We start from the raw sequence: 230,686 nt of genomic DNA, 5'->3' as shown, positions 1-230,686 counted from the left end.
CAGGAAACCGCATTACGGCGGGCCGCGCACCCGTTTGGCGACGTTTCACCGGGCGGCTTGCGCCCAAACGAGTGAGCGACCGCCTCGCCTCCGGACCGCGGAGCAGCTGCGCTCCGGTTCGCTCGCCGGGCACCGCGCCTCAGAGCGTGCCTCCGCACACGCCTCAGTACGCGGGGCCGCGGTCACACGAACCGCGGGACAGCCGACACCCGCACGACCCGCCGACCCGCCGACCCGCAGGACCCGCCGACCGGCCGACCAACCGACCAGCCGCCGACCGACCGGCCTCAGTACGCGAGCCTGCTGCCCCCGTCCGGTGCGTTCGCGCTCGCCTCGACCAGCGCGTCCACCACCGTCGCCACATGCGGCAGCCACGGGCCGGGCGCACGCCGCAGCGGCGCCCGCTCCCAGCGCACCCGCCCGGCGCCCGTCTCGGACGGCGGCAGCGCCACATAGCCGCCGTCGCCGTGGAACCGCAGCGAGCTGGGCACCCAGTCCTGGCGGTGCAGGAGCTCGCCGAGCTCTTCGAGGTCGTACGGGGCCACCAGCAGGGACCACCGGGTCGGCGTCGCGATCACCGGGCCGACCCGCACCCGCGCGGCGTCGAACGCGGCCAGCGCCCGCGCCCCCGCGACGGCGGGCAGACTCACGGCGCAGGGCGCCCGGCCCCCGGTCGCGAGCAGGACCGGCGCGGCCGGGCGGTTCGACCACCACCAGCGGATCATGCGGGCGTCGGTGGTCGCCGCGAGCAGCCCGGGGTCGAACGGGTGGGCGCCCGGCACCACGCAGTCCTGGTGCGGGCAGCCGCACTCCCCCGCGCGGCCGCCGGCGCCGGTCCGCATCCCCACTCCGGGGAGCACGGGCCACCGCCACTCGGTGGCGCAGGTGAGCGCCGCGCGGAGCAGCGCCGGACTCCCGCCGTGTCGCATGAACGAGAACTTGCGTCGCCTTCCGGGGATCTCGCGCATGAGCGCTCGTCCTTTCCGTGAACGCCGAGGGCCGTATCCATCGCACTACAGGGCACTACATCGCACTGCGCATTACAGGCACCGCCGCGCACCGCCGGGCGCTGCCGACCCACCGGGCACCGCTGTAACACCGCGCATTGCTGGGCATTGCTGGGCACTACGGGCATTGCTGGGCTTTCGCATGACACTGTGTGGCACTACGTGGCAGTACGCGACGCGTCCCTGGACTGTTCGGATCGTCACGCCACGCTGATCGCTAGTCACCGCGCGTACAAGGCAGCGCATCACGTCGCAGGCCGAGCGTGGAACGTGGCGGGGGGTGGCGTGCGCATGGCGCTTGCCGTCTCCTGTGTGCTCTCCCCGCCACTCGGGGATGGGCGCGGCCGTCACTGACTAGGACGCCGGCTCCGGCCCTGGGGTTCCAGGGCGGCTCCAACTGCCGCTTCCCTTCTCCGAATACGTACCCACCAGGGCGGATATGACGCGCTGTCGAAGGACGCCAGTCGACCGCAAAAGGGGAGCGCTCCAACCAATTTTCGGCCAACTTCGATTCCCCACGGACACCAACAAACCCAACGGGACAATGCTGGACATCGCGTCGCTGGTGCGTGTACATCTGGAGACGTATAGCGGCGCAGCACTACAGGGGGTTTGCAATGCTATGGAGTGATATGCACCGGTCGGTAGGGCGCGTGGTCACGTGCCGAAGAGGCAGCACCCCATGAGCGTCCCGCATCCGCCGAAAGTGGCTGGAATCGATCCCTCGCTCCCCTCCCCCTCGCACACTGCCGACCCCGCCGCCCCCGCGCCGCTGCCCCCGCCCAACGCCGTCGTCCTGGACCGCCTGGCGGGCTGGGTCTCCGACCTCACCACGCTCCACGAACTCACCGAACGGCTGACGCGCACCCGCAGCCTGGACAGCGCCCTCCACGAACTCCTCCGCGCCGGAGCCGCCCTCGTCGGCGCCCGCCGCGGACTGGTCACGCTCGAACCCGCCGACGGCCTCGGGCCCGTCACCACCGTCGGCCTCGGCCTCGGCCGGGCCGACCTCGGGTACATCGAGACGATCCCGCGCGGCACCGCCAGCGCCGCCCATCTGCTCGACGGGCTGCCCGAGGCGCACGCCCCGCGCCCCGAGGTCGTCCATCCCGACCTCGCCCGGGAGGCCGGTCTCGACCCCCGGCACCGCGAGGTCGCGACCCGCCTCGGTTACGCCGCCAGTTACGCCGTCCCGCTGGATCCGCTCGGCGAGCCCACCGACGAGGGCGGCGCTCCCGTCGGCCGGCTCGCCGCGCCCGCCGGCCGCCTCGGTGCGGCCGTCTGGCTCTACGACGAGCCCACCGAACCCTTCGAGCGGCAGCGCCACCTGCTCGGCCTCTACTGCCGGCACGCCGCCGAGCACGTCGCCCGGCTGGTCGAACTCACCCGCGCCCGCGACGCCGCCGCCACCCTCCACCAGGAGCTGCTGCCCGCCCGGCTGCCCCGGGTCCCCGGGGTCCGCCTCGCCGTCCGGCACCGGACCGGCCCGGACGGCGGCGGCGACTGGTACGACGCGCTGTCCCTGCCCGAGGGCGCGCTGGGCCTCGCCATCGGCTCCGTCTCCGGTTCCGGCCCCGGTGCCGTCGCCGCGATGGGGCGCCTGCGGGCTTCCTTGCGCGCGTACGCCGTGATGGAGGGCGAGGACCCGGTGGCCGTGCTCTCCGACCTGGAGATGCTGCTCCGCCTCACCGAGCCGGCCCGTACCGCCACCGCCCTGTTCGCGTACTGCGAGCCCCTCGAGGCGCCCCCGGGCTCGGCCGGCGGCCTCAGGATCGTGCTGGCCGGGGCCGGGCACTGCCCGCCGCTGATCGTCGGTGAGCACCGGACCGAGTTCGTCGAGACCTCCCTGTCGGCACCGCTCGGCATGCTCTCCTGCTGGGAGGCCCCGAGCATGGAGATCGAGCCCGCCGCGGGAGAAACGCTCCTCTTGTACAGCGACGGGCTGCTGCACCGCACCGGAGACGAGATGGACCGCGCGTTCGCCCGGCTGCACGCGGCCGCGGCCGGCGCGCCGCGGGTCGTACGGCAGGATCCGGACGCTCTCGTGGACCATGTGCTGCGCACGGTGCTGCCCGACGGGCTCGCCGCCATCGACCGCACCGACGACGTCATCCTGCTCGCCGCCCGGTTCGACTGAGTCAGGCGCCTCGCCGCTCGGCCCCGCGTGCGACACCGCGCCGCGGACCTCAAGACCTGGCGGTGGATTGCCGGATACTTCACACATCTCACGGTCGCCCGCCTGCGCCACCTACGATGGACCGGGTCCAGTTCGAGGAGGATGACGTGACCGAGGAGCCGACCGCGGAGATCCCGGAGACCCCGGAGACCGAGGCGCCCATCAAGCAGCGGAAGAACGGCCTGTACGCGGGCGTCTCCGACGAGCTCGCCGCGAACATGAAGACCGGCTGGGCCGACACCGAGCTGCGCGACCTGCGGCCGATCGAGCAGGCCGCGCACACCGCCCGCCGCCGCGCCGCGCTCTCCGCGCGCTTCCCCGGCGAGCGCCTGGTGATCCCCGCGGGCAACCTGCGGACCCGCTCGAACGACACCGAGTACGGCTTCCGCGCCGCCACCGAGTACGTGTACCTCACCGGCGACCAGACCCAGGACGGCGTGCTCGTCCTGGAGCCGACCGGCGCCGAGGGGCACGAGGCGACCCTCTACCTGCTGCCGCGCTCCAACCGCGAGAACGGCGAGTTCTGGCTCGACGGCCAGGGCGAGCTGTGGGTCGGCCGCCGCCACAGCCTGGCCGAGGCCGAGCAGCTGCTGGGCATGCCCTGCAAGGACGTGCGCGAGGTCGCCGACGCGCTCCGCGCCGCGACCGGCCCGGTCCGCGCCGTGCGCGGCCACGACGCCGGGATCGAGGCGGCCCTCACCGACAAGGTCACCGCGGAGCGCGACGAGGAGCTGCGCGGCTTCCTCAGCGAGCTGCGCCTGGTCAAGGACGAGTGGGAGATCGGCCAGCTCCAGGCGGCCGTCGACTCCACCGTGCGCGGGTTCGAGGACGTCGTGAAGGTCCTCGACAGGGCCGAGGCCACCTCCGAGCGCTACATCGAAGGAACGTTCTTCCTCCGGGCGCGCGTCGAGGGCAACGACGTCGGCTACGGCTCCATCTGCGCCGCGGGCCCGCACGCGACCACCCTGCACTGGGTGCGCAACGACGGCGCGGTCCGCTCCGGCGAGCTGCTGCTGCTGGACGCGGGCGTGGAGACCACCAGCCTCTACACGGCGGACGTCACCCGCACCCTGCCGATCAACGGCCGCTTCACCGCGCTCCAGCGCAGGATCTACGACGCGGTGTACGAGGCGCAGGAGGCCGGCATCGCGGCGGTCCGGCCCGGCGCGCGGTACCTCGACTTCCACGAGGCGGCGCAGCGCGTGCTGGCCACCCGGCTCGTGGAGTGGGGCCTGCTCGGCGACCTCGACGTGGAGAAGGTCCTGGAGCTGGGCCTCCAGCGCCGCTGGACGCTGCACGGTACGGGCCACATGCTCGGTCTGGACGTGCACGACTGCGCGGTCGCCCGCCGCGAGACGTACGCGGACGGCGTCCTGGAGCCGGGCATGTGCCTCACGGTCGAGCCGGGCCTGTACTTCCAGGCGGACGACGTGACGGTGCCGGAGGAGTACCGGGGCATCGGCGTCCGCATCGAGGACGACATCCTGGTCACGGAGGACGGCAACCGGAACCTGTCGGACGGGCTGCCGCGCACCGCCGACGACATCGAGGCGTGGATGGCCCGCCTCAAGGGCTGACCGACGCCGACTGACGAACCGTGCCGCCCGCGGCGGGGCTGACGCTCTGCCGCGGGCGCGCTTTGTTGACGGGGGGCTGGGCGCATGGACGTACTCGCGGGCCTGCTCGACGGGCCCAGGGCCCGCGGGGCGTTCCTGCTCCGGGCGATCATGGATCCGCCCTGGTCCATACGGGTCGAGGACCGGGCGCCGCTGACCCTGGTGACGGTGGCGCGCGGCACGGCGTGGGCCCTTCCGGAGCGCGGCGAGCCGCGGCGGATGGGTCCCGGCGACGTCGCGGTCATGCGCGGCCCCGACCCTTACGGCTTCGCCGACGACCCGGCCACCCCGCCGCGCGCCGTGATCCATCCCGACGGGCGCTCCACCACCCCGGACGGCGCGGAGCTGTGCGAGGCGATGGACCTGGGCGTGCGGACGTGGGGGGACGGTCCGGTGGGGGCACCTCCTGGGGGCACCTCCCGGACGGAGTCCGGGGGAGGCCGCGCTGGGGGAGAGACGGTGCTGCTCATCGGCACGTACCGGGTGGGCGGCGAGATCAGCCGGCGGCTGCTCGGGGTGCTGCCCGCGCTGCTGGTGCTGCCGCGCGACGCCTGGGACTCGGGCCTGACCGCGCTGCTCGAAGAGGAGATCGCACGGGACCGGCCGGGTCAGGAGGTCTTCCTCGACCGGCTGCTGGACCTGCTGCTCATCGCGGCGCTGCGGGCCTGGTTCGCGCGCCCGGAAGCGGCGGCTCCGGCCTGGTACGCGGCACAGGGCGACCCGGTGGTGGGCCGGGCGCTGCGGCTGCTGCACGACGACCCGGCACACCCCTGGACGGTCGCCGGGCTCGCGGCGCGCGCGGGCGTCTCGCGCGCCGCCCTGGCCCGGCGCTTCACGGAGCTGGTCGGCGAGCCGCCGATGGGCTATCTGACCGGCTGGCGGCTCGCGCTGGCGGCGGATCTGCTGCGCGAGCCGGACAGCACGCTGGAGGCCGTGGCCCGACGGGTGGGCTACGGCAGCGCGTTCGCGTTGAGCACGGCCTTCAAGCGGGTACGCGGGGTCAGCCCGCAGGAGTACCGCGGGGCGTCGGCGACGACGGGCTGAGATACCGACAGGCCGGTCAGGAGCCGGCGGTGGGCCGGACCGCCTCCAGGACGTCCACACAGCGGCCGAGCAGCGCGAGCAGGGTGTCCCGCTCCTCGTCGCTGAACTCGGCGGCGAGGGCGCGTTCGACGCGTACCGCGCGGGCGTCCGCGTCCGCCATCACCGTCCGCCCCTGCTCGGTGAGGCGGGTCTCCAGGACGTTTCCGTGCCAGGCGTGCGGGGTGCGCTCGACCAGCCCGCGCTCCTGAAGGTTCTTGAGCACCGTGTTCATGGTGGGCGGGGTGACGGCGCAGGCGCGGGCCAGGGCGGCGGCCGAGATCCCGGGGTTCTCCGAGAGGCACAGCAGCGCGGCGTACTGCGGCACCGTCAGCCCGGCCGGCTTCAGCGCGGCGTGCTTGGTCGCGTTGAGGGCCTGCTCGGTGCGCTTGACGTAGAAGCCGAGGCGTTCGGAGGTGGGCATCGTCATCTTCGCATCGTATTGAGCCATTCCCACCCTAACGAACATATGAACCTTGTCGATGATTAGAGTTCTTACTATCGTTACGGCTCACCTGATCGCTTGAGAGCTTGAGAGCTAGGGAGAGCACCCCATGCCTCGTGTCCCCCGACGTCCCCGCCGCCGCTCCGCCGCCGCAGGTCTCGCCCTGGCGGCCCTGGCCGCCCTGGCGCCGGCGGCGCGGGCGGCGCAGCCCGAGCCGCGCCCCGCCGCCCAGGCCTGCGCCGCCCGCGTCTCCACCGCCCACGTCCTGCCCGGCGACCGGGTCTACCCCGAGGGAATCGGCGCCGATCCGCGCACCGGCGAGCTGTACGTCTCGTCGTTCACCACCGGCGCCGTCTACAGGATCACTCCGGGTCGGACCGACGCGGAGATCTTCCTGCCCTCCGGCACCGACGGCCGCACCACGGCGGGCGGCCTGAAGGTGGACCGGGCCGGCCGGCTGTGGGTGGTCGACCAGGCGGGCGTCTCGCTGTACGACGTACACGGCCGCCGCCTCGTCGCCCGCTTCGACGCCCCGGTGGCGGACGGCGCGTGGGTCAACGACGTCGCCATCGGCCCGGACGGCACCGCGTACCTCACCGACAGCCGCCGCGCCACGGTCTACCGGGTGACGCCCGCGCAGGTACGGCAGGCGGTGGCGGACGGCGGCCGCGCCCGGCTCCGGGACGGCTTCGACCTGAGCGGCATGGTCGATCCGCACCAGCCGGACGCCTTCACGCTCAACGGGCTCGTCGTCGACCCGGCGGGACGGTACGTGCTGGCCGTGGACATGACCGGCGGCGACCTCTACCGCCTCGGCATCGCCACGGGCTCGGTCCGCAGGGTCACCCTGCACGGCGCGGACCTGACCCACGCCGACGGCCTCGAGCTCCGGCACGGCACCCTCTGGGCCGCGCACAACCGCAGCAACACCATCAGCCGCTGGCGGATCTCACCGGACGGCGGCAGGGCCCGCCTGGAACGGCGGCTCACCGACCCGTCCCTCCAGACGCCGACGACGCTGGTCCGCCAGGACGGACGGCTCCTGGTGGTCCGTTCGCAGTTCGACAAGGGCGGCCCGATGGGACCGGGGACCCCGGAGCGTCCGTTCACGGTGGCGGCCGTGCACGGGATCTGAGCCGGCCGGCACCCGCGCCGACCGGGACCGAGAAGACGTCAGATGCGCCAGTCCACGGGGTAGTCGGTGCCCCGCAGCTCGGGCGGCAGGTGCGAGGCGTCGTTGTAGGTGACGAGCTTCGCCGGGCCGTCCGAGCGGTAGAGGATGACCGTCACGGCGCAGTGGTAGTCCAGGAGCCGCAGCCAGCCGGACGCGGGACCGCCGAGGGCGTGGCAGACGAACCAGTTGATGAGGTTCCCGTGGCTGACGACGAGCTCGGGCCCGGCGGACCGGTCACCGTCTCCCTCGCCGTCGTCCGTGACCGGGCCCGCGTAGCGCCGGAGGGCCGCGGCCGCCTGCCGCGGCCCCTCGTCGAGCGACTCCGGCGGCAGCCCGTCGAAGAACGCGGTCTGCGCCGGTGTCACCGCCTCCGGTTCCGGGATCGCCGGGATGCACTCCCGCAGCAGGTCCGACGGGTGCACCGGTACCCCCGGCAGCTCCGCCGTGATCAGCGCGGCCGTCTGGGCGGCCCTGCGCTCCGTGCTGTGGTGGACGGCCGTGAACGGCACCTGCCGCAGCCGCTCCGCGACCAGCCGGGACTGGCGCCTGCCGTTCTCGGTGAGGGTGCCCTCGTCGAGCGGGTCGTCCCGGTCCGACACGTACTCGCCGTGCCGTACGAGATAGAGCAACCGGTGCGCCATCGCCCCGCCTTCGCCGTGTCCGTACGTCGGCGTGTCCGTACGCCGATTCCGTGATCGTGGACGTACGGCCTCGGGGGCCCGGTTCCCCTCACATACGGGGGCGGCGCCGGCCCGGCCTCGGCGCACCGGAGCGACCGCCGAGCCAGCGGTGGCGGAAGCCCTCCGCCCGGCCGGCCGCCTGGGCGTTGAGCCGGTGGATCAGGAGCATGCCGAGCACGATCGCCACGAGGATCACGACCACGGTGAGGAAGGTGACCACGGGACTCACATCCTTCGGACCGCGGACCGCATCCGCACGGCCGCGCAGGACCCCCCGGCGAGACGGGATGCCTCGTTCCTGCCAGCGTACTCCGGCACCCCCCGTCGGCTCGGCTGGCCGCCCGGCGGCCCCCGGAGGACGATGGAGACAGCCGACGGCTGGAGGGCAGCGGTGTTCGAGGTGGAGGACATCCGGGAGTGGCGCGACCACGACGTGGTGGACGAGGGCCGCCACAAGATCGGCACGCTGGAGTCGATCTATGTCGACACCGCCACCGACCAGCCCTCGTTCGCGACCGTGACGGTCGGCCTGCCGACCCGGCGCCGGCTCGTGTTCGTCCCCCTCGCCGAGGCCACCGTGGGCCCGGGCTATCTGAAGGTGCCCTACAGCAGGCAGCTGGTGAAGGACGCGCCGTGGATCGACACCGACGGCGTGCTGCCGGCGGAGGACGAGCCGGCGGTCTTCAAGCACTACGAACTGCCGTACCAGGCGGGCGCCGGCGGCGAGCGGCGGCTGGCCCGCCGCTGACCGGGGAGGCCACGCCATGACGCTCGTGCTGTTGCTGCTCCTGGTGGCCATGGTGCTCGGCCTGATCGGCGCGGTCGTGGACGGTCTGCTCTACCTGCTGGTCATCGGCGTGTGCGTCTTCGTCGTCGCGATGGCCCTGCTCGGCGCCCGCGTCCGCCGCGGCGGCAGACGCCCGCTCCGCTGAGTCCTAGGCCCTGCGGACCAAGCGGCCCGCCCCCCGGCCCGACGCGCTCGCCGGCTGCCTTGCATACGGTCGGGACATGACCGACACCACCGCACCGACGACCGACGGCACCACCCCCGCCCGCCCCTCCGCCGAGCCGCCGCGGCTCGACCTCGACGCGTATCTGGCGCGTGTCGGCTGGTCGGGCAGGCGCGAGGCGAGCGCGCAGACGCTGCGGTCGGTGCATCGGGCGCACGTCCAGGGCATCCCGTTCGAGAACGTCCAGGCCGTCCTCGGCTCCGCGCCCTCCCTCGCGCTGCCGGACCTCGAGGCCAAGCTCGTCCGCGGCCGCCGCGGCGGCTACTGCTACGAGCACAACACCCTCTTCGCCGCCGTCCTCGAAGCGCTCGGCTTCGGCGTCACCCGCCTCACCGCGCGCGTCCGCGTCGGCGCGCGGGGCGCCGTCCGCCCGCGTACGCACATGCTTCTGCTGGTGGACGTGCCGGGCGAGGCGCGGCGGTACCTCGCCGACGTCGGATTCGGCCACGTCGGCGGACTGCTCGAAGCCGTCCCGCTGGAGGCCGGCACGGAGGTCCGCGACGGCGGGCGGACGCACCGCCTGGTCCGCGAGCCGCACCACGGCCTGGAGCACCTGTGGGTGCTCCAGGCGTTCGAGGGCGACGCGTGGGCCGATCAATACGCCTTCACCCGGGAGCCGTTCGAGCCCGGTGACTACGAGGTCATCAACTGGCACATGGCGACGAACCCCCGCTCCCCCTTCCGGCAGGCCCTCTACGTCCAGCGCACCACCCCCGAGGCGCACCTCGCCCTCACCGGACGCGCCCTGGTGACCACGCGCGCCGACGGTACGCGCGAGGAGCGGGAACTGGCCGGCCCCGCGGAGGTGCGGCGGGTGCTGGACGACGACTTCGGCATCGAACTGCCCGAAGACGTCACGCTGTAGACGAGCACCCGCGACCGCGTCGAGGCGGCCTCCGAGTGGCCGCCGAGTAGCCTCCCGGTGGCCGCCGGATCGACGCCCGGATCGCCCTGTGAGCCCCCTCACGATCACGTTTGGTGAGCTTCCGAGTGATCCAAGATGATCTCTGAAGGCAAGACCAACCTTCACGCGCGACCGTCCACCGGCCTGAATTCACATCGCCGGCGGCGGTGATTCCGCATGCCGCGAAACGGCGGCCGTGCGCAGTCCCCCGCGCGCCTTCACTCGCAACATCATGGGGAAACACAGTGCAGGATTCCCGGGCCAGTGACGCCCGCCTTCCGTTAACCACCGGCCAGTACGAGATCTGGGTCGGCCAGCAAATGGCCCCGGAGAGTCCGCTCTACCGAATAGCCGAGTACATGGAAATCCATGGCCCGGTCGATCCGGTGGCGTTCGAGGCGGCTCTGCGGCAGGCCGTCATGGAAGCCGAGCCCTACCACGCGCGGTTCGGCCAGGAGGACGGCACGCCGTGGCAGGTGATCGAGCCGTCGGCGGACTGGGCGTTCCCGGTGTTCGACGTCAGCGGGGAGGCGGACCCCCGGGCGGTCGCGGAGGACTGGATGCGGTCCGACCTCCTGCGCCCCATGGACCTGGAGCGCGGTCCGCTGTTCTCCTTCGCCCTCTTCCGGCTGGCGGAGGACCGGTACGCCTGGTACCAGGGCTTCCACCACCTCATCACGGACGCCATGGGCGCGTCCCTCGTCGCCCGCCGGGTGGCCGAGCTCTACACGGCGCGGCTCGCGGGCACGGACTGCGGCGAAGCCGACTTCGGCGCCCTGCGGGTGCTCCTGGAGCGGGACGCGGAGTACCGCGCGCAGGACATGGAGGCCGACCGGCGGTTCTGGACGGAGCGGTTCGCCGATCGCCCGGAAGCGCCGCACCTGGCCGGGCAGCCGGCCCGCAGCATCAAGAGCGTCGTCCGGGAGACGGTGTACCTCTCCGAGGAGGAGGCGGCGCACGTGCGGGCCGCCGCACGGCGGTTCGGGACGCACTGGTCCGCGCTGATGATCGCGGTGACCGCCGCCTATATGCACCGCATGACGGGGAAGCGGGACATCGTTCTGGGCCTGCCGGTCATGGCCCGTACCGACGCCGAATTACGCCGCGTACCGGGAATGCTCGCCAATCTGGTGCCGCTTCGGCTGGCCGTGCGCCCCGAAATGCCGGTGCGCGACCTGGTGCGCCACGTCTCGCGGGAAGTGCGCACGGTTCTGCGCCATCAGCGCTACCGCTGGGTGGACCTCACCCGAGACCTCGGACTCTCCGACGGCGGCCAGGGTTTCGTCGGACCGCATATCAACATCATGTCGATGGATTACGACCTGGTGTTCGCGGGCCATCGGGCCACCGCGCACAACATCTCCAACGGCCTGGTCGAAGACCTGGCGATCATGGCCTACGACCGGTCCGACGGCACCGGCGTCCGCATCGACTTCAACGCGAACTCCGACCTGTACACCGCCGAGGAGCTGGCGACCCACCGCCGGCGCTACATGGCCCTGCTCGGGAACTTCACGGACCCCGCGCAGGACACCCCGACGGTGGGCGGAAGCGATCTGCTGAGCGCGGAGGAACGGCACCGCATCCTCACCGAATGGGCCGGGGCGCGGACCCCGGCGGCGGCCGGCGGCGCGGCGCGGGCCGCGTTACCGCTGCACGAGCGGTTCGCCCGGCAGGCGGCCCGTACGCCCGAGGCGGCGGCGGTGGTCTCCGGCGGGACGACGCTGTCGTACGGGCAGGTGGAGGCGGCGGCGAACCGCCTCGCCCGCCTCCTGATCGCGCGCGGCGCGGGTCCGGAACGGATCGTGGCCCTGGCGCTGCCCCGCTCGGCGGAGTTCGTCGTGGCCGCGCTCGCGGTGCTCAAGGCCGGGGCGGCGTACGTCCCGGTCGTCCCGGAGTACCCGGCGGAGCGCATCGCGTTCCTCCTCAAGGACACCGCACCGGTCGTGACCCTGACCACCGAGGCGACCGCCCCGGCCATCGCCGAGGCCGCCCCCGCGGCGGCACGCGTGGCGGTGGACGGCGCCGCTGTCGCCGACGAGCTGGCCGGGCACTCGGCCGCGGAGGTCACCGACGCCGACCGCACGGCGGACCTGCGCCCGCAGCATCCCGTGTACGTCATCTACACCTCGGGATCGACCGGCGCGCCCAAGGGCGTGGTGGTCGCGCACGAGAACCTGGCGCGGCTGTTCGCCGAGGACATCCCCCAGTTCGGGTTCGTCCCGGGCGGCTCCTGGGCGATGTGCGCCTCCCAGGCCTTCGACCTGTCGGTCTTCGAGATGTGGGCCGGACTGCTGCACGGCGGCGCTCTCGTCGTCGTACCGACGGAGGTGAGCCGCTCACCGCGTGACCTCCTCGCCCTGCTCGCCGAACAGCAGGTGTGCGTCCTCAGCCAGACGCCGTCCGCGTACGCGGCGCTGCTGGAGGCCTGGGAGGACTACGACGGGGAGCCCCTGGCCCTCCGCGACGTGCAGCTGGTCGGCGAGGCGTGCCCGCCGGGCCTGGTGGAACGGACCCCCGAGAGCCTGCGGTTGATCAATGGCTACGGCCCCACCGAGACCACCATGTGCGCCACGGCCAGTGAGCCGCTCGTGCCGGGCGGGGGCGCGCCGATCGGGCGCCCCGTCGCCGAGACGCTGGCCTACGTCCTGGACGCGGGGCTGCGCCCCGTGCCGCCCGGCACGGCGGGCGAGCTGTATCTGGCGGGGCCCAGCCTGGCGCGCGGCTATCTGAACCGGCCGGGGCTGAGCGCGAGCCGGTTCGTGGCCGACCCGTACGGCGGCGCGGGCTCCCGCATGTACCGCACCGGCGACGTCGTGCGCTGGACGCCCGACGGTGAGCTGGAGTTCCTGGGGCGCGTCGACGACCAGGTCAAGATCCGCGGATTCCGGATCGAGCTGGGCGAGATCGAGGCCGCGCTCACCGACCACCCGGGTGTGGCCCAGGCCGCGGTGGTGGCCCGCGAGGACCGTCCGGGCGAGCAGCGGCTCGTCGGATACGTCGTCCCGACGGCCCGCGGCACCGGCGCGGACCCGGCCGAGCTGCGGCGGTTCCTCGGCTTGCGGCTCCCCGACTACATGGTCCCAGCGGCCGTGGTGGTGCTGGACGCCCTGCCGCTGACGGTCAACGGGAAGCTCGACCGCAGGGCGCTGCCCGCGCCGGACTTCGGGGCGCTGTCGACCGGACGCGCCCCGCGGACGGCGCGGGAGGAGCTGCTGTGCGGCCTCTTCGCCGAGGTGCTGGGCCTGGAGCGGGTCGGCATCGAGGATGGCTTCTTCGAGCTGGGCGGGGACAGCATCACCTCGATCCAGCTGGTGTCCCGGGCCCGGGCCGCCGGGCTGGTGCTGTCGGCGCGGGACGTGTTCCAGCACCGGACGGTGGCGGCCCTGGCCGAGGTCGCGGGCGGGCTCGACGCGGCGGAGCCGGCCGAGTCCACCGAGGCGGGCGTGGGCGCGGTGGAGCTGACGCCGGTCATGCACTGGCTGCGTGACCGCGGCGGCCCGTCCGACGGGTTCCACCAGGCGGTGCTGCTCCAGGTGCCCGGGGAGCTCGGTCACGACCGGCTGCTGGCCGCGGTGCAGGCGGTGCTGGACCGGCATGACGTCTTGCGGATGCGGCTGGACGACGCGGACGGCTGGTCGCTGGAGACCACCCCGGCCGGCACGGTGGCCGCCGCGGACTGCGTGCTGCGGGTGGACGCGGCCGGACTCGACGAGCAGGCGCTGCGTACGAGGATCGCCGACGAGTCGGTGGCGGCCCGCGCACGGCTGGCGCCGAGGACGGGCGCCCTGGTCCAGGTGGTGTGGTTCGACGCCGGACCGCGGGAGACCGGCCGCCTGCTGCTGACGATCCACCACCTGGCGGTCGACGGCGTGTCCTGGCGGATCCTGATCCCGGACCTGGCGACCGCCTGGTCGGCCGCCGCCGACGGGGGCGCGCCACGGCTGGAGGCGGGCGGCACCTCCTTCCGGCGGTGGTCGCGGCGCCTGACCGAGGCGGCGCAGGACCCGGAGCGCAAGCGCGAACTGCCGCTGTGGGAGGACATCCTGCGGCCCCGCCCCGACGACGGGCCCGTGGGAGAACGCTTACCGGACCCGGCGCGCGACGTGCGGGCCACGGCCCGCAGCGTGTCGCTGGAGCTGCCGGTCGCGGACACCCAGCCGCTGCTGACGTCGGTCCCGGCGGCGCTGCGCACCGGCGTCAACGACGTCCTGCTGACCGCGCTGGCCGTGGCCGTCGCCCACTGGCGCCGCGGGCGGGGCCAGGAGGCGTCGTCCGTCCTGCTCGACCTGGAGGGGCACGGCCGCGAGGAGGTGCCGGCCGGAGTCGACGTCTCCCGTACGGTCGGCTGGTTCACCAGCCTGTTCCCGGTGCGGCTGGACCTGGAGGGGCTGGACCTCGACGAGGCGCTGGCCGGTGGCCCGGCGCTGGGCGCGGCCGTCAGGCGGGTCAAGGAGCACCTCCGGTCGCTGCCGGACAACGGCCTCGGGTACGGACTGCTGCGGTATCTGAACCCGGCCACGGCGCCCGAGCTGGCGACCCTGGAGGAGCGGAACCGCCCGCAGATCGGCTTCAACTACCTGGGCCGGCTCACCGGCCTGACGGCACAGCACTGGACGGTGGCGGCGGAGAGCGACGCGCTGGGCGACCGGGACGACCCCGGGGCGCCGTTCACCCACACCCTCCAGATCAACGCGATCGCCGAGGAGACCCCGGAGGGACCGCGGCTGTCGGTGCAGTGGGCCTGGCCCGAGGGGCTGCTGACGCGGGAGGCCGTCGAGGAGCTGGCCGGGACCTGGTTCCGGGCCCTGAAGGCGGTGGCCGGCCACGCCGAACGCCCCGACGCGGGTCGGCTGACCCCCTCCGACCTGCCCCTGGTCTCCCTGGCCCAGGAGGACATCGACCAGCTGGAGGCGGAGACCCCCACCGGAGTCGAGGACGTCCTGCCGCTGTCGCCGCTGCAGGAGGGCATGCTCTTCCACGCCGAGTACGACCGGGACGCGCCGGACGTCTACACGGCCCAGGTCGCGCTGGACCTGCGTGGAGAGATCGCGGCCGACACCCTGCGGTGGGCCTGCGCGGCCCTGCTGGACCGGCACGCGAACCTGCGGGCCCGCTTCCGGACGGTGGCCTCCGGCGCCCCCGTACAGGTGATCCCGGCGGCGGCCGCGCTGTCCTGGCGCGAGGCCGACCTGCGGGCGCTGCCCGACGGAGAGCGCGAGGCCGAGGCGGCACGGCTGGCGGAGGACGAGCGGACCCGCCGCTACGACCTGGCGCGGTCGCCGCTGCTCCGGTTCGCTCTGCTGCGGCTCGGCGACGACGCGTACCGGTTCGTGATCAGCAACCATCACATCGTGCTGGACGGCTGGTCGATGCCGCTGCTGCTCCAGGAGCTGTTCCGGCTGTACGACGGGGATGGGGGCGGGGACGGGGCAGGGCTGCCGCGGGTGACTCCGTACCGCGACTATCTGGCCTGGCTGAGCACGCAGGACCGGACGGTCGCGCGCACGGCGTGGGCGCGGGCGCTGGAGGGCCTCGCGGAACCGTGCCGGCTCGCGCCGGCGACGGCATCGTCGGGGTCGTCCGGGTCGCCGGAACCGCGCGAGACGGCCGAGCCCGAGCGGATCGCGGTCGAACTTCCCGCACGGCACACCGGCGCCCTCGAACGCTGGGCCCGCGCCCGCGGCCTGACGATGAACTCCCTGCTCCAGGGCGCCTGGGGCGTCCTGCTGGGCTCGCTGACCGGCCGCGACGACGTGGTCTTCGGCGCCGCGGTCGCCGGCCGCCCGCCGGAGATCCCTGGGGTCGAGACCATCGTCGGTCTGTTCATCAACACGGTCCCCGTGCGGATACGGACGGACCTCACCCGGCCCCTGGAGGAGCTGTTCGAGGAGGTCCGGCGGGAGCAGACGCAGCTGCTCGACCACCAGTACCTGGGCCTGACCGACATCCACCAGCAGGTCGGCCTGGGCGAGCTGTTCGACACTCTGGTCGTCTTCGAGAACTATCCGCTGGACGCGGCGGCGATGAAGGCGCCCGCCGACGGCATCACCCTCGTCGCGGCGTCCGGCCGGGACGCCACGCACTATCCGCTGAGCCTCATCGCCTACCTCCGCACGGACGCCCTCCAACTGGAGTTCAAGTACGCCCCGGACCTGTTGGACCGGGCGGCGGTCGAGCGGATGGCCGAGGCGCTGCTGCGCATCCTGGAACAGGCCGCCGCCGACCCGTCGGTCGCCCTCGGCGCGCTGGACGTTCTCGGCGAACGCGAACGCCACCGCGTCCTCGTCGAGTTCAACGACACGGCGGGCCACTGGCCCGAGCTCGCGTCCGACTCCGGGCCGGGCACGCTGCCGGAGATGTTCGAGCGGCAGGCACGGGCCACGCCCGACACGGTGGCGGTCATCTGCGGCGAGGTGCGCCTGACGTACCGGGAGTTGGACGCGCGCGCCGGCCGCCTGGCGCGGCATCTGACGGCGCACGGGGTGGGACCCGAGTCGCTGGTGGCGCTGGCGCTGCCGCGGTCGGCGGACCTGGCCACCGGAGTGCTGGCCGTCCTCAAGGCCGGCGGCGCCTATCTGCCCGTCGACCCCGAGTATCCGGCGGAGCGCATCGCGTACATGCTCCAGGACGCCGCGCCCGCGCTCCTCCTGACGACCCGGGAGACGGCCGAGGGGCTGCCGCGCCCCGAGCGAATAACCCAGCTGGTCATGGAGGAGCTGGGACTGGAAGCGGAATACAACGCTCCAACCGGGCCCGAATCCGACTCGGGTTCCGGCTCCGGCTCGGGATCGGGATCGGAATCGGGCCCGTACCGGCCGCAGCTCACCCCCTGGCACCCCGCCTACGTCATCTACACCTCCGGTTCCACCGGCACGCCCAAGGGCGTGGTGATGCCGCAGGCCGCCCTGCGCAACCTCCTGACCTGGCACAACGCCGTCCTCCCGGCGAAACCGGGAACGCGGACGGCGCAGTTCGCCGCGCTCAGCTTCGACGTGTGCGCGCAGGAGACGCTGTCCGCCCTGCTGTTCGGCAAGACCCTGGTGATCCCGGACAACGAGACCCGGCGGAACCCCGAAACCCTGGTGACGTGGCTGGCCGAGCACGAGGTCAACGAGCTCTTCGCGCCGGACCTGGTGATCGAGGCGCTGTGCGAGGCCGCCGAGGTGACCGGACACACGCTGCCTGCCCTGCGGCACGTCGTCCAGGCCGGTGAGGCGCTGACGGCGGGCCCGCGCGTACGAGAGTTCCACGGCGCACACCCGGCGCGGCGGCTGCACAACCACTACGGGCCGACCGAGACCCATGTGGTCACCGCCGCCACCCTGCCCGAGGACGTCTCGCGCTGGCTGCCGACCGCGCCGATCGGCCGCCCGATCCCGAACACGCGGGCGTACGTGCTGGACGGGGCGCTGCGCCCGGTGCCGCCGGGCACCGTCGGCGAGCTGTACATGGCGGGCCTCGGCATGGCGCGGGGCTATCTGCACCGGCCGGGGCTGAGCGCGAGCCGGTTCGTGGCGGACCCGTTCGGGCCCGCGGGCGCCCGCATGTACCGCACCGGTGACCTGGTGCGGTGGACGTCCGACGGCGAGCTGGAGTTCGTGGGCCGGTCGGACGACCAGGTGAAGATCCGCGGATTCCGGATCGAGCTGGGCGAGATCGAGGCCGCGCTCACCGACCACCCGGGCGTCGTCCAGGCGGCGGTGCTGGCCCGCGAGGACCGCCCGGGTGAGAGGCGCCTGGTCGCGTACGTGGTGCCGACGTCGCCGACGGCCGTGGACCCGGCCGAGCTGCGGCGCTCCCTGGCCCGGCGGCTGCCGGCCCACATGGTGCCCGCGGCGACGGTGGTGCTGGACGCCCTGCCGCTGACGGACAACGGGAAGCTGGACCGGCGCGCGCTGCCGGCCCCGGACCTGTCCACCACGGCCGCCTCGCGCCCCGCGCGGGACGCCCGCGAGGAGACCCTGTGCGGGCTGTTCGCCGAGGTCCTGGGCCTGCCCGCGGTCGGCATCGACGACAGCTTCTTCGAACTGGGCGGGCACTCGCTGCTGGCGGCCCGGCTGACCTCCCGGGCGCGGGACACGCTCGGCGTCGAGCTGGAGATCCGGACGCTGTTCGCGGCGCCGACCGTCGCCGACCTGGTGGCGCACCTGGACGGCCGGTTCGCCGCGGGCCAGGCGCTGGACGCGCTGCTGCCGCTGCGCCGCCGGGGCAGCCGACCGCCGCTGTTCTGCGTCCATCCGGCCGGTGGTCTGGGCTGGCTGTACGCCGGGCTGCTGCGGTACGTGGATCCCGAACGCCCGGTCTACGCCCTCCAGTCGGGCGGGCTGAGCGGCCCGGCCCCGCTGCCGGGCAGCATCGAGGAGATGGCCGCCGAGTACCTGGCGCGGATCCGCACGGTCCAGCCCACGGGCCCGTACCACCTGCTGGGATGGTCCTTCGGCGGGGCCGTGGCCCATGCCGTGGCCACGCTCCTCCAAGATGAGGGCGAGGAGGTCGCCTTCCTGTCCGTCCTCGACACCTTCCCGACCAACGAACACGTCTTGGCGGACCGGTCGGAGTTCGGCGCCCGGGAGCTGCTCTCCCTGGTCCTCGACGCGGGCAGCCACGACGCGGACGGGAACCCGCTCGCGGAGGCCGACGTCGAGCACCTGGTGCGGAGGCTGGAGCGGGAGACCGGGCTGCCCGCCCACCTCCTGCGGAGCGAGTCGGGGGGCATCCCGCTGGTGGACATCTTCGCGAACGACGTCGAACTGATGCGGAAGTTCATCCCCGGACGGTTCCGCGGTGACCTCCTGCTGTTCGCCGCCGAGGTCCCCACCCCAGGCTATCCCCGCCCCGACGCCGACGGCGGCCTCGCCCGGCTGTGGACTCCGTACGTCGACGGCGCCATCGAGGCCCATGGCGTTCCGGCGCAGCACCACCACCTGATGCGCCAGGAGGCCGTGGCCGACTTCGGCCCGAAGCTGGCCCGCACCCTGGACCCGTTGGATTCCTGACCCACCCCCCTCTTTCAAGGAGTTGAGCAAGCAATGACCAATCCGTTCGACGACGCCGACGGCACGTACCACGTACTCGTCAACGGCGAGGGGCAGTACTCGCTGTGGCCGTCCTTCGCCGAGGTACCCGAAGGCTGGACGGTCGCCCTCGCCGAGGACACCCGCCAGAACTGCCTGGACCACATCGAGCGGCACTGGACCGACATGAGGCCCAAGAGCCTCGTGGAGGCCATGGGCACGACCGGCAGCTGACGGCGCGCCCGACCGGGCCTGCCTGAGAAGCGCTGAACGGGGCGGCGGCACCGGAGCCGCCGCCCCGCTCGGCCCTCACCGCGCGGCGGACGTCGGTGTCCGCGCGTCCCAAGGATGCGGACGGCGATGTCGAGAACCCGTGACCGGCTCCGTCCCCGAGGTGAACGCGACCACAATGGGTCGCACCAGCACCGAGGAGAACCACGATGGCCAAGTACTTGCTGCTCAAGCACTACCGCGGCGCCCCGGCTGCGGTCAACGACGTGCCCATGGACCAGTGGACGCCGGACGAGATCTCGGCGCACGTGCAGTACATGCGCGACTTCGCGGCCCGGCTCGAGGGGACCGGCGAGTTCGTCGACGGTCAGGCGCTCGCCCCCGAGGGGACGTGGGTCCGCTACGACGGTGAGGGTCGCCCGCCGGTCACCGACGGCCCGTTCGCCGAGACCAAGGACCTCATCGCGGGCTGGATGGTGATCGACGTCGACAGCTACGAGCGCGCCATCGAGCTGGCCGGGGAGCTGTCGGCCGCCCCTGGGGCGGGCGGGAAGCCGATCCACGAGTGGCTCGAGGTGCGCCCGTTCCTGGCCGCGCCGCCCACCATCACGGAGTGCCACTGAAGTGAACGAGGCCCTGCTGAGGAGCCTCACGCCGAGCGTGCTCGGGATCCTCGTCCGCCGCGGAGCCGACTTCGCGGCGGCCGAGGACGCCGTGCAGGACGCGCTGGTCGAGGCGGTCCGCGTCTGGCCGGCCGACCAGCCGCGGGACCCGAAGGGCTGGCTGGTCACGGTGGCCTGGCGCAAGTTCCTCGACGCGACCCGGGCGGACGCCGCCCGCCAGATCGCCGAGGCCTACCTGGTGCCCGAGGCGACCATGGCGCTGGGGGTACCCCCGGCCGGAGGCTGGGGGAGCATCAGCCGGGCCAAGCGCACCGTCTCCGGCGTTGGGGTCTCCCGTGCTCGAGCGAAGGCGGGAGCTCGGGGAAGGTTCGACCAGCCCGGCGACGTCTCCACCGTGCTGCGCGTCCTCTACCTGGTCTTCAACGAGGGCTACTCCGGCGACGTCGACCTCGCCGCCGAGGCCATCCGGCTCACCCGGCAGCTCGCGGCGGCGATCGACCACCCCGAGGTGGCGGGGCTGCTCGCCCTCATGCTGCTCCACCACGCCCGGCGCGCCGCCCGGACCGCGCCCGACGGCAGCCTGGTGCCGCTCGCCGAGCAGGATCGCGGCCGGTGGGACACCGAGCTGATCGCCGAGGGCGTCGAGATCCTGCAGGCGGCCCTCGCCCGCGACCAGCTGGGCGAGTTCCAGGCCCAGGCCGCCATCGCGGCACTCCACGCTGACGCGCCCACCACCGAGGAGACCGACTGGGTGCAGATCGTCGAGTGGTACGACGAGCTCACGCGCCTGACCGACAACCCGATCGTCCGGCTCAACGCCCGCCGGTCTCACTGACGGGTCGCGCTCGGCTTTCCCCCATGCCCGCGAGCGCCGAGGACACACCGACATCGCGCCGATCAGGACGCCTTCAGGAGGGCGTCCTCTCTCCACTTGAGGATCTTGTCGAAGCTGACCACCGCCCCCGCCCGCCCCACCCGGTTGCGGTAGCGGACGTGGTCGGTCAGGGCCTCGATCAGGAACAGCCCTCGCCCGTGCTCTGCCTGGGCGGGGGCTGTCTTGTGGGGAGGTTGCGGCGGGGGGAGGTCCGGCCGGGGGCCAGGTGGGGTGGGGAGTAGGGGAAGCCCGGACCGGAGTCCGTCACCTCGATACGACACGTGTCGCCGTCGATGAACGCCGTGACGCGGTAGTCGTCGCCCGCGCCCGCCGAGCCCCCGTGTTCGACGGCGTTGGCGCAGGCTTCGGTCAGGGCGATGGACAGGTCGTAGGAGATCTCGGGGTCCACCCCGGCCGTCTCCATGGTGCCGAGGAGCAGTCGCCGGGCCAGCGGCACGCTCGCGGCCTCGCGGCGTAGATGGAGAGACCACCAGATGCTCATGCTCCAGCCTCCCGACCTGCTCGACGTATCGATACGTATTGCCGGGGGTCGATGTCCCTAAGCGTGTGCTCAACGTGACTCCGCTCATTCGGCCGACGCGCGGCGGCTCTCCAGCGGTGTATGTGGGGCGAACGGGGGGCGTGGGAGAGCCATCCGGGTGGCGGCTCCGGGGCTGTTCGGGTGGCCGTCGGCGGCCGCCCGGTAGTCGTCCGGTCGTCGTCCCGTTCGGCGGCCGGGTGTCCCCCTGCGCGACGGGCCCTGGCACCGGCCCGGTCTGGCCTGATCCAGACCGATCTTGCCTGGTCTGGCCCGGTGTGGTCTGGTTCAGGCCGGTCTGACTTGTCCGGCGTGGTGTGGCCTTGATCAGCCCGGTCTGACCGGTCCGGACTGGCCCGAGCCCAGGCCGACCTGAGTCGATCTTGGCGTCCGCGCCCCTTATACCCCTGCCGTAAGGAATCCCGCGACCCGGTGGGATGATGGCGCAGCCATGCCTGCCTACCCGACGCCCGGTCGCCGTACCTCAGGGAGCCCCGTGTCCCTGCGGCCGGTCGTGCGCGCCGGGGTGGGGCTTCGGGTGCTGCGGGCCGCGGTGTTCACCGCCGCGTGCGTGGCGCTGGCCGCCGGCGGGCACGTGCTCGCCTCCTGCGCGCCCGTCCCGCTGTGGACGCTGGCCGCCGGGGGGCTCGGCGTGTTCGCCGTGGTCGTGGCGCTCGCCGGGCGGGAACGGTCGCTGCCGGGGATCGCCGCCGCGCTGGCCCTGGGGCAGCTCGCCCTGCACACCCTGTTCGGGCTGGGCCAGCAGGGGTCGGCGATGGCGCAGGCGCCCGGCGCAGGCGGTTCCGAGGGCCGGGTGATCGCCCTCGCCGCCAGGCTGCTGTGCGACTCGGCACCCGGGCGGCTGGACGCCACCCGGGCGCACCGGATCGTCACCCACGCCGGGATCGACCCCGCCGCCCACGGCGCGCAGGTCGGGCCCGGGACCGCCGGCCACGCCGCCCACGAGGCGTATCCCTCGCTGCTGGAGACGCTGCCGCCCTCCCCCTCGATGGTGCTGGGGCACCTGCTCGCGGCGCTGGCCGCCGGGTGGCTGCTGCGGCGCGGCGAGGTGGCGCTGTGGCGCGCGGTACGGCTGTCGGCGGCCGGGATGGGCGTACGGGCGCTGCGCGCCGCGCTGCGTCTGGTGCGCGTGCTGCGCACCGGGCTGCTGGGCGCGGCACCCCTGACCGGAGTACGGGCGGCCCGCGCGGACCGGCGGGACGAGCCTGGGCCCACGCGCACCGTGGCGCTCCAGCACAGCGTGATCAGACGGGGTCCGCCGCGGTACGGCCTGGCGGCCTGACCCTGCGCGACACGGCCCCGGGCCGGTGCGGCCGGGCTTCAGCGCGTCTTCGCCTGCCCCGCCCCTTCCCGGCCGCAGCCGCAGCCGCAGCCGACGGTCATCCCTGACCGGCGGGTCGTCGTGACCGCGCCGTCGCGCCATCGCACTGTCGCATCGTCGCGTCGCCGTGCCGTCGGGACCCGCGCGTGCCGTGACGCCACCGTGCCATCGCGGTCGGTGCGTGTGCCGTCGTACGCGCGGCAGCGCCCTGCCCCGTTACCCCTCTTCCACCTGTGCGGATCCCCGAGGGGATCCTCGTCCTCCCCGGAGTCTCTTTCATGAACGCCATGCGTCCGCGTCCGCTGCGCCGCCTCCCCCTTCTCGGCGGCATCGCCGCCGGTGCCGTCGTCCTGCTCTCCGCCGCCCCCGCCTTCGCGCACGTCAGCGTGAACCCCAAGGAGGCCGAGAAGGGCGGCTACAGCGTCATCAACTTCAAGGTCCCCAACGAGCGGCCCAACGCCTCGACGGTCAAGCTCGAGGTCACCGTGCCCACCGACCACCCGCTCGCCTCGGTGATGCCGCAGCCGGTTCCCGGCTGGACGGTCAAGGTCGACAAGTCCAAGCTCGACAAGCCGATCAAGATGCACGGCGAGGAGATCAACGAGGCGGTCAGCAAGGTCACCTGGACCGCCGACAAGAACGGCGGCATCGAGCCCGGCACGTTCCAGCAGTTCCCCGTGTCGGTCGGCCAGCTGCCCGAGGACGCCGACCGGCTGGTCTTCAAGGCCCTCCAGACGTACGACAACAAGGAGGTCGTGCGCTGGATCGAGGAGCCCAAGGACGGCGCGCCGGAGCCCGAGAACCCGGCTCCGGTCCTGAACCTCGTGGCGCCCGCGGACGGCGCGGGCCACCACGGTTCCGGCGCCTCCGGCAGGGGCCACGGCGACACCGCGGGCGACGGCGAGCGGAAGGCCTCCGCCGGGGCAGGTGACAGCACCGACACCACGGCCCGTGTCCTGGGCATCGCCGGCATCGTCGTCGGCGCCGCGGGCGTCGCGTTCGGCGTCTTCGCCGGTCGCCGCCGCTCCGCCGCCTGACGCCTGACGCCCTTCGATCTTCGTTCCCACCCGAGGAAACCACCCCATGCGCACCAAGACCCTGGCCGCGGCCCTCGCCGCCGCGGCCGCGCTCTCCCTCACCGCCTGCGGCACCGATGACGGCAGCGGCAAGAGCGGCGACACCGGCTCCGACGCCGTCGCCGACGTGTCCGGCGGCAGCAAGGAGAAGGGCGCCATCGTCCTCGACAACCCCAAGGCCAAGCCCGACCTGGTGCTGACCGACACCGAGGGCAAGGAGTACGACCTGCTGGAGCGGACCAAGGGCAAGCCGACCCTGATCTACTTCGGCTACACCTACTGCCCCGACGTCTGCTCCCTCGTCATGAGCAACATCGCCATCGCCGAGCAGAAGATGACCAAGCAGGAGCGCGAGCAGCTCCAGGTGGTCTTCGTGACCACCGACCCGGCCCGGGACACCCCCAAGCGGATGCGCTCCTGGCTGGACGGCCAGGGCGGCAAGGACTTCGTCGGCCTGACCGGCGACTTCGACACCATCCAGGCCGCCGCCAAGTCGGTGGGCATCTTCGTCGAGAAGCCCAAGAAGGAGAAGGACGGCAGCATCACCGTCAACCACGGCGCCGAGGTCGTCGGCTTCTCACCGAAGGACGACAAGGGCCGCTGGATCTACACGACGGACACCGACACGGCGACCTACGTCAAGGACCTGCCGAAGATCGTCAAGGGGGTCAACCCGTGACGCGCACCCGGAAGGCCGCTGCCGCCGCCGTGACCGCCCTGTCCCTGGCCCTCGCGCTCACCGCCTGCGGCGGCGAAGACGGCAGCGGCAAGAGCGGCGACAAGAAAGCCAAGGCCGGCGCCCCCCAGCTCTCGGTCAGCGGCGCCTACCTCCCCCAGCCCGCCATGTCCGACATGGCCGCCGGCTTCCTGACCGTACGGAACACCGGCGGTGCCGCCGACGAGCTCACCTCCGTCACGACCCCGCTGAGCGACGACGTCACCCTGCACGCCACCGAGGGCACGGCCATGCGGCACGTGGCCACGATGAAGGTCCCCGCGGGCGGGAGGCTCACGCTCGCCTCGGGGGGCAGCCACCTGATGCTGGGGAAGCTCTCGCACAAGCCGAAGGTCGGCGAGAAGGTCCGCTTCACGCTGCACTTCGCCACCTCCGGCCCCGTCGAGGTCGACGTCCCGGTCAAGCCCGCGACGTACCGCCCCAAGGCCTGAGGACGGACGCCGATGACCTCCGTGACCGCCGCAACGTCCGTAGCGGCCCGGCGGCGGCTGCGGCTGCGCCTGCGCCTGCTGTCGATCTGCGGCACGCTGCTCGCCGCGCTGCTGTGGACCGTGGGCTACGGCGCCGCACCCGCCGCCGCGCACGCCGCGCTCACCGGGACCGATCCCGCCCAGGGCTCGGTGCTGCCGGACGCCCCGGAGCGGGTGACCCTCACCTTCTCCGAGGGCGTGCTGCTGTCCAAGGACTCGGTACGGGTCCTCGACCCGCACGCCAAGCGGGTGGACACCGGCAGGCCCGGCCATGTCGACGGCGCGTCGTCCACGGCGTCGGTCGCGCTGCGCTCCGGGCTGCCGGACGGCACGTACACGGTGGCGTGGCAGGCGGTCTCGGAGGACAGCCATCCGGTGGGCGGCGCGTTCACCTTCTCCATCGGCGCGCCGTCCAAGACCTCGGTGTCGGTGCCGACGACCGCGGAGCCGGACGCCGCGGTCGACCTGCTGTACGGCATCGCCCGGTACGCCGCCTACGCGGGCTTCGCCGCCCTCGTCGGCGGCTGCCTGTTCGCCGGGGTGTGCCGGTCCGCACGCCCGGTGGCCCGGGTCGCGGCGGGCGGCTGGGTGACCCTGTTCACCGCCACCCTGCTGCAACTGCTGCTGCGTGGCCCGTACGTGAACGGGGACGGCGTCGGCGCCGCCCTCGACCTCGGCGCCCTGGACGACGTGCTGTCCACCAAACCGGGCGCGGCCCTGCTGTCGCGGCTGCTGCTGCTCGGCGCGGCGGCGGTGTTCCTGGCCGTCCTGTTCGGCACGTACGCGCGCCAGAACGCCGCCGAGCAGGAGAGCGAGAAGGAGAGCATGGCCGCGCGCCGGGCCCGGCGGGACCTCGCCTTCGGCCTCGGCATCGGCGGCGCGGTCGTCGCGGCCGGACTCGGCGCGACCTGGGCGATGGCCGAACACGCGTCGGTCGGCATCCAGCCGTGGCTGGCCATGCCGGTCGACGTGGCGCACCTGCTGGCGGTCGCGGTGTGGCTGGGCGGCCTGCTCGCGCTGCTGACGACGCTGCGCGCGGGCGAACCGGTCCCGGCCGCGGCGGTGCGGCGCTTCTCGCGCATGGCGTTCGGCGCGGTGCTCGTCCTGGTCGCGACAGGGCTGTACCAGTCGTGGCGGCAGGTGGGCAGCTGGGACGCGCTGACCCGTACGGAGTACGGGAAGTGGCTGCTGGTGAAGGTGGGGCTGGTGGCGGCGCTCGTCGCGGTCGCCGCCGTCTCGCGCCGCTGGACCGGCCGCCTGACCGACCCGGCACGGAACGGTGACGAGGCGGCGGAGACGGCGGCTACGACCGACGCGGCGGAACCGGCAGAGGCGACGGCTACGACCAGCGCGGCGGAACCGGCGGAGACGCTAGGTACGACCAGTGCGGCCGGGCCGGCGGAGACGACGGCTCCGACCGGCGCGGCCGGGCCGGCGGGTGCCGACGCGGACCCCGACCCCGTCCGTGCCGCTCAGCTCGCCCGGCAGCGCGCCGCGGTGGACCGGACCGCGACCCGGCGGCGGCGCGACGCCGATCCCGAACGCAGCGCGCTGCGCCGTTCCGTGCTCGCCGAGACGGCCATCGCCGTCGTCCTGCTGGCCGTGACGACCGTGCTGACCAGCACCCAGCCGGGCCGCGCCGAGACCGAGCAGGCGGCGGCCGGGACGTCGGCGCCCGCCGCCGGGCCCGTCAGCGTCAAGATCCCGTACGACACCGGCAGCAAGAGCGGGCGGGGCAGCGCCGAGATCACCCTCGACCCGGCCCGCAAGGGCGACAACGAGGTGCACGTGTACCTCACCGACGCCGCCGGACGCCCGGTGGACGTGGCGGAGATCAAGCTGTCGCTGACGCAGCGGAAGCAGGCCATCGGCCCGCTCGCCGTCCCCCTGACCCAGTTGTCCACCGGGCACCTGGGCGCCGACCGCTTCCAGTTGCCGGTGCCGGGCGCATGGCAGCTCTCCCTGACCGTACGGACCTCCGACATCGACCAGGTGACCGAGGTCAAGACAGTGAAGATCGGCTGATGACCAAGCGAACAGGCAAGACGACGCCGAAGACCACACCGAAGACCACGCCGAAGACGGCCAAGCAGACCGCGCAGACGTCATCCGGCGCCCAGGCGACGAGCGCCAAGACGGCGAACCCCAAGACGGCGAACGCCAAGGCAGCGAACGGCAAGGCAGCGAACGGCAAAGCGGCCGGCACCAAGGCGAAGGCAGCGCCGAACGCCGCCGAGGCGCGCACCGGCACCGCCGCCCAGGCCACCGCTCCCCCCGGCGTCTCCCGGCGCCGGCTGCTCGGCACCGCCGGTGCCGCGGGCGCCGCCGGGCTCGCCGTCGGCGGCGGCGCCGGTGCCGCCACCACCGAGGCGGTGCGCGACGCCGCGCCGACCCCGCTCACCGCCCTCGGCTCGACCTCGATCCCATTCGACGGCACCCAAGGCGCAAACGGCGGGCACACCGCCCACCAACCCGGCATCACCACCCCGCTCCAGGCCCGCGGCCACCTGCTGGCCTTCGACCTCGCGCCCGGCGCGGACCGCAAGGCGGCCGCCGCGCTGCTGCGCCGCTGGTCGGCGACGGCCCGGCGGCTGATGGCGGGGCAGCCGCAGGCGGGCGACACGGACACCGGAATCGCGCTGGACGCGGGCCCGTCCTCGCTCACCGTCACCTTCGGCTTCGGCCGGTCGTTCTTCGGCCGGACCGGCCTCGCGGACCAACTGCCGGAGGCGCTCGCGCCGCTGCCGGACTTCTCCGCCGACGCCCTCGACGCCAAGCGCAGCAACGGCGACCTGTGGGTGCAGATCGGCGCGGACGACGCCCTCGTCGCCTTCCACGCGCTGCGCGCGCTCCAGCGCGACGCCGGGGAGACGGCGCGGCTGCGCTGGCAGATGAACGGCTTCAACCGCACGCCCGGCGCCACCGCCCGCCCCATGACCGCACGCAACCTGATGGGCCAGGTCGACGGCACCAACAACCCCAAGCCGTCGGACCCGGACTTCGCGCGGCGGGTGTTCGTGCCGCGCGACGGCTCCCCCGCCTGGATGGCGGGCGGCTCGTACGCGGTCGTACGGCGCATCCGGATGCTGCTGGACTCCTGGGACCATCTGTCGCCGGAGCGGCAGGAGAAGGTGATCGGGCGCCGCAAGGCGGACGGGGCGCCGCTGTCGGGCGGTACGGAGACCACCCCGGTCGACCTCAACAAGGTGACCCCGGAAGGCGCGCTGGCCATCGCCGGGGACGCGCATGTGCGGGTCGCGGCGCCGGAGTCCAACCAGGGCGCGGCGATGCTGCGGCGGCCGTTCTCGTACCACGACGGCTTCCTGGACGACGGCGCGCCGGACGCGGGGCTGCTGTTCATCGCCTGGCAGGCGGATCCGTTGAAGGGCTTCGTGCCGGTGCAGCGGAAGCTGGACCGGGGGGACGGCCTGTCGCGGTTCCTGCGGCACGAGACGAGCGGGCTGTTCGCGGTGCCCCCGGCGGCGCGGCCGGGTTCGTACGTGGGCCAGCCGCTGCTGGAGGGCTGAGCCCACGCACGGATACGAATCCGGCTGACCCACGCACGGATATGAGGGGAACCGGTCAGCCCGCCGCCGGGTCGAGCCCGTTCAGCGCCTCCTCGCTGACGAGCCCGAGCCGTTCGCGCTGCGGGAAGTCGCCGACGGGTACGCGGGCGACCTCCTTGGCGGTCGCGTAGTCCACCACCGAGATCCGGTCCTGGTTGGCGAGGGAGACGAAGCACCTGCGGCCGTCGGCGCTGCTCGCCGTCCAGTAGGGCAGCGCGTCGGTGTCGTAGTGCACGAATCCGTCGGTGGTCAGGCCGGGCCGGGAGACGACCGCCACGTAGTCGTCGATGGTCCCGGCGACGCACAGCTTGCTCTCGTCGCCGTTGGCAGCCATGCCGTGGTGGGCGGAGTTCTGTGGATACGCGTCGGGCCCGAGCTTCGCCGCCTTCTCGCTGAACGGCATGGTCACCGTGCGGGTGATCTTCGACGTGGCCAGGTCGTACTCCACGAAGCCGTTGAGGTACGACAGTTGGGCGTACATGGTCCGGTTGTCGGCGGTGAAGACGGCCGGGCGGACGCCGTACGCGAAGTCGTACGTCTTCAGCGGCTTGTACGTCCTGGCGTCCACCGCGACGACCTGCTTCTTCCCCTTGGCCCCGTTGAGCAGCTTCGGCAGCGAGGTGACGCCGATGCTGGAGTTGTAGAGCACGGTGCCGTCCGGCGAGTAGTCGTTGGCGTGCGGGTACGTGCCGGTGGCGAAGGTGGTGGCCACCTCGCCGGTGGCCGTGTCGATGACCTCCGCCTTGCTCGCCGTCGTGGCGGAGACGATGAAGCGCGTGCCGTCGGGCGACAGGGCGGCGTGGTCGGCCTTGAAGCCCTCGGTCCGGTGCCGCCACAGCATCTTCCCCGTCGGGAGGTCGAAGGCCACGGCGTCGGAGAGCACCCCGCGCGAGACGTACAGGGTGCGGCCGTCGGGCGACAGGGCCATGTCGTCGACGAGCTTGCGGTAGCCCTGGACGGCGTTGACGGCCTCGTATCCGATGCGCTCGACGATCGTCATCCCGGCCAGCCGCTCTTCCAGGTCGGGGACGGCGTCGAAGGAGCCGAGGTTTCGGTACGTGCGGCCGTCGATGAAGCTGACCGTCCCGCCCTGGCCGTTGCCGACGAGGAGGACGTCCCGCAACGCCGCCCTACCGGTCCCGGCATCGCCGGTCGCGGCATCGGCGGTCGCGGCATCGGCGGTCGCGGCACCGCCTCCCGCGGTGGTGAGGACGAGTACGGCGGCCGCGGCCCCGGCCAGCCGTACGGCGATGTGTCTGAAGCGGCTCATGATCCTTGTCCCGGCTTCCTGTGAGGGAGCAATGTGAAAAGGTTCGTGTTCAGACTTCCTTACCCGACGGTAAGTACCGGTCGCCCGGCCCGGCAAGGCCCGTGCACGGGCAGAATCGAGCCACGTGGGAGCGCTCAGCGAGGGAGGGCCCGTGGCGGGCACGGTCAGGCAACCCACCGGCAGGTACGCGGGGAGATCGGCACAGGAACGGCGGGCGGAGCGGCGGCAGCGACTGCTCGACGCGGGCCTGCGGCTCTTCGGCGACTCCCCCGGCTACCGCGCCACCTCGGTGACCGCGCTGTGCGAGGCGGCCGGGCTCTCGACCCGCCAGTTCTACGAGGAGTTCGGCGGCCTGGAGGAGGTGCTGGCGACCCTGCACCTGTTCGTCAACGACCAGGCGGAACAGGCCACCCGCGCCGCCCTCGCCGAGTCCGAGGGGCTGGACCTGGAGCACCGCGCGCAGGCGGTGTTCCGGGCGTACGCCTCCGCCGCGACCAGCGACCCGCGCCATATCCGCATCGCGTTCGTGGAGATCGTCGGGGTCAGCCCGCGCCTGGAGCGGCAGCGGCTGGTACGGCGGGCCCGCTGGGTGGAGCTGATCCGCGCGGCGGCGGTGGAGGCGGCCGAGCGCGGCGAGGCGGCCCCCCGCGACTACCGGCTGGCGGCGACGGCGTTCATCGGCGCCGTCAACGGACTGCTGCACGACTGGACGGCCGGGCAGGTCGACGCCACGCTCGACGAGATCGTCGACGAACTCGTCCTGCTGCTGGTGGGGATGGCCCGCCCGGCGGGCTGGCGGCCCTGAGACACCGCCCGTCGCCGACCGAGCCTCGACGGGCGGAGCCCCGCCCGCCGGGCCGGGGGCGGACCCGGGAGGCGCGGCCCGGGTCGTGCGGCACCCGGGGGCGGCCCCTCGATGGCGGCCCCCGACCCCTGTCCCCGGCGGCGTCCACAGCTCGGATGACCACCCCGCGCCCCGCCGCCCGTGGGTATCGTGGACGACTCGTCTGATCACAGGGAGACCACCGTGATGTCGGCCAGTCGCTACACCTATCTCGGCCCCGAAGGCACCTTCACCGAGGCGGCGCTGCGCACGCTCCCCGAGGCCGCCACCCGCGAGCTCGTCCCGATGGTCTCCGTGCCGGCCGCGCTGGACGCCGTACGCAACGGAGCCGCCGCCGGCGCGCTCGTGCCGATCGAGAACTCGGTGGAGGGCGGGGTCACCGCCACCCTGGACGAACTCGCCACCGGCGAGCCGCTGATGATCTACCGCGAGGTGCTGCTGCCGATCGCCTTCGCGCTGCTCGTCCGCCCCGGCACCACGCTGGCGGACATCAAGACGGTGACCGGCCACCCGGTCGCCCAGCCGCAGGTGCGCAACTGGCTGGCGGCGCACCTGCCGGACGCGCAGTGGGAGTCGGCGGCGTCGAACGCGGACGGCGCGCGGCTGGTGCAGGAGGGGCGGTACGACGGCGCCTTCGCGGGCGAGTTCGCGGCCGCCCGGTACGGCCTGGAGCCGCTGGTATCGGAGATCCACGACGCCGAGAACGCCGTGACCCGCTTCGTCCTCGTCGGCCGCCCGGCCCGGCCCGCGGCCTGGACCGGCGCGGACAAGACGTCGGTGGTGATCTGGCTCGCCGACGACCACCCGGGCGCGCTGCTGGAGCTGCTCCAGGAGTACGCAGCCCGCGGAGTGAACCTGATGCGGATCGAGTCCCGGCCGACCGGCGAGGGCATGGGCCGGTACTGCTTCTCGGTGGACTGCGAGGGGCACATCACCGACCGCCGGGTCGGCTCGGCGCTGATGGGGCTCAAGCGGATCTGCCCGAAGGTGCGGTTCCTGGGCTCGTACCCGCGGGCGGGCGTGCTGCCGTCGGACGTGAGCCCGCTGCGGCGCGGCACCACCGACGAGGAGTTCGTGGCGGCCGCGGACTGGCTGGCACGCTGCCAGGACGGCCGGGCCTGATCGCCTCCAAGGTTATCCACAGGGCTCCGCGCAAGCTGGGGATAAGTCGACAGATCAACCCGACATCGTCGACAAATCCCCGAAACCGCCCGACCCGCGGTCGCACCTCCCCGCGCCGCCACCCGTCACCCGAAATTCACCGGACAACCCTTTAGGGCGAGGGAAACCGAATCATTCCCACCCGAAAGAGTGCCTGAGGCGGGTTTACGCTCCTCACCTTCGGGCTAGCCGACCAGAGTCAGAATGATCAATTCCGATATCCACAGAGCCTACGCACAGCCTGTGGATAAGCACAGGGAGACCCCACAGCCCTGTGGACAACCGCAGGCCCAACTCTCCACATCGGCAAGGAAGTCACGCATACACGTCAGCACCGTGAACCCGTATGCCCCATTTCGGCGAATGCGCGGGAATTCCTTGACCGGCGAGAATTCGCCATCCTTTCCCGCCCCTTCCGGCGCCCGCCAAATCGGGCAAAACGGAACGCAAGGGAATATCGGGTCGAGGTTGAGGACCACGCACCGGTAACCTGGTGGGGTGATTGACCTTCGCCTGCTCCGTGAGGACCCCGACCGTGTGCGCGCCTCCCAGCGCGCCCGTGGAGAGGACGTCGCGCTCGTCGACGCACTGCTCTCCGCCGACGAGCGGCGCAGGTCGTCCAGCGTCCGCTTCGACGAGCTGCGCGCCGAGCAGAAGTCGCTCGGCAAGCTCATCCCCAAGGCCACCGGCGACGAGAAGGCCGAGCTGCTCAAGCGGGCGGGCGAGCTGTCCGCGGCCGTGAAGGCCGCCGACGCCGAGCAGGACGCCGCCGCCGAGGAGTCCCAGCGACTGCTGCTCCAGCTCGGCAACCTCGTCCACCCGGACGCGCCGATCGGCGGCGAGGACGACTTCCGGGTCCTGGAGGAGCTGGGCGCCCCGCGCGACTTCGCCGCGGAGGGCTTCGAGCCGAAGGACCACCTGGAGCTGGGCGAGCTGCTCGGCGCCATCGACACCGAGCGCGGCGCCAAGGTCTCCGGCTCGCGCTTCTACTACCTCACCGGCGTCGGCGCGCTGCTGGAGCTCGCGCTGGTCAACGCCGCGATGGCGCAGGCCACCGCCGCCGGCTTCACCCCGATGCTGACCCCGGCGCTGGTCAAGCCGAGGGCCCTGGAGGGCACCGGCTTCCTCGGCCAGGCCGCCGAGGACGTCTACCACCTCGACAAGGACGACCTGTTCCTGGTCGGCACCTCCGAGGTCCCGCTGGCCGGGTACCACATGGACGAGATCCTGGACGCGGGCGAGCTGCCCCGCCGGTACGCCGGGTTCTCCTCCTGCTTCCGCCGCGAGGCCGGGTCGTACGGCAAGGACACCCGCGGCATCTTCCGGGTGCACCAGTTCGACAAGGTGGAGATGTTCGTCTACACCACCCCGGAGGACGCCGAGGCCGAGCACCAGCGGCTGCTGGAGTGGGAGAAGCAGTGGCTGACCTCGCTGGAGCTGCCGTTCCGCGTGGTCGAACTGGCCTCGGGTGACCTGGGCGCCTCGGCGACCCGCAAGTTCGACTGCGAGGCGTGGATCCCGACCCAGGGCAAGTACCGCGAGCTGACCTCGACGTCCAACACCACCGAGTTCCAGGCCCGGCGGCTGTCGATCCGGATGCGCGAGACCAAGGACGGCAAGCAGCAGGTGCGCCCGCTGGCCACGCTCAACGGCACGCTGTGCGCGGTCACCCGGACCATCGTCGCGATCCTGGAGAACCACCAGCAGGCCGACGGTTCGGTGCGGGTGCCCGAGGTGCTCCGCCCGTTCCTGGGCGGCCGCGAGGTCCTGGAGCCGGTGCGTCAGGCCCGCACCGCGTGAGCGGCCAGGACCGCCCGCACCGCGCCAGCGACCAGGACCGCCCGCACCACAGGGCAGCCGGGCAGGACCCGGCCGAGTCCCCGCTTCCGTACCGGCTCATCGCGACGGACCTCGACGGGACGCTGCTGCGTTCCGACGGGACCGTCTCGGCGCGTACGCGCGACGCGCTCGCCGCGGCGTGCGCGGCGGGCGCCGCGCACATCGTGGTCACCGGCCGCGCGGTCCCCTGGACCCGGCACATCCTGGACGATCTCGGCTACGAGGGCCTGGCGGTGTGCGGTCAGGGCGGCCAGGTCTACCACGCGGGCGAGCACCGGCTGCTCACCTCCGTCACGCTGGACCGGCAGCTGGCCGGTCTGGCGCTGGCCAAGATCGAGGCGGAGGTCGGCCCGGTGTTCCTCGCCGCGAGCCGCGACGGCCTCGACGGCGAGGTGCTGATCGGCCCCGGCTACCGCACGGTGGAGGGCTCGCTCTCGTACACGCCGTTCACCGACATCGCCGACGTCTGGTCCGCGCCGCTCAACAAGCTGTACATCCAGCACCCCCGGCTGAGCGACGACGACCTGGCCGAGGCGGCGACGGCGGTGGCCGGCGGGCTGGTCGGCGTGACGATGGCGGGCCCGGACATAGTCGAGCTGCTGCCGCTGGGCCTCACCAAGGCCACCGGCCTGTCCCTCGCGGCACGCCGCCTGGGGCTGACGGCCGCCGACACGATCGCCTTTGGCGACATGCCCAACGACATCCCCATGTTCGGCTGGGCGGCCCACGGCGTCGCGATGGCGGACGCCCACCCGGACCTCAAGGCCGTGGCCGACGAGGTCACGGCGTCGAACGAGGCGGACGGCATAGCGGTCGTCCTGGAACGGCTGCTGGGCTAGCGGCGTCGCGGCATCGGCGTGGGGTAGGGGGCGCGGCCTTCGGCGTCGGCCCCCCACCCCGCGGACGGAGCCCGTCAGCCGAAGATCTTGACGGCCTGGTAGTACGTCCACGCGGTGCTGTCGCAGGTCGTCCTGCTGGCGCCGCTGTAGCCGTTGCAGACCCGCTTCAGGTCCTCGTAGAAGGCGCTGTCGATACGGGACTTGTTGGCGTCGAACGTGCCGGCCGCCTTGTGGTTGCGGTAGCCGAAGTCGTGGCGGGCGCACGACGTCTGGAACGGGAACCCGAACGGGTTGTCGGGCGAGCTGCTGCAGTAGTCCGTGGACCAGTCGAACTCGTACGCCGCCCAAGCGCTCTGGTTGTTACGCGCGTTGACCCACGCGTCGTAGCTGGCCGCGCTCGTCTGGGTCCAGCTCGACAGCACCTGCGGCTTGTCGGCGGGGGCGGCCTGCGCGGGGGCGGCCAGGGCGATGGTGGCGGCCGCGGTGACGGCGGTCGCGGCGAGGGTTGAGGACAGCCGACGCATTCGATTCCTCCGAAGTCAGTGGGGGAGCGGAGCAAGAACGAGATGGCGCGCCCTCAGGGTTCGGCAGGTTCATTACAATCGTCAACAACCGTGACGCCATTGGCATGAACAGGACGTGAATCGCTGTTACGTCGGCGTCCGCCCGGGTCGGCGTGCATGCGGCCCCACCTGGAGCGGTCCCGGGCCCTTGACCGTGCGGATCCTCGGTGACGTCTCCATCTGCCGCACCGCGCCCAGCGCCGCCACACGCGTCGTCAGATACGTGTACAGCGCGGGCACATCAGCGCAGACCACGCAGGCCAGCAGGTTGTGCGGACCGGTGGTCGCGCAGACGAACCCCACCTCCGGGTGGCGTGCCAGCGCCTCACCGGTGGCCGCGAGCTCGGGCGGCGCCACCGACAGCCAGAGCATGGCCGTGATCCCGAGACCGAAGACGCGGTGGTCGTAGTCCACGTCGAAGTAGAGCGTGCCGTCGGCCGCGAGCTCCGCGAGCCGGCGGCGCACGGTCGTCTGCGACCAGCCGGTGGAGGCGGCCAGTTCGGCGGGCCGCGCCCGCCCGTCCCGCGCCAGCTCCTCCAGCATCCGCCGGTCCTGGTCGGTCAGCGGCCCTGCCGGGGCCGCGCCCGGTGCCAGGTCGGGCGCGGCCAGCAGCGCGGCCTGCCGCTCGGTCAGCGCACCGGACTTGTTGACCAGCCCGTGGCGGCCCCCGAAGAAGGTGTGCAGCAGCAAGTGCGCCGTCACGCTCACGACCTGCCGGGTCCGGGGCAGCGCCCGCAGCAACAGCGCGTTGCTGTCCTCGTCGCCGGCCGCCCGCGTCACGGCGACGATCTCCGTACCGCCGGAGAGCAGGGTGACCCAGGAGGTGTCGGGGCGGCGGGCCAGCGCCTCGGCAACGGACGCGGCGGCGTCCGGCTCGCATTCCACGCGTACGAGCCAGACCACCTCGCCGAGCCGGGCGGGTTCGGTCAGCCCGAAGACCCGTATGGCGCCGGAGGTGCGCAGCCTGGTGTAGCGACGCGCCACGGTCTGGTCGGAGACGCCGAGCACCTCGGCGATCCGGCTGAACGGGGCGCGTCCGTCCAGCTGGAGGGCGTGCACGAGCTGCCGGTCGAGTTCGTCGTACGCGGCGGGCCCCGGCCGTCCGCCGGCTCCCTTCCCATCCCTGCCCCTGTCGGATTTCACCGCTCCAGGCTAATGCCATGTCGGAATCCGCCGCGTCGGCTTGGGCTGGCTGGAGATGGTTCCGCCCCCGACCGGACCGTATGGCAACGCCTTTTCCCTACCACGGAGTTCGGAGTTCCCATGCGGAGCAAATGGTGGCCCCTGGCGGCCATCACCCTCGGCAACTTCATGCTGCTCGTCGACGTCACGATCGTGAACACCGCGCTGCCGCAGATCGCCCGCGGTCTCGACGCCTCGTTCACCTCCCTCCAGTGGGTGATGGACATCTACGCGCTGGCGCTGGCGGCGCTGCTGATGGCCGCCGGTTCTGCCGCGGACCTGTTCGGCCGCCGCCGCCTGTACCTGGCCGGGCTCGCCGTCTTCGCGCTCTCCTCGCTCGCCTGCGGCCTGGCCTCCGACGCGGACGTCCTGATCGCCGCGCGGGCCGTGCAGGGCGCGGGCGCGGCCGCGATGTTCGCGACCAACACCCCGCTGCTGATGGCCGTGTACGCGGGACGCGACCGCGCCGTCGCGTTCGGCGTGTGGGGCGGCACCAGCGGCGCCGCCGCGGCCATGGGCCCGGTGCTGGGCGGCCTGCTCACCGAGTACGCCGACTGGCGCTGGATCTTCCTCGTCAACCTGCCGCTGACCGCGATCGCGATGTGGATCACCGTCCGTACGGTCCCGGAGTCGCGCGGCGCGCCCGGTTCCCGGGTCGACTGGCCGGGCGCCGTCCTCTTCACGCTCTGCGCCGGGGCGCTGACGTACGGACTGATCCGGGGCGGCGAGGAGGGCTGGACCGACCCGGTCGCCCGCACCGCCCTCCTCGGCTCCGCCGTGGCGCTCGTGGCGTTCGTCCTGGCCGAGCGGCGGACCCGGCAGCCGCTGCTGGACCTGCGGCTGCTGCGCCGCCCGTCGTTCGCCGTCCTGATGGCCGCCGCCCTGCTGCTCCAGGCCGCGGCCTTCCCCTACCTCATGTACGCGGGCCTGTGGTTCCAGTCCGTCCTCGGCCTCAGCCCGGTGCAGGCCGGTCTGGCCTGCCTGCCGCTGGGCGTGACCTCGATGCTCGTCGGCGCCGTCGGCGGACGGGTGCTGGGGCGCCTGGCGCCGGGGCGGACGGTCGGCTGCGGGCTGCTGCTGGTGGGCGCGGGCGCGCTCACGCACGTCCTGCTGCTGGACTCCGGTTCCGACTGGACCGCGCTCGCGCCCGGACTGGTCCTGACCGGCATCGGCACCGGTTGCGCCATGCCGGTCCTGGTCCAGGCGGCGCTCGGCTCGGCCCCGCCGGAGCGCGCGGGCATGGCCAGCGGCGCGGTGAACACCTTCCGGCAGCTGGGCTACGCGCTGGGCATCGCGGTGCTGGGCACGGTGTTCGCGTCGCGCGTGCGGGACGTCGTGCAGGACAAGGCGCCGGGCGACCACACGGGGGAGGCCGCGGAGGCGATCAGCGGCGGCCACGCCCAGTCCGTGCTGCACGCCGCCGAGCCCGGCCCCGCCCGGCACGCGCTGGAGTCCGTGGTGCGCGACGCGTTCGCCGCCGGGCTGGACCGCATCTGCCTGTACGCGGGCGTGACGGCGCTGGCGGCGGGCGTCCTCGTCCTGGCCGTGGTACGCGGCGGCCCGCAGCCGGCCCGCCCGGCCGCCCCGCGGAACGACCGCCCGGAGGCAGACCACCCGCAGGCAGGCCGCCCGCAGGCGGTCACTCCGCAGACAGTCGGTGCACAGGCGGTCAGTGCGCAGACAGTCGGTGCGCAGGCGGTCAGTCCGCGCGCCAGGTGAACGTCGCGGACGCGCCCGCGGGCAGTTCGTAGCGGAACGACCGGCCGTCCGCGCCGACCTCGACGGTCCGCGCGCGGCCGGTGTCGTTGTACGCGATGAGCGCCCGCGAGCCGTCCGGGTTGCGCCAGGCGACGTTCGGGACCGCGGCGTCGGCGGTCGAGGCGATGCGGCGGGCGCCCGGCCGCACGAACTTCGTCAGATGCCCCATCGTGTAGTACTCGACCGTGAAGTCGGCCTCGCCGTGCCGCCGGTCGCCGTTGTGCACGGTGACCAGCCCCGTGCAGTTCCCGCAGCCGCCGTGGTGCGGCCCGCCGTCCTGGTCGACGGCCAGGCTCCACTTGACCCAGCTGCGCCCCCAGTTGCGGGTGGCGTCGATCATGCCCCGCATGTCCGCCCGATGCTGGTCGGCGGCCCACTCCCCGCCGGAGACCTCGGTGTCGAACGCGTCCACGCCGGGGTGGGCGTCGTGGACGGCGCTCTGGGTCGCCACGTCACCGGAGTAGCCGTGCCAGGCGATCCCGCCGAAGTTGGGGTGGGCGCGGACGGCCGGGTCGGCGACGACCGGCGCGCCGTAGCCGTCGTACCGGTCCCAGTTCCAGTCCAGCGCGAGCACCTTCGTCGTCAGGCCCGCCGCCCGCAGCCTGGGCAGCAGCTCGCGCTGGGTGAAGTAGTGCAGACCCGAGCCGTTCCACCGCATGGAGGGGTAGCCGCCGCAGCAGGTCGGCTCGTTCTGCGCGCTGACGTAGGCGACGGGGACGCCGTGGGCCCGGTACGCCTGGAGGTACTTCACGAAGTAGCGGGCGTACGTGCCGTAGTAGCGCGCGGCCAGATGGCCCTGGTCCAGCCGCTTGTTGTCCTTCATCCAGGCCGGGGCGGTCCAGGGGGAGGCCATGACCGTGAGGTCCGGGTTGAGTTCCCGGGCCCGCCGGGTCAGCGGCAGGACGTCGGCGAGGTCGTGCTTGATCGAGAAGCGGCGCAGGTCCGGGTCGGTACGGCCCGCGGGCAGGTCGTCGTAGGTGTAGCCGAAGCGGGCGAGGTCGGAGGCGCCCATCGGGTTGCGCAGGAAGCTCAGCCCGATCCCGTCGTCCGGGGAGAAGAGCCCCCGCAGCACCTTCTCGCGCGTACGGTCGCTCAGCGCGCCGCTGCTGTTCAGCAGCCATGCGGCGGTGTCGGTGAACGAGGCGCCGCCGCCCGCGAACTCCTGGTAGGTCCGGGACGCGTCGACGGTGACGGGGGTGGCGGGTCGGCCCGGCGGTGCGCCGCGGCGGCCCGCGCCTCGCTCGGTGAACCGCAGCGGCCGCTGCCGCTCCAGCCCCTTGACGACGTGCCGCCCGCCGGGCCCGGAGGTGGTGGTGAGCCATACGTCGACGGTGCCGCCGCGCGGGCCGGGGTCCGGGGCCAGCGGGGTGGGGGCGAGGACACCGGCGAGGAGTACGCCGACGAGAGCGCAGAGCAGCACGGGGAAGGCGGGCAGGGTGGGGAGCGCGGGGACAAGCCGCGGCAGACGCAAGAGACGCAAGGACCGGCCGCCTTCCTTGGGGGCGGAGCGGGCGGTTCCCCTGGATGATCCGAGCCGTCGGCGCAGGTGTCAACCTCGGTCGGGTCGGCACCCGTCCATAGGTGGCCACACGGTCCGGAGCCGTGACGCGACCACCGTGGACGGGTTGCCGCCCAGGGCCCTGAGAAGATCGTCGCCCCTCCGGAAACCCAAGTCAACCCTCAGGTTTTCTTCCAAACATCCTAGCTATACCTTTGACTTCATGACGCTCGACGACCTCCGCGCCTTCGTCGCGGTATGCGAATCCGGCAGCCTCAGCGCCGTGGCCCGCGATCTCGGCTGCACCCAGTCGGCGATCAGCCAGCGCGTCAAGCGGCTCGAACGGGAGCTGGACATCGCCCTGTTGGAGCGGCAGCCGCGCGGCGTCGCACCGACCCAGGCCGGCCGGGTCCTGCACCGCGCGGCGGCCGACGGGCTCGGCGGCCTCGACCACGCGCTGCGGCGGCTGCGCGACATGCGGCAGGGCGACGGCGGGACGGTGCGGGTCACCACGGGCGCGACGACCGTGCGGCACTTCATGTCGGCCGGGGTGGTGGCGTTCCGGGAGCGGCACCCGGACGTCAGGCTGGAGTTCCAGACGGAGAACTCCAGCCGCGCGTGCTTCGAGGCGCTCGCCGCGAACACGGTGGACCTGGCGTGGATCACGATCGGCCCGCCGGTGCGGGGCGTGGAGCAGCGGCCCGTCACCACGCTGCCGTGGGTGCTGGCGGTCCGGGTGGGGGACCCGCTCGCGGACCGCGCCGAGATCGGCCCCGACGAGCTGGCCGCCATCCGCCACATCCGCCTCCCGGAGAACTCTGTCTCGCGCGCGCGGCTGGACCAGCACCTCACGCGCCAGGGCACCGAGCCGGAGTCCACGACGAGCGTCGCGGACTGGGACACCGCGATCCTGCTGGCCGAACTGGGCCTCGGCCACGCCGTCGTGCCCGCCCTCCCCGGCTGGCACGACGCCGCCCGCCGCGACCTGCGTCTGATCCCGATCCCGTCACTGCCGCCTCTGGCGGCGGGCTGGGCGGTCCGCCAGTGGGACGCGCTGAGCCCGGCGGCGGTCGAGTTCGCGGACACGGTGACATCGAGCCTGACCACGGGCTAGGCCTCGGGCCTCTTCAGAGGCTGCGGGCGGTGATGTCGCCGTGGGGGGTGGTGGCGCGGATGTCGAGTTCGGCGGTGCCATCGTTCTTGAGGGCGTTGCTGACGCGACCGTAGCCGGTGCCGGCGTCCAGGGCGGCCGAGACGCCCGCGGCGGCGGCGACCGAGATGTTGCCGGACTGGGTGCGGAGCACGACCGTGCCGCGCACGGCCTCGGCGATCCGGATGTCGCCCCTCGCGGTGCTGATCTCCGCGGGGCCGTTGAGTCGGCCGACCTCGACGTCGCCGTCGGTCGCGGTGAGGCGGACGCTCGCGGCCTCGTCGATCTTGATCTGGCGGTACGCGCCGTCGAAGGCGACGTCGCCGAGGCGCCCGACGCCGCGGAGCTCGGTGCAGCCGGCCTGGGCCTCGATGTGGGAGCCGGCGGGCAGCTGGACGGTGACCTCCACGGATCCGGAGGGGCCGAAGAGCTGTTCGTTGGGGGTCGGGGCCGTGATCCGCAGGACGCCGTCGGCGTAGGCGACGGTGGTCTGCTTGGCGATCTTGGTGTCGCGACTCTTGGAGGGGTTGGCGGGCAGGACCTCGACGGTGGTGTCGGCGCGGTCTGCGGCGATGAACTGGACGCGTCCGGCGGGGATGTTCAGGACGGCGGAGATCGGGGCGGGGGTGTCGAACTTCTGCATCGTGCTCTCCCGTAGTCGTTCGCTGTTTCTGACACCGGAAACGCTACGTTGCTTTCCAGAATCCGACAACACATTCGTTGCACAGGATCGACATTTATGCAGGTAGATGCGGAGAAACTGTTGCAACGACCTTAAAATCAACGCAACGACAACCCCTCCGTTCATTGCAATGACTGAGAAGTGAACGCTATGGTGGGGGATCAGGGACCGCCACGAAGGATCACCAGGGAGATCGCGATGCCGGGAGGCAGGCTCACCCAGCAGGACCGCCAGAAGATCGCGCTGGGACTGGCCGACAGCCTTCCCTACGCCGAGATCGCCCGACGCCTCGATCGTCCGACCTCGACGATCACGCGTGAGGTCATGCGCAACGGCGGCCCCACCGCCTACCGCGCCGACTTGGCCCACCGCGCCACCGAACGCCGAGCCCACCGGCGCAGGCAGCCCGCGCCCCGAGGGCAGGGAGCGCCGGCGCAGGGCCACGGGCGCGACGCCGAGGCCGTGCGCGAGTACGAGGAGGCGTTCACCACCCTCCTGATGCGACAGGGCATGCCCAAGATGACGGCTCGGGTGCTGACCTGCCTCTTCATCGCCGACACGGGCAGCCTCACCGCGTCCGAACTCGTCCAGCACCTCCAGGTCAGCCCGGCGTCCGTCTCCAAAGCGATCGCGGCCCTCGAAGATCACGGCCTCATCCGCCGGGAACGCGGCGAACGCCGCCGCGAGCGCTACTTCGTCGACGACGACGTCTGGTACCAGTCGACGATCGAGAGCGCCCGCGGCATCGCCCAGGTCGCCGAGACCGCACGGCGGGGCGTCGGCATCCTCGGCCGCGACAGCCCGGCCGCCGCCCGTCTGGAGAACATCGCCCGCTTCAGCGACTTCATCAGCGAGAGCATCCTCCGCGCCACGGAGCAGGTCCGCGAGGTCCTCCACACGAAACCCGAAGCGAGCTCAGGCGGCACTGCCACACCAGGTTCGGATCGCGGATAGACGGCCGTCTTGGTGGTCACAGCCACTGGCGCCCACGCCGGCAAGGCACCGCACCGTCCAACGACACCGCACCGGTGATGACCGGACCCGACCGCGACCGTAAGATCACCGCGCCGGGTCACCCCATTGGTCGCCCCATCGGCATCATCGAGGAGCCTCCCCCTTCATGACGCACATCTCCCTCCCCGAGCAATTCGCCGCCTCTTGCGAGGACCGCGACGACGGCCCCGAGTGGATCGCCGCGCTGCCGGCGCTGATCGCGGAGTTCCTGGAGCGGTGGGACCTGCGCCCGGACGGCGCCCCCGCGCACGGGATGGCCGCCCTCGTCCTCCCCGTCCTGCGCCCGGACGGCACCCCGGCCGCCCTGAAATTCCGGCAGGTGACGGAGGAGAGCGTGGGCGAGCCGGTGGGTCTGCGGGAGTGGGCGGGCGACGGTGCCGTGCGCCTGCTGGACCACGACGCCCCGTCCGGCACGCTGCTGCTGGAGCGGCTGGACATACGCCGTTCCCTGGCCTCCGTACCCGACGCGGAGGCGGCCCTGCTCAAGCTCGCCGGGCTGCTGGCCCGCCTCGTCGCCCGCCCCGCCCCCGCCGGGCTGCGCACGCTCGCGGATGTCACCGACGCGATGCTGACCGAGCTGCCCCGAGCCCTGCCCGCCCTCGCCGACCCGGACGAGCGCCGTCTGCTGGAGACCTGCGCGGCCGCGGTACGGGAGGTCCGGGACGAGCCCGGCGACCGGCTGCTGCACTGGGACCTGCACTACGAGAACGTGCTGGCCTCCCTCCCCGGCTCCGGCCGCGAGCCCTGGCTGGCCATCGACCCCGAGCCGCTGGCGGGCGACCCCGGCTTCGACCTCATGCCCGCGCTCGACAACCGCTGGGACGACATCGTCGCCACCGGCGACATCGCCCGCGCCGTCCGCCGCCGGTTCGATCTCCTGACGGAGGTGGTCGGGCTGGATCGACAGCGCGCGATGCGCTGGACCCTGGCACGCGTACTCCAGAACTCCCTTTGGGATGTGGAGGACGGGGAGGACGAGCTCCAGGACACGCAGGTCGCCATCGCGGAGACATTGCTCCCGCAGCTCACCTGAACCGGGGCCGGGAACGACACAGCGCCGCCCCTCCGTGGGACCGGGAGGGCGGCGCCGGGTCGTCACATCGACGCGGGGACTCGCGTCGGACTCAATCTCGTCAGATGAGCCAGCCCAGGAAGCAGGCGACGGCGGCGACGATGTCGGTGACTACGTTCACGAAAGAACTCCTCGTGTGAATGCTGAGTGGGACCATCCCCCCGGCGCGGTATGGGACTTGACCGCTGGCCCGGGTCGCGCGGCGAAGGTCTGCAGCCCCTCACTCGCACACCGTAAGCATCACTTCCCCCAGAGTCACGGGGGAAGCGTTACCGGCGGTGATCACACGTTCTAATGAACATCCGATCGCACGTTCGTATGTTCGCTACACGTCAGCCGCCAACGTCCGCACATCCGTGTTGGCACCGCTCAGCACGACGGCGACCTTCTCCCCGCTGACGGGCACGTACACCCTGTTCAGGCTGGTCAGCGCGGCGAGCGCGGTGGCCGCGCCGTGTTCGACGGCGACGCGGTGGTGGTCCCACAGAGCCTGCCGGGCCTGGACGATGTCGGTGTCCGACACCAGCACGGAGACGACGTTCTCCTGCTGCGCCGCGGACAGGGCCATGGCCGAGGCGCGCCGGGCGCCCAGCGAGTCGGCGGCCACGGAGTCGACGGGGACGTCGACGAGGGTCCCGGCCTCCAGCGCCGCGTTCAGCGCTCGGCAGTTCTCCGGCTCGACGGCCACGACCCGCACACCGTGGTGCCGGGCGGCGGTGGCGACTCCGGCGAACAGGCCGCCGCCGCCGACCGCGACGACGACGGTGTCCAGGTCGGGGATCCGTTCGCGGAGCTCCTCCACCAGCGTCCCGGCTCCGGCCGCGATGAGCGGGTGGTTGTACGCGTGCGAGGTCAGCGCGCCGCTGGTGGCGGCGAACTCCTCGCAGGCCGCGGCCGCTTCGGCGTACTCGGCGCCGACCAGCCGCACGTCCACCCCGTAGCCGCGGAGCCGGGCCACCTTCACCGGCGGGGCGGTGGCGGGCAGGAAGACCGTGGCCCGGACGTTCTGCTGCTGCGCGGCCCAGGCGCAGGCGAGCCCCGCGTTGCCGCCCGAGGCGATCGCGACACCGACGTCCGGCAGGGCGCCGGCCTCCCGGTGGGCGCGGATGAAGTTCTGCGCGCCACGGGCCTTGAAAGACCCGGTGTGCTGCAGGTATTCCAGCGCCAGCCAGACGTGGCAGGGCGTGGGCTCGCCCCACTCGTGAGAGTGCCGCGGCCCCCGGTGACCGGTACGGATCTCACCGGTGTCGAGCGGGGCCACGGCGACCGGGCGGACGTGTCCGGCGATCCGGTCGGTGGCGGCCTTGATGTCGTCGTAGGTCAGTTCGTCCATGGCAGGCATATGCCCTTACGGAGACGGTGTCATGACCAGGAGATCAACTGGCCGGTGAGGGTGAGCGCGAGAAAGAAGGCGAAGGCGATCCGCCGCTGGCCGGGGCAGGGTTCGACCGCGTGGAAGTGGACCGGGTTGAACAGCAGCCCGTCGCCGGTCTCGGGAACGAGTCTCACCCGCTGGTGGCCGTCCACGGCCTCCGACCGGTAGCCGTAGGCGTCGCGGTACCGCTCGTCGCCAGGCTCCCACCGGTGCCGCCAGATCATGGTCGCCCCGCTGCCGTCGGTGGGTGCCTGCACCCAGATGTTGAAGGCCAGTTGGGCGACGACCTGCTGGTCGAAGAGCCCGGTCGGGAACTCGCGGTTGACGGAGTCGTAGTGGATCAGCGCGCCCTTGTCGATCTCGCGCAGGGTGCCACCGAAGGCCGGTCGGCCGCCGATGGTGGCAGGGCTGACGGTGACCCCCCAGGCGGATCCGAGCCGCTCAAGGGAGGCGGCGATCGGATCGGGCCGTATTCCCGCCCGCTGCCACGCGTCGTCGGCGGCCTCGGCGTGCTTCAGATACCGGTCGACGTCCAACGTCCCGTCGGGCTCGCGGTAGTCGTTGAGCGCGGGCCCGAACCGCAGGATCGGGGTGGGTACGCGCGCGTGGTCGTAGTCGGCGGTGGGCAGCCGGTCGAGGCCCGCCAGCACCGACGCGCACGTCTGCCGGTCGAGGAAGTCCGGGACGCGCACCGCCGCGAGCGTCCCGGCGGCGAGCTCCGCCAGGTGCCGGTCGGTGAAGGCGGGCGCGTCCACGGCGGTGAACAGGGGGTCAAGCGCCGTGCGGGGCATATCGCCTCCAAACAGCGGAGATGAGTGCCTACCACGACGGTACGGCGAGCCGTATCCGTCCGCATGCCGAGGAATTCCGCGCCCCCACCCCCCTCCCCGACCGTCTGTAACTACCCTTTGGCGGATAGTTACAGACGGGGCACGACGAGCGGGTGTCTCAGTTGTCCCAGTAGAGCGAACTGGCCTTGTTATCGAAATCGTTGTTGGTGAAGTCCGCGTCCGTGCTGCCGTTCTTCGCGATGTAGCGGACACCCGAGTAGTGGGCGAACTGATACAGGGTGACGTCGTAATGGGTCAGGTTCGCCATCGAGCTGGCCATGTTGTCGAAGCCGAGGTCCCTGAGATCCGTCACTATCTTTCGGGCAGGGATGACAACTCTCTTGCCCTCGTAGTCGTCGTGCTCGTAGAGACACAGGCTGACCGACTGGCAGGAGGCGCCGCGCCGCTGGAGGTCACCGGTCGAGGCCGCCTCGTCCCCCTGAGCCTGCGCAGCCGTGCCAGAGCCCACCAGAGCGACCGCGCTCAAGGACAGGGCACCCAGAGCCCCAACGACCTTGCGCTTCATGTAAGCTGTCCTTTCTTTACCGAGGAGAAGATCAACGACTCGAGTAAAACACCGAATCAGGCGCGGGTAAAGGCGTTTCGAACACGGCGCTCAACTCGTCCCCAATACCCGGTACGCGGCTGCCATCCGCTCCCGCTGTGCCTGCTCCAGCCGCTTGAACGCCTCGGGCTTGACCTTGATCGCCTCGCGCTGGATGCGGTTCTCCGCCGCGTTCCAGACCGACACCAGCTTCGTCTGCTTCTTGCAGCGCACATCCACCCGCGCCTGCCGTATCTCCTCGCGGGAGACATGGTCGCTTTTGAGCCACCGCTTGTCCGTAATGGCCTCCATCGGATCGGCATAGCGATAACCTTGCCGCGCCATGCAGGCGCTCCAGGCGCGGAAGCCCCGCACCACCGCCCGGTCCTTCATGGACTGCTCATAAGTCGCGCCGATGGTGTCGTCGAGCAAGCCGAAGTCCGCGTCGGGGACGTCCTTGAGCAACACCTCCTGGGCCTTCTTCGCGCAGCCGCCCAGCTTCTGTCCGGAGCCGAATGCCGCCTTCCTCTCGGCTGCGCCGAGTCCCTTCTCCCGTTCCTCCATGGCCGCCGAGCGCCTCGCGACCGTCGGACGGTCCGCCGGAAGGTGATAGCCGTAGACCTCCGCGATACGGGGCTCGACGACCCCGTATCGGCGGCGGTTACGCGGTGCGGCGTCCTCCTCGGATGCTCGCGGAACCAGCTTCCATTCCAGACCCTTCCGCCGCATGCACGTCCCGATCAACACGTCCCTGGCGGCGCTCATCGTCTGCATCTCGGCGGGCGAGGGATCGTAGCGGTCCAGTGGCACACTGATTGCCTTCGCCTCCTCGCCTGGTGGAGGAACGGGAGCGGTCGGCCCGCCCGCCTTCGAAGGCTTCGCCTTCGGCCCGGAATCCGCGCTCCCCGCGCAACCGGTGACTACACAAAGCAGAACCAGGGCGGCGGTGGCCCTCGAACGAACAGACACGGTGCCCCTCCATGAGAAGGAAAGTGCGGCCCCGGTGACTTCCCGGTGCCGCACCCTCCCGGATTCTTGTCTGCACCTCGGCGTATTCGCTACGCGAAAACTCTCGTGAGCCAATCCGTTTGCGAACAAAGGAGCATCGGGACGAGGCTACCGGGCGCCCCGCCGTGAGTTCCACAGCCGGTAGACGGTCCCGCCGTCGTACGGCGGACGGGACGCATCACCATGGTTTATCCGTCATTACCAGGCATCGGTGATGACGCACTCCAATGGAGCAGTGACGTAACGCTCGGCGCGACGGAAGGATGCCGTCGACCTACTGTCCGAGATGTCTCCTTCCGTAGACATCAAGGAGTTCGATCATGAATAAGCTCCAGCGGACAGCAGCCGCAGTCCTGCTCACCACCGCCGTGGCGGCCCTGCCACTGGCCGGTGCCGGTGCCGCGCAGGCGACACCGCTCACGGCGCCGTCGGCGGCCGCGCCGCTCGGCGGCGGCGACTGCCACGGACACGGGCACGGCCACCATGGCCACGGCGGCGGGGGCATCCTCGGCGGCGGCCACTGCCATGGGCACGGCCACGGTCACGGCCACGGCGGCTGGTGGGACGTCGGCCTCTAGGGCCTGTCGTCCCGGCGGCCCGGCCGGGCGAGGCGAGGACCCAAAGACCCTTTCCACCTGCTCGCCTCGCCCGGTACGGTCTGCCGCAGGGACGAGCCGAAGCCGGGGAAGCTCTGGCTGCACATCGACGTCAACCCCACCGACCGCGATCAGGACGCCGATCGAACGCCTCCTGAAGCGACGGCGGTCCCCTCGAACTCGACTATCTGGCCGGGGATCGCCAGCCGTGTCACGCCAAGCATCGTGGTGGTACGGGGACGGTCACCGGGCGCCCCGGGCGTGGGCGACGCCGAGCCGGATGCGGTCGGCGGTGGTCGCGGCGGCGATGTACGCGTCGACCTCGTCGCGGGACGCGCCCCTCGGCAACGGCCGCAGCCCGGCCATCAGCACCACCGGCCCGCCCCCGGCCACGAACCGCGACCACCGCTCGCCGACCAGGACCCCGATCACGTGGTCGCACCCGTCCACCCGCACCGCCGCGTACGACAGCCCGCGCAGCACGACGCGCGGCCCCACACTCGGCAGCCGCCGGCGCGGGGTGACCAGTCCCATCCCGTCCGCGAGCGCCGCCATCCGCTCGTCCGGCTCCGGCCGCGCCATCAGCACGAAAGCCGCCGTCCCGACCTCCGTCGTCTCCAGCCAGCTCCACGCCGCGACAGAGCCGATCAGCTGGTGCGTGATCACCGGAGCACCGCCCATACGCGCTTGCCCGACGCGGTCGGCGTCGTCCCCCAGTTGTCCGCGACCCCGGCCACCACGGACAGCCCGCGCCCGGTCTCCGACCGCCAGGCCGGGAGCCCCGTGACCCGGGGCAGGACGTACGAGCGGTCGCTGACGGCGACCTCCACGCCGTCCGCCAGCAGCCGCAGCGACAGCTCGCACTCCGGCGACCCCGCGTGCCGGTGCACGTTGCTGAGCAGCTCCGTCACGCACAACTCCGCCGCGCTGGCGAGCGGGAACCGGCCCCACAGGCGCAGGTGCGCGCCGATGATGCGCCGGAGCCCGGAGAACTGGGCCGGGTCGGCGCGGAGTTGGAGCACCACTTCGGGTGGTGTTTGCGTCTTCATGCGGTCAAATGTGGCCGCCCGTGCCTAGCCTGACCAGGACTGGCGCAGGTACGCAACGGCTGTATCGGAGTGAGGGGGCAGGCCATGGAGGGCAGTACCGAAGGCTCAGCAAGCATGCGCATGTTCGGCGCGGTCGCGAAGGCGCTTCGGGAGGCGCAGGGTGTCACCCGCGAAGAACTTGCCGGGCATGTGAAGTACTCGCCAGCGACGGTGGCGAGCGTAGAGAAGGGCAGGCGAATGCCGAGCCCGAAGTACGTCGAAGGCGCGGAGGCACTGCTGAACGCGAAGGGGGTGATCAAGAGCGCGGCCAAGCATCTGGAGCGGGAACAGCGGCTTCCGTCGTGGTTCCTTCCGTACGCGGAGTTGGAGGCCGAGGTGGTCAGTCTGTGGGCCTACGACAGCCTCGTGCTCTACGGCCTCGTACAGACCAAGGAGTACGCCCGCGCAGTGCTCGGCTCCCGCGTGCCGATCCTCGGCCAGGAGGAGATCGACCGGCGCGTCGAGGCGCGCCTGGAACGGCAGGCCTTGCTGGAGCGCGTCCCCGTAGCCCACCTCTCCTTCGTCATCGAGGAGTGGGTGCTCCGCAGGCCCCTCGGTGGCCGCAAGGTCATGCGCGGCCAATTGGAGCGCCTATTGGCGCTAGGCGAGAAGCGAAACATCTCCATTCAGGTGATGCCGACGGCCCGCGAGGCCCACGCGGGCTTCAACGGCGCGTGGACGCTGCTGGAGACGCCCGAACGGGAGCGGCTGGCCTACGTCGAGGGCCAAGCGGGCGGGGTGCTGATCGAAGATCGCAATCAGGTGAGCGAACTCATCGAACGCTTTAGCATGTTGAGGGCCCAGGCGCTCTCGCTCGGCGAGTCCGCCACGTTGATCGAGCGGATGGTAGGCGAACTGTGAACACCACCGAACTCGCATGGTTCAAGTCCAGCTACAGCGGCGACGCGGGCGGCGCGTGCATCGAAGTGGCCCTGGACTGGCACAAGTCCACGTACAGCGGCGACAACGGCGGCGCCTGCGTAGAGGTCGCCACCTGCCCCCACACCGTCCACGTCCGCGACTCCAAGGACAAGACCGGCCCCACCCTCTCCTTCTCCCCCGAGGAGTGGACCGCGTTCGTCGCGTTCGCTAGGGTGCAAGCACTCTAAAGATCAAGGCTCTCCAGAAGTAACGCCGCAGTGCGGGAGCCACCACCTCACGCCATCGCGCGACCGAGGTGCAGGAGGGGCGGCACAGCGATCAGCAATCCGTGATCGCGCGATTCGTCGTGCCCTTCCTAAGGATGAGTTCTCATGCATGTCGGCCTTGGCCTTCCCATCGGTGACCCCGCCACGCTGTTCGACTGGGCGCGGCGTGCCGACGCCGGTCCGTTCTCGACGCTCGGGCTGCTGGACCGGCTCGTGTACGACAACCCCGAGCCCCTGGTGACCCTGGCGGCCCTCGCCGGGGCCACCAGCCGCATCCGCGTCCAGACGCAGGTACTCCTCGCGCCCCTACGGGAGACCGCGCTGCTGGCCAAGCAGGCAGCCACCCTCGACCGGATGTCCGGCGGGCGGTTCGTGCTCGGGCTCGGCATCGGCGGGCGCGAGGACGACCACGCGGCCGCCGGCACCGAACTGCGGCAGCGCGGCGCCCGGCTCGACGCGCAGATGGAGACGATGCGCCGCGTCTGGTCCGGCGAGCCCTACAGCGACGCCGCGGGCCCCATCGGCCCGCGCCCCGCACGGCCCGGCGGCCCGGAGGTCCTCTTCGGCGGGTTCAAGCCCGCCGCGCTGGAGCGGATCGCGCGCTGGGGCGACGGCTTCCTCGCCGCCGCGCCGCCGTCGTGGGCGGGCGGCCTGTTCCGTACGGTCGAGGAGTCCTGGCAGCGCGCCGGGCGCCCCGGGCGTCCCCGCATCGTCGCCCAGGCGAACGTCGCGCTCGGCGCCGAGCAGGCGGACGAGGCGCGCGCCGCCTTGTTGGCGTACTACGCGTTCACCGGCAACGCGCAGGCCTGGGCGGTCGACAGCCTGCTCACCACCCCGGAAGCCGTCCGCGAGACGATCGCCCGCTTCACGGATCTGGGCGCGGACGAGGTCATGCTCTACTGCTGGTCCACCGACCCCACCCAGGTCGACCGCCTGGCCGATCTCGTCCCGTAACCCGACGGGACGCGCCAGCAGGCACGGCGGGGCGTCGGCCGAAACACAGGCCGATGGTCAGACCTTGGTGAAGCACACCGTGACGTCGACGCCCCGGTCGGCCACGAGATGAAAGCTGTTGTCGAAGTGCGACCTGCACTTCGCGTTGGCGCCGGTATACCTCTCGCTTGTCTTGTACTCCGCTTCGGCGGACGCACAGTCGACCGTGGCCGTCATCGCGTCTTCGCTCGAGTCCAGGAACCTGACGCAGTCGCCGACCTGCGGCAGGTCGTATTTCTTTTCCACCTGGGCCTGTGCAGCCTGCAAGGACTCCGCCTCGGACTTCCCGCCGTCGGATTCGGCGTTGTCCTTCCCCACGTACCAAGCCCCGCCGCCGACGACGGCCAAGGCCACGATGGCGGTGATGAGCCCGCGTACGGGGCGCTGTCGCGGCTCGCTCGGCTGCTGCGGAGAGGGCGGCGGCGGTGCGGACATGGCTGAGGTCCCCCGTGGTCGACTGCTGGCGCGAACGTCTATGCGACGCTGACCGATGCAGGCTAACCGTTGGATGTCAGTCCGCCGGTCAGCGGCCCCCGGAAGACGGCACCGCGCCGGATTTCCGGCCCTAGGCCCCGGCGTGGATGTGCGCCGCCCACAGCGACGGGGCCCCGGGCAGCCTTCCGCGCAGCGCCCGTACGGCGGTGTGCAGGGCGTACGCGGCCCGATCGGCACTGGAGCGCCGTCTCCGTGCTGCCCGACCGGCTCGGCCGGTACACCGACCAGTGGGCGGGCACATCGCCCCGGCCGGCCGTGCTGCTCGCCGGTCTGCTCGTGGTGTCAGCGGCCTGCGGGATCTGTGCTCAGGCGCTGGGTTCGCCACTGGAACGCGGCTGGCTGGCCGCCGACTGGCAGGGCTGGCCCGGTCCGGCGCGCCGGCTGGCGCACCGGCGAACCGTGCGACGCCAGGCCCGGTACAGCCTCCGCCGCGACGCGGTCGGCCGGGCCGGTGCGGAGTTCGGCCCCGGCGAGGCGGTCACCCGCTTCCACTTCCCCGATCTCGCCCGTCAGTTGGGCATCGTCGGCGAGGGGCCGCCCACCCGGCGGACCGGTGAGCTGCTGACGGAGTACCTGGCGTCCGGGCGGCTTCCCGAGTGAGCCCGGCCGGCTTCCCGAGTGAGCTTTCGCGGATTCCTCTCGCCTAAGATCACTTCGACCCCGGGCTCCCGAACTGGCGAGCGGCCGGGGTCGACACGCCTTCTTTCTGCGAAAGGCCAACGGGGACTTGCGATTCACAGCCAGGCATCGTTTGACGCGCAAGCGTCGCATATCCATCCTCGCCGCGTGCGCCGCGGCGACCGTCGCCGCCGCCGTGCCGCTCACTTCCAGTGCGTTCGGCTCCGACGGCAAGGCACCGGAGGCCGCGCGCCCGGCAGGGGCACCGGCGAGTGCGGCGGCGGACGACTCCGACGTCCACTCCGGGGACTTCGGCGCCTCCGACGTCGACGGGACGACCTTCAAGAACGGGGTCATGTCGCTGAAGGCGCCGTCCATCCGGAAGATGGCCGCGGCGGCGCCGCCCCACGGCGAAGGGTGGAAGTCGGCCGGCGCGACCAAGCTGCTGCCCACCGGCTACACCATCAAGTTCTACGACCAGAAGTCCGCGGACTGGCTGGCCCGCTATGTGCAGAGGTCGGCCGCGGAACTGCGGCGCATCACGAACCTGCCCGTCACCGTCGACACCAAGCCGGTGGGTTGGGACTATGTCAGGCCCAAGGGCGACGTGGTCATCGGCCTGCTGAAGCGCCCGTGCGTGCCGACCACGGACGGCAGCCCGTGGAAGATCGTCCACGACGGGTCGGGGACCAAGAACCTGAGTTGCGGCTTCCACTCCCGGTCCATACCGGACACCGTGACCAGCGGACACGCGTACATCGACAGCTCGTTCTTCACCGCGGACGGCAAACCCTCGCCATCCTGGGGTGAGACGTTCCTGCGCAACCACATCAGCCATGAGGTCGGCCACACGATGGGGCTGACGCACGCGGATCGCAGCGCGACACGCGGTGACTGCGTCAAGGGCGGCGACTCCGGCCAGAAGCCCGTCATGTGCACGGAGACCAACAGCGGCTATCACGACAAGCGCGCGGGCACCTACGTCCAGCAGTTCGACGTGCAGGGGCTGCGCTACCTCGCCGCAGGGGCCGGCGCGGCGCTGCCGCCGCAGGGGAAGGTGACCGGGCTCGGCGGCAAGTGCCTCGACGTCAAGGGCGGGCAGGTGGCCAACGGCACGCAGATCCAGCTCTACACGTGCAACGGCTCGGCGACGCAGTCGTGGATCCTGAGCAAGGACGGCACGTTCCGCGCGCTGGGCAAGTGCCTGGACAACGCGCGCAACGCGAGCACGAACGGCAACAAGATCAGCCTCTTCGACTGCAACGGCGGGGCTTCACAGCGCTGGTCGGTGAACGCCAAGGGCCAGATCGTGCACGTCGCCTCGGGCAAGGTGCTCGACGTGACCGGCGGCTCGACCGCCAACGGGACCAAGATCCAGCTCTACACGGCGAACACCAACAAGCGGCAGGTCTGGGTCGCCCCGAAGTAGCGCGGAAGCAGCCTCGGAGCTGCTCCGGAACTGTTCCGGAGCAGCTCTGGCGAACAACCCCGGGAACCGAATGCGCGGCGCCCGTCAACATCGCGCCTCCGCGGCCACTCCTTCCACCGGTCTTCCGCGTGGCGCCGGCCGCGCGCCGTACCGAACGGCCCCTCACCGGGGAGGATGCAAGCCGAATCCACCCGCAGACAGAGGTTGCCGATGAAGCGCTTGTCCCGTCTCGTGCTGCTGGCCACGGGCACCGGAGTGGCGGCGGGCGGCGCGATGTTCGCCGCCGTCTCCCCCGCGTCCGCCAGTCCGGGCATCGGAGCCTGCTACAGCGACAACCGCAAGCAGCTTTACGACCAGGGGGCGATCCTCGACTCGCCCACGCGCATGGGCCCGAAGGGGACCCACGCCTGCATCAACGGCGACTGGGTGTTCGCCCCGCGCGACTGCCACGTCACCTTCACCTACGGCGGCGACGCCCCCGCCGCGGGCCAGACGTCGATCTCGCACGGGTCGTTCGGCTTCTACGGCGACGAGTACAGCAGGTTCGGCCGGTGCTACGACGGGAAGATGCTGGGCCGCTAATAACACAAGCCCCGCTGTCGCGCGACCGGTAGCGGGCGAAAGATCCGGGTTTACCCCAGGGCTGAGCGGACGCCGCAGGTCACAGCGGTCGTCCAGGACTCCGTCCTGGGGAGAATGCATGGCATACGCGTGAATCAGCGCCCGCGTTCGAGTGATCTCCCTGGCAGTCCCGCCTCGCCGGGGCAATGAGGTGTCGACGCGCCCGATGATCTCGGGCCCCTTCACCCGATTTGGAGATTCGAATGCGTTTGCGTATGCGCACCGTCCTCGCCGGCTTCGCCGTCGCCACGGCAGCCCTCGTCGGCGCGGCCGGCCCTGCCGCCGCGGACACCCGCCCAGCCACCCCCACCGACACCGCCACCCTGGCGACCCAGCCCCTCACCACGGCGACCACCGGCATGTCCGCCGCCAACGCCGACGGCTCGGCCGCCACCACCGGCCCGTCCAACGCCACGGCCGACGCCACGATCCTGCCCGCCCCCGCCCCGGCTCCCGCTCCCGTCACCGACAACAACCGGCTGTCCCCTGACAACCCCGTCGGGATCCCCGAGCCCGTCGTCGCCAAGCCGTCACAGCCTGGTGCCCCGTCGACCCCCGCCGCCGAGACCCACGAGGCCGCCGCCCCGGCTCCGGCCCCCGCGCCCGCGCCCAACGCCCCGGCCCACGAGTCGACCCCGGCTCACGAGGCGACCCCGGCTCACGAGTCGACCCCGGCCGCCGCGCCCGCGCCGGCTCCCGAGCACCACCACGAGGCGACCCCGGCCGCGAACCCGCAGCCGGAGGCCGCACCGATGGACGAGGCGAAGGGCCCCGAGGAGGGCCAGCGCGGCGCGGGGATCGTCCCCAACATCACTGTCCCCACCTGGAACGACATCCCCCTCGGCCCGTTCGGCCCGCAGCAGGGCAAGCAGGAGAAGCAGGAGAAGCACAACGAGCAGGACGAACACGACAAGTAAGCGTTCGCCCGCGCGTTCCCGGTGGGGTGCGGGTTGAGCCGTCAGGCGCGCCGCTCCCGCTGGGGACCGCATTCCCTTTCCGCTGACACGGCTTCCTGGGGTCTGGGGCCGCTCAGCCGTGGCGGGCGAAAGCCGCCGCGACGGCTGAGCGGCCGGCGCTGTTCGCGAGGAGCAGCCGGAGCAGGATCCGTGCCTTGTACGGGTCGAGGAGACCGGCGTTGATCAGGCCACGGCGCTGGAGGTCCGCCTCCGAGCCGACCGCGCCGTAGGTCGCACGCAGGACCGAGCCGCTGCCGCAGCGGGAGGCCAGGACGACGGGGATGCGCTCGGCCAGGCCGCCGAGGACCGGCGCCAGCGGCGACGGCACGTGCCCGACGCCGAAGCCCGCGACGACCAGCCCGGCGTGCGTGTGCGCCAGGCCGTCGAGCAGCGCGCCGTCGTCGTCGAGGGTGACCGTGTACAGGGCCACGCGCGGCCACGGTGTCTCGGAAGCGTCCGACGCGTCCGACGCGTCCGGCGGCACGGCGGCCACGGCAGGCAGGCCGGGCGAGACGGGCAGGCCGGGCGTGACAGGCACGTCGGCCTTGGCAGGCAGGTCGGCCACGGCAGACAGGCCGGGCGCGACCGCCAACGGCTCGTGGCGGGGCGGCCGGACCAGGACGCGTACCCGGCCCTCGATGACATGGCCGATCGGACCGGCGTTGGGGGACGCGAACGTCGCCGTACTCGTGCTGTGCGTCTTACGGACCCAGCGCGCCGCGTGGATCTCGTCGTTGAAGACCACCAGCGCCCCCAGCCCGCGGGCCTCGGCGGCCGCGGCGACCCGCGCCGCCGCGAGCAGGTTGGCCGGGCCGTCCGGACCCGCGAGCGTCGGGTTGCGCATGGCGCCTGTGAGGACGAACGGCTCCTCGTGCGGCCATACGAGGTCGACCAGGTAAGCGGTCTCTTCCAACGTGTCCGTGCCCTGGGTGACGACGACGCCGGTCGCGCCCTCGGCCACCGCGCGGGAGGCGTCCCGTACGACGGTGAGGACCTGCTCGGTCGTCAGGCCGGCACCGGGGACGGCGTGGGCGTCCCGTACCTCCAACGGGGTACCCAGCTCGGCCAGTCCGGGGACGCCGGCGGTGAGGTCGGCCCCGGTCAGCCGCGCGACAACGGGCCCGCCCGCCTCCTGACCGCCTCTCTCGACGCCCGCCATCGCGATCGTCCCGCCCAGGGTGAACAGTGCGACTGACATCGCCGGCCCCTTCGCTCGAACCACGGACCGGGGCGCCCTTGCCCCGGCCCGCCTCACCCTAGGCCGTGAACGTGACGGCGTACGGCCCGATCCGCACACATGAACGGGAACGCGCTTCTTCCTCCGGACAGTTACAGGTGACTTACGTCCATCAGGAAGGGCAGAACGTGAAAACAATGCACAGCAGCCGTGGCGTCCGCAGTGCGATCGCGGTCAGTGCCGCGCTCTTGGTGGCAGCAGGCGCGACGTCGGCGTTCGCGGCCACCTCAGCCCCGTCCGAGAACTCGCCGTCCGGGGCCTCGCCGTCCGGGACCTCGTCGAGCGCCGCCGGGTGGAGCCAGTCGAAGGTGTCGCAGAGCAACGCCCCGGCCTTCGCCTCGACCCGGCCCGACGCGCACACCACGTGGGTGGCCGGCGGGCGGATCGTCCCCACAGGGGAGGACAGCTTCGAATTCGTACCCACCCTGTGGGAGCGGGACGACCGGAACAGCACCGGCTGGAAGCAGGTGAAGACCGCGCCCGTGCCCCAGTCCTACGACGTCCGGTTCAACGACGTCGACGCCTCTTCGCCGCGCAACGCGATACTGGGCGGCGACTACGCCGAGCAGGCGGGCGGTGTGGTGACACAGCGCTGGAACGGCACGTCCTGGAAGTCCGCGATCGCCCCGGTGCCCCGGGGCACCCAGAGTGCCGGATTCCTCTCCGTCGACACTCGCGCGCCCAACGATGCCTGGGGAGCGGGCTGGACGCAGGTCCGCACCTCGGAAGACGACTCCCGCAGCGTAGGGCTGCTGGAGCACTGGGACGGCAACCGCTGGAAGGCACAGAAACTCCCGGACTTCAGTGAAGGAAACGGCGGCTGGAGCCTGGAGAGCGTCACCGCGGTCGCCGCCGATGACGTGTGGGCAGTGGGCGGTACGTTCAACGAGAACGCCGCGAAGCCGCTGATCCTGCACTACGACGGCACACGCTGGAGCAAGGTCCCCGCTCCCGACCTCGCGGCCAAGCGCGCGGGCCTGACCGCGGTCGTCGCCGGACCGGGCGGGCAGGTGTGGGCCGTGGGCGAGGCCAAGCAGTCCGACGGCACCTGGCAGGGCCTGGCCCTGAAGTACGACGGCAAGAAGTGGACCAACGTCACGCTCCCGAAGGGGACCGCGGGGCTCCGCGCGGTCACGATCAGCCAGGGCGCCCCTGTCGTCCTGACGAAGGGGACGGATGACACCAGCAGTGCGGTGCTCCGCCGCGCCGGCGACAAGTGGGTGTCCATGAAGCTGCCGGCCGGTGCCCAGCCGCACAACGGGTCGGACATCTCGGCCTCGGGCCGGACCATCGACGTCACGGCCAATCACGAGCCCACCGGCTCCCAGTGGACGGGCCCCGCGTCCGTGCTGACCACGCGCCGCTAGCGGTCCGCGAGCGGGGGATGCGCGGGCGCCCGCCATCCCCCGCTCCCCGCCGGAACGCCAGCTCACCGGGCGAGTGCGGTGGCCTGGTGTTCGTTGATGACTTCTTGGGTCGCAGGACACATGGCCAGTCGGGGCATCATGTCGGCGGGGAACCACCTGAGCATCACCCCTTCGGTGAGGACGAGTTCGTCAGGGTCTCCGTCCCAGCGACCGGTGTAGACCTGGACGAGCCGTGTGGTGCCGTCCGCCCCGGTGTTCTCCTGGACCACGAACGGTTCGAGACCGGTGACGGTGAGACCGACGGCTTCCTCGGCCAGCTCGCGGACGATCGCGTCGCCCGGCGACTCCCCGGGCTCCGGGGCGCCGCCGAGCAGAGCCCATCTGCCGCCCTGGAACACGTGCGGCAGGTTGTCGCGCAGATGGAGCAGGTACTCGCCGCGGCTGCTGACGATCAGCGCCGCGGTTCCGGTGATCTCGTTGCCTTCCACCCGAGCGAGCATGCCACCGAGCCAACGACGGTAGAGTGACCGGGACATCACGCCCCGTAAAGGGGCGGCCCTCAGTGGTGCGCCAACACCGGTCTGAGGGCCTTCACCGCCGAGTGGAAAGCACCCACCCGAAGATGCTCAAGCATGCTATCCCTCCCACCCGTTTCTACTCCCAGACCCCGAACGAGCTCATCCGGCATCCCCGCCTGACCGGCGTCGCCGTCCGGCTGCTCCAGTGGGCGCTGTCCCTCCCGGACGGGTCGCGGGAGACGCTCCAGTCCATCGGCGAGAAGATGCCCGAGGGGCGGATCACCGTCCGCAAGGCGCGGCGGCAGTTGGAGGACGAGGGCTTCGTCCATACGCGGCGGCTCCAGTGTCCGGACAGCGGCCGCTGGACGACCCACGTGCTCGTGTCGAACGTCCCACTGCTGAACGCCGAGGAGATCAACGCGGCGTTCGGCCCGCTGAGTGCTCCCGGCGCACCCGGCGTTCCCGGCACTCCCGGCACTCCCGATGCTCCCCCGAAGGGCCGGATCCCGACCGTCGGTGCGGCGGCCGGACAGGCCGTCGGCGGATACCCCAAGGGGTTGAACACCGAGGAGAACACCCCCAACCGGCCTCCCGCGTCCGACGCGTTGACGGCCCGCGCCTCCGCGCTGCTGGCGCGGCTCGGCGACCGCGACGCCCGGCTGCGGCTCGGCACCGCCGACGCCACCCGGCTCGCGCCGCTGGCCGCGCGCTGGCTGGAGGACGCGGCGGGAACGATGGAACCCGGCACGGGCACCGGCACCGGCACCAGCGGGACGGCAGGCCAGGCTGACGCCCCGTCCCCGGGCCCACGCGACGCGCAGGAGGCCGCCGAGGCCGCCCTCTTCCGCATCCTGACCGGCGATCTGCCACTGGCGGTCCGCGCCCCCGCCGCGTTACTCGCCTACCGCCTGCGCAACAGCCCGCCGACGCCCGTTCCCCAAGCCCGCAAGCCCGTCGAACCGCTCGCGGAGTGCGCCGAATGCCGTGATCCGCTGCCGCGCGGGCAGCGAACCGGGATCTGCGGCCGCTGCGCGGGCGTCCTCGCGCCCTCGCGCACCAACCCCACCCACCCCGCCGCACCCGCCGACCTCGCCGTACGCGACAGCAGCGGACCGGCCCTCGTACGAGCCGCGCTCCGCGGCGCCCTCGCCGGTCTCGATCTGTGAGGGAACCGGCCTCCTCCAACGCAGGCCGGATTCCTCGCCGTCGACACCCGCGCTCCGGGCGACGCCTGGGGAGCGGGCTGGGCCGGTCAGCGGCGCGTCAGCACGTACCAGTCCGGCGAATCCGGGTCCCCGTACTGGTAGTTGAGCTTCGGATGGTCCGCCGTGCCGCTGACGGTCCATTCCCCATCGGCCCAGCAGACGTCCATGGTGACCGTCTGGCCCCACGGGCCGTCGCCCCGGTCGTACGTCCACGTCCCCGCGCTGTCGCAGCGCCCGCCCTCGGGGTCGCCCCAGGAGTCGCGGCTCTTGATGCCCTGGACGGTCGCCGTGCCGTCCACGGCGAGGCGGATCGTGCCGCCGTCGCCGTCGGTCCACGTACCGGCGAGGTCGTCGTGGGAGACCCGCGGAGGGCGGTAGTCCTCGACGATGCCGGTGCCGCGGGCCACCGTGCCGAGGGCGAGGCAGACCACCATGGCCAGCCCCCCGTACGCGTAGACCCGCCAGGTCAGCCCCGGTTTCCGGCCCGCGACGAGGCGCGCCGCGGAGAGCCCGACGAGCTGGGCTCCGGTGCCGAGCCCGGCCCACAGCAGTGCGTACAGCCAGGCGATGTGCCAGCCCCGCACGCCGAAAACGGCGCACAGCAGGCACGTCACCGGGAGCACCGCCACCGCCGACACCCCCGCGGCGGCCGGGACCCGCCCCATCGCGGGCCCGTCCAGCGCGCCAGTGCGGCCGTGGGCAGGGTGATCGCCATGGAGAACAGCAGGGCCGCCGGGTACACGAGGCAGGCCATGAACGGCGCCGCGATCAGTTGCACGGCCGGACCGTCCTGCCGCTGCGGCGACTCCTCGGTCAGGGCGACGAATCCGTAGACCACGAAGGCCAGGAAGACCTCGACCACGAGCACGGCCGTCGCCACGTGGACGGACTTCCACGTCCACTCCCCGTTCCACGGCCTTCCGGTCAACCGCTGGACCCGTGGCGGGCTCTGCCACGCCGTACGGGGCGTGCCCGGCGCCATCTACGCACACCCCGGGTCGGGAAAGAGCTCCAGGAGGCGGTCCGGCGCCGCCTGCCTCCAGGAGTCCACGAGGATGTCGCGCAGCTCGTCCAGGTCCTCCAGCGCGGCGAGCCGCACCCGTACCCACGCGGAACCGGCCTCGTGCGGCGGCACCCAGAACTTCTCCGGTTCCGCCGCGATCAGCTCCGTCCGCTCGTGCTTGGGGCACCGCACCGCGAACGACGTCTCGTCGTCCGGGATCGTGATGTACATCTTCCCGGCGACGCGGAAGGTGGGCATGCTCCACGCCTCCTTCTCCACCGTCTCGGGGAGGGAGAGCGCGATCCTGCGGACGTCCTCGGCATCGATCATGCCCACAACACTAAGAACTCCTCACGCAACATGGGTAACCGTGTCCCCGGCATCCAGTGGGTCACGAAATGGCCTGGTCAGGGGAATCCTCCGATTCCTGCATGATGGTTCAGATGGTTCAGAAGGTTCAGAAGGTTCAGAAGGTTCAGAAGGAATCTTCATTCGAGGGGTGCACGTGAGGGAGGGCAACGCGGTGGAGCTGATCCACTTGGCCGACCATGAGAACAGGGTTGCGGTCAGAGTGCTGGGTCGGCGTGGGCCGGACGAGCTCGACGCCGAGGTTGTCATCTCGAGCACCTTCTGCAACGGCCGACTCAGCCTCTGTCTCTCGTCGAAAGACCTCGACGACTGGGCGAAGGCCCTGGATGACTTGGCCGTCGGCCGGAGCATCTGCTGGATGACCGACCTGCGCAACCCCGAGATCAACATCGAGTTCAACACCCAGTTCTCGGTTCCCCTGATCACCGTCGAGGACGTTCAAGGCTCCGGCACGGTCATGGCCGTGCCCGTGGAACTGCCGGACGGCTGGGTTGATGAACAGCGCGGGCATCTCGAGCGCATCCGCCAGATGGAGTTCTAAGGCCGCGGGCCTTCCCAGAAGCGGGCCAGTGAGCCCTCCATGTACGGTGCCGGGCTCACGCGCACATCGCCCGCGAACGGGCGGTCGAGCACCACGACCAGCAGCAGGCTGAACCCGATCAGCGCGGCGACCGATCCGACGAACAGCAGCTGCATCGAGCGGTTCCGGATGCCGTACAGGAACGTCAGCGGGATGATCACGAGCGCGCCGCCGAAGACCAGGACCTGGAGCAGCGGCGGCAGCTGGCGGTGCGCCATCGCCAGCCGGTCGCGGCGCTGCGCGGCCACGTCGTTGAGCATGGTGCTCGCCTGCTCGTAGAAGACCCGCTGCGACTCGGTGGCGGGCTCGTAGTCCTGCAGTGCCGTGTACAGCCCCTTTATCTGTCCCGCGGTGACGCTGTGCCGCGCGGTCCCGTTCCGCATGTGCGGCCACTGCCTCTCCACCACGGCATGCAGGTAGTCGTGGACGGCCTTGTCCATCCGCGCCCGCGGTCCGGGCGGGAACGAGGCCGCGTCGCGCACGATCAGCGAGACGTCGGTGGCCTCCGTGTCGACCGTGGTCCGGGTCTCCTCCAGCTGCTCCCACAGGGTCACGATGACGAAGGCGAGGATGATGCCGTAGATCGCGGCGAACATGCCGAGCACCACGCCCACCATCTCGTTGTGCTCGCCTGCGACCAGCGAGGGGAACCGGCGGCGGACGAGGAGGCTCCCCGCCACCGACAGCGTCACGGCGCCGCCCACGACCAGGACCGTCAGTGCCGCTGTGCTGAGGTGGTTCAGCAGCCAGAGAGCCACGCTTTCTCCCGGAGGGACGAGGGCGGGCAGGAGCGGGGGCGGGGACGGGGACGGGGGCGAGGACCGGGGCCTACAGGAAAGCCATTCCGCGTCCGGCGCGGTGGGCGCCCGCCCGGCCCGGAATCATCACCCGCACAGGGGCGGACGCTCCCGCACATGGGTCCGTGCGCTTGACGGCGCGCGCCGGGGCGGCGTGGCAGAAAAGGTGGGAAATTCGGCATTGCTGCCGTACCCGCCCCCGACCACGATGGGTTCATGTCGCCACGGACCATCCTGATCGTGCTCTTCGAGGGAACGCTGAGCCTCGACTTCACCGGCCCACTCGAGGTCTTCGACGCGGTGGACAGAGCCGGTGGCGTGCCGGACGCCTACCGGATCCGTACCGCGACCGTCGACGGCGAGCCGGTGCGTACCTCCAGTGGGCTGATCGTCACGCCCGACTACTCGCTGGCGGACACGCCCGGCTCCTCGCTGGCGGCCGCGCCCATACCGCACACGCTGATCGTGCCCGGCGGCGCGGGCACCCGCACGCTGGATCCCCGGCTCGTGGCGTGGCTGCGCGAGCGAGCCGGGCTCGCCGAACGCGTCGTCTCGATCTGCACGGGGGCCTTCGCGCTCGCCGAGGCCGGGCTGCTGGACGGGCGCCGCGTGACGACGCACTGGACCACGTGCCAGACGCTCGCCCGGGAGTATCCGGAGGTGGAGGTCGACCCCGATCCGATCTTCATCCGGGACGGGCAGATATCCACCTCCGCCGGGGTGACCAGCGGCATCGACCTCGCGCTGGCGCTGGTCGAGGAGGATCTGGGCCGTGACGTCGCGTTGCGCGTGGCCCGGCACCTGGTCGTCTTTCTGCGCCGCCCCGGCAACCAGACCCAGTTCAGCGCCCAGTTGGCCGCCCAGACCGCGCAGCGCCGCCCGCTGCGCGACCTCCAGGCGTGGATCACCGAGCACCCGTCGGCGGATCTGTCCGTCACCGCGTTGGCGGACCGGGCGAACCTGTCGCCGCGGCACTTCGCGCGCGCGTTCCGGGCCGAGGTCGGCATGGCGCCCGGGCAGTACGTGGAGCGGGTCCGCCTGGAGGCGGCCCGGCGGATGCTGGAGGACTGCGACGACGGCATCGAGGAGATCTCGCGCGCCTGCGGCTACGGCACGCCGGAGGCGATGCGCAGGGCGTTCATACGGCGGCTGGGGGCCGCGCCCGCCGAATACCGGCGCCGCTTCCATCCGGTGGCGAATTAGGCGCACGCCGTTCGCCACCACTGGTTCGACCCGCTGACTCGACACCCACCGGTTCGATACCCGCTGGCTCGACACCCACTGGCTCGACACCCACCGACCACGCGAAAGGTTTCGTCAGCATGCGCATCGCCATCCTGCTCTACGACCGCTTCACCGCCCTCGACGCGATCGGCCCGTACGAGTCGCTCGGCCATCTGCCGGGCTGGGAGCCGGTGTTCGTGGCCGAGCGACCGGGCCCCGTGGCCAACGACGCCGGGAATCTGCGGCTGGTCGCCGAGGCGGCGCTGGAGGACGTGCCGGATCCGGACATCGTGCTCGTACCCGGCAGCCCGTTCTGCGCCGCGCAGCAGACGAACACGAAGGTGCTGGCGTGGCTGCGGCGCGCGGACACCACCAGCACCTGGACCACCTCGGTGTGCTCCGGCTCGTTGATCCTGGCCGCGGCGGGGCTGTTGAAGGGGCGCCGGGCCACGACGCACTGGATGTTCATGGAGGATCTCGCCGCGCTGGGCGCCGAGCCGGTCGAGGACCGCTACGTCTTCGACGGCAAGTACGTCACGTCGGCCGGGGTCTCCGCGGGCATCGACATGGGCCTGGCGCTGAGCGGCCGGATCGCGGGCGACGAGGTCGCGCAGGTCTCCCAGCTGCTGATGCAGTACGACCCGGAGCCGCCGTACGCCGCGGGGTCGCCGCAGACGGCCGCACCCGAGGTGGTCGCCAAGGCCCTGGCGGCGCTGCCGACGCCCGCCTGACCTGAGGCGCCGCCCCCGGAACGAGGGTCCGGGGGCGGAACGCCATGGGGCACCTGGGGAGCCTGCTCACTCCTCCCCGGCCAGCGTCAGCGACCGCAGCCGCCGCCCCGCGTACCACGTCGCCGCGACCGTGACGGCGCTCAGCAGCACCACGGCGGCCGGGAGCCCGACGTCGGAGGAGATCACGTCGCCTTCGGCGGTCCGCTGGGCGAGCGCGAGGGCCCACTGCTGGACGCTGAGGGTGCGGGCTCCGGCGACCAGGTTGCCGAAGACCGACTCCCACACCAGGGCGTAGACCAGGCCCGCGACGACCGCGTGCCGGGTGACCGTGCCCAGCAGCAGGAAAATCGCGCTGTAGGCGACGGACGCGACGGCGGCGGCCAGAGCGTAGGCGACCGCGATCTGCTGGCTGTTGCCGTTGAGGATGTAGCCCGCGAGGAGGGTCGGGAGGGCGGAGAAGGCGACGGTGACCGCGACGGCCACGATCAGCTTGGTGAAGATGATCGTGGGGCGTTTGACCGGCTTGGCGAGCAGATAGACGACCGATCCGTCGTCGATCTCGGGGCTGATCGCGCCCGTACCGGCGATGACGCCGATCAGCGGGACCATGGTGGCCAGTGCGAAGCCGCCGAGGATGCCGTCGGCGGTGTCGTCGTCGGCTCCCGACAGCGCCCGTACGGCGATGGAGATCACCAGCAGCAGGGCGGGCAGGGCCGCCAGGAGGAGCGCGCGGCGGCGGCCGAGGAGGGCCCGGTAGGTGAGCCGGGCGACGGTGGGGTGGTAGAGCGCGGACATCGCTGATGACTCCTTTCAGGCCGCTACGAGGTAGGAGAAGACGCTCTCCAGGGACTCGTCGGAGGGCGAGACCGTGAGGAGCCGGATGCCGTGGTCGCGGGCGACCCTGGGCAGCAGTGCGGTGAAGCGGGCGAAGTCCACGGCCTGGACGCGCAGTTCGCCTTCGCGGGTGTCGACCTCGATGCCGGAGGTGGACGGGTCGGCGATGAGGGCAGCGGCCAGCGCCCGGTCGTCGCTGGACCGTACGAGGTAGCGGTGGGGCCGGTCGGTCATCAGGCGGCGGATCTTGCGGAAGTCGCCGGAGGCGGCGTGCCGGCCCGCGACGACGACCTCGATGTGCGCGGCGAGCTGCTCGACCTCTTCGAGGATGTGGGACGAGAACAGCACGGTGCGGCCCTCCGCGCCCATCCGCCGCAGCAGGTCCATCAGCTGCATGCGCTGGCGCGGGTCCATGCCGTTGAACGGCTCGTCCAGAAGCAGCACGGACGGGTCGTGGACGAGCGCGGAGGCCATCTTGACGCGCTGCCGCATGCCCTTGCTGTACGTGTCGATCCTGCGGGTGGCGGCCTCTTCCATCTCCACCGTGGCCAGGGCCTTCCTGGCGGCGGCCACCGGGCGCTCCAAGCCGTGGAGTTCGGCGTTGGCCAGCACGAACTCGCGGCCGGTGAGGAAGTCGTACATCGCCTCGCGCTCGGGCACCAGCCCGATGCTCCGGTAGGCGTCCTCGTTGTGCCAGATGGGGCGGCCGTCGAGGGTGACGGTGCCGGTGGAGGGCGGCAGGAAGCCGCCCATCATGTTGATGAGGGTGGACTTCCCGGCTCCGTTGGGGCCGAGCAGGCCGGTCACGCCGGGGCCGATGGTCATGCTGACGTCGTTCACGGCGACGACGTTTCCGAACCAGCGGGAGACGTTGTCGATGGCGATGGTGCTCACAGCCCGACCTTCCGGTAGCGGCGCGTCAGCAGCCCGTACGAGCCGGCGATCAGGCCGAGGACGACAAGGAGGTAGACGGCGCCGGTGGCCGCGTCGGGGCCGTAGTGGCCGGGGAAGGACGAGGTCGCGCCGAGGAACGCGGTCTGTACGCCGTCGATGAGGGTGATCGGCGAGAACAGGCCGAACCAGCTGATGGCATCCGTGTTGTCCTGGTTGAACGCGATGCCCTGGATCGCACTGGCCGCGCCGTAGCTGATGGTCAGTACGGCGATCACGGCGGCGACCCCGAAGCCGCGGCGCGGCGTGAGCGCGGCGATGACCAGGCCGATTCCGGTGAAGAGGAGGGAGAGCAGGGCCACGGAGACCAGTCCTTGCGCGAAGCCCTTCGTCTGTTCGGCGAAGTCGAGCTTGGCCAGCAGGGCGCCCACGTAGAGGATCAGCAGGGGCGCGGCGGTGAGGATGAACAGCGCCGACGCCATGGCCGCGAACTTCGCGGCGACGTAGTCGGCTGTCTTGATGGGGCGGGAGAAGTACAGCGGGACCGTCTTGAAGCGCAGGTCGCGGGAGACGGACTGGGGTGCCTGGGAGGCGATGTAGAGGCCGATGACGGCCTGGAGGAGCAGGGCGTACCGGGTGTACTCCACCGGCAGCCGGTTGGTGTGGCCGTAGACCGCGACGGCGACGATGATCAGGGCGGGCAGGCACATCACCGCGAACAGGATCATCGGCAGGACCTTGGACTTCGCCGAGCGGCCGAGGCCGTAGGCGCCGCGCAGGCTCTGGGAGAACAGGGAGCGGCGGGCGTAGCCGCGGCCGAGGCGCGGGCCGTCGTAGTGGCGGTAGCCGATGTTGTGGATGTGGGCGCCGCGCGGGGCGGTTTCCGTGCTCATGCCGCTCCCTTCTTGGCGTGGGCGGCGGTCTCGTGGGCGGTGGCGTGTTCCTGATCGGGCCGGGGTTCCGGGCCGGGCCGGGATTCCTGGCCCGGCCCGTCGCGGAAGATCTCGGCGATGCGGTGGCGGCGCTGTTCCATGCGCACCAGGCCGACCCCGAGGTCGGCGACGGCGTCGCGGACGGTGTCGTACGTGGCGTCCCCGCGCTCGGCGTCGAGGTCGACCAGCAGCAGGACGCCGTCGGCGTGCACCGCGAGCCCGGCCGCGGTCAGCCGCTCGCGCAGCGCGTCCTCGTGGTCGGTGACCTCCACCGCGAGCGAGGCCGTGGCCTGGGTGAAGTCGCTGGTGGAGCTGGCGCGCAGCAGCTTGCCGCCGTCGATGACGACGACGTGGTCGCAGGTGCGCTCCAGCTCGCCGAGCAGGTGGGAGGTGACCAGCACGGAGATGCCGAAGTCGGTGTGGACCCGGCGGATCAGGCCGAGCATGTCGTCCCGGCCGACGGGGTCCAGGCCGTTGGTCGGCTCGTCCAGCAGCACCAGCTGCGGGTCGTGGACGAGGGCCTGGGCGAGTTTGACGCGCTGCTTCATGCCGGTGGAGTAGCCGCCCATGGGGCGGTAGCGCTCCTCGTACAGCCCGACGTGGCGCAGCGTGTCGGCGGTGCGCTCGCGGGCGGCGGCGGGCGGCAGCCCGGACATCCGCGCCATGTGGACGACGAACTCGGTCGCCGAGACATCGGGCGGCAGGCAGTCGTGCTCGGGCATGTAGCCGACGCGCTCGCGGATGGCGCCGCCCTCGGTGGCCACGTCGAGGCCGAGGACGCGGGCGGTGCCCTCGCTGGCCGGGGAGAGGCCGAGCAGGATCTTGATGAGCGTGGACTTGCCGGCGCCGTTGGCACCCACCAGGCCGGTGACGCCCGGTGTGATGTCGACGGAGAGCCGGTCGAGTGCGGTGACGCGGGGGTACCGCTTGCTCAGGCTTTCGGTGGAAATCACTGTCACGTCTTCGACCGTAGTGGCGTGCGCCACAACAATCGTCAGCCCTGACGGCTGGATCGCGGCGGTCGGCGCATAGTCCTTGGGTCTGACCGACCCGTAGGGGCAGGGGGTCCGGGCGATACGAAAGTTGGTGTTACCGCGAGTATCCACAGGTACTGCGGGACCCTTGACTCAGCCTCCGGGGATTGTCACATTCATCAGTGTCAACTTCGGGCGGGGCTCAGACATGGGCAGACGGGCGGGTGGCGATGACTTCGGCTGTGGGCCGGCTGGACCGGCGGCTGGGCGCCGAGCTGAGCGGTGTCCGGGACGAGCTGCGGGGCTTCAAAGACGTGCAGCGCCTCAGCTACGAGTGCGCGGAGGCGGTCGCGGCGCGGCTCCGGCCCGGGGTGACGGAGCGCGAGGCGGCGCGGATGCAGCGGGAGTGGCTGCGCGAGCGCGGGGTGCGGGACTGGTTCCATCTGCCGTTCGCGTGGTTCGGCGACCGCACGGCGTTCACCGGTTTCCGCATACCGCTGCAGTTCTTCCCCACGAACCGGGCGCTGGAGCCGGGGATGCCGTTCATCCTCGACATGGCGCCGATCTTCAAGGGGTACACGGCGGACATCGGATACAGCGGCTGCCTGGGCCTCAACCCCGTGCACGACCGGCTGCTCGCCGACCTGGAGGCACACCGTGAGCTGATCCTGCGCGAGGTGCGGGAGCGGCGCTCGCTGCGCGAGATCTACCAGGACGTGGACCGGCTCATGGCGCGCCAGGGGTACGCGAACCGGCACCGCGCGTATCCGTTCGGGGTCATCGCGCACAAGGTGGACCGGGTCAAGGAGCGGCGCTGGGCGCCCCACCTGTTCGGGTTCGGCGCCCAGAGCCTCAAGGGGCTGGTGTCCGACGCGCTGCACGGCCACCGCGAGGGCTGGTCGCCGCTGTGGAGCCCGTACCGCTTCTCCGACCACCCGCCGCAGCCGGGGCTGTGGGCGGTCGAACCGCACCTCGGTTTCCGGGGCACGGGCGCGAAGTTCGAGGAGATCCTGGTGGTCACCGACTCCCGGGACCCCGAGGAGAGCGCGTTCTGGCTGGACGACGATCTGCCGCACGTGCGGCGCTGGAAGGGGGAGTCCGCGTGAGCGAGCGGTGGGTCAGGACGGGCGGAGTGGAGCTGTGCGTCGCCGAGTGGGGCGACCCGAAGCAGCCGACCGTGCTGCTGGTGCACGGCTATCCGGACAGCAAGGAGGTGTGGAGCGAGGTCGCCCGGCGGCTGGCGGACCGCTTCCATGTCGTGGCCTACGACGTGCGGGGCTGCGGCCGGTCCGGCGCGCCGTCCCCGCTGCGCGGCGGCTTCACCCTGGAGAAGCTCACCGACGACTTCCTGGCGGTGGCCGACGCCGTCAGCCCGGACCGGCCGGTGCACCTGGTCGGCCACGACTGGGGCTCGGTGCAGGCGTGGGAGTTCGTCACCGTCAAGCGCACCGAGGGCCGCATCGCCTCCTTCACCTCCATCTCGGGGCCCTGCCTGGACCACTTCGGGCACTGGATCAAGCGCCGGATGACCCGCCCCACCCCGCGCCGCGTGGCCCAGCTGCTCGGCCAGAGCGCCAAGTCCTGGTACGTGGCCGCACTGCACACCCCCGCCCTGCCCGAGGCGGTCTGGCGCGGCCCGCTCGGCAGGCGCTGGCCGAGGATCCTGGAGCGCGTCGAGAAGCTCCCGGCGGGGACGGCGACGGCCGGCGACTATCCGGCGGCGTCGCTGCCCGACGACGCCGCACACGGCGCCTGGCTGTACCGGGACAACGTGCGCGAGCGGCTGCTGCGGCCGCGCCGGGACGCGTTCGCGCACGTCCCCGTGCAGCTGGTCGTGCCGACGGACGACGCGTTCCTGTCGGAGCGGCTCTATGACGACCTGGACCGCTGGGTTCCGCGGCTGACCCGGCGCACGATCCCCGCCAAGCACTGGGTGCCGCGCACCCGGCCCGACCAGATCTCCGCGTGGGTCGCCGAGTTCGCGGCCTCCGTCGAGGACGGCGGCCGGGAGGTGCCGAAGCCGGTCGGCGCCGGCGGGCCGTACGCCGACCGGTTCGGCGGCCGGCTCGTGCTGGTGACGGGCGCGGCGAGCGGCATCGGCCGGGCCACGGCGTTCGCGTTCGCGGAGGCGGGCGCCCGGGTGGTGGCGGTGGACCGGGACACGGAGGGCGCGGCCCGCACCGCGGAGCTGGCCCGGCTGATCGGCGCGCCGCGGGCCTGGGCGGAGACCGCGGACGTCTCCGACGAGCAGGCGATGGAGAAGCTGGCGGCCAAGGTCGCCGCGGAGTACGGCGTGGTGGACGTGCTGGTCAACAACGCCGGTATCGGCATGGCCGGTTCGTTCATGGACACCACGACGGACGACTGGCGCAAGGTGCTCGACGTCAATCTGTGGGGCGTCATCCACGGGTGCCGGGCCTTCGGCCGCCAGATGGCCGAGCGCGGCGAGGGCGGACACATCGTCAACACCGCTTCGCTGGCCGCCTACCAGCCGTCCAAGGCGCTGCCCGCCTACAGCACGTCCAAGGCGGCGGTGCTGATGCTCAGCGAGTGCCTGCGGGCCGAACTGGCGGGCCAGGGCATAGGCGTCTCGGCGATCTGCCCCGGCATCGTCAACACCAACATCACGGCGACGACCCGGTTCACCGGGGTGCCGGAGGAGGAGCAGAAGCGCCGCCAGAGCAGGACCTCGCAGTTGTACGCACGGCGCAACTACCCGCCGGAGAAGGTCGCGGAGGCGGTGCTGCGGGCCGTCGCGCGCAACCAGGCGGTGGTGCCGGTCACCCCGGAGGCGCGTGGCGCCCGCTTCCTGGGCCGGATATCCCCCAAGGCCCTGCGCGCGCTGGGCAGGCTCGACCTGCCGATGTAGAGCAGTGCCCGCGCAACCGGACGGTCGTACGATCCCCGGAGCGCCGCCGCCCCGACCCAGGGCCGCGGCGCGGCCGTCCATGAGGAGTGCCCGCGTGTCCGAACAGTCGCCATCACCGCCACCGGCGTCCCCACCGGCACCCCGGTCGGCCTCCGAGTCGGTACCCCGGTCGGCGGTACCCCGGTCGGCCCTCCGCCCGGCGCCGGTGCCGGGGCCCTCCCCCGGGGAGCCCCGGGCCGAGGGGCCGGGCGCGGAGTACCGCATCGAGGAGCTGGCCCACCGCAGCGGGGCCACGGTCCGCACCATCCGCGCCTACCAGGACCGGGGGCTGCTGCCGCGGCCGGAGCGGCGCGGCCGGGCGAACCTGTACGGGGAGGCGCATCTGGCCCGGCTGCGGCAGATCACCGAACTGCTGGACCGCGGTTACACCCTGGCCAGCATCAAGGAGCTGCTGGAGGCGTGGGACAACGGCCGCGGGCTGGGCGGGGTGCTCGGCCTGGTCGCCGAGGCCGCCGGACCGTGGTCCGACGAGGAGACGGCCCGCACCACCCGCGCCGAGCTGGCCGAGTGCTTCGGCGGCGCGCCCGACGTGGCCGAGGCGGTCACGGAGGCGGTGGAGCTGGGGGTGCTGGAACCGGTGCCCGGCCGCCCCGACGAGTTCCTGGTGCCCAGCCCCGCGGAACTGGCGGTGGCCGCGGAACTCCACTCCGCGGGCGTCCCGCTGCTGGCCATCTCCACCCACCTGCGCGAACTGCGGGGCCAGGTCGAGCACATCGCCGCCCGCTTCCTGGACTTCACCACCGAGTACGTCTTCGAGCGCTATCTGGACCACCCGCCCAGCGACGCCGAGGCCGCCGAGGCCGCCTCCCTGGTGCGGCGGCTGCGCCCGCTGGCGCAGGCGACGGTCGACGCCGAACTCGCCCGCGCCATGCGCACGTTGGCGACCCGCTATGTGCGGCACCGGCTCGCCGCCATCGCGGCCGCCGCGCGCACCGGCGACCCGTCCGGCGACGGCGCCGGTCCCGGCCCGTACCCCGGCTCCGAGGCGGTGCCGCTGCCCGCCGCGACCGTGCGGGCAGTGCGGGCCCTGGTGGGTCCCGACGGCACCGCCGGCTTCATCGCCGCCGCCGCCGACCGCGAGGTGGCCGCCCGCACCATGGACGCCCTGGCCGCAGGGCACCATCCCCTGCGGGAGCCGGATAGCCCCGTGCGGGAGCCGGATAATCCCGTGCGGGAGCCGGGCCGCGGAGGCACCATGGCAGGTGATGGATGACAGACGCGATGTGAGGATCTCGAAGTACCTGGCGCGGCATCTGCGGCATGACCCCGAGCGGATCGGGATCACGCTCGACGCCCACGGCTGGGTGGAGATCGACGTGTTGATCGCGGCGGCGGCAGCGCACGGCTTCCGCTTCACCCGGGCCGAACTGGACCGGGTCGTCGCGTCCAACGACAAGCAGCGGTACGCGGTCGAGGGCGGCCGGATCCGTGCCAACCAGGGCCACACGGTGGCCGTCGACCTCGGCCTGCCGAGGGCCGAGCCGCCCGCGTACCTCTTCCACGGGACCGTCGCCCGTGCCGTGGCCGCGATCCGCGCCGAGGGGCTGCGCCCGATGAACCGGCACGCGGTGCATCTCTCGCCGGACCGGGAGACCGCCGTCCGCGTCGGCGCCCGGCGCGGCAGGGCGGTGGTGCTGTCCGTGGACGCGGCGGCCATGCGGAGCGCCGGGCACGTCTTCCAGGTGAGCGCCAACGGCGTCTGGCTGGTCGACCACGTCCCGCCGGAGTTCCTCCGCTTCCCCGGCTGATCCACCAGGCGGGCCTGGCGGCGTGATCAACCGGCGAGGCCCGGCGCGCCCCAGACCGGGAACCAGCGGGACAGGTCCTTCTCGATCCGCAGATCGTCCGCGAGCAGCGATCTGATCTGGAGCTCCAGGGCGTTGTCGCGTTTCTCCGCGGCGTCGGGCAGCGGCGCGAAGGGGTAGAAGGTGCCGCGCTTGTAGAGGTAGACCAGCCCCAGGTGACGGGCGCTTCCCTCTTCGGAAGCGCCCCGGAAGGCCATCAGGGAGCAGAGCAGCTGCGGGCCGAACCCCGCCTCTTCGAGCGCGCTGTTGACGGCGTGCAGATCGTTGACGAGCGCCGCGCAGTCGTCGGACGGCTGCCGGGTGAGCAGCCAGGTGTAGCCGTAGGAGTCGCGGCTGAACTCCACCGGCGCCCCGCCGCGTTCGGTGTCGGCGTCCAGCAGGGCCCGCACATCCTGCCGCAGGCGCTCGAACGCGCCGCCCTCGACGGTCGCGAAGCACACCGACCCCACCCCGGTCGGGGTGAACCCGGCCCCCGCCTGCAGGGTGATCGCGGCGGACGGCAGGGCGAAGAGCTGGTCGAGATCGGGCCGGACCGGTTTGCTGCGCCCGAGGATGGCGTCCAGGAGACCCACCGGTTGATCAGCCCCTTCCGAGCTGCGCGGAGATACGGCCGAGCTGGTCCAGGCGCTGTTCCAGCGTCGGGTGGGAGGACAGCAGCCGCCACGCGGTCTCGCCGGAGAGCGCGGGCGCGAAGTAGAAGGCGTTGAACGGCTCGGCCTGCCGCAGGTCCCGGGTGGGGATCCGGGCCATCTGGCCGGTGACCTTGGTGAGCGCGGAGCCGAGCGCGGAGGGCCGACCGGTCAGCAGCGCACCGGTGCGGTCGGCGGACAGCTCGCGGTAGCGGGACAGCAGCCGGGTGAGCAGGAAGCTGATCGCGTAGACGACGGCGCTGACCAGGGGGATCAGCAGCATCAGGATCGCGGCATTGTTGTCGCGGCTGCTGCCCCGGCTGAACCCGCCCCACAGCGCGACCCTCGTGATCAGCCCGGCCAGCACGCCCAGGAACGAGGCGATGGTCATCACCGCGACGTCCCGGTGGGCGACATGCGACAGCTCGTGTGCCAGCACCCCCTCCAGCTCGTCCGGCTCCAGCCGCCGCAGCAGCCCGGTGGTGGCGCACACCAGCGCGGTGCGCTCGTTACGCCCTGTGGCGAAGGCGTTCGGCACATCGGTGTGGGCGATGGCCACCCGGGGCTTGGGCATGTCGGCCAGCGCGCACAGCCGGTCCACCGCGCCGTGCAGCTCGGGCGCCTGCTCCGGGGTGACCTCCCGCGCCCCCATGCTGAACGCCGCGATCCGGTCGCTGAACCAGAACTGGGCGATGAACAGTCCCCCGGCGAGGAGCAGGATCACCGGCCAGGAGCCGCGCAGCAGTGCCAGGAGCGCACCGACGAACACCACGTAGAGCAGCCCGATCAGGAACATCGTGCTGACCATGCGGGTCGTCAGGCCCCGGTCGGGGGCGAATCGGGTGCGTGCCATGGGGAGCACCTCCACACCCGATTCTGCACCTTCCGCCCTCTATGCGGCATAAGTTCTCTGCACGGGTGCCAGCTCTCTACGCGGCGCCGAGCTGTGCCAGGCCCTCCGCGGCGATCTTCTCGAAGACGGCCAGGTCGGCGGCGAAGTCGGAGTCGGGTATCGGCCAGTGCAGGACGATCTCGTCGACGCCGAGCGCCGCGTGCGCGCCCGCGAAGTCCACGAACGCGTCCAGGGACGCCAGCGGCCGGTTCCGGTCCGGGGTGAAGCCGGTGAGCAGGATCTTGTCCAGCTCGGCCATGTCCCGCCCGGTCTCCGCGCACGCCTCGCCCAGCCCCTCGATCTGCCGACCGATGGCGGCGACGGAGTCGGCCGGGGTACCGGTGTCGGCGATCTTGGGGTCGCCGGTGGTCACCCACGCCTGGCCGTACCGGGCGGCGAGCCGCAGCCCGCGCGGCCCGGTCGCGGCGACGGCGAACGGCAGCCGCGGCCGCTGCACGCAGCCGGGGATGTTGCGCGCCTCGCGCGCCGCGTAGTGGGTGCCCTCGTACGACACCGCGTCCTGCGTGAGCAGCTGGTCGAGCAGGCTTACGAACTCCCCGAACCGGTCGGCCCGCTCCCGCGGCCGCCACGGCTCCTCGCCCTCACGCAACAGCGCCGTCGCGTCGAAGCCGACCCCGCCCGCGCCGATCCCGAGCGTGATCCGCCCGCCCGAGACGTCGTCGAGCGATATCAGCTCCTTCGCGAGCGTGACCGGGTGCCGGAAGTTGGGCGAGGTGACGAGCGTGCCCAGGCGTATGCGCGAGGTCGCCGTGGCGGCCGCCGTGAGGGTCGGCACGGCCCCGAACCACGGCCCGTCGCGGAACGACCGCCACGAGAGGTGGTCGTACGTGTACGCGGCGTGGAAACCGAGCTCCTCGGCTCGCTGCCACACCTCGCGGCCGCCCTCGGACCAGCGGTGGATGGGAAGGATCACGGTGCTCAGTCGCATGGGTCCGAGCGTAAGGGGTGGGTACGACATCGGGCCGTGGCGGTCGGAAGCCCGAGGCCGCGCGCTGGTCAGGCCCCCAAGACGCCGACCCGACGACTCGCTGAGCGGGGGTGTCTCGGGCACGGGTGGCTCAAGCGTGCGGGGGCGAGCCCGGGCCGCGCGGGGGCGAGCCTGACCGCACGCACGGGGCGGGCCCAGGCGCCCGGGTCGCTCAGGCGCGCCTGGCGGGGCTCCGCGGCGCGGGGCCCGGCCCGCACGCGGGGGCGGGCCAGCCACGCGGGGGCGGGCTCGGCGGCGCGCGGTGGCTCATACGCGCGCGGCCTTCGTACACCCGTACGCCGCATGCTCGGCATATGCGGGAGGATGGTTGCCGTGACTCCTCCCGTTACCGAGCGGCCCGAGACCCCGGCCCCTGCCCCGTCCCCGTCCCTGGACAGGACGGCGGCCCCGGCCGTGCCCCGGCTGATCGCCACCGACCTCGACGGCACCCTGCTGCGCGACGACAAGACGGTCTCCGACCGCACCGTCGCGGCGCTCGCCGCCGCGGAGCGGGCGGGCATCGAGGTCTTCTTCGTGACCGGGCGCCCGGAACGCTGGATGGACGTCGTCCGCGACCACGTGCACGGCCACGGCCTGGCCATCTGCGCCAACGGCGCGGCCGTGGTCGACCTGCGCGACGGCGGCCGTGTCGTCAGCCTGTACCCGCTGGAGCGCGCCGACGCCCTCGACGTGGTGGCGGCGGTCCGCACGGCCGCGCCCGGGGTCGCCTACGCCGTCGAGCGGACCGGCGGCGTCCACTACGAGCCGCTCTACCCGCCCTTCTCCCTGGACCCGGTCGGCCTGGTCGCCCCGGTGGAGAAGCTGCTCTCCGCGGACGGCGAGTACGGCCACCAGCCGATCCTCAAGCTGCTGGCGCACCACCCGGAGCTCTCCCCCGACGCCTTCCTGGAGCTGGCCCGTGCGGCGGCGGGCGCCTACGGGTCCTTCACCCGGTCCAGCCCGACCGCCCTGCTGGAGATCAGCGGCCACGGCGTCAGCAAGGCCAGCACGCTGGCCCGCGCCTGCGCGGAACGCGGTATCGCGCCGGACGAGGTGATGGCGTTCGGCGACATGCCGAACGACCTGGAGATGCTGACCTGGGCGGGCACGTCGTACGCGATGGCCAACGCGCACCCGGCGGTCCTGGCCGCGACGACGCACCGTACGGCGGCGAACAACGAGGACGGCGTGGCCGCCGTCATCGAACGCGTCCTGGGACTCTGAGCGGCAGCGGCACGGGGCGGCGCAGCGGGGAGCGGCACAGCCGGGAAGCAGCACGCCGGGAAGCGGCACGGCTGGGGGGGCAGCGGCCCCGGGAGGGCGGCAGCGGCCCGGGGGCCGGGGTCCGTCAGCTCCGCCGCCGCTCCTCGTCCACCCGCGCCGGCAGGCTCACGGCGCGCCTGCGCAGCCAGCTCACCGGGTCCACGGCGGAGCCGGACTTCGGGCCGCGCCGCACCTCGAAGTGCAGATGCGGGCCGGTCGAGTTGCCGGTGTCGCCGGACAGCGCGATCCACTGCCCCGCCCGGACCCGCTCCCCGCGCGCGGCGAGCACGGCCGACAGATGCGCGTACTGCGTATAGGCCCCGCGCGCGTGCCTCAGCAGCACGCTCATCCCGTACGGGCCACCACACCGCAGTGAGACGACCTCGCCGGAGCCCACGGCCCGTACCGGGGTGCCGACGGGCACGGCGAAGTCCTGCCCCGTGTGCCGGTGCGCCCATCGCGCTCCGGCGCGGCCGAACCCGGCGGACAGCGTGTAGGCGGCCACCGGGCGGGTCCACGCCGCACGGGGCGCGACGCGCGGCCCCCCGCGCTCGGCTCGCGGTGGACCGCCGGTACCGGTTCGGGAACCGGCGCGGTCAGGCTCGGGCCCGCCCGCCTCGGCGCGGGGGAGCGGCGATCCGGCCGGGAGTCCGGCCCGCGCGCCGGGCGCCCGGCGCGCCCCGCGGCCGGGAACGACGCACTGCCCGTCGTGCGCCACCCGCGACACCACGCGCCGCAGCGTGGCCCGCGCCTCCGCCAGTTTCCGCTCGACCTCGTGGACGTCGGCGTTCAGCCGCCGCGCCCGAGCCGCCAGCTCACGCGTTCGGGCGGCCTCGGCCCGCTCCCGTTCGGCCAGCCGGCGGCCGCGTGCCTGAGCCTCGGTCAGCCGCCGCGCCAGCGTACGGTCGCCGCGCAGCCGGGAGTGCGCGTCGGCGCCGAGCGAGCGCAGCGGCAGCAGTGCGTACGGCAGCGCGCCGGAGCGGTAGCGCTCGCGGGCCAGGCGCCCGGCCGCCTGCCGTAACCGCTCCGTGGTGCGGCGTTCGTGGCGCAGGGCGCGGGCGACGCGTTCGGTCTCGGCGTGGTGGCGGCGAACGGCGGCGCGTTCCCGTTCGTACCGCCGCGCGACCTCACCGGCCCGCTGGTGCAGCCGCGCCACGTCGGCGCTCACCCGCGCGGCGCGGTCGGCCCGGTCGGCGCGGTCGGCGCGGTCGGCGCGGTCGGCGCGGTCGGCGCGGTCGGCGCGGTCGGCGGCCCGGTCGCGGGTACCGCGCGCGCCGCTCTCGGCCGCCGCCGGGGCCGCCGCGAGGGCGGCGCCATCGCACGCGGGCAGGACACACAGCACCACCGTGAGAGAGCACACGGCTCGGGCGGTGAATCGGCGCCCGCGGTACGGAGGTCGCATAAAGGGGATGGTGGCCCGGCTCCCCGTGCGGTCGCGGCGAAGCCTGCCTGAGCCACGCCGTGCGGCACGCCGAACGGAGCAGCGAACGTCCCCACGACGGGTGTACGGGCCCGCGCGCCGCGCGTGCGCGGCCGTACACCCTCCCGCCCCGCCCGTGTGTCCTGGCTCCGCCCGAGCCCGGTGCCCTCGCCGGGGCACCATGCCGGGCGCGCCCTACAGCGGGGCCTCCCAGGTGATCGTCGTGCCCGCCGCCTCCGGGCCGATGCCCGGTCCGTACGTGGCGGAGCCGCCCAGGGACTCGGCTCTCCGGGCGAGGTTGCGCAGGCCGCTGCGGCGGCCGCCGGCCGGGATGCCCACGCCGTTGTCCGCGACCCGGAGCCGTACCCCGTCCCGGCCGTCCGGCAGCGTCACCGTCGCGTCGACCGTGACCTCGATACGGTCCGCGCGCGCGTGCCGGAACGCGTTCGACAGGGCCTCGCGCAGCGCCGCGATCAGGTTCTTCGCCGTCAGCTCGCCGACCCGCGCGTCCACCGCCCCGACGAACACCACCGACGGCTGGAACCCCAGCGGCACCGCCGCCGTGCCGATCTCCCGCAGGACGCGCGTCCGCAGCCCCGACGGCACCTCCGCGGGACCCTGCTGCAACGCGAAGATCGCCGTACGTACCTCCTGGATCGTCGCGTCCAGTTCGTCGACGGCCCGGCCGACCTGCTCCCGCACCTCCGGCCGGTCCGCCTGGCGCTGCGCGCTCTCCAGCATCATCCCCGTCGCGAACAGCCGCTGGATGACGAGGTCGTGCAGATCGCGCGCGATCCGGTCGCGGTCCTCGTAGACCGCGAGCCGCTCCCGGTCGCGCTGCGCCTCCGCCAGGACCAGCGCCAGCGCGGCCTGCGCCGCGAACTGCGTGGCCAGCACCCGCTCGGTGTCGGTGAACGGCGGGCCGCCGCGTGCGCGCGGGGTGGCGAGGATGCCGAGCACGCGGTCGCCGCTGCGCAGCGGGAGCATCATGCTGGGCCCGTACCGCTGCGCGACGGGGGCGGTCATCCGCGGGTCGGTCGCCGAGTCGTCCACGAACACCGGCTCACCGGCGAGCAGCTGCGGCACGATCGGGGACCGCGCGGAGACGACCGTACCGATCAGCCCTGACGGGTCGTCGGCGTTCGCGGCGACAATCTCCAGGCCGCCGTTCTCCTCCGGTACGAGCACGATCCCGGCCGTCGAACCGGCCAGGCGGCGCGCCTGTTCGGCGACGACGGAGAGCGCGTCCTCCGCGTCGCCGCCGGACAGCAGCGCGGTGGTGACAGCCACGGAACCGTCGATCCAGCGCTCGCGCTGCCGGGTGGTGTCGTACAGGCGGGCGTTGCCGATCGCGATCCCCGCCTCGGTCGCCAGCACCTTCACCATGCCGAGGTCGGAGACGCCGAACGCGCCGCCGCCGCGCTTGTCGGTCAGGTACAGGTCCCCGAAGTGCTCGCCCTGGACGCGGATCGGTACGCGCAGGCAGTCGCGCTCCGGCGCGGAGGTCAGGTCGAGGGAGCGGGCGGCGGACGGGTCGGCGAGCAGCTCCGCGACGCGCGCTCGGTCTCCGTCGGGCACGCCGTACGTGCTCAGGTCGGCCAGGCCGTCACCGGTCGCGGCGAAGACGCCGATGGCGGCCTGGCGGGCCTCGGCGAACTCGGCGGCCGTCCGGGCGATCCGGTCCAGAACGGTGTGGACGTCGAGGCCGCTGCCGATGGTGCGCATCGCCTCCAGCAGGCGCGGGATGCGGGACGTCAGCTCGGTGGAGAGACCGCGCAGGCCGCGGGTGGCCTCGGTCGCCGCGTCGAAGTCGTCCCGGGAACCGTCGGGGGAGTCGTCCTGTGGTCCTGGCCTTGGTCCTGGTCCTGGTCCTGGTCCTGGTCCTGGTCCTGCCGTGGCTGCCATGCCCTTGAGCCTAATAAGCACCTTTTGCCAGGGAAAGTTGTTGATTGCCCGCCGTGCGCTCGGCGACGTCCTCCGCGCCTTCGGCGGCCCGCTCCCGCTCCCCCGGCTGGTCCCGCTCCACCAGCAGTTCCCGCTCCACCAGCCGCTCCCGTTCCAGCATCCGCAGGAACGGCCCGTCCGCCGCCGTCACCTCCTCGTACGTCCCACGCTGCACCGTCCGCCCCTCCGCCAGGACGATCACCTCGTCCACCGCCCCGGCGAGACCCGCCAGCCGGTGCGTGATCAGCACCGTCGTGCGCCCCTCCGTGGCGGCCAGCAGATCGGCCGTCAGGGCGTCCGCGGTCGCAGGGTCGAGGTGTTCGGCCGGTTCGTCGAGCAGCAGGACGGGGAAGTCGGCGAGCAGCGCGCGGGCCAGGGCCAGGCGCTGCCGCTGGCCGCCGGAGAGGCGGGCGCCGAACTCGCCGACGGCGGTGTCGAGACCGTCCGGCAGCCCGTCCACCCACTCCAGCAGGCGAGCGGCCCGCAGCGCCGCCCGCAGGTCGCCGTCGCCGGCGCCGGGCCGGGCGAGCCGCAGGTTCTCGCGCAACGAGCTGTCGAAGACGTGCGCGTCCTGGGCGCACAGCCCCACCAGCCGCCGGACGCCGTCCCCGTCCAGCGCGGCGGCGTCCCGGCCCGCGAGCGTGTACGTACCGGACTCGGCGTCCAGGAAGCGCAGCAGCACCTGGGCGACCGTGGACTTGCCCGCGCCGGACGCGCCGACGACGGCCACCCGGCGCCCGGCGGTCAGCTCCAGGCCGAACCCGTCGAGGGCGGGCGCGGTCCGCCCTGGATACCGGGCGGTCAGATCCCGTACGACGAGGGGGAACGGCGAGGCGGGGGCCTCGCCCGTGCCCTCGGTCACCGGGGGCGGCGCGTCCAGTACCTCCGCCACCCGCTCGGCGGAACGCCGCACCCGCTGCCGGTACTGCACCGCGAGCGGCAGCCCCGCGACCGCCTCGAACGCGGCGAGCGGCGTCAGGATCACGACCGCCAGCCACACGCCGCCCAGCCGCCCGTCCGCCACGGCACGCACGCCGAGCCAGGCGGCGGCGGTCACGGTCAACCCGCAGGTCAGGGCGGACAATCCGGCGCCGAGGGCGGTGGCGGCGGCCGCGCGGCGGGCGATCCGGGTGAGCGCGCGGTCGACGCGGCGTACGGAGTCGAGGCGGCGCGGCAGAGCACCGGCGACCGTCAGCTCGGCGGTCCCGTGCAGCAGATCGACGACCTCGGTGGCGAGCGCGCCGCGGGCGGGGGCCAGCCGCTGGTCGGCGCGGCGCGCGAGCGCGCCGGACAGCAGCGGAACGGCGACCCCGGCGGTCAGCAGACCGGCCGCGAGGACGGCGCCCGCTTCGGGGAGCAGCCACGTGGTGAAGCCGACGGACGCGGCCGAGACGGCGCACGCCGTGCCGACGGGGAGCAGCCAGCGCAGGAAGTGGTCCTGGAGCGCGTCGACGTCGGCGACGAGGCGGGAGAGGAGGTCGCCGCGCCGGGTGTCGCGCAGACCGGCCGGGGCCAGCCGTTCCAGCCGCCGGTAGACGGCGACGCGCAGATCGGCCAGGACCCGGAGGGCGGCGTCGTGCGAGACGAGCCGCTCGGCGTAGCGGAAGACGGCGCGGCCGATACCGAAGGCGCGGGTCGCGGTGACGGCGACCATGAGATAGAGGACGGGCGGGTGCTGCGAGGCGCGCGAGATCAGCCAGCCGGATACGGCCATGAGGCCGACGGCGCTTGCGAGGGCGAGGGCGCCGAGCAGCAGCGCGAGCCCGAACCGCCCACGCCGCGGCCGACACCCCGCCAACACCCCCGCCACCGCGCCCATCCCCCGACCCTCCGGCACCGCCGCGCCCATGTCCTGGCCACGGTCACCTGACACCGCGCCCGCGCCACGACCCCCCGCCACCGCGCCCTTGCCCCGGTCCCCCGGCACCGCCGCGCCCGTGTCCGGCGCATGGTCCCCCTCGCGCAGGCTGCGGTCACCCGGCACCGCGCACGCGACCTCGCCCGGGCTCGCCCCGACCTCATCCGGCGCACCCGGGAGCGCCGAGGCGGCGCCCGCGCCACCGGCACGGCCGCCCGAAACCGTGACCGGGCCGGAAGGCGCCAGGCGGACCACGCGGTCCACGGCCGCCAGCAGTGCCGGGCGGTGGACGACCAGGAGCACCGTGCGGCCCGCCGACAGCCTCCGTACGGCGTCGACGATGCCCGCCTCCGTCTCCCCGTCCAGGCTTGCCGTCGGCTCGTCCAGCAGCAGGACCGGCCGGTCCGCCAGGAAGGCCCGGGCCAGGGCGATCCGCTGGCGCTGACCGGCCGACAGGCCCGCCCCGCCCTCGCCGACCGCCGCGTCGATCCCGCCGGGCAGCGCCTCCGCGAACGCCAGCGCCCCGGCCGCCCGCAGGGCATCCCGTACCGCCGCGTCGTCCGCGTCCGGCCGGGCGAGTCGCACGTTGTCCGCGATCGTCCCGGCGAACAGGTACGGCCGCTGCGGTACCCAGGCCACCTGCCGCCGCCAGCTCTCCGCGTCCAGCTCCGCCAGGTCCGTACCGTCGATCAGCACCCGGCCGCCTGCGGGCGTGACGAAACCCAGGGCCGCGTCGAGCAGCGTGCTCTTGCCGACCCCGCTCGGGCCGACCAGGGCCACCGTCTCCCCGCGCCGGACCGCGAACGACGTCTCCGCGAGCGCCGGTTCCGTGCGGCCCGGATACGTGACGACCAGGTCCTCGAACGCCAACACGGCAGCCGTGCGGCCGCCCCCCGCCTCCGCCGCGACCGCACCCGCCTGGCCGCTCCCTGCCTCCGCCCCGACCGCACCCGCGTGGCCGACCCGTACCTCCAGCCCGCCCGCCGCGGGGGCTTCCCGCTCCAGGACCGCGAACACCTCGTCCGCCGCCGCCAGGCCCTCCGCCGCCGCGTGGTACTGCGCGCCCACCTGCCGCAGCGGCAGATACGCCTCCGGCGCCAGGATCAGCACCACCAGCCCAGTGGCCAGGTCCAGTTCCCCGTGGACCAGCCGCATGCCGATGCCGACCGCGACCAGCGCCACCGACAGCGTGGCCAGCAGCTCCAGCGCGAAGGAGGACAGGAACGCCAGCCGCAGCGTGCGCAGGGTGGCTCGGCGGTAGTCGGCGGTGATCGTACGGATCGACGCCGCCTGGGCCTTCGCGCGGCCGAAGACCTTGAGCGTCGGCAGTCCGGCGACCACGTCGAGAAAGTGCCCGGACAACCGGGTCAGCAGCCGCCACTGCCGGTCCATCCGGCTCTGCGTCGCCCAGCCGATCAGCACCATGAACAGCGGAATCAGCGGCAGCGTGGCCGCGATGATCAGTGCCGAGACCCAGTCGGCGGTCACGATCCGGGCGAGCACCGCGACGGGTACGACGACCGCGAGCCCCAACTGGGGCAGATAGCGGGCGAAATAGTCGTCGAGCGCGTCGACGCCACGCGTGGCGAGTGTGGTCAACTCGCCGATGTTCCACGTGAAACGTCGCGGCCCCAGCCTCGTCGCGTGCGCCAACAGCCGCATGCGCAGTGCGGACTTCACCGCCGCGCTCGTCCGGTGGGCGGCCAGTTCGGTCAGCCAGGAGACGAGCGCGCGGCCGAGCGCCACGGCTGCCAGCAGGGCCAGCGGCCAGGCCAGTTCCCCAGCCGACCGGCCCTGCTGGAACGCCCCGACGACCAGCTCGGCGATGAGCGTCGCCTGGGCGACGACGAGCCCGGCCCCCGCCAGCCCGAGCGCCACGGACGCGGCGAGGAAGCCGCGGGTGGCACGGGCGTGGCGCAGCAGCCGGGGATCCACAGGACGCATGGTCCGCCGCCCCTCAGTCCACCACGGGCTTACGCGCCGCGGGCTGACGCACGGCAGAGCCGACCGGCACCGGCTGATGCCCCGCGGGTATGTGCTGAACGCCGATCCGCTTGCGGAACACCCAGTACGTCCACGCCTGGTAGGCCACGACGAGCGGCGTCATCACCAGCGCCACCCACGTCATGATCTTCAACGTGTACGGGCTGGACGCCGCGTTGTCGGCCGTCAGGTTCCACCGCGGGTCCAGCGAGGACGGCATGACGTCGGGGAACAGCGCCAGGAAGAGCATGCCGACCGCCGCCGCGACGGCGACGCCGGACAGCGCGAAGGACCAGCCCTCCCGGCCCCGGGCGTTCATGGCCAGCGCACCGGCCAGCGCCGCGGCCGCCACGGCGAGCGCGGCCAGGCTGCGGCCGTTGCCGCTGTCGGCCTGGGTCCAGGCCAGGAACGCCACCAGCAGCGCCGCCGCGCCCAGGCCCAGCAGCCCGGCCTGGCGACGGGCCCGTACCCGGATGTCGCCGACCGTCTTCAACGCGGCGAACACCGCGCCGTGGAAGGTGAACAGCGCCAGCGTGGCGAGCCCGCCCAGCAGCGCGTACGGGCTGAGCAGATCGCCGACGTCCCCGGCGTAGTTCCTGTCGGGGCCGATCGGCACGCCCCGGACCATCGCGGCGAAGACCGCACCCCACAGGAAGGCCGGGATCAGCGAGCACCAGAAGATCGCGTGCTCCCAGTTGCGCTGCCAGCGCTCCTCGTCACGCTTGTGCCGGTACTCGAAAGCGACGCCGCGCAGGATGAGGCAGACCAGGATGGCCAGCAGCGGCAGGTAGAAGCCGCTGAGGAGGGTGGCGTACCAGTCGGGGAAGGCGGCGAAGGTCGCGCCGACCGCCGTCAGCAGCCACACCTCGTTCCCGTCCCAGACCGGCCCGATGGTGTTGATCAGTACGCGGCGCTCGGTGCGGTCCCTGGCCAGCAGCCTGGTCAGCACCCCGATGCCGAAGTCGAATCCCTCGAGGAAGAAGTAGCCGATCCACAGGACGGCGATCGCCAGGAACCAGATGTCGTGAAGGTGCATGTCGAGCTCTCCCTGCCCCGTCAGTACGCGAAGGTCAGCGGGCGGTCGGCGTCCTCTGATCCGGTCGATCCGGATGATCCGGTGCCGCCCGGGTCCGACGGCATCCGCAGCCGCGGGTCCTTCGCGGGCGGCTTCTCGTCGACGTCCGGCCCGGCCTTGGCGTACTTGGCCAGCAGCCGCACCTCGACCACCGCGAGCACGCCGTACAGCAGGGTGAACACGCCCATGGAGACCAGCACTTCGGCGGTTCCCACACCGGGCGAGACGGCGTCGCCGGTCTTCATCAGCCCGTACACCACCCATGGCTGACGGCCCATCTCGGTGAAGATCCAGCCGAAGGAGTTGGCGATCAGCGGGAAGCCCATGGTGAGGATGCCCAGCCGCCAGGCCCAGCGGGTCAGGAACGGGTTCAGCTCCCGGCGCCGGGTCAGCATCAGCCGGGGCACCTCGTTGGCCCCGGTGCGGAACTCGGGGGCGAGCCAGAGCTTGCGGCGAGTGGTCCACAGGCCGATGACACCGGCGGCGAACGAGGTCATCCCGAAGCCGATCATCAGCCGGAAGCCCCAGAAGGTCATGAAGATGCTGGGGATGTAGTCCTCGGGTTCGCCGCCGTAGAGCTCCGCCTCCCGCTCGGCGAGGTCGTTGATGCCGGGGACGGCGTCGGAGAAGTTGTTGTGCGCGAGGAAGGAGAGCAGTCCGGGGATCTCCAGCTCGGTGCTGTTGTGCCCCTCGCCGACATCGCCGACGGCGAAGACCGCGAACGGCGCGGGCGCCTGCTTGTCCCACAGCGCCTCGGCGGCGGCCATCTTCATGGGCTGCTGCTCGAACATCACCTTGCCGAGCTCGTCACCGCTGATGGCGGTGCCCAGGCCCGCGATCACCGCGATGACCAGACCGGCCCGCAGCGAGGAGCGCATGGCGCCGATCTGCTTGCTCCGCTTCACGCTCGGCTCCTCCCCCTTGTCCAGGGCGCGCTTGGCGCGCCACAGATGGAAGGAGGCGATGCCGACGACGAACGCGGCACCGGTGAGGAAGGCGGCGGTGAGAGTGTGGAAGACCACGACCAGGGTGGTGTTCTGGGTCAGCACCGCCCAGATGTCGGTGAGCTGCGCCTTCCCCGTGGCCTTGTCGATGCTGTAGCCGACCGGGTGCTGCATCCAGGAGTTGGCGGCCAGGATGAAGTACGAGGACAGCACCGTGCCCGCGGCGACGATCCAGATGCAGGCGCAGTGCAGCTTCTTGGGCAGCTTGTCCCAGCCGAAGATCCACAGGCCGATGAAGGTGGACTCGAAGAAGAAGGCGATGAGCGCCTCCATCGCGAGCGGGGCGCCGAAGACGTCACCGACGAAGCGGGAGTAGTCGGACCAGTTCATGCCGAACTGGAACTCCTGCACGATGCCGGTGACCACCCCCATCGCGATGTTGATCAGGAAGAGCTTTCCCCAGAACTTGGTGGCATGGAAGTACTTCTCCTTGCCCGTGCGGACCCAGGCCGTCTCCATACCCGCCGTGAAGGCGGCGAGGCTGATGGTCAGCGGGACGAAGAGGAAGTGGTAGACGGTCGTGATGCCGAACTGCCAGCGCGCCAGTGTCTCTGGCGCCAGAGCCAGGTCCACGTCGTTCTCCTTACCGTCGTGCGTCACCGCGGCCGCGGCCGCAGACCCCTCCGCAGGTGCCCCCACCCCCGCAAAGCACCACAAAACGCGGAGCTTGTGAATGCATTCACATTCACAAGCAATTATGACGCACAGGCTTTCGGCTGCCCTCACCGGGGGTGGGCTACCGGGGGTACCCCATACGCGACGGCCTGCGGCGCGTTGCACGCCGCAGGCCGTCCGAGCCGAAACCGCTACACCGCTACAGCTGGGCGCGGAACTCCTCCGCCGCCCGGAGGAAGATGTCGTTCGCCTCGACCTCGCCGATCGTCGTCCGCACTCCCTCGTCCCCGTACGGGCGGACGACCACGCCCGCCTTCTCGCACGCCGCGGCGAAGTCCTGCGTACGGTCCCCCAGCCGCAGGAACACGAAGTTCGCCTGCGTCTCCGGCACCGTCCAGCCCTGCGCGGCGAGCGCCGCGACGACCCGGGTCCGCTCCGCCACCAGCGCGTCCACCCGCTCCCGCAGCGCGTCCTCGCTGCGCAGCGAGGCGACCGCCGCGTCCTGCGCCAGCTGGCTCACCCCGAACGGCACCGCCGTCTTGCGCAGCGCCGCCGCGACCGGCTCGTGGGCCACGGCGAAGCCGACCCGCAGCCCGGCCAGGCCGTAGGCCTTGGAGAAGGTGCGCAGCACGCAGACGTTCGGCCGGTCCCGGTACAGCTCGATGCCGTCCGGCACCTGCTCGTCGCGGATGAACTCCTTGTACGCCTCGTCCAGCACCACCAGCACGTCCGAGGGCACCCGGTCCAGGAAGCGCTCCAGCTCCGCGCGGCGCACCACGGTGCCGGTGGGGTTGTTGGGGTTGCAGACGAAGATCAGCCGGGTCCGGTCGGTGATCGCGGCGGCCATCGCGTCCAGGTCGTGGACCTCGGCGTCGGTCAGCGGCACCCGCACCGAGGTGGCGCCCGAGACCTGGGCGATGATCGGGTACGCCTCGAAGGACCGCCACGCGTACATCACCTCGTCGCCGGGGCCCGAGGTGGCCTGGACGAGCTGCTGGGCGACACCGACCGAGCCGGTGCCGGTGGCCAGATGCGTCACGGGCACCTCGAAGCGCTCGGAGAGCTCGGCCATCAGACCGCTGCACATCAGGTCGGGGTAGCGGTTGAAGGAGGCGGCGGCTCGGGTGGCGCTCTCCAGCACGCCCGGCAGCGGCGGGTAGGGGTTCTCGTTGGAGGACAGCTTGAAGGCCGCGGGGCCGCCCTCGGCGGCGGGCTTGCCCGGCTTGTAGGTGGGGATGCCGTCCAGCGCAGCACGCAGCTTGGGGCTCTTGTCAGACACCGCGGGTCCTCCTCGACCGTCCTGGCTCATCAATACTCCACACCTTAGGAGGATTCACCCGGTCACCGTAAGGAGGAACCGGGGCGGGACCGCCCGGCCGCTTCCCGCCCTGAGCCGCCCGGCCGCTTCCCGGCCCGGAGGGGGGCGCACTCCCATTTCTTCGCGCGCCGGTGGCGGGCGCCGTAGCGCGCATCACCCATGAAGGTGAGTTGAGACCTCTTCGAAACCTGGACCAATCACCAGGCGTGGATATGCCAGAGGCCTGGATGGACCCAGCCGCCCCCTTCGCCACCTGCCCTTCCAAGGCAAACAGCGGGGCGCGGCCTTGCAGAATCGTGCCTTCCGATCTCCATTCGGGGCACCCCTCAGCCGTACCGGCGGAGCCCTACTATCGGCTCGCCATGACAGCAGCAGGGAAGCACCAGGTGAGCGGGTCGACCGGCCGCCGGTTGGGGCGGGCGGGCATCAGGGACGTGGCCGCCGCGGCCGGCGTCTCGATCACGACTGTCTCCGACGCGCTCAACGGCAAGGGCCGGTTACCGGACGCCACCCGCCGCCATGTCCGCGAGGTCGCCGACCGGCTCGGCTACCGCCCGTCCGCCGCGGCCCGCACGCTCCGCACCGGCAAGTCGGGCCTGATCGGGCTGACCGTGACCACGTACGGGGATGAACCTTTCACCTTCACGGAGTTCGCGTACTTCGCCGAGATGGCGCGCGCCGCGACCTCCGCCGCGCTGGCCCGCGGTTACGCCCTGGTCATCCTGCCCGCCACCTCCCGGCACGACGTGTGGTCCAACGTCGCCCTCGACGGCACCGTCGTCATCGACCCCTCCGACCAGGATCCGGTCGTCACCGAGCTGCTCCGCCAGGGCATCCCCGTGGTCAGCGACGGCCGCCCGGCCGGCACGCTCCCGGTCACCGCCTGGGTCGACAACGACCACGAGGCCGCCGTCGCCGGCCTGCTCGACCATCTCGCCGAGGCCGGCGCCCGCCGGATCGGCCTGCTCACCGGCACCACCACCGACACCTACACCCGGCTGTCCACCACCGCGTACCTGAACTGGTGCGAGCGGGTCGGCCAGGACCCGGTGTACGAGGAGTACCCGGCCCACGACCCCTGCGCCGGGGCGGTCGCCGCCGACCGGCTGCTCGCCCGCCCCGACCGCCCCGACGCGGTCTACGGCCTCTTCGACCCCAACGGCACCGACCTGCTCGCCGCCGCCCGCCGCTACGGTCTGCGCGTCCCCGACGATCTGCTGCTCGTGTGCTGCAGCGAGTCCGCCGTGTACGCCAACACCGACCCGCCCATCACCACCCTGTCCCTCAAGCCGCGCCGGATCGGCACCGCCGTCGTCCAGCTGCTGATCGACGCCATCGAAGGACACGACGCCGGGCGCCCCGTCGAGCAGGTGATACCGACCGAGCTGATGGTCCGCACCTCCTCGCAGCGCCGCTCACCGCGCACCACCATCAGCCCGCCACGCGGCCCGACGGGAGAATGAGCGGAGCTCCACTGGAGCGGGCTCGGTAGTCTGGGGCGGGTCTCTACCGGACCAATTCGGGAGAAATCCCTAGTGGAGTGGAGCCTCATTCCGATTGACGGCACCCTGGTGCGTCACAAGCCCTGACGGTCATTCCTATGATGGGCGGATGACACCGCGGACCGCCCTCGACCAGGCACGGTCCACAGGGTGCACGTGCGGCGCGATGGTGGAGGGGTCGATGACTCAGGGGGCCGGTCAGGGACCCACGGCACGGACCACGGCGGCGGTACCGCCCGTACCCGCGTACGCGTCGTCGCCCGTACCCGGCCCGGCGTCGTCGCCCGCACCCGTTCCGGCGTCCTCGCCCGCCAATGCCCATGCCTCGCCGACTGTGCCTCCCCAGGTGCCGTCGCCCGTCCTCGCCCAGGCGTCCGTACCGCCCCAGGCGTCGCCGTCCGTATCCCTCCAGGCGGCCGTGCCTCCCCAGGGATCCGCGCCTTCGCAGGCGTCCGTGCCTTCGCAGGCGTCCGTGCCTCCCCATGCCTCGTCGCCCGTGCCTCCGCCCGTGCGGCCGCGGCCGTACGCCAACCCGGGCCCGGTGGCCACCTCCACCCAGCGGCCGGACATCCAGAACATCCCGGAGTACACCCCGACCGAGCGCAGCCTGCCGGCCATGGGCCCCGGCCACACCTTGGTGGACCGCCCTCTGGTCGCGCCGCAGGACCGGCCGACCGTCGCGCTCACCCCCGTCCCCGATCCGGCGCGCGCGGCAGCCGAGGGCGACGGCCCCGGCCCGCTCTACGTCGTCGGCGACGTCCACGGTTACCACGACGAACTGCGCGGGGCGCTGGCCGCCGAAGGGCTCATCGACGAGAACGGCGACTGGGCCGCGGGCAACACCCGGCTGTGGTTCCTCGGCGACTTCACCGACCGCGGCCCGGACGGCATCGGCGTCATCGACCTCGTCATGCAGTTGTCCGCGCAGGCCGCCGCCGCGGGCGGCTACTGCAAGGCACTCATGGGCAACCACGAGCTGCTGCTGATCGGCGCCAAGCGGTTCGGCGACACCCCGGTCAACTCCGGCGCCGGCACCGCCTCCTTCCAGGCCGCCTGGCTGCTCAACGGCGGCCAGCGCACCGACATGGAGCGGCTCCAGGACCACCACCTCCAGTGGATGTCCCGGCTCGACGCGATGACCGAGGCGGACGGCTACCTGCTGGTGCACTCCGACACCACCGCCTACCTGGAGTACGGCGACTCCATCGAGGCGGTCAACGACGCCGTGACGGAGGCCCTGCAGCGCAGCGACGCCGACGAGTGCTGGGACCTGTTCCGCAAGTTCACCAAGCGCTTCGCCTTCCGCGACGAGGACGCCGGCCCGGTGGCGGTGCGCGAGCTGCTCGACGCCTACGGCGGGCAGCGCATCGTGCACGGCCACAGCCCCATTCCGTATCTGCTGGGCGAGGTCGGCTCGGAAGACGGCGAGGACGGCGGCGCCCCGTCCGTCGAAGGACCGCACGTCTACGCCGACGATCTCGCCATCGCGATGGACGGCGGCGTGACCATGGCCGGAAAGCTGCTGGTCGTCCAACTACCCCTGGCGGGTTGATCCGGCCGGTATGCGGACCGTTGTTCGGACGGCGAAGGGTTCCGCCCCGAACTCCGCCCCGAACTCCGCCCGGGAGTTCCACCCGGCCGGGGTGAATTCGGAAAACATACTGTCACCCCGCGCCGCATCGGCTCTACCATCGGCGTATCCGTAGCAGGCTCTCCTCCGTTTCCGCCCCGTCGGCCGGCGAAAGCCGCGCCTCAGGGCCCCTACGGAGCATCGGGGGACGCACATGAACAGCGCTCCGCATCTGCTGATCGAGGATCTTGGTGCTATCGAGCACGACTTTGCAGAGTCAGGGCGCTGCGGTGCGCGGCCGCTGTGTTGGTCGTGCGTCAGGAGGCGGCCTCTGTACGGCGCTTGGTGCGGGCCAGTACGTCGGTCAAGTCCGCCAGGAGCGCGGCTTCCTCGGCTACGAGGTAGAAGTGGCCGCCGGGCAGCACGCGGAGCCGGAAGGCGGTGTGCGTCAGGTCCGCCCAGCCGCGCATCTGCTTCGGGGTCGCTTCGGGGTCGTTGTCACCGGTGTAGCCGTATACGGGGCAGTCGAGCGGAGGGCGGGGGCCACCGCGGTAGGCGTCCACCATCCGGTAGTCCGCGCGAACCGCGGGGAGTACGAGTTCTCGCAGGTCGGGGTCCGCGAAGACCGGGGCGCGGCTCTGGTCGAAGCGCAGGATCTCCGTGATGATCTTCTCGTCCGTGTCGAAGTATGTCCGCGATCCGTCCAGCGCGTGCGGCGGTCGTCTGCCGGACACGCACAGGGCGGCTGGCGGGCACCCCCGCTGTTGGAGGCGCAGCGCCACCTCGTGCGCCACCGTGGCGCCCATGCTGTGGCCGAACAGCACCAACTGGTGTCGCGTCAACTCGGTGAGCGCGTCGGCTATGTCGTCCGCGAGGTCCTCGAGCCCCGGCGGGAACGGGTCGGCGTACCGGTCTTCTCGGCCCGGGTAGCGGACGGCGAGCACGCCGATGTCCGGGGGCAGGCCCAGGGGCCAGGTGCGATAGGCGCTCGCCCAGCCGCCGGCGTGGGGGAAGCAGACGAGTTTCGTCCCGCAGGTGTCGTCGTCGCGGTAGTGGCGTATCCACCGTTCTTCCAGCGGACTCGTCATTCTGTCGTTCCCTTTCCGCTTCCGGGTGCTGGAGGCGTGTGGTGGTCAGCGCCGGGCGGCGGCGCCGCGACACCGCCCGCGCTGAGGTGTGCCGCGGTGCCTCACGCCCGTAGGGCCGGGCCGAACCAGGTGGCGAGGGCGGTGCGGAGCGCGGAGGCGTCGGGCGCGTCGTTGGCGGCCCAGGCGACGTGGCCGTCGGGGCGGATGAGGAGCGCGGCGGGAGCGCGGATCTCGCCGATGGCCGGGACGAGCCAGTGGTCGTGCTCGCTCCGTGCCTCGACGAGGTCGACGCGGTCGGCCCAGCCCTCGGCGGCCGCCGCCACTTCGGCGCTGCCGCGCAGGTCGAGCAGTACGGGGCGGGCGGCGTGCAGGAGTTCGTAGACGCGGGTGGCGCCGTCGGGGGCCTTGAGGTCGGCGTCGGGGACCCGACGGCCCGCGAGGAGGTGGTCGCCGTCGGTCGGGTAGCGGATGTCAAGTGCCGTCAGCATGCCGCGCAGGTACTGGTTGACGTCGTCGAACACGATGAGCGAGGAGAACACGTCGCGCAGCGCGTCCGAGTGGGCGCCGGGGCGGGCCAGGGCCGCCTGGGCGCGGGTGTTGTGCAGGACGCGTTCCCCGACGGGGTGGCGTTCGGCGTGGTAGCTGTTCAGCAGGCTTTCGGGGGCCTGGCCGCGCACCACCGAGGCGAGCTTCCAGCCGAGGTTGACCGCGTCCTGCACTCCCATGTTCAGACCCTGCCCGCCGGCGGGGAAGTGGATGTGGGCCGCGTCGCCCGCGAGCAGCACGCGGCCTTCCCGGTAGTTGGCGGCCTGTCGTGCGGCGTCGCTGAACCGGGAGACCCAGCGCGGCCTCCGCATGCCGTAGTCGGTGCCCGCGATCCTGATCAGCGAGTCCCGGAGCTGTTCGAACGTGGTGGGTTCGTCGCGGTCCACGCTGCGGCCGTGCTCGGTGGTGATGACCCGGTACCAGCCGGGCTCGAAGGCGATCACCGAGTAGTCCCCGCCCGGGCGGCGCCGCCCCCAGATGTAGTCCTCGGGCAGGTCGGGGAGTTCGACGTCGCCGATCAGTGAGGTCATCGTCGCCGGGGTGCCGGGGAAGTCGATGCCCGCCAGTTTGCGCACGGTGCTGCGTCCGCCGTCGCAGCCCACGAGGTAGCGGGCGCGCAGTGTCTCCGGTGCCGTCTGTGTCGTCTGTGTCGTACGCAGTTCGACCGCGACGCTTGAGTCGTCCTGGTGGATTCCGCTCACCTCGGACGACCAGCGCACGCGTACGCCGAGTTCGGTGGCCCACTCTTCGAGGATCCGCTCGATGGCGGACTGCAGGATCATCAGCGGGTAGGGGTGGCGGGACTCGGACTCGTCGAATTCCAGGCGGAGGCCGGAGAAGTGGCCCACTCCTTGCAGTTCGCCGACCGCCAGGAAGCGGTCCAGGACTCCGCGCTGGTCCAGGACCTCCAGCGTGCGGGAGTGCATGCCTCCGGCTCTCGACTCGCCGGTCCGCTCCGCGAGCCGGTCGACCACGACCACGTCGACGCCCGCAAGGCGCAGCTCGCAGGCGAGCATCATGCCTGTCGGCCCGGCGCCCGCGATCACCACGTCCGTGTCCGTTCCGGTGTGTCCCATCTCGTCCCCTCCCCCGTTGCCCTGCGTCTGTGACGTCATGAACTCATCTCCACCACACGGTCCTCCGCTTCGGCCATAGCCCCGCTCAGAGGACTTCGCCGTCCTTGGTCCTGCGGCCCAGGGTTGGCCTGCTGGACTGGGCGAGGTCCTTCCAGGTGTCTGACAGGCCGGCGACGGTGCGCACCGCGAACAGCGTGCGGATGGACACCTCCTGGTTCAGCTCCGCCCGGATCTGGCTGACCAGGCTGATGGCCCGCAGCGAGTTGCCTCCGAGGTCGAAGAAGTCGTCGTCGATGCCGACCCGGTCCACTTCGAGGACGTCGGCGAACGCTTCGGCCAGGACGCGCTCGACGTGGTTGCGCGGTGCCCGGTACTGCTCGTCGTCGAACGTCGGTTCCGGCAGCGTCGTCCTGGCCACCCTGCCGTCGGCCGTCATCGGCAGGCGTGCCAGGGTCACGAACGCCGTTGGCACCATGTACTCCGGGAGCCGTCCCGCGACGAACCGGCGCAGTTCCTCGACGGAGAGGCCGACCGTGAGGTCGGGGCCGCCGACCGGGACTACGTAGGCCACGAGTCGCTGCTGTCCGGAGTCGTCCGTGCCGACGGCCACGACTGACTGCGCGAGGCCGGGGTGTTCGGACAGGGTCTCTTCGACCTCGGTTGCTTCGACGCGGACACCGCGTATCTCCGCCTGGGAGTCGGCCCGGCCCACGTGGTCGAGGCGGCCGTCAGTTGCCCACCGCACCCGGTGTCCGGTGCGGTACATGAGCCCGCCGTCGGGGCCGAACGGGCAGGGCACGAACCGCTCGGCGGTCTGCCCGGGCCGTCCGGGGTACCCGCGTGTCAGGCCGGGACCGGCGACGTACAGCTCTCCGGTCACGCCCGCGGGTACGGGCGCGAGGCCCGGCCCCAGCACGTAGAGGGCGGTGTTGTCCATGGGGCGGCCGAGGGCGCTCGCGTGGTGGGCCGCCTCGTCCGCGGTCAGGCGGTGGCGGGTGGCGAACACCGTCGTTTCGGTGGGGCCGTGGCCGTTGACGATCGTCAGCCCGGGGCATGCCTCCCGTACGCGTCGCAGCGCGGCCGCGGATACGCGGTCACCGCCGGTCCACACCTCGCGGAACCCGGCGACGCACTCGGGGCGTTCCGCGGCGATCGACGAGAACAGGGCCGCGGGCAGCCACACCGTGGAGATCTGGTGTGCGGTGCGCAGCGCGGGCAGCGCGTCGATGTCCAGTTCTCCGGGAGGGGCCACGACCACCCGGCCGCCGTTCAGGAGCGGCACCCACAGTTCGATGGCGAGCGCGTCGGAGGTGAGCGGCGCGTGCCACAGCACGGTGTCGGAGGTGCTGTCCCGCCAGTGGCGGTCCAGGACGAAGCGCTCCATGTTCCGGTGTGTGACGGCGGCTCCGGTGGCGGCACCGGTGGATTCGTTGTCGTACGTCACGGCCAGCAGGTTGTCCTGGTGCGGCGGGACCAGAGTCTCCCGCGCACCGTCACCGTCGGCGGTGGTGTCTGAGTGGGTGTCGTCGAACAGGACCGTCGGCGCGGCCAGGTCGGCGGGGAGAGCTGCGGCTGTCTTCGCGTCGGTGAGCAGGACGCGCGAGGAGGAGTCACGGACCAGCGATTCGATCTGCTCCACCGGGAACGCGGGGTCGACGGGAACGTAGGCTCCGCCCGCTTTCGCCACCCCGAGGAGGGCGACGGCGAGGTCCACCGATCGGGGCATCGCCACCGCCACGACCGTTTCGGGTCCGACGTGGTGGCGTCGCAGCGCCTCGGCCAGGCGGCTCGACCGCTCGTCCAGTTCCCGGTACGAGACCGTCGAGTCGCCGGAGTCCACGGCGACGGCGTCGGGAGTCCGCTGCACCTGGCGGGCGAACAGTTCGGGAACGGTCAGCCCCGGCAGCGGCGCGTCCGTGTCGTTCGGTGCCGTCAGTACCTGGTCCCGCTGGGCGCCGCTGAGTACGTCAAGGGCGCCGATGGGCGACTGCGGGTCGGCGGCCGTCACGGCGCGGATGTAGGCGATCAGCTCCTCGCCGATGAAGCGCAGTTCCGCGCGGGAGTACAGGCCCGCGGGGGCGTCGAGCCGGATGCACAGGTCGCTTTCGGGGCTTCCGTCGGTGCCGACGGCGATCGACAGTTCGTCGAAGGTTCCGGTGGTCGCGCAGAGGTAGCGGGCCGGGCTGTCGGCGAAGTGGAGTTGCTCCGCGAATTCGGTGACGTTCATGACGGCGCCGAAGCTGCCGCGGCCGCTGAGGACGGCTCCGCTGGCGCGCTGGATCTCGGAGTAGTGGCAGGCGGCGTGGTCGAAGATCTCGTACGTCTCGTCGCTCACCGAGTCGGCGATGTCGCTGAGGGTCGCGCCGAGCGGGACCCTGACCCGCACCGGCACCACGTTCACCGCGAGACCGGGTGTCCTGCTCGCCGCGCCGACCCGGTTGCCGACGGCCAGCGAGAGGAGGAACTCCGGGCGGTCGCAGCGGTGCCGGAGGTACACGGCGGCGGCCGCGGTCAGCATCGACGACATCCACATGCCCATGGACTTCGCGGCCTCGGTCCAGGCGTCCGCCTCGGCGCGCGGGACGGTCAGCGTCCGGCTCACCATGCCGATGGCGTCGGCCACTTCCGACCAGCGGTCGGCGCCGCTCATCGGTTCGCGGAGCGCGGACTCCATCGACTCGGACAGGGCGACGCGCGGGACCTGCGCGGGCGCGGGCGCGTCCTTCAGATAGTCCCGCCAGAACTCCGTGTCGTCGGCGGATGCCGGGGAGGCGCGGTACTCCGCCGCCAGGGCCGCGAACGACTCGGCGTCCCAGGTGTGCGGCGGCTCGGGTACCTCGGCACCGCGCACGAGCGCCGTGTACACCTCGGCGAGGCGCCGCGACAGCAGGCCCGCCGCCCCGTATCCATCCGATATGAGGTGGTGGTACGTGATCACTACGAGGGAGCGGTTCGCCGCGAGGGTGACCACGCCGAGGCGGAACAGCAGGTCCCGTTCCAGGTCGTAGGGCTTGCGCACCATGTCGGTGAGTGCTTCGCGCGCCGCCTGCTCGGGGTCGGCCGCGACGCTGAGGTCCAGGAAGAAGGGGCGCCAGTCGCCCAGTTCACGAGGTACGAGGCGCAGCCCGTTGCCGTCGTCGACGAAGTTGACGCGCAGCACCTCCGCCTCGCCGAGGACGTGTCGGAACGCGGATTCCATGGCCGCCGGGTCCAGCTCACCGTCTACGTCCCACATGATCATCGCGTGGTTCAGCGCATCGGGAGTCATTTTCTGCGCCAGCCACATCCCATTGTGCGCGGCCGGCGCGTCGAATGAACGCAAACGGATCAACCCCTCAACAAATAGGCCCGGGAAACGGAGGAACCCGCAGATCACCTCCACCTTCACGAGCATGGATCAGCCGGTCAAGACAGTGGGGTGCCGGGTCGGGACGGGCCGCGGTCGGCCTTGCGGTGTCCCGCCGGCGGGACGTACGGCGAGGTGCGGGGCCCCGGAGCTCGGGGCGACTACCGCGGATCGCGGCGGGCCATCGAGGACATGAGGTGCACGCTGATCAGTTTTGGTGTCGGGTACTTCAGCACCACGTTCGCCCTCAGCTTGAGTCCGGTCGCCGCGGACAGGCGTTTGCTCAGCTCCACCGACAGCATCGAGTCGAATCCGATGTCCCCGAACTTCTGGTCGGGGTCGAGCGTCTCGGCGGTGGGTCGGCCGAGGACGACGGCGACCTTCTTAAGGACGTGGTCAAGGACGAGTGCCTCGGCGTCGCTGTCGGGGAGTCCGGCGATCTTGTCCGGCAGTAGGACGAGGTGGTCGTCGTCGGTGGGCAGCTCCGTCGGGGGTGTTTCCACCGTCACGGCTGGGTGCGAGGGGGCGTTCAGCCAGTACCGCTGGTGCTGGAAGGCGTAGGTCGGCAGGTCGACGACGCGTGCCGCCCGGCTCTGGAACACCACCGGCCAGTCGACGTCCACGCCTTGTGTCCACGCCTCACCGAGGGAGGCGTGGAACCGTTCAAGACCGCCCTCGCCCCGGCGCAGGGTGCCCACCGCCACGACCTCGGTCCCGGCGTCGTCGGCGGTGTCGACGAGGCCCAGTGTCAGCACGGGGTGGGCGCTGGACTCGACGAAGACGCGGAATCCGTCGACGAGCAGCGACCGCACCACCGGTTCGAAGGCCACCGGGCGACGGCAGTTCTCGAACCAGTACGCGGCATTCAGCTCCGATCCGTCCATGACCTGGCCGGTGACGGTGGAGTACAGCGGCACCGATCCGGCGCGCGGCTCGACGAAGCCGAGCAGGTCGAGGATTCGTTCGCGCAGCCGGTCCACCTGAACGCAGTGCGAAGCCACGGTGGCCGGTACCACTCGGGCCCGCACGCCTTCCGCTTCCAGGCCCGCGACGAGCTTCTCCAGGGCCTCGACCTCACCGGCGACGGTCACCGCTCGGGGCCCGTTGATCCCCGCGACCGACAACTGGTCCCCGTACGCGTCCAGTCGGGCCTCGACGTCCGCCCGCGACAGCGCCACCGACGCCACCGCGCCCTGGCCCACCAGCTCGTCCGCGAACAACTGCGACCGCAGCACGACGATCCGCGCCGCGTCTTCCAGCGACAGCGCCCCCGACACGCACGCGGCGGCGATCTCCCCTTGCGAGTGTCCGACGACCGCCGCCGGTACCACCCCGCAGGCCTGCCACAGCGCCGCCAGCGACACCATCACGGCGAACAGCACCGGCTGTACGACCTCGATCCGTTCCAGCGACGGTGCCCCTTCCACCTCCCGCAGCACATCGAGCACGCGCCAGTCCACATGCGCCTCGATGGCGTCCGCGCACTGCGCCAACCGGTCCGCGAACACCGGTGAGGAGTCGGCCAACTCCACGGCCATTCCCCGCCACTGCGATCCCTGGCCGGGGAAGACGAACACGGTCTTGCCGGGCTCGGCGGTCACCGCGCCGGTCACCGCGCCCGGCGGCAGTTCCCCGACGGCCAGTTCCGCCAACGCGGCCTCGAAGTCGGCCAGTTCGCGGCCGATCACCACCGCCCGGTGGTCGAACGCCGACCGCGACACCGCCAGCGACAACCCCACATCAGCCGCCGACAGGTCCGCACCGGCGGCCACGAAGCCCGCCAACCGCCCCGCCTGCGCCCCCAACGCCGCCGCACTCTTACCCGACACCAGCCACGGCACCGGCCCATCCGCCGCCACCGGCCCGTCCGCCGCCACCGCCGGACCCGGCACGTCCGCGCCAGCGGCGTCCCCGCCCTCCGGGGCCTGCTCAAGCACCACGTGCGCGTTGGTCCCGCTGATACCGAAGGAGGAGACAGCAGCGCGGCGCGGGCGGCCCGCGTCCGGCCAGGGCTGTGCCTCGGTCAGCAGCTCCACCGCACCCGACGCCCAGTCCACGTGCGGGGACGGCGCGTCCACGTGCAGCGTGCGGGGCAGCACCCCGTGCCGCAGGGCCATCACCATCTTGATCACGCCAGCGACGCCCGAGGCCGCCTGGGCGTGACCCATGTTCGACTTCACGGACCCCAGCCACAGCGGCCGGTCCTGCGGCCGGTCCTGGCCGTAGGTGGCAAGGAGCGCACCGGCCTCGATGGGATCGCCCAGCGCGGTTCCGGTGCCGTGGGCCTCGACCGCGTCCACCTCGCTGGCCGCGACGCCCGCGTTCGCCAGTGCCCTGCGAATCACCCTCTCCTGGGCGCGGCCGTTGGGGGCGGTCAGGCCGTTGCTGGCGCCGTCCTGGTTCACCGCGGAACCACGCAGGACGGCAAGGACCGGGTGGCCGTTGCTGCGGGCGTCGGACAACCGCTCAAGGAGCAGCACACCCGCGCCCTCGGCCCAGCCGGTCCCGTCGGCTCCGTCGGCGAAGGCCTTGCAGCGGCCGTCGGCCGACAGCGCGCGCTGCCGGGAGAACTCCACGAGGATCGAGGGGGTCGACATCACCGAGACCCCGCCGGCCAGCGCGAGCGAGCACTCGCCCGAACGCAGTGACTGCACCGCCAGGTGCAGGGCCACCAGCGACGACGAGCACGCCGTGTCCAACGACACCGCGGGCCCGGTGAATCCCATCTGGTACGCCACCCGGCCGGAGGCGATGCTCAGGGTGCTGCCGTACAGCAGGTAGCCCTCCAGGTCGTGCCCGCTGGTCTCCAGGAAGCGGGCCCCGTACTCGGGCGAGCTGATTCCGGTGAAGACACCGACGTCGGCGCCGCGCACACCTGCGGGAACGATGCCGGCCCGCTCGAAGACCTCCCACGACGTCTCGAGGAGCAGCCGCTGCTGGGGGTCCATCGCCAGCGCCTCACGCGGACTGATGCCGAAGAAGTCCGTGTCGAAACCGGCCACGTCCGTCAGGAAGCCGCCCTGACGCGTGTACGCGCTGCCGACGGTGTCGGGGTCCGGGTCGTACACGTCTCGCCAGCCGCGGTCCTGCGGGAGCTCGTCCACGACGTCCCGGCCGTCGCGGATCACCTCCCACAGTTGTTCGGGGGACGACACGCCTCCGGGGTAGCGGCAGGCCATGGCCACGACGGCGATCGGCTCGCCGCGGCCGGCCTTCAGGGCGTCGTTCTCCTGGCGGAGGCGGTCGCGCTCCTCCAGCAGTGTGCGGAGCGCCCGCTGGACCCGGTCCGAGCCCTGCGTCGTGTGATCCGGCGGGTTGTTCATGTCACTTGTCCCTCTCGTCCAGAGCCAGATCGACCAGTGCTTCCAGGTCCAGGTCCCCCAGTTCGTCCGCGCCCGTGCCCGCGTCGGGGGCCGCGTCGGGCGCGGGTCCGTGGGTGCCCGTGGGAGACGGGTCGGCGCACGCCAGGACCCGTTCCAATAGGCCCGCGTTGCGCAGGCTTTCGATCGAGACGGTCCGTAGTACGTCTCGGATCCGCGCGTCATCGGCCGCCTGCGGGTCCGCTGCCGGACGCAGCAGACCGCAGATGTGCTGGCTCAGCTCGCGGGGTGTGGGGTAGCTGAAGACGAGCGTGGACGGCAGGCGCAGTCCGGTCGAGGAAGCCAGGCGGTTGCACAGTTCGACCGCGGTCAGCGAGTCGAATCCGAGGTGGGTGAACGCCTGGTCGGCGTCGACGCCCTCGCTGGTGGGGTGTCCGAGCACGATGGCGGCCTGTTCGCGGACCCACGTGAGGGCAACTGCCGCCGCCTCGTCCTGTGGCAGGGTGGCCAGGCCGAGGGGCCGCTGTCGCCGGTGGTGCTCGTCCGGCCACGGGGTGGACGGCCGCCGTCGACGAGGTCGCGCAGCAGGGGCGGCAGTTCGTCGCCGGTCATGTTGCGCAGCGCGGCCAGGTCCATCCGGGCCGGGATGAGTACGGGTGTGCCGATCGCGTGGGCCGAGTCGAACAGGGCCAGCGCTTCGGGCGTCGGCATCGCGGCGACGCCGAGGCGCCGGGACCGGGAGAGGGCGGCTTGGTCCAGGTCCGCGGTCATGCCGCTGCGCTGCTCCCACCAGCCCCAGCACAGCGACGTGCCGGCCAGGCCGGACGCCCTGCGCTGTGCCGCGAGACCGTCCAGGAAGGTGTTCGCCGCGGCGTAGTTCGCCTGTCCCGCGCTGCCGAGCGTGCCCGCGAGGGCGGAGAACTGGATGAACGCCGACAGGGTGTGGTCCCGGGTCAGCTCGTGCAGGTTGACCGCGCCGCCGACCTTGGCCCGCAGCACGCGTTCGAGGCTCTCGGCGGTCAGTGACTCGACGGTGCCGTCGGCGAGCGTGCCCGCCGCGTGCACGACCGCCGTCAGCGGGTGCTGCCGAGGCAGGTCCGCGAGCAGGTCCGCGACGGCGGCCCGGTCCGCGACGTCGCAGGCCACGACCGTGACCGTCGCGCCTGCCCCTTCCAGGTCCGAGACCAGCTCGGGAGCCCCGTCGGCCGCCGTTCCGCTACGGCTGGCGAGGACCAGGCTCCGCACACCGTGTTCGGCGACGAGGTGCCGTGCCACCAGCGCGCCCACTCCCCCGGTCCCGCCGGTGACAAGGACGGTGCCGCCGCCGAAGGCGTCGCCGACCTCGAGGACCAGCTTGCCGACGTGGCGGCCCTGGCTCATGTCGCGGAACGCCTTGCGCGCGTCGCGGATGCTCCGTACGGAGAGGGGGTTCAGGTGGATCCGCCCGTCGGCGAAGAGTTCCATGAGGGCTCGGAGCCGCTCGTGGGTCGCGTCCAGGTCTTCTTCGGAGAGGTCGAAGGCCTGGTAGTCGACTCCGGGGTGGTCGGCCGCCACCTGCTGGGGGGCGCGGATGTCGGTCTTGCCCATCTCGATGAAGTGCCCGCCGTTGGGGAGCAGCCTCAGCGAGGCGTCGACGAATCCGTGCGCGAGGGAGTTCAGGACGACATCGACGCCGCGGCCGTCCGAGGTGGCGCGGAACTTGTCCTCGAATTCCAGGTCCCGCGACGACGCCAGGTGTTCGTCGTCCAGGCCGAGGGCGCGCAGGGCGGGCCACTTGGCCGGGCTCGCGGTCGCGTAGATCTCGGCGCCGACGTGCTTGGCCAGTTGGACGGCGGCCATGCCGACGCCGCCTGCCGCGGCGTGGATGAGGATGCGCTGGCCCTTTTCGAGCTTCACCACGTGGAAGAGCGCGTGGTAGGCGGTGAGGAAGGCGCTCGGCACGGATGCCGCTTCGGCGTGGCTCCATCGGTCGGGGATGGGCACGAGCAGGCGCTGATCGGTCACGGCCACGCGCCCGAAGGCGCCGGAGAACGCGCCCATGACCCGGTCGCCCGGCGCAAGACCGGTGACGTCGTCGGCCACCTCGAGGACCGTTCCGGCTCCTTCACTGCCGATTCCGGCGCCGAAGGCGGTCCGCTCCACCAGGCCGAGGGCGATCGTGACGTCCCGGAAGTTGAGCCCGGCGGCCTGCACGGCGATGCGGACCTGCCCGCTCGTCAGGGGCTCGAGCACCTCGGGGCACGGCACCCAGGTCAGGTTCTCCAGCGTGCCCTTGACCGGGATGCCGAGGCGGTGAGCGCCGGTGGGGGGCGGCTCGATCTGGTGGTCGGCGGGTGCGGCCGGTGCCATGCGCGGGATGAGGTACGTGCCGCCGCGCAGCGCCAGTTGTTCATCGCCGAGGGTGAGCACGTCGGGGAAGCACGCCCAGGACGTCTCGTCGTCGTCGATGTCCACCAGCCGGAACCTGCCGGGGTGTTCTGTCTGGGCGGACCGGATCAGGCCCCACACGGACGCGCCGGGGAGGCTTTCGACGCTCTCCCCACCGCCGGTGTCGAGGGCCAGCCGGGTCAGCACCACCAGCGTGGATCCGGAGAGCCGCTCCTCGGCGAGGAACCGCTGGACGCAGTCGAGGACGCGCGTGTCCGCGTCGGTGACCTCGGCGAGCGGGTCGGTGCCCGCGGTGACGAAGTCGTCCAGGCACAGGACGACGTGCCGGGGGACCTCGCCTTGGAGGACGTCGTCCAGGGACGCGTACGGCACCGCCGTGGAGAGCCGGGAGGCCAGGCCGTCCCGGGCGCCGAGAACGCCCCACTGTCCGCGGTGGGTTTCTCGTGTGCCCCGCTGGAGGGGGAGCCATCGCAGTTCGTACAGCGATCGCTGGTGCCCGCCTCGTGCCGAGCGCAGGTGCTCGGGGCCTGCCGGTCGGAACGTCAGGGCCGCGACGTGCGCGATGTCGCGGCCGTGTTCGTCGGCGATCGTCAAGGACACGACGCCTTCGCCCGCCGGGGTCATGCGGACCCGCACGCTCGGGCCGCACTGCCCGGTCAGGTCCACCCCGGACCACGAGAACGGCATCCAGCCCTGGCCGTCGGTCACGTCGAGGACGCCGCCGACCGCCACCGCGTGGAGCACCGAGTCGATCAGCGCCGGATGCAGCGCGAACCCGTCGGCGGACACGTCGTGGGTCGTGGGCAGTGCGGCAAGGACGTAGAGGTCGTCGCCGTGCTGCCACACCTCTCGCAGCCCGCGGAAGGTCGGACCGTAGTCGAAGCCGGTGTCCGCGAGGGAGTCGTAGAAGCCGTCGATGGCGAGCTGCTTCGCCCCGGCCGGTGGCCATGCGGCGAGTGAGCGCGCGTCTTCGGTCCGCTCGGCCGGTCGCGGTGCGTCCGGTGCCAGGCTGCCCGTCGCGTGCCGGGTCCAGCCGCCCACCGTCCGGCCGTCGTCGCCGGAGCGCGAGTACACGTCCAGGGAGCGGTGGCCCGTCTCGTCCGCCGCGCCGACGACGACCCTCACCTGCACGTCACCCGTGCCGGGCAGGATCAGGGGAACTTCCAAGGAGAGTTCCTCGATCGCCGCGCACCCGACGGAGTCGCCCGCCCAGAGCGCCAGGTCCAGGTAGGCCGTTCCCGGTACGACGACCGCGCCGAACACGGCGTGGTCGGCCAGCCAGTCGTGGGTGTGCAGGGACCACCGGTCGGTGAACACCACCTCGCCGGTGCCGGGGTGGTCCACCACGGCACCGAGCAGCGGGTGCTGCGGGGCCGAGAGACCGGCGGAGGCCACGTCCGCGGCGCCCGCGGCGGCCGAGGGGTCCAGCCAGTAGCGCTGCCGCTCGAACGCGTACGTCGGAAGATCCACCCGTCGGCGTGTCCCGAACAGGGCGTCCCAGTCCACGGACCCGCCCCGGACGTGGAGTTGGGCCAGCGCGCCGATGAGGGCCTCCGGTGCCTCGCGGTCCCGCCGCGACGCCGAGAGGACCACCGCGTCGTCCACGCCCTCGCTGGCGAAGGCCTCTTTGGTGATGCTCGCGAGTGCCGATCCGGGGCCCACTTCGAGGAAGACGCGGGCACCGGCCGCACGGGCGTGCTCCACCGCGTCGAAGAAGCGGACGGGTTCGCGGACGTGGTTCACCCAGTGCTCGACGGACGTCAGCTCCGCCAGCGTGGCCTCGCGGCCCAGCCTCGTGGAGACGACCGGGATCGTCGTCTCGCCCGCGGGGAGAGCGTCGATCGACGCCGCGAACTCGTCCAGGATCGGGTCCATGAGCGGGGAGTGGAAGGCGTGGTCCACCTTCAGTGGTTTCGCCTGCGTGCCGTCGGCGACGAGCCGGTCCCGGAGTGCGAGGACCTCGTCGCGGGCGCCCGAGACCACCACCGACTCCGGACCGTTGACCGCCGCGACGCCGATGCGGTCGTACGGGCCGAGCAGGGCGCTCACCTCGTCTCGCGAGGCGCGCACCGCCAGCATGGCGCCCCGCTCGGTGACCGTCTGCATGACCCGTCCGCGAGCGGCCACGAGCCTGGTCGCGCCGTCCAGGTCGAGGGCGCCGGACACGTGGGCGGCGGTGATCTCGCCGACCGAGTGGCCGATCAGGCGGTCCGGCCGCGGGCAGTACCGCGTCATGAGCCGGTACAGGCTGACTTGCAGGGCGAAGAGGGCGGGCTGTGCGATGTCGGTTCGCTGGGCCTGGTCCTCCGCGAGCGCGTCGGCGAGGAGCAGGGGCTTCAGCTCGTAGGGCAGGTGGGTGTCGAAGCGTGCGCAGACCTCGTCGAGGCTCTGCGCGAAGACGGGGAAGGCGTCGTACATCTGCCGGGCCACACCGGCCCAGCCCGCGCCCTGCCCCGGGAACATGAAGGCGGAAGCGCCGAGTCTGCCCGCGACGCCACGCGCCACCCGGGCGGACTCCGCGCCGTCGCTCAACGACGCGAGACCGCTCAGCAACTCGTCCCGGTCACGGCCGATGACCACCGCGCGGTGCTCAAGCCGCGCCCGGCTCGACACCAGCGACCAGCCGACGTCGGCGATGTCCAGGCCCGCGTCGGCGGCGGCGAAGTCGCGCAGTCGCTCCGCCTGGGCCCGCAAGCCGTCCTCCGACCGCGCCGACACGACCCACGGCACCAGCCCGGCGGTGCCGCCCGGCACGTGATCGACGGTGGCGGGCGCCGTCGGCTGCTCGGGCGCGGTCTCCTGCTCGGGTGCCTGCTCGAGGATCAGGTGCGCGTTGGTGCCGCTCACGCCGAACGCCGACACCGCGGCCCGCCGGGGCCGGTCGTCGGTCTGCGGCCACGGCCGCTTGTCGGCGAGGAGTTCCACCGCGCCGGCCGACCAGTCCACATGCGACGTCGGCTCGTCCACGTGCAGCGTCTTCGGCAGGGTGCCGTGGCGCATGGCCATGACCATCTTGATGACGCCCGCCGCGCCCGCCGCGCACTGCGGGTGGCCGATGTTCGACTTCACCGACCCCAGCCACAGCGGCCGGTCAACGGGCCGGTCCTTGCCGTAGGTGGCGAGGAGCGCCTGCGCTTCGATGGGGTCGCCGAGGGTGGTGCCCGTGCCGTGCGCCTCGACGGCGTCCACCTGGTCCGCCGTCAGCCGCGCGTTGGCCAGGGCCTGGCGGATGACGCGTTGCTGGGAGGGGCCGTTGGGGGCGGTCAGGCCGTTGGAAGCGCCGTCTTGGTTGACGGCCGAGCCGCGTATGACGGCGAGGACCTGGTGGCCGTTCTTCCGCGCGTCGGAGAGGCGCTCGAGGAGCAGCAGCCCCACGCCCTCGCCCCAGGCCGTGCCGTCCGCCGCCTCGGCGAACGCCTTGCACCGCCCGTCCGCCGCGAGACCGCGCTGGCGGCTGAACTCGATGAACACGCCGGGCATCGCCATGACCGTCGCGCCGCCCGCGAGGGCCAGCGAGCACTCGCCGTTGCGCAGCGCCTGCGCGGCCATGTGCATCGTCACCAGCGACGACGAGCACGCCGTGTCGATCGTGACGGCCGGTCCTTCGAATCCCCACACGTAGGAGATGCGCCCGGAGGCGACCGCGACCGAGGTGCCCATCATCAGGTAGCCCTCGAGCGCTTCCGGTGACTCGTGCAGCGCCGGCCCGTACTCCTGGCGCGCGATCCCCACGAAGACTCCGGTGCGGCTGCCGCGCAGCGTCGTCGGGTCGATGCCGGCCCGCTCGATCGCCTCCCACGAGGACTGCAGCAGCAGGCGCTGCTGCGGTTCGATCGCCATCGCCTCGCGCGGGCTGATCTCGAAGAAGGCCGGGTCGAATTCGTCCGCGTCGTACAGGAAGCCGCCTTCTCGTACGTACGACTTGCCGTGGGTGCCCGGCTCGGGCGCGTAGAGACCGTCGACGTCCCAGCCGCGGTTGCGCGGGAAGCCGGAGATGGCGTCCCGCCCGGCGGCGACCAGCTCCCACAGGTCCTCCGGTGAGCGCACTCCGCCGGGATAGCGGCAGCTCATGCCGACGATCGCGATGGGCTCGTGTGCCGCCGCGGACAGCTCGGCGTTCACGCCGCGCAGGCGTTCGTTCTCCTTGAGAGAGGTTCGCAATGCCTCGACGACGGCATCGTTCGGTTCAGCCATCATGACCTCCGGGTCTCGTCGGGCACGTTGTCCATCGCCATACGCACCAGGTCGTTCACATCCATCTCGTCCAGCGCCGATGCGTCGCCGTTCTTCGGTGCGTGATCCGCACCGTTCGCCCCGGCGTCGGCCGTCTGCTCGGGGAACAGTTCTTCCCGCAGGTAACCCGCCACGACGACCGGCGTCGGATAGTCGAAGAGCAGCGTGCTGGGCAGGGGCAGCCCGGTCACGCGCCGCAGCCGGTTCCGTAGCTCCACGGACGTCAGCGAGTCGAATCCGACCAGGCTGAACGCCCGCTCGGCGCCGATCGCGTCCGGCCCGTTCAGGCCGAGGACCGCCGCGGCGTGCGCACGGACGGTGTCCAGCAGGGCCTCGTCCAGCTCGCCCCCCGACAGCCCCTTCAACTTGGCCATCAGGTCGCCTTCCGACGTCTCTGCGCCGGGGTCGCCGGGGTGCGCCGCGGTGGGCACGGCGACCTCGGGGAGGTCGGCGATGAGGAAGCTGGGGCGGGTCGCGGTGAAGACGGGCGCGTAGTCCGCCCACTCCACCTGGGCCACCATCACCTGTGTCTCGTCCCTGCCCAGTGAGGCGGCGAGGGCCGCCATCGCCTTCTCGGGAGCCATCGGCGGCAGTCCTTGCCCGCGCAGGCGTTCCGTCACCTCGTCGGTCACCATGCCGCCGCCCCAGGCTCCCCAGGCCACGGAGGTCGCGGGCAGCCCGGCCGCCCTCCGCACCTCGGCCAGCGCGTCGAGGAAGGCGTTGGCCGCGGCGTATCCGCCCTGCCCGCCGCTGCCCCAGATGCTGCCGACGGCCGAGGAGAACAGCACGAACGCGTCCAGGTCCAGGTCGGCGGTGAGCTCGTGCAGCACCGTGGCGGCGGCCACCTTGGGCCTGAGGACCTGTTCCAACTGCTCCGCCGTGAGCTGCTCCAGCAGCCCGTCCGCGAGCACCGCCGCGCTGTGGATCACCGCGGTCAGCGGGTGCTCCTCCGGTATCGAAGCCAGCAGCTTCCGCAGCTCGTCCCGGTCGGCGACGTCGGCGGCGGCCACGGTGACGCGCGAGCCGAGTTCCGTCAGCTCCGCCTCCAGTTCCGCGATGCCGGGCGCGTCCTTGCCGCGCCTGCCGACCAGCAGGATGTGGGGCGCGCCAGCCCGGGCCAGCCAACGGCAGGTGTGGGCTCCGACGGCGCCCGCGCCGCCCGTCACAAGGACGGTGCCGCGTGGGCGCCAGTCCTCCGCCGGGACGTCACCCAGCGGTGCCCGCGCGAGGCGGCGGCCGAACGCTCCGGAGGTGCGCACCGCCACCTCGTCCTCGCCGCGGTTTCCGGTTACGGCGTCGTCGAGGGCCGCGCACAGCAGGTGCGCGGCGCGCCCCTCCAGCTTGGCGGGCACGTCCACGAGTCCGCCCCAGCGTTCCGGCCGCTCCAGGGCCACCACCCGGCCCAGGCCCCAGATCTGGGCCTGCAGCGGGTTGGTGACGGCGTCGGCGGCCCCCGTGGACACCGCCTCGCTGGTCAGGAACCACAGCCTGCCCTCGACGCCCGCGTCATCCAGCGCCTGCACCAGGGCGACGGTGCCCGCGAGGCCGTCGGAGACCGGCTCGTGCGCGGCGCCGAGGCCGTCGTCAACGAGCGCGGCGAGCGAGAGCACGCCGGTGAGGCGGGCCGGGGCGGCCTCCTCCGCGAGCGTGTCGGCGAGCCGTCGGCCGAGCGTGGTGCGGCTGCGCAGGTCGGCCGACGCGACGTCCCATCGGATCACCCGGGCACGGCGTTGCCGTAGGGCGTCGAGCACCGTCTCCACGGCGGGGTCCGTGGCCGCCGCCTCGGGGACGACCACCAGCCAGGTGCTGCCTTCCCATGCCCGTGTCGCCCCGGTGCCGATGCCGAGCAGCGGCTTCCACGTGGCGCGGTAGCGCCAGCTTGCCAGCGCCGACCGGTCCAGGCGGCGGCGCCGCCACGACGCCATGGCGGACAGCACGGCGGGAAGGGCGGTGCTCACGCCGTCGCGCTCACCTTCCATGCCGTCGAGGCCCAGCGTGCTGATCAGCGCGTCCAGGTCCTCCCGCTCGACCGCGTCCCAGAACTTGGCCTCGACCGGGTCCGCGGAGACGCTGGTCGCACGGTCGGCGTCGGCCTTGCCGGTGTCGAGCAGCCAGTAGCTCTGGTGCTGGAAGGGGTAGGTGGGCAGGTCGAGGTGGGCGGGCCGGTTGGCGGGGTAGAAGGCCGCCCAGTCGACAGGGGCGTGGGTGTGCGCGGTCGCCAGGGAGGTCAGCACGCGCTGCCAGGAGTCCTCGTCACGGCGCAGAGTGCCGGTGACCAGGGCCCGCTCGCCGACCGGGTGGTCTTCGGCGGTCTCCTGGAGCGGGTGGTTCAGGACCGGGTGCGGACTGGACTCGACGAACAGGGTGTGCCCGTCGTCAAGCAGGGCGCGGATGGTCTGCTCGAACGCCACGGGGGTACGCAGGTTCTCGTACCAGTACGCCGCGCCCATCACCGTGGTGTCGGCCATCGCCTGACCCACGTGCCCGGCCACCGTCGAGTAGAACGCCACCGTCGCCGGACGGGGCTCAACAGGCGCGAGCAGCTCAAGGAGTTGGTCCTGCAGCGCCTCCACATGGAAGGTGTGGGAGGCGTAATCAACCGGGATACGACGGGCCCGGACGCCCTCGCTCTCGCAGTGCGCAAGCAGCTCCTCAAGCGCGTCCGCGTCACCGGCGACCACGGTGGCCGACGGCCCGTTCACCGCGGCCACCCCCACCCGGCCCTGCCAGCGCCCGATCAGCTCCTCAGCGGCCACCGCGGGCAGCGGCACCGAGACCATCCCGCCCCGGCCAGCGATGTCGGTGATGGCCTGAGAACGCAACGCCACAACCCGCGCGGAGTCCTCCAGCGACAGCACACCCGCGATATGCGCGGCAGCGATCTCACCCTGCGAGTGACCCACCACCGCATCCGGCGTGATGCCCAAGTGCTCCCACAGCCGGGCCAGCGAAATCATCATCGCCCACAGGGCGGGCTGTACGACATCCACCCGGTCGAAGCCGGGGGCGCCTTCCGCCTGGCTGAGTACGTCGATCAAGTTCCAGCCGGTGAACGGCTCAAGCGCCGCCGCACACGCCGACAAGTGCTCAGCAAAGACGGGGCTGGCGGCCATGAGCTGCACACCCATACCCACCCACTGCGACCCCTGTCCGGGGAACACGAACACCGTCTTGCCCGGCTCAGCGGCCACCGCACCAGCGACCACACTCGGAGAAGGCTCACCGGCGGCCAATGCCGCCAACGCGCCCCGGTAGTCCGCGAGTTCGCGGCCCACCAGCACGGCCCGGTGGTCGAACACGGAACGGCCCGCTGCCAGCGCGTGGCCGATCTCAGCGGGCGTCACCTGCGGGTGACGGTCCAGGTGGTCAAGGAGCCGGAGCGCCTGGTCCCGCAGCGCGTCCTGCGACTTCGCCGACACCGCCCACGGCAGCGTCCCATCCGTCACCACGACCGGCCCCGGCACGCCCTCATCGGCGGCGTCGCCGCCCTCCGGGGCCTGCTCGACGATGAGATGCGCGTTCGTGCCGCTGACGCCGAACGACGACACCCCAGCACGGCGCGGGCGCCCCGTCTCCGGCCAAGGCTGTGCCTCGGTCAGCAGTTCCACGGCCCCGGACTCCCAGTCCACGTGCGGGGACGGGGCGTCCACGTGCAGCGTCTTCGGCAGCACGCCGTGGCGCATGGCCATGACCATCTTGATGACGCCGCCCACGCCCGCCGCGGCCTGGGCGTGACCGATGTTGGACTTCAGCGAACCCAGCCACAGCGGCCGGTCCTCCGGCCGGTCCTGGCCGTAGGTGGCAAGGAGCGCGCCCGCCTCGATCGGGTCACCGAGGGTGGTTCCGGTCCCGTGGGCCTCGACCACGTCGATCTCCTCCGCCTGGACCCGGGCGTTGGCCAGGGCCTGCCGGATGACGCGCTCCTGCGAAGGCCCGTTGGGAGCGGTCAGGCCGTTGCTCGCACCGTCCTGGTTGACGGCCGAGCCGCGTACGACGGCAAGGACCTGGTGGCCGTTCTTCCGCGCGTCGGAGAGGCGCTCGAGGAGCAGCAGCCCCACGCCCTCCGCCCAGCCCGCGCCGTCCGCAGCCTCGGCGAACGCCTTGCACCGCCCGTCCGCCGCGAGACCGCGCTGGCGGCTGAACTCGATGAAGACATCGGGCGCCGCCATGACGGTGGCGCCGCCCGCGAGGGCCAGCGAGCACTCGCCGTTGCGCAGCGCCTGCGCGGCCAGGTGGATGGCCACCAGCGAGGAGGAGCAGGCGGTGTCCACCGTCACCGCCGAACCCTCGAACCCGAAGGTGTAGGAGACACGGCCGGAGGCGACGCTGCCCGCGCTGCCGTTGAGCAGGTAGCCCTCCAGGTCTTCGGGGACGGAGCTGAGGCGGCTGCCGTAGTCGCCGTACATGACTCCGGTGAAGACGCCGGTGGGGGTGGCCTGGAGGGTGTTGGGGTCGATGCCCGCGCGTTCGATGGTTTCCCAGGCGACCTCGAGGAGGAGGCGCTGCTGGGGGTCCATGGCGAGGGCTTCGCGGGGGCTGATGCCGAAGAAGGCGGGGTCGAAGCCGTCGGCGTCGTAGAGGAAACCGCCCTCGCGGACGTAGGTCCTGCCCGGTCGTTCGGGGTCGGGGTCGTACAGCTTCTCGATGTCCCAGCCGCGGGTGGTCGGGAACTCCGCGACGGCGTCCGACTCGCTCGCCACCAAGGACCACAGGTCGTCCGCGGATCGCACTCCGCCCGGGTACCGGCAGCCGATGGCCACGATCGCGATGGGCTCGTCGGCGGCGCCGACGACCGTGGTGGCCGGGGCGGCGGCGGGCGCGGGGGCGGTCGGGGCGAGAGTGGCGTGGAGGTGGGCGGCCAGGCGGCGCGGGGTCGGGTGGTCGAAGACGAGGCTGGCGGGGAGTCGGAGGCCGGTGGCGGCGTTGAGGCGGTTGCGGAACTCGACCGCGGTCAGCGAGTCGAAGCCCAGGTCCTTGAACGCCTGGGTGGGGTTGATGGTGTCGGGTGTGGCATGGCCGAGGACGACGGCGACCTCGGTGCGGACGAGGGTGGCGAGGGTGTCCTCGGCGTCCTCGGGGGAGAGGCGGGCCAGGCGGTCGCGGAGGTCGGCGGTGTTGGTCGCCGTGGCGGCGCTCGCCCTGCGGACGGGTGCCCGTACGAGGCCCTGGAGTACGGCGGGAACGGTGCCGGTCTCCAGGTGCGGACGGAGCAGGCTGGGGACGATCTTGGCGGGGATCGGGCAGGCGCCGCGTGTGGCGCGGGCGGCCTCGAACAGCGCGAGACCCTCCTCCGCCGTGATGGGCTTGATGCCGAGGCGGGCGGCGCGGGTCAGGTCCGCGTCGTCCAAGTGGCCGGTCATGTCGCTGCGCTGTTCCCAGAAGCCCCAGGCCAGCGAGGTGGCGGGCAGGCCGTCGGCGCGACGGCGCTGGGCCAGCGCGTCGAGGAAGACGTTCGCCGCGGCGTAGTTGCCCTGTCCCGGGGCGCCTAGGACTCCCGCTACGGAGGAGAAGAGGACGAACTCGTCGAGGTCCGTGTCGCGGGTGAGTTCGTGCAGGTGCCAGGCGGCGTCGACCTTCGGGCGGAACACGTGGTCGACGCGCTCCGCCGTCAGGGAGGTGACGGTGCCGTCGTCGAGGACGCCTGCGCTGTGCACGACGGCGGTGAGGGGGTGTTCGTCGGGGATGCCCGCGAGCAGCGCGGCGAGCGCGTCGCGGTCGGCGATGTCACACGCGGCGATGGTGACTCCCACGCCCAACTCTGTCAGTTCGGCGGCGAGTTCGGGTGCACCCGGAGCGTCAAGGCCACGCCGGCTGGTCAGCAGCAGATGACCAGCCGGCGTGGCCATCGCGTAGCGGCGGGCGAACATCGAGCCCAGGGTGCCGGTGCCGCCGGTGATCAGGACGGTGCCGCCCGCGGCGGGCTCCGGCACGGTGGCGTCGTCGGGCGGGGTCTGCCGCGCGAGCCGGGGGACGTACAACCGCTGCTGATCGCCCTGCTGCTGATCGCCGTCGCGGAGGGCCACCTGCGGCTCGCCCCCTGCCAGCGCCGCACGGAACGACTCGGCGGAGACAGTGTTCGCGTCCGCGAGGTCGATCACGGTGATACGGCCCGGGTTCTCGGTCTGAGCCGTACGGATCAGACCCCAGACGGCGGCGTCCGCGGGGCTTGGCGACTCGGTCCCGGCGTGGACCGCTACGGCTCGCCTGGTGACGAACACCAGTCGGCTGTCGGCCAGCCGCTCCTCGGCCAGCCACGACTTGACCGTGTCCAAGGCGTACTGAACGGCCTTACGCGCGGAGCCGGGGACGTCCTCGGCCGGGCCGGAACGGCCCAGCAGGCCGGTGGCGATGACCAGGTCCGGGAGGGCGGCGGTGTCGTCCGCCAGGAGGGTCGCCAGCTCCGGGTGGCTTGCGACCGCGACGCCCTCGGGCAGCGCCTCGACCAGCGCCGCGGGAGCGTCGGTGCCCAGGAACGCCACCCGGTCGGCCTTGAGGTCCTCCGCGCCGGGCGTGGGGACCCAGTCCAGGCGGAACAGGTGGTCGTCCGCGCCCGAAGCGACCGCCTTCGCCAACTGCTCGGCGGTGATCGGCCGCATGCCGAGGGACTCCACCTCGGCGACCGGCCGTCCGGCGGGGTCGGCGAGCCTGACGTGCAGGGCTCCCGCGTCAGTACGGGTGATCCGGACGCGCAGTGTCCGGGCGCCCACGGCGTGCAACTGGACGTTCGACCAGGCGAACAGCAGTGGCACCTCGTCCGAGCCCTGCTCGGAGCGGTCGAAGACGGTCGCGTGGAGTGCGGCGTCGAAGAGGGCGGGGTGGATGCCGTACTGGTCGGCGTCGGTGGTGTCGGCGTTGTCGGTCTTGTTAGTGGGGAGGGTGACCTCGGCGTAGAGGGTGTCGCCCTGGCGCCAGGCGGCGGTCACGCCCTGGAAGGTGGGGCCGTAGTGGTAGCCGAACCCGGCGATGAGGTCGTAGAGGGTGTCGGCGGGCAGGACGGTGGCGCCGGTCGGCGGCCATGCCGTCGGCTCCGCCCACTGCGCCGTGTCCGGTGTGGCGGACGGCTGGGGGCTGAGGGAGCCGGTGGCGTGGCGGGTCCACGGCCAGTCGGGTGTGGCGTCGTCGGGCCGGGAGTGAACGGTGAAGGCTCGGTGGCCTTCGCCGTCGGGTGCGGCTACACGCACCTGCACGTGGAAACCGCCTACGGCCGGGAGCGTCAGAGGCGCTTCGAGCGTCAGGTCGTCCAGGTGCGGAGCGTCGATGATCTCGCCGATGTGGAGGGCGAGTTCGACGAACGCGGTGCCGGGCACGAGCGGCGTTTCGTACACGGCGTGGTCGGCCAGCCAGGGGTGGCTGCGCAGCGACAGGCTCCCGGTGAACAGGTGGCCGTCGCCGTCCGCGAGGGCGACGGCGGCACCGAGCAGCCCGTGTTCGGTGGCGCGCAGGCCGAGGGTGTGGGGGTCGGTGGCGGTGGTGGTGTCGAGCAGCCAGTAGTGCTGGTGCTGGAAGGGGTAGGTGGGCAGGTCGAGGTGGGTGGGCCGGGTGGCGGGATAGAAGGCCGCCCAGTCGGCGGTGGTGTGGGTGTGCGCGGTCGCCAGGGAGGTCAGTACGCGCTGCCAGGAGTCCTCGTCGCGACGCAGGGTGCCGGTGACCAGGGCCCGCTCGCCCACCGGGTGGTTCTCGGCGGTCTCCTGGAGGGGGTGGGTCAGGACCGGGTGCGGGCTGGCCTCGATGAACAGGGTGTGCCCGTCGTCAAGCAGGGCGTGGACGGTGGCTTCGAAGGCCACGGTGGTGCGCAGGTTCTCGTACCAGTACGCCGCGCCCATCACGGTGGTGTCGGCCATCGGGCCGTTGGCGTGGGCGGTGACGCTGGAGTAGAACGCGATGGTGGCGGGCTGGGGCTCGATGGGTGCGAGCAGCTCGAGGAGTTGGTCGTGGAGGGCCTCGACGTGCGGGGTGTGGGAGGCGTAGTCCACGGGGATGCGGCGGGCCCGGATGTCCTGGGCCTCGCAGTGCGCAAGGAGCTCCTCAAGGGCGTCGGCGTCACCGGCGACGACGGTGGCCGACGGCCCGTTCACCGCGGCGATCACCACCCGGCCCTGCCAGCGCCCGATCAGCTCCTCAGCCGCCGCCGCGGGCAGCGGCAGCGAGACCATCCCGCCCCGGCCAGCGATGTCGGTGATGGCCTGAGAACGCAACGCCACGACGCGCGCGGAGTCCTCCAGCGACAGCACACCCGCGATATGCGCGGCAGCGATCTCACCCTGCGAGTGACCCACCACCGCATCCGGCGTGATGCCCAAGTGCTCCCACAGCCGGGCCAGCGAAATCATCATCGCCCACAGGGCGGGCTGTACGACATCCACCCGGTCGAAGCCGGGGGCGCCTTCCGCCTGGCTGAGTACGTCGATCAAGTTCCAGCCGGTGAACGGCTCAAGCGCCGCCGCACACGCCGACAAATGCTCGGCGAAGACCGGCGAGGTACGCATCAACTCCACGCCCATGCCGACCCACTGCGACCCCTGTCCGGGGAACACGAACACCGTCTTGCCCGGCTCGGCGGCCACCGTTGTGGTCACGACATGGGCGGTGGGCTCACCGGCGGCCAGCGCGGCCAGGCCGCCCCTGAAGTCGGCCGGCTCCCGGCCGATCACCACGGCGCGGTGATCGAACAGCGAACGACCCGCCGCCAGCACATGCCCAATCTGAGCGGGCGTCACCTGGGGATGACGGTCGAGGTGGTCGAGCAAGCGACGCGCCTGCTCCCCCAGCGCGGCCTCCGACTTCGCCGACACGACCCACGGCAGCGTCCCGTCCGTCAGCACCACAGGACCCGGCACCTCCTCGTCGGCGGCGCCCTCGATCTCCGGCGCCTGCTCGACGATGAGATGGACATTGGTGCCGCTGACACCGAAGGCGGAGATGCCCGCGCGGCGCGGGCGGCCGGTGTCCGGCCAGGACCGCTCCTCGGTCAGCAACTCCACCGCGCCCGTGGTCCAGTCGACGTGCGGGGTCGGCTCGTCCACGTTCAGCGTGGGGGGCAGCACTCCGTGCCGCAGAGCCATGACCATCTTGATGACGCTGCTCACACCCGCCGCGGCCCCCAGGTGGCCGATGTTGGACTTCAGCGAGCCCAGCCACAGCGGCCGGTCCTCCGGCCGGTCCTGGCCGTACGTGGCAAGCAGCGCCTGCGCCTCGATCGGGTCGCCGAGCGTCGTACCCGTGCCGTGGGCCTCGACGACGTCGACCTCGTCGGCCTGGACGCGGGCGTTGGCCAGGGCCTGCCGGATGACGCGCTCCTGCGAAGGCCCGTTGGGAGCGGCGAGGCCGTTGCTCGCACCGTCCTGGTTGACGGCCGAGCCGCGTACGACCGCAAGGACCTCGTGGCCGTTCTTCCGCGCGTCGGAGAGGCGTTCCAGGAGGAGGACACCCGCGCCCTCGCCCCAGCCCGTGCCGTCGGCGGCGGCCGCGAACGCCTTGATCCGCCCGTCGGGCGCGAGCCCCCGCTGCCTGCTGAACTCGGTGAACACACCCGGAGTCGCTATCACCGACACGCCGGCGGCCACCGCGAGGGTGCACTCGCCCTGACGCAGCGCCTGCGCCGCCTGGTGCAACGCCACCAGAGACGACGAACAGGCCGTATCAACCGTGATCGCCGGGCCCTCAAGCCCAAGGAAGTAGGCCAGCCGACCCGAGATCACACTGGTCATCGTGCCGGTCACCAGGAGACCGTCCGTCCCCTCGGCGGCCTCGTGCAGGTGCGGGCCGTAGCCCATCGACACCGCACCGACGAACACGCCGGTCTGGCTGCCGCGCAGCGCGGTCGGGTCGATGCCCGCCCGCTCGAACGCCTCCCAGGAGGTCTCGAGGAGCAGCCGCTGCTGCGGGTCCATCGCCGTCGCCTCACGCGGGCTGATCCCGAAGAATCCGGCATCGAACCCGCCCGCGTCGGAGAGGAACCCGCCCTCGCGGACGTAGCTCTTGCCCGAGCGGTCCGGATCGGGGTCGTACAGCCCCTCGACGTCCCAGCCGCGGGTGGTCGGCAATCCGGAGATCGCCTCGCTGCCGGACGCGACAAGATCCCACAACTCCTCCGGCGATCCCACGCCCCCGGGAAGTCGGCACCCGATGCCCACCACGGCCACCGGCTCGTCCAACGCGGCAGCCACCACCACCGGCTCAGCGCCGGACACCGCCTCACCGAGCAACTCACCACGCAGATGGCGGGCCAACGCGTTCGGTGTCGGGTAGTCGAAGACCGCCGTCGTCGGCACGCGCATGCCCATGGTCGCGCTCAGACGGTTGCTCAGCTCCACCGCGGACAGCGACTGAAAGCCGAGGTCCTTGAACTTGCTGTCCGGCCGGACCGCCTCCGGGGTCGCGTGCCCGAGGACCGTCGCGGCGTGCGCACGCACGACCTCCGCCAGCTCACGCTCCGCCTCGGCCACGGGCATCCCGGCGAACCGCTGCCCACCTGCGACAGCGCCCACCGAACCGGCCGCCGATCCGGCCACCGCCTGTCCGGCCGCGATCACGTTCCCCGCGCTTCCGGAGGCCCCGAGCCAGTACCGCTGGTGCTGGAAGGCGTAGGTCGGCAGGTCGACGACGCGTGCCGCCCGGCCCTCGAACACCACCGGCCAGTCGACGTCCACGCCCCGCGCCCACGCCTCACCGACGGAGGCGTAGAACCGCTCCAGGCCCCCCTCGTCGCGACGCAGTGAGCCCACGGCCACGACCTCGGTCCCGGCGGCCTCCGCGGTGCCCATGAGGCCCGACGTCAGCACTGGGTGAGCACTGGGCTCCACGAAGGCCCGGAAGCCGTCGTCAAGGAGGGTGCGGATGGTCTGCTCGAACGCCACGGGGGTGCGCAGGTTCTCGTACCAGTACGCCGCGCCCATCACCGTGGTGTCGGCCATCGGCCGGCCCACGTGCCCGGCCACCGTCGAGTAGAACGCCACCGTCGCCGGTCGGGGCTCAACGGGTGCCAGCAGCTCAAGGAGTTGGTCCTGCAGCGCCTCCACATGGAAGGTGTGGGAGGCGTAGTCCACGGGGATGCGGCGGGCCCGGATGTCCTGGGCCTCGCAGTGCGCAAGGAGCTCCTCAAGGGCGTCGGCGTCACCGGCGACGACGGTGGCCGACGGCCCGTTCACCGCGGCGATCACCACCCGGCCCTGCCAGCGCCCGATCAGCTCCTCAGCCGCCGCCGCGGGCAGCGGCAGCGAGACCATCCCGCCCCGGCCAGCGATGTCGGTGATGGCCTGAGAACGCAACGCCACAACCCGCGCGGAGTCCTCCAGCGACAGCACACCCGCGATATGCGCGGCAGCGATCTCACCCTGCGAGTGACCCACCACCGCATCCGGCGTGATGCCCAAGTGCTCCCACAGCCGGGCCAGCGAAATCATCATCGCCCACAGGGCGGGCTGTACGACATCCACCCGGTCGAAGCCGGGGGCGCCTTCCGCCTGGCTGAGTACGTCGATCAAGTTCCAGCCGGTGAACGGCTCAAGCGCCGCCGCACACGCCGACAAATGCTCGGCGAAGACCGGCGAGGTACGCATCAACTCCACGCCCATGCCGACCCACTGCGACCCCTGTCCGGGGAACACGAACACCGTCTTGCCCGGCTCAGCAGCCACCGCACCAGCGACCACACTCGGAGAAGGCTCACCCGCCGCCAACGCCGCCAACGCGCCCTCGAAGTCGGCCAGTTCGCGGCCGATCACCACCGCCCGGTGGTCGAACGCCGACCGCGACACCGCCAGCGACAACCCCACATCAGCCGCCGACAGGTCCGCACCGGCGGCCACGAAGCCCGCCAACCGCCCCGCCTGCGCCCCCAACGCCGCCGCACTCTTACCCGACACCAGCCACGGCACCGGCCGGTCCGTCAGCACCGGCCCGTCCGCCGCCTCCGGCCCGTCCGCCGTCACCGCCGGACGCGGCACATCCGCGCCAGCGGCGCCCCCGCCCTGCGGGGCCTGCTCAAGCACCAAGTGCGCGTTGGTCCCGCTGATGCCGAACGACGACACACCAGCACGGCGCGGGCGTCCCGTCTCCGGCCAAGACTGTGCCTCGGTCAGCAGCTCCACCGCGCCCATGGTCCAGTCCACGTGCGGGGACGGCGCGTCCACGTTCAGCGTGCGGGGCAGCACCCCGTGCCGCAGGGCCATGACCATCTTGATCACACTGGCGGCGCCGGAGGCCGCCATGGTGTGGCCGATGTTGGACTTCAGCGAACCCAGCCACAGCGGCCGGTCCTCCGGCCGGTCCTGGCCGTACGTGGCAAGCAGCGCCTGCGCCTCGATCGGGTCGCCGAGCGTCGTACCCGTGCCGTGCCCCTCGACCGCGTCGACCTCGTCCGGGGTGAGGCGGGCGTTGGCCAGGGCCTGCCGGATGACGCGCTCCTGCGAAGGCCCGTTGGGAGCGGTCAGGCCGTTGCTGGCGCCGTCCTGGTTGACGGCCGAGCCGCGGATGACGGCGAGCACGGGGTGCCCGTTGCGCTGTGCGTCGGAGAGGCGTTCCAGGAGGAGGACACCCGCGCCCTCGCCCCAGCCCGTGCCGTCGGCGGCGGCCGCGAACGCCTTGATCCGCCCGTCGGGCGCGAGACCGCGCTGCCTGCTGAACTCGGTGAACACACCCGGGGTGGTCATCACGGACACACCGGCGGCCACCGCGAGGGTGCACTCGCCCTGACGCAGCGCCTGCGCCGCCTGGTGCAACGCCACCAGAGACGACGAGCACGCCGTATCGACGGTGATCGCCGGGCCTTCGAGCCCGAGGAAGTAGGACAGTCGACCGGAGATGACACTGGCTATCTTGCCGGTCAGGAGCAGGCCGTCCAGGCCCTCCGCGGACTCATGGAGCAGCGGGCCGTACTCCTGGGTCATGGCGCCGACGAAGACGCCGGTCCGGCTGCCGCGCAGCGCGGTCGGGTCGATGCCCGCCCGTTCGATCGCCTCCCAGGCGGTCTCGAGGAGCAGTCGCTGCTGCGGGTCCATCGCCGTCGCTTCAAGCGGGCTGATCTCGAAGAATCCGGCGTCGAACGCCGCCGGGTCGGAGAGGAAGCCCGCCTCGCGGACGTAGCTCTTGCCCGAGCGGTCCGGATCGGGGTCGTAGAGCCCCTCGACGTCCCAGCCGCGATCCGTCGGCAATCCGGAGATCGCCTCACTGCCGGACGCGACCAGCTCCCACAGCTCCTCCGGCGATCCCACGCCGCCGGGAAGTCGGCAGCCGATGCCCACCACGGCCACCGGCTCGTCCAGCGCGGCAGCCACGACCACGGGCTCGGCGCCGGACACCGCCTCTCCGAGCAGCTCACCGCGCAGATGGCGGCCCAGCGCGGACGGCGTCGGGTAGTCGAAGACGGCTGTCGGTGACAGGCGCAGGCCCGTGGCGGCGTTGAGGTGGTTGCGGAGCTCGACCGAGGACAGTGAGTCGAAGCCGAGTTGTTTGAAGGTGCTGTCCGGCCGGACCGCCTCCGGGGTCGCGTGCCCAAGCACTGTCGCGGCGTGAGCACGCACCATCTCCGTCAGCTCGCGCTCCGCCTCGGCCGCGGACATCCCGGCGAACCGCTGCCCGCCCACGGCACCGCCCGCCGAACCGGCCGCGGCGGTGCGCCGGGTGGCGCGGGGGCGCACCAGGGCGCCGAGCACCGCGGGCAGCGCACCGTTCTGGCCCTGGGCGAGCCGTGCGGTGTCCAGGCGCGCGGGAACGAGCGTCGGTTCGTTGCGGGCGACGGCCGCGTCGAACAGGGCGAGCCCCTCCTGTGACTGGAGAGGCGTCAGGCCGACGCGGGTCATCCGCGCCAGGTCCGCCCGGTCCAGCTCCCCCGTCATATCGCTGCGCTGGTCCCACAGGCCCCAGGCGAGCGACGTGGCCGGGAGTCCCTGGGCCCGGCGGTGCGCGGCCAGCGCGTCGAGGTAGACGTTCGCCGCCGCGTAGTTGCCCTGCCCGGCGCCGCCGAGCGCGCCCATCACTGAGGAGAACAGGACGAACGCCGCAAGATCCCGGTCCTGGGTGAGCCGGTGCAGGTGCCAGGCCGCGTCCGCCTTGGGCCGCAGCACCGCGTCGAGGCGCTCGGGCGTCAGCGCGGAGACCAGGCCGTCGTCAAGGACGCCCGCCGTGTGCACGACCGCGGTCAGCGGGTGCTCGGCCGGTATCGCCTCAAGCAGGTCGGACAGCGCGTCGGGGTCGGAGACGTCGCACGCCACCGCCGTGGCCGTCGCCCCGAGCCCGGCCAGCCGCTCGACCAGTTCCCCGGCTCCTTCGGCCCCGGGCCCGCGGCGGCTGACCAGCAGCAGGTGCCGCACCCCGTGCTCGGTGGCCAGGTGCTGGGCGAGCAGCCCGCCCAGCGTGCCGGTGCCGCCGGTGATCAGTACGGTGCCTTCGGGGTCCCACACCGGTGGCGTGGTCAGTACGGTCTTTGCGGCGTGCTGGGCCTGGCTGAGCGCGCGGAACGCCTCCGGCGCCCGCCGCATGTCCCAGGCCCGCACCGGCGCGTGCCGCAGGGCACCGCGCTCGAACAGCGCGACGATCTCGGTGAGCGTCTGCTGGAACCGCTCCGGCTCCGCGAGGGCCACCTCGATCAGGTCGAACGCCTGGTACTCCACGCCGGGGTGGGTCCCGGCCGTCTCCATCGGGTCGGGGGCGTCGGTCTCCCGCGAGTGGGATACGTCGGTCCTGCCCGTCGCCACGAAACGGCCCCCGGGCGGCAGCAGCCGGAGCGAGGCGTCCATGAACTCCCGGTCCTGGCCGCCCGGTACGACATCGACGCCCAGTACGACGTCGACGCCCCGGCCGTCGGTGGCGGACAGCAGCCGCTCCGCCAGCTCCGGCGTGCGCGACGACGCGATGTGCTCGTCGTCGAGCCCGTACGCCCGCAGGGCGTCCCGCTCGCTGGTGCTCGCCGTGCCGAACACCTCCGCGCCCAGATGCCGCGCCAGTTGGACCGCGGCCGTACCCACGTCTCCGGCGGCGGCGTGCACGAGCAGGGACTCGCCCGGCCGCAGCCCCGCCAGGTTCACCAGGCCGTGGTACGCCGTCCCGAACGCCATGGGCACCGACGCCGCGTCCTCGAACGACCAGCCGTGGGGGATCCGCACGACCAGGCGGTGATCGGTGACCGCCACGGGGCCGAACGCCCCCGGCAGCAGGCCCATCACCTGGTCGCCGGGCCGCAGCCCGGTCTGGTCCGAGCCGACCTCGGTCACCACCCCGGCGCCCTCGATGCCCATGGTGGAGCCGTACTCCGGGGTGGCGCCGAGTGCGCTCGACACGTCCCGGACGTTCAGTCCCGCCGCTCGCACGGCGACGCGGATCTGGTGCGGCAGCAGCGGCTCCGCCGCGTCGGGGGCCGCCACCAGGGACAGCTCGTCCAGCGTTCCGCGGCCGGTCGCGTCCAGCCGCCACGCCCCCTGCTCCTGGGGGAGTGCCAGCGCGCCGTCGGTCTCGGCCCGGACGAGCCGTGGCACCAGGACCGCTCCCCCGCGCACCGCCATCTGCGGCTCGCCGCAGGCGAGCGCGACGGGCAGGGCTCGCAGGGAACGCTCGTCCTCATCGACGTCCACGAGGACGAAGCGGTCCGGGTTCTCCGTCTGCGCGGTGCGCAGCAGACCCCACACCGGAGCGGAGGCGAGGTCCGGCCGCTCCGCGTGGCCGGTCACCACCGCGCCGCGGGTGACCAGCACAAGGCGTGTGTCGGCGAACCGCTCGTCGGCGAGCCACGACCGCACCAAGGACAGCGCCTTGAGCAGCTCGGCGCGGGCGGCGGCGGGATCGCCGGACGTGGCGTGTTCGTCGGGCAGATGGCAGGCCAGGACGAGTTCGGGCCGGGAGTCGGCGTCGGTGGTGGCGAGTTCCTCGAACGCGTCGCTGAGCGCGGTCAGGTCCGCGTACCGATGCAGCCGCGCACCGTCCACCACGGTGCCGAGACCGAGTCCGTCGTCGCCCACCAGTGCCCACGGGGCGACCGGGTTCCCAGCGGCGTCCCGCACCGACCGGCTCACCCATTCCATGCGGTACAGCGCGTCGTTGCGCACGTCCCGAGCCCCGCCCAGCTTCGCGGGGTCGACGGGCCGCAGCGTCAGCGAACCGACCGACGCGACCAGCGCGCCCTCGGTGTCGGCGACCTCCACCTCCAGGGCGTCGTGGCCCGCCGGGGTCAGCCGCACCCGCACGTTCGTGGCGCCGTTCGCGTGCAGCCGTACGTCGGACCACACGAACGGCAGCCTCGGCGGCTCCGTTCCCCGCCCGGTCCCCGGGCCGTCCGGGGTGAGCCCGGCGTGCAGGGCCGCGTCAAGCAGCGCGGGGTGGATGCCGAAGGCGGTCGCGTCGGCGAGCCGCTCCTCCGGCAGCGCCACCTCGGCGTACACCTCCTGCCCTCGCTTCCACATCGCCCGCAGTCCCTGGAAGGCGGGGCCGTACTGATACCCGATGAGGGCAAGCGACGAGTACAGCTCATCGGTGTCCACCGGCGCCGCTTCGGCGGGCGGCCACACCCTGGGATCCCACGAGGACGGCGCCGGACCGCCGGAGGCGAGCACGCCCGTGGCATGGCAGGTCCAGGGCACACCCGTCCCCTCGCCGTCGGGCCGGGAGTAGACGCTCACGGATCGCCGTCCGGCGTCGTCGGCGTCGTCGGCCTCGCCGACCTCCACCCGCAACTGGACGCCGCCGGTCGCGGACAGCACGAGCGGTGCTTGCAGGGTAAGTTCCTCAAGGTGGTCGCCGCCCACCTCGTCACCCGCGCGGAGTGCCATCTCGACGAAGGCCGTGCCGGGCAGCAGAACGGTGTCGGAGACCGCGTGGTCGACCAGCCAGCCGTGCGTCTGCAGCGACAACCGACCGGTCAGCACGGTGCCGCCCGTGCCCGCCAGCTCCACCGCCGCACCGAGCAGCGGGTGTTCGACCGCCGCCTGTCCGGCCGCGACCGCGTCTGCGGTGCCCCCGGACGACTCCATCCAGTAGTGCTGGTGCTGGAAGGGGTAGGTCGGGAGGTCGAGGTGGGTGGGCCGGGTGGCGGGGTAGAAGGCCGCCCAGTCGGCGGTGGTGTGGGTGTGCGCGGTCGCCAGGGAGGTCAGTACGCGCTGCCAGGAGTCCTCGTCGCGACGCAGGGTGCCGGTGACCAGGGCCCGGTCACCCACCGGGTGGTTCTCGGCGGTCTCCTGGAGGGGGTGGGTCAGGACCGGGTGCGGGCTGGCCTCGATGAACAGGGTGTGCCCGTCGTCAAGGAGGGAACGGGTCGCGGCCTGGAAGTCCACGGTGGTGGCCAGGTTGTCGTACCAGTACTGGGCGCCCATCACCGTGGTGTCGGCCATCGGCCCGCCGAGGTGTCCCGTGACGCTGGAGTAGAACGCGACGGTGGCGGGCCGGGGCTCGATGGGTGCGAGCACATCCAGCAACTGGTCGTGGAGCGCCTCGACGTGCGAGGTGTGGGAGGCGTAGTCCACGGGGATGCGGCGGGCCCGGATGCCCTGGGCCTCGCAGTGCGCAAGCAGCTCCTCAAGGGCGTCGACGTCACCGGCGACGACGGTGGCCGACGGCCCGTTGACCGTGGCGATGGCCAGCCGCCCCTGCCAGCGCCCGATCAGCTCGGAGGCCTCGGCCGCGGGCAGCGGCAGCGAGACCATCCCGCCCCGGCCCGCGATGTCGGTGATGGCCTGAGAACGCAACGCCACGACGCGCGCGGAGTCCTCCAGCGACAGCACACCCGCGATATGCGCGGCGGCTATCTCGCCCTGCGAGTGACCCACCACCGCATCCGGCGTGATGCCCAAGTGCTCCCACAGCCGGGCCAGCGAAATCATCATCGCCCACAGGGCGGGCTGTACGACATCCACCCGGTCGAAGCCGGGGGCGCCTTCCGCCTGGCTGAGTACGTCGATCAAGTTCCAGCCGGTGAACGGCTCAAGCGCCGCCGCACACGCCGTCAGATGCTCGGCGAAGACCGGCGAGGTACGCATCAACTCCACGCCCATGCCGACCCACTGCGCCCCTTGCCCGGGGAAGACGAACACGGTCTTCCCAGGCCGGGCGGCCACCGCACCGGCGACCACGCCCGGAGAGGGCTCACCTGCGGCCAGCGCCGCCAACGCGGCCCGGTAGTCCGCCAGTTCGCGGCCCACCAGCACGGCCCGGTGGTCGAACACGGAACGGCCCGCTGCCAGCGCGTGGCCGATCTCAGCGGGTGTCGCCCGCGGGTGACGGTCGAGGTGGTCGAGAAGTCGGAGCGCCTGGTCCCGCAGCGCGTCCTGCGACTTCGCCGACACCGCCCACGGCAGCGTCCCATCCGTCACCACGACCGGTCCCGGCACGCCCTCGTCGGCGGCGTCGCCGCCTTCCGGGGCCTGCTCGACGATGAGATGCGCGTTGGTGCCGCTGACGCCGAACGACGACACCCCAGCACGGCGCGGCCGGTCGGTCCCCGGCCAGGCCCGGTTCTCGGTGAGGAGTTCCACCGCTCCCGCGGCCCAGTCCACGTGCGAGGACGGCGCGTCCACGTGCAGCGTGCGGGGCAGCACCCCGTGCCGCATGGCCATGACCATCTTGATGACGCCGCCCACGCCCGCCGCGGCCTGGCTGTGGCCGATGTTGGACTTCAGCGAACCCAGCCACAGCGGCCGGTCCTCCGGCCGGTCCTGGCCGTACGTGGCAAGCAGCGCCTGCGCCTCGATCGGGTCGCCGAGCGTCGTACCCGTGCCGTGGGCCTCGACGACGTCGACATCCTGCGCCGAAAGGCCCGCGCCGGCCAGGGCCTGGCGTATCACGCTCTCCTGCGAAAGCCCGTTGGGGGCGGTGAGGCCGTTGCTGGCGCCGTCCTGGTTGACGGCCGAGCCGCGTACGACGGCAAGGACCTGGTGGCCGTTCTTCCGCGCGTCGGAGAGACGCTCGAGCAGCAGCAGTCCCACGCCTTCCGCCCAGGCCGTGCCGTCCGCCGCCTCGGCGAACGCCTTGCACCGCCCGTCCGCCGCGAGACCGCGCTGGCGGCTGAACTCCACGAACATCCCCGGCGTCGCCATGACGGTGGCGCCGCCCGCCAGGGCCAGCGAGCACTCGCCGTTGCGCAGCGCCTGCGCGGCCAGATGGATGGCCACCAGCGACGCGGAGCAGGCGGTGTCCACCGTCACCGCCGAACCCTCGAACCCGAAGGCGTAGGAGACACGGCCGGAAGCGACGCTCGCGGTGTTGCCGGTCAACAGGTACCCGTCGAACCCGGCGGCGCCGTCGTGCAACTGAGGGCCGTACTCCTGGGTCATGGCGCCGACGAACACGCCGGTCCGGCTGCCGCGCAGCGCGACCGGGTCGATGCCCGCCCGCTCGAACGCCTCCCAGGAGGTCTCGAGGAGCAGCCGCTGCTGCGGGTCCATCGCCGTCGCCTCACGCGGGCTGATCCCGAAGAACGCGGGGTCGAACTCGGCCGCGTCGGAGAGGAATCCGCCCTTGGTGACATAGGAGGCGCCGGGTCGGTCCGGGTCGGGATCGAGGAGCTTCTCGGCGTCCCAGCCCCGGTCGGTGGGGAAGTCGGTGATGGCGTCGACGCCTTCGCTGACGAGGTGCCACAGGTCCTCGGGGGCGCGGACGTCTCCGGGATAGCGGCAGGCCATGCTCACGATCGCGATGGGCTCGCGCCTGGACTCCTCCAGGTCGTGCACCTGCTCGCGCAGGGCCTGCGCATCGTCGACGGCGCGTCGCAAGTAAGACCGGAGCTTGTCGACGTCATTCACCAGGGCCTCCTCGAACAGGTGGTGCTTGGACCAACGGGTGGTGCTAGTGGTGCTGGTGGAGCTACGGGGGTGGTGCTATACGGGTGCTACACGTATCCGCGGTCGATCAATTCGTACAATTCATCATCACTCCGGCTTTCCACCCTCGTTCCCCGCGCCGCTTCCGGGACGTCGGGCGTCTCCGGCTCGACGGCGGCGTCGGCGGGCGTCTCCGGCTTGAGGAGGGAGAAGATGTGGCCGCCGAGCGCTTGCGGAGTGGGGTAGGAGAACGCGACGGTGGCCGGGAGCCGCACACTGGCTGCCGCGGCGAGCCGGTTGCGGAGCCGCACGGCCATCGAGGAGTCGAAACCCAGGTCCTTGAAGGTCTCGGTCGACCTCGCCGCGAGGTCGGCGCCCGTCAGATCCGTGTCCTCCCGGCTCAGCACCGCGGCCGTTTCGGCGCACACCAGGTCGAGGACCGAGGTTTCCGACACCAGGTCCGCCGCCCCGGTGTCGGTGGCAGCGGGCCGGTGCACGCCCGGTCCGCTCGTGGGTGCCGCGGAGCCCGTGGGCGCGGAGGAGCCCGTGGGCGCGGTGCCGGTGTCTTCGGGCGCCGTCAGCCAGTACCGCTGCCGCTGGAACGCGTAGGTCGGCAGGCCGATCCGGCGCGGCCGGTCCGCCGCGAACACCTCTTCCCAGTTCACCGACACGCCCCGCACGTGCAGTTCGGCAAGGGACGTGATGACCTTGCCCACGCTTCCGTCGTCCTTGTGCAGGGTGCCCGTCACCACCGGCGATGCCGTCAGCGCGTCGGCGGTCTCCTCCATCGCCACCGCGAGCACCGGATGCGGGCTGACTTCCACGAACGCCCCGCCGCGGTCCCGCATCAGGCCTTCGACCACCTCGCCGAAGCGCACCGTCGAGCGCAGGTTGTCGTACCAGTACGAGCCGTCGAGCGCGCGCGTGTCGAGCAACCCCCCGGTGACCGTGGAGTGGAACTCCACCGCCGACTCCTTCGGGGAAAGCCCGGCGGCGGCCTCGAGCACCCGGTCCCGGATGCGTTCGACGTGGTGGGAGTGCGAGGCGTACTCGATCTTGACCCGGCGCACCCGGACACCGTCTCCGGCCGCCATCGCCGCGAACTGGTCAAGCGCCTCGAGGTCCCCGGAGATCACCACGGAGCCCGGTCCGTTGACCGCGCCCACGCAGAGCCGCCCGGCCCACCGCTCCAACCGTTCCTCAACCCACGCGAGGGGCGCGGACACCGCGTTCAGCCCGCCAAGACCGGCCAGGTCGGTCAGTGCCTGGCTGCGCAGGGCGACGATGCGCGCCGCGTCCTCAAGCGGGATCGCGCCCGCCACGCAGGCCGCGGCGATCTCTCCCTGTGAGTGCCCCACCACCGCGTCGGGGACCACTCCAAGGGACCGCCACACCTCTGCCAGGGACACCATCATCGCGAACAGCGCGGGCTGCACCACATCGTCGCCCCGCTCAAGGGACGGCGCGGACTCCGCACCGGTCACCACGTCCACCAGTGACCAGTCCACCCACGGCTCCAGAGCGCGCGCGCACGCGTCGATCCCGCGCGCGAACACCTCCGACTGCGCGTACAGCTTCCTGCCCATGCCCGCCCACTGCGAGCCCTGGCCGGGGAACACGAAGACGACCGGGCCCACGGGCCCCGCGGCCACCCCACGCACCACCCGTGCCGAGCTGCTGCCCGTCGCCACCGCGTCAAGACCGGCCCACGATTCCTCGCGGCCGTCGCCGATGACCACCGCCCGGTGCTCGAACAGCGACCGCGTCGACACCAGCGAATGCCCGACGTCGGCCGCCGGCAGGGACGTGTCCGAGGCCACGAGTTCCCGCAGCCGCGCCGCCTGCTCCCGCAGGGCGGGCTCCGACCGCGCCGACAGCACCCACGGCACCACCCCGGCACGGCCCGCGGAGCCCGCGTCCTCACCTGCGGGACGGAGTTCCGTCCGGCCCTCGGGTGCCTGTTCGAGGATGACGTGCGCGTTGGTGCCACCCATCCCGATCGACGTCACCCCTGCCCGCCGCGGCCGACCCGGCGTGCTCGGCCAGGGCCGCGCGGACCGGAGGACCTCGAAGTCCTCCTGGAAGTCCGGGACGGCGGGGTTCGGAGACCGGAAGTTCAGATTCGCCACCAGGTGAGCGCGGTCCACGCAGAGCGCTGCCTTCACGAAGCCGACGATCCCCGCGGCCGGCTCCAGGTGCCCGACGTTCGCCTTCACCGAGCCGATCACCAGGGGGCGGCTCCGGCCGGTCTCCCGGAACACCTCGCGCAGACCGGATATCTCAGCCGGATCGCCGAGTCGTGTGCCGGTGCCGTGGGCCTCGACGTAGTCGACACCGTCGAACGGGACAGCCGCACGCTCGAGAGCCGACAGCACGGCTGCCGCCTGCCCGCTGGGGCTGGGATCCGGTATCCGGGAGGACGCGCCACCGCTGCCGACGCCCCAGCCGCGCACCACCGCGTAGATGTGATCACCATCGGCGACGGCGAGGTCGAGCCGCTTCAGCAGGACGAACGCCCCGCCCTCGCCCCGGATGAAGCCGTTGGCCCGTTCGTCGAAGGGGAAGCAGCGGCCGTCGGGCGACAAGGCGCCCAGATTCGCCAGGCCGAGTCCCGCCTCCGGATCGACGATCAGGTGCACGCCGCCCGCGATCGCCATGTCGACCGCGCCGCCGCGTATCCGGTCGCACGCCAGCGCCAACGACACGAGGGACGAGGACTGGCCCGAGTCCGCGCAGAAACTCATGCCGCGGACGTCGAACAGGCTCGAGATCCGGTTCGCGATCAACGCGCCGCTCGAGCCGAGCGCGGCGTAGTGGTCGTCCTGGTCGCTGCCGGACAGCTTGCGCAGCAGCTCGTACCCGGAGGGGCCGGCGCCGACCACGACATCGATCTCGCGGCCCGCGAGCGCGGTCGCCGGAACACGGGCGTCTTCGACGGCCTCCCAGGCGAGCTCCAACCCCAGCCGCTGCACGGGGTCCATGGCGGCCGCCTCAGCCGGCCCCGTACCGAAGAACTCCGCGTCGAACCCGTCGACGGAGTCGAAGAACGACCCCGAGTTCACGGTGACGGCGTCCGGGTGGGACGGATACTTCGCCTCGATCGCCCGCTGCTCGGGAAACGTTCCGACGGTCGACTTCCCGTCGAGCAGCAGGCGCCAGAACTCCCCCAGGTTGTGCACACCGGGGAAGCGGCACGACATCCCGATGACGGCAATATCGGTGGCTGCGCCACTCATACGAATTCCTTCCGGTTCCCTCGGCGTACGGCTCTTACGGGCTGCACTGCCGTCACCGCCAAGAGGTCAGCAGCTTCAGCAGTTCGTCCGGCGCGTCCATGAAGTCGTAGTGGCCGCCGTCGACAACCCGGATGTCGACCGAATCCGAGTACTGGCGCCACCCCTCGAGCTCGTCGAGGCTCACATCGGGGTCGTCCCGCCAGTGCAGTACGACGATGGGGCAGGACAGCGCGACCGGCTTCTCCCGCCGGTACGCACGCGCGGCGGCGTGATCGCGGAGCAGCACGGCCAGGCCCATGTCGATCATGTCCGGCCGCGGCTCCATTCCCCGGCCGCGGATGAACGACTCCAACTCGGAGCGCAGTTCGGACTCGGTCATGGTGAGCATCCGGTCGCGCGAGGCGTCGTGCGGTGCCGGCTGGCCCGACACGAAGAAGCAATCCGGCTGGGGCAGGCCCCGTTCGGCGAGCCGGACCACGGTCTCGTACGCGGGCAGCGCGCCCGCGCAGTGCCCGAAGAGCGCGAACGGCCGGTCGAGCAGCGGCACCAGGGGGTCGACCAGGCTGTCGGCGAGGTCCTCGTAGGTGCCGTAGTGGGGGTGGGCCAGCCGGTTCTCGCGGCCGGGGAACTGCACCGGGCAGACCTCGACGTCGTCGATCGCGGCCGGCCAGGCGCTGAACGCCGAAGCCCCGGACCCGGAGAAGGGGAAGCAGAAGATCCGGGCGGGGTGGTCGGTGGACGGCGGCCGGACGAACCACGGCGACGTGGCGGTGGTGGAGCCGGATGTCATGGCGTCTGTCGTTTCTGGGCGACGATGGGGAGGTGGGTCATCCCGGCGATGAAGTACGACCGCAGGTGCTGCGGTTCGCCGGCGAGCTCGATCGATGCGAACCGCTGGAGCAGTTCCTCGAAGAAGACGCGCAGGGTCAGCCGGGCCAGCGGCGCCCCGATGCAGAAGTGCGGCCCGAACCCGAACGCGACCTGGCGCTTGGCGCCGTCCCGCGTGATGTCGAACTGGTGCGGATCGGGGAACTGGGACTCGTCCCGGTTGGCCGACCCGATCCACGCGACGACCGCCGCACGGGCCGGGATCGTGCCCCCGCCGATCTGGACGTCGTCCACCGCGTACCGCATGAAGTTACAAGCGGCCGATGTCCAGCGCAGCCCTTCCTCGACCAGGTTCGGGACCAGCGTCGGGTCGGCCTGCGCCTTGGCGAACTGCTCGGGCCGCTCGATGAGCGCCTGCACCGTGCCCGAGACCGTGTGCGGCGTCGTCACGTTGGCGCCCAGGAGAATGCTGTAGCCGTCGAGGGCGATCTCCTCGTCGGTCAGCGGCGCGCCACCCGGGCGGACGCTCATGAGGTGGTGGAGCAGGCTGTCGTCCTCGCGACCGTCCGCCCGCCGCGTCTTGACCCACTCCTTGACGTAGGTGAGGAGCTCGTGGTGGGAGATGGCCAGGGTCGCGGCCTCGCTGCCCTGCTTGAAGTGCGGGTCCGAGGGAGCCGTCACCATCGCGGTGAGCTGGACGAGTTCCGCCCAGTCCTTCTCCGGGATTCCGAGGAGCGGGCCCGTGACCATCGCCGGGAGGAGCAGCGCCTTCTCGGCCAGGTCGAAGGTCTCACCGTCGAGCGCCGGTTCGAGGAAGCGCACGATCGTCCGCCGGATCGAGTCCTCCCAGGACTTCACCGCCCGCGCGGTGAGCTTGGCGCCGATCGGCCTGCGGACCTCGGTGTGCCGTGGCGGGTCGGTGGACGTGAGGAGCACGCCCGCCGCAGGGTCGTCCACCCCGACGTGGGTGGGCGTGGTGCCGCGCTCCGAGGTGAACTCCCGGTGGTCGCCGAGCACCCGGCACACGTCCTCGTACCGGGTCACGGACCAGAACTCCCGGCCGTCCGGGAGGACTTGGTGGTGCAGGGGAGCCTTCTCCCGCATCACGTCCCAGATCGGGTGCGGATCGCCGTAGGAGTAGAGGTCCAGGTCGAACAGGTCGACGCGGTCGAGGTCGATGTCCCGTGCGGGGCCCGGCGTCAGCCTCACGGCTGTGCCCTCCCCTGCTCGATGAGCTCGGCGACCCGGGCCGGTGTCTGTGCCAGGTAGAAGTCGCGCACGGACAGCTCGACGCCGTAGTCCTGGGCCACCCGATCGATGATCTTGATCCCGATCAGCGAATTTCCGCCGATCGTGAAGAAGTCGTCGTCCGCCCCGACTTCGCGAGAGTCGAGGTATTCCCCCCATAGCGCCGAGATCTCCCGTACGAGTGAAACGGGCACACTCGGAGTCGCGGCTCGCGCTTCTGCCTCCATTGCCAGCATTCTCCTTCCCCCACCAGCGAGACGAGTCCATCGCTCGGAATTGGTTGCCGACGGTGCACCGAGGGCCATCGCAAGGTCAACGTAATTGGCCGGTGAAACGCGGTGCAAGGGATGTCAGCGCGGCCTCGCTGGGCACCCGTCGTCCCGCCGGCGGGACAGCACATCACCTGCGCAGCCGCATGGGCCATGCCCCTGCCGCGTTATTCCTTTCTCGCCAGGGAGCCATTTCACAAATACCGGCTTGTCCCAGTGGAAGTGACTTTTCGATGTGAGCCGCGAGGTGCTCTGCACCGGCAGGGAGTTCCCGGCCGGCATCGGATTCCCGCTCCGAACCGCGGGTCATGAGACGCGAATCAACAAGACGAGGTGCGCGAGTTCTCCGGGTGCTCCGTGATCGGCTTGAGTCTCTTCGGTAATCGGCTTGAGCCTCGTCGATCGGCGACTCTACCAGTTCGACTCGGCGCTGGCGCTGCTCAGAGCGAGCGGACGATGTGCGTCCGCGGGCGCTGTCCCGTCGACGGGACAGCCGACGGGACGGCCGCGGACGCCCTTTCACCTGCCGCGTTGCCGCCATGCCCCGGAGCGCGTCGGCGAGTTCACTGACGTCGAATGACCATGACAGAATCAGCGGGTGCAGATCGGGATGCTGGGGCAGTTTGAAGTCCGCACAGATGACGGCGCCTTGGTCGACATGCCGGGTGCGCGACTACGCGGACTACTGATAGCCCTCGCCCTCAGAACGGGCCACGCGGTCCCGAAAGCGTCGCTCGTCGACTGGATCTGGGGCGAGCACCCGCCTTCCGACGCGACAAACGCCCTGCAGCGCCTGGTTTCGCGGCTGCGCAAGGCACTGCCGTACGGGGTGATCGAGGGGCAGACGGACGGCTACCGGTTGACACTGGGGCCCGATGCCGTCGACGCCGTGCGGTTCGAACGCCTCGTCGCCGCGGGCCGGACCCACGCCGAGGACAGTCCCCGACGGGCGCGGGTGCTCGGCGAGGCCCTCGGGCTGTGGCGCGGCGCGGCCATGCAGGACGTCGGCCTGCACGACAGTGCCGACTTCGACGCCGCGGTCGGCCGCCTCGAGGCCTTGCGCCTGACCGCCACGGAAGAGCGGATCGACGCGGAGATCGCACTCGGGCGCGGTGCGGAGATGGTCGCGGAGCTGACCGACCTGGTGGCCGCGCACCCGGTACGGGAACGGTTCGTCGCCGCGCTGATGCGCGCCCTCGTCGCGGCCGGCCGGGACAGCGAGGCCCTGCTGGTCTACCAGCGCGCGAGGGAGGCCCTGGCCGACGCGCTGGGCGCCGACCCCTCCCCCGAGCTGGAGGCGCTGCACGTCGCGCTGTTGCGGGGTGAGCTGGGGCAGGGCCTGCGGCGCAGGGAAACGGGCGCGAGGACCAACCTGCGCGCGGAGCTGACCACCTTCGTCGGCAGGGACGCCGATGTCACCGCGGTCCGTGCGCTCGTCGCCGAGCACCGGCTCACCACCGTGATCGGTCCGGCCGGCTCGGGGAAGACCAGGCTGGCCACGGAGACCGCGCGCACGCTGCTCGGCGACCTGCCGGACGGGGTCCGGCAGGTGGAACTCGCCGCCGTCCGCGCGAACGGCGGCGTGGCCGACGTGGCGCAGTCCACGCTCGCCGGTCTCGGCCTGCGGGACTCCCTGCTCGGCGGAGCCCCGAACGCGGAGCTGATCGACCGGCTCGTCGTCGCGATGCGCGAGCGGGATGTGCTGCTGATCCTGGACAACTGCGAGCACGTCATCGAGTCAGCGGCGGTGTTCGCCCACCGGATGCTCGGGGAGTGCCAGCGGCTGCGGATCCTGGCGACGAGCCGGGAGCCGCTCGGCATCACCGGGGAGGCGCTGTGGCCGGTCAAGCCGCTGGCCGTGCCGGCGGTCGACGCGGGCCCGGAGGAGATCCAGGCCTCACCCGCCGTCCGGTTGCTGCGGGACCGGGCCGGGGCGGTGCGCCGGGATCTCGGGTCCGACGCGCACACGCTGGCGACCACGGCGCGGATCTGCCGGGTCCTCGACGGGATTCCCCTGGCGATCGAACTGGCCGCGGCCCGGCTGCGCACCATGTCCGTCGACCAGCTCGCCAACCGGCTCGACAACCGGTTCCGCCTGCTGACCAGTGGCAGCCGGACCGCGCTGCCGCGCCACAAGACGCTGCGCGCCTCGGTCGACTGGAGCTGGGAGCTGCTCAGCGGCGCCGAGCGGACGGTGCTGCGCAGGCTCTCGGTGTTCTCCGACGGGGCGAGCCTGGAGGCGGCCGAGCGGGTGTGCGGGGGTGATGCGGTCGAGCCCGAGCAGGTCCTCGAACTGCTCACCGCGCTGACCGAGAAGTCGCTGCTGCTCGCCGAGGGCGGCGGCGCTCCCCGCTACCGCATGATCGGCACGATCAAGGAGTACGCCCGGCACCGGCTCGCCGAGACGGGGGAGACAAACCGGGCGCGCCACGCACACCTGGCCTACTTCACCGAGCTGACCGAGGTCGCCGAGCCGCACCTGCGCCGCGCCGAGCAACTGGACTGGCTGGCCACGCTCGAGACGGAGCACGACAACATCGGTGCGGCCATGCGCGGCGCGCTGGCGGCGGGCGAGGCGCAGGCGGCGATGCGGCTCGCGGCGAGCGCGGGCTGGTACTGGTGGCTCAGCGGCCACAAGACCGAGGGCATCGAGCTGCTCACCGCGGCCACCAGGACGTCCGGCGAGGTGACGGACGAGGCCCGCGCCATGGTGTACGCCCTCATCGCGATGTTCCTGAGTTCCGGTCCTGGCGGTGACGAGCACCAGGCCGCGGAGTGGATTCACAAGACGCACCGGTTCAGCCAGCGCAGTCGGCGCAGCCATCCGGTGCTGGGGTTCGTCGCCCCCTTGGAGCGCATGCTGCAGGCGCCCGACGCGTTCCTGCCCGCGTTCGAGCCGCTGCTCGACGACGAGGACCCCTGGGTGCGCGCGATGGCCCGGCTGCACCTGGGCAAGATGCGGATCATGCTCGGCCGGGACGGGCGGGACGCGGACGCCTATCTGGAGCGGGCGCTCATCGAGTTCCGGGCGCTCGGGGAGCGGTTCGGGATCTCGTTCGCCCTGACCGAGCTGGCGGACCGGATCGCCGTGCGCGGCGAGTTCGTCGCCGCGTGCGAGCACTACGAGCAGGCGATCGAGGTCGTCACCGAAGTGGGTGCCGCGGAGGACATCATGCGGATGCGGTCGCGGCAGGCGCAGATGTACTGGCTGCTTGGCGACAAGGACGCCGGCGCGGCCGCCATGGCCGAGGCGCGGCGGAGCGCGCGGCGCGTCACCTGGCCGGACGCGCTGGCCGAGCTGGCCCTCTCGGAGGCGGAACTCGCCCGGTGGGACGGCAGGACCGAGGAGGCCCACCGGCAACTCGGCGTCGCGAAGGCCCTGCTGGGCGACGAGGCGGAGCGGGCGATCATTCGGGCGAGGACCCACGACCTGCTCGGCTACCTCACCGATGACCTCGGCGAGTCCCGGGCGCACCGAGCGGCGGCCTACCAGGCGGCGTCCGAGGGGGGACACGCGCCGTTGATCGCGCACGTGCTCGTCGGGGTCGCGGATCTGGCGCTGCGCCGCGACGAGCACGAGCAGGCCGCGCGGCTGCTCGCGGCGAGCGCGGGGGTGCGCGGGCTGCAGGACCGCTCCCACCCGGACGTGGCCCGGATCGAGCAGACCGCGCGCCGCCGCCTCGGCGACGCGCGGTTCGCCGAGGCGGCTCGGGAGGGGGCGGAGGCCAACTGGTGTCAGTTGGCCGAGGTCACGCTCGCTTCTTGAACGTGGCGAGCGCCCACATGTAGCCGAGGAGGGCGAGCCCGACGCACCAGGAGACGGCCGCGATCGCGTCGCCCCTGGACGGGCCGTCCTCCACCAGCAGCCCGCGCAGCGTCTCGATGATCGGGGTGAAGGGCTGGTACTCCGCGAACTGCCGCGCGCCGGCCCCCATCGTCTCCGCGGGCACGAACGCGCTGCTCAGGAAGGGCAGCAGGATCAGCGGCACGGCGGCGAGGCCGGCCGACTCGGCGGTCTTCGCGGCCAGCCCCACCGCGACGGTGAGCCAACTGGTCGCGACGGTGACCAGCAGGATGAGACCGAACACGCCGAGCCAGTCCATGGCGCTCGCGGTCGGGTTGAATCCCATCGCGAAGGCCACCCCGATGATGGCGGCGTCGGCCACCATGCAGCGCAGCGTGGTGACGACGACCTGGCCGGTCAGCACGGCGCCGCGGGAGACGTCCATCGCCTTGAACCGGTTGATGATGCCCTTGGTCATGTCGTCGTTCACGGCCGTCGCGGTGGCGCCGAGCCCGTAGCTGATGCCCATCACGAGCATCCCCGGTGTCGCGTAGTCGACGTAGTCGTCACCGACGCTGAAGGCGCCGCCGAAGACCTTGACGAACATCAGCATGACCAGGATCGGGATGAGCAGCGCGTTGAACACCGTGATCGGGTTCCGCAGGGTGTGCTTCAGATTGCGGCGCAGCATGATCGACGAATCGGCCAACGCCGTGGACAGGGAGCTCACTTCGCCTCCTCCTTCGTGCTCGCGCGCCCGGTCAGGGCGAGGAAGACGTCGTCGAGGTCCGGTGTGTGCACGGAGAACTCCAGGGCGTTGACCGCGTGCTCGTCGAGCCGGTCGAGCAGGGCCCGCAGCGACTTCGCGTCGCCGTTGCTTGGCACCCGCAGGGTCAGTTCCTGGTCGTCCCTGGTGGCGCCGGGCAGGATCCGCGCCGCCGTGTCGAGGTCGTCGAGGTCGGCGAGCCTGAGCCGGACGTGGGTGCCAGGGGCCTGGCGCTTGAGTTCCTCGGGGGTGCCCTCGGCGACCAGGCGGCCGTCGTCGAGGACCACGATCCGGTCGGCGAGCTCGTCGGCCTCCTCCAGGTACTGGGTGGTGAGGAAGATGGTGGTGCCGCCTGCGACCAGATCGCGGACGATCCCCCACATGGTGCGCCTGCTGCGGGGGTCGAGGCCCGTGGTCGGCTCGTCCAGGAAGATGATCTGGGGGTTGCCGACCAGGGTCATCGCCAGGTCCAGCTTCCGGTTCATGCCGCCGGAGTAGGTCGCCGCCATCTTGTCCGCGGACTCCATCAGGCCGAACCGTTCAAGCAGTTGCGTGACCGTCTGCTCGCCGGACGGTACGCGCTTCAGGTCGGCCATCAGCCGCAGGTTCTCCCGGCCCGTCAGCAGGGCGTCCACTGCGGCGAACTGACCGGTCACGCCGATGGCGCCGCGCACCTGCTTGGTCGCGGTCGCCACGTCGTGCCCGGCGACGCGCACCGTGCCGGCGTCGGCCTTCAGCAACGTCGCCAGGATGTTCACCGTCGTCGTCTTGCCCGCCCCGTTGGGGCCGAGCATGGAGAACACCGACCCCTCGGGGACCTCGAAGTCGATGCCGTCGAGCACGACTTTGTCGCCATATGCCTTGCGCAGTCCAGAGACTGCGATCGCGGAACTTCTCATGTCCCCACCGTGCTCGTCGGGGCTGTCACCAATCTGTCACGCCCCTGACACGGCCGCTGTCCTGGCGTTAGCGGGCCCGGGCGGACTCGGCCTCGATCACGTCAAGGACCTCCCGGCCCTGGTCGACCAGGTACATGTGATCGCCCGCCAGCTCCGCGTAGCTGAACGCGCTGGTGGTCGCGGACCGCCACTGCCGCGCCTCTTCCGCCGTGACCAGGCCGTCGGAGTCGCCCCGCAGTGAGCAGATCGGCACCGACACCGGTTCGTCGGTGCTGGGCAGGTAGTTCTCGTGCATCTCGCAGTCGGCCTGCAGCACGGGGAGGATCAGCTCGCGCATCTCCGGGTGGTCGAGGGCCTCGTGCCGAAACCCCGCGAACTCCTCGACGCGGGCGAGGAACTCGTCGTCGGGGAGCCCCGCGGCGCGCCGCTCCCGTTGCGTCCACGGCCCCGGTGAACCGCTGACGACCAAGCGCTCGACGTGCACGTCGCGCTTGGTCAGCAGGTGCACGAGCTCGTACGCGAGCACCGCGCCCAGGCTGTGTCCGAACAGCACCACCCGTGCGCCCTCGCCGAGCGTCTCGGCAATGCCGTCGACCTCGCTCCTGGCGGCCTCGACGACATTGCGGTACGGCGTCTCCAGCATCCGCCGTTCCCTGCCGGGCAGCTCGAAGGCGACCACGCGCCACCGGTCGGCGGCCAACGCCCGCCACGGGTGGAAGAACGAAGCTCCCGCTCCCGCGAACGGCACGCACAGCAGCGTGGTCTGGTCCCCGTTCTCCGTCGGCCCGCCGGATGCCTTCACCGCGACCAACCCCCCTCGTCCTTTCGCCGGTCCGTCGGACCGGTGCTCCTGCATTGTTGTCCGGTCATGCCGCCAGCTTGCGGTTGATGACTTCCATGATTTCGGCCACGGGGCCTGGCATGTGCAGTTCGTGGTGGACGGCGCGCACGTCGTGCACCTCGATGGAGCCGAGCACGTAGGGCCGCCACAGGTGCGCGTAGGAGTTCTCCTCCAGCGTCGCGTTGAAGAACAGCACGTCACCGCGGTAGACCGGCGATTGGAACTTCGACATGATCGCCGCGTTGTTGGCGAGGATCCTCGACATGCTGTCCACGAGCTGCTGCCGGTTCTCGGTGCCGAAGTACTGGCCGAAGTGCTCTTCGAGTTCCGTGCGGTAGTCCGCCACCGTCCGGCCCTCGTGTATCTCCTTGAAGTAGTCACCGCCGGGCTGGGAGTCCAGGATGGCCACGAAGGCGACCTCGCGCCCGCGCCGGTCGACGGCCTCCGCGACGGCCTGCACGACGGTCCCGCCGTAGGACCAGCCGACCAGGTGGAAGGGCCCTTCCGGCTGCATCTTCACCATCTGGTCGACGTAGTCCTCGACCATCTCCTCCACCGATGCCGCCTGCGGTTCCACGCCGTCCCAGCCGCGGGACTGCAGGGCGTAGGCCGGGCGGTCCTGCGCGTGCAGGACGAAGCTGAAGAACGCCCAGCCGAGGCCGCCGCCCCCGTGCATGAACCACAGCGGCAGCTTGCCCGTACCGGGATCGCTGTTCAGCTCCAGGACGACGCCGAACGGGTCGGAGAGTTCCTCGGTGGCGGCGACGAGCAGCAGCGCGGCCAGTTCGGCCACCGTGGGGTACTTGATGATCGTCCGCAGGGGCATGTCGATGTTGAACTCGCTGCGGATGCGGGCGCTGAGCCGGGTGGCCAGGAGCGAGTGCCCGCCGAGTTCGAAGAAGTCGTCGTCGATGCCGACGCTCTCGCACTCGAGCAACTCGGCGAAGAGGGCGCACATCCTCTCTTCGTGGGAGTTGCGCGGCTCCCGGCTGGCCGCTGTGCTCGTGTCCTCGGACGGCAGTGCTTCCCGGTCGAGCCTTCCGTCCGGAGTCAGCGGGAACTCGGCGAGCGGTATGACCGTGTCGGGCACCATGTGGCGCGGGAGGTGCCCGCTCAGGTACGCGGGCAGTTGGGCGAGCAGCGCCTGGCCACCGGCTTCGGCCGCGGCGGCGTCGGGCTCGGGCAGCACGTAGCCCACGATGCGCTGGCCGCCGTCCCGGTGCTCCCGCTGGACGACCGCCGCCCGCGCCACGCCCGGGTGTCCGGCCAGCACGCGCTCGATCTCCGCCAGGTCGACCCGGAAGCCCCGGACCCGTGCCTGGCGGTCGGTGCGCTCGACGTACTCCAACTGGCCGTTGCCGTCCCAGCGCACCAGGTCTCCGGTGCGGTACATCCGCTCGCCGCGGCCGCCGTCGGCGGCGCCGAACGGACAGGCCACGAACCGCTCCGCGGTCAGCTCCGGTCGGCCCTGGTACCCGCGGGCCACCCCGGCACCGGCGATGTACAGCTCACCCGGCACTCCGCGCGGGACCGGGCGCAGGCGCGAGTCGAGGACGTACACCCGGGTGTTCCCGGCGGGTGACCCGATCGGCACCCCCGCTCCCACCCGCACGCGGGCGTCGGTGGACCACGTCGTCGTCTCGGCCGGGCCGTACACGTGGATCACTTCGGCGGCCTGCTTCGCCAGGATCCTGGCCAGGCGTGCCGGTACGGCCTCCCCGCCGATGACGATCCGCAGACCGTTCGCGGCGTGCGGCTCGCGCAGCGCCAGGCTCTGCCAGAAGTGGGGCGTGGCCTGCACGACGGTGACCTCGTGGCGGCGCATCAGCTCCGCCACGGCCGGCAGGTCCTCGACGCTCTCCGCGCCCGCCACCACCACGGTCGCACCGGCGATGAGCGGCAGGTACAGCTCGGTGTTGGCCGCGTCGAGCTCCACGGTGGTGGCGAACAGCATCCGGTCCGTGGCCGAAAGGGGCAGCCGACGCCCCGCCGTGGCCAGGTAGTTGGCCACCGCGCCGCGCGGGACCGCCACGCCCTCCGGCTTCCCCGCCGACTGGGACGTGTAGCTCACGTACTGGGTGTTCTCGGGCCGGACGACGACCTCCGGTGCCGCGTCCGGGTAACCCGACGGGTCCGCGCCCGCCAGCGCGTCGGTGTCCAGCACGAGCACCGGCTCCGCGTGCTCGATGACGCGGTCGATACGGGATCGCGGGTGGTTCGGATCGATCGGGACGACCGCTCCACCGGCCTTTAGGACCGCGAGCAGCGCCACCACCAGGTTCACCGTCCGGGGCAGGCACACGGCGACCCGCGACTCCGCCCGCACGCCGCGGTCGACCAGCCAGTGCGCCAGCCTGTTCGACCGCGCGTCCAGCTCCCGGTAGGTGACCGACTCGTCCTCGCCGATGACGGCGAGTGCCTCCGGCGTCGCCTGTGCCCGCTCGCGCAGCGCCGCGACCAGGCCTTGCTCCAGGGTCGGCTCGGCGGTGTCGTTCACCTCCACCACAAGGCGCTGCCGCTCGCCCGTAAGGAGTACGTCGACGTCCCCGACACGCATGCCCGGGTCGGCGGCCAACTGCTCAAGGACACGGGCGAACCGGGTGGCGATGGCCTCGACGGTCTCGCGGTCGAACAGGTCGGTCGCGTACAGGATGTCGCCCCGCAGCGTCCCCGAGTCGTCCGCGACCAGGTTGAAGAACAGGTCGACCTTGGAGTTCGACGTGGTGGCCGGCTCGGGCTCCAAGGTGAGTCCGGGGAGTTCCAGCTCCGGCCGCTCGTAGTTGAGCAGGCCGAGCATCACCTGGAAGAGCGGCTGGTACGCGGGGGAGCGCACGGGGTTGATCGACTCGACCAGCATGTCGAACGGGACGTCCTGGTGCTCGTAGGCCGCGAGGGCCTTGTTCCGCACCTGGGCGAGCAGATCGCTGAACGAGGGGTCGTCGGAGAGGTCCACGCGCAGCACCTGGGTGTTGACGAAGAACCCGACCAGGTCGGCGAGAGCCTCGTCGGTCCGCCCGGCGATCGAGCTGCCGATCGTCACGTCCTGCCCGCCGCCCAGCTTGCACAGCAGCGCCGCGAGCCCGGCGTGCAGGACCATCGACATGGTCGCCCCGCGCTCGTCGGCCACCCGCTGCAGGCCTGTCACGACCTCCGCGTCGACCACGAGGCCGACCGTGGCGCCGCGCCCGCTCGCCTCCGCGGGCCGCGGGCGGTCGAGGGGCAGGTTCAGGGGCTGCGGCACCCCGGTCAGTTCCCCGCGCCAGTACTCGATCTGCCGCGCGGCGAGGCTGCCCGGGTCCGCGACGTCGCCGAGCACCTCGCGCTGCCACATCGTGTAGTCCTTGTACTGCACCGGCAGCGGCTCCCACTGCGGGGCCCGGCCGTCCTTGCGGGCGGTGTAGGCCGCGGCCAGGTCCCGGGCAAGAGGCGCGCCCGAGCTGCCGTCGGTGGCGATGTGGTGGATGACCAGGACGAGTACGTGTTCTTCGGGTGAGCAGCGGAACAGGCGTACGCGCACCGGGATCTCGGCCGCCAGGTCGAAGCGGTAGGCGATGGCCTCGTCGACCGCGCTCGACACGTCTTCGGGCGCGACGTCGATGACCGGCACCTCCGGCGTGGCCTCCGCTGTGGGGAGGATGCGCTGGTGCAGCTCACCGTCGTCGTTCGTGGCGTAGACGGTGCGCAGGATCTCGTGCCGGTCGACCACGTCGCGGATCGCTGCGGCGAGGGCGGTCAGGTCCAGGGAACCGGTCAGCCGAAAGGCCGCCGGCATGTTCCAGTTCTCCGACCCGCCCTCCATCTGGTGCAGAACCCACATGCGGCGTTGCGCGAAAGAAAGCGGAATCATCGCCTCTTACTCCTCTGTGAACATCTTGCGCAGGGCGGGGCGACGGGGAGCAGCCGATTCCTCCGTCCACGCCGCGAGCGCGGCCACTGTCGGCAGGTCGAAGATCTTGCGGATCGGTATCTCGATCTCCATCTCGGCGCGGGCGCGGCTGATCAGCCGGGTGGCCAGCAGGGAGTGCCCGCCGAGCTCGAAGAAGCTGTCGTCGATGCCGACCCGGTCCGCGCCGAGCACCTCGGCGAACAGCCCGGCCAGGGTCTCCTCGCGGGCGGTGCGAGGTGCCCGGTAGGCGGTCGTGGTGTACTCCGGCTCGGGCAGCGCGGCCCGGTCCAGCTTGCCGTTCGGGGCGAGCGGCAGCCGGTCGAGGACCACGAAGGCGGACGGCACCATGAAGTCCGGCAGCCGTTCCGCGACGAAGGCGTGCAGCTCCTTCGTCTCCGGGCCGGAGGCGGCGTCGGTCGTGCCGTCGCCGGTGGCGGCGGGCACGACGTAGGCGACCAGTCGCTTGCTGCTGCCGCGCCCGTCGCGGGCGATGACGGCGGCCTGTGCGAGGCCGGGATGCGCGGTGAGCGCGGCCTCCACCTCGGCGGGCTCGATGCGGAAGCCGCGCACCTTGACCTGCGCGTCCCCGCGGCCCACGTACTCCAGCTGGCCCTCGTCGTTCCATCGGGCCAGGTCACCGGTGCGGTACATGCGCGCGCCGGTCGGGCCGAAGGGGTCGGCGACGAAGCGCTCGGCGGTCAGCGCGGCGCGGCCGTGGTAGCCGCGGCCCACCATCCCGCCGACGTACAGCTCGCCGACCGCGCCCGGCGGCACCGGGGTCAGGCCGGGGCCGAGGATGTAGGTCCGCATGTTGCCGAGCGGGGTGCCGATGGGCGCGTTGCCTGTCGGGATCCGCGTGTCGCCGTCGACGGTGAAGGTGGTGGCGTAGAACGACTCGCTCTGCCCGTAGGCGTTGACGATCCGCACGCCCGGGAAGGCGTTCCGGGTCTTGTCGACGAGCGAGGAGGGCAGGGCTTCGCCGGCGAAGACGACGGTCTCCACGCTGGTGCGGTCGGCGATGTCGTCGACGAGTTCGGCGAAGGCGGACGGCACGGTGGAGATGACGCTGCCGCTCCAGCCCTTCTTCTCGCCCAGGACCAGGACGTCTGGGACCACTTCGACGACGCCGCCGGTGGCGAGGGTGGTGAAGATCTCGAACGCCGAGACGTCGAAGTTGATCGACGTGCCCGCAAGCAGCCGCTTGCCGGGCTCGAGCCCGACGCGGGAGGCGAGCCGCAGCACGCCGTTGACCACGCCTGCGTGGGTGATGGCGACGCCCTTGGGCTTGCCGGTGGAGCCGGAGGTGTACATCACGTACGCCAACTGCTCGGCGTGGAGCTGCAGTTCGATGCCGGTGGTGTCTGCGGACAGGTCGAGCGTGTCGAGGAGGACATCCGGGGCGTTGTGGCCGGGCAGCACCGCGACCGTCGCGGAGTGGGTCAGGACCAGGTGCGGCCGTGCCTCGTCGAAGATGGCCGCGAGGCGGTGGCTGGGGTATCTGGGGTCGACCGGAAGGTACGCGCCGCCGGCCTTGAGGACCGCGAGGAGGGCGACGACCAGGTCCGCCGACCGCGGCAGCGAGACCGCGACCACCGACTCCGGGCCGACGCCGCGTCCGGCCAGTTCGCGCGCCAGGCGGTCGGCCCGCGCGGTCACCTCCCGGTACGTGAGGGAGGCGCCGTCTGCGACCACGGCGACCTCGTCGGGGGTCCGCGCCGCCTGTGCCTCGACGAGCCCGGTGATCGTGACGTCCGGAGTGGGGGCGGCCGTGTCGTTGAGCTCGATGAGGAGTCGGTCGCGTTCGGCCGGCTCCAGGACATTCAGCTGCGCGACCTTCAGTTCGGGTGCGGCCGCCAACTGTTCCAGGATGCGCACGAAGCGGGCCGCGTACGCCTGCACCGTGTCCCGGTCGAAGAGGCCGGGCGTGTACTGGAGAAGGAACTCCAGGTGCGTGTCGGCCGCGGCCATCAGGGCCAGCGGGTAGTGGGTGCCGTTGGTCGGGCGCAGGCCGGTGAAGGCGATTCCGTCCGCGGCTTCGGTGGCGGCGCTGATGCCCTCCCGGTCGACCGGATAGGACTCGAACACGACCAGTGTGTCGAAGAGCGTCGGCAGGCCGACGGACTGCTGGATCTGCGTGAGGCTGTGGTGATGGTGCTCCATCAGGCCGGCCTGTCGGTGCTGGAGCCGGGTCACGACCTCGGCGAGGGTGTCGCCGGGGGCGTACTGCACGCGGACGGGCAGCGTGTTGATGAACATGCCGACCATCGTCTCGACGTCGGGCACCGCGGGCGGGCGCCCGGAGACCGTGGCGCCGAACACCAGGTCCTGGCGGCCGGTGAGCTGGCCGAGCAGCAGCGCCCAGGCGCTCTGCACGAGGGTGTTGACGGTGACGCCCAGCTCGGAGGCGCGGCGGCCGAGTTCGTCGGACACGTCGTCGGGGAGGGCGAATTCGATCTGGTCGAGGCCGTCGCCGCCCTCGGATCCCGGGGCGAGCAGGGTGGGCTCGTCGACGCCGTCGAGCTCGGCCGCCCACGCCCGTGCCGCCTCGTCCTGGTCCTGCCGCGCGCGCCAGGCGAGGAACTCGCCGAAGCTGCGTGTGGCGGGCAGACCGGCCGGGTCGCCGTGGGAGGCGTAGAGCAGCAGCAGGTCCCGCATCAGCAGGGGCGTGGACCAGCCGTCGGACAGCGTGTGGTGGACGGTAAGGACCAGTTCGGCCTGGCCGGGCTCGAGGACGGCGAGCGCCAGCCGCAGCAGCGGCGGGGTGTCCACGTCGAAGTGGGCGGCCCGGTCCTCGGTGAGGAACCGCTCGAACGTCTCGGTGCGCTCCGCCGCGCCGACGTCGGTCAGGTCGAGGTACCGCCACGGCAGGGTCACTCCCGCGGCGGGCACCGCCTGGACGAAGTCGCCGTCGGCCCGGTCGACGAACGCCGCACGGAGGTTGGGATAGCGCCCAAGGAGCGCCTGCCCGGCCTGGCGCATCCGCTCCGGGTCGACCTTGCCGGACAACTGGAACACCAACTGGATGTGGTACGGGTCGAACGACGCACCGGCCAGCATCGTGTGGAACAGGATCCCGGACTGTGTGGGGGTCGTCGGCCAGATCTCGGTCAGCTTGCCGAACCGGCTCTCCCAGGTGTCGATCTCCACCTGGCTCACGTCGACCAGGGGGGCGTCGGTGGGGGTCAGCCCGCCCGCTTCGGGTGCCGTGGCGTGCTGGGCCAGGGCGGTGAGCGCCTTGACCCACAGGTCGGCGAGCTCGGTCACTTCGTCGCGGGTGAGCACACCGGTCGGGAAGGCGAGGTAGGCGGTCAGCTCGTCGCCGTCGCCGGTGTCGGCGGCCACCGCGTTGATCTCCAGTGCCGAAAGCACGGGCATGTCGGCGTCGGGTGCGGCGATCAGATCCTGGTGCGAGGTGTCCGGTGCCCAGCCGAGGCCGCTCAGGTCTTCGGGGATGTCCGCGCCGGAGGTCCGTCCGAGGTAGTTGAACCCGATCTGCGGTTCCGGCTCGGTGGCGAGGGCGGCGGCGGTGTGCGGGTTGAGGTGGCGCAGCAGGCCGTAGCCGATGCCGTTGTCGGGCACCGCCCGCACCTGCTCCTTGACGGCCTTGATCGCCCGGCCCGCGGCCGGGCCGCCCGCGACGGCGTCCGCCACGTCGATGCCGGCCAGGTCGAGGCGCACCGGGTACAGCGAGGTGAACCATCCGACCGTGCGCGACAGGTCCGCGCCGGGCACCACGTGCTCTTCCCGGCCGTGTCCTTCCATCCGGACCAGCGTCGAGGATTCGGGCACGCCCCGTGTCCGGCGCCATTGGGCGAGGGCCAGTGCGAGCCCGGCGAGCAGCCCGTCGTCGGGCCTGCCGCGGAACACGGCGGGGAGTGTGGTCAGCAGGGTCTCCGTGACGTCTGCCGGGACGCGGACGCGCACCGTGTCGACGGTGGCCGCGACGTCACGCGTGCGGTCCAGGGCCCGCGCGCCGAGCACGGGCTCGGTGCCGCGCAGGATCTCCTGCCAGAGGGGCAGTTCCGCTTCCCGCTCCGGACGGGCGGCCTCCTCGGCCAGGGCGTGCGCCCACCGGCGCAGCGAGGTGCCCGCCGCCGGTTGCGGGGTACGGCCGTCCCTGACCTGCTGCCAGGCCGAGAGGAGGGCCGGTCCCAGGATCCGCCACGACACCCCGTCGACGACCAGGTGGTGCAGCACGATGAGGAGCTTGCCTCCCCCGGTGTCGGAGGTGAACCACACGAACTGCGCCATGACGCCCGCGTCCGGGTCGAGGCGGCCCGCGGCCGCGTCCAGCTCGGCGTGCGCGTCGGCGTCGCGGTCGGTGACCTCGCGCAGCAGTGCGTCGGCGTCCGTGCCGCCCGGCGACTCGATCCACAGGCCGGGCTCGTCCCGGTCGAGCCGGGAGCGCAGCACGTCGTGCTGGTCGAGGACGGTCTGCAGGGTCGCGACCAGTCCCGCACGGTCGATGTCGTCGGGCAGCGACAGCATCACGGACATGGAGAACCGGTCGATGCCTCCGCCGAGGGCGAGGACGTGTGCCGCCATCGGAGGCAGCGGTGCCCAGCCGACGCCGCCACCGGGCAGCTCGGCCAGGGTCGGGAGCGCGCCTTCGCGTCCTTCGACGACTTCCGCGAGCCGAGCGACCGTGCGGTGCTCGAAGATCTCCCGTGTGCTGACGGTCAGGCCGCGCGACCTGGCGCGGGCGACGACCTGGATGGAGCGGATGCTGTCTCCACCGGTGGCGAAGAAGTCGTCGTCGATGCCGACCCGCTCCAGGCCGAGCACTTCGGCGAACAGCGCGCTGAGGGTCTCCTCGCTCTGGTTGCGCGGTGCCCGGCCGGTCGAGGCCTGCGCGTAGTCCGGCGGCGGCAGCATCCGTCGGTTCAGCTTCCCGCTCGCGGTCAGCGGGATCTCCGACAGCGGCACGACCGCGGCGGGCACCATGTAGTCCGGAAGGCGCCCGCGCAGGTACTCGGGCAGCTCGGCGAGCAGCGGGCCGATCGACTTGGCGAGCGCGGGGGCGTTCGCCCGCATCCGCCGGCCGACGGCGCCGGGAAGGAACGCGCCCGTGACGTCGCGCTGTCCGGTCCGCCGCTCGGGCAGCAGCACCGCGTCGAAGCAGCGCGCGTCCTCGCCCGACCAGGTGAGGACCGCGTGCCGGCCGTTCTCACGTGCCCACCGGAGCAGTTCCTGCGGGTCGACCGGTTGACCGGGCAGGGGCGCCGGGTCGAGAAGACCCGCCGCGGTCGCCACCGTGGCCTCCTCGATCAGCCGCGCGTTGGGCATGCCGCTCACCCGCACGGGGCCGTGCCCCACCCGCTCCTCAAGACCGCCCAGGTCGGACAGGGCGGACAACTGCCCGCCCCACGGCACCGACGGCACGTCGGACACGTCGAGCACGTCGGCAGCCGCCTTGTGCAGGACGACCTCGTAGCGGTGCCGGGTCAGTTCGTTGTGCGCCTGACCCGCCTTCAACCGGATGTCCGCGCCGGCGGCGTGATCGCGCGCCCACTCGGTGAACCACTCCGGGGCGATGACCAGCTCCCGCTCGGCGAGCAGTTCCTTCTCCACCAACGTCCGCAGCTCGTCGTACGAGGCGTGGGGATGCGCCGCGCGCTGTACCGCGGTGAGCAGAACCCGCAGGGTCGTGGCGTTGCGGACGTCACCGACGATGAGCCGGCCACCGGGCGCGACCAGTTCCATGGCCTCGCACAGGACCTTGTCCAGGTACTCGGCGCTGGGGAAGTACTGCACCACCGAGTTGAGCACCACGACGTCGAACCGGCCACTCGGCAGCCCGGACAGGTCGTCTGCTGCTCGGGCGCTCAGCCGGACCCGGTCGCCGTAGCCGGCCTGCTCGGCCTGGGCCCGGACCCGGTCCACCACCGGGGCCGAGATATCGGTGCCCCAGTACTCCTCGACCTCACCGACGATCTTCGCGAGGAGCAGACCGGAGCCCACACCGATGTCCAGCACTCGCCGTGGCGCGTACCGCAGCACCTGGGCCACGGCCGCGTCCCGCCACTGCTGCATCTGCTCACGCGGGATCGGCTCGCCGTCGTACGACGAGGTCCACATCTGGAAGTCCTCGCCCCACGCCTGGTCCTCGGAGGCCCGGTAGCTGTCGTCGTAGACCTCGCGCCACTCGTCGGTCTGGTCATCGACGTCCGCCACCGCGGCACCCGGCTCGGGCACGATATAGCCCACAAGGCGCTTGTCGCCCTTGCGTTCCTCCCGCACCACGACGGTCGCCTGTGCCACGCCGGGATGCGCGGCCAGCACGTTCTCGATCTCGCCCAGCTCGATGCGGAAGCCGCGGATCTTCACCTGGAAGTCGGATCGCCCGATGTACTCGACCTGGCCGTCCCGGTTCCACCGCACGACATCGCCGGTGCGGTACATCCGCGTACCGGGCTCACCGAACGGACAGGCGACGAACCGGTTCGCGGTCAGGCCGAGCTGCCCGAGGTAACCCCGGGCCAGGCCGGTACCGGCCAGATACAGCTCGCCCGCCACTCCCGGGGCGACCGGGCGCAGCGCCGCGTCGAGCACGTACACCTGGGTGTTCCACACCGGCGCGCCGATCGGCACCCGGTCCGCACCCGGCACGTGCTGCCACGCCGTGACCTCCACCGCCGCCTCAGTCGGCCCGTAGAGGTTGTGCACCCCGCAGCCCGGCAGCACATCGACGACCTTGTTCGCCAGCGCGGCCGGGAACGCCTCACCCGCGACCTCGATCCAGCGCAGGCTGGTGCACCGAGCCGCTGTCGGCTCGGTGATGAACACCTCAAGCAAGGACGGTACGAAGTCCGCGCCGGTCACCCGCTCCCGCTGGATCAACTCGGCCAGATACGACGGATCCCGCCGCCCGTCCGGACGCGCGATCACCACAGCCGCACCCACCTGCAATGGCGCGAACAACTCCGGCACCGACACATCGAAACTCGCCGACGTGCTCAGCAGCACCCGGTCCTCGGTGCCGACATCGAAGTGCGACAGGCCCCACTGCAACCGGTTCATGATCGACCGGTGCGACACCTGCACACCCTTGGGACCACCAGTGGACCCCGAGGTGAAGATGACATACGCCGCGTTGTCCGGCGAGAGCACCCGCTCCGGGTTCGCCTCCGGATACCCGGACACGTCCGGAAGCTCCTCATCGAGCACCAGCAGCGGCTTCGCACCCGCCAGCACATGCTCCACCCGGTCCTCGGGCAGTTCGGTGTCGATCGGCACGTACGCCGCGCCCGCCTTGACGACCGCGTAGATCGCCACCATCAGATCGACAGACCGCGGGATACGCACCGCGACCAGCTGCTCGGGACCCGCACCCTGCTCGACCAGCCAATGCGCCAACCGGTTGGCACGCCGGTTGAACTCCCCGTACGTCAACCTCTCCTGCTCACCGATCAAGGCGACCAGGTCAGGATCACGCTCCACCTGCGCCTCGAACGCACCCGGCAGCGTATCCGCCGCCACCGGCTGCGCCGTGTCATTGACCCGGCGCACCAACCAGTCCCGCTCCTCCTCCGCCAACACGCCGATGTCCGCGAGACGCACACCCGGGTCGGCGGCCGCCTGGTCCAGGATGCGCACGAGCCGGTTGACGATGTCGACGGCCGTGGTGTGGTCGAACAGTTCCGTCGAGTACTCGAGCCGCCCGTAGGCGCGTCCTGAGGCCTCCGGAACGATGTTGAAGAACAGGTCGAACTTCGCGGTGTCGGTGCCCACGGGGACGAGGGAGACCTCTAGGTCCGGCATCTCGATCTCCGGCCACACGAACTGCCAGGCCAGCATCACCTGGAACAGCGGCTGGTACGACGTGGACCGCTCCAGGTTGAGCAGTTCCACCAGCCGCTCGAACGGCACGTCCTGGTTGTCGTACGCGGCGAGCGCCTTGTCCCTGACCTGCTCCACCAGACCGCCGAACGAGGGGTTCTTCGACATGTCGGCGCGCAGCACCCAGGTGTTGACGAAGAACCCGATCAGGTCGGCCAGGGCCTCGTCGGTGCGGCCCTCGATCGGGCTGCCGATCGTCACGTCCTCGCCGGCGCCGAGCTTGTTCAGCAGCACCGCCAGCGCGGCCTGGGCCACCATCGGGACTGTGGCGCCGCGGTCGGCGCCCAGCTTCCCGAGCCCGGCGACCAGATCGGGCTCCAGCAGGAAGTCGACGTGGCCGCCGCTGTAGCCGGCCACCGTCGGCCGCGGCCGGTCCAGCGGCAACTGCACCGGCTGCGGCACCTCGGCCAACTCGCGCTGCCAGTAGGCGAGCTGCGGCGCGGCGACGCTCTCCCGATCGCCGTCCTCACCCAGCAGTTCCCGCTGCCACAGCGTGTAGTCCTTGTACTGCACCGGCAGCGGCTCCCACTGCGGTGCGCTCCCGCCGTGACGGGCCGTGTACGCCGACACCAGGTCCCGGAGGAACGGGCCCATCGACGCCCCGTCCGCGGCGATGTGGTGGAACACGAACGTCAGGACGTGCTCCTGTGGGGAGACGCGGAAGATGGTGGTGCGCAGGGGGAGTTCCGTCTCCAGGTCGAAGCTCGCGCCCACGGCCTCGCGCATCGCCTCGTCGACCGCTTCCGCGGCCACGTCGACCACGTGGAACTGCGGGACCACCTCCTCCGGGGGCAGGACCCGCTGTTCCGGCGTGCCGTCGGCGTTCTCGACGACCAGGGTGCGCAGGCTCTCGTGCCGGGTGACGACGTCCGTGACCGCCGCGGCCAGGGTCGCCGTGTCCAGCGCGCCATCCAGACGCAGCGCGAACGGGATGTTGTAGGTCGCGGATGGACCTTCCAGACGGTGGAGGAACCACATCCGACGCTGTGCGAAGGACAACGGGATCATCGACGCTTCTCCTAAACGTTCATCTGTCGCAACTGCGGGCGCTTCGATGTGGCCAACTTCTCGATCCGCTCCGCTAGTTGGGAGACGGTCGGGTTGCGGAACACCGTTGTGACCTTCACGTCGACGTTGAGTTCGCTGCGGATCCGGCCGATGAGCCGGGTGGCCAGCAGCGAGTGCCCGCCGTGGTCGAAGAAGTCGATGTCGATGCCGACCTCCTCCACGCCGAGCAGTTCGGCGAACAGTCGGCAGAGCACTTCTTCGTTGTGGTTGCGCGGCCCTCGCCCGACGGCCGCGTCTTCGCTGTGGTCGGGTGCGGGGAGCGCCTTGCGGTCCAGCTTCCCGCTCGTGGTCATGGGCAGCTCCGCGAGCGGCACGATCGCCGAGGGGACCATGTACTCCGGCAGGGCCTCCCGGGCCAGCTCAAGGAGGGCCGTGGTGTCCACGTCGGCGTCCGCCTTGCCGTCGCCCGGCACCACGTAGGCCACCAGGCGCTGGTCGCCTGCGCGGTCCTGGCGCACCACGGCCACCGCGTTGTCGATGTCCGGGTGTGCGATCAGGGTCTGTTCCACTTCGCTGAGTTCGATGCGGAAGCCTCGGATCTTGACCTGGAAGTCGGTACGGCCCAGGTACTCGACCTGCCCGTCTTCGTTCCACCGCACCAGGTCCCCCGTGCGATACATCCGGGTGCCCGGCGCCCCGTAGGGACAGGCCACGAACCGGTTCGCGGTCAGACCCAACTGACCCAGATACCCGCGCGCCAGCCCCGCACCAGCCAGATACAGCTCACCCGCCACACCGGGCGCGACCGGGCGCAGCGCCGCATCCAGCACATACACCTGGGTGTTCCACACCGGCGCGCCGATCGGCACCCGGTCCGCACCCGGCACGTGCTGCCACGCCGTGACCTCCACCGCCGCCTCAGTCGGCCCGTAGAGGTTGTGCACCCCGCAGCCCGGCAGCACATCGACGACCTTGTTCGCCAGCGCGGCCGGGAACGCCTCACCCGCGACCTCGATCCAGCGCAGGCTGGTGCACCGAGCCGCTGTCGGCTCGGTGATGAACACCTCAAGCAAGGACGGTACGAAGTCCGCGCCGGTCACCCGCTCCCGCTGGATCAACTCGGCCAGATACGACGGATCCCGCCGCCCGTCCGGACGCGCGATCACCACAGCCGCACCCACCTGCAATGGCGCGAACAACTCCGGCACCGACACATCGAAACTCGCCGACGTGCTCAGCAGCACCCGGTCCTCGGTGCCGACATCGAAGTGCGACAGGCCCCACTGCAACCGGTTCATGATCGACCGGTGCGACACCTGCACACCCTTGGGACCACCAGTGGACCCCGAGGTGAAGATGACATACGCCGCGTTGTCCGGCGAGAGCACCCGCTCCGGGTTCGCCTCCGGATACCCGGACACGTCCGGAAGCTCCTCATCGAGCACCAGCAGCGGCTTCGCACCCGCCAGCACATGCTCCACCCGGTCCTCGGGCAGTTCGGTGTCGATCGGCACGTACGCCGCGCCCGCCTTGACGACCGCGTAGATCGCCACCATCAGATCGACAGACCGCGGGATACGCACCGCGACCAGCTGCTCGGGACCCGCACCCTGCTCGACCAGCCAATGCGCCAACCGGTTGGCACGCCGGTTGAACTCCCCGTACGTCAACCTCTCCTGCTCACCGATCAAGGCGACCAGGTCAGGATCACGCTCCACCTGCGCCTCGAACGCACCCGGCAGCGTATCCGCCGCCACCGGCTGCGCCGTGTCATTGACCCGGCGCACCAACCAGTCCCGCTCCTCCTCCCCCAGCACCTCGACAGCGCCCACCGGCACCGACGGATCCACGAGCACCTGCTCGAGGACCCGGACGAACCGGGCGGCGATCTCCTCGGCCGCTTCGCGCTCGTAGAGGTTCTTCCGGTAGTCGAGGGAGAGCCGCAGATAGGGGTCAGAGGCGTTGAGCGTGAGGGCGTAGTGCGAGCCCGCGAACGGCCGGATGGAGTCGATCTGGAATCCCGCCGCGAGGTTCGCGTCGACGATGCCCTCGCGGTCGACCGGGTAGTTCTCGAACACGACGATCGTGTCGAACAGGGCGGGCAGCCCGATGCCTCGCTGGATGTCGGCAAGACCGTAGTGGTGGTGGTCGAGCAGCGCCGTCTGCCGGTCCTGGAGCTCGGTGATGACGTCACCCATGCGCTGGTCGGGTCGGCAGAAGGCCCTGGTCGGCAGGGTGTTGATGAACAGGCCGACCATCGCGTCCGAACCGGCGAGATCCGCCGGGCGCCCGTTGACGGCGGCGCCGAACACCACGTCCTGCTGCCCCGTCAGCTTCGAGAGCAGGATCGCCCACGCCCCTTGCACGAGCGTGTTCAGCGTGACGCCGAGTGCCGCGGCGCGCCGGGCGAGTTCACGCCCCTTGTCGATGGACAGGGGCACCTCGACCCGCCCGAGGGCGGTCGCCGCCTCCTGGAGCGGGGCGTTCGGCACCACGAGGGTCGGCTGGTCGAACCCGGCGAGCTCGGCGGCCCACCGGGCGGCCGACTCCTCCCGGTCCCGCGTGGACAGCCAGGCCAGGTAGTCGCCGTAGCTGCGGACCGGAGCAAGCTCGCGGGTTCCGGCGTACAGCTCGATCAGGTCCTTGAACACCAGCGGGGACGACCAGCCGTCGAACACCGTGTGATGCGCCGTGATGATGAGTTTCGCCTGCTGCGGCCCGTAGGTGAGCAGGGCCATGCGGAACAGCGGCGGCCGGTGCGGGTCGAGCCGGTCGGCCCGGTCGTCGGCGAGTGCCGTGTCGAGCGCCGCTTCCTGCTCGGCTTCGCTCCGGCCGGTCAGGTCGACGTGCCGCCACGGCAGGGTCACGTGTTCCGCCACGACCTGCACCGGATCGCCGTCGACCGCGGTGAGGAACGCGGAGCCCAGGTTGGGATAGCGGTCGAGGAGGGCCTGCCCGGCCGCCCGCATGCGCGCCGGGTCCACGTGCCCGGACAGGCTCAGCACGAACTGCATGTGGTAGACGTCGAACGAACCGTCGGCGATCGCGGCCTGGAACTGGATCCCGGACTGGCCCGGGGCCTGCGGCCACACCTCGGCCAGTCGGCCGTAGCGCTGCTCCCAGGCTTCGATCTCCGTCTGGCGCACCGAGACCAGCGGGGCGTCCGATGGCGTCAGGCCGCCGATGCCGGGGCGGGCGGCGTGCGCGGCCATGCCGCGCAGCACCTCGACCCACAACTCGGCCAGTTCGGCGGTCCGTTCACGGGACAGCACCCCGGTGGGGAACATGAAGACGGTCTGCAGGCGGGTGCCGTCGGTGGTCTCCGTGGCGACCGAGTTGACCTCGAGCGCGGACAGCGCGGGCAGGTCCGCGTCGGGCGCCGGGATCAGCTCGGCGGACCAGTCCGCCGGTCCCCACCCGTGCCCGCGCAGGTGCTCGGGCACGTCGGCGTCGGAGATCCGGCCGAGGTAGTTGAAGCCGATCTGCGGCGCCGGGTAGTCGGCGAGCTGCGGGGCGGTCTCCGGGTTCAGATAGCGCAGCAGGCCGTAGCCCACGCCCTTGTCCGGGATCGCGCGCAACTGCTCCTTGACCAGCTTGATCGCCTGACCGGCCGCGGGGCCGCCGGTCAGCACGTCGGCCAGGTCCACTCCGCCCACGTCGACCCGGGCCGGGTACATGCTGGTGAACCAGCCGACGGTCCGGGAGAGGTCGGCCCCGGGGACGATGTCCTCCTCACGGCCGTGCCCTTCGAGGCGGACCAGGGTCGAGCGGTCCGTGCCCCGCCACCGGTTCACCGCCAGGGCGAGCGCGGCCAGCAGCACATCGGTCCCGGTGCTCCTGAAGGCCGCGGGAAGCTTGGTCAGCACGGCCTCGGTGACCTCGGCGGAGAGCTGCACCCGCACGGTGTCGACCGTGGCCATCCCGTCCACCGCCGGGTCGAGCGCCCGCGTGCCGAGCAGGGGGGTCGGCGTCTCGAGCATGTCCCGCCAGAACGCCAGTTCCGCTTCCCGCTCCGGGGCGAGCGCCTCGGTCTCAAGGGCCGACGCCCAGCGGCGGGCCGACGTGCCGACCGCGGGCAGCTCGGGCGTGCGGCCCGACCTGACCTGCTGCCAGGCCTCGGCGAAGTCCGACATGAGGATCCGCCAGGAGACTCCGTCCACCACCAGGTGGTGCAGCACCACGAACAGCCGGCCCGCGCCCTGCTCCGCGGCGAACCAGACGAAGTCCGCCATGGTCCCGGCTTCCGGGTCGAGCCGCCCGGCCGCCTCGTCCAGCTCCCGCTTCGCCAGGTCGAGCAGGGGCACGTCGTCCCACCGGCCGTCGCAGGCGACCCGGCGGATCAGGTCCGCCGCCCGCACGGAGCCCTGCGGACGCACGACGAGGGAGGGCTCGTCGCCGCGCACCAACTGGGCGCGCAGGAGGTCGTGCCGGTCGAGCACGGCGTCCAGTGTCGCGGCCAGACCGTCCGCGTCGATGCCCTCGGGAAGCTCAAGGGCCATCGCCATGGCGAATCGGTTCGTCACGCCGCCGTGCTCGAACACATGCCGCGCGACGGGCTGCAGCGGCATCGGTCCGACACCGCCGCCCTCGTCCTCCGCCAGCGCGGGCGCGCGGTCCGGGCGGGCGGCGGCCGCCTCGGCCAGCCGGGCCGCCGTGCGGTACTCGAAGATCTCCCGCGTGGTGAGGTCCAGGCCCCTGGCCCGGGCCCGCGCCACCACCTGGATCGACCGCAGGCTGTCCCCGCCCACGACGAAGAAGTCGTCGTCGGCGCCGACCCGGTCCACGCCGAGTACGTCCGCGTACGCCGCGGTGATGATCGCCTCGGCCTCGGTGGCGGGCTCCCGGTAGGTCTCGCCGACGAACTCCGGTTCGGGCAGCGCCGAGCGGTCCAGCTTGCCGGTCGGCCCGAGCGGCAGGCGGCCGAGGGTCACGAAGGCCGAAGGCACCATGTAGTCGGGCAGCCGTGCCGCGACGAACTTGCGCAGCTCGGCGGCCGAGGCACCGGCCATCACATCCGTCACGTCGCCGATCCCGCCGGCACCGTCGTCGCCGACGGCGCCCTCGCCGACGTGCACCACGTACGCGACGAGCCGCCGCCCGCCCGAGGGCACCTCGCGGCTGACCACCACCGCCTCGCTGATCCCGGGGTGCTGCGCGCACACGGCCTCGACCTCGGCCGTTTCGATGCGGAAGCCGCGCACCTTCACCTGGCCGTCGCTGCGGCCGAGGCATTCGAGCTCACCCTTGGCGTTCCAGCGGGCCAGGTCGCCCGTGCGGTACATCCGCTCGCCCGCGGGGCCGAACGGGTTCGCCACGTAGCGCTCGGCGGTCAGGCCAGGGCGGCCGTGGTAGCCGCGGCCCAGGCAGGTGCCGACCACGTACAGCTCACCGATCGCGCCCTGCGGCACCGGGGCGAGTCCAGGGCCGAGGACGTAGGCCCGCATGTTGCCCAGCGGGGTGCCGATGGGCGCGACGTCGCTGTCCGGCCACTCATCGGACGGCGCGAGGGAGAACGTGGTGGCGTAGAAGCTCTCGCTCTGCCCGTAGGAGTTCACGATCCGCGCCCCGGGCAGGGCCTCGCGCACCTGACGCACGAGCCGGGCCGGGAGCACGTCGCCCGCGAAGACGACCGTGCGCACGTCCGTCGCCTTCTCCAGGTGGCCGACCAGTTCCCCGAGCACCGAGGGGACCGCGCTGATGACGTGGCCGTCCCAGGAGCCCCGCTCGGCGAGCGTCAGCGCGTTCGGCACGACTTCGGCCGTGCCGCCGGTGGACAGGGTGGTAAGCAGCTCGAAGACCGAGACGTCGAAGTTGACCGAAGTGCCGGCGAGCATGCGCCAGTTGGGCGGCGCGTCCAGGACGCGCACCAGCTCCCGCACGCCGTTGACGACGTTGCGGTGGGTGATCGCGGCGCCCTTCGGCTTGCCCGTGGAGCCGGAGGTGTACATGACGTACGCCAGGTTGTCCGGGGCCGGCGGCGAGACCCGGACCGCGCCGTCAAGGGGCCCGTCGGGCGAGGCCCAGGCCGTGCGGTCGTCGAGGAGGACGGCCGCCATGTCGTGGTGCGGCAGCTCCCGCCACGTCTCGGTGTCGGTCACCGCGAACCGCGGGGCCGCTTCGGACAGCACGCTCTCCGCTCGCCCGGCGAGGTACTGCGGGTCCATCGGCAGGTACCCGGCACCGGACTTGAGGATGCCGAGCAGGCCGACCACCAGGTCCTCCGTGCGCGGCAGGGCGAGGACCACCAGGTCCTCCGGCCCGGCACCGCGCCGGACCAGCTCCCGCGCGACGCCGTTCGCCCGGTCGTCGAGTTCCCGGTAGGTCAGCGTCCGGTCGTCGCAGACGATCGCCGGGGCGTCCGGCGTCCTGGCCACCTGGCTTTCGAACAGCTCAGGGACGGTCAGCTCGGACTCGGCGGTGGCCGTGTCGTTGAACTGGCCGAGTATGCGGTCACGCTCGGTCGCGCCGAGCGTGTCGATGCCGCCGATCCGGCCCTCCGCGTCGGCCGCGAGTCGGCCGAGGACACGCACGAACCGGGCCGCGATGTCCTCGGCCGTGTCCCGGTCGAACAGGTCGGTGGCGTACTCCAGACGGCAGCGCGCCCCGCCCGACGCGTTCGGGATGATGTCGAAGAACAGGTCGAACTTGGCCGTCCTGGTCTCGAGCCGCTCGGCCTGTGCGGCGAGGCCGGGGAACTCCATCTGCGGCACGGGCGGCTGCCAGGCGAGCATCACCTGGAAGAACGGGTTGTAGGCGGTGGACCGGTCCGGGTTCAGCAGCTCCACCAGGCGCTCGAACGGCATGTCCTGGTTGTCGTACGCGGCGAGGGCCCGGTCCCGCACCCGCTGCAGCAGTTCACGGAAGGTCGGGTTCCCGGAGAGGTCGACGCGCAGCACCCAGGTGTTGACGAAGAAGCCGACGAGGTCCCGCAGCTCCCGGTCCGTGCGGCCCGCGATCGGCGCGCCGATGGGCACGTCGTCACCGCAGCCGAGGTGGTGCAGCAGGACCGCGAGGGCGGAGTGCATGACCATGGACACCGTGGTGTCCGCCTGCGCGGCCAGCTTCTCCACGGACCGGAGCAGGTCGGCGTCGATGGCGAAGGGGACCATGTCGCCGCGGCGGCTCATCGCCTTCGGGCGCGGCCGGTCGGTGGGCACGGCCAGGGGCTGGGGCAGCTCGGCCAGGGTCTGCCGCCAGTACTCCAACTGCCGGGCCGCCACGCTGTGCGGATCGGACTCGTCACCGAGCACGTCCCGCTGCCACAGGGTGTAGTCCGCGTACTGCACCGGGAGCGGCTCCCACGCCGGGGCCCTGCCCTTGGTGCGGGCCGCGTAGGCCGTGAGGAGATCGCGGAACAGCGGCCCGAAGGACTCCCCGTCCACGGCGATGTGGTGCATCACCAGGACCAGGGTGTGCTCGCCCGCTCCGCACCGCAGCAGCCTGGCGCGGATCGGCACGTCGGTGGCCAGGTCGAAGGTCGAGGTGGCCACCTCGTCGATGGCCGCCGGTTCCTCCTCCTTGGTGACCTCGACGACCGGCAGGTCCAGCGGCTGCCGGTCGGACGGCAGCACCTGCTGGTGCGGGACGCCGTCGTCGCCCTCGACGATCACCGTGCGGAGGGCCTCGTGCCGGTCGATGACGTCGCGGAGCGCCGACTGCAGCGCACCCACGTCCAGTTCACCGGTCAGCCGCAGGGCGAAAGCGCCGTTGTAGGTCGGCGACGGGCCTTCGAAACGGTCCACGAACCACAGCCGACGCTGCGCGAACGACAACGGGATCATTGCTTCTCCAAAATCGGCAGGACACCAGGGCACCAGGGAGGGAGCCGTCACTCAGCTCTGGTCGAGCAGCGTCAAGAGCTCGGCGTTGTAGAAATCGTCGATGGAGCAGGCGCCCGAAAGCGTCGAGAAGTACCGGTCGGTGAGCTCCTGGTGACCGGCCAGTTTCCGCAGCATCTCGGCCCGGCCCTCCGGCTTGAGCTCGGCCACGTTGAGCGCGCCCTGGTAGACATCGGCGAAGGTGTCGTCCAGGTCGTCCTCGTAGCCTCGCAGCGCCGCGTCGAGTGCCGCGTCGTCGTGCAGCTCATCGCCGATGTGGTCGGTGAGCGACTGGGCCTGGATGAAGGCGTCGGTGATGCCGCGGGCGGTGATGGAGTCCTTGTGGTGCACCGCGTCACCGAGCAGCGCCCACCCGGGCCCGAAGGCCTTGCGGAAGTAGTTCTCCTGGTGCCCCGTGCCGTACAACTGCTCCGCGCGGCTGCCCGCCGACATCCGCTCGTACAGCTTGGGCGCCGTCGTGCGGACGGCTTCGAGGTAGGCGGGTTCCACCGCGGTGCGGACCGCGGAGAACTCGTCCTGCGGGAAGTAGGTCATGATCAGCGTGAGGTCGTCGTTGGTGGGGATGACGCCGATCCAGCGCCCCTGGCGCTCGTACAGCTCGAAGTGCGCGGGAACCCCGGCCCAGTAGCTGTAGTAGGTGCAGGTCAGGCGCGGGTGCTCGATGACGTTCTGCGCGCCGGTCTTGCGGGCCACCAGCGAGCGCATGCCGTCCGCGCCGACGACCAGGCGGGCCCGCTCCGTCGCCTCGGCGCCGCCGGGCGTCGTGTACCGCACCCCGACGACCCGGTCGTCCTCGAACACGAGGTCCGTGACCGCGCAGCCGTCGCGGAAGTCCACGCCTGCGGCCACGGCGCCGCCGGCGAGGATGGGGTCGAGCACGTACCGTCGCGGCGCGTACGTGGTCCGGTAGCCGTCGACCGGCAGGGAGAAGCCGTCGAGCCGGACGCCGGGCGCCTCGTAGCTCTGGTGGTCGATCGGTCGGCAGCCCGCGGCGCGGAGCTCGTCGAGCAGCCCCCACCGGCCGAGCAGTGCCACCCCCGGCTGGTGGATGTAGTGCGAGGACAGCGTGTCCTGGGGGAACCGCGCTTTCTCCAGGAGCAGGACTCGATACCCCCGCTGAGCGAACAGCATGGCCGCCGGCGACCCCGCACAACGGGCACCTATGACAATGACGTCGTACATGGCGCCTCTCTGATCAGGTGGATTTCTGGCCCAGCGCGGCCACCGCCGGAAATGCCAAGGATAAGAAACTCACGGCACGGCATTAACCGCGCTTTACGTTATGGGGTGGCCGCACCCATGGATTCGATGTACGCGGAGATCGACGCCACCGTCGGGTTGAGGAACATCTGGTCCACCGGAACCTCGACGCCCAACTCCTCGATGAAAGCCATCTGGATTTTCGCCATGATCACGGACTGGCCGCCCAGGGCGAAGAAATTGTCGTCGACCGCTATGTTGTCATGCTGAAGTTCCCGGCACCAGATGCTGTGCACCCTGTCGGCGATCATCATAGTCCCCTCGGTTATCGGTGAGGTCATTCGGCCATGCCGTCGGCGTACTCGTTCTTGCATTCATCGACCAGCGCCGCGCGGTCGACTTTCCCGTGCGGGCTCAGCGGAAGCCGCGGAATACGGACGAACCTGGCCGGGACCATATTGCGCGGCAGCGTCTCCAGGAGGCGGGCGCGCAGGTCGTTTCCGGTGACTCCGTCTCCCGCCGGGACGACGAACGCGACCAGCTCGGCCTCGCCGGAGTCCGGGTAACCGACCACGACGGCGGCCTCCCGCACCCCGGCCAGTCTGCCGAGCGCGCGCTCGATGTCGGTGGGGTCGATGCGCATGCCCCGCACCTTCACCTGCGCGTCCATCCGGCCCGCGACGACGAGCTCCCCGGCCTCGTTCACGCGGCCGCGGTCGCCGGTGCGGTAGATCCTGCGTGGCGCGCCGTCGATCTCGACCGTGGTGAACCGCTCGGATTCGGGGCCGGTGCCGCCCAGGTAGCCCGCGCCGACGCTGGGCCCGGAGATGCAGATCTCGCCGTACTCCCCCGCCCCGACGCCGCGCATCCGCTCGTCGAGGATGAGGATGTCGGTGTTGTAGGCCGGGGTGCCGACGGGTGCGATGTCGTGTTCGCCGGGCCGGTAGCCGGCGAGATCGTACGACGTCGCGACGTCCGTGCACTCGGCGACCCCGTACTGGTGCAGCAGGGTGCACGTGTTGCCTTCGCGCCGGGCCCAGTCCGCGATCCGTTCGACGCGCAGCGGCTCGCCGCCGAAGAGCACGTAGTCCAGCTTGGTGAGCGCCGTGCCGCCGAGCGCCCTCTCCCAGTCCACCAGCAGGTACAGCGTGCTGGAGGCGCAGTGCAGCACGCGGATGCCGTCCTTGGTCACCATGCGGTAGGCCATCGCGGCGTCGAAGTTCCGGCTGGCCATGAGGTGTTGGGTGGCGCCGCAGAACAGCGGCATCATCAGGGCGCGCTGGGAGAGGTCGAACCCGAAGGCGCTGACGACCAGATGGCTCGACCCGGCGTGCAGACCGTACTCGAGCATCAGCCAGTTCAGCAGGTTGAACCAGCCCTCGTGCCGCACCGCGGTGACCTTCGGCGTACCGGTCGACCCGGAGGTGAAGACCGCGTAGCACATGTCGTCCCCGGTGACCGTGGTGTCGGGGTTGGTCGCCGGGAGGTCCGCCAGGTGGTCGGCGAGGCGCTCGAGGTCGACGATCTCGACGGCCGCCGACTCGATCGGTCCTGCCGTCGCCGGGGAGGCCACGATCAGGGCGAGATCGGGGACCTGCTCGAGGAGCAGCCGCAGGCGTGCCGCCGGATAGGCCGGGTCGAACGGTACGTAGGCCGCGCCTGCCTTCAGGGTGCCGAGGATGGCGACGAGCAGGTCGACGGAGTAGTCGAGGCAGACGCCGACCCGCGCACCCCGGCCGTGCCCACGCGCGGTGAGGAGGTGCGCGAACCGGTTAGCCCGTGCGTTCAGTTCCGCGTACGTCACCCGCTGTCCGGCGCAGACGACGGCGACAGCATCGGGGGTGGCTGCCGCGTGCGCCTCGAACCGCTGGTGGACGACGGGTGTCGGGGGCAGCGAAACGCGCTTTCCCTGAAGGATCATCAGTTGACTCCGATGGGGGGTGTCCTGTCGGGCGGGCTGTCGGCGCGCCGCGACGCCGCGCCGACCCATCGGGCAGGCCCTAGGCGGCGCGCCGGTCGGCGGCGTCGAGCACCTGGGCGCGCCGGTCGGCGGCGTCGAGCACCTGGGTCACCCACTTGTCGATGGGCAGACCGTGCGCGGCGGCCACTCTCGCGTAGGAGTCCAGTTGGCCGGCGGGCAGTTCGATGGTGAGCGTGGCGACCGGCTGCCGAGGCATGTCAGGGCCCGTGGGCTCGGCCGCCTTGGGCGCCTCTTGCTGCTCGTCGCCGCTGCTCGCAGGGGGGTCGGTAGTGTCGGACTGCTCGGCCAGGCTGGCGCGGACCGCCTTGCGGAGTTCGTTGCGCGACCACTTCTGCTGCTCGGCTTTGCGCAGCCAGTAGTCCTGCTCCGGTGGCGACAAGCGGGTCACTTCGGCGTGGTGGGCGAAGCTGAGGCCGTCCCGCCTGCGGTGGTGCTCGAACCGCCGGGCCACCCACGCGTAATTGCGCAGGGTCTGGTAGTCGAGCCCGGTCCTCTCGATCGCCTCCCGGTAGCGCCGCCACCCGTAGGTGGCCTCGCCGAAGATCAGCCAGTCGCCGAGCCACCACGCCGAGGAATTCGTCAGCTCGCGCAGGCTGGACCCGATCCGTTCCCAGGACCGCTCCGACAGGCTCCGCGAGAAGGTCATCCCCGTCTTCTGTACCTGTGCTTGTTCCCCCAAGAAGGACAGCACCACATCGCGCTGCGCCAGCTCACCACCAACTGGCCCCGCCTTGTAACGGCTCACGGTCTTCACTGGACGGTCACCACACCTTTCATCTCCCACCAGAGTGTTCGCCTGCGCTTGAACGGATCGCTCGACCGGCGTTCAGCCCGCCGCCATGGCCTCGCGCAGGCTCCTCGGGCGCAGGTCGGTCCAGTTCCGCTCGACGTACTCCAGGCACTCGGCCCTGGCCGCCTCGCCGAAGACCACCCGCCAGCCCGCGGGTACCTCGGCGAACACCGGCCACAGGGAGTGCTGCTCCTCGTCATTGACCACGACGTAGAAGCTGCCGTTCTCGTCGTCGAAAGGGTTCGTGCTCACAGCCACCATCCTCAATCCGTCAAGGGGGCCTCTGGGCGGGAAGTCTCCAGGGCCGGACACCGGTTCGCGGGAGGGCGCCGTCCTGTCGACAGGACACCGGCCATCCGCAGCCACCCTGAAAGCTGACGCCACAGTAGAAGCGTGACCGCCAGCGCCGCAAGGAAAGTCGAACTGCTGAACTCCCGTTAGTCCGCCGGGCCTGTATCCCACTGGGGTTCTGTGCCACGATGGCCGGCAGCGGCCCGGTGGACGGGCCTACTCCCCTTCGGGTTTAACCAATCTCCCCTTCAGGTTTAGGGAAATTCTCCCCGCCGAGGCGGTCATCCGCCAAGGCGGTCAGAGAGCACGCACCTGATTACGGGCCTGCGCGAGTGCCTCGCCACGGCTTGGCCTCCCGGGTGGAGAGACGTTGGAAGAGCCCCATCCCAGCCGAACTCCGTCGCGCAGCGGCTACCGCGCTCGCGCCGCAACAAGGGCAAAGGAATTCCTGATGGACGCATTGGCCGAAGCCGTGCTCGCGGGTGCTTCGCCAGAGGAACTGAGCCGGGAGGCCGTGCCGGGCGAATACCTGGCCGCATACCTGCACGCGGATGACACCCGTATGTTCGGCGACGCCCCGGACAAGGACGTGCGCCGCTCGCTCCGGGTCGGCCGGGTGCCGATGCCGGAACTGGCGCCGGACGAGGCGCTGGTCGCGGTCATGGCCAGCTCCGTCAACTACAACACCGTCTGGTCGGCGACGTTCGCGCCGCTGCCCACCTTCGACTTCCTGCGTCGGTTCAGCCGCCAGGGCGGCTACGCCGCCCGGCACGACCAGCCGCAGCACGTCCTCGGCTCGGACGGCGCCGGTGTGATCGTACGCGTCGGCGCGGGCGTGCGGCACTGGCGCGTCGGCGACCACGTGGTCGTCTCACCCTCCTACGTGGACGACCAGGAGCCCGCGACGCACTCCGACGGGATGCTCGGCAGGGAGCAGCGCGTGTGGGGCTTCGAGACCAACTTCGGCGGCCTGGCCCACTACGCGGTGGTGCGGGTCAACCAGCTCGTGCCCAAGCCCACGCACCTGACCTGGGAGGAGGCCGCGTCCGTGCCGCTGTGCGGCGCCACCGCCTACCGGATGCTGGTCAGCGACCGCGGCGCGCGCATCAAGCAGGGTGACATCGTGCTGATCTGGGGGGCGGCCGGGGGCCTCGGCGCCTACGCGGTGCAACTGGTGAAGGCGGGCGGTGGCATCCCGATCGGCGTGGTCAGCTCGGAGGAGAAGGCACGCGCGCTGCGCCGCCTCGGCTGCGACGTGGTCATCAACCGCAACGACATCGGTCTCGGCCACCACATCCCGGGCCCGGACGAGGCCATCAGCCTCGGCAAGCAGCTCGGCAAGCGGATCCGGGCCGAGGTGGGCGAGGACCCGCACGTGGTGTTCGACTACGTCGGCGCCGCCACCTTCGGCATCTCGGTGTTCGTGGTGCGCAAGGGCGGCACGGTCGTCACCTGCGGGTCGAGCACCGGCTACCAGCACCAGTTCGACAACCGCTACCTGTGGATGAACCTCAAGCGGGTCATCGGCAGCCATGCGGCCAACTGGCAGGAGCTGGCGGAGTGCAACCGGCTGGTGCAGTTGGGCATGCTCATGCCCGCGCTCTCGACGACGTACCCGCTCGAGGAGATCGGCGAGGCCACCCGGCTCGTGCAGCGGAACCAGCACACCGGCAAGGTCGGTGTGCTGTGCCTGGCCCCGCGCGCCGGGCTCGGGGTCACCGACCCCGCGTTGCGCGACCGGATCGGCGCGGACCGGCTCAACGCGCTGCGGAACCCGGCCCCGGTCGTCACCGGGTCCATCGGCTGACCAGGAGGTATCCGACGATGACCAAGGAGACCTCCGACCTGGCGACGCGGGTCGCCCAGGAGGCCCCGATCAGCGTGGAGTGCGGCGGTTTCGTACGGGAGGAGCTACGGGTGGAGTACGGCGACATGGGCAGCGCATCGGTGCCGTTCGCGCTCGACCGGGCCGGCCGGGGTGCCGCGCCGTTGGACGGCGGCCTGGTGCTGTCGGCCGGTTTCGGCGGCGGGTCCATCGGCGTCCGCACGCCGCGGCGGGGGGTGCCGGCATGACCGGGACCACCGAAGTGCCGGGGGCCATCCAGCGGGTGGGCGTCGTCGGCTGCGGCACGATGGGGTCCGGCATCGCCGAGATCTGCGGCCGGGCCGGCCTTGACGTCGTGGTCGTGGTCTCCGGGCCCGCGGCCGTGCCCGCCGGGCGCGCGCGGGTGGTCGGCTCACTGGACCGGGCCGTGGCCCGCGGCAAGGTGTCCGAGGCCGACCGGGATGCCGCCCTTGCGCGCATCGTGTTCACCGCCGACCTCAACGACCTGTCCGACCGTGACCTCGTGGTGGAGGCGATCCGGGAGGACGAGGACGCGAAGGCCGAGCTGTTCGTGACGCTGGACAAGGTCGTCGAGTCCCCGCGGGCCATCCTGGCGTCGAACACCTCGTCCATCCCGATCACGCGCCTGGCCACGGTCACCGGCAGACCGGAGCGGGTCGTCGGCGCGCACTTCTTCAACCCCGTGCCCGTGCTGCCGCTTGTCGAGCTGATCGGTTCGCTGCTCACCGATGAGGACACCCTGCGGCGTATGGCCGAGTTCGTCGAGGTCACCCTCGGCAAGACGCCGATCCGCACACCGGACCGGTCCGGCTTCGTGGTCAACGCGCTGCTCATTCCCTACCTGTTGAGCTCGATTAGGATGGTCGAGTCCGGCGTTGCCACGGCCGAGGTGATCGACCAGGGCATGACGCTCGGCTGCTCGCACCCCTTGGGTCCGCTGCGGCTGAGCGACATGATCGGCCTGGACGTCGTCGCGGCGATAGCCGAGTCCCTGCACCGGGAGTTCCGCGAACCGCAGTTCGCCCCGCCCACCCTGCTGCTGCGCATGGTGGAGGCCGGGCTGCTCGGAAGGAAGTCCGGCCGCGGCTTCTACTCCCATTCCTGAGCGATTCCGCCGGAGGCGACGAACGTGCACAACGGCGCTAACACGTGCCGGAGTTCGCGGAACCGGGCAGCGGACCGGCCGCAGCTTTGCCGGTGCGGCCACGGCGTGGTCGATGTCGTGTTGTGTCTCGCCGGCGAGACGCAACACGACTTCGGGCACCGCGTGGGCGACGGTTCCAAAGAGGCATTGCGTGCCGTCGCGCTGGCTAGCATGCGCTCACGGTTCGACATCCCCCACCATCCTTCTGCCCCTATCTCTGCCCATCCACCTGCTCATCCATCTGCCTTGGACGGCACATCCCAGCCGTCCGGGGGTCCCGCCTGGAGGCAATGCCGTGACCAAGACGACGACTTCGGGACGCGACGGGGTGCCGTTGCTGTGCCTTCCGTTCGCCGGGGGCGGAGCGAACTTCTTCCGCCCGTGGAACGGGATGGACGGCCTGACAGGGGTGGTGGCCACGCCGCTCCAACTCCCCGGCCGCGAGCGCCGATTGGACGATGAGCCGTACCGGGACGTGCACGTCGCGGCGGACGGGCTGCTCCCGGACGCGCTCAAGGCGGCGGGCGATGGCCCCGTCGCCCTGTTCGGGCACTGCTTCCTCGGCGCGGCGCTCGCCTACGAACTCACCCGGCGCATCATCGAGACCGGGGCCAACGACGTGGTGCACCTGTTCATCAGCGCGGCGCGCCCGCCGTCCGCGGGACCGGTCAGTGACGTGTCCGAGCTGACCGACGACGCGTTCCTCAAGCACGTCGAGGAGACCACCGGGCGCCAGTACGCCGGCTACGACGTACCGGAGATACGCGACCTCTTCATGCCGACACTGCGTGCCGACTACACGATGGACGAGAGCTACCGGCCGAGCGGCGGTGCCCTGCTCGACGTCCCGATGACCGGGGTGTACGCCGCGGACGACACGTTCGTCTCCCGTGACGAGGTTGCCGAGTGGCAGAACGTGACCACCGCCGGCTTCTCCCTGGTGGAGCTGCCCGGCGGGCATATGTATCCGGATGATGATCCCGGGCCGTTGCTCGCGCTGATCTCCGAAACCATCGCTGCCGGACGAGTCGAGTCCGCGAGGAGGCTCACCCATGGGACTGCATGACAAGACCGTCGTCATCACGGGCGCGGCCAGGGGCATAGGCCGGGCCTGCGCCGTGCGGGCCGCCGAGGAGGGCGCGGACGTCGTTCTGATCGACATCGGCGGTGACCTTCCTGAAGTCCCCTACGCCCTGGGTTCCACGACCCAGTTGGAGGAGACCGCGCGGCTGTGCCGCAAGCAGGGCGTGTCCGTGCTCGTCACCACGGCGGACGTGCGCTCGCGGCCCGCCGTGACAGCGGCCGTCGAGGCCGCCGTGGACCGGTTCGGGCGGATCGACGCCTTGATCAACAACGCGGGAGTCGGGGCACCGTCGGGGAAGGCCACGCACGACTTCACGGAGGAGGAGTGGCAGGTCGTCCTCGATGTGAACCTCTCCGGGCCGCTGCACCTGATCTCGGCGGTCGCGCCGGTCATGGTCGCCCAGAAGTCGGGCAGCATCATCAACGTCGCGTCGACGGCCGGTCTCGTCGGCTACCGCCACTTCGCCGGATACGTCGCCTCCAAGCACGGGTTGGTCGGCCTGACCAAGGCCGCCGCACTGGACTACGCGCCCCTGAACATCCGGGTCAACGCGCTGTGCCCGGGCCCGGTGCGGGACGACCCGGCCGTGGACGGCCAGATGACCGCGGTCGTCGCCGACGCGCTCGGCATCAGCTACGAGGAGCAGGAAGCCGTCTATCTGGAGTCGGTGGCGACTGATTCCCTTGTCGACCCGGCCGACGTCGCGGGTGCCGCGATCTGGCTCGCGGGCGACGACTCCCGCAAGGTCACCGGAACGGTGATCCCCGTGGACGCCGGCTTCTCCGCTCGCTGACCCCCTCCCGGCCTTACCAGAACAAGGAGTGCGTGTGTCCGTCTCCAGCGAAGCGGCCGCGGAGGTCCCCGCGGCCGATCACCCGAGCGGTCAGTTCTTCGCCCGCGCCGAGTTCGGCGCCGAACCGGCCCGTGCCTGCCACAGCCTCATCAGAAGGCTGCCTGCCGGGACCGACGCGGCGGCCGTGCGCGCGAACCTGACCGCCCTGACGGAGCGTCATCCGGTCCTGCGCGGCGTGCAGATGTTCGACGAGCCGCTGGACGGCGACGCGGGTGACAGGGTCGCGGAGAAGCGCCGCACCCGGGAGGCGGGCCGCGCGGTCAACGGCACCTCGGTCATCGCGCGGGCCGTCGTACTCGGCTACGCCGACGGCGCGGCCGACCTGGTCCTCGTGGCACACCGCCGGGCCGTGGACCGACGCGCCCTTGACCACCTGGCCACGGCGCTGACCGACCCGGCACACCCCGTGGCCCTGCCCGAACCGGCGGCCGACGCGAGCCTCAAGGACGGCCCGCCCGAGCTGCCGTGGGGCCTCGGCACCCCGGCAGCGGCGGGCCGGACCGGCACCGTCGCGCTCACCGCCAGGGCGGTCGCGGGCGGCGCGGCACCGGCAGTGGCCGTGGCGGCCGCCGCGGTCGTCCTCGCCCGTTACGGCAGGACGGAGCGCGCCGCGTTCACGCTGATCACCGGGGGCCCGTCGGCCGCGGACACTCACGTGTCGGTCGCGCTCCCGGCGGGGGACACGACACGCGTCACCGACCTGCTCGACGGCGCGGCACACGCCCGCACCACGGGCGGCGAGCCGCCGTCCGGCATGCCGGCGGTCGGGGTCCTGCTGACCGAGGGCCGCGCCGGTGACGTCTACCGCCCCCTCTTCGCGCCGGTCTTTCCGGTGACGCTCGCGTGGCAGTACGACGCGGACGGCACCCTGAGCGGTGTCCTGCACTACGACGAGGGCGTCCTGGACCCGGAGATCGCCGGGCAGTTCGCCGGGCACGTCGACCGCGTCGTGGCGGCGCTGGCAGACGCTCCGGTCGACGCCCGGGTCGGTGACGTCGAGCTGCTGGACACCGGGGAAGCCGCCGCCGTCATCGCCGCCGGGTGCACCCCGGCCCGGGGCGACGCGGTGGTCGCGCCCGTCCACGAACTGTTCCGCAAGGTCGTCGCCGCCCAGCCGGACGCCACCGCCCTGTCCGATCCGGACCACACGTTGAGCTACGCCGAGTTGGACGCCCGGTCCGACGCGGTCGCCGGTGCGCTGCGCGGCCGCGGGGTGGCGCCGGGCGACCGGGTCGGGGTGTGCCTCGACCGCGCCACCGACCTGGTGGTCGCGCTGCTCGGCGTGCTCAAGGCCGGTGCCGCCTATGTCCCGATGGACATCGCCTATCCGGCGGAACGCCTGGTCCACACGGTGACCGACTCCGGCGCCCAGTTGGTGCTCTCCTCCTCGGCGGAGTTCCCCGCGGTCGACGGGGTGACCGTGGTGCACCCGAGCGAGGTGACCTCGGGCGGCGGTGAGCCGATCACGGACCCGGGCGTCAGCGCGGACGACATCGCCTACGTGATCTACACCTCCGGCTCCACCGGTCGACCCAAGGGCGTCGCGGTGCCCCACCGCAACGTCGGCGCGCTGCTCGCGGCGACCACCACCGATCTCGGACTCGGTCCTGAGGACACCTGGACGCTGTTCCACTCCAGCGCTTTCGACTTCTCGGTGTGGGAGATCTGGGGCGCGCTGCTCACCGGTGGCCACCTGGTCGTGGTGCCGTACTTCGTGTCCCGGAACCCGGAGGACTTCTACGACCTCCTGGTGCGGCACCGGGTCACCGTCCTGAACCAGACCCCGTCCGCGTTCGCCATGCTCAAGGAGGTCGACCTGCGGCGCTCCGCCGACCTCGCGGTGCGCCTTGTGGTCTTCGGCGGTGAGCCGCTTGACGTGCGGCTGCTGCAGGACTGGTTCCGCAGGCACCCGCACACCCGGTGCCGGGTGGTCAACATGTTCGGCATCACGGAGACCACCGTGCACGTCACGAGCCAGACCGTCACGCCGCAGGACGTCGGCGCCGGGTCCCGTTCGGTCGGCCGGGCACTGCCCGGTTGGTCGGTGTCCGTGCGGGATGCCGAGGGCCGCGTCCAGCCGTTCGGGGTGCCAGGCGAGATCTACGTCGGCGGCGCGGGCGTGGCCAGCCACTACCTCAACCAGGAGGAGCTGACCGCCGACCGGTTCGTGTCCGACCCGGTCACCGGGGAGCGCGTCTACCGCAGCGGTGACCTGGGCAGGCTGCGCCCTGACGGGCGCCTGGACCACCTCGGCCGGATCGACGGCCAGGTCAAGGTGCGCGGCTTCCGCATCGAACTCGGCGAGATCCGCTCGGTCCTGCTTGAGGACCAGAACGTCACCGCGGCGGCGGTGGTCCTTGGCGGCGAGACCGGTGACGCGGCTGACGTCCGCCTGGAGGCCTACCTGGTGCCGAGGCACGACGCCGTGTCCGTGGAGGACATCCGGCGGCGGGCGGCGCGATACCTGCCGGACTACATGGTGCCGGCCGTGTTCACGCTGCTGTCCGAGCTGCCGCTGACCGTCAACGGAAAGGTCGACGTGAGCAGGCTCAAGCCGGCCGCCGAGACCGCCGGGACCGAGTCGGCCGCCGAGGCCGGGCAGCCGACGGACGACCCGGTGCTGCGGGCGATGCGCGAGATCCTCGGCGAACACGTCGGCCCGGACGACGACTTCTTCGTCTGCGGCGGCAACTCGCTGCTCGCGGTACGGCTCTCCGGCGCGCTGCGCAGGGCCGGGCTGCCCCCGGTGTCACTGCGCGAGCTGTACCTCCACCCGACGGCGGCCGAGGTGAGCGCGCTCATCACCGAGCGCGAGCCCGCCGAGGGGTGAAGGGGCACGCATCGATGTGACCGGCGACCGTCACCGTGCCAGACGCCGTCTCAGAGGCTGCGTCAGCACGGTGACCCCGCTGTGTCAGGACGGCGGGCGATCGTGAACGCGTCGACACGGGCAGCAGGACAACCCGGTGACGTGACCCCACGCGCCGTTCGCCCAGCCAGTCGTCCGTCACAGACGTCCACCGCTGCCGCGTGACGCACACGCCGCGGTGGTGGCCGATGTGCCGCCCGACCTCGGCGTACGACATCCCCCTGCCGCTGTCCGCCAGGACGGGCACGCCCGTGCCCTGCTCCCCCTGCGTGCTGCACATCATCAGCAGCGAGGAGACCTACGGGTACGCCATCACGCGTCGACTGAACGAACTCGGCTTCACCGACGTCGTCGAGGGCACGGTCTACACCATCTTGATGCGGCTGGAGCGGAAGAGACTCGTCCAGGTGACGAAACGGCCGTCCGGACAGGGCCCACCGCGCAAGTTCTTCGCGCTCAACGACGCGGGGCGCGAACAATTCGCGGCGTTCTGGACGAAGTGGGACTACCTCTCATCACGCATCGACAACCTGAAGGAGGGCGGGCGATGAGCTTCTGGGAGACTCTGACGGGCAGCGACCTCACGAGGGAATGGAAGGCGTTCGAAGCCCGGGCCGAGGCACTGCCGGACGACTACCGGGTGGCGTGGGAACAGATCAAGACGCGCTCCCTCCCCTACGGGGACCTCACCGGTCGCAAACTGACGCCGATCCTCGACGGCGCCTTGGGGCTGTTCGAAGAAGCGGCGGCGGACGGGCTGAGCGTCGACGAGGTGCTCGGCGACGACATCGAAGGCTTCTGCGTGGCACTGACCGGCGGAGCGGGGGCCCGGAGCTACCGCGACCGGTGGCGCGAGCAGTTGAACAGGAACGTCGCGAAGAAGCTGGGCCGCCTGGGAGGCTGACATGGGCATCCACGACATCATCGAGGGCAAGAAGGAGTGGCGGGCGCACATGGCACGGGTCCGGGCGCTGCCGCCGGACTACGAGATCGTCTACAAGGAAATGCAGCGGTACTTCTTCAAGGTCGGCCCCATCGGCCTGATCGACGGACCCCTGCTCCCGGGGATCGTCGACTTCTTCGAGCAGGGCGCGGCGTCCGGCAAGGGAGTCATCGAGCTCATCGGCGACGACGTCGCCGCCTTCTGCGATGGCCTGATCAAGGACTCGCGCACCCACGCGGACGTCTACCAGGAGTCCATCAGCGAACGCCCCGGCAAGGCCGGGAAGTAGCGCCCCCCACCGCGGTACCCGCGCGCGGTCGGGCGACCGCTCCAGCGACGCCCGGCCCACGGCTCGGCGTCCGGCCCAGGGCCCGACGCCCGGATCCCGCGTCGAACCGCCGCGCCGAGTCCGACCCCGGCACCAGGGCGCGGATCGTCCGCGACGGACACGATGACCCGGGGCGTGAGACCCCGGGTCCCTGGCGGCTCCGCCATCAAGGAATTCCCCTCCCGCGCCCCACGGAGAGTCCGCACCCTTACGTGACTCCGTTCCGGGCCTGCCGCCCGATGTCAGCCGGTCCGCCGTTCCCACGGCACGACTGCGGGGTCAGGGCTTCTCCGACATCACCGAGGGCACCGTCCGCGTGGAACGGATCGAAGCTGTTCGAAGCGGCTTCGCCAAGGGGGTGGTCACGACATGCCCAGAGAGCGGAACGCACCAAGCCAAGTCGATCCGCGTGCGGGGCGCTGGCCGCCGAAGGGCTCATCGACGAGAACGGCGACTGGGCCGCGGGCAACACCCGGCTGTGGTTCCTCGGCGACTTCACCGACCGCGGCCCGGACGGCATCGGCGTCATCGACCTCGTCATGCAGTTGTCCGCGCAGGCCGCCGCCGCGGGCGGCTACTGCAAGGCACTCATGGGCAACCACGAGCTGCTGCTGATCGGCGCCAAGCGGTTCGGCGACACCCCGGTCAACTCCGGCGCCGGCACCGCCTCCTTCCAGGCCGCCTGGCTGCTCAACGGCGGCCAGCGCACCGACATGGAGCGGCTCCAGGACCACCACCTCCAGTGGATGTCCCGGCTCGACGCGATGACCGAGGCGGACGGCTACCTGCTGGTGCACTCCGACACCACCGCCTACCTGGAGTACGGCGACTCCATCGAGGCGGTCAACGACGCCGTGACGGAGGCCCTGCAGCGCAGCGACGCCGACGAGTGCTGGGACCTGTTCCGCAAGTTCACCAAGCGCTTCGCCTTCCGCGACGAGGACGCCGGCCCGGTGGCGGTGCGCGAGCTGCTCGACGCCTACGGCGGCCAGCGCATCGTGCACGGCCACAGCCCCATTCCGTATCTGCTGGGCGAGGTCGGCTCGGAAGACGGCGAGGACGGCGGCGCCCCGTCCGTCGAAGGACCGCACGTCTACGCCGACGATCTCGCCATCGCGATGGACGGCGGCGTGACCATGGCCGGAAAGCTGCTGGTCGTCCAACTACCCCTGGCGGGTTGATCCGGCCGGTATGCGGACCGTTGTTCGGACGGCGAAGGGTTCCGCCCCGAACTCCGCCCGGGAGTTCCACCCGGCCGGGGTGAATTCGGAAAACATACTGTCACCCCGCGCCGCATCGGCTCTACCATCGGCGTATCCGTAGCAGGCTCTCCTCCGTTTCCGCCCCGTCGGCCGGCGAAAGCCGCGCCTCAGGGCCCCTACGGAGCATCGGGGGACGCACATGAACAGCGCTCCGCATCTGCTGATCGAGGACCGTCCGGAGTTCGAGCGGATCCTCGATGAGGCGCTGCGTACCGCGCACCGCGGACCGGATTCCACCGCCGCGGGCCGCCGGCTCACCAACGAACAGCTGCGCACGATGGCGCTCAACGCCTCGGCCGCGATCTCGGCGTGCGCGGCCGCCGAGTACGAGCACTTCGTCGCCCTACGAGACGAACTGCGCGACCCCGCGCACCGTCCCGCCGTGGCGCCACCGGCGGTGGCCGAAGGCGGCGGCGCCGGTGCCGACGACGACGGCACCGGTCCGGGCGACCCGGCCGACCGAACCACCGTGCCGAACCCCTCCGGTGCGGGGTTGGTGGCCGTCCTCACCGTGCTCGCCCCGCTGCTCGCCGGGACCGCAGCGGCGATCTTCCTCCTCCTCGGGTACGCGTTGCGGATGCTGCACCCGGCCCTGTCGATCGCCCAGCCGATGGTCACGGCGGGCTGGTTCTTCGCGGTCCTGACCGCCGCGGGGCTCCTCATCGCCGCCATCGGCCTGCTGCTGACCGCCCTGCGCAACGGGGGCGCCACCCCGCGCGGCGCGGCGTCCCGGACCCGGGCCGAGGAGGTCGACCGCGCCCGTGAGGCATGGCGGCAGGCGCTGCTGGAGCGCGGCGTCCTGCCGTTCCTGTACGAAGCGATGGCCGCCGCCCCGCCGCCCGCGGAGACCCCGGCCCGCTCCTACAGCCCCGGCCACCATCCCCAACCGGCGGGCCGCACACCGCACCTGGGCTACAGCCGCCCCGGCTTCAGCACGGAAGACGGCGACACCCCCACCACCCGCCCCCGCTTCAGCAGTCCGGACTTCTCCAGCCCGGACTACGGCGGCCCGGACCACCATCCGGAATAGCCCATTCCACGGAAATGAGCCGCTCGGCGACCCACAGCCTGTTCATGACGTCCTGGGTTACAAGCCGAGGGAGACGGCTCCCCCTGATCTCGCCGTCGCGGAGGATGCTCAGTCGAGACAGAACTCGTTGCCCTCGATGTCCTGCATCACGATGCACGACTCGTTGTCGTCATCGGCAAGCAGCGTTTGCACGTGTACCGCGCCGAGCGCGACCAGTCGTGCGCATTCGGCCTCCAGTGTGGCGAGGCGCTCGTCACCCACGAGTCCGGTTCCGGCCCGCACGCAGAGATGCACCCGATTCTTGACGATCTTCCCTTCGGGAACGCGCTGGAAGAGCAGGCGCGGGCCCACACCCGAGGGATCACTGCATGCGAAGTAGGTCACCTGATCCTCAGGCGGCAGCGAACGATGGTAGTCCTCCCACGTGGCAAACCCCTCCGGGATCGGCGGTACGACGTACCCCAACACCTCGCACCAAAAACCGGCGAGGCGCGCAGGCTCTGCGCAGTCGAAGGTGACTTGGAACTGCTTGATCGATGCCATCGGCGCACCATAGCAGGGGGACTTTATTGCTCATCTCCCGGCGTGTATCCGCATGTTGTCGGAAGGACAGCCCCTGCTGGCCGCTGCCGTGTCGTGCGGTCGCGCTGTCTACAAGCGTCGAATGGCCTGTGCTTCCGCTCTTTCGACTGGTGTACGGCTGTAGACATGCACCAGCGCGAGGTGGAAGAGCGCAGGGGCGAGAGGCGCCCACCGGTGGATGCGATCGGCACGCAGCATGTACCTGGCCACGGCCGCGGGGCGGAAAGGCACGTAATCGATGGTCTGGTGTTCCCATCGGTCCGCGACTCCCCTGCTCATGCGTGCTTGCAAGCCGTCCTGGGTCAGGTCCTTCAATCGGGCATAGAAGTGGGCGCTCCAGTGGCGCTTGTCAATGTCGAGCACAAACGCCAGAAGTTCCAGCGTGTACTCGTGCGGTTCTATGGACAACTCCTCCCGCATGCCCCGCCGGGCTACCGCGTGCAGATCGGGGGCGCTCCTGCCAGAGGAATCGATATGCCGTGACATCCCCTCGTTGACGGAGGAGTTCCATACACCCGGTGCCATACGGACCCGGTCACTTCGCTGGCTGACGACCAGCATGTCGTCCGCGGTCACCACCGCGACGTTCACGGCGAAACTGCAGTGCAGGAACGCAGGTGCCCGCAGCGGGTTGTCCGGGTCGAGATATCGGGTGCGAGGCGTTGTCCCGTCGGGCAGTCGGCGGTCCAGTTGCTGAGCCGCGAGAAAGGTGTAGTAATCCGTCGGGCGCAGCCGCAGGTGGACTTCGGGCTGCTCGTCGAGGGCGGTCCGGGAGACATCGAACGATTCGACCGCGTAACGAGGACCGTTCCACAGCGGCGTCCGGCCCTCGGCCCGCAGACGCGCACTCTGCGCCTCGATCTCGTCCCGCCAGCCCACCATGTCCGCGGGAAGCTCGACCTCCTCGTCGAGCACCTGGATGTAGACGGCGTCAGCGGGGATGGACGACTCACCGTCCCCTTCCACGATCAGGGCAGAGGTGTGAAGGGGTCCCATGGAGAAGCTTCTCCACACGGGGCCGGACTCTTCCTGGCGCCGCAGGCTGCGCACCGCGCTGGTCGATCGGGTGCGCATCCGGTACCAGGCATTCTGTAAGGGCTGCTGGAACAGCACCGCGAAGAGCATGCCCAGCACAGCGCCGACCACTCCGTTGGCCACATCTATCCCACCCATGTCAGGCAGGTTAGGGATGTCGATCACACCATGTGTGATCTTGTCCCTTCCGTTACGGCGCCCCGCACGCGACAGGCGGAGACCCCCCACAGGCCTCCGCCGCCGCAGCCCGCCGCAGTGGGTCAGTCCGCCAAGGGCAGGTACACGCGGTTGCCCGACTCCGCGAACTCGCGTGACTTCTCCGCCATCCCGGCCTCGATCTCGGACTCCGCCATCGTCTCGCCGTGCTGGCGGCGGATGTCCTGGGAGATCTTCATCGAGCAGAACTTCGGACCGCACATCGAGCAGAAGTGCGCGGTCTTCGCCGGCTCCGCCGGCAGCGTCTCGTCGTGGTACTCGCGCGCCGTGTCCGGGTCGAGGGCCAGGTTGAACTGGTCCTCCCAGCGGAACTCGAAGCGGGCGTCGGACAGGGCGTCGTCCCATTCCTGGGCGCCCGGGTGGCCCTTGGCCAGATCCGCCGCGTGGGCCGCGATCTTGTAGGTGATGACGCCGGTCTTGACGTCGTCGCGGTCGGGCAGGCCCAGGTGCTCCTTCGGGGTGACGTAGCAGAGCATCGCCGTGCCCCACCAGGCGATCATCGCGGCGCCGATGCCCGAGGTGATGTGGTCGTAGGCGGGTGCGATGTCCGTGGTCAGCGGGCCCAGCGTGTAGAAGGGGGCCTCCTCGCAGATCTCCTGCTGGAGGTCCACGTTCTCCTTGATCTTGTGCATCGGGACATGCCCCGGGCCCTCGATCATGGTCTGGACGCCATGCGCCTTGGCGATCCTGTTCAGTTCACCGAGGGTCTTGAGCTCGGCGAACTGCGCCTCGTCGTTGGCGTCCGCGATGGAGCCCGGGCGCAGCCCGTCGCCCAGGGAGTACGTCACGTCGTACGCGGCGAGGATCTCGCAGAGTTCCTCGAAGTTCTCGTACAGGAACGACTCCTTGTGGTGCGCCAGGCACCACGCCGCCATGATCGAGCCGCCGCGCGAGACGATGCCGGTCTTGCGGCGGGCGGTCAGGGGGACGTACGGCAGCCGTACGCCCGCGTGGACCGTCATGTAGTCGACGCCCTGTTCGGCCTGCTCGATGACGGTGTCCTTGTAGATCTCCCAGGTCAGTTCCTCGGCCTTGCCGTCGACCTTCTCCAGCGCCTGGTAGAGGGGGACCGTGCCGATCGGGACGGGGGAGTTGCGCAGCACCCACTCGCGGGTGGTGTGGATGTTGCGGCCGGTGGAGAGGTCCATGACCGTGTCGGCGCCCCAGCGGGTGGCCCAGGTCATCTTCTCCACCTCCTCCTCGATGGAGGAGGTCACCGCGGAGTTGCCGATGTTGGCGTTGACCTTCACCAGGAACCGCTTGCCGATGATCATCGGCTCGATCTCCGGGTGGTTGACGTTGGCCGGCAGGACGGCGCGGCCCGCGGCGATCTCCTCGCGTACGACCTCGGGGGAGACGTTCTCGCGCAGCGCCACGTACTCCATCTCGGCGGTGATCTCGCCGCGCCGGGCATACGCGAGCTGGGTGACCGCCGCGCCGTCCCGGCCCCGGCGGGGCAGTCTGGGCCGGCCGGGGAAGACCGCGTCGAGGTTCTTCAGGCCCCCGCGCGGCGCGGTGTGCTTGATCCCGTCGTCCTCCGGGCGCATGGGGCGCCCGGCGTACTCCTCGGTGTCGCCCCGGGCGACGATCCAGTTCTCCCGCAGCGGCGCCAGGCCGCGCCGGACGTCCGTCTCGACGGCGGGGTCGGTGTACGGGCCGGACGTGTCGTACAGCGTCACGTCCTGGCCGTTGGTGAGGTGCACCTGCCGGACCGGCACCCTCAGGTCCGGGCGGGAACCGGTGACATACGACTTGTGCCAGCCGATCGCGCGCGTGCGTGCATCCTGCATGGTCATGAGACCCACTCCCTACGCCGGCATTACCCGGTAACAGGTTCAGCGGTCGACGCAGCGGTTCTCCGTACCGTATGTACGGATATCAGCGCCCTCTCAGCCCGGTGCTCCGAGCTCCCGCGATTGCAAAGGTGCCACGAGGCTAACGGTTCCCCCGGCAGGCTGAACAGAGGGGCGCGCTTGTCTTGCGCTTGAGTCTCGTGCTGGTCTTGCGATGATCGGTCGGTGACCCCGACACCTGAGCCACACTCCCACGAGCCCTCCGGCGGCCACCCGCCCGGCCCCCACGGCCACGCGCACGGACACTCCCACGCGCACGCCCACGGCCCCGCCACGCCCGTCTCGGCGCATCTGCGCAAGGTCATCGCGGCGGTGCTGATCCCGTTCACCGCCGCCGTCGTCGCCGGGCTGATCGTGCTGTGGCCGGGCGGCGCCCCCGAGGGGCAGGGCGGCCAGCGCAGCGGACTCGGCTTCGACCAGGACACCGTCTCGGGCAAGGTCGTGAAGATCGAGGAGGTGAAGTGCGCCGATGTGGGCGCCCAGCCGCAGCAGCCGCCCGCGCCCGGGGAGGAGCCGGGGCAGCAGCCGAAGCAGTCGGACGAGCCGTGCGAGCGGACGACCATCGAGGTGACCTCCGGCAAGGACAAGGGGCGCACGTTCGAGGAGATCGTGCGGCCGGACGCGTCCCGCCACTACGACACGGGCCAGAGGGTGAAGCTGGCCTACGCGCCCAAGGCGCCGAAGAACCTCCAGTACTCGGTCAGCGATGTGGACCGCGGCTTCCCGATGGCGCTGCTGGCGGGCCTCTTCGCGCTCGCCGTGGTGGCCGTCGGTCGGCTGCGCGGGGTCTTCGCGCTGGTGGCGCTGGCGATCAGTTTCGGGGTGCTGACGCTGTTCATCCTCCCGGCGATCCTGCAGGGCGACAATCCGCTGCTGGTCGCGGTGGTCGGGGGCAGCGCGATCATGCTGATCGCGCTCTATCTGTGCCATGGGCTGACGGCCCGTACGTCGGTGGCGGTGCTCGGCACCCTCGTGTCACTGCTGCTGATCGGCCTGCTGGGGTCGCTCTTCATCAGCTGGGCGTCGCTGACCGGCAACACCGACGACCAGACGGGCCTGGTGCACGGCCTCTATCCGGACATCGAGATCCGGGGTCTGCTGCTGGCGGGGATCATCATCGGTTCACTGGGTGTGCTGGACGATGTGACGGTGACTCAGACCTCGGCGGTGTGGGAGCTCAAGGACGCGGACCCGACGGCGGGTTGGCGGAAGCTGTACGCGGCCGCCATGCGCATCGGGCGGGACCACATCGCCTCCGTGGTCAACACGCTGGTGCTGGCGTACGCGGGTGCGTCGCTGCCGCTGCTGCTGCTGTTCTCGATCGCGGACAGCGGCGTGGGCACGGTGGCGACCAGCGAGATCATCGCCGAGGAGATCGTCCGGACCCTGGTGGGCAGCATCGGGCTGGTCGCCTCGGTGCCGGTGACCACCGCGCTGGCGGCGCTGGTGGTCACCGCCGACCGCCGGCACCCGGAGGCCGCGCCCGCGGGCCGCGGGCGCCGGCGGCGCGCCAAGCCCCGCGGCTAGCTGCCACCCTCCGTGTGCGCCGGGGGAGTTGGGGCGACCTCGTCACCCCGCGTAACGGTCATGAGCGAGGATACGATTGAGCACCGCGTCCAGATCACCCACCGGATCGACGGCGTCCCGCTCGGCGCCGAACGGCACGAGCCGGTCCGTACGGTCCAGGAACGCCACCAGCGGCGCCGCCCCGACCCGGAACAGCGCGCGTTCGCCGCCGACCTGCAGCCGGATGAAGAGGTCGGACGTGTTCCCGCCGGGGACGGGCGTGATGTGCACATCGCCCTCGCCGGTGGGCCTGCTGAGCCCGTCGAGCAGCAGCTCGCGGGCGAACGCCCAGGTCACAGGGGCATCCCCGGGCAGGTTGAAGGTGATTTCCACGGCGTACGGGTCCTCGCTGTCGTACGCCAGCTCGACCGGGATACGGAAGGACAGGTCCTGGGAGACCACGAAGGACATCGTCACTTCCGCCTGGACTGTGTCGCGCATGTCTCGCATCGTTCGCCGCCCCGAATCGATTGGGAATGGCCGGATCGGACCCAACTGGCCCTCTTGACAACATGGTCCGCCAAGCACTAGCGGATCACAAGGAGTGTGATTTCAGATACTGATAGAGAACGAGAGGGAGCTGATGGCGTGGGGAACTCTGGAGCGTAGGGACTCCATTGCAGGACGGAGTCGTTCCGCTTCCCCGACGGGTACGGAAATGGCCAAGGAGGCCGCCGTGTCCCCTGCCGCGACCGGAAACGCGCCGCAGACCGTGCCCAAGACATACTCCTGCCGTTCGATGACCGGTTGCGAACGGTCTCGGGCGGCCAACCGCCGCCGCAGATCGCTCGCGTTCCGTACCGAGTACGGGGTGAGGGCCTGCACCGGATACCGGGACAGGTGGTCCTCACGGTCCCGTTCGTCGAGCTGCGCCAGCAGGCACTGCCCGATGGCGTGCGCGTGCGCGGTGCTCCGGAAGTCGGCCCACTCCTCGACGGCCGGGGACTCCGGTCTGTCCGCGATCGCGACGACCTCCACCTCACCTTCCCGGTAGACCGAGAAGTACACGGCGACCCCCACCTCGTCGCCGAGCCGGGCCAGGGCCGCGCCGACCTCGGCGCGCTGCCGCGCCCGAGCGCCCGCGCCGCCGAGTCGCTCGACCGCCTCGCCGAGCACGAACACACCGCCCTCGCGGCTCAGATACCCCTCATAGGTGAGGGTGCGGAGCAGGTGGTACGCGGTGGGCAGCGGCAGTCCCGCCGCCCGGGCGAGCTGCTTCGCGGGCGCGCCACCCGGGTGCCTTCCGACGGCTTCCAGGAGGTGCAGCGCACGCTGCACCGACGTGATGAGGGTGGGTTCGGAGACCGCACCCGCCTTCTCTGTCGCCAACAGGCACCCCCGGGGTGTGTTTGCGAGGCGACGCCGGAGGGGGCGCCGGAGACTCGCACTTTAACCGGAGTAATGCCTTCAGGCCGAGGATGGGTGCGCGATGTCCCTCCCGCGGTGTACGCGCAGGTGGGGCGCTGCTTACGATTACCAGTCACCTCGGGACGAAGACGATGAAGAGGTGAATTTCCGTACGGCATAGATCAAACCGCCGACCAGTGCCACCAGGAGCAGCAGCCGGAAGGCCAGCCACGCCACGAAGCCGAGCACCGTGACGATCAGCCCTCCGAAGACCGCGAGGACGAGGACCGGAATCGCGATCCACGTCACCCACCACGGCAACCCCTGGAACACGTTCTTCGCTGCCATCGCCGGTCCCTTCACTGTGCTGTCCATGCACTTTCGATGCTAGGTCGCGCAGGCGCTCCAAGCCCCTCTCCCGTCCCCCGTCCTCCCCTGACCGGTCCCCTACGGGTCGGCGGCCACCGGCCTCGGCTTTCCGGCGGAGGCATCGGCTTTCCGGTGGAGACCTCAGCCTTCCGGCGGAGGCCTCAGCTCTCCGGCGGCGAGAAGACCACCACGACCCGCAGGTCCTCGCTGATGTGATGGAACTTGTGCGGGACCCCGGCCGGCACATAGACCACGCTGCCACGCGCCACGTGCGTCGTCTCCATCCCCACCGTGATCGAGGCCCGGCCGCTGACCACCAGGTACACCTCGTCCTGGGCGTGCGGCCGCTGCGGGTCCGTGCCGCCCGCGTCCAGCGCGTACAGCCCCACCGACATGTTCCGCTCCCGCAGGAACTGCAGATACGCGCCGTCGTTGGCGGCGCGCTCCGCCTCCAGCTCATCCAGTCGGAACACCTTCATCGCTCACTGCCCCTTGCTCGGCCGGTCCGGTCTGCCACGATCTCAGCATGAGGAATTTCGTAGTCAAGACGCTCGCGAACGCCGGCGCCCTGGGCGTGGCCATCTGGTTGCTCAAAGACGTCACGCTGACCGGGAACATAGGCCGCAAGGCACTGACGCTGGTGCTGGTCACCCTGCTCTTCGGGGTGGTCAACGTCGTCGTCAAGCCTGTGGTGAAGCTGCTGGCGCTGCCGCTGTTCGTACTGACCCTCGGCCTGATCACGCTGGTCATCAACGCGCTGATGCTGCTGCTGACCTCCAAGCTGGCCGGCGAGTTCGACCTCACCTTCCATGTCGAGGGCTTCGGCACCGCGGTGGTCGGCGGCCTGATCATCGCCGTCGTGTCCTGGGCGCTGAACGTGGTCCTGCCCGACGACGATGACTGACCGCCCGCGGGTCGCGACCGGCAGGGGCCGACGCCCGACCGGCCGCGGGTCCCACGTCGTGGACGGACGGCCGGGGATCCCGCGGCCGTGGACGATGATGGGCTCATGAGCCCGTCGCCCTACCGTGTCTGCTTCGTGTGCACCGGCAACATATGCCGCTCCCCGATGGCCGAGTCCGTCCTCCGTGCCCGCGCCGAGGAGGCCGGGCTCGGCGGCCGGGTGGAGATCGACAGCGCGGGCACCGGCGGCTGGCACGAGGGCTACGGCGCCGACCACCGCACCATCGCCGTCCTCACCGAGCGCGGTTACGAGCAGGCGCATGTCGCCCGGGGCTTCCGGCGCGAGTGGTTCGACCGGCTCGACCTGGTGATCGCGCTCGACGGCGGCCACCTCCGCGAGCTGCGCCGCCTCGCCCCCACACCGCGGGACGCGGCCAAGGTGCGGCTGCTGCGCTCCTACGATCCGGCCGCCGCCGCGGCGGGCGATCTCGACGTACCGGACCCGTACTACGGCGGGCCGGACGACTTCCAGGCGTGCATGGAGATGGTCGAGGCGGCGAGCGAGGGGCTGCTGACGGCCGTCCGCGAGGCGATCGGCGCGAGGGAAGCCGAGAGCGCGTGATCGAGCGGGCAGAGCGGGCGTGAGCGGCGCGAGTGAGCGGAGCGGGAGTGAGCGGCGCGAGTGAGCGGAGAAGGACGCATGGCCATCGGTGACGGAACCCGCGCGGTGCGGGCCGGGCTGCCCGAGCCCCGGACGTACGAGCCCGCCCTGCCCGGCCCCGTCTTCGCCGCGCACTACCACCTGCACGGCGACGCCGACCTGGCCGGCGGCCCCGGCACGTACGGCCGGGACACCAACCCCACCTGGACGCTGCTGGAACGGGCGGTCAGCGAGCTGGAAGCCCCCGGCGCGGACGCCGAGACCGTGGTCTTCTCCTCCGGCATGGGCGCCATCTCCGCGGTCCTGTTCTCCCAGCTCCGCCAGGGCGACGCGGTGGTCCTGCCCGACGACGGCTACAACCTCCTCGTCCCGCTCCGGACCCGGCTGGAGGGGTACGGCGTCGAGGTGCGCACGGCGCCCACCGCCGGGGACGCCCAGCTCGGAGTGGTCGCGGGCGCCCGGCTGCTGTGGATCGAGTCGCCCTCCAACCCCGGCCTCGACGTGTGCGACATCCGCCGCCTCGCCGCCGCCGCGCACGCCGAAGGCGCCCTCGTCGCCGTCGACAACACCCTGGCCACCCCGCTCGGCCAGCGCCCCCTGGAACTCGGCGCGGACTTCGCGGTGGCCAGCGGCACCAAGGCGCTCACCGGCCACGGGGACGTCCTGCTCGGCTACGCCACCGCCCGCGATCCGCGACGGGCCGCCGAGATCAGGGCCTGGCGCAAGACCGTCGGCGCGATCCCCGGCCCCATGGAGGCGTGGCTGGCGCACCGTTCGCTGGCCACCCTCCCGTTGCGGGTCGACCGGCAGGCCGCCACCGCGCTGGCGCTGGCCGAGGCGCTGGGCGAACGCCCCGAGATCAGCGGGCTGCGCCACCCCGGGCTGCCGACCGATCCGGCGCACGCGACGGCGGCGGCGCAGATGCGCGGCGGCCGGTTCGGCTGCGTGGTGTCCTTCGCCCTCCCGGACCAGGCGCACGCGGAACGCTTCCTGGGCGCGCTGCGACTGGTGGACGACGCGACGAGCTTCGGCGGCGTGCGCTCCACGGCGGAGCGGCGGGCCCGGTGGGGCGGTGACGCGGTTCCGGCCGGCTTCATCCGCTTCTCGGTGGGTGTGGAGGACCCGGACGACCTGATCGCGGACGTCGTACGGGCACTGGACGAGGCGGCGGCGGACGGGGCGGCGCAGGGCGGGTCGGCGCGGGACGGGGCGGCGCGGGACGGGGCGTAGAACCGGCGCGTACGGCGCCCCGGCGCACGGCTCTCCGGCATGCGGCGCGGGCACATGCCCGTGGCCGACCGGGTGGGCGTCTTGAACCTCCCCCCTCGTGGCTCAAGACGCCCTGGTTTCCGGCGCACCAGGAACCGTTCGATAAAGGCTAGTTGACTCTGCGTCATTGTCCAATCACGGTAGGGGCATGGGCCTATCGGCATATTTATGGCTGGCATGCGACCACGCCGCGGCGTTCCGAGGGGAACGGGATGGATCTATCCCTCTTGCGCACGTTTGTCACGGTGCACCGGGCCGGGTCCTTCACCCGCGCCGCCGCCCTCCTCGGACTCTCCCAGCCCGCCGTGACCGCCCAGATCCGCACCCTGGAGCGGCAGGTGGGCCGCCCGCTGTTCCTGCGCCAGGCCCGCGGCGTCGTCCCCACCACCGTCGGCGACGAACTCGCCCACAAGGTCGCCCCGCATCTCGACGCGCTGCTGGAGATCACCGAGGCCCGGTTCGACGACCGCTCCGCGCCGCGCACCCTGCATCTCGCCGGGCCCCCGGAGTTCCTCGCGCAGCGGGTCCTGCCCGCGCTCACCCCGCTGACCGCCCAGGGGCTGGCCGTACGGACCGTCTTCGGCGGCTCCGACGAGCTGTTCGCGGGCATGTCCGCCGGACACCACGACCTGGCCGTCACCGCCTCCCGGCCGCGCGGCAGGCTGCTGACGGCCACCGCGCTGTGCGACGAGGAGCACGTGCTCGTCGGGGCGCCGCGCTGGGCCGCCCGGCTCGGCGGCCCGGCCGCCCTGCGGATGCGCGGCGCGCCGGCGCTGACGGGGCTGCCCGTCGTGGACGTCCACGAGAGCCTGCCGTTCGTCAGCCAGTACTGGTCCGCCGTCTTCGACGCGCCGCCGACCGCCCCGGCGACCGTCGTCGTCCCCGACCTTCGCGCGGTGCTGGGCTGCGTGGCCGCCGGGGCGGGGCTCGGCGTACTGCCCCGCTATCTGTGCGCGGACGCGCTGGACGCCGGGCGGGTCCTCGCGCTGCTGGATCCGCCGGTGCCGCCGCTGCGCACGTACTTCCTGGTGGTACGCACCGGAGCGCTGGCCCTGCCGCACCTCGCGCGGGCGCACGAGTGGCTGCTGCGCGCTGCGGTCGACTGGTGAGACGGGCGCGTGCGATGGTTTCACGCCACGCCGCGTGCGGCAGATGTCACGTATGACCGAACGACCTGTGGTCAAGCGCACCGCTCGCGCCATCCTGCTGGACGGCGACATCGAGCCGGAGATGATCCTGATCAAGCGCACCAAGCCCGGCGAGGAACCGTACTGGATCACGCCGGGCGGCGGCGTGGAGCCCGAGGACGCCACGGTCGTCGACGCGCTGCACCGCGAGGTCGACGAGGAGCTGGGCGCCAAGGTCAGCCACATCGTCCCCGCCTTCGTCGACACCGTCTCGCACAGCCTCCACCACGCCGCCCATGGCGTGAAAGTGCAGCACTTCTTCGTCTGCCGGCTGGACTCGATGGACCTCTCGCGGCGGCACGGCCCGGAGGTGGACGAGCCCTGCGGGGAGTACGACGTGGTACGGATCCCCTTCACCCGCAAGGGAATCGCGTCGGTGGAGATGGTGCCGCCATCGCTGCGGGCGTACCTCGACGCCAACCTGGAGGGCGTGCTGGCACTGCTCGCGGAGGACTTCGGCTGAGGAGCGCCACGGAGGAGGTCGCCGGAACAGCCGCCCGGCCTAGCCGAACCAACCGCTGAACGGCTCCCCGCCCGCCCCCGACGCCCGCTGCCGCGCCCGGGCCAGCACCCGTTCCGCCTCCCGGCGCCACTGGTCGGGGTCGACTCCCTCCACCGCCGCGGCACCATGGCGGCCGCGCGCCGGCGCCCGCCGCGGGGCGCGGTCGCCCGCCCCCGCCGCCGCGCCGAAGAAGTCCCCGCCCTTGCGCCGGACATCGTCCGTGCCCCAGTCCCGCTCGCGGTCGGCACCGCGTGGCTGCGGCGGCACCTTCGCCAGATGCGGGATGTGCTTGGCGCAGTGGATGTACGCCTCCTCCACGCTCACCTCCACCCACACCACGGCGCGTCGGCCGGGCACCGGGTCGACCGGCAGACCGGGGCGGGCCGCGCGCATCTCCGCGTCGGACAGCACCCGGGCCCGGCCGTTGAGGTGCAGGCCGATGCGGTCCCGGAAGAAGTCGATCATGAGGATGCCCACACGGGGGTTCTCCTCGATGTTGCCGAGGCTCGCGAGCACGCCGTTGCCGCGGTACTCGGGATACGCGACCGTACGGGCGTCGAAGACCTGGACGAAGCCGGGCGGACCGGCGCGGAACGTACTGTCGCACTCGCCGTGCCGGTCCGCGGTCGCCAGGAAGAACATCTCCTGTCGCGCCGCGAACTCCCGCATCCGCGGGTTGAGGTGGTCCAGCACCTGGTCGTCGTAGAACCGGTCGGCGCGCTCGGCCGTGCCGAACCGCAGTTGCAGCACGTGCTCGCCGTCGCTTCCCGGGCGGTGACCGGCCGCCACCGTGGCGAACGGCGCCGCCTCCCTCGCGGGCGGTACCGCCGGTGCCGTGGCGGGTGCCGGCGGCGCGGTGGGGGGTACCGGCGGTGGAGTGGCGGGTGCCGGGGGCGCGGTGGGGAGTGCCGGCGGTGGAGTGGCAGGCACTGGCGGTGCCGTGGCGGGCGCCTTCGCCGTCGTGACCGCCCATGTCGGCGTGCGCTCGTGGTCTTTCACAGTCCCTGTCCTGCCTAGTCGCCGGCCGCGACCAGCTCTTCGATGGAGTCGTGGCGGATGCGCTGCGGCGGAATGCCCACGCCCATCAGCGCGTCCACGCCACTGCGGATCATTCCGGGCGGACCGGACAGATACCCGTCGTAGCTGCTCCAGGGCCCGTATTGGCGCACGGCGTCCGGAAGTTGACCGCTCAGCCCGCTGGTCGGCCCGTCCGAGACCACGGGGCGCACCGAGAGCCAGGGGTGCGACCGCGCCAGGCCCAGCATGGTGTCGATGTCGTACAGGTCATGGTCGCTGCGGGCCCCGTAGAAGACCTCGACGGGTCGGGTCCGGCCGTGCTCGGCGACGTCCTCCACCAGCGCCTTGATCGGGGCGATGCCGGTGCCGCCGCCGAGGCAGAGCAGTCCGTTGTCGCTGCTGTGGTCGACGGTCATCGACCCCGCCGGCGGCCCGAGCCGGATGACGTCCCCGGGGCGGGCCCGGTGCACCAGCGCGCTGGAGACCCACCCCGCCGGTACGGCCTTGACGTGGAAGGACAGCAGCCCGTCCGCGCGGGGCGCGGACGCGAAGGAGTAGTGCCGCCACACGCGCGGCCACCACGGGGTCTCCACGCTCGTGTACTGCCCGGCCAGGAACGGATACGGCTGGTCCGGGCGGACGGTCACCACGGCGATGTCGGAGGTGCGCGACTCGTGCGACACCACCTCGGCCTGCCACCAGGCGGGGGCCCGCAGCTCGTCCTCGGCGGCCGCGTCGATCATGATCTGCGAGATGGCGGTGTACGCGCGGACCCAGGCCGCCTCGGTCTCCGCGTCCCAGCTCTCGGTGGCGTACCGGGTGAGCGCGCCGATCAGGCACTCGCCGACGGCCGGGTAGTGATCGGGCACGGTGCCGTACTTGCGGTGGCCGCGGCCGAGGTTGGCCAGGTACGCGGTCAGGGTCTCGGCGTCGTCCACGTGCTTGGCGGCGGTGAGCAGCGCCTTGAACAGCCGGTCGCGCTGGGTGTCCATCGAGGCCGGGAACAGGGCCCGCAGGTCGGGGTGCTGGACGAACAGCAGCGCGTAGAAGTACGAGGTGACCTTGTCGGCCACGGGCTCGATCTCCGCCATGGTGCGCCGGATGAGTATCGCGTCGGGCGACCCGCTCTCGGCGGGCTTGGGCGCGGAGGCCGGGGCGGGAGCCGGGGCGGGAGCCAGGGAAGGGGCTGGAGAGGGCGCCGGCTCGCGCCGAGGTTCTGGCTGCGGATCGGGCTCTGGCTGCGGCTGCGGCTGCGGCTGCGGCTGCGGATCAAACGCGGACGCGTTCGCCACGGGCGCCTGGCGGACGGGGACGGGGACGGGGCCCTGCCGGTCCTGCCGGTCCTGGCGGTCGTGACCCTTCTGGCGGTCGTGACCGTCCGGCTGGCCATCCGGCTGGTCCTGCCGCGTACGTATCGGCTCCTGAGCGGAACGCGTGACCTCGGGGTCCTGCCGTACGGAATCCCTTCGTACGGGCGGGTCCTGCCGCAGCGGGGTGAAGACGGCGGCCTGCGGCGCGGGAGCCTGCGACGGGGCCTGCGCGGAAGAAGCCTGCGGCGCCGGTGAGGAATCCCCCGGTACCGGCGCGGGTGCCGGGTCCCGCCGCGTACGCGCCGAGTCCTCCCCCGTACGCGCCGAGTCCTCCGGCGCACGCGGCGCCGCCGGTGGCTCCGGCTCCGTACGCACCGGTGCCGGTGCCGGTGCCGGAGTGGCGACGTTCCGGGCGACGCCCGGCTCGCGCCCGGGTTCGCGCCCCGGTTCGGCGGGCCGCTGGTGCTCCTCCCGGTACAGGACCGAGCGCGGCGGCGCCTCGCGGTAGAGCGCGGAGATCGGCGAGGTGTCGGGTCCGGGCGGGGCAGATGCGACAAACGGAGCGGATGCGGCAGACGCGGCAGACGCAGCGGATGCGGCCGTTCCGGCCGCGGTCGGTCTCGGTTCCTGCGGGGCCGGGCGGCGGTCCGCCGCCTGCCCCACGGGCCGTATCCGGCTCACCGGGCGGCTGGGGGTGGTGTCTTCGGCATCCGGCGTGCGGGGGCGGGCCTCCGCCGGATCGGCGGCACCCTTCCTGCTCGGGGTGAACCAGCCCCAGTCGCCGCTGTTTCCGCCTGAGTCGCCGCTTTCGGCAGACGACGTGGGGGTCGGAGCGTCCATGGTTGCCTCGCCTCGAACATCTTTCTGTCGGTCTTCGCACTTCCGGAAGTGGAATGTGCCCCCGTTTCCCCGCTCTGGTCCCGTCTGTTCCCCCGGCATCGGTGCGGTCCCCTACCGCGCCGTGTCCGTGCAGCATGCCATCCGTTACGGCCGCAACGGACAAATTGCCGGAAGTCCACGTAACGAGAGCCCGGTTCCCGTTAGTCTTGGTCGGCCCGACGCGGCTCCACGCCAGCCTCGCGCACGGAACCGGACCCGACCCTACCCGGCGCCGCGATATACACAAGCCCCAAGTCCCATGGCTTCCTTACTCCCGACATTGCCGGTAATTACCTGCGGTTACCGACCAATTCGTAAGCCTCTCGGAGATCTTTCCCCGTATAGGCGAACGAGGCGATTCCCCGCACATGGTGATCGGCGTTGACCGCCACGGACATCGGGAGCGCGGCGAACAGTTCCGCGTCCGACATGGAATCGCCGTACGCCACGCAGTCGTCTCGCGTCAGCCCGAATGTCGCGCAGAGTTCGTCGGCGATCCGTACCTTCGCGGCCGGGTCGAGAATCCCGGCCGGATCCACCGGTTCACGGAACGGGACCGACGGCCAGCGGGAGCCGTGCGCCGCGTCCGCGCCCCAGTCCAGCAGCCGTTCGACGAAGAAACCGGGCGACAGCGAGATCACCGCGCACCGCTCCCCGCGCTCGCGGATGTCCGCCCAGACCTCGCGGATGCCCGCCAGCCACGGAGCCTGCTCGAACGCGGCCGCCACCTGCGCGTCGGTAAGGTCCGCCCACAGCTCGCACGCCCGTATCGCGAACTGACTCGGATACAGCCCACCGCCCGCGAAAAGCCGCTCCAACTCGGCGATCTCCCGCTCCACACCGAGTTGGCGCGAGATCTCGACAGCGGCCGCCGAACCGTGGATCAGCGTGCCGTCGAGGTCGAACAGATGCAGTCTCGTCATGCGGCCGAGCGTAGAGGTACTCGATATCGCGTACGCGGGGATACTCCCGCCGTCAGACGCGGCCGGGCGGGCCCGGCGGGACCGTTGAGGGCATGCAGCTGAAACGTCCCGTCCGCAGGTCCCTCCTCGTCGCCCATGTCGCCGTCTCGGTCGGCTGGCTCGGGCTCTCCCTCAGTCTGCTCGCCCTCGGCATCGCGGGAGTGGCGACGCGGTCCCCGGACACGGCGGCGGCCGCCTATCGCGCGATGCGGATCTTCGCCGACTGGCTCCTGCTCCCGATCGCGGGGCTGACGCTGGTCAGCGGGCTGGTGCTGGCGCTGGGCACGCCCTGGGGGCTGACCCGGCACCGCTGGGTGTGGGCCAAGTTCTGGCTGACCCTCGCCGCGGCCGCCGCATCGGCCTTCGCGCTCCGCCCCGAAATCGACGCGGCGGCCGACGAGGTGGACCGGCTCGCGGCCGGCGAGGCGGTGACGGGCGCCGCGGACCTGGTGGTCGCGCCGTCGGTGGCCACGGCGGTGTACGCGTTCATCACCGCCGTCTCCGTCCTCAAGCCGTGGGGGCCGACCCGGCGGGGGCGCCGGCTGCGCTCGGCCGGGGCGCGGCAGTCGGCGACCCGACCGAAGACGGCGGGCTGACCTGGACCGCCGTGCGCCGCTCCAGGCGGGTCGCGAAGACCGCGACGCCGAGCGCCGAGAGGGTCATCAGCGCGCCCACCCAGTTCACCGCCGTGTAGCCGAGTCCGGCCGAGATGACGATCCCGCCGAGCCACGCGGCCAGCGCGTTACCGAAGTTGAAGGCCGCGATGTTGCCCGCGGAGGCGAGGGTCGGCGCGGCCGCGGCCTGGTCCATGACGCGCTTCTGCAGCGGCGGCACGGTCGCGAAGCCGAAGGCGCCGACCAGCGCGATGGTCACGACCGCGGCGGCCTTGTTGTGGGCGGTGAAGGTGAACAGGCCGAGCGTGACGGCGAGTCCGCCGAGCGAGGCGTACAGCATCGGCATCGGATTGCGGTCGGCCAGCCGTCCGGAGAGCAGGTTGCCGCCGACCATGCCGAGGCCGAAGACGGCCGTCACCCAGGTGACGGAGGACGACGCGAACCCGGTGACCTCGGTCATCATCGAGGCGAGGTAGGTGACGGCCGCGAAGACCCCGCCGAAGCCGAGGACGGTCATCAGCATGGCGAGGCCGACCTGCGGGTTGCGGAAGACGGCCAGCTCGCGGCCGAGCCGGGCGGCGGCGCGCTCGCGCTGCGCCGGGACGAGCCGGGCGACCCCGACGAGGCCGACGACGCCGAGCACGGAGATGGCCAGGAAGGTGGCGCGCCAGCTGACCTGCTGGCCGAGCCAGGTGCCCGCGGGCACGCCCACGACGTTGGCGACGGTCAGGCCGGTGAACATGGTCGCGATGGCCGTGGCCCGCTTCTCGGGCGCGACCAGGTCGGCGGCGACGATCGCGCCGATGCCGAAGAACGCGCCGTGCGTGAAGGCGGCGACGATCCGTCCGGCGAGCAGCAGCCCGAAGGCGGGGGCCGCGGCCGTGAGCGCGTTGCCCGCGATGAAGACGCCCATCAGCAGGAGGAGCATCTGCTTGCGGGTCAGCCGGGTGCCGAGCGCGGTCATCAGCGGCGCGCCGAGGACGACGCCGAGCGCGTAGAGCGTGGTGGCGTACCCGGCCAGGGGGATGGAGACGTCGTAGTCGGCCGCGATCTCGGGCAGCAGGCCCATGATCACGAATTCGGTGGTGCCGATCCCGAAGGCGCCGATGGCGAGCGCCAGGAGGGCGAGAGGCATGTCGGTATCCCTCGAATTTATTGCATGGGGAGATTGAATGCGTAGACAATACTTGCAGACGCCTGATAGTTGCAAGCGCTGGCAATTGCACGCTGCTCTATCCTGGGTGGCGACGCGCCCCGGGCCCCGTTCGCGGCGGCCCCGAACGGCACCGCGCCGTTCACGGCGGCTCCGAGCGGCACCGCGGGGTGGCACGACCGAAGGAGGGGCCATGCCGAAGACGCCGGACGACCGCAGCGGGAAGAACCCCCGGCCCTCGCCCGGGGCTGGTGCGCCCTGTCGTCCTTGCACGGCCGGATCGAGACGCACGTGGAGCGCGCCCTGCAGGCCGGCCACGGGCTGAGCGTCCGCGAGTTCTCCGTCCTCGACGTGCTCAGCTATCAGCACGACGGCGACGGCGGGCACCTCCAGATGCACCAGCTCGCGGACGCCGTCGTCCTCAGCCAGTCCGCCACGACGCGCCTGGTGGGGCGGCTCGAGGACCGCGGCCTGCTGTCCCGGTACATCTGCCCCACCGACCGGCGCGGCATCTACACCGACGTGAGCGAGGCGGGCCTGAAGCTGCTGGCGGAGGCCCGTCCGACCAACGAGACGGCGGTGCGCGAAGCGCTGGCGGAGGCGGCGAAGCGGCCGGAGCTGGCACCGCTGGTCGCCGCCGTCGAGGCGTTGGAGAACCCCGCGTAAGGCGACGGTGCGGCGCGGCCTGCGGTTACGCTCCCGATCATGAGCGACTTGGAGATACGCCCCGCCATGCCCGACGACATCCCCGCCATCGTGGCGCTGCTCGCCGACGATCCGCTCGGCGCGCGGCGCGAGTCCCCGGATGATCTGACCCCGTACCGCACCGCCTTCGACCGGCTGGCGACCGATCCGAACCAGCACCTCGTGGTCGCGGTCCGCGACGGCCGTACGGTCGGCACGCTCCAGCTCACCGTGATCGCCGGCCTGTCCCGGCGCGGCGCCACCCGGTCGCTCATCGAGGCCGTCCGGGTCCACGCCGACGAGCGCGGCAACGGGCTGGGCAGCCAGTTGATCGAGTGGGCCGTGGACACGTCGCGCCGCGAGGGCTGCGCGCTGGTTCAGCTCACCTCGGACGCGACCCGGACCGACGCCCACCGCTTCTACGAGCGACTCGGCTTCGAGTCCTCCCACATCGGCTTCAAGCGCACGCTTTCTTGAACCCTGGTTCTTGTCCCGGTTCGTGAACTCCGGTTCTTGCTTGAACTCTGCTTCTTGAATGCCGGTTCTTGAATGCCGGTTCTTGAACCCGGCGGGGGTCAGGCCGAGCCGCGGGCCCGTCTGCGGTGCGCCTTCTGGCGGCACGCGGCACCGCAGAACCGCGGTGGACGGCCGGTCGGGGCAGGGGAGAGCGGACCCGCGCAGGTCTCACACAGCCAGACCGTCATTTCGTTACGCCCGCCACCGGGCATTCCGTTACGACCAGCCGCAGCGGCGCGACGTTTCGTCACGGTGGCCTTCGGAGCCGGAAGAGCGGCCACCGGCCCCGTCCCCGGGGCCCGCAGCCCGTCGCAGAGGATCCCCACCGCCCGCCCGGTACCTCCGGCGGCCGACCGGTGCCGCTCCATGGCGAGAGCTCCCACCAACAGAGCCCGCACATCCGCCAGATCCGCGTCCTGCCGTACCTCGCCTGCTTCCTGAGCCCTCGTCAGCAGCACCTCCAACGCCTGGGCGAAACCCGCGGTGGTCTCGCGCCCTGACGTCACGGGCTCCTCCGCGGCCGCCGCGAACACATCCCGAAGCGCCTTGTCGTCCGATGCCCGTGCCACAACTCCCTTAATGAAGAGGAAGAATGCCGCTCCGGCATCCTTCGCGTCAGCCAACCGCACGGCCTCCTCGGTGAATTGCCGAATGCCGCCTTCGACGACCGCCCTGAACAGCAGTTCCTTGGACGGGAAATGACGGTAGACCGTGCCTGCGCCGACGCCCGCCCGGCGCGCGATCTCGCCCAGAGGCACCGTCAGGCCCTGGGCGCTGAAAGCCGATTGGGCAGCCTCGAGCACCCGGGCCCGGTTGCGCCGTGCGTCGGCCCGCAGCGTCTCGTTCTCCTCGGTCACTGCGCGCCTCCTTGGCGGAGCAGCCGCAACCGGGTCGGGTGCTCCGCATCATCCAAGCGGGTCGGGAGTTCCGATTCTAGTCGCCGGAGCCGCGCAAAAGGAGCGCCGTGTCAGACGCCGCGCCAGCCGTCCGGATCGACACCGCCCGGGACGGCGTCCCCCGGCTCGTACGGCAGCCGCGTGAAAACGAACGTCCCCACGTCGAGATGGCTGACCGACCCGTCCTCCCCGGTGACCGCGCGCAGCGTCTCGCCCGCGTAGTAGCCGTCGAGACCGGTCCAGGTGCCGCCCCCCTCCGCCCGGAACCGCGCACCGCGCCCCAGCTCGCCGACCGGGCCCAGCTCCAGCGCGCGGTCGGCGCCCAGCCGCAGATGGAAGGCGGTCGCGCCCCAGTACCAGACGCCGGTCAGCGCCAGCAGCGCCGGATCGACGCTGGTCAGCGGCCGCCACGGCTCAGGGATGCGCGGCTCGCGGTCCGCCACGATGCCCACCAGCTCGGCCGCGATCGCGCTGATCGGCAGGCCCATCGTGGCGTTGGCCAGGGCGATCCCACCGAGCCGGTCGGCCGGGCTCACCCACAAGGCGGCCATGAAGCCCGGCATGGTGCCCACGTGCCCGTACAGGAACCGCACGCCCCCGCCGACCAGCTGGCAGCCGAGCCCGTAGCCCAGCGACCAGTCCCCGTTCTCTTCCGGCGCGACGGCGGGCGCGCGCATCTCGGCGAGCGTCCCGGCCGCCAGCACCCGCTCGTCGCCGTCCAGCAGGAACGTGGCGAAGCGGCCGAGGTCCTCGGCGGTCGACCACAGCTGCCCGGCCGGACCCATCAGCCCGGTGTCCACGGCGGGTTCCGGCAGCAGGACGTCCGCGTACGGATGGACCGCCCAGCCGCCGGCATGCGGAGCGTGCGGTTCCAGGGACGTACGGGCCATCCCCAGCGGCACCAGCACCTCGCGCCGCAGCACCTCGCCCCACGGCGCGCCGCGCAGCCGCTCCACCAGCGCGCCGAGCAGCGCGTACCCGGGGTTGGAGTAGTGGTGCCGGCGGCCCGCCGGCTGGCACCCGGGGCGTTCTCCGAACAGGTCGGCAGGCTCCGGGCGCAACTCCCCCGGCGTCCGCTCCCACCAGGGACCGCGCGCCTCGGCGGCCAGACCGGAGGTGTGGGAGAGGAGCTGGGCGATGGTGGCGTCCTGGGCCTCGGCGGGGTACGCGAGGTCGCCGAGGTGCTTGCCGAGCGGGTCGGCGAGGTCCAGCAGGCCCTCGTCGCGCAGCCGCATCACCAGCACGGCCACGAACGTCTTGGTCAGCGAGCCGATGCGGTACTGGGTGTCGCCGTCCGGCCCGTGCCCGTCCACACAGGTCCGCGAACCGGTCCACACGGTCCGCCCGTCCCGTACCACCGCGCCCACCAGAGAGGGCGTACGGCCCTCGGCCTGGGCGACGGCGATGCGGTGCAGCAGGGCGCGGCGGGTGGCGGGCAGCAGGTCGGCGAATTCACCGGACTCGTCAAGAGGCGTCATGTGCGCACCATATGCGCCCACGCGCCACCGTCCGACCGGAATTTCCGCCGTGCTGCCGAGCGTTGGCGCCTACGGCGGCGGCCGGACCGACCGGGCCCGCCACAGTGGGCCGGACCGAACCCGCCCCGGCCCCGGCGCAGTGGGCCGGACCGAACCCGCCCGGGGCCCCGGCCCCGGCGCAGGCGCCGCTCCACGCTCGCTCCTGCTCACTCCCAGGGCTGCACGCCCGCGATCTGCCGGGTGGTGACGTTGATGCGGTTGAACATGTTGGTCATGCCGATGGTGAGGACGATGGCCGACAGCTCCTCCTTGCTGTAGTGCTTGGCGGCCTCGTCCCACAGCGCGTCCGGCACCGGGTCCGGCTTGTCGGCGAGCCGGGTGGCGGCCTCGGCGAGCGCGAGCACGGCGCGTTCGGCGTCGGAGAAGTACGGCGTGTCCCGCCAGGCCGACAGCGCGAACCGCTGCTCGTCGCTCACCCCCGCCTTCCCGGCGCTGCGCGCGTCCCCGTCCACGCAGACGCTGCATCCGTTGATCTGGCTCACGCGCAGCTGGATCAACTGGAGCGTCGTCTCCGCGACGCCGCCCTTCCTGGTGACCTTCGACAGGTTCAGCAGAACCTTCATGGCCTCAGGAATGATCACGGCCGGGTTCTCCATACGCGACTGCATGGCTGCTCTCCTCAAGCGTCGGTGTCGATCTCGTCTTTCACTGCACTGACGGATCCCGACACGGAAATGTGACCGCCTGCGGCGGCCGGTATTCGGCTGGAGGGACTCGCCCCGCGCCATGCGGCACTGCGATGGCCCGGCCCCGCCCGAGGGCTGCCTGTCCGTGCCCGGTGAGAGCGGCTCGCTGCCTCCGCCGCAGTCACCACGCTCGTCGGTCCCGCCTCAGCCCGCGACGTGATCGGTGCTGTACCCCGCGGTACATGAACAGCGTCGTTGTCGCCCCGCCGTCAGGATCGGGCCGAGTGGTCGTTGTTGGATGAGCGTGGGGCGGTCAGGGTGGCCAGGTAGTCGTCCAGGAGCTCGACCTGCCGCTGCGGCGCGAACGCTGCCGGGTCGAACAGGGCCTGGACCACCAGGCCGAGGGTGAAGGACTGGGCGCCGGCTGCGATGTGCGCGGGATTGCCGGGGAGGAGTTCGCCGAGTTCCTGGGCTGCGGCCACCCGGTCGCGCAGCTTGTCACGGCTTTCGGCGTACTTGCGGGCGTAGTCGGCACTCAGTTCGCCGTCGGAGAGCGCGGCATCCCAGGAGGAGACCCAGATTCGGTTGCTGTCGGCGGCCTCGGGGGTCAGCGGCAGGATGTCCATCAGCGCGTGCCTCAGGGCGATCAGCCCTTTGCCCGCGGGCCGGCGCGGGCGGGCGATGGTCCGCTGTTCGAGCAGGTCGAGGGCGTACGCGACGAGGGCGCGTTTGGTGGGGAAGTAGTGCGTGAGCAGGCCGGTGGTCGCGCCGAGCTCGGCAGCGACGGCGCGCAGAGTAAGGCCGGCGAAGCCGCGTGTGGCCATGACCTGCCAGACCGCTTCGGAGACGTCGCGTCGGCGGGCCTCGTGATCCCCCTTGGTGCGTGGCATGCTGCCACGGTACATTGCCATAACAGTTGTTATGTGAATGGGGGTCTCATGTTCTCGCTGTCGCTGCGCGACGGTGCTCGCCTCGGCCCGCTGGAGGTCTGGCACGCCGAGGAGTTCGCGGCTCATCTGGATCGAGCTCGCGAGCACATTCGGCCGTGGGTCGGGGCCGGGTTCGTCACCCACGATGTGGACGGGGCGCAGGCCACGCTCAAGCGGTATGCCGAACGCCAGGTCGGCGACGGCGGCCGCCTGTATGGCATCTGGCGGGATGGAGTGTTGGTCGGCGGCGTGATGTTCACCGATTTCCATGCCGCTCTCGGCTCGTGCGAGATCGGGTGCTGGCTGGAACCGTCCGCCGAGGGCCACGGTCTGGTGACGCAGGCGTGTGGCGCATTGCTGGACTGGGCGTTCACATCCCGGGGTCTGCATCGGGCCGAGTGGCATTGCCGGGCCGACAACGACCGCAGCTCCGCGGTGGCCAAGCGGCTCGGCATGACGCTGGAGGGTGTGCGGCGCGAGGCATGGCCGTACGAGGGCATGCGCTACGACAAGCAGCTCTGGGCGGTCCTTGCTCCAGAGTGGCGAGCCCTGGGGACAGCCGCACCCCGTAGCGGCACCGATCAGGTCTGCGCCATGTCCACGAACCGCGAATAGTGCCCCTGGAAGGCCACCGTGATCGTCGCCGTAGGGCCGTTACGGTGCTTGGCGACGATCAGGTCCGCCTCGCCCGCGCGCGGTGACTCCTTCTCATAGGCGTCCTCGCGGTGCAGCAGGATGACCATGTCGGCGTCCTGCTCGATCGAGCCCGACTCACGCAGGTCCGAGACCATCGGCTTCTTGTCGGTGCGCTGCTCGGGGCCGCGGTTCAGCTGCGACAGCGCGATCACCGGCACCTCGAGCTCCTTGGCGAGCAGCTTGAGGTTACGCGACATGTCCGAGACCTCCTGCTGGCGGCTCTCGGGGCGCCGAGCGCCACCGGACTGCATGAGCTGGAGGTAGTCGATGACGACGAGCTGCAGGTCGTTGCGCTGCTTGAGGCGGCGGCACTTGGCGCGGATCTCCATCATCGACAGGTTCGGCGAGTCGTCGATGTAGAGCGGGGCGGCCGAGACGTCCGGCATCCGGCGCGCCAGCCGGGTCCAGTCCTCGTCGGTCATGCTGCCGGAGCGCATATGGTGCAGCGCCACCCGCGCCTCTGCGGACAGCAGACGCATCGCGATCTCGTTGCGGCCCATCTCCAGCGAGAAGATGACGCTGGGCAGGTTGTTCTTGATGGAGCAGGCCCGGGCGAAGTCCAGGGCCAGGGTCGACTTACCCATGGCGGGGCGGGCCGCGATGACGATCATCTGGCCCGGGTGCAGGCCGTTCGTCAGGGCGTCCAGGTCGGAGAACCCGGTGGGCACGCCGGACATCTGGCCGCTGCGGGAGCCGATCGCCTCGATCTCGTCGAGCGCCCCCTCCATGATCTCGCCGAGCGGCAGATAGTCCTCGCTGGTGCGCTGCTCGGTGACGGCGTAGATCTCCGCCTGCGCGTTGTTGACGATCTCGTCGACGTCGCCGTCCGCCGCGTATCCCATCTGCGTGATACGGGTGCCCGCCTCGACCAGGCGGCGCAGCACCGCCCGCTCATGGACGATCTCGGCGTAGTACTCCGCGTTGGCCGCGGTCGGCACGGACTGGACCAGGGTGTGCAGATAGGAGGCGCCGCCCACCTTCGTGATCTCGCCGCGCTTGGTGAGCTCGGCGGCGACCGTGATCGGGTCGGCCGGCTCGCCCTTGGCGTACAGGTCGAGGATTGCCTGGTAGACGGTCTCGTGGGCGGGACGGTAGAAGTCGTTGCCCTTAAGGACCTCGACCACGTCGGCGATCGCGTCCTTGGACAGCAGCATGCCGCCCAGCACGGACTGCTCGGCGTCGAGGTCCTGCGGGGGTACGCGCTCGAAGCCCGAGCCCTCCCAGTTGCCGCCGTCGTCCCGACCCCGGTCGCCGTGCGAGCCGCCGTCGAAACGGCCGCGGCCCTCGGCCCGGCCCTCGCCGCGGCGGGGACGCGGCGCGGGCAGTCGGTCGCTGGGGCCGGCGTCCGCCCACGGGTCGTCCAGGGGCTCGGGCATGGTCACCCCGCCACCTCCTCCCGTCCGCCGCGCGGACCTCGCGGTGCCCCTTCTTCTTACGGCACGGCTCTGACAACTAGGGCGCTCGGCTCCGGTTGTGATCGGCGGGCGCCGGACCACGGTAGGCCCACAAGGGCCGTGCGCCAATCTGGTTATCCACAGGCCATGTGGACGACGGGCCACTTCCTGTGGAGAACGCCGCCGATCCTGTGCACGACACGGGGGACAGCACTGTGGACAACAGCACACCCGCCCCTGACACAGGCCTGTGACCTGCGACTTCTTGGTCCAGAGGCTGTGGGGAAGAAAAACTTTCCCGGCCGGCGCAAGATCGCGACAAACGGTGCAGAGAAGATCGCCTTTCCCCACGGAATGTAAGGGATGCAAGACAGTTGAGTCTCTTACCTGTGGAAGATTAGATTGGTGCGCATGACCCAGGGCCCCCCGCGCACCCCGAGCACGCAGACGACGCCGCGAAAGCGGCGTTCGCCAGGAGGCCGAAGCACCGATCCGAGCACCGGCCTGAACACCGACCCGGACACCGACCCGGACACCGATCCGAGCGCCGGTACCGACCCGAGCGCCGATCCGGCTACCGGCGGAAGCACGCGCCGAAGCGCCCGCCCGGACACCGCCACCCGCCGCCGCCACGACCGGGAAATCATCGCACTCGCCCTGCCCGCCTTCGCCGCCCTGGTCGCGGAGCCCCTCTTCGTCATGGCCGACAGCGCGATCGTGGGCCACCTCGGCACGACGCAGCTCGCGGGTCTCGGCGTCGCCGCCGCCCTGCTCACCACGGCGGTCAACGTCTTCGTCTTCCTCGCCTACGCCACCACCGCCGCCGTGGCCCGCCGGGTCGGCGCGGGCGACCTCCCCGGCGCCGTACGGCAGGGCATGGACGGCATCTGGCTCGCCCTGCTCCTCGGCACCGGGCTGATATGCCTGGCCGTCCCGGCCGCCCCCGCGCTCGTCGACCTCTTCGGCGCCTCCGCCACCGCCGCCCCGCACGCCGTCACCTATCTGCGCGTCAGCGCCCTGGGCATCCCCGCGATGCTCGTGGTCCTGGCCGCCACCGGCGTACTGCGCGGCCTGCAGAACACCCGCACCCCGCTGTACGTCGCCATCGGCGGCTTCGCCGCCAACGCCGCGCTGAACATCCTCCTCGTCTACGGCGCCGGGCTCGGCATCGCCGGCTCCGCCTGGGGCACGGTCATCGCCCAGTGCGGCATGGCCGCCGCCTACCTCACCGTGGTCGTACGAGGAGCCAGGCGCCACGGCGCCTCGCTCCGCCCCGACCTCGCCGGGATACGGGCCTGCGCCCAGGCCGGGGCGCCCCTGCTGATCCGTACCCTGTCCCTCCGGGCCATCCTGATGATCGCCACCGCCGTCGCGGCACGGCTCGGCGACACCGACATCGCCGCGCACCAGATCGCGCTCGCGCTGTGGAACCTGCTCTCCTTCGCTCTGGACTCCATCGCCATCGCGGGGCAGGCCATCATCGGCCGCTACCTGGGCGCGGGCGACTCCGACGGGGCACGCGCCGCCTGCCGCCGCATGGTCGAATGGGGCATCGCCTCAGGCGTGGCGCTCGGACTGCTCGTGGTGGCGGCCCGCCCGCTGTTCATCCCGCTGTTCACCACCGACGCGGCAGTCAGAGACGCCTTGCTGCCCGCGCTGCTGGTGGTGGCCGTGGCGCAGCCCCTCTCCGGCGTCGTGTACGTACTCGATGGCGTCCTCATAGGCGCCGGCGACGGCCCCTACCTGGCCTGGGCCATGGTCGCGACTCTCGCCGTCTTCGCCCCCGCCGCGCTGCTCATACCGACCCTCGGCGGCGGTCTGACCGCCGTGTGGTGCGCGATGGCGCTGATGATGGCTGCCCGTATGGCGACGCTGGGGCTGCGGGCCCGCTCCGGGCGCTGGATCGTCACCGGCGCGGTACGGGCCTGAGCCGCCCCAGGGAGTGAGCCGCCCCAGGGAACAGGGGCCTGAGCCGTCGCAAGGAGAAGGGCCGCACCCTGTGGGGTGCGGCCCTTCTCCTTGCTATGCCGTATTGCCACGGCTAAACCGATCGCGGCACTCAGGCAGCGACGACCTCGATGCCGAGCTTGGCGACAACGTCGGCGTGCAGACGCACGGAGACCTGGTGCGCGCCCAGGCTCTTGATCGGCGCGGCCACCTCGATGCGGCGCTTGTCCACGTCCGGACCACCGGCGGCCTTGATCGCCGCGGCGATGTCGGCCTGGGTGACGGAGCCGAACAGGCGGCCGGCCTCGCCGGCGCGCGTGCTCAGGCGGACCTTGACGCCCTCGAGCTGAGCCTTGACCTCGCTGGCCTGCTCGATCGTGGCAATCTCGCGGATCTTGCGACCCCGGCGGATCTGCTCGACGTCCTTCTCGCCACCCTTGGTCCAGCGGATCGCGAAACCGCGCGGGACCAGGTAGTTGCGGGCGTAGCCGTCCTTGACGTCCACGACGTCGCCGGCGGTACCGAGGCCGGAGACCTCGTGGGTGAGGATGATCTTCATGATGTGGTCACCCTTCCCTTAGCGCGCGGTGGAGGTGTAGGGCAGCAGCGCCATCTCACGGCTGTTCTTCACGGCCGTGGCGACGTCACGCTGGTGCTGGGTGCAGTTGCCGGTGACCCGGCGGGCACGGATCTTGCCGCGGTCGGAGATGAACTTCCGCAGCAGGTTCGTGTCCTTGTAGTCGACGTAGGAGATCTTCTCCTTGCAGAACACGCAAACCTTCTTCTTAGGCTTGCGAGCAGGCGGCTTCGCCATTGTCTCTCTCCAGTGTGATCAAGAAGTTTGTGCTGTGCCTTCCGGACCGGTGCGCGATGTTTCACGTGAAACCGAGAAACCGTGGGCCGTGAGCCCGTGTTTCACGTGAAACGGCGTACGGGTCTAGAAGGGCGGCTCGTCCGAGTAGCCGCCGGAGTTGCCGGAGCCGCCGCCCCAGCCACCGCCGCCGCCCTGCTGGCCGCCCGACGGTCCGCCGGTCGCCCACGGGTCGTCGGCAGGAGCTCCGCCGCCCTGCTGGCCGCCACCGGGGCCGCCGCCCCAGCCGCCGCCACCCTGGCCGCCACCGCCGCCGTAACCACCCTGGCCACCGCGACCGCTGGTCTTGGTGACCTTGGCCGTGGCGTTCTTCAGGCTGGCGCCGACCTCGTCGACGTCCAGCTCGTAGACCGTGCGCTTGACGCCCTCGCGGTCCTCGTAGGACCGCTGCTTCAGCCGGCCCTGCACGATGACGCGCATGCCTCGCTGGAGCGACTCGGCGACGTTCTCCGCCGCCTGCCGCCACACCGAGCAGGTCAGGAACAGGCTCTCGCCGTCCTTCCACTCGTTCGTCTGGCGGTCGAAGGTGCGGGGGGTGGACGCGACGCGGAACTTCGCGACCGCCGCACCCGAGGGGGTGAAGCGCAGCTCGGGGTCGTCGACAAGATTGCCGACAACCGTGATGACGGTCTCGCCTGCCATTGGGGGAACCTCTCGGCGGGTTGCTGCTTGCTACTCGTTGCGATGCAGCCCGATTACCGCTGAACGCTTACGCGGTCAGTGGGTCTCGGGACGGAGGACCTTGGTCCGGAGGACCGACTCGTTCAGGTTCAGCTGGCGGTCGAGCTCCTTGACGACCGCAGGCTCGGCCTGCAGGTCGATGACCGAGTAGATGCCCTCGGGCTTCTTCTTGATCTCGTACGCGAGACGACGACGGCCCAGGTGTCGACCTTCTCGACCTTGCCGTTGCCCTCGCGGACCACGGAAAGGAAGTTCTCGATCAGGGGGGAGACAGCGCGCTCCTCCAGATCGGGGTCGAGGATGACCATCACCTCGTAGTGACGCATGTGGAACCCACCTCCTTTGGACTCAGCGGCCACGGTCGTTCCGTGGCAGGAGGGTCGTAATGCGTTCCGCACCGGCGTGATCAGCCGTTCCGCCGCGCACCGCCATTCGGCCGTGCACCGCTCCGGGCAGAGACCGGCGCAGACCGTACAGCGTACCCGCTCACGCGCGTCCGGTTGAAATCCGGGCGCCTTCCCCCGCAATCTGTACGCATCGGGTGTGAGCGGCGTTACAGTGCGCCGCCTTGGCCATCGGAGGTGCCCCATGGCACAGGCAGCACGGACCGACCAGCACATCGGCCGGAGGCTTCTCTCCCTCCTCGACACCGACGGCAAGCCCCACCCCGTCGAGGACTCCTTCGCCGCCGCGACGCTGGTCCTGGGCGTCGTCGCGTTCATCACTGCCCTCTTCCACAGTCTGCACCTGATCAGCTCATGGACCGGGCTGATCGGCATCGCCGTCGGCGCCTGGGGACAGATGATCTCCGCGACCATCGGTGAACGGTTCGTGCTGGTCATCGGCCTCGGCGCGTCCGCCGCGGGCTTCGGGCTCGGCATGGCCCATGGCGGCCTCTTCGGCGGCGTGCTCGGCTGACCCCGCCGCCTTTCCGGACCGGGCCCACGGAGCTTGATCCCGTGGGCCCAGACGGGTCGCTTCCTCGTCGCAGTAGGCTTCGGCGCGAGAGCTGGAACCCCCGACCATGGGGACAAACCTGCCGAGGAGCGCCCCGCAATGAGTCTGACCCTGAGGACGATCAGCCGAGAGCAGCATCTGGCGTACATCCAGAGCCTGCCCGCGGCCAGCCACTGCCAGGTCCCGGCATGGGCGGACGTCAAGTCGGAGTGGCGCTCGGAGAACCTCGGCTGGTTCGACAAGACGGGCCAGCTCGTCGGCGTCGGTCTCGTCCTCTACCGGCAGCTGCCCAAGATCAAGCGGTACCTGGCCTATCTGCCCGAGGGCCCGGTGATCAACTGGTACGCGCCCAACCTGGAGGAGTGGCTCCAGCCGATGCTGGCGCACCTGAAGCAGCAGGGCGCCTTCTCCGTGAAGATGGGCCCGCCGGTCGTGATCCGCCGCTGGGACGCCGCGGCGATCAAGTCCGGTATCCAGAACCCCGATGTGAAGCGCCTCCGCGACGTCGAGGCGACCCACATCGAGCCCCGCGCCTTCGAGGTCTCCGACCGGCTGCGGAAGATGGGCTGGCAGCAGGGCGAGGACGGCGGCGCGGGCTTCGGTGACGTCCAGCCCCGCTACGTCTTCCAGGTACCGCTGGCGAACCGCTCGCTGGAGGAGGTCCACAAGGGCTTCAACCAGCTGTGGCGGCGCAACATCAAGAAGGCCGAGAAGGCGGGCGTCCAGGTCGTCCAGGGCGGCTACGAGCACCTCGCCGAGTGGCAGCGGCTGTACGAGATCACCGCCGAGCGGGACAAGTTCCGCCCCCGCCCGCTGAGCTACTTCCAGCGCCAGTGGAACGTCCTCAACGCCGAGGACCCCAACCGCATGCGGCTGTACTTCGCCCTGCACGAGGGCGAGGCCGTCGCCGCGGCGACCATGCTGGTCGTCGGCGGGCACGTCTGGTACTCCTACGGCGCCTCCGCCAACCACAAGCGCGAGGTCCGGCCGTCCAACGCGATGCAGTGGCGGATGCTCCAGGACGCCTACGGGCTCGGCGCCTCCGTCTACGACCTGCGCGGCATCAGCGACTCCCTCGACGAGACCGACCACCTCTTCGGCCTCATCCAGTTCAAGGTCGGCACCGGCGGCGAGGCCGTCGAGTACGTCGGCGAGTGGGACTTCCCGCTCAACAAGCTGCTGCACAAGGCGCTCGACATCTACATGTCGCGCCGCTGACGGGGCACACTCCCCGCATCCCGCACGTCCCGACAGTCCGTTAGCCCCCGACAGTCCGCAGCATCACGCCGCAGCCACGAGAAAGGTCCCGGGTCCGTCCATGGCGCTCACCCTTTACGTCGACACCGCACGCTGGCGGGCGCATCAGCAGTCCGTGGTCCAGCAGTTCCCGGGCATCGTCCCGGTCTGCAAGGGCAACGGATACGGCTTCGGCCACGAGCGGCTGGCCGAGGAAGCCGCCCGCATCGGTACCGACATGCTCGCCGTCGGCACCACCTACGAGGCCGCCCGGATGAAGGACTACTTCAGCGGCGACCTGCTGGTGCTGACCCCGTTCCGGCGCGGCGAGGAGCCCGTACCGCTGCCCGACCGCGTCATCCGGTCGGTGTCCTCGGTCGACGGCGCGTACGGCCTGGCCGGCGCCCGGGTGGTGGTCGAGGTCATGAGCAGCATGAAGCGCCACGGCGTCACCGAGGACGAACTGCCCAAGCTGCACGCGGCCGTCGAGAACGTCCGTCTCGAGGGCTTCGCCATCCACCTTCCGCTGGACCGTACCGACGGGCTGGACGCGGTGGAGGAGGTCATCGGCTGGATGGACCGGCTGCGCGCGGCCGGGCTCCCGCTGCACACGATGTACGTCAGCCACCTGAAGGCGGACGAACTGGCGCGCCTGCGGCAGCAGTTCCCGCAGACCCGGTTCCGGGTGCGGATCGGCACCCGGCTGTGGCTGGGCGACCACGACTCGACCGAGTACCGGGGCTCCGTCCTGGACGTCACCCGCGTCTCCAAGGGCGACCGCTTCGGCTACCGCCAGCAGAAGGTCGCCTCGGACGGCTATCTGGTGGTCGTGGCCGGCGGTACGTCGCACGGCGTCGGCCTGGAGGCTCCCAAGGCCATGCACGGCGTCACGCCGCGCGCCAAGGGCGTCGCGCGGGCGGGCCTGGCGACGCTCAACCGCAACCTGTCCCCGTTCGTCTGGGCCGGGAAGCAGCGCTGGTTCGCCGAGCCCCCGCACATGCAGGTGTCGCTGCTCTTCGTGCCGAGCGACGCCCCGGCGCCGCAGGTCGGGGACGAGCTGGTCGCCTATCTGCGGCACACCACCACGACGTTCGACCGCCTGGTCGACCACTGAGGCGCTGAGCGGGCAGGGCCCGGAGCCGCACGCTAGGCGAGCGGCTCCGGGCCCTGCTGTGCGTACGGGCCCTCCTGCGGGCGCGCGTACAGACCGTCCTGCCGGTGCTCGTCCAGCCCGTCGCGTGCCGCGCCGAGGACGAACACATCCGGCGCCTGATCGAGCACCCCGCCCGAGGGGTCGTCCGAGCCGTCCCGGCGGACCACGTCCCGCTGCGGCATCAGCGCGTCGCGCACCACCACCGCGCACAGGTACAGCGTGCCCAGCAGGTGGACGGCGATCGCCAGCTGGTACCCCTCCGGCGGAAGCCCCCGGTGGGCGGACTCGCCCGAGGTGTAGGCCAGGTACATCCAGATCCCGACGAAGTAGACGACCTCGCAGGCCTGCCAGATCAGGAAGTCACGCCACTTGGGCCTGGCCAGCGCCGCCAGCGGCACCAGCCACAGCACGTACTGCGGCGAGTAGACCTTGTTGGTCAGGATGAACGCCGCGACCACCAGGAACGCCAGTTGCGCGAAGCGCGGGCGGCGCGGCGCGCACAGCGCGAGCGCCACGATCCCGGCGCAGGAGAGGACCATCAGGGCGGTGGCGTACGTGTTGACGTCGGTGAGCGGATCACCGGTGCGCTGGGAGATGATCAGCCAGACCGAGCCGAAGTCGACCGGCCGCTCCTCGCTGAAGGAGTAGAACTTCTGCCATCCCTCGCGGATGTGCAGCCCCCCGCTGGTGCTGATCATCACCGGCAGGTTCACCGCCAGCCACGCACCCGCCGCGCCGGCCGCGGCGGAGCCGAAGGCCCGCAGCCGCCCCGCCCGCAGGCACAGCAGGAACAGGACGCCGAGCAGCAGCACCGGGTAGAGCTTGGCGGCGGTGGCCAGCCCGATGAGGATGCCCGCGGCGAGCGCCCGGCCACGCGACCACATGAGCATCGCGGCGGCCGTCAGCGCGACGGCGAACAGGTCCCAGTTGATGGTGGCGGTGAGCGCGAAGGCCGGGGCGAGGGCGACGAGCAGCCCGTCCCAGGGGCGGCGGCGGTGCGTACGCGCGACGCAGACGGCGATGACGGCGGCGCAGGCCATCAGCATGCCCGCGTTGACCATCCAGAAGACCTGCTCGCGGTCCTGGATGCTGCCGTGCCGCGGCGTGAGCCAGGAGGCGACCTCCATGAAGAGGCCGGTGAGCACCGGGTACTCCAGGTACTCCATGCCGCCCGAGACACTGTCCGGGATGCGCTCGAAGTACGGGACGACGTCGAGGGCGAAGCCACGGCCGTTGTACAGGTGCGGGATGTCGGAGTAGCAGGCGTGGGTGTACTGGCTGGTGGCGCCCTGGAACCAGCCGCCGTCGTAGCAGGGCGCCTTCTGCGCCATCCCGAGCGCGAACATGCCGATCATGACCAGCGCGATGATCCGCACCGGCGTCCACCAGCTGGTGCCGAGCCGTGCGCGGCGCCCCGCGGGCCCGCCGAACAGCTCGCTGCCGGCCGCGGCGACCTCGTCCTCCGCGGTCGGGCGTACCGGCTGTGAGTCCTCACGCGCGCTCGTCATGCGGCCATCCTGCCGTACCGTCCCGCACCGGCTCAGCGGGAGTCACCCCCGCAGCCCGTGTGCCGTGGCGGGCAGGACGCGGGCGTCGCAAGGGCGAAAGCGGCCGCGGCCGCGTGGAGCGGGTGCTCCACGCGGCCGCGGGCCGATCGGGTGTCGTGCGGGCGGGGCCGGTCACTCTCTCCAGGTGCCGGAGGGCCCGCCGAAGATCCCACCGCTGTCGTCCGACGGCGGCTCGGTGGTCGGGTCGGTGGTGCCGCCACCGGGTCCGCCGCCGGGGCCACCGTTCTGGCCGCCGTTCTCGCCGCCGTTGCCGCCGCCGATCACACCGCTGTCGTCGCACGAGGGGTCGAACGGGTCGCAGGGCTCGTCCGTCGACGGGGTGGTGGAGGGCGTCTGGGACGGCGTCTGCGACGGGGTCTTCGACGGCGTCTTGGACGGGGTCCGGCTGGGCTCGGTGGTCGTCGGCGGCGGGCTGGCGCCGTCACCGTAGACCTTGTCGCCGACCGGCTGGGGCACCGGGAACGGCTCCGCCTTCTCGCCCTTCAGCGCCTCGCGCATGTAGTCGGCCCAGATCTCCGCCGGGAACGAGGCACCGTGGATCGTGGGCTTGCCGCCCACGCCGTACATGGACAGGAACTTCTGGTTCTCGGCCTTGTCGTTGACCCGCCACATGCCGATCGCCGTCGACAGCTGCGGGGTGTAGCCGGAGAACCAGGCCGACCTGTTGTCATCGGTGGTGCCGGTCTTGCCCGCCGCCGGGCGGTCGATCTGCGCCGAGGTACCGGTCCCCTTCTCCACCACCGTCTTGAGCACGTCGGTGACGTTGTCCGCCACGTCGGTGTCGAAGGCGTTCTCCAGCTTGGCGTGGTCCTTGTGGTTCCAGGCCTCCGCGCCGTCCTTCTCGATCGACTCGACGGAGTACGGGTCGGCCTGCTGGCCCCGGGCGGCGAAGGTGGCGTAGGCGCCCGCGAGCCGGATGGCGCTCGGCGCCGAGGTGCCCAGCGAGAAGGTCGGGGTCAGCGAGGTGAGCTGGTCCTTGCTGAGCCCGGCGCGGAGGGCGGCGGTCCGCACCTTGTCCAGACCGACGTCCATGCCCAGCTGGATGTACGGGGTGTTCACCGAGAACTGCATGGCGGTGCGCAGGCTGATGGGGCCCCTGTTCTCGTCACCGTCGTTGCGCTGGTGCCACTCCTGGCCGTCCTTGTCGGTCCAGACGTCGCCCTTGTACGTGCGCAGCGTGAGTTTGTTGTCGCCGTCGTAGACGCTCTTGGGCGAGACCCTGGTGCGCATCGAGGGCGGCTGCTCCTCCGGGCCGCTCTTGCTGCGGATGCCGTCGGTCATCGCCGCGGCCAGGACGAACGGCTTGAAGGTGGAGCCCACCTGGACACCGGTGTAGTCGGCGTTGTTGGTGTAGTGCTCCAGCGCGTCCTTGCCGCCGTAGATGGCGACGATCTTGCCGGTCTTGGGCTCCACCGAGGCGCCGCCGAACTGGACGTACTTGTCCTTGTCAGGGCGCAGCTTCGGCTTGATGTTCTCCTTGGTCACCTTCTCGACCGCGCGCTGGAGGCTCGCGACCTTCTTGCGGTCGAAGGTGGTGTGGATCTGGTAGCCGCCCTTGTCGAGCTCCGCCTTGCTGATGTTGGTGTTGGCGATGATGTAGTTGTCGGCGAGGTCGGTGAGGTAGCCGATCTGACCGGCCTTGTTGGTGGCGGGCTTGGGCGCCCGGGGCTTCGGGAAGCCCTTCTTGATCCACATGTCGGCGTCGGCCCTGTCCAGCCGGTCGGTCTCGACCTCGCGGTTGAGGATCCACTCCCAGCGCGCCATGGCCCGTGCCTTGTTCTTGTCCTTGCTGGCGGCCGCGCCGTAGCCGCCGGCCGGGTCGTAGAGGTTCGGGCCGTTCAGGGTCGCGGCGAGGAAGGCGCTCTGGCTCGGGTTCAGCTTCTCGGCGTCGACGTCGTAGTACGCGCGGGCCGCGGCCTGGATGCCGTACGCGCCCCGCCCGTAGTACGCGGTGTTGAGGTAGCCCGCGAGGATGTAGTCCTTGTCCTTGGTGGCGCCGACCTTGATGGAGATCAGCAGCTCCCTGGCCTTGCGCGAGATCGTCTGCTCCTGGCCCAGGTAGGTGTTCTTCACGAACTGCTGGGTGATGGTCGAGCCACTCTGCGTCTGGCCGCCCTTGGCCATGTTCACGACGGCGCGGGCGATACCCATCGGGTCGACGCCGGAGTCCTCGTAGAAGGTCTCGTTCTCGGCGGCGATCACCGCGTTCTGCATCGATTTGGCGATCTTGGTGAGCGGGACGATCTGTCGGTTGTACTCACCGCGGCCGGAGACGACCATCTGCTTGCCGTCCGCCCAGTAGTAGACGTTCTTCTGGACCCTGGAGGCGGCCTGGGCGGTGGGCACCTCCACCAGCATCAGCCCGATGCCCAGCGCGCCCATCAGCAGCATGACGAAGAACAGGAAGGTGCCGGTGACGAGCTTCCACGACGGCACCCAGCGCCGGAACCCGGTCTTGCCCGCGCGCGGGTAGTCGATGAAGCGCTTCTTGCCGGGGCGGCCGCCCCCGGCGCCGCGGCCACGGCCGGCTCCTCCGCCGCGCCGTCCGCCGCCGCCGTGGCCGCCGGAGCCGTGCCCGGCGTCCTGGGAGCCGGAGCCATCGGGCACAGGCGCCCGGCGGCGGCCGCCGCGCTGGGCGGCGCGGCGGGCCTCGGCCCGGCCACCGTACGGGCGATCTTCGCCCTGCGGGCCCGCGCCCGTACCGGTGGCGTTGCTCGGTGGCGCTGCACGGCGGCCGGACGGCTGCTGCGCGGCGCGTCGTGCCGCTGCGCGTCCGCCGCCCTGCGGCTGCGGCGGCTTGCGACGGTGCTCGCTCATGGAACGACTACTCCTCGGGCAGGCGCTCGCGCCTGACGGCGGCAGGTGGCTTCCGGTCCCCCCGGCATGCGTCCAGGACGCGAGCCGCGTCCGGACGCACGGCATCCAGAACACAGACCTCTGGTGGTGTTGCGCGGTTCCCGGTGGTCTGCATGGCGAACAGACTACGCACGGTCAAAACTCGCCGACCCGTCGTCTTCACTCCAAATCAGGCACGTTGACTACAACGAATCCTTCAACGATTCACCCAGGTTCACCGATGTGACGCCGTTCACCATGGCCCCTCTTGTCCCAGAGGAGTGCTCGCTCTATCGTCTGGATGTATCGAGTCGATACATCGGTTGTGCATAAGGGACGTAAACGGCGAGGAGGCGGGGAATGAGCAGGCGCTCCGGCATCCTTGAGTTCGCCGTCCTCGGTCTGCTGCGCGAGTCCCCTATGCATGGCTATGAGCTGCGCAAACGGCTGAACACCTCGCTGGGGGTGTTCCGCGCGTTCAGCTACGGGAGCCTCTATCCGTGCCTTAAGACACTGGTCGCCAACGGCTGGTTGATCGAGGAGCCGGGCAGCGCCCCGGAAGAGGCGCTCGCCGCGACGCTCGCCGGCCGACGGGCGAAGATCGTCTACCGGCTGACGGCCGAGGGCAAGGAGCGGTTCGAGGAGTTGCTCTCCCACACCGGTCCGGACGCATGGGACGACGAGCTCTTCGGCGTCCGCTTCGCCTTCTTCGGGCAGACCTCGCGTGATGTCCGGATGCGGGTGCTGGAAGGGCGGCGCAGCCGTCTGGAGGAGCGCCTGGAGAAGATGCGCGCCTCGCTGGCCCGTACCCGCGAGCGGCTCGACGACTACACGCTTGAGCTGCAGCGGCACGGCATGGAGTCGGTAGAGCGCGAGGTCCGCTGGCTCAACGAGCTGATCGAGAGCGAGCGGGCCGGGCGGGACCAGCGTCGTGGCACCGCCGAACAGCCGGAGTCTCCCGGGCCCAGGGCCGGGAGAGAGCACTGGCCGGGAGATCAGGACCGGTCAGGAGAGACGGGCGGTCTGCCCCGGCACCGGGGTGGATCCCGGCCGGATCCGTCCGATGACACCGCCGAGTAAGAGTCGCCAAGCAAGCCTCTGCATTCCCGCAGAGCTTCATCGAGTACACACAGGGAGCAACCGGAATGGGTTCGGTTCGCGTAGCCGTCGTCGGCGTGGGCAACTGCGCCGCGTCGCTGGTGCAGGGCGTCGAGTACTACAAGGACGCCGACCCGAACAGCCGCGTGCCGGGTCTGATGCACGTGCAGTTCGGCGACTACCACGTCCGTGACGTGGAGTTCGTGGCCGCTTTCGATGTCGACGCGAAGAAGGTCGGCCTCGACCTCGCGGACGCCATCGGTGCCAGCGAGAACAACACCATCAAGATCTGCGACGTGCCCGCGACCGGTGTGTCCGTGCAGCGCGGCCACACCCTCGACGGTCTGGGCAAGTACTACCGCGAGACCATCGAGGAGTCGGCCGAGGCTCCCGTCGACGTCGTCCAGGTCCTCAAGGACAAGCAGGTCGACGTTCTGGTCTGCTACCTGCCGGTGGGGTCCGAGGACGCCGCGAAGTTCTACGCCCAGTGCGCCATCGACGCCAAGGTCGCCTTCGTCAACGCGCTGCCGGTCTTCATCGCCGGAACGAAGGAGTGGGCGGACAAGTTCACCGAGGCCGGTGTGCCGATCGTCGGTGACGACATCAAGTCGCAGGTCGGCGCCACCATCACGCACCGCGTGATGGCCAAGCTGTTCGAGGACCGGGGCGTCATCCTGGACCGCACCATGCAGCTGAACGTCGGCGGCAACATGGACTTCAAGAACATGCTCGAGCGCGAGCGCCTGGAGTCCAAGAAGATCTCCAAGACGCAGGCCGTCACCTCCCAGATCCCGGACCGCGACCTGGGCGAGAAGAACGTCCACATCGGCCCGTCCGACTACGTGGCCTGGCTGGACGACCGCAAGTGGGCGTACGTCCGCCTGGAGGGCCGTGCGTTCGGCGACGTTCCGCTGAACCTGGAGTACAAGCTGGAGGTCTGGGACTCCCCGAACTCCGCCGGTGTCATCATCGACGCCCTGCGCGCCGCGAAGATCGCCAAGGACCGCGGCATCGGTGGCCCGATCCTCTCCGCGTCCTCGTACTTCATGAAGTCGCCGCCGGTGCAGTACTTCGACGACGAGGCCCGCGAGAGCGTCGAGAAGTTCATCAAGGGCGAGGTCGAGCGCTAAGGCCCGCTCCGCACTTGCTGATCACAGGTCCCCGGGTCGTGCGCCCGGGGACCTGCCCGTTTGTGTGAGGCTGAGCGCCATGCCCGTCGTACGTGATCTGCGCGTGCTGCTCCGGCTCCGCGACTTCCGGCGGCTGCTGGCCGTCCGTCTGCTGTCCCAGCTGGCCGACGGCGTCTACCAGATCGCGCTCGCCACCTACGTCGTCTTCTCGCCGGAGAAGGAGACCTCCGCCGCGGCCATCGCCTCCGCCATGGCCGTACTGCTGCTCCCGTACTCGCTTCTCGGCCCCTTCACCGGGGTCCTGCTGGACCGCTGGCGCCGCCGTCAGGTGCTGCTCTTCGGCAACCTGCTGCGCGGCGGCCTCGCCGCGGGCACCGCGGTGCTGATCCTCGTTCAGGTCCCCGACTGGCTCTTCTACGCCTCCGCCCTGTCCGTCACGTCGGTCAACCGGTTCATCCTGGCCGGGCTCTCGGCCGCCCTGCCCCGCGTGGTGGACACCCGGGAGCGGCTCGTCATGGCCAACTCTCTGTCGCCGACCGCGGGTACGCTCGCGGCCACCGCGGGCGGCGGTCTCGCCTTCCTCGTGCGCTTCGCCACCCCGGGCCAGGACATGACCGCGGACGCCCTGGTCGTCCTCCTCAGCGCCGGGGTCTACCTGGGCGCCGGGCTGGCCGCCCTGCGGATGCCGCCCGACCTGCTGGGCCCGGAGCCCGCCGAACTCCAGCCGATGCGGTCGGTCCTGCTCAGCACCGTCCACGGGCTCCAGGCCGGTCTGCGCCACCTCAGGAACCGCCCGTCCGCCGCCCGCGCCCTGGCAGCGATGACCCTGATGCGCTTCAACTACGGTGCCCTGACGGTGACGCTGCTCATGCTCTGCCGGTACGCGTGGAGCGACACCGAGTCCGAGGGACTCGCCCTGCTCGGGGTCGCGGTCGCCTTCTCGAGCGCGGGCTTCTTCGCCGCGGCGGTCGTCACCCCGTGGGCCGTGTCCCGGCTCGGCACCTCCGGCTGGATCGTGGCCTGCGGCGCCTCCGCGGCCGTCCTCACACCCGGCCTCGGACTGCCCTTCGAGCCCGGACCGATGCTGGTCGCCGCGTTCGTCCTCGGCCTCGCCACCCAGGGCGCGAAGATCGCCACGGACACGGCCGTCCAGGCCGCCGTCGACGACGCGTTCCGCGGCCGGATCTTCTCCCTCTACGACGTCCTGTTCAACGGCGCCTTCGTCGGTGCCGCGGCAGTGGCCGCCCTGATGCTGCCTTCTGACGGCCGGTCGGCCGTGCTCGTGGTGACGGTGGCCGTCATCTATGCGGCAGTTGCTGTGGTTGCCCCCGGTTTCCGCCGCCGCTGATGGTCACATCCAGGCCACAGCACGCGGGCTGGCTGCCGCAGCGCTCCTGGGCCCGGATACCTTACGGGCGGCAATCAGCCACTCATGATTCAGTTCGAAGGACGTCAGTGACCACTCCGCCGCCCCAGGGGCAGAACCCGTTCGCGCAGCAGCACCCCGCCCCGACCGGGCCCGCGGCCTTCCCGCCGGCACCCGCGCCGGCGCCCCGCCGCAACGTGAAGAAGATCCTCAGGAACGTCGTGCTCCCGATAGCCGGCGTCAGCATCGCCATCGGCGCGTACTTCGCGGGCGACGAAGAAGAAGCCAAGAAGCTGGCCGTCGGCGACTGCCTGCAGAACAAGGGCGGGATGGGCAAGTCGGCCGAGATCGAGAAGCTGGACTGTACCGACGCCAAGGCCAAGTACAAGGTGCTCAAGAAGGTCGACGGCACGAGCATCGGCCAGCTTGCCTGCCAGGGCGTCCAGGGCAGCGTCGTCTACTTCACCTGGCAGGAAGGCAGCGACGGGTTCACGCTCTGCCTGGGCAACAACAAGAAGTAGCAGCCCGACCCGAACAGCCATGGGGGCGGTGTTTCACGTGAAACACCGCCCTCCCTGCATGCAGCCCCGCGCCCGTCCGCACGATGTTTCACGTGAAACACGCCCCGGACAGCACGACAGCCGTCAGTCCCGCGGCTGCGCCGCCCACCACTCCTTGAGCGCGGCGACCGCCGCATCCCGCTCCATCGGACCGTGCTCCAGCCGCAGCTCCAGCAGGTGCTTGTACGCCTTGCCGACCTGCGGCCCCGGCCCCACGCCCAGGATCTCCATGATCTCGTTGCCGTCGAGATCAGGCCGGATCGCGTCCAGCTGCTCCTTCTCCTTGAGTCGCGCGATGCGCTCCTCGAGCCCGTCGTACGCCCGGGACAGCGCCATCGCCTTGCGCTTGTTCCGGGTGGTGCAGTCCGAGCGGGTCAGCTTGTGCAGCCGGTCCAGCAGCGGGCCGGCGTCCCGTACGTACCGGCGCACAGCCGAGTCGGTCCACTCACCCGTGCCGTAGCCGTGGAAGCGCAGATGCAGCTCGACCAGCTGCGCGACGTCCTTGACCAAGTCGTTCGGATACTTGAGCTTCATCATCCGGAACTTGGTCAGCTTCGCGCCCACCACCTCGTGGTGGTGGAAGGAGACCCGGCCGTCCTTCTCGAAGCGACGCGTCTTCGGCTTCCCGATGTCGTGGAGCAGCGCCGCCAGCCGCAGCACCAGGTCCGGACCGTCGTCCTCCAGGTCGATGGCCTGTTCCAGCACGGTCAGCGAGTGCTCGTACACATCCTTGTGCCGGTGGTGCTCGTCGCGCTCCAGCCGCAGCGCGGGCAGCTCCGGCAGCACATGAGCGGCGAGCCCGGTGTCCACCAGCAGTTTCAGGCCCTTCCGGGGGTGGGCGCCCAGAAGCAGCTTGTTGAACTCGTCGCGCACCCGCTCCGCAGAGACGATCCCGATCCGGTCCGCCATCGACGTCATCGCCGCGACGACCTCGGGCGCCACCTCGAAGTCGAGCTGGGCGGCGAAGCGCGCGGCCCGCATCATGCGCAGCGGGTCGTCGGAGAACGACTCCTCCGGCGTGCCGGGGGTCCGCAGCACCCGCGCGGCCAGGTCCTCCAGCCCGTTGTGGGGGTCGATGAACTCCTTCTCCGGGAGCGCCACCGCCATGGCGTTGACGGTGAAGTCGCGGCGGACCAGGTCGTCCTCGATGGAGTCGCCGTACGAAACCTCGGGCTTGCGGGAGGTGCGGTCGTAGGCCTCCGACCGATAAGTCGTGACCTCGATCTGATAGTCCTGGACGACCGTATTGTCGCCGGGTGCCTTCTTGCGGCAGCCGACCGTGCCGAAGGCGATCCCGACCTCCCACACCGCGTCGGCCCACGGCCGCACGATCTTGAGCACGTCCTCCGGGCGGGCGTCGGTGGTGAAGTCCAGGTCGTTGCCGAGCCGGCCGAGCAGCGCATCGCGCACCGAGCCACCGACCAGGGCAAGACGGAACCCGGCCTCCTGGAATCGGCGGGCAAGATCGTCTGCGACGGGGGACACCCGCAGGAGCTCGCTGACGGCACGGCGCTGCGCCTGGCTCAGTTCGGACGGCTGCGGGTTGGGGCTGTCATTGTTGGCGTTCGGCACAACAGAACAGGGTACGTGGCCTCAAGGCCCGAAGCCTCCCGGTTCCTGTCCGGCGCTCGGCCGCCGCCGCACACCCACCGTGGCGATCTTGTAAGGCACTCCGCAGCACTTCCCTCCGCCGGGCATCGTTACCATGCGTGGACGCACATTCCGACGACCACTGACGACGAGACGACAAGGGACGGGCGAGCGCGTGGCCGAGGCGGCAGAGTTCCATGGGACCCCTTCTGCTGCCCGCCGGTGGCTGAGGCGCACAGGGGCGCTGCTCGCCGCCGTGCCGCTGCTGGCGGGCCTCGCACAGCTCCCCGCCGCCTCCGAAGCCCAGGCCGCCCCCGCCGGCAGCCGGGCCACCGGCTCCCGCACGGTCGACGTCGCCATCAAGCGCCTGACCCCCACCGCACCGACCGACAGCGCCACCCTCACGATCACCGGCAGCGTCACCAACGACGGCCGCTCCCCGATCACCGACGCTCAGGTGGCCTTGCGGATCGGTCCCCCGATGGCGAGCCGTACGGCGATCGACGAGGCGGCCAAGCGCAAGGGCTACACCCCCGGCCTCGACGGCCGCGAGATCGACGCCAAGTACACGAAGAAGATCAGCCGCCTGGCGCCCGGCTCGCGGCGTGACTTCACCCTCACCGTCCCGGTGAAGCAGCTGCACCTCGGCGGTGCCGGCGCCTATCAGATCGGCGTCGCCTTCACCGGCCAGACCGCCGCCCGGCCCTGGCAGCAGGTGCTGGGCATCGAGCGGACCTTCCTCCCCTGGCAGCCGTCCGCGGCCGCCAAGAAGACCCAGCTGACGTACCTGTGGCCGCTGGTCTCCACCACTCACCTCACCGCGCGCACCGAATCCGACGAGCAGCAGACGCCGATCTTCCGGGACGACTCGCTCAAGGCGGAGCTCGCCCCCGGCGGCCGGCTCCAGCAGCTCGTCGCCCTGGGCAAGGATCTCCCCGTCACCTGGGTGATCGACCCTGACCTGCTGGCCTCAGCCTCCACCATGGCGAGCGGCTACCAGGTCGAGACGAAGGACGGCGACACCGCGGCCGGCGACGGCCAGGCCGCCGCCAAGCAGTGGCTGAACGACCTCACACACGCGGTGGCGGGCCGCCAGGTGGTGGCCCTGCCGTTCGCCGACCCCGACCTGGCCTCCCTGGCCCACCGCGGCAAGTACGTCACCGGCAGCCTGAGCCACCTCCAAACGGCCACGGAGCTGTCCGCCAAGACCGTCAAGACCATCCTCGGTGTCCAACCGCGCACGGACTTCGCCTGGCCCGCCGACGGCGCCGTCGACTCCTCCATCGTCGATGTCGCCACCTCCGCCGGCGCCCACAACGTCATCGCCCGCAGCGACAGCCTCCGGGAGACCGGCAACCTCCTGTACACCCCCACCGCCGCCCGCCAGATCGGCGGCGGCAACACCGCGATCGTCTCCGACGCCCGGCTGTCCACCGCCTTCGCCGGGGACCTGACCGGGGCAGAGAGCCATGCCCTGGCGGTCCAGCGGTTCCTCGCCCAGACCCAGATGCTGACCCTGCAAGCGCCGGACAAGCAGCGGAGCATCGTGGTCGCCCCGCAGCGCATGCCCAGCGCCAGCCAGGCCCAGGCCATGGCTGACGCGCTCGGCGGCCTGTCGGGCGGACGCTGGTCCCAGCCGCTGAACCTGGGGGACGCCGCCAAGGCCAAGCCGGACCCCGGGGCCACCCGGCAGGTACCGGCCGGCCGCTCCTACCCGCGCGCGCTGCGCCACCAGGAGCTGCCGACCGAAGCCTTCAAGGACATGCAGGAGACCAAGCTCACCCTCGACCGCTTCACCGGGATCCTCACCGTGAAGGAGCGGGTGGCGCCCCCGTTCAGCAACGCGATCACGCGCGAGCTGTCCACGTCGTGGCGGCGCGACCACCGAGGCGCAAGTGACTTCCGCACCTCTGTGGAGACCTACCTGTCGGACCTGACCAAGAAGGTCCGGCTCATCCCGAAGTCCAAGATCACGCTCTCCGGGCGCAGCGCCACGATCCCCGTCACCGTGCAGAACAACCTCCTGCAGAACGTGAAGGGTCTGCGGCTCGTGCTGGAGTCCAGCCAGGGCAACCGACTGTCCGTCGGCGACCCGCAGCCGATCAGCGTCGAAGGCGGACACAGCCAGTCCGTGAAGTTCGGCACCACTGCCTACGCCAACGGCCGGGTCCGGGTGAAGGCCCAGCTCGTCACCGCCGACGGGCAGACCTACGGCGAACCCACGTACTTCGAGGTGAACGTCACCGAGGCCACCTCGACCGTCATCCTCGTCATCGCGGGCGGCGTCCTGCTGCTGGTGCTCGCCGGCGTACGGATCTACATCCAGCGCAAGCGCGCGGCGAACAGTGACGAGAACAACAACGACTCCGACAGCGCAGCCGCCGAAGCGGATGAAACAGTCACAGAAGGTGAGGAAAGCGGCCCGGACGAGGGCGAACAGACGAGCGGGCTGACTTCCTCGGCCCCCGTCGTACCCGGGCAGGCGAGTGACCTGACCCCGGACACCGGTTCGCAAAGCGCTGAGCCATCCGGCTCAGGTGAGAAAGTGGAGCATTGAGCACTGGTGGGGCCGGTCCGGCCGCAGACGATGAGGTGGGGTAGCGATGAACTCGCCGTATGACGGTGATCGCGTCCATGGCCCGGGTGAGGACCCGGCGGGCGCGGTCCCGCCACCGCACCCCGCGCCGCCGCATCCGTACGCACCGGAGCCGCACCAGCAGGACCCCTATCTGGGTGATCCTCGGCAGGTCTCCTACAGCCGGCTCCCCGCCGCGCACGACCCGTACATCCAGGACCCGTACGTGCAGGACCCGTACGGTACGGGCACCTTCGCCGCGTACCCGTACCAGGAGCACGATCCGTACGCCGCGGACCCGCTGACGGACGCCCGGTACGACAGGGCCGCCCACCCGCCGCCCGCGCCCGACGCCTACCAGGGCCCCACCTACCAGCAGCCCCCCGCGGCACCGCACGACCCCGACCCGCGCGTGTGGGCCCCGACGCCCGCGCCCGAGCCGGAGGGGCCCTCGCGGAACCTGCCGTACGGGGACGACGCGGGGACCCGGTTCACAGGCGTCGACGGCCTCGTCGGGCATGCGGCGGACGCCCAGGCCACCCACGCCCCACCACAGCAGGACGCCTTCGCGCACCTCTTCCGCGACCAGCAGCCGTACGAGCCGCGCCGCCCCGAGCAGGGCCACTATGGCGACGGCGGGCACCCGTACGCGCCGCAGCAGACCCAGGGGCCGTACGCACAGCAGCCGTACCAGCCGGGGCAGTACCAGCAGGGACAGGGCTACCCGCCCGCGCCGGCGCAGGGCCCGGCACCCGTGTCCGCACCTGGACCGGAGCACGTGCCGGCCCAGCCCTCCGGCCCACCGGCCGGGGCCCCGGGAACGGCAGCGGCCGCGTCCGAACCGGCGCCCAAGCGCTCCGGCGGCCGCGCCGCGAACCTGCTGCAGTCCAGCGCTCTCATGGCCGCGGGCACCCTGGTCTCCCGCCTCACCGGTTTCGTCCGCCAGATGATGCTCGTCGCGGCGCTCAGCGCGGGCGTGCTCGGCGACGCCTACTCCGTCGCCTACATGCTGCCGGCGATGGTCTATTTCCTCACCGTCGGCGGCGGCCTGAACTCGGTCTTCGTCCCCCAGCTCGTCCGCGCGATGAAGGACGACGATGACGGCGGCGAGGCTTTCGCCAACCGGCTGCTCACCCTCACCATGGTGATCCTCGGCGGGCTCGTGGTCCTGTCGGTCTTCGCCGCCCCCTGGCTGGTCAGCGGCCTGTTCCCCGAGGCCTCACGCAACCCGGCCGCCAAGGAGGTCGCCGTCGCCTTCGCCCGCTACTGCCTGCCCTCCATCTTCTTCATGGGTGTGCACGTGGTGGTGGGGCAGATCCTCAACGCGCGCGGGCGCTTCGGCGCGATGATGTGGACCCCGGTCCTCAACAACATCGTCGTGATCACCACCTTCGGCCTGTTCATCTGGGTCTTCGGCACCTCCAACAACTCCATGATGAACGAATCGACGATCACCGCGGAGGGCCTCCGGCTGCTGGGGATCGGCACCCTGCTCGGCGTCACCGTCCAGGCGCTGGCGATGTTCCCCTACCTGCGGGCGACGGGCTTCCGGTTCCGGCCGCGGTTCGACTGGCGCGGCAAGGGGCTCGGCAAGTCCGCCAAGCTCGCCAAGTGGACCGTCCTGTTCGTCCTGGCCAACCAGGCGGGCAATGTCGTGGTCACCCGGCTCGCCACCTCGGCCGGGGCCGATGCCGTCAACGAGGGCCACCCCGGCACCGGGTTCCTCGCCTACTCCAGCGCCCAGCTCATCTGGGGCATGCCGCAGGCGATCATCACCGTCTCCGTGATGGCCGCCCTGCTGCCCCGGATCTCCCGCGCGGCCCACGACGGGGACGCGGGGGCGGTCCGCGACGACATCTCCCAGGGGCTTCGGACCTCGGCGGTCGCCATCGTCCCCCTGGCCTTCGGCTTCGTCGCCCTCGGCATTCCCATGTGCACCCTGCTGTTCGGCACCTCGGGCACGGGGGCGGCCCAGTCCATCGGCTTCATGCTGATGGCCTTCGGCCTCGGCCTGATCCCCTTCTCCGTGCAGTACGTGGTGCTCCGTGGCTTCTACGCCTACGAGGACACCCGCACCCCCTTCTACAACACGGTGATCGTGGCCGCCGTCAATGCCGGCGCCTCCGTGGCCTGCTACCTCGTCCTTCCCTCCCACTGGGCCGTGGCCGGTATGGCTGCCTCCTATGGCCTCGCCTACGCCATGGGCGTGGGGGTCGCCTGGAAGCGGCTGCGCGTGCGGCTCGGCGGCGATCTCGACGGACGGCGCGTGGTGCGCACCTACATTCGACTGGTGGGCGCCAGCCTGCCCGCCGCTCTCCTCGCCGGTGGCGCCGCCTATGCCATCACCGGTGCCCTGGGCAGCGGCATCCTCGGCTCGATGGCCGCCCTGGCCGGCGGCGGGGCCGTACTCCTGATCGTGTTCTACGTCGCCGCGAGCCGGATGCGCGTCGAAGAGCTGACCGCCATGGTTGGTATGGTCCGCGGACGTCTCGGCCGGTGATTGAGCACAACCTTCGTCCGCCACTGTGTGTCGTGCATAGCGGCGGACTGTGGGCACAATTGTCTTGGCTGTGGACCAGGGGTAACGGATGGGGAGGCAGGAACGACGGTGGCGGAACGGAGCACGGCTGCCGTCGACGTGGCCGACAACGACGGTGAGAAGCCGTCGGCCGCCGAGGCGGAGACGGCCATGACCGACGGGGCGGGGACCGAGAAGAAGTCCGGCAAGGGCCCTGACGCCGAGGGCGCGGAGAACAAAACCGCCGCCGCGGCCCAGGCGAGCCCCCCGGAGCTGCACAGCGGCCACAAACTCGCCAGACGCTACCGCCTCGAAGAGTGCGTCACCCGACTGGACGGCTTCAGCAGCTGGCGCGCGGTCGACGAGAAGCTCCGCCGAGCCGTCGGCATCCATGTGCTGCCCGCCGACCACCCGCGCGCCCGGCCGGTGCTCGCCGCCGCCCGGTCCGCGGCACTGCTCGGCGACCCCCGGTTCGTCCAGGTCCTCGACGCCGTCGAGGAGAACGAACTGGTCTACGTCGTCCACGAGTGGCTCCCCGACGCCACCGAACTCGCCGCCATCCTGGCGAGCGGCCCGCTGGAACCCCACGAGGCGTACCAGCTCGTCAGCCAGGTCTCGCAGGCCATGGCCGCCGCACACCGCGAGGGCCTGGCCCACCTCCGCATCGACCCCGGGTCCGTGCTCCGCACCGAGTCCGGCCAGTACCGCATCCGCGGCCTCGCCGTCATGGCCGCGCTGCGGGGGATCTCCGCCGACCAGCCGCAGCGCACCGACACCGAGGCCATCGGCGCCCTGCTGTACGCGGCACTCACCCAGCGCTGGCCGTACGAGAACGACGCCTACGGCCTCCCGGGGCTGCCCAAGGGCGTCGGCCTGATCGCCCCCGACCAGGTCCGCGCCGGGGTCCACCGCGGCCTGTCGGACCTCGCCATGCGCGCCCTGGTCAACGCCGGCGCCACCGCCTCCCGCGAGGAGTCGCCCTGCACCACGCCTGAGGAGTTGTCCAAGGCGGTCGCGGCCATGCCGCGCATCCGGCCCCCGGAGCCCTCTTTCACGCCTCCCGAGGCATACCAGCGCAACGGCTACCCCCGGGCCGGCTACGGCCAGCCTCCGACCGGCGGCCGACGCCCCGGCCCGACCCGCCCCGCGCCCGTGCCTCCGCCGCCCCCGCTGCAGACCCGCACTGGCAAGGCCCTCAAGTGGTCCGTCTCGGCGCTGCTGATCGCGGCGCTCGGCCTGGGCAGCTGGCAGCTGGCGGACACGCTGTTGAAGGAGGAGTCCGGGTCGGGGAACTCGAACAGCTCCGGCCACGAGGACAAGGACAAGCCGAAGAGGACCCCGAAGCCGATCAAGATCGTCGACGCAGTCGAGTTCGCTCCGGACAGGAAGCCACAGGCTCCCGGCAACGCCCCCAAGACCTACGACGAGGACGCCTCCACCGTCTGGCGCACCAGAAGCTATTACGAAGGCCAGCCGCTCGCTCCCTACAAGAAGGGCGTCGGGATCGTCTACGACCTGGGTTCGGAACAGACGATCAGCGCCGCGTCCATCGGGCTCTACTACGGCGGCAACAACACCACCATCTCGTTGTACGCGACGGACTCGCTGAGGCCCTCCGCCAACGGGACCGACCCGGTCGGCTCCTTCAAGAAGATCGCCACCACGGAGGCGACGACGAAGACAGCCAACCTCAAAACCGATGGCACGGTGAAGACCCGCTACGTCCTCGTGTGGCTCACGGCGTTGCCGTACTCGCCGCCTGAAGCCGACTTTCCGAACCCCTACAAGCAAGCCATCACAGAGGTGAAGTTCACCGGCTGAGCCGGAGGCTCAGCCGGACCGCACGCGCAGGGGAGGGGCTCGACGTTGGACACCGTCGCTTTCGGCGACCTGAGCGACGCCGAGCTCCTCGCGTGCCACGTCAAGGGCGAGCCCGACGCGTTCGGAGAGCTCGTCCGGCGGCATCGCGATCGGCTCTGGGCCGTTGCCCTGCGCACCCTCGGGGACCGCGAGGAGGCCGCTGACGCGGTCCAGGACGCGCTCGTGTCCGCCTACCGTGCTGCTCACACCTTCCGAGGCCAGTCCGCCGTCACGACTTGGCTGCACCGCATCACGGTCAACGCGTGCCTGGACCGGGCCCGCAAGGCCGCCTCGCGCCGCACCTCCCCGGTCGCCGACACCGAGCGGCTGGAGCAGCTCATCGAACCCCACGAATCGGCCGACGCCCCCGCCGAGCGAAGCGACCTCCACCGCGAGCTGCTCAGCGCGCTGGGCACCCTGCCCGCCGAGCAACGCGCGGCGCTGGTGCTGGTCGACATGCAGGGCTATCCCGTCGCCGAAGCGGCCGAGATCCTCGACGTCCCCGCGGGCACGGTCAAGAGCCGCTGCTCGCGGGGCCGGGCTCGGCTACTGCCCCTGCTCACCCATCTCCACCCGACCGGGAGGGATAGCGAGCCACCGGGCAGGGGAAGGAACCGGACGCAGGGGACATCCGTCCCACCGGCGGCAGGACCGAACGACGCAGATGCCGTGAAGGGCGGAGGTGGGCGAGCGTGACATCCACGACCGACACGGACGAGCACCCGGAAGTCTCGGAGATCTCCGCACTCGCCGACGGCCTGCTGCCCCCGGACCGTACGGCGGATCTACGCCGCCACCTCCAGGTGTGCGACCTGTGCGCCGACGTCCGCACCTCGCTGGACGAGATCCGCTCGCTCCTGGGGACTCTCCCAGGACCAGCGCGGATGCCCGACGATGTCGCGGGCCGGATCGATGCCGCGCTCGCCGCCGAGGCCCTCCTGGACTCCACCAGCGCCCCGGACCGCCACGATGTTTCACGTGAAACCCCGGCGGCCACATCGGGCGGCGTTTCACGTGAAACATCGCGCCCCTCAGAGGAGACGGAGAGGGCAGCGGCAGGCGCACCGGCCGATCGGCCCGCCGGGCGTCCCCGCGCCACCACCGGCCCCGGCCGCCGCACGCCACGCCCCGGTGGTCGGCGCGGGCGCTCCCGCCGCTGGCCTCAGGTGCTCCTCGGCACCGCGTGCGCCGCGGCTGTCCTCGGTATGGGCACCTGGCTCATCCAGTCATCCGACTCGGGACCGGGCGACGACAGGACCGGCGTCCACGCTGACTCGACGGTCGCCCCCAGGACGGAGTCCGCCTCGCTCTCCGCGGCCGGACTGGAATCACGCGTCCACCAGATCCTGACCCATCAGGGCGGAAGGCACCCAGAGCAGCCCTCGCGAGAGGTCACCGCCAAGAACTCCCCCGACACGCTGCGCGCCGACGACGTCCGCGTCCCCTCATGCGTCCAGGCAGGGACCGGCCGCTCCGAGGCACCGCTGGCCGCCCAGGAAGAGACGTACGACGGCACGGCCGCCTATCTCGTCGTGCTGCCGCACCCCGCCGACGCCTCTCGCGTCGACGCGTTCGTCATCGATGCGGCCTGTACCACCGCGGACCCGCCGTCTCCCGGCGCGATCCTGGCGAACCGGACCTACGACCGGCGCTGAACCGCGCCACCAGGCGCTGACGCCGACGGGAATGCCGGACCCGTAGGATCCGTTGGGTGGGATGAGCCTCCCCAACCCGTCACCGGCGAAGACAAGGAAGACATCAGTGAGCGACGTCCGCAACGTGATCATCATCGGTTCCGGGCCCGCGGGCTACACGGCCGCGCTTTACACGGCCCGCGCCTCCCTCAAGCCTCTTGTCTTCGAGGGCTCCGTCACGGCGGGCGGTGCGCTCATGAACACCACCGACGTGGAGAACTTTCCCGGGTTCCGCGACGGCATCATGGGCCCCGACCTCATGGACAACATGCGGGCCCAGGCGGAGCGCTTCGGCGCCGAGCTGATCCCGGACGACGTGGTCGCGGTCGACCTCTCCGACGAGATCAAGACCGTCACCGACTCCGCGGGCACCATCCACCGGGCCAAGGCTGTGATCGTCACCACCGGCTCCCAGCACCGCAAGCTCGGCCTGCCCCGCGAGGACGAACTCTCCGGCCGCGGCGTCTCCTGGTGCGCCACCTGCGACGGGTTCTTCTTCAAGGACCAGGACATCGCGGTGATCGGCGGCGGTGACACCGCGATGGAGGAGGCCACCTTCCTCTCCCGCTTCGCCAAGTCCGTCACCGTCGTTCACCGGCGGGACACCCTGCGCGCCAGCAAGGCGATGCAGGAGCGGGCCTTCGCCGACCCGAAGATCTCGTTCGTCTGGGACAGCGAGGTCACCGAGCTGCACGGCGACGGGAAGCTCTCCGGCCTGACCCTGCGCAACCGGAAGACGGGGGAGACCTCGGAACTGCCGGTCACCGGCCTGTTCATCGCGATCGGACACGACCCGCGCACCGAGCTGTTCAAGGGACAGCTGGACCTGGACGACGAGGGCTACCTGAAGGTCGAGGCGCCCTCGACCCGTACCAGCCTCACGGGCGTGTTCGGCGCGGGCGATGTCGTGGACCACACCTACCGCCAGGCGGTCACCGCCGCCGGCACCGGCTGCTCCGCCGCGCTGGACGCCGAGCGGTACCTGGCCGCGCTGGCCGACGGCGAGAACGCCGCCTGACCCCCACCCCTCCCCCTGCACCCACCGATTAAGGAGATTGCCATGGCTTTGAAGGCCGTGACGGACGCCAGCTTCGACGAGGACGTCCTCAAGAGCGACAAGCCTGTGCTGGTCGACTTCTGGGCCGAGTGGTGCGGTCCGTGCCGCCAGGTCGCCCCGTCGCTGGAGGCCATCGCCGCCGAGCATGGCGACAAGATCGAGATCGTCAAGCTCAACATCGACCAGAACCCCGGCACCGCCGCCAAGTACGGTGTGATGTCGATCCCGACGCTCAACGTCTACCAGGGCGGCGATGTCGTCAAGACCATCGTCGGCGCGAAGCCGAAGGCCGCGATCGAGCGCGACCTGGACGAGTTCCTGTCGGCCAAGTAGCCACATCTGCCGAAGCGCACCGCTGTTTCACGTGAAACGGGCCCGCCCCCTCGCTGGGGACGGGCCCATTCGCTGCTCACAGCGGCCGGAGCACCGGCTCCTTCTGGACGGCGCCGAGCAGCCGGTCCAGCGCCAGCTCCACGTCCTCCTTCCAGGAGAGCGTGGTACGCAGCTCCAGCCGGAGCCTGGGATACCGGGGGTGGTGGCGTACGGTCTTGAACCCCACGGCGAGCAGATGCTCGGCGGGCAGCACACACGCCGGTTCCTTCCACGCGGCGTCACCGAACGCCTCGATCGCCTTGAACCCCCGCCGGATGACGTCCTTGGCCACGGTCTGCACCATCACCCGGCCCAGCCCCTGCCCCTGGAAGCCGGGGGAGAGCCACGCCGTCATCAGCTGGACGGCGTCCGCGGCCACGGGGCTGGTGGGGAACGCCATCGAGCGCGGTACATAGGCCGGAGGCGCGTACAGCACAAAGCCCGCCGGCACCTCGTCCACATAGACCACGCGCCCGCACGAGCCCCACTCCAGCAGTACCGCCGAAATCCAGGCTTCCTTCTCCAGCTCGGGCCGTCCGGCCCGCACCGCGGCCTCACCATTGACCGGGTCGAGCTCCCAGAAGACACAGGAGCGGCACCGCTTCGGGAGGTCCGGAAGGTTGTCCAGCGTGAGCGGTACGAGCCGACGCCCCATGCAGCCAGTTCCTCACTTCTCCCACCGACCGCGCGCCCGGCGGCCTGTGCGCCTATCTGATCGCATCGTATCCGCGGGAACCTGAGCGGGCACCGCCATCGGGCAAAGAGAGCGGGTCGTGTTCCGGTACCTCCCCCAGCGCGCGGCTGGGAGACGCCCAAGACACGACCCGTCTTCTACGATCGGTGCCCTATTCGGGCGAGCCCTCGGCTTCCTCGGACAGCTTCTGCTCCAACACCCGGCCTTCACCCGGCGCCAGCGTCCCGAGGATGCGCTCCAGATCCTCTATCGAGGCGAACTCGACGACGATCTTCCCCTTCTTCTGCCCCAGGTCCACCTTCACCCGCGTCTCGAAGCGGTCCGAGAGCCGCGACGCGAGATCGGTCAGCGCCGGGGATACCCGGGTACCGGCACGCGGGCTCTTGGCCTTCGCGGTTCCGGGGGACCGGGAGCCCATCAGGGTGACGATCTCCTCGACCGACCGGACCGACAGTCCTTCGGCGACGATCCGCTTTGCCAGCCGCTCCTGCTCCTCGGCGTCGTCCACCGAGAGCAGGGCGCGGGCGTGGCCCGCCGAGAGCACCCCCGCGGCCACCCGGCTCTGCACCGAAGGGGAGAGCTTCAACAACCGCAGAGTGTTGGACACCTGAGGACGCGAACGCCCGATCCGGTCGGCCAACTCGTCATGCGTGCAGTTGAAGTCCTTCAGCAACTGGTCATAGGCGGCCGCCTCTTCCAGCGGGTTGAGCTGGGCGCGGTGGAGGTTCTCCAGCAGCGCGTCGAGGAGCAGCTTCTCATCGTCGGTGGCCCGGACGATGGCCGGGATCCTCTCGAGCCCCGCCTCACGGCAGGCCCGCCAGCGCCGCTCGCCCATGATGAGCTCGTAGCGCTCAGGCGCCGACTGCCGTACGACGACCGGCTGGAGGAGTCCCACCTCCTGAATCGACGTGACCAGCTCGGCAAGGGCGTCCTCGTCGAAGACCACGCGCGGCTGCTGCGGGTTCGTAGTGATGCAGTCCAAGGGCAGCTCGGCGAAGTGCGCCCCGGCCACCTCCTCCGCCACCGGCGCCGCGGAGGGCTGCGGGGCCTCCGGAGCCTGGGGAAGCGACTCCGTTTCACGTGAAACACCGGCGCTGGGAAGCGCGGTCACCTTCGCCGCCGCCACGCCGCGCTCGGGCGTCAGCACCGGCACCGCGGTAGGTGAGCCGCTCCCCGCTGTCACCACCGGCCCGGAGCTGTCCGACGCCTTCGGAGCGGGAGGGATCAGCGCACCGAGCCCACGGCCCAGCCCTCTACGTCGCTCGCTCACTGAAGCCCCTCCTGCATGCTGTGCTGATTGATCTCGGCCACCGCATGCGCGCGCCGGCCGTCGTAGCGCACCCCGACGCCCCGGAGTGCCATCTCGCGGGCAGCCTCCAGATAGGAGAGCGCGCCGCTGGAGCCCGGGTCGTAGGTGAGAACGGTCTGTCCGTAACTGGGCGCCTCGGAGATACGGACAGAGCGGGGAATGCTGGTCCTCAGCACCTCGTTGCCGAAGTGGCTGCGGACCTCGTCCGCCACCTGGGAGGCCAGCCGGGTGCGGCCGTCGTACATGGTGAGCAGGATGGTCGAGACATGAAGCTGGGGGTTCAGATGCCCCCGCACCAGATCCACGTTCCGTAGCAGCTGGCCGAGGCCCTCCAGGGCGTAGTACTCGCACTGGATCGGGATCAGCACCTCAGCACCCGCCACCAGCGCGTTCACTGTCAGCAGCCCCAGCGACGGCGGGCAGTCGATGAGGATGTAGTCCAGCGGCTGCTCGTACGCCTGGATCGCGCGCTGCAACCGGCTCTCGCGGGCCACCAAGGAGACCAGTTCGATCTCGGCACCGGCCAGATCGATCGTGGCCGGGGCGCAGAAGAGCCCCTCCACGTCCGGGACAGGCTGCACGACATCGGAGAGCGGCTTGCTGTCGACCAGGACGTCGTAGATCGACGGGACCTCGGAGTGGTGGTCGATCCCCAGAGCCGTCGAGGCGTTGCCCTGCGGGTCGAGGTCGATGACCAGCACCCGGCCGCCGTGCAGCGCAAGCGAAGCGGCCAGATTGACCGTGGTGGTGGTCTTCCCGACCCCGCCCTTCTGGTTGGCGACCACGATCACACGGGTCTCATCCGGCCGAGGCAGACCCTCACCCGCGCGGCCGATCCCCGCTACCGCCAGCTGGGCCGGGCGACCGGCAGGGGTGTTGTCCATGGGGGCCGGGGTTTCACCGTGCCCCTCCTGCCCGAGCGGGGGCATGGAGTGGACATCCTCCCCCGCCGGTTCGGTACGGGGGCCGGGGACCGGATCGGTCATCGGCCCCGCGATGTTGGCGTCGGACCGCAAGGATTCACTCTCCTCGACATCAGGCTCGCAATGCACAGAGCCTGCCATGCTTTCGGGGTCGTGAACCAGCGAGGCCCGTTCTCCTGTGGAGGAATCCACATCTGTGGACAATCGCGTAGCTCGTACAGGGGGCTTCCGGTCGCGCGACAGGGCGGCCGCGCGACCACGACTGATGATTCCGTGCAGCAAGGAGCGGCGTTTCACGTGAAACACGATGCATGCGAGAGCGCATCACACCGTCTCGACACTCCGGATTGCGTAGTTTTGACAGCTTGTATGGAGCACCGCCGCAGCTCAGCGCCGCCGACGGGTCCCCTTGCTGGCGGCCTTAGCGCGCTTGGCGGCGAACCGTACGCCGCCGGGGCTCTCCCCGACCTCCACCCGCACCACGGTGGACGGCGGGTCCACGATCCCCTCACCGACATGCAGCACGGACGTCTCGACCACCCCGAGCTTGCTCAGCGCCGCCCGCGCCTGCTTGAGCTCCTCCTCCGCCGTGTCGCCCTTCAAGGCCAGCATCTCGCCGTACGGGCGCAGCAGCGGCACACCCCAGCCCGCCAGCCGGTCCAGCGGAGCGACGGCCCGCGCCGTCACCACATGCACCGGCGGGAACTTCCCCAGCACCTCTTCGGCCCGGCCTCGCACCACGGTGACATGATCCAGCCCCAGCAGCTCCACGACCTCCTGGAGGAAGTTCGTCCTGCGCAGCAGCGGCTCCAGCAGCGTGATCTGCAGATCCGGGCGGGTCAGCGCGAGCGGAATGCCCGGCAGCCCGGCACCCGAGCCCACGTCGCACACGGTGACGCCCTCAGGAACCACCTCCGAGAGCACCGCGCAGTTCAGTAGATGCCGCTCCCACAGCCGCGGCACCTCGCGCGGACCGATCAGACCGCGGGTCACGCCCACATCGGCCAGCAGCTCGGCGTACCGAACGGCCTCAGGGAAGCACTCACCGAATACATCCCGGGCCACCTCCGGCGCCGGGGGGAGCTCCGCTGCTTCCGTCACGGGGACCGTCCTTCCGTTACCCAAGCACTCTGTTGAACGCTGATGTCAGGCTGACAAGATACGGCCCCGCCTGCGAGCAGACGGGGCCGTGTACGCCGTACAGCCGGGTCGACCCGGCCTCCGGCAAGGGTCAGGCCGGGAGCACGACCACGCGCCGCTCGGGCTCCTCGCCCTCGGACTCGCTGCGCAGGCCGACCGCCGCGACCGCGTCGTGCACGACCTTCCGCTCGAAGGGCGTCATCGGCTTGAGCTTCACCGGCTCGCCGGTGCCCTTGGCCTCTTCCGCGGCCTTGGTCCCCAGCTCGGTGAGCTCCTCCCGCTTGCGGGCCCGGAACCCGGCGATGTCCAGCATCAGCCGGCTCCGGTCACCGGTCTCGCGGTGCACCGCGAGCCGGGTCAGCTCCTGGAGAGCCTCCAGCACCTCACCGTCGCGACCCACCAGCTTATGCAGGTCACGGCTGGTCGAGTCGCTGATGATCGACACTGCGGCGCG

165 protein-coding genes, 7 pseudogenes and 1 riboswitch (1 of these 173 only partly in view) are annotated in these 230,686 nt (G+C 71.7%); of the genes and pseudogenes, 84 read left to right on the top strand and 88 right to left on the bottom strand.

Features of this window, described 5'->3' with window-relative positions; translation table 11 throughout:
- Positions 1 to 287: 287 nt before the first annotated feature.
- Entirely contained in the window at positions 288 to 968 is a 681-nt protein-coding gene (locus Q3Y56_RS18555) for a bifunctional DNA primase/polymerase (RefSeq protein WP_304463030.1), read from the bottom strand.
- Between the two features lie 721 nt (positions 969 to 1,689).
- Here Q3Y56_RS18555 and Q3Y56_RS18550 point away from each other — a divergent pair.
- The 3 genes from Q3Y56_RS18550 (at position 1,690) to Q3Y56_RS18540 (ending at position 5,843) form a co-directional block, all read left to right on the top strand.
- Positions 1,690 to 3,144: a PP2C family protein-serine/threonine phosphatase gene (locus Q3Y56_RS18550; RefSeq protein WP_304463029.1), complete on the top strand. Its 1,455-nt coding sequence runs from the start codon at positions 1,690 to 1,692 to the stop codon at positions 3,142 to 3,144.
- Between the two features lie 146 nt (positions 3,145 to 3,290).
- The gene (locus Q3Y56_RS18545; RefSeq protein ID WP_304463028.1) at positions 3,291 to 4,760 is read left to right on the top strand and encodes an aminopeptidase P family protein; all 1,470 of its coding nucleotides are present in this window, start codon (positions 3,291 to 3,293) and stop codon (positions 4,758 to 4,760) included.
- An 84-nt stretch (positions 4,761 to 4,844) separates the two neighbouring features.
- Complete coding sequence (locus Q3Y56_RS18540; protein WP_304463027.1) at positions 4,845 to 5,843, top strand: AraC family transcriptional regulator; 999 nt, start codon at positions 4,845 to 4,847, stop codon at positions 5,841 to 5,843.
- 16 nt (positions 5,844 to 5,859) lie between these two features.
- Here the strand turns inward: Q3Y56_RS18540 and Q3Y56_RS18535 are convergent, their stop codons facing one another.
- Positions 5,860 to 6,309 (bottom strand): MarR family winged helix-turn-helix transcriptional regulator, encoded by a 450-nt coding sequence (locus Q3Y56_RS18535; RefSeq protein ID WP_304463026.1) that lies wholly within the window; start codon positions 6,307 to 6,309, stop codon positions 5,860 to 5,862.
- Positions 6,310 to 6,433: 124 nt separating this feature from the next.
- On the opposite strand from Q3Y56_RS18535, the gene Q3Y56_RS18530 reads away from it, so the two are divergent.
- On the top strand, positions 6,434 to 7,459 hold the full coding sequence (locus Q3Y56_RS18530) for an SMP-30/gluconolactonase/LRE family protein (protein WP_304463025.1): 1,026 nt from the start codon (positions 6,434 to 6,436) through the stop codon (positions 7,457 to 7,459).
- 38 nt (positions 7,460 to 7,497) lie between these two features.
- Here the strand turns inward: Q3Y56_RS18530 and Q3Y56_RS18525 are convergent, their stop codons facing one another.
- Together Q3Y56_RS18525 and Q3Y56_RS18520 are read right to left on the bottom strand one after the other, a co-directional pair.
- Positions 7,498 to 8,139 carry a histidine phosphatase family protein gene (locus tag Q3Y56_RS18525; RefSeq protein WP_304463024.1) on the bottom strand — a complete coding sequence of 214 codons (642 nt, stop codon included), beginning with the start codon at positions 8,137 to 8,139 and terminating at the stop codon, positions 7,498 to 7,500.
- 88 nt (positions 8,140 to 8,227) lie between these two features.
- Positions 8,228 to 8,398 carry a hypothetical protein gene (locus Q3Y56_RS18520; protein ID WP_304463023.1) on the bottom strand — a complete coding sequence of 57 codons (171 nt, stop codon included), beginning with the start codon at positions 8,396 to 8,398 and terminating at the stop codon, positions 8,228 to 8,230.
- Positions 8,399 to 8,569: 171 nt separating this feature from the next.
- On the opposite strand from Q3Y56_RS18520, the gene Q3Y56_RS18515 reads away from it, so the two are divergent.
- From Q3Y56_RS18515 to Q3Y56_RS18485, 7 genes and pseudogenes are all read left to right on the top strand, one after another.
- Positions 8,570 to 8,926 (top strand): PRC-barrel domain-containing protein, encoded by a 357-nt coding sequence (locus Q3Y56_RS18515; protein WP_304465672.1) that lies wholly within the window; start codon positions 8,570 to 8,572, stop codon positions 8,924 to 8,926.
- Positions 8,927 to 8,942: 16 nt separating this feature from the next.
- The gene (locus tag Q3Y56_RS18510; RefSeq protein WP_304463022.1) at positions 8,943 to 9,110 is read left to right on the top strand and encodes a hypothetical protein; all 168 of its coding nucleotides are present in this window, start codon (positions 8,943 to 8,945) and stop codon (positions 9,108 to 9,110) included.
- 76 nt (positions 9,111 to 9,186) lie between these two features.
- Complete coding sequence (locus tag Q3Y56_RS18505; protein WP_304463021.1) at positions 9,187 to 10,053, top strand: arylamine N-acetyltransferase; 867 nt, start codon at positions 9,187 to 9,189, stop codon at positions 10,051 to 10,053.
- A 284-nt stretch (positions 10,054 to 10,337) separates the two neighbouring features.
- Positions 10,338 to 19,091 carry a non-ribosomal peptide synthetase gene (locus Q3Y56_RS18500; protein ID WP_304463020.1) on the top strand — a complete coding sequence of 2,918 codons (8,754 nt, stop codon included), beginning with the start codon at positions 10,338 to 10,340 and terminating at the stop codon, positions 19,089 to 19,091.
- 33 nt (positions 19,092 to 19,124) lie between these two features.
- Entirely contained in the window at positions 19,125 to 19,343 is a 219-nt protein-coding gene (locus Q3Y56_RS18495; RefSeq protein WP_304463019.1) for an MbtH family protein, read from the top strand.
- Positions 19,344 to 19,549: 206 nt separating this feature from the next.
- Entirely contained in the window at positions 19,550 to 19,963 is a 414-nt protein-coding gene (locus Q3Y56_RS18490) for a YciI family protein (RefSeq protein ID WP_304463018.1), read from the top strand.
- A 1-nt stretch (position 19,964) separates the two neighbouring features.
- Positions 19,965 to 20,780 (top strand): annotated as a pseudogene (locus tag Q3Y56_RS18485) (DUF6596 domain-containing protein); the annotation flags it as partial.
- 80 nt (positions 20,781 to 20,860) lie between these two features.
- On the opposite strand, the pseudogene Q3Y56_RS18480 reads toward Q3Y56_RS18485, so the two are convergent.
- Positions 20,861 to 21,339, bottom strand: a pseudogene (locus tag Q3Y56_RS18480) (ATP-binding protein).
- 532 nt (positions 21,340 to 21,871) lie between these two features.
- Between Q3Y56_RS18480 and Q3Y56_RS18475 the strand changes: the two are divergent.
- The 6 genes from Q3Y56_RS18475 to efeB all read left to right on the top strand — a co-directional run bounded on the left by Q3Y56_RS18475 (position 21,872) and on the right by efeB (position 28,526).
- Complete coding sequence (locus Q3Y56_RS18475) at positions 21,872 to 22,678, top strand: hypothetical protein (protein ID WP_304463017.1); 807 nt, start codon at positions 21,872 to 21,874, stop codon at positions 22,676 to 22,678.
- A gap of 317 nt (positions 22,679 to 22,995) precedes the next feature.
- The gene (locus Q3Y56_RS18470) at positions 22,996 to 23,754 is read left to right on the top strand and encodes a YcnI family protein (protein ID WP_304463016.1); all 759 of its coding nucleotides are present in this window, start codon (positions 22,996 to 22,998) and stop codon (positions 23,752 to 23,754) included.
- A 46-nt stretch (positions 23,755 to 23,800) separates the two neighbouring features.
- Positions 23,801 to 24,472: an SCO family protein gene (locus Q3Y56_RS18465; protein ID WP_304463015.1), complete on the top strand. Its 672-nt coding sequence runs from the start codon at positions 23,801 to 23,803 to the stop codon at positions 24,470 to 24,472.
- Complete coding sequence (locus Q3Y56_RS18460) at positions 24,469 to 24,960, top strand: copper chaperone PCu(A)C (RefSeq protein ID WP_304463014.1); 492 nt, start codon at positions 24,469 to 24,471, stop codon at positions 24,958 to 24,960. Before Q3Y56_RS18465 ends, Q3Y56_RS18460 begins: the two co-directional genes overlap by 4 nt.
- Positions 24,961 to 24,972: 12 nt before the next feature.
- Positions 24,973 to 27,024: a FixH family protein gene (locus Q3Y56_RS18455; protein WP_304463013.1), complete on the top strand. Its 2,052-nt coding sequence runs from the start codon at positions 24,973 to 24,975 to the stop codon at positions 27,022 to 27,024.
- Positions 27,024 to 28,526: an iron uptake transporter deferrochelatase/peroxidase subunit gene (gene efeB, locus Q3Y56_RS18450; RefSeq protein WP_304463012.1), complete on the top strand. Its 1,503-nt coding sequence runs from the start codon at positions 27,024 to 27,026 to the stop codon at positions 28,524 to 28,526. Before Q3Y56_RS18455 ends, efeB begins: the two co-directional genes overlap by 1 nt.
- Positions 28,527 to 28,581: 55 nt before the next feature.
- Here the strand turns inward: efeB and Q3Y56_RS18445 are convergent, their stop codons facing one another.
- Complete coding sequence (locus Q3Y56_RS18445) at positions 28,582 to 29,835, bottom strand: YncE family protein (protein ID WP_304463011.1); 1,254 nt, start codon at positions 29,833 to 29,835, stop codon at positions 28,582 to 28,584.
- Between the two features lie 151 nt (positions 29,836 to 29,986).
- Between Q3Y56_RS18445 and Q3Y56_RS18440 the strand changes: the two genes are divergently transcribed.
- The 4 genes from Q3Y56_RS18440 (at position 29,987) to Q3Y56_RS18425 (ending at position 34,518) form a co-directional block, all read left to right on the top strand.
- On the top strand, positions 29,987 to 30,640 hold the full coding sequence (locus Q3Y56_RS18440) for a TetR/AcrR family transcriptional regulator (RefSeq protein ID WP_304463010.1): 654 nt from the start codon (positions 29,987 to 29,989) through the stop codon (positions 30,638 to 30,640).
- A gap of 225 nt (positions 30,641 to 30,865) precedes the next feature.
- Positions 30,866 to 31,801, top strand: coding sequence for a prephenate dehydratase (gene pheA, locus Q3Y56_RS18435; RefSeq protein ID WP_304465671.1), 936 nt, complete (start codon positions 30,866 to 30,868; stop codon positions 31,799 to 31,801).
- Positions 31,802 to 32,338: 537 nt separating this feature from the next.
- Entirely contained in the window at positions 32,339 to 33,640 is a 1,302-nt protein-coding gene (gene serS, locus Q3Y56_RS18430; RefSeq protein WP_304463009.1) for a serine--tRNA ligase, read from the top strand.
- A 98-nt stretch (positions 33,641 to 33,738) separates the two neighbouring features.
- On the top strand, positions 33,739 to 34,518 hold the full coding sequence (locus Q3Y56_RS18425; RefSeq protein WP_304465670.1) for an HAD family hydrolase: 780 nt from the start codon (positions 33,739 to 33,741) through the stop codon (positions 34,516 to 34,518).
- 74 nt (positions 34,519 to 34,592) lie between these two features.
- Here Q3Y56_RS18425 and Q3Y56_RS18420 read toward each other — a convergent pair whose 3' ends face one another.
- On the bottom strand, positions 34,593 to 35,042 hold the full coding sequence (locus Q3Y56_RS18420; RefSeq protein ID WP_304463008.1) for a phospholipase: 450 nt from the start codon (positions 35,040 to 35,042) through the stop codon (positions 34,593 to 34,595).
- 126 nt (positions 35,043 to 35,168) lie between these two features.
- Positions 35,169 to 36,224: an Lrp/AsnC family transcriptional regulator gene (locus Q3Y56_RS18415; RefSeq protein WP_304463007.1), complete on the bottom strand. Its 1,056-nt coding sequence runs from the start codon at positions 36,222 to 36,224 to the stop codon at positions 35,169 to 35,171.
- 120 nt (positions 36,225 to 36,344) lie between these two features.
- Between Q3Y56_RS18415 and Q3Y56_RS18410 the strand changes: the two genes are divergently transcribed.
- The gene (locus Q3Y56_RS18410) at positions 36,345 to 37,982 is read left to right on the top strand and encodes an MFS transporter (RefSeq protein ID WP_304463006.1); all 1,638 of its coding nucleotides are present in this window, start codon (positions 36,345 to 36,347) and stop codon (positions 37,980 to 37,982) included.
- On the opposite strand, the pseudogene Q3Y56_RS18405 reads toward Q3Y56_RS18410, so the two are convergent.
- A pseudogene (locus Q3Y56_RS18405) lies at positions 37,975 to 39,456 on the bottom strand (glycoside hydrolase family 30 beta sandwich domain-containing protein); the annotation flags it as partial. The gene Q3Y56_RS18410 and the pseudogene Q3Y56_RS18405 overlap by 8 nt on opposite strands.
- A gap of 286 nt (positions 39,457 to 39,742) precedes the next feature.
- Here Q3Y56_RS18405 and Q3Y56_RS18400 point away from each other — a divergent pair.
- Positions 39,743 to 40,633 (top strand): LysR family transcriptional regulator, encoded by an 891-nt coding sequence (locus Q3Y56_RS18400; protein WP_304463005.1) that lies wholly within the window; start codon positions 39,743 to 39,745, stop codon positions 40,631 to 40,633.
- Between the two features lie 13 nt (positions 40,634 to 40,646).
- Here the strand turns inward: Q3Y56_RS18400 and Q3Y56_RS18395 are convergent, their stop codons facing one another.
- A complete protein-coding gene (locus Q3Y56_RS18395) occupies positions 40,647 to 41,312 on the bottom strand; it encodes a DUF4097 family beta strand repeat-containing protein (RefSeq protein WP_304463004.1) in 666 nt (221 codons plus the stop codon).
- Between the two features lie 189 nt (positions 41,313 to 41,501).
- Between Q3Y56_RS18395 and Q3Y56_RS18390 the strand changes: the two are divergent.
- The 3 genes and pseudogenes from Q3Y56_RS18390 to Q3Y56_RS18380 form a co-directional block, all read left to right on the top strand.
- Positions 41,502 to 41,747: pseudogene (locus Q3Y56_RS18390) on the top strand (helix-turn-helix domain-containing protein); the annotation flags it as partial.
- Between the two features lie 102 nt (positions 41,748 to 41,849).
- Complete coding sequence (locus Q3Y56_RS18385) at positions 41,850 to 42,305, top strand: MarR family transcriptional regulator (protein WP_369696859.1); 456 nt, start codon at positions 41,850 to 41,852, stop codon at positions 42,303 to 42,305.
- A gap of 166 nt (positions 42,306 to 42,471) precedes the next feature.
- Positions 42,472 to 43,398: an aminoglycoside phosphotransferase family protein gene (locus Q3Y56_RS18380; protein WP_304463003.1), complete on the top strand. Its 927-nt coding sequence runs from the start codon at positions 42,472 to 42,474 to the stop codon at positions 43,396 to 43,398.
- Between the two features lie 364 nt (positions 43,399 to 43,762).
- Here the strand turns inward: Q3Y56_RS18380 and Q3Y56_RS18375 are convergent, their stop codons facing one another.
- From Q3Y56_RS18375 to Q3Y56_RS18360, 4 genes are all read right to left on the bottom strand, one after another.
- Complete coding sequence (locus Q3Y56_RS18375; RefSeq protein WP_304463002.1) at positions 43,763 to 44,770, bottom strand: serine/threonine dehydratase; 1,008 nt, start codon at positions 44,768 to 44,770, stop codon at positions 43,763 to 43,765.
- A 29-nt stretch (positions 44,771 to 44,799) separates the two neighbouring features.
- Complete coding sequence (locus tag Q3Y56_RS18370) at positions 44,800 to 45,603, bottom strand: proline hydroxylase (RefSeq protein WP_304463001.1); 804 nt, start codon at positions 45,601 to 45,603, stop codon at positions 44,800 to 44,802.
- Between the two features lie 157 nt (positions 45,604 to 45,760).
- Positions 45,761 to 46,168: a peptidase inhibitor family I36 protein gene (locus Q3Y56_RS18365; protein ID WP_304463000.1), complete on the bottom strand. Its 408-nt coding sequence runs from the start codon at positions 46,166 to 46,168 to the stop codon at positions 45,761 to 45,763.
- Positions 46,169 to 46,258: 90 nt separating this feature from the next.
- Positions 46,259 to 46,996 carry a hypothetical protein gene (locus Q3Y56_RS18360; RefSeq protein WP_304462999.1) on the bottom strand — a complete coding sequence of 246 codons (738 nt, stop codon included), beginning with the start codon at positions 46,994 to 46,996 and terminating at the stop codon, positions 46,259 to 46,261.
- Between the two features lie 518 nt (positions 46,997 to 47,514).
- On the opposite strand from Q3Y56_RS18360, the gene Q3Y56_RS18355 reads away from it, so the two are divergent.
- A complete protein-coding gene (locus Q3Y56_RS18355) occupies positions 47,515 to 47,772 on the top strand; it encodes a hypothetical protein (protein ID WP_304462998.1) in 258 nt (85 codons plus the stop codon).
- Between the two features lie 84 nt (positions 47,773 to 47,856).
- Positions 47,857 to 47,934: pseudogene (locus Q3Y56_RS18350) on the top strand (VOC family protein); the annotation flags it as partial.
- A 99-nt stretch (positions 47,935 to 48,033) separates the two neighbouring features.
- On the opposite strand, the gene Q3Y56_RS18345 reads toward Q3Y56_RS18350, so the two are convergent.
- Positions 48,034 to 48,456 (bottom strand): hypothetical protein, encoded by a 423-nt coding sequence (locus Q3Y56_RS18345; protein ID WP_304462997.1) that lies wholly within the window; start codon positions 48,454 to 48,456, stop codon positions 48,034 to 48,036.
- Positions 48,453 to 48,839 (bottom strand): ATP-binding protein, encoded by a 387-nt coding sequence (locus Q3Y56_RS18340; RefSeq protein ID WP_304462996.1) that lies wholly within the window; start codon positions 48,837 to 48,839, stop codon positions 48,453 to 48,455. Before Q3Y56_RS18340 ends, Q3Y56_RS18345 begins: the two co-directional genes overlap by 4 nt.
- A gap of 84 nt (positions 48,840 to 48,923) precedes the next feature.
- Between Q3Y56_RS18340 and Q3Y56_RS18335 the strand changes: the two genes are divergently transcribed.
- From Q3Y56_RS18335 to Q3Y56_RS18325, 3 genes are all read left to right on the top strand, one after another.
- Entirely contained in the window at positions 48,924 to 49,739 is an 816-nt protein-coding gene (locus tag Q3Y56_RS18335; RefSeq protein WP_304462995.1) for a helix-turn-helix transcriptional regulator, read from the top strand.
- Positions 49,736 to 49,987, top strand: coding sequence for a DUF397 domain-containing protein (locus Q3Y56_RS18330; RefSeq protein ID WP_304462994.1), 252 nt, complete (start codon positions 49,736 to 49,738; stop codon positions 49,985 to 49,987). Before Q3Y56_RS18335 ends, Q3Y56_RS18330 begins: the two co-directional genes overlap by 4 nt.
- A gap of 144 nt (positions 49,988 to 50,131) precedes the next feature.
- Positions 50,132 to 50,980 carry an LLM class flavin-dependent oxidoreductase gene (locus Q3Y56_RS18325; protein ID WP_304462993.1) on the top strand — a complete coding sequence of 283 codons (849 nt, stop codon included), beginning with the start codon at positions 50,132 to 50,134 and terminating at the stop codon, positions 50,978 to 50,980.
- Positions 50,981 to 51,037: 57 nt separating this feature from the next.
- Here the strand turns inward: Q3Y56_RS18325 and Q3Y56_RS18320 are convergent, their stop codons facing one another.
- A complete protein-coding gene (locus tag Q3Y56_RS18320; RefSeq protein ID WP_304462992.1) occupies positions 51,038 to 51,373 on the bottom strand; it encodes a hypothetical protein in 336 nt (111 codons plus the stop codon).
- 333 nt (positions 51,374 to 51,706) lie between these two features.
- On the opposite strand from Q3Y56_RS18320, the gene Q3Y56_RS18315 reads away from it, so the two are divergent.
- From Q3Y56_RS18315 to Q3Y56_RS18300, 4 genes are all read left to right on the top strand, one after another.
- Positions 51,707 to 52,114: a hypothetical protein gene (locus Q3Y56_RS18315; RefSeq protein WP_304462991.1), complete on the top strand. Its 408-nt coding sequence runs from the start codon at positions 51,707 to 51,709 to the stop codon at positions 52,112 to 52,114.
- A gap of 151 nt (positions 52,115 to 52,265) precedes the next feature.
- Positions 52,266 to 53,561: a ricin-type beta-trefoil lectin domain protein gene (locus Q3Y56_RS18310; protein ID WP_304462990.1), complete on the top strand. Its 1,296-nt coding sequence runs from the start codon at positions 52,266 to 52,268 to the stop codon at positions 53,559 to 53,561.
- A 210-nt stretch (positions 53,562 to 53,771) separates the two neighbouring features.
- Positions 53,772 to 54,143, top strand: a complete 372-nt coding sequence (locus tag Q3Y56_RS18305; protein WP_304462989.1) for a hypothetical protein — start codon at positions 53,772 to 53,774, stop codon at positions 54,141 to 54,143.
- Between the two features lie 242 nt (positions 54,144 to 54,385).
- Positions 54,386 to 55,099 (top strand): hypothetical protein, encoded by a 714-nt coding sequence (locus Q3Y56_RS18300; RefSeq protein ID WP_304462988.1) that lies wholly within the window; start codon positions 54,386 to 54,388, stop codon positions 55,097 to 55,099.
- Between the two features lie 112 nt (positions 55,100 to 55,211).
- On the opposite strand, the gene Q3Y56_RS18295 is transcribed toward Q3Y56_RS18300, so the two are convergent.
- Both Q3Y56_RS18295 and Q3Y56_RS18290 read right to left on the bottom strand, forming a co-directional pair.
- Positions 55,212 to 56,336 (bottom strand): asparaginase, encoded by a 1,125-nt coding sequence (locus Q3Y56_RS18295; protein WP_304462987.1) that lies wholly within the window; start codon positions 56,334 to 56,336, stop codon positions 55,212 to 55,214.
- A 151-nt stretch (positions 56,337 to 56,487) separates the two neighbouring features.
- Complete coding sequence (locus tag Q3Y56_RS18290; protein ID WP_304462986.1) at positions 56,488 to 56,697, bottom strand: hypothetical protein; 210 nt, start codon at positions 56,695 to 56,697, stop codon at positions 56,488 to 56,490.
- Here Q3Y56_RS18290 and Q3Y56_RS18285 point away from each other — a divergent pair.
- Positions 56,684 to 57,742: a hypothetical protein gene (locus tag Q3Y56_RS18285; protein WP_304462985.1), complete on the top strand. Its 1,059-nt coding sequence runs from the start codon at positions 56,684 to 56,686 to the stop codon at positions 57,740 to 57,742. The genes Q3Y56_RS18290 and Q3Y56_RS18285 overlap by 14 nt on opposite strands.
- 62 nt (positions 57,743 to 57,804) lie before the next feature.
- On the opposite strand, the gene Q3Y56_RS18280 is transcribed toward Q3Y56_RS18285, so the two are convergent.
- Positions 57,805 to 58,242, bottom strand: coding sequence for an NUDIX domain-containing protein (locus Q3Y56_RS18280; RefSeq protein WP_304462984.1), 438 nt, complete (start codon positions 58,240 to 58,242; stop codon positions 57,805 to 57,807).
- A gap of 122 nt (positions 58,243 to 58,364) precedes the next feature.
- Here Q3Y56_RS18280 and Q3Y56_RS18275 point away from each other — a divergent pair, with 122 nt between their 5' ends.
- Positions 58,365 to 59,426, top strand: coding sequence for a hypothetical protein (locus Q3Y56_RS18275; RefSeq protein ID WP_304462983.1), 1,062 nt, complete (start codon positions 58,365 to 58,367; stop codon positions 59,424 to 59,426).
- A gap of 86 nt (positions 59,427 to 59,512) precedes the next feature.
- Here the strand turns inward: Q3Y56_RS18275 and Q3Y56_RS18270 are convergent, their stop codons facing one another.
- Genes Q3Y56_RS18270 through Q3Y56_RS18260 form a run of 3 tightly spaced genes read right to left on the bottom strand, consistent with a single transcriptional unit; the run spans position 59,513 to position 60,798 of the window.
- Entirely contained in the window at positions 59,513 to 60,094 is a 582-nt protein-coding gene (locus Q3Y56_RS18270; protein WP_304462982.1) for a hypothetical protein, read from the bottom strand.
- Complete coding sequence (locus tag Q3Y56_RS18265) at positions 60,076 to 60,447, bottom strand: hypothetical protein (RefSeq protein ID WP_304462981.1); 372 nt, start codon at positions 60,445 to 60,447, stop codon at positions 60,076 to 60,078. The genes Q3Y56_RS18270 and Q3Y56_RS18265 overlap by 19 nt, the downstream gene beginning before the upstream one ends.
- Positions 60,448 to 60,798, bottom strand: coding sequence for an MmcQ/YjbR family DNA-binding protein (locus Q3Y56_RS18260; RefSeq protein ID WP_304462980.1), 351 nt, complete (start codon positions 60,796 to 60,798; stop codon positions 60,448 to 60,450).
- Positions 60,799 to 60,973: 175 nt separating this feature from the next.
- Here Q3Y56_RS18260 and Q3Y56_RS18255 point away from each other — a divergent pair, with 175 nt between their 5' ends.
- Positions 60,974 to 61,378, top strand: a complete 405-nt coding sequence (locus Q3Y56_RS18255) for a DUF5959 family protein (protein WP_304462979.1) — start codon at positions 60,974 to 60,976, stop codon at positions 61,376 to 61,378.
- Here the strand turns inward: Q3Y56_RS18255 and Q3Y56_RS18250 are convergent.
- Positions 61,375 to 62,175, bottom strand: a complete 801-nt coding sequence (locus Q3Y56_RS18250) for a DUF4239 domain-containing protein (protein WP_304462978.1) — start codon at positions 62,173 to 62,175, stop codon at positions 61,375 to 61,377. The two genes, Q3Y56_RS18255 and Q3Y56_RS18250, sit on opposite strands and share 4 nt — an antisense overlap.
- Positions 62,176 to 62,430: 255 nt before the next feature.
- Between Q3Y56_RS18250 and Q3Y56_RS18245 the strand changes: the two genes are divergently transcribed.
- Positions 62,431 to 63,417 (top strand): GlxA family transcriptional regulator, encoded by a 987-nt coding sequence (locus Q3Y56_RS18245; RefSeq protein ID WP_304462977.1) that lies wholly within the window; start codon positions 62,431 to 62,433, stop codon positions 63,415 to 63,417.
- A gap of 119 nt (positions 63,418 to 63,536) precedes the next feature.
- The gene (locus Q3Y56_RS18240) at positions 63,537 to 64,169 is read left to right on the top strand and encodes a DJ-1/PfpI family protein (protein ID WP_304462976.1); all 633 of its coding nucleotides are present in this window, start codon (positions 63,537 to 63,539) and stop codon (positions 64,167 to 64,169) included.
- A gap of 66 nt (positions 64,170 to 64,235) precedes the next feature.
- Here the strand turns inward: Q3Y56_RS18240 and Q3Y56_RS18235 are convergent, their stop codons facing one another.
- From Q3Y56_RS18235 to Q3Y56_RS18220, 4 genes are read right to left on the bottom strand one after another with little or no spacing between them, the layout of a single operon-like run.
- Positions 64,236 to 64,964, bottom strand: a complete 729-nt coding sequence (locus Q3Y56_RS18235) for an ABC transporter permease subunit (RefSeq protein ID WP_304462975.1) — start codon at positions 64,962 to 64,964, stop codon at positions 64,236 to 64,238.
- A 15-nt stretch (positions 64,965 to 64,979) separates the two neighbouring features.
- Positions 64,980 to 65,897, bottom strand: coding sequence for an ABC transporter ATP-binding protein (locus Q3Y56_RS18230; RefSeq protein ID WP_304462974.1), 918 nt, complete (start codon positions 65,895 to 65,897; stop codon positions 64,980 to 64,982).
- Positions 65,894 to 66,787, bottom strand: coding sequence for an ABC transporter permease (locus tag Q3Y56_RS18225; RefSeq protein WP_304462973.1), 894 nt, complete (start codon positions 66,785 to 66,787; stop codon positions 65,894 to 65,896). The genes Q3Y56_RS18230 and Q3Y56_RS18225 overlap by 4 nt, the downstream gene beginning before the upstream one ends.
- Positions 66,784 to 67,812 (bottom strand): ABC transporter ATP-binding protein, encoded by a 1,029-nt coding sequence (locus Q3Y56_RS18220; RefSeq protein ID WP_304462972.1) that lies wholly within the window; start codon positions 67,810 to 67,812, stop codon positions 66,784 to 66,786. Before Q3Y56_RS18220 ends, Q3Y56_RS18225 begins: the two co-directional genes overlap by 4 nt.
- Before the next feature lie 218 nt (positions 67,813 to 68,030).
- On the opposite strand from Q3Y56_RS18220, the gene Q3Y56_RS18215 reads away from it, so the two are divergent.
- The 4 genes from Q3Y56_RS18215 (at position 68,031) to Q3Y56_RS18200 (ending at position 72,477) form a co-directional block, all read left to right on the top strand.
- Positions 68,031 to 68,906, top strand: coding sequence for a M24 family metallopeptidase (locus Q3Y56_RS18215; RefSeq protein ID WP_304462971.1), 876 nt, complete (start codon positions 68,031 to 68,033; stop codon positions 68,904 to 68,906).
- Entirely contained in the window at positions 68,903 to 70,669 is a 1,767-nt protein-coding gene (locus Q3Y56_RS18210; protein ID WP_304462970.1) for an SDR family oxidoreductase, read from the top strand. Before Q3Y56_RS18215 ends, Q3Y56_RS18210 begins: the two co-directional genes overlap by 4 nt.
- A 205-nt stretch (positions 70,670 to 70,874) precedes the next feature.
- Complete coding sequence (locus tag Q3Y56_RS18205; RefSeq protein ID WP_304462969.1) at positions 70,875 to 71,942, top strand: MerR family transcriptional regulator; 1,068 nt, start codon at positions 70,875 to 70,877, stop codon at positions 71,940 to 71,942.
- The gene (locus Q3Y56_RS18200; protein WP_304462968.1) at positions 71,935 to 72,477 is read left to right on the top strand and encodes an RNA 2'-phosphotransferase; all 543 of its coding nucleotides are present in this window, start codon (positions 71,935 to 71,937) and stop codon (positions 72,475 to 72,477) included. Before Q3Y56_RS18205 ends, Q3Y56_RS18200 begins: the two co-directional genes overlap by 8 nt.
- A 26-nt stretch (positions 72,478 to 72,503) precedes the next feature.
- Here the strand turns inward: Q3Y56_RS18200 and Q3Y56_RS18195 are convergent, their stop codons facing one another.
- The 3 genes from Q3Y56_RS18195 to Q3Y56_RS18185 all read right to left on the bottom strand — a co-directional run bounded on the left by Q3Y56_RS18195 (position 72,504) and on the right by Q3Y56_RS18185 (position 75,004).
- Positions 72,504 to 73,106: a hypothetical protein gene (locus Q3Y56_RS18195; protein ID WP_304462967.1), complete on the bottom strand. Its 603-nt coding sequence runs from the start codon at positions 73,104 to 73,106 to the stop codon at positions 72,504 to 72,506.
- A gap of 7 nt (positions 73,107 to 73,113) precedes the next feature.
- A complete protein-coding gene (htpX, locus tag Q3Y56_RS18190) occupies positions 73,114 to 74,016 on the bottom strand; it encodes a zinc metalloprotease HtpX (RefSeq protein WP_304462966.1) in 903 nt (300 codons plus the stop codon).
- 76 nt (positions 74,017 to 74,092) lie between these two features.
- On the bottom strand, positions 74,093 to 75,004 hold the full coding sequence (locus Q3Y56_RS18185) for an LLM class flavin-dependent oxidoreductase (RefSeq protein WP_304462965.1): 912 nt from the start codon (positions 75,002 to 75,004) through the stop codon (positions 74,093 to 74,095).
- A 363-nt stretch (positions 75,005 to 75,367) separates the two neighbouring features.
- On the opposite strand from Q3Y56_RS18185, the gene Q3Y56_RS18180 reads away from it, so the two are divergent.
- On the top strand, positions 75,368 to 76,267 hold the full coding sequence (locus Q3Y56_RS18180; RefSeq protein WP_304462964.1) for an HAD family hydrolase: 900 nt from the start codon (positions 75,368 to 75,370) through the stop codon (positions 76,265 to 76,267).
- 124 nt (positions 76,268 to 76,391) lie between these two features.
- On the opposite strand, the gene Q3Y56_RS18175 is transcribed toward Q3Y56_RS18180, so the two are convergent.
- From Q3Y56_RS18175 to hisC, 6 genes and pseudogenes are all read right to left on the bottom strand, one after another.
- Complete coding sequence (locus tag Q3Y56_RS18175) at positions 76,392 to 77,666, bottom strand: M23 family metallopeptidase (protein WP_304462963.1); 1,275 nt, start codon at positions 77,664 to 77,666, stop codon at positions 76,392 to 76,394.
- Between the two features lie 255 nt (positions 77,667 to 77,921).
- A complete protein-coding gene (locus Q3Y56_RS18170; protein ID WP_304462962.1) occupies positions 77,922 to 79,631 on the bottom strand; it encodes a GAF domain-containing sensor histidine kinase in 1,710 nt (569 codons plus the stop codon).
- 10 nt (positions 79,632 to 79,641) lie between these two features.
- Complete coding sequence (gene cydD, locus Q3Y56_RS18165) at positions 79,642 to 83,472, bottom strand: thiol reductant ABC exporter subunit CydD (RefSeq protein WP_304462961.1); 3,831 nt, start codon at positions 83,470 to 83,472, stop codon at positions 79,642 to 79,644.
- A gap of 76 nt (positions 83,473 to 83,548) precedes the next feature.
- A pseudogene (gene cydB, locus Q3Y56_RS18160) lies at positions 83,549 to 84,547 on the bottom strand (cytochrome d ubiquinol oxidase subunit II); the annotation flags it as partial.
- Positions 84,548 to 84,567: 20 nt separating this feature from the next.
- The gene (locus Q3Y56_RS18155; protein ID WP_304462959.1) at positions 84,568 to 86,163 is read right to left on the bottom strand and encodes a cytochrome ubiquinol oxidase subunit I; all 1,596 of its coding nucleotides are present in this window, start codon (positions 86,161 to 86,163) and stop codon (positions 84,568 to 84,570) included.
- 241 nt (positions 86,164 to 86,404) lie between these two features.
- On the bottom strand, positions 86,405 to 87,484 hold the full coding sequence (gene hisC, locus Q3Y56_RS18150) for a histidinol-phosphate transaminase (protein WP_304462958.1): 1,080 nt from the start codon (positions 87,482 to 87,484) through the stop codon (positions 86,405 to 86,407).
- A gap of 401 nt (positions 87,485 to 87,885) precedes the next feature.
- On the opposite strand from hisC, the gene Q3Y56_RS18145 reads away from it, so the two are divergent.
- A complete protein-coding gene (locus Q3Y56_RS18145) occupies positions 87,886 to 88,986 on the top strand; it encodes a LacI family DNA-binding transcriptional regulator (protein WP_304462957.1) in 1,101 nt (366 codons plus the stop codon).
- A gap of 237 nt (positions 88,987 to 89,223) precedes the next feature.
- Here Q3Y56_RS18145 and Q3Y56_RS33540 read toward each other — a convergent pair whose 3' ends face one another.
- Positions 89,224 to 89,643, bottom strand: a complete 420-nt coding sequence (locus Q3Y56_RS33540; RefSeq protein WP_369696879.1) for a hypothetical protein — start codon at positions 89,641 to 89,643, stop codon at positions 89,224 to 89,226.
- On the opposite strand from Q3Y56_RS33540, the gene Q3Y56_RS18140 reads away from it, so the two are divergent.
- Positions 89,534 to 90,577 carry a metallophosphoesterase gene (locus tag Q3Y56_RS18140; RefSeq protein WP_369696762.1) on the top strand — a complete coding sequence of 348 codons (1,044 nt, stop codon included), beginning with the start codon at positions 89,534 to 89,536 and terminating at the stop codon, positions 90,575 to 90,577. The genes Q3Y56_RS33540 and Q3Y56_RS18140 overlap by 110 nt on opposite strands.
- Before the next feature lie 335 nt (positions 90,578 to 90,912).
- On the opposite strand, the gene Q3Y56_RS18135 is transcribed toward Q3Y56_RS18140, so the two are convergent.
- From Q3Y56_RS18135 to Q3Y56_RS18085, 11 genes are all read right to left on the bottom strand, one after another.
- Complete coding sequence (locus Q3Y56_RS18135; RefSeq protein WP_304462956.1) at positions 90,913 to 91,683, bottom strand: thioesterase II family protein; 771 nt, start codon at positions 91,681 to 91,683, stop codon at positions 90,913 to 90,915.
- 101 nt (positions 91,684 to 91,784) lie between these two features.
- A complete protein-coding gene (locus Q3Y56_RS18130) occupies positions 91,785 to 93,344 on the bottom strand; it encodes an FAD-dependent monooxygenase (RefSeq protein WP_304462955.1) in 1,560 nt (519 codons plus the stop codon).
- 46 nt (positions 93,345 to 93,390) lie between these two features.
- Entirely contained in the window at positions 93,391 to 96,591 is a 3,201-nt protein-coding gene (locus Q3Y56_RS18125; protein ID WP_304465667.1) for an amino acid adenylation domain-containing protein, read from the bottom strand.
- A 221-nt stretch (positions 96,592 to 96,812) separates the two neighbouring features.
- The gene (locus Q3Y56_RS18120; RefSeq protein ID WP_304462954.1) at positions 96,813 to 99,974 is read right to left on the bottom strand and encodes a beta-ketoacyl synthase N-terminal-like domain-containing protein; all 3,162 of its coding nucleotides are present in this window, start codon (positions 99,972 to 99,974) and stop codon (positions 96,813 to 96,815) included.
- Position 99,975: 1 nt separating this feature from the next.
- Positions 99,976 to 100,413, bottom strand: coding sequence for an acyl carrier protein (locus Q3Y56_RS18115; protein WP_304462953.1), 438 nt, complete (start codon positions 100,411 to 100,413; stop codon positions 99,976 to 99,978).
- Positions 100,341 to 106,553 carry a type I polyketide synthase gene (locus Q3Y56_RS18110; RefSeq protein WP_304462952.1) on the bottom strand — a complete coding sequence of 2,071 codons (6,213 nt, stop codon included), beginning with the start codon at positions 106,551 to 106,553 and terminating at the stop codon, positions 100,341 to 100,343. Before Q3Y56_RS18110 ends, Q3Y56_RS18115 begins: the two co-directional genes overlap by 73 nt.
- Positions 106,553 to 126,313, bottom strand: a complete 19,761-nt coding sequence (locus Q3Y56_RS18105) for a type I polyketide synthase (RefSeq protein WP_369696761.1) — start codon at positions 126,311 to 126,313, stop codon at positions 106,553 to 106,555. The genes Q3Y56_RS18110 and Q3Y56_RS18105 overlap by 1 nt, the downstream gene beginning before the upstream one ends.
- 86 nt (positions 126,314 to 126,399) lie before the next feature.
- Positions 126,400 to 129,567 carry a type I polyketide synthase gene (locus Q3Y56_RS18100; RefSeq protein ID WP_304462951.1) on the bottom strand — a complete coding sequence of 1,056 codons (3,168 nt, stop codon included), beginning with the start codon at positions 129,565 to 129,567 and terminating at the stop codon, positions 126,400 to 126,402.
- 52 nt (positions 129,568 to 129,619) lie between these two features.
- Complete coding sequence (locus tag Q3Y56_RS18095; RefSeq protein ID WP_304462950.1) at positions 129,620 to 130,357, bottom strand: thioesterase II family protein; 738 nt, start codon at positions 130,355 to 130,357, stop codon at positions 129,620 to 129,622.
- A complete protein-coding gene (locus tag Q3Y56_RS18090) occupies positions 130,354 to 131,604 on the bottom strand; it encodes a cytochrome P450 (RefSeq protein WP_304462949.1) in 1,251 nt (416 codons plus the stop codon). The genes Q3Y56_RS18095 and Q3Y56_RS18090 overlap by 4 nt, the downstream gene beginning before the upstream one ends.
- Positions 131,601 to 131,870 (bottom strand): phosphopantetheine-binding protein, encoded by a 270-nt coding sequence (locus Q3Y56_RS18085; protein ID WP_304462948.1) that lies wholly within the window; start codon positions 131,868 to 131,870, stop codon positions 131,601 to 131,603. The genes Q3Y56_RS18090 and Q3Y56_RS18085 overlap by 4 nt, the downstream gene beginning before the upstream one ends.
- Before the next feature lie 640 nt (positions 131,871 to 132,510).
- Between Q3Y56_RS18085 and Q3Y56_RS18080 the strand changes: the two genes are divergently transcribed.
- On the top strand, positions 132,511 to 135,678 hold the full coding sequence (locus Q3Y56_RS18080) for a BTAD domain-containing putative transcriptional regulator (protein ID WP_304462947.1): 3,168 nt from the start codon (positions 132,511 to 132,513) through the stop codon (positions 135,676 to 135,678).
- Here the strand turns inward: Q3Y56_RS18080 and Q3Y56_RS18075 are convergent.
- The 11 genes from Q3Y56_RS18075 to Q3Y56_RS18025 form a co-directional block, all read right to left on the bottom strand.
- Positions 135,662 to 136,426 (bottom strand): ABC transporter permease, encoded by a 765-nt coding sequence (locus Q3Y56_RS18075; protein ID WP_304462946.1) that lies wholly within the window; start codon positions 136,424 to 136,426, stop codon positions 135,662 to 135,664. The two genes, Q3Y56_RS18080 and Q3Y56_RS18075, sit on opposite strands and share 17 nt — an antisense overlap.
- The gene (locus Q3Y56_RS18070) at positions 136,423 to 137,361 is read right to left on the bottom strand and encodes an ATP-binding cassette domain-containing protein (protein ID WP_304462945.1); all 939 of its coding nucleotides are present in this window, start codon (positions 137,359 to 137,361) and stop codon (positions 136,423 to 136,425) included. The genes Q3Y56_RS18075 and Q3Y56_RS18070 overlap by 4 nt, the downstream gene beginning before the upstream one ends.
- A gap of 67 nt (positions 137,362 to 137,428) precedes the next feature.
- On the bottom strand, positions 137,429 to 138,163 hold the full coding sequence (locus tag Q3Y56_RS18065) for a thioesterase II family protein (RefSeq protein WP_304465665.1): 735 nt from the start codon (positions 138,161 to 138,163) through the stop codon (positions 137,429 to 137,431).
- Positions 138,164 to 138,227: 64 nt separating this feature from the next.
- Positions 138,228 to 142,049 (bottom strand): amino acid adenylation domain-containing protein, encoded by a 3,822-nt coding sequence (locus Q3Y56_RS18060; protein WP_304462944.1) that lies wholly within the window; start codon positions 142,047 to 142,049, stop codon positions 138,228 to 138,230.
- A gap of 6 nt (positions 142,050 to 142,055) precedes the next feature.
- Positions 142,056 to 150,935 (bottom strand): non-ribosomal peptide synthetase, encoded by an 8,880-nt coding sequence (locus Q3Y56_RS18055; protein ID WP_304462943.1) that lies wholly within the window; start codon positions 150,933 to 150,935, stop codon positions 142,056 to 142,058.
- A gap of 11 nt (positions 150,936 to 150,946) precedes the next feature.
- Positions 150,947 to 158,716, bottom strand: a complete 7,770-nt coding sequence (locus Q3Y56_RS18050; RefSeq protein ID WP_304462942.1) for a non-ribosomal peptide synthetase — start codon at positions 158,714 to 158,716, stop codon at positions 150,947 to 150,949.
- A 51-nt stretch (positions 158,717 to 158,767) separates the two neighbouring features.
- On the bottom strand, positions 158,768 to 159,955 hold the full coding sequence (locus tag Q3Y56_RS18045; RefSeq protein ID WP_304462941.1) for an NAD(P)/FAD-dependent oxidoreductase: 1,188 nt from the start codon (positions 159,953 to 159,955) through the stop codon (positions 158,768 to 158,770).
- A 98-nt stretch (positions 159,956 to 160,053) separates the two neighbouring features.
- On the bottom strand, positions 160,054 to 160,287 hold the full coding sequence (locus tag Q3Y56_RS18040) for a phosphopantetheine-binding protein (RefSeq protein ID WP_304462940.1): 234 nt from the start codon (positions 160,285 to 160,287) through the stop codon (positions 160,054 to 160,056).
- Between the two features lie 23 nt (positions 160,288 to 160,310).
- Complete coding sequence (locus tag Q3Y56_RS18035) at positions 160,311 to 161,894, bottom strand: amino acid adenylation domain-containing protein (RefSeq protein ID WP_304462939.1); 1,584 nt, start codon at positions 161,892 to 161,894, stop codon at positions 160,311 to 160,313.
- A gap of 79 nt (positions 161,895 to 161,973) precedes the next feature.
- Entirely contained in the window at positions 161,974 to 162,699 is a 726-nt protein-coding gene (locus Q3Y56_RS18030; protein WP_304462938.1) for an LmbU family transcriptional regulator, read from the bottom strand.
- 81 nt (positions 162,700 to 162,780) lie between these two features.
- The gene (locus Q3Y56_RS18025) at positions 162,781 to 163,005 is read right to left on the bottom strand and encodes an MbtH family protein (protein ID WP_304462937.1); all 225 of its coding nucleotides are present in this window, start codon (positions 163,003 to 163,005) and stop codon (positions 162,781 to 162,783) included.
- A 481-nt stretch (positions 163,006 to 163,486) separates the two neighbouring features.
- Here Q3Y56_RS18025 and ccrA point away from each other — a divergent pair, with 481 nt between their 5' ends.
- The 11 genes from ccrA (at position 163,487) to Q3Y56_RS17970 (ending at position 174,394) form a co-directional block, all read left to right on the top strand.
- Positions 163,487 to 164,842 (top strand): crotonyl-CoA carboxylase/reductase, encoded by a 1,356-nt coding sequence (gene ccrA / locus Q3Y56_RS18020; protein ID WP_304462936.1) that lies wholly within the window; start codon positions 163,487 to 163,489, stop codon positions 164,840 to 164,842.
- A gap of 17 nt (positions 164,843 to 164,859) precedes the next feature.
- Positions 164,860 to 165,108: a hypothetical protein gene (locus tag Q3Y56_RS18015; protein ID WP_304462935.1), complete on the top strand. Its 249-nt coding sequence runs from the start codon at positions 164,860 to 164,862 to the stop codon at positions 165,106 to 165,108.
- Positions 165,105 to 165,986 carry a 3-hydroxybutyryl-CoA dehydrogenase gene (locus Q3Y56_RS18010; protein WP_304462934.1) on the top strand — a complete coding sequence of 294 codons (882 nt, stop codon included), beginning with the start codon at positions 165,105 to 165,107 and terminating at the stop codon, positions 165,984 to 165,986. Before Q3Y56_RS18015 ends, Q3Y56_RS18010 begins: the two co-directional genes overlap by 4 nt.
- A 334-nt stretch (positions 165,987 to 166,320) precedes the next feature.
- Positions 166,321 to 167,091, top strand: a complete 771-nt coding sequence (locus tag Q3Y56_RS18005) for a thioesterase II family protein (protein ID WP_304462933.1) — start codon at positions 166,321 to 166,323, stop codon at positions 167,089 to 167,091.
- Complete coding sequence (locus Q3Y56_RS18000; RefSeq protein ID WP_304462932.1) at positions 167,078 to 167,902, top strand: SDR family NAD(P)-dependent oxidoreductase; 825 nt, start codon at positions 167,078 to 167,080, stop codon at positions 167,900 to 167,902. The genes Q3Y56_RS18005 and Q3Y56_RS18000 overlap by 14 nt, the downstream gene beginning before the upstream one ends.
- Before the next feature lie 34 nt (positions 167,903 to 167,936).
- The gene (locus Q3Y56_RS17995) at positions 167,937 to 170,792 is read left to right on the top strand and encodes an amino acid adenylation domain-containing protein (protein WP_304462931.1); all 2,856 of its coding nucleotides are present in this window, start codon (positions 167,937 to 167,939) and stop codon (positions 170,790 to 170,792) included.
- 200 nt (positions 170,793 to 170,992) lie between these two features.
- Positions 170,993 to 171,382, top strand: a complete 390-nt coding sequence (locus Q3Y56_RS17990) for a PadR family transcriptional regulator (protein ID WP_304462930.1) — start codon at positions 170,993 to 170,995, stop codon at positions 171,380 to 171,382.
- The gene (locus Q3Y56_RS17985; RefSeq protein WP_304462929.1) at positions 171,379 to 171,735 is read left to right on the top strand and encodes a DUF1048 domain-containing protein; all 357 of its coding nucleotides are present in this window, start codon (positions 171,379 to 171,381) and stop codon (positions 171,733 to 171,735) included. Before Q3Y56_RS17990 ends, Q3Y56_RS17985 begins: the two co-directional genes overlap by 4 nt.
- 1 nt (position 171,736) lies before the next feature.
- Positions 171,737 to 172,063 carry a DUF1048 domain-containing protein gene (locus tag Q3Y56_RS17980; protein WP_304462928.1) on the top strand — a complete coding sequence of 109 codons (327 nt, stop codon included), beginning with the start codon at positions 171,737 to 171,739 and terminating at the stop codon, positions 172,061 to 172,063.
- 278 nt (positions 172,064 to 172,341) lie between these two features.
- The gene (locus Q3Y56_RS17975; protein ID WP_304462927.1) at positions 172,342 to 173,283 is read left to right on the top strand and encodes a metallophosphoesterase; all 942 of its coding nucleotides are present in this window, start codon (positions 172,342 to 172,344) and stop codon (positions 173,281 to 173,283) included.
- 220 nt (positions 173,284 to 173,503) lie between these two features.
- Positions 173,504 to 174,394 carry a hypothetical protein gene (locus tag Q3Y56_RS17970; RefSeq protein ID WP_304462926.1) on the top strand — a complete coding sequence of 297 codons (891 nt, stop codon included), beginning with the start codon at positions 173,504 to 173,506 and terminating at the stop codon, positions 174,392 to 174,394.
- Between the two features lie 108 nt (positions 174,395 to 174,502).
- On the opposite strand, the gene Q3Y56_RS17965 is transcribed toward Q3Y56_RS17970, so the two are convergent.
- The 3 genes from Q3Y56_RS17965 to thiC form a co-directional block, all read right to left on the bottom strand.
- Positions 174,503 to 174,937 carry a VOC family protein gene (locus tag Q3Y56_RS17965; protein WP_304462925.1) on the bottom strand — a complete coding sequence of 145 codons (435 nt, stop codon included), beginning with the start codon at positions 174,935 to 174,937 and terminating at the stop codon, positions 174,503 to 174,505.
- A 108-nt stretch (positions 174,938 to 175,045) separates the two neighbouring features.
- The gene (locus tag Q3Y56_RS17960) at positions 175,046 to 176,176 is read right to left on the bottom strand and encodes a hypothetical protein (protein ID WP_304462924.1); all 1,131 of its coding nucleotides are present in this window, start codon (positions 176,174 to 176,176) and stop codon (positions 175,046 to 175,048) included.
- Between the two features lie 95 nt (positions 176,177 to 176,271).
- Positions 176,272 to 178,023, bottom strand: a complete 1,752-nt coding sequence (thiC, locus tag Q3Y56_RS17955) for a phosphomethylpyrimidine synthase ThiC (protein ID WP_304462923.1) — start codon at positions 178,021 to 178,023, stop codon at positions 176,272 to 176,274.
- Positions 178,016 to 178,151: riboswitch (TPP riboswitch) on the bottom strand. (Overlaps the previous gene by 8 nt.)
- Positions 178,152 to 178,245: 94 nt before the next feature.
- Here thiC and Q3Y56_RS17950 point away from each other — a divergent pair.
- Positions 178,246 to 179,607: a YibE/F family protein gene (locus Q3Y56_RS17950; RefSeq protein WP_304462922.1), complete on the top strand. Its 1,362-nt coding sequence runs from the start codon at positions 178,246 to 178,248 to the stop codon at positions 179,605 to 179,607.
- Between the two features lie 42 nt (positions 179,608 to 179,649).
- On the opposite strand, the gene Q3Y56_RS17945 is transcribed toward Q3Y56_RS17950, so the two are convergent.
- The 4 genes from Q3Y56_RS17945 to Q3Y56_RS17930 all read right to left on the bottom strand — a co-directional run bounded on the left by Q3Y56_RS17945 (position 179,650) and on the right by Q3Y56_RS17930 (position 181,841).
- Positions 179,650 to 180,087, bottom strand: a complete 438-nt coding sequence (locus tag Q3Y56_RS17945; protein ID WP_304462921.1) for an SsgA family sporulation/cell division regulator — start codon at positions 180,085 to 180,087, stop codon at positions 179,650 to 179,652.
- Positions 180,088 to 180,198: 111 nt separating this feature from the next.
- A complete protein-coding gene (locus tag Q3Y56_RS17940) occupies positions 180,199 to 180,975 on the bottom strand; it encodes an IclR family transcriptional regulator (protein WP_304462920.1) in 777 nt (258 codons plus the stop codon).
- Between the two features lie 144 nt (positions 180,976 to 181,119).
- Entirely contained in the window at positions 181,120 to 181,341 is a 222-nt protein-coding gene (locus tag Q3Y56_RS17935; RefSeq protein WP_304465664.1) for a DUF5326 family protein, read from the bottom strand.
- 182 nt (positions 181,342 to 181,523) lie between these two features.
- Positions 181,524 to 181,841 (bottom strand): cupin domain-containing protein, encoded by a 318-nt coding sequence (locus Q3Y56_RS17930; protein ID WP_304462919.1) that lies wholly within the window; start codon positions 181,839 to 181,841, stop codon positions 181,524 to 181,526.
- 47 nt (positions 181,842 to 181,888) lie between these two features.
- Between Q3Y56_RS17930 and Q3Y56_RS17925 the strand changes: the two genes are divergently transcribed.
- The 5 genes from Q3Y56_RS17925 to Q3Y56_RS17905 all read left to right on the top strand — a co-directional run bounded on the left by Q3Y56_RS17925 (position 181,889) and on the right by Q3Y56_RS17905 (position 185,845).
- Positions 181,889 to 182,266, top strand: coding sequence for a phage holin family protein (locus Q3Y56_RS17925; protein ID WP_304462918.1), 378 nt, complete (start codon positions 181,889 to 181,891; stop codon positions 182,264 to 182,266).
- A 105-nt stretch (positions 182,267 to 182,371) separates the two neighbouring features.
- The gene (locus Q3Y56_RS17920; RefSeq protein ID WP_304462917.1) at positions 182,372 to 182,887 is read left to right on the top strand and encodes a low molecular weight protein-tyrosine-phosphatase; all 516 of its coding nucleotides are present in this window, start codon (positions 182,372 to 182,374) and stop codon (positions 182,885 to 182,887) included.
- 78 nt (positions 182,888 to 182,965) lie between these two features.
- Positions 182,966 to 184,156, top strand: coding sequence for a cystathionine gamma-lyase (locus Q3Y56_RS17915; RefSeq protein WP_304462916.1), 1,191 nt, complete (start codon positions 182,966 to 182,968; stop codon positions 184,154 to 184,156).
- Positions 184,157 to 184,407: 251 nt separating this feature from the next.
- Positions 184,408 to 185,304, top strand: a complete 897-nt coding sequence (locus tag Q3Y56_RS17910; protein WP_304462915.1) for a LysR family transcriptional regulator — start codon at positions 184,408 to 184,410, stop codon at positions 185,302 to 185,304.
- Positions 185,305 to 185,356: 52 nt separating this feature from the next.
- Positions 185,357 to 185,845 carry an NUDIX domain-containing protein gene (locus tag Q3Y56_RS17905; protein ID WP_304462914.1) on the top strand — a complete coding sequence of 163 codons (489 nt, stop codon included), beginning with the start codon at positions 185,357 to 185,359 and terminating at the stop codon, positions 185,843 to 185,845.
- A gap of 39 nt (positions 185,846 to 185,884) precedes the next feature.
- Here the strand turns inward: Q3Y56_RS17905 and Q3Y56_RS17900 are convergent, their stop codons facing one another.
- The 3 genes from Q3Y56_RS17900 to Q3Y56_RS17890 all read right to left on the bottom strand — a co-directional run bounded on the left by Q3Y56_RS17900 (position 185,885) and on the right by Q3Y56_RS17890 (position 190,013).
- Positions 185,885 to 186,631 carry a pyridoxamine 5'-phosphate oxidase family protein gene (locus Q3Y56_RS17900; protein ID WP_304465663.1) on the bottom strand — a complete coding sequence of 249 codons (747 nt, stop codon included), beginning with the start codon at positions 186,629 to 186,631 and terminating at the stop codon, positions 185,885 to 185,887.
- Positions 186,632 to 186,897: 266 nt separating this feature from the next.
- Complete coding sequence (locus Q3Y56_RS17895) at positions 186,898 to 188,730, bottom strand: globin domain-containing protein (protein WP_304465662.1); 1,833 nt, start codon at positions 188,728 to 188,730, stop codon at positions 186,898 to 186,900.
- A 650-nt stretch (positions 188,731 to 189,380) separates the two neighbouring features.
- Complete coding sequence (locus tag Q3Y56_RS17890; RefSeq protein WP_304462913.1) at positions 189,381 to 190,013, bottom strand: HAD family phosphatase; 633 nt, start codon at positions 190,011 to 190,013, stop codon at positions 189,381 to 189,383.
- 92 nt (positions 190,014 to 190,105) lie between these two features.
- Between Q3Y56_RS17890 and Q3Y56_RS17885 the strand changes: the two genes are divergently transcribed.
- Entirely contained in the window at positions 190,106 to 190,648 is a 543-nt protein-coding gene (locus Q3Y56_RS17885; protein WP_304462912.1) for a DUF2269 domain-containing protein, read from the top strand.
- Here Q3Y56_RS17885 and Q3Y56_RS17880 read toward each other — a convergent pair.
- Positions 190,560 to 191,801: an MFS transporter gene (locus Q3Y56_RS17880; RefSeq protein WP_304462911.1), complete on the bottom strand. Its 1,242-nt coding sequence runs from the start codon at positions 191,799 to 191,801 to the stop codon at positions 190,560 to 190,562. The two genes, Q3Y56_RS17885 and Q3Y56_RS17880, sit on opposite strands and share 89 nt — an antisense overlap.
- Before the next feature lie 285 nt (positions 191,802 to 192,086).
- Between Q3Y56_RS17880 and Q3Y56_RS17875 the strand changes: the two genes are divergently transcribed.
- Together Q3Y56_RS17875 and Q3Y56_RS17870 are read left to right on the top strand one after the other, a co-directional pair.
- Positions 192,087 to 192,485: a MarR family winged helix-turn-helix transcriptional regulator gene (locus Q3Y56_RS17875; protein WP_304462910.1), complete on the top strand. Its 399-nt coding sequence runs from the start codon at positions 192,087 to 192,089 to the stop codon at positions 192,483 to 192,485.
- 39 nt (positions 192,486 to 192,524) lie between these two features.
- Positions 192,525 to 192,980, top strand: a complete 456-nt coding sequence (locus Q3Y56_RS17870) for a GNAT family N-acetyltransferase (RefSeq protein WP_304462909.1) — start codon at positions 192,525 to 192,527, stop codon at positions 192,978 to 192,980.
- A 98-nt stretch (positions 192,981 to 193,078) separates the two neighbouring features.
- Here Q3Y56_RS17870 and Q3Y56_RS17865 read toward each other — a convergent pair whose 3' ends face one another.
- The 4 genes from Q3Y56_RS17865 to Q3Y56_RS17850 all read right to left on the bottom strand — a co-directional run bounded on the left by Q3Y56_RS17865 (position 193,079) and on the right by Q3Y56_RS17850 (position 196,969).
- Positions 193,079 to 193,876, bottom strand: a complete 798-nt coding sequence (locus Q3Y56_RS17865; protein ID WP_304462908.1) for a TetR/AcrR family transcriptional regulator — start codon at positions 193,874 to 193,876, stop codon at positions 193,079 to 193,081.
- Between the two features lie 110 nt (positions 193,877 to 193,986).
- Positions 193,987 to 195,393 carry a serine hydrolase gene (locus tag Q3Y56_RS17860; RefSeq protein ID WP_304462907.1) on the bottom strand — a complete coding sequence of 469 codons (1,407 nt, stop codon included), beginning with the start codon at positions 195,391 to 195,393 and terminating at the stop codon, positions 193,987 to 193,989.
- 206 nt (positions 195,394 to 195,599) lie between these two features.
- A complete protein-coding gene (locus Q3Y56_RS17855; RefSeq protein ID WP_304462906.1) occupies positions 195,600 to 196,061 on the bottom strand; it encodes a carboxymuconolactone decarboxylase family protein in 462 nt (153 codons plus the stop codon).
- A gap of 287 nt (positions 196,062 to 196,348) precedes the next feature.
- Positions 196,349 to 196,969 carry a TetR/AcrR family transcriptional regulator gene (locus tag Q3Y56_RS17850; RefSeq protein ID WP_304462905.1) on the bottom strand — a complete coding sequence of 207 codons (621 nt, stop codon included), beginning with the start codon at positions 196,967 to 196,969 and terminating at the stop codon, positions 196,349 to 196,351.
- Between the two features lie 48 nt (positions 196,970 to 197,017).
- Here Q3Y56_RS17850 and Q3Y56_RS17845 point away from each other — a divergent pair, with 48 nt between their 5' ends.
- Positions 197,018 to 197,623 (top strand): GNAT family N-acetyltransferase, encoded by a 606-nt coding sequence (locus Q3Y56_RS17845; RefSeq protein ID WP_304462904.1) that lies wholly within the window; start codon positions 197,018 to 197,020, stop codon positions 197,621 to 197,623.
- Here the strand turns inward: Q3Y56_RS17845 and dnaB are convergent.
- On the bottom strand, positions 197,590 to 199,080 hold the full coding sequence (dnaB, locus tag Q3Y56_RS17840) for a replicative DNA helicase (protein ID WP_304465661.1): 1,491 nt from the start codon (positions 199,078 to 199,080) through the stop codon (positions 197,590 to 197,592). The two genes, Q3Y56_RS17845 and dnaB, sit on opposite strands and share 34 nt — an antisense overlap.
- Before the next feature lie 429 nt (positions 199,081 to 199,509).
- On the opposite strand from dnaB, the gene Q3Y56_RS17835 reads away from it, so the two are divergent.
- The gene (locus Q3Y56_RS17835; protein ID WP_304462903.1) at positions 199,510 to 201,027 is read left to right on the top strand and encodes an MATE family efflux transporter; all 1,518 of its coding nucleotides are present in this window, start codon (positions 199,510 to 199,512) and stop codon (positions 201,025 to 201,027) included.
- Positions 201,028 to 201,157: 130 nt separating this feature from the next.
- On the opposite strand, the gene rplI is transcribed toward Q3Y56_RS17835, so the two are convergent.
- The 4 genes and pseudogenes from rplI to rpsF all read right to left on the bottom strand — a co-directional run bounded on the left by rplI (position 201,158) and on the right by rpsF (position 202,923).
- On the bottom strand, positions 201,158 to 201,604 hold the full coding sequence (gene rplI, locus Q3Y56_RS17830; protein ID WP_304462902.1) for a 50S ribosomal protein L9: 447 nt from the start codon (positions 201,602 to 201,604) through the stop codon (positions 201,158 to 201,160).
- An 18-nt stretch (positions 201,605 to 201,622) separates the two neighbouring features.
- The gene (gene rpsR, locus Q3Y56_RS17825; protein ID WP_003978893.1) at positions 201,623 to 201,859 is read right to left on the bottom strand and encodes a 30S ribosomal protein S18; all 237 of its coding nucleotides are present in this window, start codon (positions 201,857 to 201,859) and stop codon (positions 201,623 to 201,625) included.
- A gap of 123 nt (positions 201,860 to 201,982) precedes the next feature.
- Positions 201,983 to 202,558 (bottom strand): single-stranded DNA-binding protein, encoded by a 576-nt coding sequence (locus tag Q3Y56_RS17820; protein ID WP_304462901.1) that lies wholly within the window; start codon positions 202,556 to 202,558, stop codon positions 201,983 to 201,985.
- A 75-nt stretch (positions 202,559 to 202,633) separates the two neighbouring features.
- Positions 202,634 to 202,923, bottom strand: a pseudogene (rpsF, locus tag Q3Y56_RS17815) (30S ribosomal protein S6).
- Positions 202,924 to 203,185: 262 nt separating this feature from the next.
- Between rpsF and Q3Y56_RS17810 the strand changes: the two are divergent.
- From Q3Y56_RS17810 to Q3Y56_RS17800, 3 genes are all read left to right on the top strand, one after another.
- A complete protein-coding gene (locus tag Q3Y56_RS17810; RefSeq protein ID WP_304462900.1) occupies positions 203,186 to 203,515 on the top strand; it encodes a hypothetical protein in 330 nt (109 codons plus the stop codon).
- A 138-nt stretch (positions 203,516 to 203,653) separates the two neighbouring features.
- Positions 203,654 to 204,772: a peptidoglycan bridge formation glycyltransferase FemA/FemB family protein gene (locus Q3Y56_RS17805; RefSeq protein ID WP_304462899.1), complete on the top strand. Its 1,119-nt coding sequence runs from the start codon at positions 203,654 to 203,656 to the stop codon at positions 204,770 to 204,772.
- A gap of 100 nt (positions 204,773 to 204,872) precedes the next feature.
- Positions 204,873 to 205,904 carry an alanine racemase gene (locus tag Q3Y56_RS17800; protein ID WP_304462898.1) on the top strand — a complete coding sequence of 344 codons (1,032 nt, stop codon included), beginning with the start codon at positions 204,873 to 204,875 and terminating at the stop codon, positions 205,902 to 205,904.
- Between the two features lie 32 nt (positions 205,905 to 205,936).
- Here the strand turns inward: Q3Y56_RS17800 and Q3Y56_RS17795 are convergent, their stop codons facing one another.
- The gene (locus Q3Y56_RS17795) at positions 205,937 to 207,451 is read right to left on the bottom strand and encodes a glycosyltransferase family 87 protein (RefSeq protein WP_304462897.1); all 1,515 of its coding nucleotides are present in this window, start codon (positions 207,449 to 207,451) and stop codon (positions 205,937 to 205,939) included.
- Positions 207,452 to 207,622: 171 nt separating this feature from the next.
- Positions 207,623 to 210,328 (bottom strand): transglycosylase domain-containing protein, encoded by a 2,706-nt coding sequence (locus Q3Y56_RS17790; RefSeq protein WP_304462896.1) that lies wholly within the window; start codon positions 210,326 to 210,328, stop codon positions 207,623 to 207,625.
- A gap of 378 nt (positions 210,329 to 210,706) precedes the next feature.
- On the opposite strand from Q3Y56_RS17790, the gene Q3Y56_RS17785 reads away from it, so the two are divergent.
- From Q3Y56_RS17785 to Q3Y56_RS17770, 4 genes are all read left to right on the top strand, one after another.
- Positions 210,707 to 211,426, top strand: a complete 720-nt coding sequence (locus tag Q3Y56_RS17785) for a PadR family transcriptional regulator (protein WP_304462895.1) — start codon at positions 210,707 to 210,709, stop codon at positions 211,424 to 211,426.
- A 65-nt stretch (positions 211,427 to 211,491) separates the two neighbouring features.
- Positions 211,492 to 212,574, top strand: coding sequence for an inositol-3-phosphate synthase (locus Q3Y56_RS17780; RefSeq protein WP_304462894.1), 1,083 nt, complete (start codon positions 211,492 to 211,494; stop codon positions 212,572 to 212,574).
- Between the two features lie 79 nt (positions 212,575 to 212,653).
- Positions 212,654 to 213,922, top strand: coding sequence for an MFS transporter (locus Q3Y56_RS17775; RefSeq protein WP_304462893.1), 1,269 nt, complete (start codon positions 212,654 to 212,656; stop codon positions 213,920 to 213,922).
- A gap of 107 nt (positions 213,923 to 214,029) precedes the next feature.
- The gene (locus Q3Y56_RS17770) at positions 214,030 to 214,461 is read left to right on the top strand and encodes a hypothetical protein (protein ID WP_304462892.1); all 432 of its coding nucleotides are present in this window, start codon (positions 214,030 to 214,032) and stop codon (positions 214,459 to 214,461) included.
- Positions 214,462 to 214,584: 123 nt separating this feature from the next.
- Here Q3Y56_RS17770 and Q3Y56_RS17765 read toward each other — a convergent pair whose 3' ends face one another.
- Positions 214,585 to 216,072, bottom strand: coding sequence for a CCA tRNA nucleotidyltransferase (locus tag Q3Y56_RS17765; protein WP_304462891.1), 1,488 nt, complete (start codon positions 216,070 to 216,072; stop codon positions 214,585 to 214,587).
- A 193-nt stretch (positions 216,073 to 216,265) separates the two neighbouring features.
- Here Q3Y56_RS17765 and Q3Y56_RS17760 point away from each other — a divergent pair, with 193 nt between their 5' ends.
- From Q3Y56_RS17760 to trxA, 7 genes are all read left to right on the top strand, one after another.
- Positions 216,266 to 218,647, top strand: coding sequence for a DUF6049 family protein (locus Q3Y56_RS17760; protein ID WP_304462890.1), 2,382 nt, complete (start codon positions 216,266 to 216,268; stop codon positions 218,645 to 218,647).
- 46 nt (positions 218,648 to 218,693) lie between these two features.
- Complete coding sequence (gene murJ / locus Q3Y56_RS17755; RefSeq protein ID WP_304462889.1) at positions 218,694 to 221,165, top strand: murein biosynthesis integral membrane protein MurJ; 2,472 nt, start codon at positions 218,694 to 218,696, stop codon at positions 221,163 to 221,165.
- Between the two features lie 108 nt (positions 221,166 to 221,273).
- Positions 221,274 to 223,004 carry a protein kinase family protein gene (locus Q3Y56_RS17750; RefSeq protein WP_304462888.1) on the top strand — a complete coding sequence of 577 codons (1,731 nt, stop codon included), beginning with the start codon at positions 221,274 to 221,276 and terminating at the stop codon, positions 223,002 to 223,004.
- 45 nt (positions 223,005 to 223,049) lie between these two features.
- On the top strand, positions 223,050 to 223,739 hold the full coding sequence (gene sigM, locus Q3Y56_RS17745; RefSeq protein ID WP_304462887.1) for an RNA polymerase sigma factor SigM: 690 nt from the start codon (positions 223,050 to 223,052) through the stop codon (positions 223,737 to 223,739).
- Positions 223,736 to 224,698: a hypothetical protein gene (locus Q3Y56_RS17740; RefSeq protein WP_304462886.1), complete on the top strand. Its 963-nt coding sequence runs from the start codon at positions 223,736 to 223,738 to the stop codon at positions 224,696 to 224,698. Before sigM ends, Q3Y56_RS17740 begins: the two co-directional genes overlap by 4 nt.
- A gap of 106 nt (positions 224,699 to 224,804) precedes the next feature.
- Positions 224,805 to 225,755 carry a thioredoxin-disulfide reductase gene (trxB, locus tag Q3Y56_RS17735; RefSeq protein WP_304462885.1) on the top strand — a complete coding sequence of 317 codons (951 nt, stop codon included), beginning with the start codon at positions 224,805 to 224,807 and terminating at the stop codon, positions 225,753 to 225,755.
- 36 nt (positions 225,756 to 225,791) lie between these two features.
- Positions 225,792 to 226,127: a thioredoxin gene (gene trxA / locus Q3Y56_RS17730; protein WP_304465660.1), complete on the top strand. Its 336-nt coding sequence runs from the start codon at positions 225,792 to 225,794 to the stop codon at positions 226,125 to 226,127.
- A gap of 76 nt (positions 226,128 to 226,203) precedes the next feature.
- Here trxA and Q3Y56_RS17725 read toward each other — a convergent pair whose 3' ends face one another.
- From Q3Y56_RS17725 to Q3Y56_RS17705, 5 genes are all read right to left on the bottom strand, one after another.
- Positions 226,204 to 226,821 carry a GNAT family N-acetyltransferase gene (locus Q3Y56_RS17725; RefSeq protein WP_304462884.1) on the bottom strand — a complete coding sequence of 206 codons (618 nt, stop codon included), beginning with the start codon at positions 226,819 to 226,821 and terminating at the stop codon, positions 226,204 to 226,206.
- A 190-nt stretch (positions 226,822 to 227,011) separates the two neighbouring features.
- Positions 227,012 to 228,130: a ParB/RepB/Spo0J family partition protein gene (locus Q3Y56_RS17720; protein ID WP_304462883.1), complete on the bottom strand. Its 1,119-nt coding sequence runs from the start codon at positions 228,128 to 228,130 to the stop codon at positions 227,012 to 227,014.
- Complete coding sequence (locus Q3Y56_RS17715; protein ID WP_304462882.1) at positions 228,127 to 229,233, bottom strand: ParA family protein; 1,107 nt, start codon at positions 229,231 to 229,233, stop codon at positions 228,127 to 228,129. The genes Q3Y56_RS17720 and Q3Y56_RS17715 overlap by 4 nt, the downstream gene beginning before the upstream one ends.
- 246 nt (positions 229,234 to 229,479) lie before the next feature.
- Positions 229,480 to 230,193, bottom strand: coding sequence for a 16S rRNA (guanine(527)-N(7))-methyltransferase RsmG (gene rsmG / locus Q3Y56_RS17710; RefSeq protein WP_304462881.1), 714 nt, complete (start codon positions 230,191 to 230,193; stop codon positions 229,480 to 229,482).
- A gap of 130 nt (positions 230,194 to 230,323) precedes the next feature.
- Positions 230,324 to 230,686, bottom strand: partial view of a R3H domain-containing nucleic acid-binding protein gene (locus Q3Y56_RS17705; protein WP_304462880.1) — the 3' portion only. Its footprint extends 147 nt past the window's final position; only the last 363 of its 510 coding nucleotides appear in the window; its start codon lies beyond the right edge, outside the window — the gene reads right to left on this strand; the stop codon is at positions 230,324 to 230,326.

Origin of the sequence: Streptomyces sp. XD-27 (assembly GCF_030553055.1) — a bacterium.
Classification (GTDB): domain Bacteria; phylum Actinomycetota; class Actinomycetes; order Streptomycetales; family Streptomycetaceae; genus Streptomyces.
The sequence above is the reverse complement of the archived record's forward strand: the minus strand, read 5'-3'. Positions and strand labels throughout refer to the sequence as shown.

Bases quoted from the DNA above. Each gene is read 5' to 3' on its own strand.
- Q3Y56_RS18555 (WP_304463030.1), bottom strand. From the start codon at position 968: ATGCGCGAGATCCCCGGAAGGCGACGCAAGTTCTCGTTCATGCGACAC.
- Q3Y56_RS18550 (WP_304463029.1), top strand. From the start codon at position 1,690: ATGAGCGTCCCGCATCCGCCGAAAGTGGCTGGAATCGATCCCTCGCTC.
- Q3Y56_RS18540 (WP_304463027.1), top strand. From the start codon at position 4,845: ATGGACGTACTCGCGGGCCTGCTCGACGGGCCCAGGGCCCGCGGGGCG.
- Q3Y56_RS18535 (WP_304463026.1), bottom strand. From the start codon at position 6,309: ATGACGATGCCCACCTCCGAACGCCTCGGCTTCTACGTCAAGCGCACC.
- Q3Y56_RS18530 (WP_304463025.1), top strand. From the start codon at position 6,434: ATGCCTCGTGTCCCCCGACGTCCCCGCCGCCGCTCCGCCGCCGCAGGT.
- Q3Y56_RS18525 (WP_304463024.1), bottom strand. From the start codon at position 8,139: ATGGCGCACCGGTTGCTCTATCTCGTACGGCACGGCGAGTACGTGTCG.
- Q3Y56_RS18510 (WP_304463022.1), top strand. From the start codon at position 8,943: ATGACGCTCGTGCTGTTGCTGCTCCTGGTGGCCATGGTGCTCGGCCTG.
- Q3Y56_RS18505 (WP_304463021.1), top strand. From the start codon at position 9,187: ATGACCGACACCACCGCACCGACGACCGACGGCACCACCCCCGCCCGC.
- Q3Y56_RS18495 (WP_304463019.1), top strand. From the start codon at position 19,125: ATGACCAATCCGTTCGACGACGCCGACGGCACGTACCACGTACTCGTC.
- Q3Y56_RS18490 (WP_304463018.1), top strand. From the start codon at position 19,550: ATGGCCAAGTACTTGCTGCTCAAGCACTACCGCGGCGCCCCGGCTGCG.
- Q3Y56_RS18470 (WP_304463016.1), top strand. From the start codon at position 22,996: ATGAACGCCATGCGTCCGCGTCCGCTGCGCCGCCTCCCCCTTCTCGGC.
- Q3Y56_RS18465 (WP_304463015.1), top strand. From the start codon at position 23,801: ATGCGCACCAAGACCCTGGCCGCGGCCCTCGCCGCCGCGGCCGCGCTC.
- Q3Y56_RS18455 (WP_304463013.1), top strand. From the start codon at position 24,973: ATGACCTCCGTGACCGCCGCAACGTCCGTAGCGGCCCGGCGGCGGCTG.
- efeB (WP_304463012.1), top strand. From the start codon at position 27,024: ATGACCAAGCGAACAGGCAAGACGACGCCGAAGACCACACCGAAGACC.
- Q3Y56_RS18445 (WP_304463011.1), bottom strand. From the start codon at position 29,835: ATGAGCCGCTTCAGACACATCGCCGTACGGCTGGCCGGGGCCGCGGCC.
- pheA (WP_304465671.1), top strand. From the start codon at position 30,866: ATGTCGGCCAGTCGCTACACCTATCTCGGCCCCGAAGGCACCTTCACC.
- Q3Y56_RS18420 (WP_304463008.1), bottom strand. From the start codon at position 35,042: ATGCGTCGGCTGTCCTCAACCCTCGCCGCGACCGCCGTCACCGCGGCC.
- Q3Y56_RS18410 (WP_304463006.1), top strand. From the start codon at position 36,345: ATGCGGAGCAAATGGTGGCCCCTGGCGGCCATCACCCTCGGCAACTTC.
- Q3Y56_RS18400 (WP_304463005.1), top strand. From the start codon at position 39,743: ATGACGCTCGACGACCTCCGCGCCTTCGTCGCGGTATGCGAATCCGGC.
- Q3Y56_RS18395 (WP_304463004.1), bottom strand. From the start codon at position 41,312: ATGCAGAAGTTCGACACCCCCGCCCCGATCTCCGCCGTCCTGAACATC.
- Q3Y56_RS18385 (WP_369696859.1), top strand. From the start codon at position 41,850: ATGCGACAGGGCATGCCCAAGATGACGGCTCGGGTGCTGACCTGCCTC.
- Q3Y56_RS18380 (WP_304463003.1), top strand. From the start codon at position 42,472: ATGACGCACATCTCCCTCCCCGAGCAATTCGCCGCCTCTTGCGAGGAC.
- Q3Y56_RS18375 (WP_304463002.1), bottom strand. From the start codon at position 44,770: ATGGACGAACTGACCTACGACGACATCAAGGCCGCCACCGACCGGATC.
- Q3Y56_RS18370 (WP_304463001.1), bottom strand. From the start codon at position 45,603: ATGCCCCGCACGGCGCTTGACCCCCTGTTCACCGCCGTGGACGCGCCC.
- Q3Y56_RS18365 (WP_304463000.1), bottom strand. From the start codon at position 46,168: ATGAAGCGCAAGGTCGTTGGGGCTCTGGGTGCCCTGTCCTTGAGCGCG.
- Q3Y56_RS18355 (WP_304462998.1), top strand. From the start codon at position 47,515: ATGAATAAGCTCCAGCGGACAGCAGCCGCAGTCCTGCTCACCACCGCC.
- Q3Y56_RS18340 (WP_304462996.1), bottom strand. From the start codon at position 48,839: ATGAAGACGCAAACACCACCCGAAGTGGTGCTCCAACTCCGCGCCGAC.
- Q3Y56_RS18335 (WP_304462995.1), top strand. From the start codon at position 48,924: ATGGAGGGCAGTACCGAAGGCTCAGCAAGCATGCGCATGTTCGGCGCG.
- Q3Y56_RS18325 (WP_304462993.1), top strand. From the start codon at position 50,132: ATGCATGTCGGCCTTGGCCTTCCCATCGGTGACCCCGCCACGCTGTTC.
- Q3Y56_RS18305 (WP_304462989.1), top strand. From the start codon at position 53,772: ATGAAGCGCTTGTCCCGTCTCGTGCTGCTGGCCACGGGCACCGGAGTG.
- Q3Y56_RS18300 (WP_304462988.1), top strand. From the start codon at position 54,386: ATGCGTTTGCGTATGCGCACCGTCCTCGCCGGCTTCGCCGTCGCCACG.
- Q3Y56_RS18295 (WP_304462987.1), bottom strand. From the start codon at position 56,336: ATGTCAGTCGCACTGTTCACCCTGGGCGGGACGATCGCGATGGCGGGC.
- Q3Y56_RS18280 (WP_304462984.1), bottom strand. From the start codon at position 58,242: ATGCTCGCTCGGGTGGAAGGCAACGAGATCACCGGAACCGCGGCGCTG.
- Q3Y56_RS18275 (WP_304462983.1), top strand. From the start codon at position 58,365: ATGCTCAAGCATGCTATCCCTCCCACCCGTTTCTACTCCCAGACCCCG.
- Q3Y56_RS18265 (WP_304462981.1), bottom strand. From the start codon at position 60,447: ATGGCGCCGGGCACGCCCCGTACGGCGTGGCAGAGCCCGCCACGGGTC.
- Q3Y56_RS18260 (WP_304462980.1), bottom strand. From the start codon at position 60,798: ATGATCGATGCCGAGGACGTCCGCAGGATCGCGCTCTCCCTCCCCGAG.
- Q3Y56_RS18245 (WP_304462977.1), top strand. From the start codon at position 62,431: ATGTCGCCACGGACCATCCTGATCGTGCTCTTCGAGGGAACGCTGAGC.
- Q3Y56_RS18240 (WP_304462976.1), top strand. From the start codon at position 63,537: ATGCGCATCGCCATCCTGCTCTACGACCGCTTCACCGCCCTCGACGCG.
- Q3Y56_RS18235 (WP_304462975.1), bottom strand. From the start codon at position 64,964: ATGTCCGCGCTCTACCACCCCACCGTCGCCCGGCTCACCTACCGGGCC.
- Q3Y56_RS18225 (WP_304462973.1), bottom strand. From the start codon at position 66,787: ATGAGCACGGAAACCGCCCCGCGCGGCGCCCACATCCACAACATCGGC.
- Q3Y56_RS18215 (WP_304462971.1), top strand. From the start codon at position 68,031: ATGACTTCGGCTGTGGGCCGGCTGGACCGGCGGCTGGGCGCCGAGCTG.
- Q3Y56_RS18200 (WP_304462968.1), top strand. From the start codon at position 71,935: ATGGATGACAGACGCGATGTGAGGATCTCGAAGTACCTGGCGCGGCAT.
- htpX (WP_304462966.1), bottom strand. From the start codon at position 74,016: ATGGCACGCACCCGATTCGCCCCCGACCGGGGCCTGACGACCCGCATG.
- Q3Y56_RS18185 (WP_304462965.1), bottom strand. From the start codon at position 75,004: ATGCGACTGAGCACCGTGATCCTTCCCATCCACCGCTGGTCCGAGGGC.
- Q3Y56_RS18180 (WP_304462964.1), top strand. From the start codon at position 75,368: ATGGTTGCCGTGACTCCTCCCGTTACCGAGCGGCCCGAGACCCCGGCC.
- Q3Y56_RS18170 (WP_304462962.1), bottom strand. From the start codon at position 79,631: ATGGCAGCCACGGCAGGACCAGGACCAGGACCAGGACCAGGACCAGGA.
- cydD (WP_304462961.1), bottom strand. From the start codon at position 83,472: ATGCGTCCTGTGGATCCCCGGCTGCTGCGCCACGCCCGTGCCACCCGC.
- Q3Y56_RS18145 (WP_304462957.1), top strand. From the start codon at position 87,886: ATGACAGCAGCAGGGAAGCACCAGGTGAGCGGGTCGACCGGCCGCCGG.
- Q3Y56_RS33540 (WP_369696879.1), bottom strand. From the start codon at position 89,643: ATGGCCGGCAGGCTGCGCTCGGTCGGGGTGTACTCCGGGATGTTCTGG.
- Q3Y56_RS18135 (WP_304462956.1), bottom strand. From the start codon at position 91,683: ATGACGAGTCCGCTGGAAGAACGGTGGATACGCCACTACCGCGACGAC.
- Q3Y56_RS18130 (WP_304462955.1), bottom strand. From the start codon at position 93,344: ATGACGTCACAGACGCAGGGCAACGGGGGAGGGGACGAGATGGGACAC.
- Q3Y56_RS18125 (WP_304465667.1), bottom strand. From the start codon at position 96,591: ATGTGGCTGGCGCAGAAAATGACTCCCGATGCGCTGAACCACGCGATG.
- Q3Y56_RS18120 (WP_304462954.1), bottom strand. From the start codon at position 99,974: ATGAACAACCCGCCGGATCACACGACGCAGGGCTCGGACCGGGTCCAG.
- Q3Y56_RS18110 (WP_304462952.1), bottom strand. From the start codon at position 106,553: ATGGCTGAACCGAACGATGCCGTCGTCGAGGCATTGCGAACCTCTCTC.
- Q3Y56_RS18100 (WP_304462951.1), bottom strand. From the start codon at position 129,567: ATGAGTGGCGCAGCCACCGATATTGCCGTCATCGGGATGTCGTGCCGC.
- Q3Y56_RS18095 (WP_304462950.1), bottom strand. From the start codon at position 130,357: ATGACATCCGGCTCCACCACCGCCACGTCGCCGTGGTTCGTCCGGCCG.
- Q3Y56_RS18085 (WP_304462948.1), bottom strand. From the start codon at position 131,870: ATGGAGGCAGAAGCGCGAGCCGCGACTCCGAGTGTGCCCGTTTCACTC.
- Q3Y56_RS18070 (WP_304462945.1), bottom strand. From the start codon at position 137,361: ATGAGAAGTTCCGCGATCGCAGTCTCTGGACTGCGCAAGGCATATGGC.
- Q3Y56_RS18060 (WP_304462944.1), bottom strand. From the start codon at position 142,049: ATGATTCCGCTTTCTTTCGCGCAACGCCGCATGTGGGTTCTGCACCAG.
- Q3Y56_RS18055 (WP_304462943.1), bottom strand. From the start codon at position 150,935: ATGATCCCGTTGTCCTTCGCACAGCGTCGGATGTGGTTCCTCCACCGT.
- Q3Y56_RS18050 (WP_304462942.1), bottom strand. From the start codon at position 158,716: ATGATCCCGTTGTCGTTCGCGCAGCGTCGGCTGTGGTTCGTGGACCGT.
- Q3Y56_RS18045 (WP_304462941.1), bottom strand. From the start codon at position 159,955: ATGTACGACGTCATTGTCATAGGTGCCCGTTGTGCGGGGTCGCCGGCG.
- Q3Y56_RS18040 (WP_304462940.1), bottom strand. From the start codon at position 160,287: ATGATGATCGCCGACAGGGTGCACAGCATCTGGTGCCGGGAACTTCAG.
- Q3Y56_RS18035 (WP_304462939.1), bottom strand. From the start codon at position 161,894: ATGATCCTTCAGGGAAAGCGCGTTTCGCTGCCCCCGACACCCGTCGTC.
- Q3Y56_RS18025 (WP_304462937.1), bottom strand. From the start codon at position 163,005: ATGGTGGCTGTGAGCACGAACCCTTTCGACGACGAGAACGGCAGCTTC.
- ccrA (WP_304462936.1), top strand. From the start codon at position 163,487: ATGGACGCATTGGCCGAAGCCGTGCTCGCGGGTGCTTCGCCAGAGGAA.
- Q3Y56_RS18015 (WP_304462935.1), top strand. From the start codon at position 164,860: ATGACCAAGGAGACCTCCGACCTGGCGACGCGGGTCGCCCAGGAGGCC.
- Q3Y56_RS18010 (WP_304462934.1), top strand. From the start codon at position 165,105: ATGACCGGGACCACCGAAGTGCCGGGGGCCATCCAGCGGGTGGGCGTC.
- Q3Y56_RS18000 (WP_304462932.1), top strand. From the start codon at position 167,078: ATGGGACTGCATGACAAGACCGTCGTCATCACGGGCGCGGCCAGGGGC.
- Q3Y56_RS17985 (WP_304462929.1), top strand. From the start codon at position 171,379: ATGAGCTTCTGGGAGACTCTGACGGGCAGCGACCTCACGAGGGAATGG.
- Q3Y56_RS17980 (WP_304462928.1), top strand. From the start codon at position 171,737: ATGGGCATCCACGACATCATCGAGGGCAAGAAGGAGTGGCGGGCGCAC.
- Q3Y56_RS17975 (WP_304462927.1), top strand. From the start codon at position 172,342: ATGTCAGCCGGTCCGCCGTTCCCACGGCACGACTGCGGGGTCAGGGCT.
- Q3Y56_RS17970 (WP_304462926.1), top strand. From the start codon at position 173,504: ATGAACAGCGCTCCGCATCTGCTGATCGAGGACCGTCCGGAGTTCGAG.
- Q3Y56_RS17965 (WP_304462925.1), bottom strand. From the start codon at position 174,937: ATGGCATCGATCAAGCAGTTCCAAGTCACCTTCGACTGCGCAGAGCCT.
- thiC (WP_304462923.1), bottom strand. From the start codon at position 178,023: ATGACCATGCAGGATGCACGCACGCGCGCGATCGGCTGGCACAAGTCG.
- Q3Y56_RS17945 (WP_304462921.1), bottom strand. From the start codon at position 180,087: ATGCGCGACACAGTCCAGGCGGAAGTGACGATGTCCTTCGTGGTCTCC.
- Q3Y56_RS17935 (WP_304465664.1), bottom strand. From the start codon at position 181,341: ATGGCAGCGAAGAACGTGTTCCAGGGGTTGCCGTGGTGGGTGACGTGG.
- Q3Y56_RS17930 (WP_304462919.1), bottom strand. From the start codon at position 181,841: ATGAAGGTGTTCCGACTGGATGAGCTGGAGGCGGAGCGCGCCGCCAAC.
- Q3Y56_RS17925 (WP_304462918.1), top strand. From the start codon at position 181,889: ATGAGGAATTTCGTAGTCAAGACGCTCGCGAACGCCGGCGCCCTGGGC.
- Q3Y56_RS17920 (WP_304462917.1), top strand. From the start codon at position 182,372: ATGAGCCCGTCGCCCTACCGTGTCTGCTTCGTGTGCACCGGCAACATA.
- Q3Y56_RS17915 (WP_304462916.1), top strand. From the start codon at position 182,966: ATGGCCATCGGTGACGGAACCCGCGCGGTGCGGGCCGGGCTGCCCGAG.
- Q3Y56_RS17910 (WP_304462915.1), top strand. From the start codon at position 184,408: ATGGATCTATCCCTCTTGCGCACGTTTGTCACGGTGCACCGGGCCGGG.
- Q3Y56_RS17905 (WP_304462914.1), top strand. From the start codon at position 185,357: ATGACCGAACGACCTGTGGTCAAGCGCACCGCTCGCGCCATCCTGCTG.
- Q3Y56_RS17890 (WP_304462913.1), bottom strand. From the start codon at position 190,013: ATGACGAGACTGCATCTGTTCGACCTCGACGGCACGCTGATCCACGGT.
- Q3Y56_RS17885 (WP_304462912.1), top strand. From the start codon at position 190,106: ATGCAGCTGAAACGTCCCGTCCGCAGGTCCCTCCTCGTCGCCCATGTC.
- Q3Y56_RS17880 (WP_304462911.1), bottom strand. From the start codon at position 191,801: ATGCCTCTCGCCCTCCTGGCGCTCGCCATCGGCGCCTTCGGGATCGGC.
- Q3Y56_RS17870 (WP_304462909.1), top strand. From the start codon at position 192,525: ATGAGCGACTTGGAGATACGCCCCGCCATGCCCGACGACATCCCCGCC.
- Q3Y56_RS17860 (WP_304462907.1), bottom strand. From the start codon at position 195,393: ATGACGCCTCTTGACGAGTCCGGTGAATTCGCCGACCTGCTGCCCGCC.
- Q3Y56_RS17855 (WP_304462906.1), bottom strand. From the start codon at position 196,061: ATGCAGTCGCGTATGGAGAACCCGGCCGTGATCATTCCTGAGGCCATG.
- Q3Y56_RS17850 (WP_304462905.1), bottom strand. From the start codon at position 196,969: ATGCCACGCACCAAGGGGGATCACGAGGCCCGCCGACGCGACGTCTCC.
- Q3Y56_RS17845 (WP_304462904.1), top strand. From the start codon at position 197,018: ATGTTCTCGCTGTCGCTGCGCGACGGTGCTCGCCTCGGCCCGCTGGAG.
- dnaB (WP_304465661.1), bottom strand. From the start codon at position 199,080: ATGCCCGAGCCCCTGGACGACCCGTGGGCGGACGCCGGCCCCAGCGAC.
- Q3Y56_RS17835 (WP_304462903.1), top strand. From the start codon at position 199,510: ATGACCCAGGGCCCCCCGCGCACCCCGAGCACGCAGACGACGCCGCGA.
- rplI (WP_304462902.1), bottom strand. From the start codon at position 201,604: ATGAAGATCATCCTCACCCACGAGGTCTCCGGCCTCGGTACCGCCGGC.
- rpsR (WP_003978893.1), bottom strand. From the start codon at position 201,859: ATGGCGAAGCCGCCTGCTCGCAAGCCTAAGAAGAAGGTTTGCGTGTTC.
- Q3Y56_RS17820 (WP_304462901.1), bottom strand. From the start codon at position 202,558: ATGGCAGGCGAGACCGTCATCACGGTTGTCGGCAATCTTGTCGACGAC.
- Q3Y56_RS17810 (WP_304462900.1), top strand. From the start codon at position 203,186: ATGGCACAGGCAGCACGGACCGACCAGCACATCGGCCGGAGGCTTCTC.
- Q3Y56_RS17805 (WP_304462899.1), top strand. From the start codon at position 203,654: ATGAGTCTGACCCTGAGGACGATCAGCCGAGAGCAGCATCTGGCGTAC.
- Q3Y56_RS17800 (WP_304462898.1), top strand. From the start codon at position 204,873: ATGGCGCTCACCCTTTACGTCGACACCGCACGCTGGCGGGCGCATCAG.
- Q3Y56_RS17795 (WP_304462897.1), bottom strand. From the start codon at position 207,451: ATGACGAGCGCGCGTGAGGACTCACAGCCGGTACGCCCGACCGCGGAG.
- Q3Y56_RS17790 (WP_304462896.1), bottom strand. From the start codon at position 210,328: ATGAGCGAGCACCGTCGCAAGCCGCCGCAGCCGCAGGGCGGCGGACGC.
- Q3Y56_RS17785 (WP_304462895.1), top strand. From the start codon at position 210,707: ATGAGCAGGCGCTCCGGCATCCTTGAGTTCGCCGTCCTCGGTCTGCTG.
- Q3Y56_RS17780 (WP_304462894.1), top strand. From the start codon at position 211,492: ATGGGTTCGGTTCGCGTAGCCGTCGTCGGCGTGGGCAACTGCGCCGCG.
- Q3Y56_RS17775 (WP_304462893.1), top strand. From the start codon at position 212,654: ATGCCCGTCGTACGTGATCTGCGCGTGCTGCTCCGGCTCCGCGACTTC.
- murJ (WP_304462889.1), top strand. From the start codon at position 218,694: ATGAACTCGCCGTATGACGGTGATCGCGTCCATGGCCCGGGTGAGGAC.
- Q3Y56_RS17725 (WP_304462884.1), bottom strand. From the start codon at position 226,821: ATGGGGCGTCGGCTCGTACCGCTCACGCTGGACAACCTTCCGGACCTC.
- Q3Y56_RS17715 (WP_304462882.1), bottom strand. From the start codon at position 229,233: ATGGCAGGCTCTGTGCATTGCGAGCCTGATGTCGAGGAGAGTGAATCC.